Raw genomic sequence first — 230,686 nt, forward strand, 5'->3', positions numbered from 1 at the left:
CCACCAGCCGGTCGGTGAAGTCGGTGATGGTGGCCTCGTCGAACAGGTCGGTGCGGTACTCGACGCCCATCGCGAGCACGCCGTCCCGCTGCTCGAAGGCGAGCGTGAGGTCGAACTTCGACACACCGGGGTCGGGCACGACCGGGTTCACCAACAGGCCCGGCAGGTCGAGGTCCAGCGGCGGCGTGTTCTGAAGGATGAGCTGCGCCTGGAACAGCGGCGCGTGGCCCATGTCGCGGTGCGGGCGCAGGTGTTCCACCAACCGCTCGAACGGCAGGTCGGCGTGTGCCAGGCCCTGCACGGCGGTGTCGCGCGCGCGGACCAGCAGCTCGCGGAACGTCGGGTCGCCGCCGACGTGCGTGCGCAACGCCAGCGTGTTCACGAAGAAGCCGATGAGCCCTTCCAGGTCGGCGTGCGCGCGGCCCGCGACCGGCGTGCCCACGACCACGTCGTCCTGGCCCGCTAGCCGGCCGAGCCGGGCCGCGAAAGCCGCCAGCAGCACGGTGAACAGCGTCACGCCGTGCGCGCGCGCCAGCTCCTCCAGGGCGGCACGCACCGGCGCGCCGATCTCGGCGTGCCGCAACGCGCCCCGGTAGTCCGCCACGGCCGGGCGCGGCCGGTCCACGGGCAGCGTCAGCAGTTCGGGCGCGCCCGCCAGGTGCCGCGACCAGAACTCCAGGTGGGCCGCGGTGGCCTCGTCGCCCATCCGGTCCCGTTGCCACACCGCGAAATCCGGGTACTGGAGCGGCAACGCGGGCAGGTCCGGCGCGTGACCCGCCACCGCCGCCTGGTAGCCCGCGCCGATCTCGCGCAGCAGCACCGAGAGCGACCAGGCGTCGGACGTGATGTGGTGCAGGTTCAGCACCAGCACGTGGTCGTCGTCGGCGAACCGGCCGAGGTCGGCCCGGAACAGCGGCCCCCGGTGCAGGTCGAAGCCGAGCGCGCCGCGTTCGTCGGCGAACGCCTGCGCCACCGCGTCCCGGTCGCCTGCGGGCAGTTCGTGCTCGGTGAACGCGGCCGTGCCGGTCGGCGCGACGAGCTGCACCGGCTCGCCGCCCGAGTCCGGGAACGTGGTGCGCAACGCGGCGTGCCGCGCCACCACGCCGTCCAGCGCGTGACGCAGCGCGGCCCGGTCCAGCGGTCCGCGCAGGCGCAGGCCGAGCGGCACGTTGTAGACCGCGCCGCCCGGCGAGAACTTCTCCAGGAACCACAGCCGCTGCTGGCCGAACGACAGCGGGTAGGCCGCCGGTTTCGCGGCGCGTTCGCGGAGCCTGCGGGCCAGCAGCTCCCGCTTGCGGGCGGCGGACCCGGCGTCGTGGTCGGTCATGGTCAGCTCCCGGACGTGGCGAGTCGGTCGGCGGCGGCGCGCACGTCGTCGCGCAGGTGCGTGGGCACGCGGTCGCCGAAGCGGCGCAGGTACGCGGCGAGCGTCACGTCGTCGTCGCGCAGGAAGGGGAAGTCGGTGGGCACCATGTTGCGGATGCCCAGCAGCGCCACGGGGCTGCGCAGCGGCCGGAAGTCCGGGTTCCACAGGCCGCCCTTGTCCGGCGGGCCGGGGTGGAACTCGCCGACCATCAGGCCGTGGTCGGTGTACTCGCGCTTCAGCAGCTCCTGCGCGCGGTCCACCACCGCCCAGTCGCCGCTGCCGGTCAGGTCCGGCAACAGCACCAGCACGGTCTTGAACTGCGCGACCGGTCCGGTGCGCGGCTCCAGCTCCAGGAACCAGTCCCGGTAGGCGAGCAGCAGGTCCGCCAGTTCCCGCGGCCCGGACGGCACACCGGGGTGCACCGACATGAAGAACAGGCCGCGCTGCAACGAGGTCGGCGTGTACGGGCACACGTCGCCGCGCCGCCCGAGGTCGGGGTGCGGTGACGACAGGTAGTCGCCCGCCCACTCGTACACGGCCCGCAACGCGGTCTCGTGCGCGGCGACCTCGTCCGGCAGCCGCTCGGCGGCGAAGTCCGCCGGTTCGACCAGCGGGTGGGTCGGCCGGGTCGGGTGGATCAGCATCAGCTCACCTGCCTTCGGGCACGTCGGGTGCGGGACCGGCGGGCCAGTCCCGCGAGCGCCGCGCCGGCCAGCGCGGCGGTCACCCCGCCCAGCAGGCGGTCCTGGCGGCGCGCGCGGGCCAGGGCTTCGCCGTAGGGCACGGTGGTGTGCGTGATCAACGTGTAGAGCGGGACCCAGGACCGGGGGAAAGCCCGGTGCAGCACCAGGTCCGCCTTCTTGCGCGCGACGAACAGCGGTGACCGCAGCTTGTCCCGCAGCTCCACGAAGTTCTGCTTGGACAGCTCGGCGAGCACGTCGGTGTGCGGACGTCGGGCCTGCTCGAACGCGGCCAGCGCGCCCGGCAGGTCGTCGGGGTGCGCGCCCAGGCACCGGTCCAGCACCGAGCAGTCCTCGAACGCCGCGTTCATGCCCTGCCCGAAGAACGGGTAGACGGCGTGCGCGGCGTCGCCCAGCAGCACGGTGCCGCGCCCGTCGCCGGTCGGCACGTGCCACGGCGCGGTCCGGATGGTGACCAGGCTCGCCGGGCGGTGCGCGAGGAACTGCTCCACCACGTCCGGGACGAGCGCCGGCACGTCCGGGAACGCGCGGGCGAAGAAGTCGGCCACCCCGGCGTGCGTGTCCAGCCCCGCGAACCCGTCCCGGCCCTCGAACGGCAGGAACACCGTGGCGGTGAGCGAGCCGTCCACGTTGGGGTGGGCCACGATCAGGCCGCGTTCGCCCGGCCACACGTGCAGCGCGTGCAGCGGGGTGCGTGGCCGCCCGTCGTCGCCGACGGGGATCAGCAGCTCCTTGTAGCCCCACTCCAGGAACTCCTGGTGCAACGTCATCCGCGTCCCGCGCCCGAGCTGGGCGCGCACCGCGGAGAACGCGCCGTCCGCGCCGATCACCAGCCGCGCCTCGTGCTCCACCACGCCCCGCGGGCCCTCGGCGGTGACGGCCGGTCGTTCCCGGTCGACGGCGACGACCCGGTGGCCCCAGTGGAACTCGACGCCCAGCCGCTCGGCCTCGTCCACCAGGACGACGTTCAGGTCGTGCCGGAACACCGAGTGCAGGACCTGGTCCTCCTCCGTGCCGTAGGGGTGGAAGCTCAGCGACCCGTCCGGCGCGTGCACGACCCGGCCGCGCATCGGGACGGTGCCCGGCGCGATCCGGTCGAACAACCCGACCTCCCGGAGCGCCCGGACGCCGCGCTGCGACATGCCGAGGTTGATCGACCGACCCGCCTCGCGCGCGCCGGGCGTGCGCGGGTCGGCACGCCGCTCCAGCACGGTCACGCGGAACCCGCGCCGGGCCAGGTAGACCGACACCAGCGAACCGGCCAGCCCGGCGCCCACCACCACCGCGTCCGTCACGTGTTCATCCCCCATCACCGGTCGTCGTCGCTCAACGTGCCGAGCAGCCGGTCGATCTCGGCGTCGGACAGGTCGTCGAGCTGGTCCAGCAGCGGCGCCGGGCCACGCGTGCCGCCGTCCGCCGTGGCCAGCGCGGCGCACAGGCCCGCGATGGTCGGCGCGGCGAACAACGCCGCGAGCGGCAGGTCCGCGCCCAGCGCCGCGCGGACGCGGGCCAGCATCCGGGTCGCGGTCAACGAGTGGCCGCCCAGCGCGAAGAAGTTGTCGTGCACGCCGAGCGGCCCGTCCTCCGGGATGCTCAGCACGTCCCGCCAGATGTCGGCCACCCGCGCCTCGTTCTCGTCACGCGGAGCGACGCGTTCCGGCGCCTCGGTGGACCAGGCGGGCTCGGGCAGGGCGGCCCGGTCGGTCTTGCCGGTGCCGGTGCGCGGCAGCTCGTCCAGCGCGGTGAGCACGCCGGGCACCAGGTACTCCGGCAGCCGCGTGGCCAGGTGCGGGCGCAGCGCGGCCAGGTCGCCGCCGGGGCGCAGCACGACGTACCCGACCAGCCGCACGTCCTCCGCGCTCGCCGACCACGTGGTGACGGCCGCGTCCGCCACGTCCGGGTGCGCCCGCAGCACGGCCTCCACCTCGCCGGGCTCGATGCGGAACCCGCGCACCTTCACCTGCCGGTCGGCGCGGCCCAGGAACTCCAGCCGCCCGTCCGCGCGCCGCCGGACCAGGTCGCCGGACGCGTAGAGCCGCCCCGCGCCGAAGGGGTCGGGCACGAACCGGTCGGCGGTCAGCCGGGGCAGTCCCTGGTAACCACGCGCCACGCCCGCGCCGCCGATGTGCAGCTCGCCGATCACACCCGGCAGCACCGGCCGCAGCAGCGGGTCCAGCACGTGCAGCGCCGTGCCGGGCACCGGCGGGCCGAGCCGGATCGGCGCGGGACCGGGCGGCACGACACCGGCCGCCGAGTACACGGTGGTCTCGGTGGGGCCGTAGCCGTCGATCAACGTCGCCCCGCCGGACTGGAGTTCGTCGGCCAGGTCCCGGCTCAGCGCCTCGCCGCCGGTCACCCGCAACCGGACCCCGGCGGGCACCCCGCCCGCCGCCACCACCAGCCGCCACGCCGCCGGGCCGCCCTGCACGACGGTCGCGCCGGACTCCGCGATGCGCCGGCGCAGCAGCGCGCCGTCCGCCACGTCCGACGGCTCCAGGGCGACCAGCGGCACGCCGCGCAGCAGCGGCACCAGCATCTCCACCGTCGAGACGTCGAACGCCGGTGTGCTGATGGCCGCCCACCGGTCGGCGGGCGACAGGTCGAGCAGCGCGTCCATCGCCCGCAGCAGCGCCGCCAGCCCGCCCTGCGTGACCTGGACGCCCTTGGGGCGGCCGGTGGAGCCGGACGTGTAGATGACGTAGGCGAGGGATTCCGGGATCAGCGGCACCGCGTCGGGTGGTGTCGCCGGGCCCTCGGCGGTGTCGAAGTCGACCTCGGTCCACGGCCCGGCGAGCCCGCCCACCGCAGCCCGCGACGGCGCGTCGGTGACCAGCACGGGCGCGCCCGCGTCGGCGACCATGGCGGCGAGGCGTGCCGCCGGCCACGACGGGTCCAGCGGCAGGTAACCCGCGCCGGCCCGCCACGCGGCGAGGATGGCGGTGATCGTCGGCGCGCCGCGGCGCAGGCACAACGCCACCGGGCGGTCGGGACGCGCCCCGGCGGCGAGCAAGGCGTGTGCCAGCCGGTTGGCGTCGCGGTCGACCTCCCCGCACGTGACGCCCTCGGCGACGGCGTCGGGATGCGCCGCCAGCGCCGCGGACACCAGGCCATGAGCGGTGTCCGCCGGTGCTGCGGTCGCCAGGCCGTGAGCGGTGTCCGCCGGTGCGGTGGTGTCCGCGTGCACCACCGGCGTCGGGTCGACCAGCGGCAGCTCGGCCACCCGCGCGGTCGGGTCGTCGTCGGCCGCCGCGGCGGCGAACACGTCGTGCAGCGCGGAGATCGTCGCCTCGTCGAACAACGCCGAGTCGTACTGCCAGCGCCCGAACCACCGGTCGCCGTCCCGCTCCACGGTCAGGAACAGGTCGAACTTCGCGCCGCCGTTCGGCACCGGCTCCGGCCGCATGGTGACGGCGCCCGCGTGCCGCGCGGCGGGCAGCGGCTGGACCGCGAACATCACCTGCACCAGCGGCGCGTGGGCGAGCACCCGCTCCGGCGCGACCAGCTCCACCACCTGCTCGAACGGCAGGTCCTGGTGCTCCAGCGCGGCCACCGTCGCCGCCTCGGCGGCACGCACGACGTCGCCGACGGTGGTGTCCGGCGTGAACGTCGCACGCAGCGGGAGGGTGTTCGCGACGAACCCGACCAACCCCTCGGTCTCCGGTCGGGTCCGGGCGGCCACCGGCGTCGCCACCAGGAAGTCCGCCTGCCCGGTCACGCGGTGCAGCACGCACTGGAACACCGCGAGCAACCGCGCGAACGAACCGTCCGCCGCGGTCAGCTCGCGCCGCAGCTCCGCACCGCGCCCGGTGGGCGTCGCGGGCCGGGGCCGGTCGCCGGGCAGCGGCAGCACGGTCGGCACGTCCCGCAACGCCTCCCGCCAGTAGCGGGCGTCGGCGGCGAACGCGCCCGCCTCCACCTGCTCCCGTTGCCACACCGCGTAATCCGGGTACTGGACGGGCAGTTCGGGCAGCGCGTCGCCCTCACCCGCGTAGCAGCGGGCCAGCTCGTCGAACAGCACGTCGCACGACCAGCCGTCCACGACGCTGTGGTGCAGCACGAGCACCAGCACCCACCGGTCGGGCAGCCGCAGCAACGCGGACCGCAGCAGTGGACCGGCGTGCAGGTCGAACGGCTGCTCCACCAGCTCGCGCACGACCTCGTCCACCTCGTCGTCCGCCACGTCCCGCACCGGCAGGTCGACCGGCCGCGCCGTCGTCACCACCTGCACCGGAACGCCGTCCTCGGCCGCGAACGTGGTCCGCAACGCCTCGTGCCGCGCGACCACGGCGTTCAGCGCGCCGTGCAGCGACTCCGGCTCCACCGGGCCGTCCAGCGCCACCCGCCAGCCGATGTTGTAGACAGGGCCCGGCATGAGCTGGTCCAGCAGCCACAACCGCCGCTGGCCGGACGAGGCGGGGAACCGGAACACCTCCCGCCCGTCGGGGATCACCGTGCTCACCGCGCTCCTCCCTTGCGCCAACCACGCCGGTCGACCGCGACCAGCCGGAACTCCGCCGTGTGCCGGTTGCCCTTGGCGTCGGTGAGCCACAACCGGTCGGGGCCGGGCAGCATCTCGCCGACGGCCACCGGTGCACCCGGCCGTTCCCGTTCCAAAGCACGCACCGCGTGCGCGAACAGCTCCACCGACGGACCGCTCTCCAGGTCCACGTAGAACGGCTTGTGCTCGATCGGGCTCTTCACGAACACGAACCGGGGAATCCCGTGCTCGCGCCGCCACGCCCGCGCGCCGAGGAACCGGGCGGGTTCGTCGGCGGCGAACGCGAACCGCGTGCGGGCCGCGGGCAGCTGCCAGCTCTCCCGCACCACGACCAGCCGGTCCAGGCTCACCCGCGGCGTGTGCTCGCCCGCGGGCACCAGCCGGAACCGCTGCACCAGCTGACCCATCACCTGCTCGCCGAGCAGTTCGGGCAGGTCCAGGTCCACCCGGCCGTCCCGGCTGCGCACCCGCAGCCGGCCGCCCTCCTCCACCACCTCGCACTCGCCGACCGGCACCGCGCCCGCCAGGTCCGAGCCGCACGAGTCGTGGCCGTACGCGATCCGCAGGTCCTCCGGCAGCACCAGCGCGTCGGCCAGCCGCTGCGGCGTGCCGCCCTCCTCGCGGGTGGCGCCCATGACGACCCGCGGCCCGCCCATGTCGCGTGCCATCGCCGTGCGCAACTGCGCCGGGTCGGGGTGCTGCGACACGAACAACGCCGACCGCATGGTGTTCACGCCGGGGTGCACCTCGCCCAGCACCCACTGGAAATCGCCCGCCCGCACGGCATCCGCGTCACGCGCGGCGAGCAGCACGTCCGGGCTGTGCTGCACCGCGCCCCGCCACCCCGGCCGGGGCGCGGCGAACAACCCCAGCGCGGCGTCCCGCACGTCCGCGACGGACCGCCGCACGTGGCGGGCGGCCGGGTCGTGCGTGCCGATCGCCGTGGCCCACCGCTCCTGGAGCGCGGTGACCAGGCGTCCGGTCACGCGGTCGTCCAAGCGGAAGATGGTGTCGTTGGCCCACAACCAGAAGTCCGCCAACCGCACCGGACCGCGCCCGCCGCCGTGCTCCCGGAACACGTCCTTGAGCGCCCGCGCGTACAACGCGGAACCGGCGCAGGTGAACCAGCGCGCGGCTTCGAGCACCGGTTCCAGCGCGGGCCACAGGGTGTCCAGCAGGTCGGGGGAGAGGGTGACCTCCAGGTCGCGGCGGCACTCCTCGTGCACCACCGTGCGACCCGCGTAGAACAGGCCGGGTCGGCGCACCGCCTCCGTGCCGGTCAGCGCGGTGAACCTGGCGTGCAGGGCGTCGACGGCACGCACGAGGGCGTCCGGATCGCCCGCGGCGGCGGCGACTTCGTCGCGCCCGGCGACGACCTCGTCCAGCGCCGCGGTGACCCGTGCCCGCACACCGGCGTCGCCGATCGCGTCGACCTGCGCGCGCAACGCGTCCTCCGGCACCAGCGCGGACGGCGGCACCTCCAGCGTCCACGCGATGCGCTTGGCCCGGCGCAGGCGGTCCAGGACGGCGAACACCGCGTCCGGCTCCGCGCCGATCCGGCCCGCGATGGCGTGGGCCGGGGTGCTGCCGTCGCACGCGGCGAGCACGGCGGCCTCCAGCGGCGGCAGCCGGATCGGCTCGGCCAGCGGCACGTGCAGGAGATCGCCCGTCACCGCCAGGAACGGCATCCGCCGCGGCACGGCCCACGGCCGCACCTCGTCGTCGGTCAGCGCCTCGGCGAGCCGCTGCACCGCCCAGTTCTCCAGGTACGTGGTCCGCTGGTCGACCAGGCCGGGGCCGGGCCGGAACCGCAGCGGTTCGGTCGCGTCGTCCTCGATCCGAGCCCAGCCGACCGGGCCGAAGAAGCCGATGGTGTCGTTCTTGGCGCAGTACCGCTGGAGGTAGCTGACGACGGTGTGCTCCCAGCGCCGGTAGTCGACGTTGCGCTCGGCGCCGCGCCGCCCGCTCAACGCCTCGTGCAGCGCGTCCACGGCGGTCTGGAGGGCACGCGGGTTCTGCCACGCGACGGCTTCCCGGAACTTCGGGTCGCCGCTCACCTCGCGCAGCACCTCGGCGGCTGCCCGCCGCCCCGCCTCGAACCGCTCGGCGTAGTCGGCCAGCGCGGCGGCGTGCCGCTCGGCGGCGCGCGCGGCTCCGGTGAGGGCTCGCGCCACGTCGCCCAGCGACTCCGCTTCGAGCGCTGAACCAGTCGGATCGCCCGGCGCGGTGCCGGCTGCCGCGGCGTCCACTTCGGACGCTGTTCCGGCACCGGGTGTCGCGTCTCCCAGCGCGGCGAGCGCGTCCGCGAACCGGCCCTTGCGGATCAGCCGCCCGATCCGGCGCAGCGCCGAGCGCTGCTCGCCCGTCGTCCGGTCCTCCACGGCGCGCAGCACCCGGAAAGCACCCCACCGGGCCTGCCCGAGCGCGTCCTCGGCGGCCAGCACCTCCTCGGCGGCGCGTGCCGCGTCCGGACTGGCCACGGCGAGCAGCGGCTCGATCCCGAAGCCCGTGGCACGCAGCTCGACCCACCGCCACACCGCCCAGTCACCGGTGCCGCGCGGCAGCACTAGGTGGTCGGGGACGGTGGTCGCCGGCGTGCGTTGCGCGGGCACCCGGTAGGCGGTGCGGTCGCGCCGGGTGATGCCACCGGACGGCCGCACGGCCCGCGCGCGGTCCACGACTTCGGCGCACGCGGCGAGCGTCCGGGCCCGGTGCAGGTCGGCCACCGCCACGTCCACGCCGAACTCCTCGCGCACCCGGAACGCCATCCGCACGGCGAGCAGCGAGTTGCCGCCCACCGCGAAGAAGTCGTCCCCGGGCGCGACGTCCGGGTGGCCGAGCAGCGCGTGCCACAGCTTCGCCAACCGCTGCTGCGTGCCCGCGGCGGGCGCGGCCCGCCCGGCCGACCTGGTCGCGCGCAGGGCGGCCCGGTCCAGCTTGCCGGACCGGTTGAGCGGCAACGCGTCCAGCGGCACGTACCGCGCCGGGCGCAGGTACTCGGGCAGCCGGTCCGCCACCGCGCGGCGCAGGTCGTCCTCGGTCGCGCCGACCACGTACGCCACCAGGTGCCGCGCGTCGTCGTCACCGGACGGCAGCACCGCGGCCTCCACCGCGCCCGCGGCCCGCAACGCCGCCTCCACCTCGGCGGGCTCGACCAGGTAACCACGCACCTTCACCTGCCGGTCGGCGCGGCCCAGGAACTCCAGCACGCCGTCGGGTCGCCACCGGGCCAGGTCGCCGGTCCGGTACAGCCGCGCGCCGGGCGTCGTGGCGAACGGGTCGGGCACGAACTTCGCCGCCGTCAGCGCGGCGTCGCCCCAGTACCCGCGCGCCAGGCCCGCGCCACCGGTGTACAGCTCGCCGGGCACGCCGACCGGGACCGGGCGCATCCGCCGGTCCAGCACGTACACCGACGTGCCCCGGATCGGCGTGCCGATCGGCACGGTCGCCCCGACCCGCTCCGGGTCGGTGAGCACGTGGCACGCGGTGAACGTGGTGTTCTCGGTGGGGCCGTAGCCGTTGACCACCGGCTTGCCCACGCGGGCCACCAGGGCGGTGCGCACGGCGTCCGGCTGGAGCACGTCGCCGCCCGCCAGCACCTGGTCCACTTCGGCGAGCACGTCCGGCGCGTGCGCCGCGAGCTGGTGGAACAGCCCGGCGGTCAGCCACAGCACGTCGACCCGGTGCGTGCGCAGCGCTTCCGCCAGCACCGCCGGGTCCGCCGCGCCGTCCGGCGCGGGCGCCACCCGGCCGCCGGTCAGCAGCGCTCCCCACACCTCCAGCGTCGTGGCGTCGAACGCCGTCGACGACAGGTGCAGCGTCGTCCGGCCGGGGCCGAGGGTCGCGAACGAGGGCTCCCACACCAGGCGCGCCACACCCCGGTGCGGCACCGCCACGCCCTTGGGCCGGCCGGTCGAGCCGGACGTGTAGTTCAGGTACGCCAGGCCGAGCGGGTGCGCGACCGGCGGCAGGGGCGTCGCCGGACCGTCCAGTTCGGACAGCCGCAGCGCGGTCACGCCGGCCGGCAGTGCGCGTGGTTCGGCCACGACGACCAGTTCGGCACCGGACTCGGTGAGCGCCACCGCGTCCCGCGCCGCCGGGTTCCCGGGGTCCAGCGGCAGGTACGCCGCGCCGGTCTTGAGCACGGCGAGCATGGCGGTCACCAGGTCCGCGCCACGCGGCAGCGCCAGCCCGACGGGGTGGTCCGGCCGCGCGCCACGCGCGAGCAACGCGTGGGCGACGCGGTTGGACCGCGCGTCCAGTTCCGCGTAGCTCAGCCACCGGGTCGAGTCGTGCACCGCGTCGGCGTCCGGGCGCAGCCGCACCTGCTCGGCGAACAGCTCGGGCACGGTCGCGTCCACCGTCAGCGCGGCCACGCCGCTCCACCGCTCCAGCAGCCGGGTACGTTCCGCGCCACGTGGTTCGAGCAGCTCGCGCACCGGGCGGTCCGGCGCCTGCGCCAAGCCCGCCAGCAGGTCGCGGTACCGGGTGAGCAGCGCGTCGGGCGCCCAGTCGGGGAACCGGGTGGTGTCGTGGATGAGCCGCAGGCTCAGGCGTGGTTCGGCGAACGCGTAGAGCGTCAGGGCGTAACCGGGGCTGCGCAGGATGTCCACGTGCCGTCCGGGCGGCGCGGTCGGGCGTGCGGACAGCACGGTGTTGATCTCGCGGTGCTCGAACAGCACGAGGCTGCGCATCAGGTCGTCGTGGCCCGCCGCGTGCTGGATCTCCGGCAGCGGCGTGAGCTGGTGGTCGCGCGCGGCGACCGATCGCGCCCGCACGTCGCGCAGCCAGTCCGCCACCGCGCGCTCGCCCGGCACCGGCAGGCGCAGCGGGACGGTGGCGAGCAGCAGGCCGACCATGTCCTCCGCGCCCGGTGTCGAACCGTGCCGGGCGGCGCGGGTCACGCCGAACACCGCCTCGTCCGCACCGGAGTGCATGGCGAGCAGCAGGCCCCACGCGGCGAGCACGACGGTGTTCGGCGTGACGCCCGCGGACTCGGCCAGCACGCGCACCGCGGTCGTCTCCCCGGTGGACAGCTCGACCGTCGCGGTGGCCATCACCGGCGCGTCGGAACCGTTGTGCTCCAACGGGAGCGGTGCGGGCGCGGGCAGCCCGGACAGCTCGGTCGCCCAGAACCGGCGGTCCGCGACGGCCCGCGGGTCGGCGGGGTCGGTGCGCTCGGCGTACCAGCGCGCGTAGTCGGCGAAGTCCGGGCGCGGCGCGAACTCGGCCGTGCCGCCGGCCGCGTACGCGTCGTCGATCTCGGACAGCAGGATCGCGAGCGACCGCCCGTCCAGGATCGCGTGGTGGAACGTCGCCACCACCACGTTGCCGGGCAGTGCGCGCACCCGCAGCGGGGGGCCGTTCACCGGGTCCACCCCGGCCCGCCGGTCGGCGGCGAGGAACGCGGCCAGGTCGGTGACCGAGTCGTCCGCGGTGATCGGCACGTCCGACGCCGGGCCGGGCACCTGCTCGGCGTCGCCGTCGGGCCGCCAGCGGAACCGCGTGCGCAGCACCGGGTGCCGTCGCACGGCACCCCGCCACGCCGCCAGGTAGGCCGCGCGGTCGAACGGCGCGGCGAACCGCTGCACGCACTGGATGACGTCGGTGCCCGCCGCCGGGTCGCGCAGACCGGCCGCGATCATTCCGCGTTGCAGCGGCAGCGCGGGCGCGCCCCGGACCGCCGGATACGTGTCCACCAAAGCCTCCCACTAATGTGCCGGTCGCCCGCGCGCCGGAATTCGCGACTTATTCCGGGCAGCCCGGAGCCGCCCGGAAAACCGGGCCGGCTAAATGGTCGACGGGGTCAGTCGCCGTGTGCGGCGAGGTGCTCGCGGACGCTGCGCGGACGCAGGTCCGTCCAGACCCGCTCGATGTGGTCCAGGCACTCCTGCCTGGTACCCGACGTGCCTTCGGCGCGCCAGCCCGCGGGGAGGTCGCGGTCGGCGAACCAGACCGAGTGCTGCTCCTCGTCGTTCAGCACGACCAGGAATTGGGTGGATTCGGTGTTCTCGACGCCCATGTCGCTCGATCTCCTGCCCTCCGTCGGCGGGACGGGTTGCCGTCCGTAAAAGCTACGCGGCGGGCCGATCGTTGAAATCCGCCAACCGGTCGAACCGGTCATTTAGAAAACGAGTCGCGGACTATTTGCGCTGACTATGGGTCGTCACGCGGCGTGTTCACCCGGTACCGGAAATGTTCTACGTCGGTGGTCGGAATCGATCTACCCGGCCGGCCTCAGGCGGAGCGGAGGGTGAGCAGCGAGATCTCGTTGGGCGCGAACACGCGGAACGGCGGACCCCAGAACCCCGCGCCGCGGCTGGTCCACAGCAGTGTCCGCGGGCCGTGCGTGCTCAGCCCGGAGAGCACCGGTTGCTGGAGGCGGACCAGGAGGTGGAACGGCCAGATCTGGCCGCCGTGGGTGTGGCCGGACAGCTGGAGGTCCACCCCGGCCGCCACCGCCTTGCCGACCTCGCTCGGCTGGTGGGCCAGCAGCACCACCGGGTCGTCCGGGCGCACGCCCGCGAGCGCCGCCGCGAGGTCCGCGCCGTGACCGGCCTCGCCGGAGTGCGCGGCGGTGATGTCGTCGACGCCCGCGAACACCAGTCGTGCGCCGGCGCGTTCGAGGACCCGGTGCTGGTTGTGCAGGCCGGTCCAGCCGAGTTCGGCCATGTGCTCCAGCCACGCCTGCGCGTTGCTCAGGTACTCGTGGTTGCCGGAAACGTAGAACCGCCGCGCCGCTCGCACTTCCGCCAGCGGAGCCGTCTGCCCGCGCCGTTGCTCCACCGTGCCGTCGGCCAGGTCGCCGACGTGCACGACGACGTCCGCGTCCAGCTCGTTCACCGCGGCCACCAGGCCACGTGACCACCGGGTGCGGTCGATGGGGCCGTAGTGCGTGTCGGCCAGCACGGCGATGGTGAGGCCGTCGAACGCCTTGTCCAGGCGTGGCAGCACCACGTCGGCTCGGCGCACGGGTGGCACGCGCATGGCGACGCGGTGGCCGTGCAGGGCGAGGGTTGCCACGATCACCACCAGCAGAACGGCGATCACCCTGCCGCGCAACGGGTTCTCGACACCCGCCAGCGCGAGGACGAGCCGCAGCACGTGGGTGGCGATCGTCCACGCGAACGCGATCCACGCGATACCCAGCAACGGCAGGGCGATCCGCGCGGCGCGGTCGGAATGGCGGCCGAGGGCGCGGATGAGCAGGAACGGGAACGCCACGTACGCGACGGCGATCAGCGCGGTGCCGGCAACCACCACACCCCGCGGCCACTGCGCGCCCGGGGCGAGCAAACCCGTCCACGGCACCCAGAACAACAACGTGGTGATGACGAACAACACCACCCCGAACCCGATCCGCCGCCGGTTCGCGCCGGGGGAGCGGGTGGTCCGGTTGGGCGCGGTGGTGTCGGCCATGGGGATCTCCGTGGTTCGCGGCGGTCCATCCAGCGTACGCCGGTCGCTTGTGCTGGCTGTTGATCACCGTGCGAGGTCCGCCACGCCGCGAGTGACAATCCACCCCGTGCCCAGGGCGGCACGGCGAGCAGTGCCGAGACGCCGTAGGCGACGACGACGCGCAACGGCAACGGTTGGGCTCGGTGTTGGTGGCATCGGTGCCAGGTGGGCCAGCCCCTGGGCGGGCCAAGGTGCAAGCAGTCGGTCGGGGAAGCCGATCGGCGTCGGTGGGCTGGGTGTCGGCACCGAACGAATAATCGATATTCGCGGCACCACACGACGGCAGCGTCTGTCCAGATCTTCCTGACTCCGGTCCTCCCGTCGACGGCACGGTGAAGGAGGACCCATCCCCGCTGCGCGGGGAGAACTGATGCCGAGCGCGGGGGAGGCACCGAGGCTGAGCAGTACGACGGTGCAGATGCCGTACAGGGCGGTGGTTCCCGCGGTGAGCTTTGTTGACGGGGTCGCCGGCGTCGAAGTCGTGGGGGTCGTAGGACCGCGGAACGGGCCGACACGGTGTTGGCGGGGGAGGATCTGGACGGACGCGGTGGACGGCCGGGGTGTCGAGCACCGGCCGCAGCGCGGTCTCCGCCGCGGCGAGGTCGCCGAGCACCAGGTGCGCCTTGACCTGTTGCAGGCGCGTCATGCGTTCGGAGCTGCGGTGGCGGTGTTCGTCGGCGGGTGCGCGGTCTCGGTGACGTGCTGCGCCCGCAGCAGCGCCTGCCCTCGCCGGCCCGCGCGAGATCCACCGCCAGCGCGCTGGACAGGAACAGCTCCGCGGTGCCAGTGTGGCGCAGCCCCTCGGCGGCGTGTCGGGCGGCGGCGAGGTAGTCGCCCCGCCAGAACGACGCGGTGTGCCGGGTGGCGCACACCCGCGCGGCCCGTCCGTGGGCGTCGGCGGCGTCGGCGTTGTCCAGGTCCACGGAAATCCAGGACAGCAGCGTCAACGACCATCCCGCCACGGCCTACAACTCCCGGGTATGACGAGGTCGGTTTCGCAGTGCTCTGGTCCGCGCGGACAACGGCAGGGTGGGCACCTTCCGGTAAGCACGCGCGATGTGCCCGCTCTCCACCGCGTCGGACCAGACGACATGCCTTGCCGGATCTCCGCCTGTCCACTCCCGCGAGGCCGACGGAATCCGTAATCCCACGCCAACCTCCTCGACTGCGGCAGAGAAGACCGGCGCGACATCCCGCGCGTTGGTCGAGCGGACAGCCGAACGCGATGCCGCGGGTTGCGTTGTCGGCGCGCCCACCACCGCGGCGACGGGGTGCCCGTCGCTGCACCTTCGCTTGCTCGTGCTTATCCGCGCCAAGCCGAGGCTCGCGAGCCCGGTGGTTGATCGAATTGGATGGCGCCGCTCAGCAGCAGGTGTGGCATCATGGCGACATGATGTCGACCCCAAGGGGCAATGCCTCGTAGGAGGCCCGGCGCTGTGCGCGCCGATCGAGCTGAGACCCGTGATCGCGGATCGGTGATTCAGATTCCCGGTGTCAGCCGGAGAACGCAGACCGCCATTGAGATCGCGGAGTGGGCCGGAAGCGTCTTCCAAGCGCTTGACGGGTATCGACGCTTCCTGCGCCGGCCTGGCCGCTGGCTGTACGTTCCGCGGGCCGACTGCCCGTGCTGTGATCCGGTCTTCGCCCGTGACGATCTGGAAGCCGCTCTGCGAGCACTGCCACGCAGCGCCCGCGTCGAACTGCGCAGAATCGTTGCACCACTCGATGATGAGTTCAGACGAAGGACCCTGCCCGACCCGACGGCGAGTTCGATCAGCTCCTGGCATGCTGATGCGTGGTGGCGCCAACGACTGCACGAGTGGTGAGACAGTCCTCGCCGAGTGAAGGCGAACTTCGCACGGATATCTCGGGATGACCTGCTTTAGCGTCATGGAAGCACCTTCTTTGCCGTGTTGTGCTGGCAGGGCGTGTCGTAGGGGCACCCGCAGGAGCCAAGTTCGGCCATCGACCGGGCAGCCCTCCAGGTCTAGCGAATCGTCACGTCGGCCGGATCAGCCTTCGGATCGGGTGCTCCGGCACCGACTCAGCCGCACTAGACCTAAGAGCACACGCGAGCAGAAGGGGTGGCGCGTGGGGATTCGTCACAGGCTGTCCCAGAACTCCGTCAGCACGCGTGCCGCCCGCGCCGGGTCTTGCAGCATCCACCAGTGACCGATTCCGTCGAGGTCGACGGCGCGAGCGCCGGCACGTCGGGCGGCGCGGTGGCGGAGAGTGACGCTGCCGCCTGTGTGGTCCTCGGTGGCGACGGGAACCAGTCCGGGTCTGGCAGCGGCCGTGGGCAGGGCTCGGCCGCGTTCGAGCAGGACCTCCGGGGGAATGGACCGGTACAGCGCGAGGATGGCCTTGCCCATTTCCGGCCCCTGACCTGCCGCCACCTCGCCGGCCGTCGGCTCGGGAATGCCCCACTCGACCATGCGCCCCACCCGGTCCCGGTTGTCCCCGGCGAAGAGTTCCTCGACGTGGCGTTCCCCGTCGCCCGGTGTCTGCCAGAGCTTCGCGATCTCGTGCCAGACGTAGCCCGGTTCGTAACCCCCGATGGTGTCGCTGACCCAGCTGCGCAGCAGGTCGGGACGGCTCATCGCCACCTCCAGCACGTAGCCTCCGCTGAGGCTGTGGCCGACGAGATCCACAGGTGTGTCGAAGCGGGACAGCTCGTCGATCAGCCAGTCCCGGTAGTCGAAGATGGTCGCCCCGAATCCGGAGGGCAGCGGCGCCCCGAAGCCGGGAGGGGGGAGCAGGACCGTCTCCCGCTGCCGCGATTCGGGCAACTCGCTGATCAGTGGGCTCCACACCGCGGGAGTCAGGGGAACGCCGTTGACGAACACGATGGTCATAGCGACGAGGACAGCAGGGGCCGGGACAGCCGTCCAAGACCGGTTCCGCACGTCGTCATGCCGCATCCGCATGACGAGTACGCTGCGTACATGCTTCCCGACCTGGACCTGAGGCTGGTCCGTTACTTCGCGGTCGTCGCCGAGCACCTGAACTTCGCCCGCGCCGCCGAGGAGTTGCGGGTCGCTCAGCCCTCGCTGAGCCGTCAGATCCAGCGGCTGGAGAACACCCTCGGCGTGCGCCTGCTGGAGCGCACCACCCAGGGCAGCCGGCTCACCGCGGCCGGTGCGGCGTTCCTGCCCGAAGCGCAGCGGCTGCTGCACGGCGCCCGGAACGCGGTTCTCACCGCACGCGCCGCGGCACCCGCACACACCGTCACGGTCGGGTACGTCGACGACCTGGTCATCACGCCCGCCGTACGCGGCCTGCGCCGCCGCCACCCCGACGCCCACGTCCAGACCCGCCACCTCGACTCGAAGGCCGCCGGCGCCCTCCTCGACCGGCGCGTCGACGCCCTGGTCATCCGCGCACCGCTGCCGATCCCGACAGCGGAACTCGACCTGACGGTTCTCTACACCGAGCCCCGGTTCCTGCTCATGTCCGCTTCCCACCGCCTTGCCGGCAAGGAGTCGGTCGCCGCCGCCGACATCGCCGCGGAACCACTCGTCGGCTGTACGGGCATGGGCGCCGACTGGACCGGCTTCTGGCGGCTCGAACCCCGGCCGGACAACGAACCCGCCCCGCTCGGCCCGACCGTGGCCGAGACCTACGACGACAAACTCGAAGCCATCGTCGAGGGCACGGCCATCGCCGTCATCCCGGCCCACGACCGGCGTTTCACCCTGCGACCCGACCTGGTCGCCGTTCCCCTCCACGGGATCGAGCCCTGCCAAGTGGTCGTCGCCACCCGCGCCGCGGACACCAACCCCCTCGTCCCGGAGTTCGTCCATTTCGCCGAGAGCCTTCTCGCCCGCGACTCGTGAACACCGGCGTGATGCGACTCCCGCATCACGCCGGTGCGAAACAGGTCTTGGACGAGACCAACGGCAGTCCGTTTGCTGAACACATGACCGTCAACCACCGCGCACAAACCGTACTGCTCACCGGAGCGAGTTCCGGGCTCGGAGCCGCCTTCGCGCGGCGCGTCCACGTCACCAGCCTGATCAACAACGCGGGGATCGGGTCGTTCGCTCCGTTCACCGAAGCGGACAGCGAAACCCTCGCCGCCGAGATCGCCGTTGACGTGGTGGCACCGGTGTGGCTGACGGCGGCGTTCCTGCCCGGAATGATCAGCGCTGGTGTCACTGTGGACGGAGCTGCGCGGTACGGGCGTCACAGCGTTCGCCGTCGCACCCGGTGCCACCGCCACCGAGTTCACGACCGGGATGGGACCGGACGCCCGGGTGCTGACCGCCGGGAGGCTGCGTACGCCCGAGGACGTCGTCGCGACCGCACTGGACCACCTCGATCGACGGGATCCCGGCCCGACCGTCATCGACGGGCGGCTCAACCGGCTCGCGGTGCTCTCCAGCCGGCTCATGAGCCGCCGCCGCAGTGCCTTGACGATGGCACGTGTCTTCGACCCCGGCCGCCTGTCTGCCTCGCACCCTGCCCGATGAACTCATCCCACCAAAGGCGCGGGAACCGCGCCGCCCGCGGACGTCACGACGATGGCGCGCGCACTGGCGACGGCGGGCAGTACACGGAGCTGAACAACCGGATGAGTTCTTCCCCCGGCACGCCACCGGGAAGCGGGTTGTAGGACAGCACCGCGCGCTTGCCGTCGTCGTCGCGGAGCGCGTAGGTGAGGTAGCCGATCAGTTCACCGCCGTGACCCCACACCGAACGTCCACACGGCAGGTCGAAGCGCTGCAAACCCAAGCCGTACGCGAAGATCGAGCCGGTCGACTGGGTGGTGCGCATGGCCGCGAGCGACGCGGGGCTGAGCAGCCTCCCGCCGAGGAGCGCGTCGAGGAACCGGCTCAGGTCCTCGGCGGTGGAGATCATCTCGCCCGCGGCCCAGTCCAGGGACGGGTTCATCAGCGTGGCGTCGACCAGGCGGCCGTCGACCTCGGTGTAGCCCCGTGCGTGGGGGTGGGGCAGCCACGGGCGGTTGCCGGGCACGCTGGTGTGCCGCAGGCCCAGCGGTTCGATGACGCGACGGCCGACCTCCACGCCGTACGGCCGCCCGGTGACCCGCTCGATGAGCAGACCGGCCACGACGTAGTTGGTGTTGGAGTACCGCCAACTCGTGCCGGGCGGGAAGTTCGCCGGGTGGCCGAAGGCGACGTCCAGCAGCTCACGCGGCTGGTAGGAGCGGAACCGCGCGGTGCCGCGCCAGCGGTTCGTGGACCAGTCCCGCTCGTGGGCGTAGTCGTAGAGCCCGCTGGTGTGGTCGAGCACCTGGCGCACGGTGATCGCCGCGCCGTCCGGCACGCCGTCGACGTACCGGGAGATCGGGTCGTCGAGCGCCACCCGGCCCTCGTCCACCAGTTGCAGCACAACGGTGGCGACGAACGTCTTGGTCACGCTGCCGATGCGGAAGTGCCCGTCCACCCGGGCCTCGCCCGCCGCGTGCGACGACACGCCGGTGCCGTCCTCCACGCGCATCAAGGCGGCCGAAGCCCGGTGGTCGGTGATCCAGGAGTCCAGTTGCCCAGCCGGGACGACGCTGCCGGCGACCAGGGACGCGGCCACCAATGTTTTGATCATCACCGGCCCGACGCTACGGACGGCCACCGCACCGGACCATGAGGTCGACCACCCGGTCCACTGCGGATTTCCTCAAGCGATCAGTGCGGACAACCGGTCCACCGAGTCCGACCACGGCCGCGCGGTCAGCACCGGCAGGCCGTGCCGCAGCGCCTCGGCGGCCAGCCAGTCGCCGTAGTGCGCGCTGTCGCGGGCGCGCTTGCGCTGCGCACCCGACTCCGGTTCGCGCCGCGCGTAGTTGCCCTCCAGCCACGCGGCGTCCGGCTCGTGCACGAACACCGCCCGCACGTCGTCGCCGACCCACTTCGCGCAGAACTCGGGCAGCAGGTAGTCGCCCTCCAGCACCAGCGGCATGGCGGTCTCCAGGTGGTTGGTGATCACCGCCTCCAGCGCCGGGGCGAGGGCGTGGCCGATCGCGACCTGGGCGACGCGCACCTGCTCCGCCGTCAGGTCCGCGGCCGAGTGCCGCAGCCAGTGGTGCAGGGCGGGTTGCTGCTCGGCCGTCGTCATGGCCTGGACCGCCTCGACGAGGTCGTCCACCTCCACCAGCGCGGCGCCCCGCGCCCGCGCCACCGGGTAGGACAACGCGCTCTTGCCGCTGCCCGACGCGCCACCCAGCATCAGCACCTGCCACTCGCTCATGCCGGAACCTTCGCAACCGACCGCCGGTCGGCGCAAACCGGTTTGCGCCGACCGGCCCACCGGTCAGGAGTGCAACACGCCCAGGAACTCCACGAGCAACCGCTCGCGCAACGCGGGTGGCGCGGCGGCGAGCAGCGCGTTCACGGTCGCCATGCGCTCCGGCAGCACCGCGCCGCCACCCAGCCCGGCCGCCGCGAGCAGACCGGCGAACTCCCGCGGCGACAGGGTGTCCGGGTCCAGCGCGCCGATCGCCGCCACCACCTCGGGCGCGACCCGCACCGGACCGGCGGCCGTCGCCGCGCGCACCGAGTCACGCAGGTCGGCCAGCAACTCCGCCTCACCGCCCGCGTTCGCGGCGGTCACCGTCAGGTGCAGGTTGGTGGGGGAGGAGCCGTGGGCGAACTGCGGCTGCACGTACCAGTCGCGGGCACGCATCTCGTCGGCCACCGTGAACACGTCGAAGTCGTCACGCGTGGCGGTGACGGCGAGCAGCGTCGACTCGGGTTCACCCAGCACGCGCAGGCCGTCGATACCGGCGACGCCCTCCCGGACGCGGTGGGCGCTGTCCAACGCCCGCCGGGCCAAAGTGCGGTAGCCGTCGTCGCCGATGTGCCGCAGCACGGCCCACGCGGCGGCCAACGGACCTCCCGAGCGGGTGGACTGGGTGGTGGTGTTGAGCATCGTGTAGCCCGGCCAGTCGGCGGCGGCGAAGAACTGCGGGCGGCGCAGGTCGGCGTTGGCGTGCAACAGCACCGACGTGCCCTTCGGGCAGTACGCGTACTTGTGCAGGTCCACGGAGATGCTGGTGACACCCGGCACGGAGAAGTCGAACGGCGCGACGTCGGCGTGCGGCAGCACCCAACCGCCGATGCACGCGTCCACGTGGCAGCGGACGCCGCGAGCCGCTGCGGCGGCGGCGATCGGGGCGACGGGGTCGATGACGCCGTGCGCGTACGAAGGCGCGCTGACGACCACCAGCACCGTGTCGTCGGTGATGGCGGCGGCCATCGCGGTCGGGTCGGCGCGGAACGTCGCGGGGTCCACCGGCACGGTCACCAGCCGGACCCCGAAGTAGTGCGCTGCCTTGTGGAACGCCGCGTGCGCGGTCTCCGGCAGCACCACGGACGGCGTGGTGACCTCCGGCCGCGAGTCGCGTGCCGCCAGCACGGCCAGCAGGCACGACTCCGTGCCGCCGGAGGTGACCGTGCCGACGCCGCCGCCGAGCAGGCGTGCCGCGGCGGCGACCACGTCGTTCTCCAGCTCCAGCAGGCTCGGGAACGCGGTCGGGTCCAGGCCGTTCGCCGAGGACGCCAGCGCGTGCGCCCGCGCCGCGAGGTCGTCCAGGCCGGGCAGCGCGCTGTCGTAGACGTAGGCCAGCGTCCGGCCGCCGTGGGTCGGCAGGTCGCCGGCACGCAGCGCGCGCAGTTCGGCCAGCACGTCTTCGGGCGCGGTCATGCGGTCTCCTCGCGGGGCAGCAGCGGCAGTGCGACGACGGCCAGCACGGCCGGGATGGCGGTGAACCCGATGAGCGCGGCGAGCACCGCGCCGGGTGACTGGGGTGCGGCGCCGCCGGTGCTCGCGACGTACCCGCCGAGCGCGAGCACCAGGCCGTACACGCCGGGGCCGAGCGCGAGGCCGAGCGTTTCGCCCGCCGTCCACACGCCGGAGAACAGCCCGGCACGCGCGTCGCCGCCGCGTTCCTCGGCGGTGATCACGTCCGGCAGCATGGCCATCGGGAACACCTGCATCCCGGCGTAGCCGACGCCGCCGACGGCCACCAGTCCCAGCACGACCCCGACCGGCGCCGAGCGGGCCGCGATCAGCCCGGCCATGCCCGCCGCGTACAGCAGCGAGGCCGCGACCAGCCCGTACCGCTTGCCGCGCCGCCTGCCGACGCGTTGCCACAGCGGCATGACCACCAGCGCCGGTCCGACGAAGCCGACGAACAGCAGCGCCTGGAGTCCCTGGTCGCCCAGCACGAGCCGGGCGAAGTAGTCGACGCCCGCCAACATCGTGCCCAGACCGACGGCCTGCACCACGAACACGGTCAGCAGCAGGCGGAACGGCCGCGACCCGCGCACCGCCGCCACCAGTTCACGCGGGGTGGCCGCGGTGGGGGCCCGGCGCGACACCGGCACCCCGCGCGTCCCGACGACGGTCGCCAGCGTGCCCGCGAGGATCAGCACGCCGACCGCCGCGCCCACCGCCCAGTAGCCGCCCGCGAGATCACGCACGGCGGGCGCGCCCGCGCCGCTGACCAGGATGGCGAGCGCCAGGAACGCCATCCGCCACGCCATCAGCCGGGTGCGCTCGTCGTAGTCCTCGGTGATCTCGGCGGCCATCGCGACGTAGGGCACCTGGAAGAACGCGAAGGCCGTGGCGCAGGCCATGAACACCAACGCCACGTACACGGCGCCCGACGCACCCGTGAAAGGACCGGCGAACAAGGCCGCGAACAGCACCGCTACGGTGGCCCCGCCGCGCAGCAGGAACGGTCGACGGGCGCCCGCCCGGTCGCTGACCCGGCCCGCAACCGGGTTGAGCAGCACGTCCCACGCCTTCGGCGCGAGCACCAGCAGCCCCGCGACGGCGGCGGGCACGGCCAGGCCGTCGGTCAGGTACGGCAGCAGGAGCAGGCCGGGCACGGTGCCGAACGCGCCGGTGACGAAGGAGCCCATCGCGTAGCCGGCGCGGACCCGGTGGGTGAGCTGGGGCATAGGCAAAGGATCTTCGCATTCCCGGAGCGGCGATTCCAGGGGATGTGTGAAGCGCCCGGGTGGTGGGTACCAGCCGGGCGGAAGTCGAGGGGAGCACGCGAATGGGCAAGCACAGCATGGGTGCGAGCGACCGCCAGTGGGGCGGGCCGGAGCTGGTGGCCGACACCGAGGCCGCGGCCGAGGCGGCGACCGCGCCACTGCCGGCGGCGGACGAGGCGGAGGTCTCGACCGACTCCGAGTAGTTCACCCGTTCGCCCGAGCGTGTGCCCACTTCCTGGTGGGTACCCGCTACTTGTGGTGTCCACCGAACGGGGGTGGCGTCGTGGAGTGGCTGACCGTGCGCCGGGGCGTCCCCGCCGAACCGGGGCCGTTGCGCGAGATGGACGTGTGGTGGGACCGGATGGGTCGCACCCTGGGCCGTACCTGGGACGTGTCGGCCGACGAGAGCTGCCCGTCGTCCGTGGACGTCGTGGTGACCGCGCAGGCGTACCTGTTCGCGACCGAACTGCCCGGTGTCGCCTCGCACGACCTGGCGGTGGAGGTGCACGACCACGACGTGCGCCCAGATGGCCTCCCCGTGCCACGCGCCCGCATCGCCATCACCGTCCGCGGCCCCCGTGGCTGCTACTACCGCGCCACGCTGCCGGCGGAGGTCGACGTGGACCACGTCGAGGCGTGGCTGCTGGACGGCGTGCTGGTCGTCCGAGCCCCCCGCGTCACGTCGGCCGTGGGCAACTGAGCGCCGGCTCCTCCCCACGCCGGCCCGGATGCGGAATGCGCGGTCCCCGTTGCCGACAACGGGCCTTCCGCTTTCGCTGGCAGGTATTTATTCCTTACCGCAGCGAATTTTGTGAGTGCGGACTAATCGGTGGTGCACTTCGGCGTATCCGGGGATCAGCGCTGGATGATGCGTGCTGATTGGTTGCGCTGAACGGTCCGAGGCCGTTCGACGCAGCACGGCCGCCGTTTGTCGAGCGGCACTGCTCGGCATTGGCTTTCCGATCGCGCGGTCCGGCACACTTCAGGACATCCCTGTCCGGAGTTGACGCCCGGGCAGGAGTGCGGCCCCCTGCGCCAACAGGGGGCCGCGTGAGTCCCAGCCCTGTCGATCCCGGGTCTGCAACCGGAAGACCGTTGGAGGAACTGCCGTTGAGTGTAGTGCCGTCTACAGGTGTAGGCACCGCGATTGACGAATCCCGAACGGATGGTCTCGGTCGGAGAGCGTGGCGCCGCACCGGAGTGCCGCGGTCTCCCAGGTCGGAGGCGAGTTCGCGGGAGGTCCGTTGACCCCGTCCGCATGTCGGGTCCGGTGCTCATCCGACTGCCGCGCATCGGCCGCCGAGCCGTCCCGCTGACCCCGCGGCCCGGCGTCAGACGCCTGCCGCTGTCCGGAATCCGACACCAGTCGGATTCCCGTCCATCGCCGTGCGATGCCCGCGCCCCGAAAGCGGGCAGTGCGCGCACTCGACTTCCCGGACCGGCCTGTGCGCGTGTCCGGCCTCACGACAAGGACTTCGAAATAACCATGAGCCGCCAGCCGCTGCCGTGTGCCCAGGTGACACTGCACCGTTATAGGGGTGGTCGCCCCCTGCCTGAGTACGTACCTTTCATCGCTGGCCTGATCATCCAACGCGAGGGTTACGTCGCTATTGATGGTGTTCGTGCGTACACCATCGCGGGCGTCCGGCCCGCCGGCGCGCCGGCTTGGCACAAGGACTACACGCACGTCATCGACGAGAACGTGGACCTCGTGGGTACCACGCCATTTGCCGTGATCGTGCTGCCGGTGGGCCGCTGGGTGGTGGTCGCCACCTACGGAGGTGGTCACCACTTGCTGGACGACTCCGGTTTGGACGAGGGCTTCGGCCTCCTCTACGCGATCCGGAGGCTCGACCCGGCCGAGCTCCGCACGGTGACCAGCAGCAGGCTCGACTTGTCGGCGCGGGTCAGCCGGACGTCGTTCCCGTCCGGGAGTCCCGTCGCCGGGTTCGGCGTCGACCCGGTGGGTGAACTGGTCACCGGGCTGACGGGCAAGGCGAGCCTGGAGGGGATGACCTACCACGAGGCGACGGGTGGTCGGCAGTACCAGATCCGGGCGGGTGACTCGTTGGCGATCAAGGTCGGCAACGCCCCGGAGACCTTCGTGGCCGACATCAAGGCCATCTGCCGCATCGTGGACGAGAGCGACGACGGCTCGCCGCTGCGCCTGATCTCGCAGGTGAGGCCGTTGCGGACCAGCAGCCCGCTGATCGCCGGGCTGGAGGACCGCCTCGCGGTCGCGCTCGGTGGCGACGACCGGTTCGGGTCGCTCGGCCTTTGCCTGCCGACGACCGCGGTGGCCGCCGTGGACGAGGCGAACTCGTACTACTCCGACGGCGTGGGTGGTTCCGGACCGTTCGCGCTCGACGCCGACCTGGACGCGACGGTGCTCGTCGAGCGCTTCGCCGCGATCTCGGAGTCCACGCGCGTCAGCGAGCTGCGCAAGAGCCGCCTGACGCCCTGCGCGGACGAGCACGGCGAGGAGTCGCTGACCCGCCCGATCCCGATGGAGAAGTGGATCGCGTTCGAAACGGTGATCGACGGCAACACGTACTGCCTGCACCAGGGTCGGTGGTACGAGATCGGGGAGGACGCCGCCGACCGGGTGCGGGAGCAGGTCGCCGACTTGCTCGTGAACCGGAGTTCGCTCGACTTCCCGCTGTGGACGCCGACCGGGAAGAGCGACGACGAGCACCGGTACTGCGAGCGGGTGGCGCGGCAGCCGGGCTACCTGTGCCTCGACAAAAGCTTCGCGCACACACCGATGCACCCGAGGTTCGAACTGGCGGACGTGATCGGGCCGGGCAACGAGATCGTGCACGTCAAGTGGCTGGCCCGAGCGGCGGCCGCGAGCCACCTGTTCACCCAGGTCAGGGTGTCGGCTTGGGCGCAGCGGGTGGAGGCGGCCGCGATGGCGCAGTTGGACGCCAAGGTCCACCTGCTCGACGACAGCCGGCGGGTGACCGAGCGCCCGCGGGTGGTGGTCCTGGCGATCGCCGGGCGGAAGTGGGACGTGAAGACGCTTTTCACGCTCTCGATGGTGGAACTGCTGCGCCTCCGCGTCGACCTGTCGGTCGACGGGATCAGCTTGCAGTTCGCGGACATCCCGTTCGTGGCGAAGCAAGGCGGTAGCGCACGTCGCAGGGCCGCCTAGGACATGCCGGGGTGGTCGCCCCGACAACCAGCCGAGACGAGCGGACACCCGGACGGGGTGGGCATTGCTTGCTCCCGGTGAGGGCGACCACCCACACGGTTGGACCCCGGGAGTCTCAGGTGGGACGTCGTTGCGCCACGTGCCGCGGGCGGCCGATGGTAGGTGGTGCGGCGGTCGTGCCGGCTGTCGCGGGTGGAAGGGGATGGTCATGAACGCAAAGCCACGCCCGACTCGTTACGTGCCCCCGCTGGCCGCCAAGGCGGGGCGGGTCGGGGTTGACACGTCGGGCACCAGCATCCTCGGCTTCACGGACACCGCCACGTGGGGCTACAAGCGCCCGAAGGCGCGCTGACCGGTCCTACACCAGGCTGCGCAGCATCCCGGCCAGGTCGACGACGGTGTGCCGGCCGACCCGGTCGGCCAGGGCGCGCTCGTGCGCCGCGGCCAGGGACTCCAGGCGCCGCAGCTTGACGTGACCCAGGTCGGAGACGTGGACGGAGATCCGGCGGCGGTCCTCCGCGGACTGGGAGCGGTACAGGTAGGCGGAGTCCACGAGGGTGTCGACGGTCCGGGTCAGCGTGGCGTGCGGGATCTCCAGGGCGGCGGCCAGTTCGCCCATCGAGCGCTCCTCGGCGGCCAGGGCGCGGAGCACCCGCCACTGGTCCACCGTGACGCCCTCCTCCTCCAGCGCGCCGGCCAGGGCGCGGACCAGGGCGCGCTGCGCGCGGGTGAGCAGGTCGACCAAGTCCGCGCGGGCGAGGGTGTGGTGCTGATCAGGCATGACGCGCCTTTCGCCGGGTGGGACTCGCTGGCGAGCATACTGTCCGACCATGGATTCCTCGGCGGTCGTGCGCGCGGTGCTGCGCGACCGGCTGGAGGTGGCGTTGACGGGGCCCGACCCCGACGTGCTGCGGCTCGGGCTGCTGCTGCCGCTGTCCGGCGCGCTCGGGCTCACCGGTCCCTCGGGGCTGCTCGCGGCGGCGTTGGCGGCGACCGAGCTGAACGCGGCCGGCGGTGTCCGGGGCCGACCGGTGCACCTGGTCCTGGTGGACGCGGGCCGGCTGCCGCACGAGGTGGCGGCCGAGGCGTCCGCGCTGGTCGGGCTGGTGGACGGGTTCGTCGGCTTCCACACCAGCGACGTGCACCGGGCGCTGGAGGCGGCGCTCGGCGGGCGCGTGCCCTACGTGTTCACGCCACCGCACGAGGGCGGCGCGCGGCGGCCCGGCGTGGTGCTGCTCGGCGACTCGCCGGCCCGCCAGCTCGCGCCCGCCGTCCGCTGGCTGGTGGCGCGGCGCGGGTTGCGGCGGTGGGCGCTGGTGGGCAGCGACTACATCTGGCCACGCGCCGTGCACCGGGCCGCGGTGGGCATCGTGCGTGCCGTGGGCGCGGAGGTCGTGGCGGCGCGGCTCGCTCCGTTCCCGGGTCCGGAGGTCGACGCGGAGCGGATCGTCGCGGAGCTGGCGGAGGTCCGCCCGGACGCCGTGCTGCTCAGCCTGGTCGGCCGCGATCTGGCCCTCTTCAACCGGGTGTTCACGGCCTCGCCGCTCGCGGGACGCGTGGTGCGGTTGTCCGGTTCGCTGGAGGAGAACGGCCTGCTCGCGGCGGGCGGTGACGACACAGGCGGGCTGTACGCGGCGATGCGGTCGTTCGCCGGCCAGGGCGACGAGCGGCGGGTGGCGCTGGCGGAACGGCACCGGGCGTTGTTCGGCGGACGCGCCCCGGTGCTCGACGCGTACGCCGAGGGCTGTTACGACGGCGTGCACCTGGTGGCCGCCCTGGCGCGGGCGGACCGGCTGACCGCCGACCGGGCACAGGCGGGCGCGGCGGAGCTGCTGGCGACCGCGAACCGGCACGCGTGGTCGGCCGCGCCGCTCGGCCCGCCACGCGCGGGCGGCTTCCTGGCGCGGGCGGACGGGCTGGACCTCACCGTCGTCGCGCCGCTCCGCCACGGGTGGTGATCAGCCGGATCCGCTTCCGATCGGAACCTTTCCAAATGGAAGCAACGTGTCTAGGCTCGCCGCACCACCGCGCGGCAGGAGGACGGCATGGCGCAAGACCCGGGCCTGGAGCAGTACGGCTACACCCAGGAACTGCGGCGGTCCCTGGGTTTCAAGGACCTGCTGGTGTACGGGCTGATCTTCATGGTGCCGATCGCGCCGTTCGGCATCTTCGGCAGCGTGTTCCAGGGTTCCGGCGGCATGGTCGCCTTGGCCTACGCCATCGGGATGCTCGCCATGCTGTTCACGGCGGGCTCGTACGCCCAGATGTCCAAGGCGTTCCCGATCGCGGGCTCGGTCTACACCTACGCGGGACGCGGCATCGGCGCGCCGGTCGGCTTCCTGGCCGGCTGGATGATCCTGCTGGACTACGTGCTGGTGCCCGGCCTGCTCTACCTCATCGCGGGCATCGCGATGAACTCGCTGCTGCCCGCCGTCCCGGTGTGGTTGTGGCTGATCCTGTTCGTGCTGCTGAACACCGCCGTCAACTACCTCGGCATCGAGATGACCGCCAAGGTCAACCGCGTCATGCTGGTCGCGCAACTGCTGATCCTCGCGGTGTTCCTGGTGATCGGCGTCGTCGCGCTCGCCCAGGGCAAGGGCCGCGGGTTCAGCTTCGACCCCCTGTTCAACAGCGGCACGTTCTCGTGGCCGCTGGTGTTCGGCGCGGTGTCCATCGCGGTGCTCAGCTTCCTCGGCTTCGACGGCATCTCCACGCTGGCCGAGGAGAACCGCGACTCGGCACGCGCCATCGGCCGGTCCATGGTGGCCGCGCTGGTGGTCACCGGCCTGCTGTTCATCGTGCAGACGTGGGTCGCCGCGCTGCTGGTGCCCGACCCCGACAAGCTGCTGGCCGAGGGCGACGCGGGCGGCACCGCGTTCTACGACGCGGCGGGCGTCGCCGGTGGCGGCTGGCTCGCCACGCTCACCGCCGCCGCGACCGCCGTGTCCTGGGGCTTCGCGAACTCCCTGGTGGCGCAGGCCGCCACGTCGCGGCTGCTGTTCGCCATGGCGCGTGACCGGCAGCTGCCGAAGTTCCTGGCCAGGGTGCACCCGACCCGGCGCGTGCCGGTCAACGCCACGCTGCTGGTCGCGGGCGTGTCGCTGGTGCTGGGCCTGTACATGCAGTCCCGCGAGGACGGGATCACGCTGCTCAGCTCACTGGTGAACTTCGGCGCCATGACGGCGTTCCTGGTGCTGCACGTGTCCGTCGTCGCGCACTACGTGATCCGGCGGCGCAGCCGCGACTGGTGGAAGCACCTGGTCGCGCCCGCCATCGGGTTCGCGATCCTGGCGTACGTGGTGATCAACGCGAAGGTCGCCGCGCAGACGGTCGGCTTCGTGTGGCTGGCCGTCGGCGCGGCGGTCCTGATCGGCCTGCTGATCGCGGGCCGGCGGCCGGCGTTGTCCGGCATCGGTGGAAACGAGGAGGGCAAGTGAGCATCGAGGTCGTTGCGCTGCACCCGGAACGGGGCGACCTGGGGTACGCGTTCGGCGGGCGGGAGCCGCTGCTGACCGTCCGGCCCGGCACCGTGGTGGAGCTGACCACCGAGGACTGCTTCGGCGGCGCGGTGCGCGGTGTCGACGACCTGCCGAGCCGGGTGTGCGAGTTCCCCTACCTGAACCCGGTCACCGGGCCGATCGCGGTCGAGGGCGCGGAGCCCGGTGACACCGTCGCGGTGCACTTCGTGGACATCCGACCCACCCGCGACTGGGCCGTGTCCACGACGTTCCCCCACTTCGGCGCGCTGACCACGACGCACACCACGGCGATGCTGCACGACCCGTTGCCCGAGCGGGTGTGGCTGTACGACGTGGACACCGCCAAGGGCGTGTGCCGTTTCCACGCGCGGGAGAGCGACTTCTCCGTGGAACTGCCGCTGGACCCGATGCACGGCACGGTCGGCGTCGCGCCCGCCGCCAACGAGGTGATCATGAGCATCACGCCGGGCGCGCACGGCGGCAACATGGACACCCCGGAGATGCGCGCGGGCACCACGGCGTACTTCGGCGTGAACGTGCCGGGCGCGTTGATCTCCATCGGCGACGGCCACTGCCGCCAGGGCGAGGGCGAGGTGTGCGGCACGGCCGTGGAAGCCGCCATGTCCACCGTCGTCGTGGTCGACCTGATCAAGGGTGCGACGACGCCGTGGCCCCGGCTGGAGAACGACACCCACCTCATGTCGACCGGCACGGCCCGGCCGCTGGAGGACGCGTTCCGGATCAGCCAGCACGACCTGGTCGGCTGGGCGGGCGAACTGCTCGGCCTGGCGCCGCTGGACGCGTACCAACTGGTGAGCCAGGCCGGGCTCGCGCCCGCGGGCAACGTCGTGGACACGAACTACACGATGCTCGCGAAACTGCCCAAGGACATCCTGCCGGGTGCTGTGGTATTTGACGGGGTGCATTCCCGCCTGCGGGCCACCGCTGCCCGCTATCTGTCCGAACGGGGCTAACTCGTCTCGTTTCGCGATTTGGTTTGTTCGGAGCAAGAGGAGACCGGGGAAGCCCACTACGTTGAGTGCAGGCCGCCAGTTGAGCAGAAGTGGACGTGCCTGTGTTCAAACGGAAACATCGCATCCTCGCAGGGGTTGGCGTGGTCGCGCTGCTGGTCGGCGGCGCGACCTCCGCCAGCGGCAACGCGCCCGGCGGGCACCGGTCCGGTGACTGGCCGAGCTGGCAGGGCGACAAGTCCGGTTCGCGCTACAACGCGGCGGAACGCCGCATCACGCCGTGGACCGCGGGCAAGCTCAAGCTGAAGTGGGCTTTTGCCTATCCGAAGAACGGATTTCCGGCGAAGAGCCAGCCCGCCGTGGTGGACGGCGGCATCTACTTCGGCAGCCCGGACGGCAAATTCCACGCGCTGGACGCGAAGACGGGCGCGGCGCGCTGGACGTTCGACCTGTCCTCGGTGAACGCGGGCGGCGTCGTCATCGACGGGCCGGCCGTGGCCCGCGGCAAGGTGTACTTCGGCGACAACGGCGGCCACGTGTACGCGTTGGACCAGCGCACCGGCCGCCTGGTGTGGCAGAAGGACACCGAACCGCACGTGGCAGGTATGCACACCAGTTCGCCGCTCTACCACGACGGCCGGATCTACCTCGGCGCGTCCAGCGGCGAGAACATCAACCCCGACAAGAACTACCCGTGCTGCACGTTCCGGGGCCACATCGACTCCCTGGACGCCGACACCGGCGAACTCGTGTGGCGTTACTTCACCACGCCGGAGCCGAAGGCCGTCGGGACGTGGCCGAGCGGCGCGACGCGTTACGAGCCGTCCGGCGCGGGCGTGTGGAGTTCGCCGGTCGTCGACCAGCGCACCAACACCCTCTACGTCGGCACCGGTCAGCTCTACTCGGGCACCACGGGCGACTTCGACTCGTTGCTGGCGCTCGACGCGCGCACCGGCGGGGTGAAGTGGAAGCAGCAGGTGACCAAGGCCGACACCTGGCGGCTGCTGTGCGGCTTCCCCGACTCCGAGGGCTACTGCCCCGGTCAGAAGGACGGCACCGCGCTGGACTACGACATCGGCGCGACGCCCACCGTGTTCCACGTCAAGGGCCGCACGCTCGTCGGCGTCGGCCAGAAGAGCGGCGTGTTCCACGTGTTCGACGCCCGCACCGGTGAGGTGCAGTGGCGGCGCCAGCTGTCCAAGCCCATGCCCGGCGGTGGCCTGAGCGGCATCCAGTGGGGCAGCAGCTTCGACGGCAGGCGGCTGTACATGGCGACGAACTTCGGCAACCCGGGCGCGGTGTTCGCGCTCGACCCGGAGAACGGCGACGTGCTGTGGGAGACGCCCAACCCGGCCGACGGGTGCACCACGGGCGGCGCGGCGCAGTTCCCCAAGGTCTGCGTCCCTGCGCACACCCCCGCCGTCTCCAGCAGCCCGGGTCTGGTCTACGAGGGCAGCGTGGACGGCAAGATGCGGGTCTACGACTCGAACACCGGCAAGATCCGGTGGGAGTTCGACACGATCCGCGACTTCACCGGCGTCAACGGCCTGACCGGGCGCGGCAGCGCGATCTCCGGCAACGGTGGCGCGGTCGTCGCGGACGGGATGCTCTACGTCCAGTCCGGCTACTGGCCCTCCTACCCGAGCGACCACGGCAACGTGCTGCTCGCGTTCGGACTCTGACCTCGACGCCCCCGTGCCGGGACCGTCGCCCCCGGCGCGGGGACGCGACCGCGCAAGGAGATTCCGGTATGCGTACTGCGAACCACCGGCGACTCGGCGGCGCTGTCCTGGCCTGCGCCCTGCTCGTGTCGTCGGCCACCGCGGCCGAAGCCCGGCCCGACCCGACGCGGGTCACCGTCAGCGAGGGCACGAACCTCGCGGTGACCGTGTCGCCCCGCGACGGCTCTCTCGTCCTCGACCTCCAGGGCCAGCTGTTCAGGCTGCCCCGGGAAGGCGGCACGGCCGAACCCATCGGCGGCGACCTCCTCGACCCCTACTGGCCCGCGTTCTCCCCGGACGGCAGCCGGATCGCCATCCAGTCCTTCGCGGAGGGCATGTTCCACATCCGCACCGTCGCCGCGGACGGCAGCGACCCCCGCACGCTCACGCGGGGCGACTTCGACGACATGTACCCCGCCTGGTCACCGGACGGCAACCGGATCGCGTTCACCTCGGACCGCAAGGGCACCGAGGACGTGTGGACCGTCGACGTGCGGACCGGGCAGCTCACCCAGATCACCTCGGCGACGTCCGCCGAGACGCACCCGACGTGGTCGCCGGACGGCAAGTCCATCGCCTACGTGCACAACAACGCGGTGGAACGCGTCGACCTGGCGACCCGCGCGGTGACCACCCTGGTGCCCGCCGCGGCGGGCTTCATCGCCGCGCCCTCGTGGTCGCCGGACGGCAAGCGCCTCGCCTTCCTGCGCGCCGGCCAGGGCGGGCGCACGCTCCAGGTGTACGAGGGCGGCGCGGTGCGCCAAGTGGGACCGCACCGCGACGCGTTCCCGTTCCCGCCGCGCTGGACGTCGCCGAACGACGTGGTCTACGGCGCGGACGGCCACGTCGTCACGTCGCGTGTCGACACGGGCGCGTCCCGCGTGATCCCGTTCAAGGCGACTTTCACGCTGCACCGCGACAAGTACGAGCGCAAGGCGTACGACTTCGACAGCGAGCGCCCGCGACAGGTGCGGGGCATCGCCGGACCCGCCCTCGCGCCCGACGGCAAGTCGGTGGTGTTCAAGGCGCTCAACGACCTGTGGCTGACGCCGGTCGGCGGCACGCCGAAGCAGCTCACCCGCGACCGCTACGCCGAGACCGATCCCGCTTGGTCGCGTGACGGCAAGCGGATCGCTTACGCCTCCGACAAAGCGGGCACCATGGACCTGTACGCGCTCGACGTGGCCGACGGCCGGGAACAGCGGCTGACGTCGTTGCCCGGCGCGGAGGTCGCGCCGACCTGGTCGCCCGACGGCCGGGCACTCGTGTTCCAGGACCAGAACGCGCAGACGCTCAAGCTCGACCTGGCGTCCGGTGCGACGACCCGCGTGCTGGGAGCGCAGAACGCGCCGGGCAGGCCGAGCTGGTCGCCGGACGGCCGGACGCTCGCGCTGACCACGTCGGTGGCGGAGCGCAACCAGATCCTGCTGGTGAACCTGGCGTCCGGCACGACGAAGACGGTCGAGCCCGCGCCGCTCGGCTCGGTGTCCACGCGTGGTGACGACGGGCCGGTGTGGTCGCCGGACGGGCGGCTGCTCGCGTTCTCCATGGACAGCACGCTCTGGGTGCTGCCGGTGGACGCGACCGGCACGCCGACCGGCAAGGCGCGGCAGGTCACCCGCGAGGTGAGCGACGCGCCGAGCTGGGGACCCGGCAACACGCTGCTGTACCTGAGCAACGGCCGCCTCCGGCTGACCGCGGTGGACAACGGCCAGGCGCGTGACGTGCCGGTGCCGCTGACCTACCGGCGGGACAACCCGGACACCCGCCTGGTGATCCGCGCCGGCCGGTTGTGGGACGGCCGCCACGCCGAAGTGCGCACCGACGTGGACATCGTGGTGGTGGGCAACCGGATTGCGAGCATCGAGCCGCACCGCCCGGACCGGGCCCTCGCGGGCTGGAAGTACGTGGACGCGAGCGACCTGACCGTGACGCCCGGCCTGGTCGACATGCACGTCCACCAGGAGATGCGGTCGCGGTTCGTGGGCGACCGGCTGGGCAGGCTGCTGCTGTCGTTCGGCATCACGTCGACCCGCTCCACCGGCGACCCCGCGTACCGGGCGCTGGAGGACCGCGAGTCGCTGGACGCGAACGCCCGCACCGGACCCCGGTTCTTCATGACCGGCGAGATGCTGGAGGGTTCGCGGGTCGGCTGGGAGTTCGCCCGGCCGGTGCGCGGCGAGCAGCAGCTCGGCCTGGAGCTGTCCCGCGTGCAGGCGCTGGACTACGACCTGGTGAAGACCTACGAGCGGTTCCCGTTCGACTGGCAGGCGCGTGTCGCCGGGCACGCCCACGGGCTCGGCATCCCGACCACGTCGCACTACCTGTACCCGGGCATCGCGCACGGCGTCGACATGAAGGAACACCTGACCGGGCCGTCGAAGTGGGGTTTCGGGTTCGCCCGCGACTCGTCGTTCGCCGGCGTGTACGACGACGTCGTCCAGCTGGCCGCGCGGGGCAACATGCCGTTCACCACCACCCTGTTCAGCGCGGGTTCGCTGCTGGCCGACGACCCGGCGATCGAGAACGACCGGCGCGTGCGCACCCTCTACACCGGGCAGGAGCAGCAGACCCTGCACGCGAAGGTGCTCTGCGCGCAGGGCCGCGGGCCGTGCGGCTTCCTGGACGGCTCGCCGGAGCAGGCGAAGCGGGACGTCACCACGATCACCCGGCTGCTCGCCGCCGGCGGCACGGTGCTCGCCGGCACCGACGCGCCGCTGGACACCATGGCGGTCGCCCTGCACCTGAACCTGCGGGCGATGGCGAAGTACGGCGTCAACCCGTTCCAGGTGCTCCAGAGCGCGACCCTGCTGCCCGCGCGGCAGCTCGGCGTGGAGGGCGACCTGGGCAGCGTGGAGGAGGGCAAGCTCGCGGACTTCGTGGTCACCGGCGGCGACGCGTCCCGCGACGTGACCGCGCTGGCCGACGTGCGGATCGTCGTGAAGAACGGTCAAGTGTCCACTGTGGACGAACTGCTCAAGCCCTTCGGGGGCTGAGCACACCACACCGCGGCGCCCCGGTCGGGAACTCCGACCGGGGCGCCGTCGCCCGGCGGTCACGGCACGAGGCGCGTCAGCACCGTCACCTCGGACTCGTCGTGCGGCAGGTACTTCACCCGCACCACCGAGCCCGCCTGCAACTGCGGCACGGCCGTCGGCGGCACGGCCTTCTCCTGCGTCACGTCGAACCGGCTGCCGTCCGGGCGGGTCACCCGCAACGCCAGCCGCACCACCGAGCGGTCCAGCCGCACCTCGCCGGTCGGGTTCATCGCCAGCACCACGGCCTGCGCGTCGACGCCGGCCCGCGCGATGTGCAACTGCTTCTCGGTGACCAGCCCCTTCGCCAGCTGCACCCGGTCCAGCGCGTCCTGGAGCACGTGCGGCGGCGCGTCGGCGGCGATCGACGCCCGGCCGTCCGGCAGGTAGCGGACCGGGAGGGTGCTGCCGACCTGCACGGCCGCGAGGTCGGTCAGGTCGACCAGCTCCCGCGCGGTGGCGGGCAGCGTCCGGCCGTCGGTGGTGTCGACCTCCAGCCGGATCTCCAACTGCGGCCGGTCGTTCACGCTCAGCCCGGTGCGGGCGACGCCGACGACCCGCCCGATGCCGATCGGCGCGTCCCGGAACACCCGGTGCACGCGGCCGGAGGCGGACACGCCGTCCATCATCCGCGCGACGCGGAACAGCGAGGGCACGAAGAACACCAGCAGCATCGGGCCCGCCATCCACCCGTTCAGCCAGGAGAACTCGTCACCGGTCAGGCCGTGCGCGATGTAGCCGATCGTGCAGATGACGCCGACGATGAGCATCGTCCAGGCCAGTGCCTTCATGGTGCGTCCTTTCCGGAGGGAGAGCCGAAGAAGTCGGTGTCGCCGAGGCGGATCGCGGTGAGGCGGCCGTCCGGCGCGAGGGTGGCGACGACACCGCCGACGCCGATCGCCGTGGTGCCGCGCGGGCTCGCGGCGGCCTCGCCGGCGGACGCGGACTCCAGCGGCACGGCGCCGGTGACCCGCCCGTCGGCCAGGTCGACCGCGCTGAGCTGCCGACCGGTGTCGTTCACGCCCCGGTGGTGCACCACCAGCACCCGGTCACCGGTGCCGGTCGGGACGATGGCCGCGTTGTGGAACACGGCGCCGCCGACGGGCGTCCGGCCGCCGTCCGGCGCGACCTTCACCAGGACCTGGCCGGGCCCGAGGTCCGGTCGGGCGGCCAGCTCGACCTGCCCGCCCGCGTACTCGACCCGGGTCGAGGGCAGGGCGCGCCGGGGCGTCTGCGCGCCGGCGGTCAGCAGGCCCGCCCAGCGGGCGGCGGTCTCCGGTTCGACGGGCGTGGCGGTCGCCGAGTCCAGCGGGATGCCGAACACCTGGCCGGTGCCCGCCATCGCCATGACCCGGTGGTTGTCCCGGTCGAACCGGTACGCCCACCGCGCGGCGACGTACGAGTCGCGCAGGCCGTCGATGCCGTCGTGCTGGGCGATGCGGGAACCGTCGCGCACGTCCAGGATCACCAGGCCGTCCTCGGTGGCCACGTAGGCGTACCGGTCGCCGGCCGCGAGCACCGCCGCCTCCCACACCAGCTCGTCGGACAGCTGCACGTCCCAGAGCCGTGCACCGCTCGCCACGTCCAGCGCCGCCAACCGCACCTGGAACATGTCCCGGAACACCAGCTGGAACATCCCCCGCGCCCCGTCGCGCCGGTAGGGCGTCAGCACCACCTCGCGGCCGTCCACCGCCGCGAAGCCGATACCCGACTCGGCCTCCGCGGTCGGCTCCGGCATCGCGAGGTAGGAGCCGCCGAAGAACAGCAGGGCGAACAACACCACCGGGGCGAGCACCAGCAGGCCGGGCGACCGGCGGCGGGGAGTCTCGTAGGGCGCCACCGGGAAGTGCACGGACGGGGTGCCCTGGACGGGTTCTCCGTACGGGATCTTCATGGTGCCCAGCCTCCGGCGCGGCGGCCTCCTACCGATCACAGGAAGCGGTCGCGGTGCGCGTTCCGACCTGCGCGGACGGCGAACCGGCTAGGCTGCGCGGGGTGAGCACAGAGGCGCGGGCGCCGGTCGCGAAGGCGGTGCCGAGGGGACTGCTGATCGACCGGGCCTGGTCCCGGCTCGGCGACGCCGTCGCACCGCTGGGCAACGGCGCGGGCCGCCCGCTGGCGCGCACCGTGAAGCTCATCCTCGACCCGCTGGTGCTGCGGCCGGTGCTGCACCCGGAGTTCGCGGGCGGCGCGGTGCGCCCGGAGCACGCCGACGCGTTGTGCGACCGGATCACGGCGGCGGGCCCGGTGCTGGCGGCCACCGCCGCCTGGTTCCAGGTGTTGAAGAAGGCGCGGCGGCGCGCGGGCATCACCGACGGCAACCCGCAGGACCTGTACTTCCAGCGCTGCTACGAGCTGGCCACCGCGCACGGCGACCCCCGGCTGGACCCGAAGGCCGCGGACCGCGCCGCCGCCGTGCTGGCCGAGGTGCACGACCAGGGCGGGCCGACCGCGGCGGGACTGCGGGCGTTCGTCACCGACCCGGCCAACGCCGCCGAGCTGGCCGACCTGCTGGCCGCGGCGTGGTCCGCGCCCGCCGAGCCGGTCGGACCGCCCGCGACCGATCCCGCCGCGTTCCTCGACACCTGCGCGACCGCACCGGACCAGCGGCGGTTCGACGCGCTGGTGGCCGACCGGGCGGGCACGCGCGGCGCGGCCGGGCTGGCGGCACCGGGCGCGGCCCGCGCGCACGGCCTGTCCGACCGCGACGTGCCGCGTCGGCCCGAACTCGGTGACACGGCGGCGAAGCAGCACCTGCCGAAGCCGTTCGACCGGTCCGTGGTGGAACGGCTGTTCGGCCCGCTGACCAACGCGCACCGGGACGCGCTGGACGACGTGCCCGCGCTGGTGCGGCGGGAGATCACGCGGACCGGTCGGCCGTGGCAGCTCGCGGAGGAGGAGGGCCGCGTGGTGCTGGTGCTCGGCCGGGAGGCGTCGGCCGGGCTGGTCGGACCGGCGACCGGTGACGCGGCGACCCGGCTGCGGGCGCGCTGGGAGCGGGAGGCGTACGTGCGCCGGGCGGCGCGGATGCCGTCGGCGGTGCCCGCGCGGGCCCGCGCGGACGTGCTCGGCGTGCGGGAGGCGTACCTGCGGCGGCTGTGGGTGCGGGCGCACGGCCTGGAGCTGCGGCGCGAGACCGTGCCCGCCGCGGGGCTGTGGGACGTGCTGGACGGCGTGCTGCGATCGGTGATCCTCGACCAGCGGGACCGGCTGCGGTCGGCGCTGGAGCGGCGGGCCGCCGGGTGAGGGTGGTGCGCGGGAACGGCATCGAGGTCGGCGACTGGCCGCACCCGGAGCGCGCGGCGTTGCTGGAGGGCCGGGGCGCGCTGGTGGCGTGGGACGTGCTGGGCGGCGGCGCGCCGGCTGCCCGCGTGCACGACCCGGACCGGGCCGCGGACTGGCTGTGGGAGGTGTACGGGCCGGAGGCGGCGGACGCGGTCCTCGGTGACGCGGCGGTGGTGACGCCGACCGGGCCGGGCGCGGGGCGGACCCTCGCGCAGCTCGACTGGGCGCGGGCGTGGTGGCCCGCGTCCGCCGTGGCGGGCGTGCCCGCGCTGGACCCGGTGCTGCTGAGCGCCGAGCGGGCCGTGGCGACGTGCGAGGTGGAGCACCTGCTGGACGACGAGGACGCGACGGCGCGGGCGCTGGCCGAGGTGCCCGCCGACCCGGCCGTGCCCGGCCTGTCCGAGCGGCTCGCGGACCTGGCCGAGGACTTCGGCGTCGAGCTGCCGCCCGCGGTGCTCCCGGCGCGGGCGGAGTTCGCCCTCGCGGCGGGTTCCGCCACCGCCGCCACCGCCGCGACCGGCACCACCGTCCACAGCGGAGCGAGTCCGGTGGACTGGGCGCTGGTGCCCGCCGGCGCGGTGGACGCGGCGGCCGACGCGCGGTGGGCCGTGGTGCGGCAGGGCGGTGCGACGTTCGTGGACGTGGTCGTCGCCGCCGGGCCGCGTCCCGACGTGCCGCTGGTGGCGCGGTTCGCCGACGTGGACGTCGAACTGGGCGACGTGGACGACTTCGGCCGGCGCACCGGCCGCGCGCCCGTGCCGCCGACCGTGTTGTTGTTGCCGCCCGCGCGACGCGTGCTCACCGTGCACGCGCCCGACTTCGCGTCGCCGCCCGGCGAACCCGACCCGGACGCGCCCGCCCGGCGGGCCGCGCTCGTCGCCTACGCGCGGTCCCGGGTGGGCGACCCGGCGGCCACGCTCACCGAACGGCTGGCGGGTCGCCGGTGACGGGCTGGCAGGAGCTGAACGACGAGGGCGTGCGCCTGATCCAGGCCGGTGACGTCGCCGGCGCGCGCGTGCTGCTGGAGCGCGCCCGGCTGGTCGCCGAGGGCGAGCAGCGCACGCCGACCCTGGTGAACCTGGCCGCCGCCGCCGATGTCGCGGGTGACGGGGAACTCGCGCTGGGCCTGCTCACCGAGGCGTTGGCGGTCGCGTCGCCCGTGACGCGGGTGGCCGTGCTGGCGGCGCGTGCCGGGGTGCTGGCCGAGTTGGGCCGGGCCGACGAGGCGTGGCAGGACACCGAGGCGGCGCTGGGGATCGCGCGACCGCACGAGGAGGTGCTGCTGCGTGACGTCCGGGCGGGCTTGCACCTGGCGGCCGGGCGGCTCGCCGAGGCCGAAGCCGAGGCGCGTGCCGCCGCCGACCTGGCGCACGCGCCCGAGCAGGTCGCCCTGGCGCACCAGCGGCTCGCGGGTATCGCGGAGGCGGCGGGCGACCCGGTCCGCGCCGCCGAGTACCGGCAGGCGCGGCCGGTCGACCACCGGTGGCACCGCTGCGTCGAGCTGAACGGCCGGGGCGCCGAGCTGGCCGCCGCCGGTGACCTGGCGGGCGCGCGCGAGCTGTTCGAGGCCGCGCACCGGGAGGTGGCCGACGAGGACGACCTGGACGCGCTGGTGTGCCGGGCGGTGGTCGCGGGCAACCTCGCGGGTGTCGCGGACGCGGTGCGCTGGAGCACCGAGGCGATCGACGTGGGTCGGGTCGTGCTGGCGCGGGGCGGCGACCCCCACGGCACCACGCAGGTGGTGGTGAACGCGTTGCTGACGCGTGCCCAGCACCTGCGGCACGGTTCGCGCCTGGACGAGGCGTTGGCCGACCTGGACGAGGCCGCCGCGCTGGTCGGCGAGCAGCCGCCCGTGGTGGCCCTGCGCGCGGCCGTGCTGGCGGCGGCCGGGCGGTTCGCGGAGGCGTCGGTCGCGGCGGGCCGGGCGCTCGACCTGGCCTACGCGTCCGCGCCGGAACTCCTGCCGTTCGTGCACTCGACGCTCGCCGAGATCGCGGGCGGCACGGGTGACCACGACGGTGGCGTGGAGCACCACTCGCTCGCCCGTGACCTCGCGGAGGCGACCGGTGACGGCAACGCGCGGGCCGCGGCCCTGGTGAGCCTCGCGCGGCTGGCCTACCTGGCGTCCGACCACGACCGCGCCGCCGCGTTGTACGACGAGGCGGAGGCTTTGCTGCGCACGGCGGGCGACGAGCGGGCGCTCGCGCCGTGCCTGCTGGGGCGCGCGGCCGTGGAGACGGCACGCGGGCGGCCCCGTGCCGCGCTTCCCCTGGTGGAACAGGCGTTGGCGGTGTTCGGCGACCGGGTGACGCCGGTCGAGCTGATCGTCGCCTCCCAGGTGCACGGCGCGGCGCTGGAGGCGTTGGGCGAGTACGCGGCGGCGGACGAGCGGTACGCCGCCGCCGAGGAAGCGTGTGAGCGGGCGGGGTTGTGGCACGTGTCGCTCGGTGCGGCGTGGTGGCGGGCCGACGCCCTGGTGCGGCGCGCGGCGACCGTCGACGGCGTGCGTCGGCAGGAACTGGCCCGGCGTGCGTTGGACGTGGCGTTGCCCGCCGCGTTGGCGGCCGAAGCGGTGCGGCAGCGGTTCCCGCACGGCCCGTTGCGCGAGCGGTGGGTGGCGTTGGCCGCCGCGCCCGCCGTCCAGTCGGCGTTCACGGCGCTGGCCGCCGTGGGCGACGTGGACCTGGCCGCCGCGTACATCGACCACGTGGCCGGGACGGTGTCGCTCAGCCCGGCCGAGGAGGCGCCCGTGGAGCGCGGTGACCTGGTGGCGTTGCCCGCGCCGCCCGTGCCGGAGGAGGACCACCTGCCCTACGCGGCGTCGTTCCTGACCACGGCGGGGGAGGACCCGGCGTTCCCGGCGGCGGGTTTCGCGTTGCCCCCGCGCGTGCGGCTGGACCCGGCCACCCCGACCGCGCTGGACGCCTGGCTGGACACCGCCGAGCGCCGCTACGGCTTCCCGGTCCGGTCGGCGGAGGCGGTGGCGTCGTGGTAGCGGTGCAGGTGAAGCTGGTCGACGCCGGTGACCTGTACGTGTCGTGGCGGTGGGAGCACGCGCTCGACCAGCCGCGGGTGCTGGCGGTGCCGCGCGACTTGGTGCGGGGTGCGCTGGCCGAGTGGGCGCGGGCCGTGCCGACACCCCTGCCGGGCGAGACCGCCCGTGCCGCGCTGGAACGCGCGCTCACCCGGGGACCGCTGGTGGACCGCGACCGGGAGGTCGAGCTGACCACCGCGCTGGCCCGTGCCCTGTTCCCGCACCAGCTCGCGCAGGAGCTGAACGCGTTGCTGACGCAGGGGATCAGGCCGCACCTGCGGATCAGCCCGTCGCCGTCGACGGCGTTGGTGCCGTGGGAGGCGCTGCACGTGGACGAGGGGGAGCGGACCGTGCACAACGTGGACGTGTCGATCCTGCCGCCCGCCACCGTGCGCAACGCCCCGGGCCGGGTGGTGTCGCCGTTCAGCGGGCCGGTGGTCGGCGTGCTGGACCCCGTGGTGCCCGGCTTCGGCGACGCGTCCGGGTTGGGCTCGGTCCTCGGCGAACCCGGTCCGGACCTGCTGGCGCTGGCCGCCCGGATGACGCCGGGTGGCGTGCGGCGTGCCGACATCGACCGCGTTGTTCTGGAGGACGCCCTCCGCTCCGCCGGTCGCCTGTTGTACGTGGGGCACGTCACCACCGGTGGTCATGGTCTCGACGCGCGGTTGCACCTGTCGTGCGGGGCGACCACCACGGGGCGTGCGGCCCCCATCGGTCCACACCGCCCGTTGACCGCCGCGGACATCGCGCTCGGCCACCGACCCGGCGTGCCGCGCCCTTGGCGCATCCCGAACCGGGTCGCGCTGGTGGCCTGCGACAGCGGCGGGGAGACGCGTTTCGCGGAGCCGTCCGGGTTGGTCGCCGCCCTGGTGCACGGCGGGGCGGAGTACGTGGTGTCGACCCGGTGGACGTTGCCGACCGACGCCGGTTTGGCGGCGCTCGTGCCGGGCTTCCCGGGTGCGCCGGTGCTGGGCCCGGCGGTCGTCGCGATCGACGCCGCCCAGGGTGCGGCGAACCCCGTGGCGGCGTTGAACGCGTGGCAACGCGAGCGCGCGGACCTCTGGGAGAAGACCGGCGATCCCACCCACTCACCAGTCACGTGGGCCGCCTTCAGCACGGCTTGGGCAGAGGAAAGGGCTCGCCCGGCATGATCCCGGAGGAACCATGGTGAGTTCGTGAGCAACGAGGATAGACCCTTGGTCGGTATCCGGCGCACATCGGATGTGCGAGTGTACAGCGGGGCGACATGTTCCGTGCCTGCTGATGCGACGAGACGTCCGACGCTGGGTTGTGCGTCGGACATCCCTTGATTGTTGCCATTGGAAGCAGGAAGTTTACAGCTCTGCGCGGGGTGGAAAGTCATTGATGGCGTTGGCCAAATACTGGGCAATTTGATTGTGGTAAGCGGCGTTTGGTAGACCGTCGGTGAGGTACTGCGCAGCGAGCTTGCTTGGGTCGGCTGCATCGCGAACGGCGGTGTCGTAGTCGACCACGTAGTCAGCCTGCAAATCGGCGTAATTGTTCAGGAGTAGTTGATTGAGTTTGCGGCGTTCGGCCTCTCTCGGGTCGCCGACGTCGAGGCCGAGTGGTGGGATGGTGGTCACGATGATGTGGACCCAATCCCCGTCGGGACGCTTGTGCCTCTTGAGGCCTTTAGCGCTGTCCGTGCTGACGACATCGGTGAGGTTGCCGGCGATCTCTGTCGCTGTGGCACCGCTGAGAATGTCAGTTGCGCCGACGGCCACCAGGACGGTGCGCAGGTTGGGTGCGCCGAGTGCGGTGTGGTGGAGGTCCGCAGTCCGCTCCAAAAACCAAGTCCATGTGCGCGAACAGCTTCACGGGGGACACCTATGTGCTGATGGCCGATGGTAGCGCCAAGCGTATCGACGAGATCGAGGTGGGTGACAAGGTAGCCAGCAGTGAGCCGGAAAGTGCACAGAGCGAGTCGCACGAGGTGCTTGCGGTTCACATCAGTGACGCGGAAAAGGCATACGTTGATCTAGAGGTTGCTACCCCGGACGGTCTGAAGCGGATTCGGGCGACCGCGCATCACCTGTTTTACGATGCGAATAGCGGTGAGTGGGTCGACGCTGCGAACCTGAAAGCCGCCGGGCAACTGAACACGCCGGAAAACGGTCGAGCGGTCATCGAAAGCGTGCGCGAGTACCGCGCCACACTGCGGACTTTTAACTTGAGTGTGGCGGAGTTGCAAACTTTCTTCGTACTGGCTGGTGCCACTCCGGTCCTGGTTCACAATGCCCCACCTCCGTGTAGAAAGTCGGTGAACGGCTGGCCTAAGCAGGAGGGTGGGAACTGTGAGGCATGCGCAAAGCGGATCCAAAAGATGATCGGTGGCAAGATGCACCGATTCGCAGGGGGCTGCTGTCGCTGGGCCCGTCCAAGCATGACCCGGATGGGCTTTGGGATCACCACTGGGTGGTGGTGAAGGATGGTCGGGTATATGATGGCACTACTGGCCCGAAGGGGTTGGACATCGACACCTTCAAGAAGCAATGGGTTTACCATGACGGAATCGATTTCGGATTTTAGGGTATGACACCTGAAGAGTTGCTGGTGCGCCTGGAGAAGTATCCCAGGATGTACGTCCCGGATGGTCGTTACCACACTTTGGTGGCGTTCATTCTGGGTTATGACGTGGCCCTCGAAGGTCGATTCCTGGAAGGTTTCAAAGAGTGGTGTCTGGCGGCGCTCGGAGTAGGCGAATCGAGCCTGAACTGGCCGGCGCTGATCTGGGATGACGTAACAGAACGGGTTGCGGGAGGGCTGCCGGGCGACCCGGAAGAGGAAATGAAAGCAGAGGTCATCCGCCTCTTGAAAGGTTTCCTCTCGCGTTGACGCCCGGTCTCGTCGGAAGTTCGGCACCGAAGGGCTGGACCGGTTCCCGCCCGCTTCACAGCCACTCGGGGCGGTCCGTGCCCCAGGGGCCCCCGGGGTGGCTCCAGGTGCGGGGTGCGCCGTCGTAGTGGACCGGCGGCAGGGCGTGGCGCAGGGGGCCGTACGGGGACTGGACGGTGGTGAGCCAGGGTTCCGGGTCGTGCGGCTCGCCGTCCACATCGGACGGCACGAGGTCGTGCAGCAGCCAGGAAGCCGTTCCCGCCAGGGAAAGGCGCACGTGCCGACCCCCGGCCTCCCGCTCGGTGAGACCACGCAGGACGGCGGCGGCCAGGAGGTAGCCCGTGGCGTGGTCCAACGCCTGCACGGGGAGCGCACCGGGGTGGTCCCCGTCGCCTTCCACCAGGGCGATGCCGCTACCCGCCTGGACCAGGCTGTCGAACCCGCGTCGACCCGCCCACGGACCCGTCCAGCCCCACGCGCACAGCTGGGCCACCACCAGACCGGGCCGCCGGTCCAGCAACGCGTCGGGGGACAGGCCGTAGCGGTCCAGCGCACCCGGTCGGTAGCCGGTCACCACGACGTCCGCTCCCCGCAGCAAATCCTCGAACACGGCCCGGTCGGCGGACAGGTCCAGCACCGCCGAACGCTTCCCGAGCCCGGTGTCGGCCACGGTGTCGGGCAACCCCGGGGGGTCGAGGCGCAGCACGTCCGCACCCAGCAGGGCCAGCACGCGGGTGGCGACGGGGCCGGCGATCACCCGCGTCAGGTCCAGCACGCGCACGCCGGCGGCGGGCAGGTCGGCGGGACCCGGGATCGGCACGCCCTCGCCGACCACGCGGGTCTCGACCAACGGGAACCGTTGGCCCGTCACGGGTTTCACCGCCACGGCGAGCCCGCCCGCGGCGTAGACCGCTTCCTGGACCTCCTCGGCCGTGCGCTCGGCGAACGCCGCTTGGAGTTCGGCCTCGACACCCATGACCGCGAGCAGGCGTGCCCGGTGGTGCGGGTAGTTGGCGTGCGTCCGCACCCAGCCGTCGGCGGTGCGCCAGAACCGGGACAGCGGGGCGAACGACGTCATCTCCCGGCCGTCGACCCGCAGGTGCCGCTCGCCGGCGAACGCCGTCGCCACGGCGCCCTCGTGCACCCGCACGGCCGGCGGCGGCGTGTTGTTGCGGCGGCCCAGGAGTTCGGCTGCCGCGAGTGAGCACGCGCCCACCGCCGCGCGCGCCAGTTCCCGCACCGGCAGCCGGGCGGGCAGCGCGCCGCGCACCGGTCGGTAGTCCACCACCGCGGGCGCTCCACCCAACGCCGCCCACGCCTGTGCCGTGCCGAGGTCTTCGAGGGTCACGACCGCCATGGTGCCCCACCTCATATCCTGGTTCGGGTTTCCGACCGCGACAGGGGGCGGCAGTGCGATACGTGGCCATCGGCGACAGCTTCACCGAGGGAGTGGGCGACGAACTGCCCGACGGCTCGTGCCGCGGCTGGGCGGACCTGGTGGCGGCGGGACTGGCCACCGCGCTCGGCGAGACCGTCCAGTACGCGAACCTCGCCATCCGGGGCAGGCTGCTGGAGCCGATCGTCACCGACCAGCTGGAGGCGGCGCTGGCGTTGTCACCGCGACCCACGCTGATCACCCTCAACGGCGGCGGCAACGACATGATGCGGCCCGGCGTGGACGGCGCGCGGCTGGTCCGGCTCACCGAGCACGCGGTGCGGCGGTGTGCCGACGCGGGCGTGCGCCTGGTGCTGCTCAGCGGCGCGGACCCGTCCGCGCGGCTGCCGTTCGGCCGCACCGTCCACCGCCGGGGCGTGGCGCTCACCACGGCGGTCACCCTGCTCGCCCGGCGACACGGCCTGACCATGGTGGACGCGTTCAACGACGTCGAGGTGCGCAAGGCCGCGTACTGGTCGCCGGACCGCCTGCACCTCAACGCCGCCGGGCACCACCGCGTGGCGTCGCTGGTGCTCTCCGCGCTCGGGCACGGCGAAGCGGACGAACCACTCACCCACGAGCCCGTCGCGCGCCGACTCGCCACCGAGGCGAGGTACTACCGCGAGCACGTGCTGCCGTGGCTCGGCCGCCGCCTGCGCGGCCGGTCGTCGGGCGACGACCGGACCGGCAAGCACAGCGCCTGGACACCGGTCGAAGCGATGCCGCGCGTCTGAGCGGCGGCGGCGCTCCGGACGGCGGTCGCCCGGGAGTCCCGGGCGACCGCCGTCACCCCCCATGCGCCGGCCGAGGGCGAGGTGACCCCCCGTGCCGGAGTCCGATGCGGCCCGCCGGGCGTGGTTGCGCGCTCAGGCGAACGCGTTGAACACCTCCTCCGGGCGGTCGCGCTCGACGTGCAGCCGCCACGCCGCCTCGGCCAGCTCGTCCGGGTCGATCGTGGGCGGCGTGCCCCCGAACCGCTCCGGGTCGGCCAGCACTGCCCGGTGGATGTCGCTGCGCTCGATCAGACCGCCGATGGTGAGGATGCCCGCGTGGACCCCGCTGTCGAAGAGGGCGGCGTGCAGCGTGATCACGTAGTTGCGCAGGGCCGCCGCCGACAGCGTGAACGCCCCGATCGCCGGCATCGGCACGACGGCGCTCAACCCGCCCGCGAACAACAGCGTGCCCGAGCCCCGTTCGAGCATGGCGGGCAACGCGTGCCCGACCGCGTCGATCGCCGGGTAGGCCCACTCCGCGGCGGCACGCGCGGCGGTGGAGTCCAGTTCGGTGACGGGTACGAGCGGCACGCCCGAGTCGGCCGCCCCGGGACCGTAGTAGAGGACGTCGGCCGGGCCCAGCCGCTCGGTGGCGGCGTCCAGCGCCGCGTGGAGCGCGGCGCGGTCGCGCACGTCGGCGGTGAACGTCTCGGCACGCACGCCGGCGTCGGCGAGCGCGGCGACGTAGTCGGGGTGCCGGGTGTCGGTGCGGGAGATCAGGGCGACGTCGTGCCCGGCGCGGCCGAACCGGTGCGCGATGGACATGCCCAGGCCGGGACCGACCCCGATGACGACAGCGGTCTTGCTCATGGGTGCCTTTCGTCGGATTAAGTCGAGGCAGCCCTCGACTTCGTCCCCGACGTTAGCACGAACCTGAGGGTGCCCTCGATTTCGTATCATCCGGAGGTGGCCGCCGACTCGAAACCGCTGCGCGCGGACGCCGCGCGCAACCGCGCCAACCTGCTGGCCGCCGCCACCGAGGTGTTCGCCGCACGCGGGCTGGACGCACCGCTGGAGCAGATCGCCCGCCGGGCGGGGGTCAGCATCGGCACGCTCTACGCGCACTTCCCGAGCCGGGAGGCGTTCGTGGACGCGATCTTCCCGGAGCGCCTGGCCGTGCTGGACCGGATCGCGGAGCGGTCGTTGGCCGACCCGGACCCGTGGTCGGGGTTCGTCGGCTTCCTGGAGGGCCTGTTCGCGCTCCAGTCCGAGGACCACGGGCTCAACGACGCCGTCGCCCGCCGCCTGCCGAACGCGCGGGAGGTGGCCGAGGTGTGCCACCGGGGCGGTCTCCACGCGGAGCGGATCGTCGCCCGCGCCAAGGCGAGCGGCCAGTTGCGGGCCGATTTCGAGCTGGGCGACCTGGCCACGCTGACCTGGGCCATGTCCCAGGTCATCCGCGAGTCCATGGACACCGCGCCGAACGCCTGGCGGCGCTGCCTCGCGTTCCTCACCGATGGCCTGCGCGCGGAGGCGGCCCGCACGCCCGCCGGAAGTTGACAGGTACCTGTCAAAACTGGCAGCTTGTCCGCCGTGACCGCGTTGACCGATCGCGGCGAGGAGTTCTCCACGCTGCTCATCGAGGTGTTCCGGGTGAACGGGCTGCTCCTCGCGGCCGGTGACGCGTTGGCCGGGCCGTCCGGGCTGTCCAGCGCGCGCTGGCAGGTGCTGGGCGTGATCGACCACGGACCCCGCACGGTCGCCGGCGTCGCCCGCGCCATGGGCCTGACCCGGCAGGCGGTGCGGCAGACCGCGACCGGCCTGGTGCGTGACGGCATGGTCGAGTTCCGCGACAACCCGCTGGACCGCCGCGCCCGGCTGCTGGACCTCACCCCGCGCGGGCGCACGGCGCTGCGCGCGGTCGAGCGCCGGCAGGCCGAGTGGGCCAACGGCCTCGGCGCACGCCTGTCCCTACCCGAGCTGCGCGCGGCCGTCGCCACGCTGCGCGACCTCGCCGACCTGCTGGAGGACCGGTGACCGTCATCCCGTTGCTGCCGTGCGCGTCCATCGACGACATGGAGGTGTTCTACGAGGCGCTCGGCTTCACGCGCACGTACCGCCAGCTCAAGCCCAACCCGTACCTGGGGATGCGCCGCGGTGACGTCGAGATCCACTTCTTCGGCATGGAGGGCTTCAACCCCGCCGACTCGTACGGGAGCTGCGTCGTCCTCGTCCCCGACACCGCGGTGACGCACCGCGAGTTCGCGGAAGGGCTGCGCGCGGCGTTCGGCCGGGTCCCGCTGTCCGGCATCCCGCGCATGACCCGGCCCCGGTCCCGCCGCAACGTCGACCGCCAGGCCGGTTTCTCGGTGGTCGACCCCGGCGGCAACTGGATCCGCGTGTTCGCGGCGACGCCCGCGACGCCCGCGGCGGAGCCGTCCGGGAAGCTCGCGCGGGCGGTGGAGAACGCCGTCGTGCAGGCGGACGGCCGCGGCGACCCCGCGCAGGCGGCGAAGATCCTCGACGGCGCGCTGCGCCGGGCGGACGACGCGAGCGCGGTCGACCTGGTGGAGGCGCTGGCGTACCGGGCGGAGCTGGCGATCACCCTGGGCGACGCGGAACGCGCCGCCGCCGCGCTGGCCGAGCTGGACGCGGTGCCGTTGACCCCGGAGGACCGGGAGCGCCTGGCCGACACCCTGGCGCACGCCGCGGAACTGCGCTGATCACCGGCGCCAGGACGCGGCCAGCAGCCGGCGCGTCGGCACACCCGGCAGGTACGCCCGGACCAGGGCGACCCCGATGCGCGGCAGGTCCGCCTCGTCCCGGTACGCCATGTGCACCGGTTCGTAGCGCGGCGAGAACTTGGCCTTGAACGCGTGCAGCGAGCGGAACCCGTACAGCGGTTCCACCGCGCCGCCCAGCCGGTCCAGCACGCGGTCCACGCCGGCCAGTTCCGCCGCCGCGCCGCGGGCCAGCGGCGCGCCCGACAGGGACACGAAGCGGGTGCCCCGGTCACGCAGCTCCAGGCACGCCGAGGCGATCATGAACTCCACCACGGGCCGGAAGCCGTCCGCGCGGCGGCGCATCACGTCCAGCGTCCAGCCGTGCACCTCGCCGCCCGGGGCGTGCACCGGCAGCCACGACGTGACGCCGTGCACGCTGCCCGTCGCGTCGACCGCCAACCCGACCCACACCGCCGGGTCCATGGCCTCGTCCACGCCGCCGAGCGTGAAGCCCATCTCGGGCAGGCCCTTGTCGCCCACCCACTGCTCGGAGATCGCACGCACCTGGGCGAGCACCGCGAACGGCTGCTCGGCCAGCCGCACCAGCCGGAACTCCAGCCCGTCGCGCCGGGCGTGGTTCAGCGCCGTGCGCACGTCCTGCCACTTCCTGCCCTTGAACGCCAGGTCCGCCAGGTCCACCACGGTGTCCTCGGCGATCTGCGTGGTCTGCCAGCCCTGGGCCCGCGCCGCCCGCGCCACCTCGCCGGTCACCGAGAACAGGCACGGCACGAGGCCGCCCTGCTCGCTCATCGCGGTGAACTCGCGCACCGCCTCGGCGGCCGTGCCGGCGGGCACCACCGGGTCGGCCAGGGCGATCGCCACCCCCGCGTGCCGCTGGTACGCGACGTACCCGCGCCCGTCCGGGGTGAAGTAGAACCGGTTCTCCGGCCACACCGTCATCCACGACATGGTGGAACCGCCCACCGAGGTCAGCAGGTCGCGGGCCCGGCCGAGGTTGTGCTCGTCCGCCGCGACACCGCCGGGCAGGTGGCGGCGCGCCGGCACGCGGAACGCGCCCCGGTTGGAAAGCAGCAGCACCAGTTCGCCGAACCACAGCACGCCGCTGCCCAGTGCCACGGGCGCGCCGTCCGGCAGTTCGTCGGCCAGGACCAGCAGCAACGCCAGCGCGGCGATCAGCAGGTTCAGCACGCCGAGCACGACGGTGACCCACCACGCCCACCGCTTGCCGTACCGGAGCTGGTTCGCGACGAACCCGACGAGCACCAGGTCGACCAGCACGTCCACCAGCGGCGCGGCCTCACCGGAGGTCTCGCCGAACGGACCGCGGTTCGGGGCCAGCAACACCACGAACTCCGTCAGCAGCAGGACCACGAGCCCGCCGAACGCCAGCATCCGCGTTTCACGGCGCGTGCGCGGCCCGTACCCCGGTTCCACACCCCACAGCCGCTGCCCGACGACCATGCCCACGGCGATCGCGAGGCCGTGCGCCACGTCCGTCAGCGTGCCCTCGAACAGGAACGCCACGGTCGCGTAGAACGACAACGCCGCCCGCACCCGCAGCCGCCACGGGGAACGCAGTGTCGCGGACGTGACGGCCACGACCGCCAACGCGCCCGTGGTGAACCCGACGTCCCTGGTGGACGCCACGTGCTGCGCCCACGTCCACGGTGTCGTCGACAACGCCCACACGAGCAGCGACGCGCCCAACACGCCGCCCAACTGCCCGATCACCGCGACCAACGCCGTCCGCCGCGTGCCCAGCCGCAGCTCGCACGCGCCGACCAGCAACGTGAACAACAACACCCCGCCCACGAACTGGGCCGGCGTGAGGGCGAAGAACCAGCCGACCACGAACGTCCACGGCTTGCCCTCACGCAGGGCGGGCACGCCGTAGGCGACGTCGGCGAACCACGGTTCACGCCACAGCGGTCGCCACACGGTGCGGCTCACCAGCCCGACGAGCACGAGCGCCGACACCGTGCACCCGGTGACCGGGATCCTGCGGACGACCTGCGGCAACGCCCCGACCGCCCGGGACGCCCACGTCTCGAAACCGGCCACCGCCCCCGTCCTCCCGCCGCCGCGCGTTCGTTGACCCACCGGGAACACCAACCGTATGACCTCGCCACGCCCGTCGGGTGCCGGCTCGCCCGATGGGGTGGGCGTGCCACGTCCGTCCACCGTGGATCGCCGGCCGCCGCGGCGAGCCGCGTGCTCGATACTGGTCCCATGGCGGTGGAGTCGAATGTCGAGGAGGTCCGGCGTGCCGGTTGCCGTGCGGTCCGCCGCTGAGGTGTTGCGCCGGTTGCCGTTCACGGTGACCGTGCTCGTGGTGATGTTGGCGGCCGGTGTGGTGACGGGATCGCTGTGGGCGGACGCCACCGAGGCGTCGTGGTACCCGACCGTCGCGTACGGCCTGCCGTCGTTGGAGGAAGGTCGGTGGTGGACGCCGTTGACCGGTGTGTTCTTCGCCATCGTGCCCGCGACCTACGTGCCGATGGCGGGGTCGTTCGCGTTGTTCGTCGGTTTCGCGGAGTGGCTGCGGGGGACGCGGTTCGCGGTGGTCGCCGCGGTGGTGGCGCAGGTCGGCGCGGTGCTGTTGAGCGCGGCCCTGCTGCTGGTGCTGCGGGGTACCGGCTGGCCCTGGGCGGTCGAGACGGCGGGGCTGGTGGACGTCGGCTTCTCGGCGGGCGCGCTGGCCGTGGGCGCGTTGCTGTCGGGGTCCGTGCCGCCGCCGTGGCAGTGGCGCGTCCGGCTCGGGTTGAGCCTGTACGTGGTGGCGTCGTTCGTGTTCGTCGGCTCGTTCGCGGACGTGTTGCACCTGGTCGCCGGTGTCGCCGGGTTGGCGGTGGGAACACGTCCGGTGCGCGTGCCGCGTCGGGAGGCCGTGCTGCTGGCGGCGGTGTCCGTGCCGCTGGTCGTGGTGTCGGGTGTCGCGTTGAGCTTGCTCCTGCCGTCGGTGAGCCCGCTCGGTGACACGACCCGGCCCGCGACGGTCGTGCTGGGCGTCGTCGTGGTGCTGCTGGTCGCGCCGCTGCTCGCGTTCGGCGTGCCGCGGAGGGCGGCCCGATGACGAAACCCCGCTGGCCGCGTGGCGTGTACGGCACGGGGCAGGAGCCCGACTACCGGTTCAGCTTCGCCAACGAGCGGACGTTCCTGGCGTGGATCCGCACCGCGCTGGCGCTGCTGGCCGCCGGTGTCGCGGTGGACGCCGTCGACCTCGGCCTGCCCGGCGTGCTGGAGACGGGCCTGTCGCTGCTGTTGATCGGGCTGGGGCTGGTGTGCGCCCTGGTGTCGTGGGTGCGGTGGGCGCGCAGCGAGCGCGCGATGCGCAACGACCAGCCGCTGCCGTCCTTCGCGGTGGGCGCGGTGCTGGTGGTCGGCGTGGTGGTGGCCGCGGTCGTCGTGCTGCTGCTGAAGGTCTGACCGGTGGAGCGGGGCGCGCAGAACGAGCGCACGGCGCTCGCGTGGCAGCGGACCGCGCTGGCGATGATCGCGGGTTCCGCCGTCCTGGCCCGGCTCACCGCCGACCGCCTCGGCGCGTACGCGCTGGTGAGCCTCGGGGTGACCACCGCGCTGGGCCTGGTGGTGCTGGTCGCCGCCCGGTGGCGGTACCGGGCCGGGCGGCGCGGCAGGCGGGGTGGCGCGGTGCTGCCCGCGGCCGTCGCCGGCGGCACGGTGCTGATGATCCTGGTGGAGGCCGCGGCGCTGCTGCGGTGAGGCGGAGGCGACGTTGTAGCGCTTCCCACACCCCCTGGTTCCCTTCTGTGCTACCGGGCCGACGCGGATGTGCTTACGGTGATCGCGACGGCGCGACCCCTGGTCACCCCCGGTCGCGCCCGGTACCCGGCCGCCCGCGGCCAACCCCGAGAGGAACCCGATCAATGTGCGCCGCCTGCGGTGTCCCGACCCATGAGCCGCCCGTAGCCGAACCGCCCCGCCGGTTCGCGGCGCTGCGCAACCGCGACTGCCGCCCGTACCTGTTCGGCACGGGCCTGGCGATGATGGCCGACAACATCGAGCACGTCATCACCTACTGGGTGCTGTGGGAGAAGTTCCAGTCGCCCGGTCTGTCCGGGTTCGCGGTGATCAGCCACTGGGCGCCGTTCCTGCTGCTGTCCATGTGGTTCGGCTCGCTGGCCGACCGCTTCGACTGCCGCCGCGTGATCCAGGCCGCGCAGGCGTTGTTCATGCTGGTGTCGGTGGCGTGGGGCGTGTTGTTCCTCACCGACTCGCTCCAGATGTGGCAGGCGTGCGTGCTGCTGGTGCTGCACGGCATCGCGGGTGCGATGTGGGGTCCGGCCGAGCAGATGATGCTGCACGACTTCGTGGGCGAGCGGGAACTGCCCAGCGCCGTGCGGCTCAACGCCACGTTCCGCAGCCTGGGCATCCTGTTCGGGCCGGTGATCGGCTCGGCGCTGTTGCTGGGCATCGGGCCCACGGCGGGCATCTTCGTGAACGTCCTGTTCTACCTGCCGCTGACGGTTTTCCTGTTCCGGACGAAGTTCACCGGCCACACCCGTGACCGGCACGTCCGGCCGCGGGTCGGGCTGCTGGAGTCGTTGCGGGTGCTGCGCGAGGTCGGCACCAACCGGACGCTGGTCAGCATGATCGTGCTGGCGGGGCTCGGGTCGTTCTTCGTGGGCGCGTCGATCCAGACGTCCATGCCGATCTTCGCCAACGACCTCGGCGTGGCCGGTTCGGCGGGCATCGCGTACGGGGTGCTGCTGTTCGCCAACGGCGCGGGCGGCGTGATCGGCGGCGTGCTGATGGAGACCACGCGGACCATCAAGTCCAACGTGCCCACGGCGGTGGCCGCGACCGCGATCTACGGCGTCACCACGCTCGGCTTCGCGCTCACCGGCAACTACCTGCTGGCGGTGGTGCTGCTGGTGGTGGGCGGCGTGGCGAACCTCGCCTCGATGTCCATCACGCAGACCGTGGTGCAGCTCCAGAGCCCGGCCGCCGACCGGGGCCGGGTCCTCGGGCTGTACGGCGTGTCGTCGGGCGGGCTGCGCACCGGCAGCGGGTTCACGGTGGGTCTGCTCGGCGTGGCCGTCGGTGTGCACGCCTCGCTCGCCTACAGCGCGATCGCCCTGTGCGTGGGCACGGTGGCGGCGGGCGTGCACGCCCTCATGGGCCGGCGGACGTCGCCGACGGCATGATGGGTGCGTGGAGTCGACCAGGGTGGACCGCTGGCTGTGGGCGGTGCGGCTGACCAAGACCCGTCCGGACGCGGCGGCGGCCTGCCGGGGTGGGCACGTGCGCGTCAACGACCGGCCCGCGAAGGCCGCCACGACGGTGTCGCCCGGTGACGAGGTCCGGGCGCGGGTCGGTGACACCACGCGGGTCGTCGAGGTGGTGCGGGTGATCCAGAAGCGGGTGGGCGCGGCGGACGCGGCGACGTGCTTCATCGACCGCACCCCGCCGCCACCGCCGGAGGTCGCCGTGCCGGTGGCGCGGCGCGAGCGGGGCGCGGGCCGGCCGACGAAGCGTGAACGCCGCGTCCTGGACCGCTTCCGCGCGGGCGGGTTCTGAGAACCCGCAATCCGGCCCTACCGGACGTACCGGGACACCCGGAACATGGGTGCCGTCCCGCACCGGTGACCGCGACCGGTCGGGGCGCACCGCCTCTCGGCGAGGTCGGCCGACCAGCGGACCGGCTCCCAGCTCCGCCGGTCCGCCGGGTCGGGCACGGGGTTCGCGGCGGCTGCCGACGCGGTCATTCCCGCGATGCCGCCGAGCGGACGCGGCGTCCCCGTGCCCGACCACGACCCGCGGTACCCGACCGGTCCGGCGTCAGCCGGTCAGCGGGTCGGCCACCCAGGTCCGCCGGTCCGCCGGGTCGGGCACGGGGTGCACGGCGGCGGCGAGGGCGGTCAGCGCCGGGGTTCCGCCCGGTGCCGCTCCGCGCCCCGGTGCCACCCGCACCGCGTACCGGCCGCCCGGGTCGAGCACGTCGACCCCGCCGTCCGACGTGACCGCCGGCCGGTCCGCGACCCGCGCGTTCGCCGTCACGTCCCGGTCGGGCAGGCCGTCGGAGCGCAAGCTCACCACGACCGTCCCGCCGTCGCCCGCGAGTTCCACGGCGGCCAGCTCCGGACCCGGGCGAACCGGCGACCGCACCGACACCAGGCGCAGCGGCGTGGTGATCCGGAACGGCACGGCGACCGGTGTGCCGCCATCGGCGACGACGGCCTGCGCCACCCGGTGCGCGCGGTTACGCAGGTCGGCGAAACCACCGTCCAGGCGGACCTCGCCCCACGCGCCGGGCGACCACTCCCAGACCAGGGTCGTCCCCGTCCACACGGCGGTGCGGCCGGCGACGTCCGGCACCGGTTCACCCGCCGGCCGCCGCCCGCCCGCGTGCAGGACCACCACGCCGGCCGGGGCGCCGGGCGAGTCCGCGCGGGTGAGCGCGATCTCCTGCCGGTCGACGCCGGTGGTGTAGCTCAACGGCGTGAAACCACCCGCCGTGCCGACCCGGGCGACCTGCCGCAGCGGGTCCAGCACGACCGCCGCCGGCTCGGGCGCGTGCTCCGGCAGCACACCGATCGCGGTGCCCAGCGCGACGCACACCGCCAGCGCGGCGAGCACGGGCCGGGCCCGCCGCCGACGCCTGCCGTTCCGGACGGCCCGAGCGACGTCGACCCGGGACGGCCCGGGTTCGACGTCCCGCAACGGGGCCAGGAAGTCGTGGTCGCTCATGACTCGGCGCCTCCCAGCATCAGCCGCATCGCCGCCAGGCCGCGTGCGGTCAGGGTTTTGACGTTGCTCTCCGAGCAGCGCAGCGCGGACGCCACCTCGGCCACCGGCCGGTCGGCGACGAACCGCAGCACCAGCACGGCCCGCGTCCGCGGTGGCAGGCGGCGCAGCGCCGCCCACACCACCTCGCGGGTCTCCGGGTCCGGCCGGCCGCTCGGCCGGTGCGGCAGCTCCGCCGGGTAGCCCACCAGCCGCACCAGCCGCCAGCGGCGGCGGTGCTCGTTGAGGAACGCCCGCACCAGGACCGCCCGCACGTAGGCGTCGCGGTCGTCCGCCGCGTTCGCCTTGCGCCAATGCGCGTAGAGCCGGGTGATGGCCTGCTGCACGACGTCGTCGGCGCGGTGCCCGTCACCGCACAGCAGCAGCGCCAGCCGCCGCAGCCGGGGCAGGTGGGTCCCGACGTAGGCGGTGAACTCCACGTCGTCGGCCACCACGACCCCTCCCGCGGCGACACCGACCGCCGTCACCCGGTCCGCCGCGCGAAGTGGCCGCGGGCGGCCGGCGACCACAGCAGGCACAGCACCACCGCGGACAACGCCCACCCGCACACCAGGTCGGCCCGCACCTCCACCGCCGGGTACGCGGCGAACACGAACGACCGGCCGATCGCCTGGAACGCCAGCAGCACCGTGATGGCGACCCGGCTCCAGCGCCGACCCGAGTGGACTTTCGCGGCCAACCACACGTACAGCACGGCGCTGACGGGGTGGTAGAAGGTGCCGGGGTTGAGCGTGGCCGCCTCTGGTGTCGCGACCAGCCGCCACACGTCCTCCACGACCACGGTCAGGTGGTTGAAGGCGTGGGCGCCGATACCGGCGGCGGCGACCAGGACGACGGGTGTGGCGGCCTTGGCGGTGTTCGCGACGAACATGGTGACCTCCAGGTCGAGTGGGCCTCTCGTCCCGGTGACACGGCCGGCGGGGCGTCAGGTCGTATGACGTGGGTCACAGCAAAGGGTTCGCCGTCGCCGGGCGGTCGGCCCGAACCCGGACACCGGGCACGCCTGTCCGGATGACGGGCGCTCGGCCGCCCCGGTGATCAGGGCGTCGCGCGGGTTCCCGAAGCGGCGTGCCGGTGGGGACATGGGGTGTTCGGATCGCGCGCCGCCGCTTACCTCGTGCGCCGCACGTGATCACCGCGTCGTGCCGGAGTGCCGCGCGGCGCGGCGATTTTCCCGCTGCGGCAACAATTCCGCACTGGCCGACGGGTGCTGTCGGCGCGTGCCGACGGTCGGTCGCCCGATCCGCGCCCAGCGGCCGGTACACCGCTCGGCGAAGTGGCGGCAACGGGCCGCCCGGCGCGGTGGAAATGCCCGGGAGGTGGCCCCGGGGAAAACGTCGGAGTTCGACGCTAATGGCCGCCGAAGGATCGTCGGTAAACCACCGGGAATACTGTCCGATGGATTCCGGGCGACCTCGGCCCGCGTTCTTCCGGGCTGTTGGGACAATGTTCCGGACGGCCCGCCCGCGCTGGTACTGCCCGTTCGCGCACCAGGCGTCGAGGATTGCCTGCTTGCTATACTCGCCGTGATCTTCCAAAGGGGGGCCGGATGGAACGTATCAGGGAGCGGATTGACCCGATCAGGGTAGTGGTGGGCATTCGGAACGAGTTGGCCCGATACGGCATGGAACGGCTGCTCGGCTCGTTGCCGAGGGTGTGCTCGCTGGAGATCCGGAATTCGCTCGACGAAGGGTGCCGCGCGCTGGACGAAGGGCGCTTCGACGTCTTCGTGGTGGCCCTCGGTGAGCTGGGCGCGCAGCCCGGCGACCTGCGCTTGGGCGCCACCGGCCCGCGTGCGGCGAAAATCCTCGTGATCATGGATTCGCTGGGTCCCGGTGACGTCCTGCGCGCCGCGGACGCGGGCGGCCACGGCTTTCTGGGATTGGCCGACGTGGACGCCGTCACCCTGGACGAGACGCTTCGCCGGATCGCCAACGGCGAGGTGCCGATGCCGGTCGGGATGGCGCACAGCCTGCTCGCCGGAGTGCGCAGCGGGCCACGCGCGAACGCGCTGCCGCCACCCCCACCGCTGACCGCGCGGGAACAGCAGGTGATGTCGCTGCTGGTGGAGGGAATGACCAACAAGCAGATCGCCCGCAAATTGCGCATCTCCTCCCACGGTGTCAAGCGGCTGGTCGCGAGCATTTTGGCCAAGTTGAACACGCCCAACCGGACGCTGGCCGTCGCGAAGGCGTTGCAGGACGGGTGGCCGGTCGTCACCGGAATCCGCGACTGACCGGCCACCGGCGGGCCGTCACACGACGCTGCCGCCGTCCACCACGAAATCGTGGCCGACGAAGAACGACGCCTCGTCCGAGCACGCCCACAGCACGGCGCGGGCGATCTCCGGCAGTTCGCCGACCCGGCCGATGGGGATGACCGGGCCGAACCGCGCGGCCCGCTCCTCCTCCGTCTCGCCGGGCGCGAGCGTCATCGTCGTGTCGAACGGGCCGGGGCTGATGGTGTTGATCCGAATTCCCTCCCGGATGTACTCGCGGGCGGCGGTGCGGCTGAGTGCTTCCACACCGGCCTTGGTGGCGGCGTACGCGCTGCCACCGGGCATGGTCGTGTGACGGCCGATGGTGGACGCGACGTTGACGATCACGCCGCCCCGCCCGCGCATCAACTCGATCTCGGCACGCAGGCACCGCCACGTGCCGGTCAGGTTGATGTCGACGGTCCGCAGCCAGCTGTCCTCCGCGGTGTCGGCGACCGGGCTGACCTCAAGCACGCCCGCGTTGTTGACCGCGACGTCGAGCCGGCCGTGCTCCGCGCGCACGGCGTCGAACAACGCCGCCGTGGCCGCGGCCGACGCGATGTCGGTGGGCACGGCCAACGCCGAACCGCCCGCCTGGTCGACCAGCTTCGCGGTGTGCGCCAACCGGTCCGCGTCCCGGCCGGCGAGCACGACGGCCGCGCCCTCCTCCGCGAACGCCACCGCCACCGCACGCCCGATACCGCTGCCCGCGCCGGTGACGAGCACGACGGCGTCCGCGAACCGCCCGCTCACCGGTCACCACCCGCGGTGGCCGGCGCGGGCGCCGGTGCGGGCGCCCGCCGGGACAGCAGTTCCGGCACGATGCTGAGCAGGCCGAGCACGGCCAGCCCCACGCCGATCCACAGCGGCGCGCGCAACCCGTACCCGGCGCTGATCGCCAGACCGCCGGTCCACGACCCGATCACGACGCCGAACGTGATCACCGACGTGTGCACGGTGTTCACCAGCGGCCGGCCGTTGGACGTCCGGATCACCCGCGCGGCCATCGCCGGGTTCATGGTCACGCCGACCAGGCCGACCGCGACCAGCGCGACCACCGCCACCACGGGGATGTCGGCGAACAGCCCGAACACCGCCAGCGAGGCGGTCAGCGACACCAGGCCGACGGCGAGCACGGTCATGGTGTGCCGGTCGGCGAACCGGCCGACCACCACGTTGCCGAGCACCGTCGCCACGCCGTACACGGCGAGCAGCACCGGCACCGTGCTCTCGCCGAACCCGCTGACGCCGGTGAGGATCGGGGTGAAGTAGCTGAACGCCACGAACGTCGCGCCGATGATCAGCGTGCTGGTCGCGTAGGCGGCCCACAGCCGCCCGTTGCGGAAGGCCGTCAACTCCTCCTTCAACCCCACGTCGCCGACGGCCCGCGTCGCGGGCACCACCTTGAGCGTGATCAACCCGATGAGCAGGGTCAGCGCGCCGACGGCCCAGAAGCTCGCCCGCCAGCCGAACTGCTGGCCGATCCAGGTGGCCGCGGGCAGGCCGAGCACGGTGCCGATCATCAGGCCGCCGACCACGATGGAGGCCGCCCGCCCGGCCCGCTCGGGACCCACGGTGTCCACGGCGATGGCGAACGACATGCCGAACACCGACGACGCGGCGACACCGGTGATCACGCGTGCCGCGAGCATCACCTCGTAGCTCTCCGCGACCGCGCCCAGCGCCTGGCCGAGGATGAACACGCCGAACAGCAGCAGCAGGGTGTTCTTGCGGGGGAACCTGAGCAGCCCGACGGTCAGCACGGGTCCGCCGAGCGCCATGGCGGCGGCGTACACCGAGATGAGGTAGCCGATCGCGGAGATCGACACGCCGAAGTCCGCGGCGAGGGCGGGCATCAGGCCCGACACCATGAATTCGCTGGTGGTCACGGAGAAGATCCCGAGCCCCAGCACGTAGACGGCGATTGGCATGTGCCCTGTCCCTCGATCGGTTCTTTACTGGTCGTCACAAAACTGGGGCGTGGGTGGGGCGACCGGGCCGTCCGGTCGCTCAGAGCGCGGCCAGGGTGCCTTCCAGGACGTCGACCAGCGCGGCGCGGTCGTGCACGACCTTGGCGAGGACCCGCAGGCCGTAGTAGCCCGCCAGGAACGAGCGGGCGAGCTGCCGGGCGTCGCGGTCGGTCGTGATCTCACCCGCCCGCTGGCCCGCCAGGATCACGTCGTGCAGCATCCCCTCGATGCGCGTGAACTGGGTGCGCACCTCGGCGGCCACCTCGTCGGTGCGGCCCGCCGCGTCGGAGGCCGCGTTGACGGCCAGGCAGCCGCGGTGCTCGGGGTCGTTCAGGTCGTGGTCGATCACGGCGGTCAGCAGCGCCCGCAGGCGTTCCTTCGCGCTGCCCGGCCCGTGCAGGATCTCGGCCTGCGCGGCGTGGCCGAGTTCGGCGTAGCGGCGCAACGCCTGCTGGTACAGGTTGGCCTTGCTGCGGAACGTGTTGTACAGGCTGCCCCGGCCGAGACCGGTGCGCGCGCAGAGGTCCTCGGTGGAGGTCGCCTCGAAACCCTTGGCCCAGAAGACTTCCAGGGCGGCTTCGACGGCGACCTCCTCGTCGAACTTCCTCGGTCTGCCCACGGCGGTCAGGCTAGCGGTTTTTGTGTGGACCGGTCAAATACTGTCGGTAGTCGGTTCGTCGCTGTTCCCGGGTGGTGGGAACGAGCCGTACCGCGTGCCGACCTCCACCACGCGCTCGACCGCGTTCGGCGTGGTCGGCGGCGGGGGAGTGCCCGGCACCGCCTCCCGGCCCAGCTCCCGGAAGAAGCCCTCGAACCCGCCCGGCGTGAACAGCAGGAGCTGCCGTGCGACGCGCGTGGTCCGGTTGCGGAACGCGTGGAAGGTGCCGCGCGGGATGAACACCAGGTCGCCCGCCACCGCCGTGTAGGTCCGGCCGCCCGCGTGGATCTCCAGCTCGCCCGCGAGGACGTAGAACGCCTCGTCCTCGTGGACGTGGTTGTGGATCGGCGGCCCGCCGCCGGGCGGGACGTCCGCCTCCAGCACGGTCAGCGAGCCGCCGCTGGCCTCCCGGTCCAGCTTCACGGCGTACACGTCGCCGTTGAGCCACACCGCCTCCCCCTCGCCGGCCGGCACGTGCACGGGTCGGGTCGCGCTCTGGATCTCGGTCATGCGGTCCTCTCGGGTCACCGGTGCAGCGGGTGCACGATCGCGTAGTGCAACTCGTCGCCGAACGACCCGTCGCGGTTGCGCAGCCGGGCCTTCCGCCGTCCCTCGTACTTCCAGTCGGCGCCCTCGACGCCCTTCGCGGACGCGATGTTGCCGATCTTCACGCCCGCCTCCAGGCGGGTGTAGCCGCCCTCCGCGAACGCCCACTCGGACACCAGGCGCAACGCCCGCGACAGGTAGCGGCGGCCCCGGAACCGGGGCACCAGGCCCGCGCCGACGTCCGCCACGCCTGGCGGCACGACCGGCCGCAACACCACCCGGCCCGCCACGTCGCCGGTCTCGTCGTCCACGATCGCCATCAGCGCCCGCGTGCCGACCACCCACTCCAGGGCGGCGCGGGCGGCCAGCGCCGCCGTCTCCTCCTCCGGCAGCGGATCGGTCAGCGCCCAGCGCAACGCCTCGTCGTTGACGTGCTCCAGGTGCAGTGCCGCCGCGTCCGCCGCGGTGGCGACCCGCAGCGTGATCACCCCGTCGCCGACACCACCCGCGGGCAGGTCCGGCAGCGCGGGCGGGATGGGGTCGCCGGGGTCGCCGGGCAGGCGGGCGAACACCGCGCCGTCCGCGTCGCCCCACGCGGTCGCCACCACGCCGCGCTGCACGCCCTCGAACCGGAAACCCGCGCCCAGCACGGCTTTCGCCTGGTCCACGTCGTCCAGCGGGCAGCGCACCTGCACCCGCCGCGCGCCACGCGCGAACGCCCACTCGGTCAGCGCGCGCAGGGTGTCCACCGCGAGGCCGTGGTCGTGCGGGTCGCGGTGCAGGGCGTAACCCAGGTCGGCCGCGGCGGGCCTGCCGTCCGGCAGCCGCACGGCGGCCGACCCGACGTCCTCGCCGGTCGGCTGCTCGACCACGGTGAACGTGGGCGACGCGCCCATCGCCGCGCGCAGCCGCACCAGGCCCGCGCGTCCCTCGGAAACCAGGCGCAGGTTCGTTCGCTCCGTCATGTGTGCCCCCAGGAGGTGACGGTCAGATGAACGGGTTCGCGGGCGATCCGCCCAGCACCAGCTCGCCCGCCGCGGCCACGATCGAGTCCTGCGCGACGGCGTGCTGGCACATCGTGTTCGTGTCGCGCAGCCACCGGTCCAGCAGCGACGTCGGCCGGTACACCGAGGCACCGCCCACCAGGTCGTACAGCCGGTTCACGATGGAACGCGCGGTGCGGAACGCGTGGTAGCGCGCCAGCGCGGTGGAGGCGCGCTCGTCCGCGGTGAGCCGCCCGCCCGCGGCCAGCCGCTCCCACTGGCGGTCGAGGTTGGCGTAGACGTTGGCGCGGGCCGCGGCCAGGTCCAGCTCCACCGCGCCGATCACCGCGCGCACGTGGTGGCTCTGCGCCCACGGCGTGCCGGTCGCCCGGTCCACGCGGGTCTCCGCGAGCTTGCGCACGTGGTCGATCGCCGCCCGCGCCACGCCCAGCGGCACGCCCGACATCTTGCGCAGCACGGCTTCCGGCGTCGCGTGCAGCGGACCCTCGCGCCGGGGTTCGTAGAAGCTGAACGAGTGCTCCTCCGGCACGAACAGGTCGGTCACCCGGTAGTCGCGGCTGCCGCTGCCCGCGAGACCGGTGGTGAACCAGGTGTCCACGATCTCGAACTGCTCGGGCCGCGCCAGCACCACCCGCCAGTGGACCGGTGCGCCGTCCGGACCCGGCTCGGGCTCGCCGTCCCGGTACACCACGCAGCCCGCGGCGAGCCGGTCGCAGTGCGTGCAGCCGCTGCCGAACCGCCACTCGCCGCTGACCCGGTAGCCGCCGGGCACCCGCTCGGCGCGGCCCTGCGGGTGGATCCACCCGGCGGTGATCAGGTCGATGTCGTCGAAGAACGCGCGTGCCGCCGGCTCCTCCAGGAAGCCGGAGTAGATCCCGGAGTCCATGCCGATCATGACGCACCAGGCGGCGGAGGCGTCGCCGGTCGCGAGCACCTCGATCACCTCCGCCTGCTGGGCCGACGTCATGCCGGGGCCGCCCCACGAGGTGGGCACCCCCATCCGGAACACGCCCGCGCCGCGCAGCAGCTCCACGACGTCGGCGGGCAGCTTGCGGGCCTGCTCGATCTCCGCGGCGCGGTCCCGCAGCACCGGGACGAGGTCCCGCGCGCGGTCCAGGATGTCGGCCGGGCTGAGGTAGGTCGGGGCGGGCAGCGTCTCGGAACCGGTCATCGGACGGCTTCTCCTTCCACGCGCGGGCGTCACGCGTACCGGCCGGGCGCGATGGTCCCGGTCGGGTCGAGGGCGGACTTGAGGCGGCGGGCCAGGTCGCGTGCCGCGGGGTCGGGGCTGAGCCGGTCGACCAGGTCGGCGTGGTCCACGTCGAGCCGGTACGGCGGGTAGCCCGCCGCGGCGAACAGCTCGTGCACCCGGTCCAGCGCGCGGTGCGCGCGGGCGGACTCCTCGGCCGTGCGGCGGAACTTCACCGGCACCACGAAGTCCACCAGGTCCGGGCCGAGGGCGTTGAGCGTCGCGCCGCAGCGGACGCCGGTCTCCTCCAGCACGCGGTCCAGCAGGCCCAGGGCGTGCCGGATGTCCGCGCCGGTGAACGGGACCATCGGCAGGAAGAACAACCAGCCCTCGCCGTGCCGGTCCACGTCGTCGGCGTGGTGGCCGAGGGTGGCCGCGAGGACCTCGTCGTTGAGCGCCGGGTCGCCCGCGTACAGGCCCGCCACGGTGCGTGCGATCAGGTCGGTCGGCGGTCCGGGCTCCTCGGTGAACAACCCGGCGGCCTCGGCGCGGACCACGTCCGCGAGAGCCGCCGCGGAGGCGGTCGTGCCCTCGACGCACACGTGCGCGAGGAAGCCGCCCACCGCGCCGCCGTAGAACTCGGCCGCGGTGAAGTCGAACACCTTCAGCACACCGCTCACCAGGCCCTGCGCCGACCACCGGCGCAGCCGGTCGATCGCGGGCACCAGGTCCTGCTTCGCGAACGACAGCCGCAACACGTGCCGCGCCTCCGCCCGCGGCGGCAGGTGCACCGCGGCGGCCGTCACGACGCCCAGGTCCGACTGGAGGAACAACGGCGCGAGGGACGGGCCCAGGCCGTGCCGGTACACCGACGTCGGCCGTTCGGGGTCCGGCCACCAGCCGACGTGCGCGAGCGTGCCGTCCGCGAGCACGACCTCCAGGCCCAGCACGTCGTCCACCCGCTGGCGGCGCAGGCCGACACCCCTGTCCAGGGCGTTGCCGACGACGCTGGTGTGCGCGGACGACGCGGTCAGGTTCAGCAGGCGGTCGGTGCCCGTGAGCAGCCGGGCGAGCCCGCCCTGCGTGACGCCGGGCTCGACCACCGCCCAGCCGCGGGCGGTGTCCAGGTCGCGCACCCGGTCGAGGCCGTCCAGGCGCAGCACCACGGCGTCGTCCCGGGCCGGTTCGGCGGAGCCCAGGCCCCAGTTGCGGCCCGTGCTGACCGGGTGCAGCCGGCCCGCGCCCGCGAACGCGCGCACCACCTGCCGCACCTCGTCGACGGTGCGCGGCGCGATGACGCCGGGCACGTCGCGGGACCGGAACTCGCTCACGTTCGGCCGGTGCGCGGCCGGGACGGGTTCGCCCTCCGGGCCGAGCCGGATCTCGACGCGGTCCGCGCCGACGATGTCGGCGGCGGCGTCCAGCGCGGCGCGCAACGCGCGCTGTCGGGGCGACGTATCGGCGGAGATGGTCATGACTGCCTCACTTGGGGAGCCTCCTCGGCGGCCACCGCCCGTGGTGACGGGCGCGGGCGGTGGGGTCGCGTGCGGGACGTGGGACCGCCCGTCGCGGCGGAAATTCTCGTGACGGCGCGGTCGGCGCGGGAGACCCGGAGGGTGCGGCGCAGTGGCGAGAGGGGGCCGGCCACCTGGCCAGGGCCGGGTGGCGCGCACCACGCTTGACCTCGACTCCGCTGGAGGTCGGAGACTGGTCGGCGAACCAACGCGAGGGGGAGTTCTCAGGTGCGGGCGATCGGTCTTTCGTCGTTCGGCGGACCCGAGGTGCTGGTGCCGGTCGAGGTGCCGGCGCCGCACGCGGGTCCGGGCCAGGTGCGGGTGCGGGTGCGCGCGGCCGGGGTGCAGCACTTCGACACCGGCGTGCGGCGTGGTTGGGCGCCGCCCTCGGTGCGGCTGGAGTTCCCGGTGGTGCCGGGCAACGAGTTCGCGGGCGAGGTGGACGAGGTCGGCGCGGGCGTGACGGGTTTCGGGGTGGGTGCGGAGGTCTACGGGTACACCACGCTCGGCTGCTACGCCGAGCACGTGGTGGTGCCGGCGGACCAGGTGGTGCGCAAGCCCGCCGGTATGCCGTGGCCGGTGGCGGGCGGGTTCGCCGCGAACGGCCAGGGCGCGCACCTCGCGCTGGGCGCGTTGGGCATCCGGCCCGGTGACACCGTGCTGGTGCACGGCGCGGCGGGCGCGCTGGGCACGTTCTCCGTGCAGCTGGCCCGGATCTGGGGCGCGGGCCTGGTGATCGGCACGGCGAGCGAGGCCAACCACGACCACCTGCGCTCGCTCGGCGCGGTGCCGGTCACCTACGGGGAGGGGTTGGTGGAGCGGGTGCGCGCGCTCGCGCCCGGCGGCGTGGACGCGGCCCTGGACCTGGTCGGGGAGGAGGCGTTGCGGGCGTCCGCGGAGCTGGTCGCGGACCGGAACCGGGTGCGCACCATGGTGGCGGACGACGTCGCAGTCGAGTTGGGCGTGCCCGTGCTGGCGGCGGCGCGGTCGGCGACCCGGCTGCGGGAGCTGAACGAGTATTACGAGATGGGGCTGATCACCATCCACATCCGGCACGCGTACCCGCTGGAGCGGGCCGCCGACGCGCACCGGGCCGTGGAGTCCGGGCACGGGCGCGGCAAGGTGGTGCTGACCGTGCCCTGACGGTCAGGGCAACCGCCGCCGTCCCGCGAACCCGAGGTCCGCGCGGTGGTACCAGGCCAGTTCCGCGTCGCCCTCCAGCCAGCAGAGGTGCACGGGCGTCCCGTCCAGCTCGGCGGGGAAGTCGACCAGCAGCGGCGCGAACCCCTTCAGCTCCGCGCCGGTCGCCTGGACCGCGCTCATCAGCTCGTCGAGCCGCGCCTGCGCGGCCTTGAACTCGGCCATGCCGCCCAGCGGGGTGCGCTCGCCCGCGGCGACCGCGGCGGACAGCTCGGCGGCGTCGGCGCGCAGGGCGACGATCTCGTCCAGCACCGGCCGGAGCCGTGCCAGCTCGTCCCGCGCTTCGGGCAGGGTGAAGAGTGCCAAGGGAGCTACCTCGCCAAGTGGTCCAGTCCAAGCCGCAGCCAGGTTACGGTGCCGGCGGCCCGGTCGGCTCGGCGGGCACGCACCCACCACTCCTCGGGACACGAGCGGACCGCGCACCGGCGCGGTGTCGCCGCGGACCGACCGCCGGTCCGCCCGGCGGGGGGCGGGCGGGGCGCCTCGCGCCGAGCCGGGGGCGGGCTGCGGCGGGTCGCGCGCGCGTGCCGGTGCCCCGGCGGGGGACGGGCGGCGCGCGGCGCACCACGGCCGGCGGCTCGCCAACCCCGAACCGCCGCCCGGCACACCGGGCGCGCGCGGCCCGATGGGGTGGTGCGGTTTCGGTGAACCGGCGCGGGTGAGCCGCCTGCTCGGCGGCCCGACGCGGGACCGGCGCGCGTGGCCCGATCCGGCGGCCCCGCCCGGCCTGATCCGGCGGCCCCGCCCGGCCTCGGGCCGGGCCGCCGGGAGGCGTGGTCTAGCGGATCCAGCCCAGGCGCAGGAAGACCGACTCGCCGGGCGCGTCGTCGAGCCCGTCGTTGTCCACCACGCCGACCAACCGCCGCAGCGGGCCGAAGCCGACGACCGCGATGCCCTCCACCTTGTCGTGCGCGGTCGCGCCGTCGGCCTTCAGGGCGGGCAGCAGGTCGCGTGCCGGGGACTTCGCCACCACCGGCTTCGGCTGCCCGGCGGGCGTCGGCGCGAGGCGCGAGATGTCGACCCGGTACACCTTCTTCGTGACGGCGGCGTCACCGCGCTGGTTGTCGCGCTCCAGCACCAGCAGGGTGCGGTCGTCCAGCGCGGTCACCTCGGACAGGCCGACCCAGCCGCCCGCGGGCGCGGCGTCCAGCGGGTACGCCGCGAACGCCCACTCGCCGGTCGCGGGCGTGAAGCGGGCCAGGGTCGCCTGGCCGCGCATGTCCGACTTCCACTCCCGCTGCACCGCCACCCACACCTGCTCGGACGCACCGCGCCCGGTCACCGCCACGCCCTCGAAGCCGTTGCCGGTCGCGGTCGCCGCGACCGCCTCGGGCAGCGGCACCTCGCGCACCACCGCACCCGTCGGCGCGACCTCGACCAGCAGGTTCGGCTTCTTCTTGCCGTCGCCCTCGGACGCCACCCAGTATCCGCCGCCCCGGCGGGCCGCGACGCCCTCGCCGTCGTACCCGACCGGCCGACCGTCCTTGGTCAACGCCAGCTCGGCGCGGACCCGCGCGGGCGCGGCGAGCGTGTCGATGGTGAGGACGCGTGTCGGCGAGTACGCGGAATCGGTGACCGCGACGACGTGGCGGTGGTCGCCCGGGACGCCGGACAGGCCGGACAACGCGCCGAAGCCGATGCCGTCGGACACGATCGACGGCGTGCCCTGGTTGCGCTGCAAGGAAACCGCGAGCGGCGTGCGGGTCAGGCGGTACGAGGTGAGCGACGAGCGGATGCCGTCGTCGGCGGCGTCCTCCTCGGCGGACACGACCAGCGTGCCGGTGGCCGGGATCGGCAGCAGGCCCTCCGGCCCGACACCGGTCGGCAGCGCCTGGAGGAACTTCGGGCGGCGTGCGTCGTCGATGTCGTAGACGGCGACCAGGTTCGCCCGCTCCATGCCGACGAACGCGTACCGGTGCCTGCCGAACGTCGCCACGGCCAGGCCCTCGGGCTCGACGCCCTTGTTGTCCGACCGGCCGTCCGGGTACTGGCCCTGCCGGATCGCGACCTGCTCCAGCTCGTTGCCCGACGAGTGCACGACCCGGCCGCTCGCCGCGTCGAACACCGTCCACGTGCGCGAGCCGCCCCGGTAGTCGCCTTCGTCGGCGGTGCCCAGCGTGCGGTCGTCCAGCCAGGCCACGGCATCCGGCTCGCGGGCGGCGGTGATGGTCTGCGACGGGTCGATGCGGCCGTCGTCGGCGGTGTCCACGCCGCGCACGGTCGCGGTGCCCGCCGAGAAGTGGTTCACCACCTCGCCACGACGCAGGTCCACGATCGCGATGTGGTTGTTCTCCTGGAGCGTGACGGCGACCTGGTCGCGCCCGTTGATGCTCACGTACTCGGGTTCGGGGTCCTCGGGCGCGACCTCGGCGAGGCCGGTCAGCTCGACGCGGCGCTGCGTCCACCCGGTCGGCGCGCCCTTCAGGTCCACGATCGCGAGGAACCCGGCGGGCGCCTGCGGCAGCGCGCCGCCGTCGACGTCCTCGTCGCGCTCGTTCTCGATGGCGACCGCCGCGTACCGGCCGTCCCGGGAGATGTCGATGGAGTCCGGCTGCCCGCCGAGGTCGTGGGACGCGACCACCCGGCGGCCGTCCAGGTCGACCACCAGCAGCACGCCGGAAGGCGTGCGGCGGGACGGCGAGGTGTTGACCGCCACGAGGGCGAGTCGGCCCACGACGTCCACCGAGGTCGGTTCGCCGGGCACGGCGAGCGTGCCGTCCGGCGTGAACCGGCCGTCGCGGACGCGCGTGAACCCGATCCGCCTGCCGGGGGAGTCGGTGTAGACGACCGTGCGGCCGTCCGCGGTGGCGGCGGCGATCTCGGCGGCGGTGTGCTCGGCCGCGGTGCTGTTGCGGAACACGGGCATCGTGTCGACCCGCTGGAACCGCTCGGTCCCGTGCGCGCCGGCGGGCGGCGCGAGGACCGACGTGCTGATACCGCAGACCAGCAGGACCGCGAGTGCTCGTACCGGACGGGCCACCTTGCCTCCAACCTCGACGACGGGCGCGCGCTTTGTAGCGCACGGGAACGACTTGGGGATGAACTTCCCATGTCCGACCGGCGTCGGATCAGCCCGAACAGCCGCATCCGGTCCGTTCCGCCGGGACGTCGGCGGTCCACGCCCGCGGTCGGTAGGCTCGACGCGTGGTCGATCTTCCGCTGCACGAGTCGTCCGCCACCCTGCTGCCCGGTCCGCTCGCGGAACTGCCCACGCGGATCGCCGCGGCCGGCGGCCTCGCCGGTGCCCTCGCGACCCGGCTCGAACCCGACCCGGCCGGGCTGTCCCGCGCGGCGCTGGTCGAGGCGGCGAGCGCGGAGGCCGACCGGTTGGCCGACATCGTGGTGCGGCCGGAACACCTCGTGCTGGGACTGGTGCGCGCGACCGGCGGCGCGTTGGCGCGGGCACGTGAGGTGTGGCAGCTGATCGTCGCTGAGAGGGCTTACGCGGACTACCTGGAGCTGCGACCGGGTGGCGGGACGCCCGTCGTCGTGCTGGTGGCCGGTGTGCCGGGCACGGGCAAGAGCACCCTGGCCGAGGGGCTGGCACGGCGGCTGCGCGCACCCGTGTTCTCGATGGACTGGCAGATGGGCGCGTTGCGGCCGTTCGGGGTGCTGCGTGACGACAACGTCGCGCCGCTGGCCGAGACGAACCTGACCGCGTCGGTGGCCCGCCAGCTGCACCTGGGGCTGGACGCGGTGATCGACGCGACCGGGCACCGCCGGGAGGTGCGGGACCGGTGGCGCGCCTTGGTCGAACGGCTCGGCGGCGTGTTCCTGGGCGTCGAGTGCGTGTGCTCGGACGAACAGGCGCAACGCGCCCGCGTGGAGGGCCGGTCGCGCGGCATCCCCGGCTGGCACGCCACCGTCTCCTGGGAGCACGTCCAGCGGATGAAAACCCTGTGGGAGCCCTGGGAAGCACCGCACCTGGTGATCGACTCGGCGGTCGACGGCCCGGACGAAGCGCTGGCGAAGGTCCTCGCGCGTTACCGGGAGATCGCCGAGCGGTAGCGCGCGAGGACGTCCTCCCGCAGCAGCGAACCGAGCCCGGCGGACGCGATCCGCGTGCCCAGTCGGGCTTCGGTGACGCCCAACGCCGCCGCGGCGTCCGACATGCGCCACCCGTGCGCGGAGAGGTGGTTGAGCAGGTAGCCGCGGCGGATCTGGCTCTCCGACAGGCGGAACGTCTTCAGGTACGCGGTGCGGCCCCGGCTGTCGGTGATCAGCTCGCCGATGTGGTTCTCCTCCTTCACCCGGAAACCGGGCAGGAACCGGGACAGCGTGAAGCCGCCCATCCGGTGCACGCGGCGGATGTCGTAGGACGGCTCCAGCAACCCGGCGGCCATCGTCCCGTGGAACGCCGACCACTCCGCCTGCTGCCGGTTCGCGGCGGCCCGCAGGTCGGCGAGGGTGCGGATGTGCGCGTCGGGCAGGCGCACCTCGAACTGCCGCACCGGGGCGGAGTACAACGCGTACTGGTACACCAGTTCGCCGTACATGTCGTGCACGAGGGTCGCGTGCAGTTCCCGGTAGTCGTCCGGGTGCGGCACGACGAACACCGCCGCCAGCGCGTCCGCCGCGTACACCGCCACGCCGCACTGGCCGGGGTGGATCTCGAAGACCTTCACCGCGTCCGCGAGGCCGTCCACCCGCTCGCCCAGGTACGCCTGCTCGGCGCGGGGCGACAGGCCGTGCCGGATCGCGCGCTGCGACCACTCGTCCCACACCACGTCCGGACCGCCGAAGTGGAGCGCGAGGTAGCCCTCCAGCGCGAGGTGCAGCGGCAGGAACCGCAGGCGGTTCTTGTCGACGCGTCGCGCCATCCGGCGGTGGAAGCGCACCGGGACGGTCGACCGGGGCGCGTCCTCGCGGGTGAGTTCGGTGCCGTACGCGGCGGCCGGTGTGCCGTCGGTGGTCCAGGCGGCGACGAACCCGTGCGGGATGTACGAGACGTAGTGGGTCCCGTCGCCGACGTCGACCACACCGACGCCGTCGTGGAGGCGCGGGTGCAGGCGCAACTGCGTGATCGGCTCGTCGCGGACCAGCGGCACGAGGCGCACACCACCCCACACCTGGGCGGGCCGCGTGGTGAGCCCCGTCAGGTCGAGCCGGGCCATCTACGCGTCCTCCAGGTAGCGGGCGGTGCGGGTGGCGAAGTGCGCGTGCAGCTCGGGCAACCCGGTCCGGCCCTCGGTGAAGCGGGCGAACTCGACCAGGGCGGGCACGTCCTCGGCGTCCCGCACGCCGAGCGTCGGCGTCAGCGGGGAGAGGCGCTTCACGTCGAAGTCGGCCACGTCGTACACCGGGTTGAGGTGCACGACGCCCACCCGGCGGTCGGGGTCGAGCTTCGTCCGCCACACCCGCAGCACCTCGGCGGCGAGCCCGTGCGGCGCGTTGTCCCAGCCGTCGGACACGATCAGCAGCCGGTCCGGTCCGTGCTCCAGCGCGTCGAGCACGCGCTCGCCCAGGGGCGTCACGCCCAGCGGGTGCGTGAGCAACGCGTCGTCGCGCCCCGACGTCCACAACGGCACGTACCGGTCGGCCAGCGCCTCGAACAGGAAGTGGCAGGCGAGCGCGACGGCCAGCGGCCGGCGGCGCTTCACGGCCGAGCCGAACGCGGAGAAGCTGTCGTCCAGCACCGCCGCCACCCGACCCCAGCGGCCCGCGTCCCGGCCGCACACCCGCCGGGCCGCCGCGCGCAGCGCACCCGTCAGCTCGCCGCGCCGGTCCACGCGTTCCGCCACGGGCAACGACAACACGTAGGACGCGAGGCGCGTCAACGGCAGCGCGGCCAGGTCGACGGACACGGCGGTCTTCTCGCGTCGCGCGGTGTTCTGGAGCCGCAGCCGTTCCAGCCGGGTCAGGCGGGGTTCGATGCGCTCCAGGAACACCGCCCGGTCGATGCCGTGCTTGGCGGCGAAGCCTTCGGCGACCGTGTAGGGCAGTTCGTACACGGCGGTGTGCTCGTAGTGCGCGCGTCGCCACGCGTCCAGCAGTGGTGTCTCGTAACGCTTGCGGTGGTCTCGTGCGAACAGGAACCCGCCGACCTCCGGTGCGTCCGGCACGACGTGCGCGTGCCGCAACGCGTTCTTGAGGCCGGCGCGGTACTTCACGGCGTCGAGCGCCGGGTCCGGCCGTGCGGCCACCCAGTCGCGGATGATCGCGCGGGTGCGCCGGTTGTTCACCTTCGCCCGCCGCAGCGCCCGGAAAACGTCGTACACGCGCTGCGGCGGCAGGTCGCGCAGCCGTCGCGCGATCAACGCGCCCTCGGTGGCCCGCTGCTCGGGCGTCGCCTCGGAGGTGGTCTCCAGCAGGCGGCGGACGATGAGCGCCGCGTTGTGGTCGTTGATGTCCATCGCGAGGGTCGCCGCGTACAGGTCGCGGTAGTTGCCCGCCACGTACTCGTGCAGGAACTCCAGCGAGAGCCGCTGTTCGCGGGCCGTGTGGTGGAACTCGTGCTGCCCGGTGGACGTGGTGGCCGCGTTGACGAACATCAGCATGTCCTCGGCGGTGACGGCGTCCATCGGCCCCTCGGTCGGGAGTGGGTGGGCGCCGGTCGGGGAATGGGGGCGCGAACGGCGAATCTTCGCTTCAAAGGCGGTTTTCGGAAGTCGCACCGGAGTCCCGCGACCGGCGTGCCCGCACGCTATCAGCCGCCGCGGCCGGGCGAAGTGGAATTCAGCCGCGCTCACACCGCTTCGGTCCGCTACCGCTTCGGTCCCACCGCGCCCAAGCCCCGGCGGCTCAGTGGTGGCGGTGGCTCGGGGGTTTCCGGTTCGGCCAGGGCGTCGTACGCGGCCAGCCAGCCGGTCGCCCGGTAGTCGCCGCGGCGCGTGAACACGGCGACGCCCACATCCGGGTCGTCCGAGGCGGGGTAGGGCAGTTCGGTGTCGGCCCTGGTCGGCGTGGCCGGTCCGTGGTGCTTGCCGCGCCACGTCACCGCCGACGCGCCCACCGTGCCGGACACCGACGCGTGGCCCTCGCCCGCGGTGAGCACGGCGGTGGTGACGCGTTCCCGCAGCAGCGCGGTGTACCCGGCCTGGTCGAGTTCGCACCCGGCGGGCGGGCGGCCCGGTTGCCAGTCCGGCGCGCGGACACCGCGCGCGACCGCCGAGCGCCACATCTCCGGCACCAGCTCGTGCGCCCGCGCCCGGGTCGCCATCTGCTCGCACAGCCACAGCAGGCGGCCCGCGCCGCGCCGCGGCTCCAGGCGCCGCCACCGCACCCGCTGGTCCAGGTCGGCCGCCACCACCGCGATCCACGGGTGCACGGTGCCCAGCGCGCCCTGCGCCGCCAGCCACGACAGGTAGCGCGGCGCCTGCTCGAACACCGGGTGCAGCGTCGACAGGGGCACACCCGCCGCGACCCGCCGCCCCCGCCCGGTCGCGAACAGGTGCGGCGACCGGGCCGCCAGCAACAACGCCGCCCGTGCCAGGTCGCCGGGCGCGGTCGTGGTCTGGGCGCCCAGGCCCTTCACCGACGCGGTGTGCGTGATCCGCGACGACCGGCCACCCGCCTTGATCGCGGTCGCCACGGCGGGCCGCACCTGGTCGGGCACGGCGATCGCCGCCAGCTCCGGCACCGCCACCGAGAGCACCAGGGTCAACGCGTCCTCGGCGGCGTCCGCGTCCGTCGGCGGCGGCAGCAGGCCCAGCGCGTACCGCAGGCGTCGCCCGGACCTGGTCGACACCATCATCCGGGCGGTGAGCCTGCCCAGTTCGGTGATGGCCAGACCGCCGTCCGGCCCGTCCACGAGGTGTCCCTCCGCCACCAGGAACGCCACCGCGTCCTGCACGGGCTGGAGCGCGTCGTCGCCCTGGGCGTGCGCCAGCGTCTCCACCCACCACGCCTCGGCGTCGGGCACGCTGGTGATCCGGCCCTGGAGCACCTCGGCCAGCACGTGGTCCGGCAGGCTCTCGTGGATGCGCGAGTACACCGAGTACCCGGCGACCAGCCGCGCCTGCCACGCCGCCCGCTGGTGCTCGTCCACCACCAGGTACGACCAGCCCTCGTGCTCGCCCGCGCCGATCCGCCCGGCCCGGCCGAACATCTGGAGCACCATCGACGTGTCCATCGGCTCGCCGCCGACCGTGGTGTCCCGCACGATCACCGCGCGAGCGGGCAGGTTCACGCCCGCCGCCACCGTGGACGTCGCCACCAGCACATCGGCGGAGCGCTCCCGGAAGGCGCGTTCGGCCGCGTGCTTGTGCTCGTAGTCGGCGTAGTGCAGGCGCACCCCGACGTCCGCGCACACCTCGGTGAGCCCGTCCACGTCGTCCGCCGCCACGGTGTGCACGGGCGCGCCGCGCTCGGCCGCGATCGCCATCGCCGTGGAGCGCACGTTGCGCTTCGAGCCGCAGAACACCAGCACGCTGCCCTGCTCGGCGGTGTGGCGGTGGGTGAGGTCCACCACGACCTGCTCCCGCAGCCGCGCGTTCTGCGCGAACCCGGAGCCCGCGGGCACGGTCGGCAGCTGCCAGGTGACCCGCGACGGCCGCCAGGTCGTCGCGACCAGCTCGGCCTCCAGCCACTCGGCGACCTCGGCCGCGTTGGACACCGTCGCCGACAGCCCCACGATGCGGACCGGCGAGTCCGCGCCACGCACCCTGGCCAGCAACGCCTCCAGCAACGCGCCCCGGCCGGGGGTGCCCAGCAGGTGGATCTCGTCCACCACGAGGCAGCCGACCTCGCCCAGCGCGGCCTGGAGCGACGCGGCGCGGCACACCGCCTCGAACTTCTCCGTCGTGGCCACCCACAGGTCCGCCGCCCGGACCCGCGCCACGTCCACCGCGTACTCGCCGGACAGCCGCTCCACCCGCAGCCCGCGTGCCCGCCACGACTCCAGCTCGCGGTCCAGCTCGTCGGTCAGCGACCGCTGCGGCACCAGCCACGCGGCCTTGCGGCCCTCCTCCAGGATGGTCCGGAGCACCGCCAACATGCCGACCGCGGTCTTGCCCGCGCCGGTCGGCGCGGTGACCAGCAGGTGCCCGTCGTGGTCGAGCACGTGCGGCGCGGCCTGCGCCTGGGCCGGGTTGAGCACCGGGAACGGCAGGTAGGGCAGCCACTCCGGCGGCACGAAGCGGTCCACCGGCACGGGGTCCGGCGTGGTGGCGGGCGCGGGTTCGTGCAGGTCCCACAGCAGGCCGAAGGCGAGCCGCGCGGCCAGCGCCTGATCACCGGCGACGGGCTCGCACGGCTCCGGCGCGATCCCGCCGACCCCGGACAGCCAGGCGGTGGCCCGCAGCCCGTCGTCGTCGCCCGCCACGGTCTCCTGCTCCAGCCAGTGCCGGACGGACCGGTGCGCCACGCCCTCCTGGTCCAGCAGGGCGCGCAGGCCGTCGAACTCGGGCCGGTCGGGCATGATCACCCGGCCGCCCTCCACCCCGGGCGGTGGTTTCACGGTCGGGTCGACCGTCTTGCACCACCAGATCGGGCCCACCGGCTCGACCAGCGCGGCGGGCAGCTCCGGCGGCTCGTCGCCCGCCGCGGCGGGCACGGTGTCGGAACCGGCCAGCACGGACCGGATGCGTGCCGCCATGACGGCGGTGGAGACCCGTCGCGGTCGGACGACCTCCGCCGGCCGCTCGACAACGGGTTCGCTCTCGCCCTCGTCGGCCGTGCTCTGGTCGGCCGCGGTCGACGGGGGCTCGACGGTCCCGCTGGTGTCCTCGGTGCTTTCCCGCGCCAGCGCGGCGAGCTGGGCGTCCTCGGCGGCGCGGCGGGCGACGGCGTCCGGGCGCAGCTCGCCCAGCACGGTGCGTTGCGACAGGTGCAGCTCACGCAGGGTGAACGACCGTGGGCAGGCGACGCACACGACGGCGGCCTGCAACTGCTGCTTGCCGCGGTGCGGGTGGGCCCGGTAGAGGCCGTGCAGGGCGCCGGAGCACCGGGGGCACGGCTTCTCGACCGGGATCGGCGAGACCTGCCAGCCGGGCTCGGCGTACCGGGCGATCGCGGGCTCGGGGCGGACACCCCACCGCGCTTCGACCACGCCGGCGACGGACGTGTCGACCTGCGGCGACCCCCGGACCACTCATCGCCTCCACTGCACCGGTGAGCACGCGATGCTAACCCGTTCGGTCGGCGCGTCGCAGGCGGGCGGGGTGTGCGCCACGCCGCCCGGGGTACGGGAGTCGTGGGCCGCGATGCGCAGCGAAAGGGTTCCGGTGGGTTACTGCACGGTCGACGTGGGCGGTCGAGACTGGGTGGTGCGCGGGTATCGAAGGGATGTGCGATGTTGTCTTTCCGTCATGCGCTGGTCTGCGCGGCGGTGCTCGCCGTGACCGGCGGGCCCGCCGTCCAGGCGGCCGAGCCCTACCCGGCCACCATCCAGCTCCCGAACGGCTTCCGGCCCGAGGGCATCGCGATCAGCGGCGAGCGGGCCTACTTCGGGTCGATGGGCACGGGCGCGATCTACCGGGCCGACCTCGCCACCGGTCGCGGCGAGGAGTTCGTCCGCGGCACGTCCGGCGGCGCGGCGCTCGGCCTCAAGGTGGACGACCGGGGGCGGTTGTTCGTCGCGGGCGGCGGCACCGGGACCGCGCGGGTCGTCGACACCGCCAACGGCGCCGTGCTCGCCACGTACCGGCTCGCCACGCGGTCCTCGTTCGTCAACGACGTGGTGCTCACGCCGGGAGCCGCGTGGTTCACCGACTCGTCCACCCCGGTGCTGCACAAGGTGCCGTTCGGCAGCGGCGGCGCGCTGCCCGCCCGACCGGAGTCGGTGCGGTTGTCGGGCGACATCACCTACGTGTCCGGCACCAACGCCAACGGCATCGAGACCACGCCGGACGGGCGGGCGTTGATCGTCGCCCAGCACAACACCGGCAAGCTGTTCCGCGTCGACCCGGCGACCGGCGTGGCGCGGACGATCACCGTCGCGGGCGGCGCGCTGACCAACACCGACGGCCTGCTGCGTGCCGGGAACACCCTGTACGTCATGGAGAACCGGAACAACCGGGTCGCGGTGGTCGACCTGGACGCGACGGGCGCGAGCGGCGCGTTGCGCCAACGCGTCACCGACCCGCGGTTCGACGTGCCGACCACGGCGGCGGCCTTCCAGGGCAGGCTGTACCTGCCGAACGGCCGGTTCACCACGCCACCGACGGCGGGCACGACGTACACGGCGGTGGCGATCCCGAAGCCGTGACGTGGTTGCTCCGGCACGGACTGTAACGACCTCGGGTGCGTGACCGAGTTAATGGCGTGAAGGCGTTGTTGCTCCGGCTCTACCGGTACACCGGGGTGCGGGGACTGATCCTGCTCGGTGTGGCACTGCTCCTCGGCACGATCCTCGTGGCGAGCGGCGGGTTCGAGCCGTTCGGGCGGTCGAGCGGCACGCTCGGCACGTTCAGCATGGCGATCGGCGCGCTGGTGGTGATCGCGGTGGGCGCCGCGCAGTACCGGCGGTCGTCCGCCACGGTGGGCCACGAGGAGGTCGTGGTGCCGCTGCTGCGCTCGGAGGCCAAGTTCTGCCTCATCCTGCGGCCGTTCGGGCAGGACGCGCACGTGGTGCTGCCGAAGGTGGGCGCCAAGCGGCGGGTCGGCGGCGGGACCCCGTTCACGCCGAACGTGACGTTGGAGCAGGTCGTCACCACTGCCGCGCGAGCCGTGGGCGACATGAAGACCTACGGCATCGTCGACCAGCGCACCGTCTTCGCGCCGCCCGGTCCGGTGCTGATGCGCGCGGCGGACGACGAGTGGCAGTCCGTGGCCCGCAACCTGATCCGCCGCGCGGCGGTGATCGTGCTGGTGCTCCCGCCGGACCGCGAGTTCGGCGACGGCTTCCTGTGGGAGATCGAGCAGATCCGCCGCTACGACCGGACGTCGCGGGTGGTCGTCGTCGTGCCGCCCGGTTCGGGTGCCGAAGCGCACGAGGAAGCGCTGCGGCGGGCGTGCGTGCTGATGGCGATGCTCGACGGCGAACCGGACCGGTTCCGCGTGCACGAGTACGAGCTGCTGTTCCCACCGACCACGATGGTCATCCGGTGCACCGCCGACGGTGTGCGGTGGTGGGAGACGCAGGACGAGCCGGTCGAGCGCACCATGCTCGGGCGCAAGCGGAAACGGGTGTTCGCCGACGCCACGTACCGCGAGGTGCTGGAGGTGGCGATGCGGGAGATCGACCACGAGGCGAACTGAGCGCCGCCCTGCCCGCCCCGTTTGCCTCACTTGCCTCGCCGAACCTGCCTGCCCGCGCCGCGCGGCCGACGCCCGCCGGCCCCGCCTCGCGCCGCTCCAGCGCCGCCGGTCGGCCGACCCGTCGCCCCGCCTTGCCCACCGCCGACCCGCGCCGCTCCTCCGCCCTCGTCCGTCCCCGCCGCGCCCGGCTCCGCTCGTCCCCTCGCACATCGGCGGCCCGGGTGGGCGGGGATGTCTGCCAGAGCGGTTGCCCCGGGGTCAGCGGGGCTCGACTACCATCACGGCCGATGACGACCAGCACATTCACCCGCCGCCTGCCCGTCGTGGTGGCCATCGCCCTGACCGTTCTGGTCGTCGACCAGGCCACCAAGTTCTGGGCCGAGAGCACCCTCGTCGGCCGCGCGCCGATCCCCGTGCTCGGCGACTTCATCCGCTTCCGCCTGCTCTACAACCCGGGCGCCGCGTTCTCCCTGGGCAGCGGCTCGACGTGGATCTTCACCATCATCGCCGCGGTGGCGGTCGTCGTGCTGGCGCGGTTCGCCACCCGGCCGCAGACGGCCGGGCGGGCGTTCGCCCTGGCGCTGCTGCTCGGCGGCGCGTCCACCCACCTGCTGGACCGGCTGTTCCGCGCGCCGGGGTTCGCGCGCGGCCACGTGGTGGACTTCATCGACTACAACGGCTGGTTCGTGGGCAACGTCGCCGACATCGCCCTCACCGTCGGCGCGGTCCTGCTCGTCCTGTTCGGCTTCACCGAGCAGGAGGACGATCAGGCCGGGAAGCCCGACCGGGCCGAGTAGCCGTAGTCCGCCAGCAGCGCCTGCCCGTTGACGGTCGGCGACGCGGCCAGGAACAACACCTGCCGCGCCACGTCCGCCGGCGACTGCACGGGGAAGTCCGCCTGGTCCAAGGCGTCGTCGCCGAGATCGCCCCGTGCCATCGGGGTGTCCACGATGGACGGGCACACGCAGTTCACGCGCACCCGTTCCAGCTCCACAGCCAACGCGCGCGTCAACGCCACCACCGCGCCCTTCGACGCGCAGTACGGCACCATGCCCGGCGCGGACACGAAGGCCGAGTCGCTGGCCAGCAGCACGATCGCGCCACCCGTCGACAGGTGCGGGTAGGTGTGCTTGGCCAGCAACAACTGCCCGGTCACGTTGACCGCCAGCACGGCCGCGATGTCCGCCGCCAGGGTGTCCACCAGCGGCGTGCCGACGGGACCGGAGATGCCGGCGCAGCCGACCACCACGTCCAGCCCGCCGAGCCGCCCGACCGCCTCGGTGACGCCCGCGACGACGCTCGGTTCGTCCGTGACGTCCGCGCGCACGGTCGGCACGTCGGCCGGTCCGTCGGCGAGGTCCAGCGCCACCACCCGCGCGCCCTCCGCCGCGAACGCACGCGCGCACGCCAGGCCGATCCCCGACGCCCCACCAGTGACCAGCACGTTCCTGCCCGCGAAGCCCAGATCCACGGCTCCCATCCTGGCCGCGCGCCGCACGCGGCGGGTTGTCGGCCCACGCACCGTCCTTGTCCGCCGCCGCACGGCCTGCGCCCGCCCCGTTCCACCACGCACCCGTCCCCGCGAGACTGCGGCCACGTCGAGAAAGGACCGCCTGTGACCGAGACCGCAACGACCCTGTCGGACACGTCGACCTGGCTGCCGCTGGACGGCCTGGCCCCCGGCTTCGACGAGAGCAAGGCGCCCACGGTCGACGACCTCAACGGCCTCGAACTCGTGCTGGACGGCGAGGACGGCTCCGCGCGGCGGGTGGAGTTCACCGGCGCGAACCGCGTCGAGTGGGACGGCGCGGCCGACGAGTGCGAGACGTTCCTCGTGGACGACGACCTGTACTACACCCAGTTCCACCCGGCCGCCCGGCCCGACGAGGCCGTGTCGTTGTTCCTGGACCGGCGGGACGGCCGCGCGCTGATCGTCACCACGGCCATCGGTGAATCCGGCACGCCGCGCGTGACGCAGCGGTTCGTGACGGCGACCATCCGCGACGCCGCCGTGCGCGGCGCGGCGGCGGCACCGACGACGGCCCTGATCGGCCGCCGCGCCATGTGGGTCTACAGCGCCGACCACGCCTACGAGCACGTCTACCTCAGCCCGCACTGGTACTCGTGGCAGTGCCTGGCCGGTCCGGAGAAGGGCTTGGCCGACACCGACGAGAACTCGGCGTACCAGCTGCGGCCGGGTGTCTACGTGTTCACGTGGCGGGAGAAGGTGATCCCGTGCGCGGCGGTCACCGTGGCCGACCACCGCGACGTCCGCAACCTCCGCTCCCACGGCGTGCTGTTCGGGCTCGATGAAACGGGTCGCACGCCGACCCACTTCACCTTCGGCGCGAACGGCCGCCTGCTGAGCAACACGGTGCACCCGGAGCAGTACGACCCGGCCCGCGGATAATCCCGCGCGCCCGCCGCGCTCTCCCCGCTACGGTCCGGTTCCGTGGACTACTTCGGGGAGAGCGTCGCGGCCCGCTACGACGAGGTGTCGGGGGACATGTTCGACACCGGCGTCGTCGGCCGCGCGGTGGACGTGCTGGCCGACCTGGCGGGCGCGGGCCGCGCCTTGGAACTGGGCATCGGCACCGGGCGGATCGCCCTGCCGCTGGTCGACCGGGGTGTGCCGGTGCACGGCATCGACATGTCCGACGCGATGGTGGCGCGGATGCGTGCCAAACCGGGCGGCGACCGACCCGGCGTGACGATCGGCGATTTCGCCACCACCCGGGTGGACGGCGAGTTCTCGTTGGTGTACCTGGTCTACAACACCATCATGAACCTGACGTCCCAGGACGCCCAGGTGGACTGCTTCCGGACGGCCGCCGCCCACCTGGCCCCCGGCGGGACCTTCGTGGTCGAGGTCGGGGTGCCCGAGCTGCGCAGCGTGCCACCGGGTCGGAACAGCCTGCCGTTCCACGTGAGCGACACGAAGGTCGCCTTCGACGTCTACGACTTCGCCACCCAGCACATGACCTCCAACTACGTGGAGGTGGTCAACGGCGAAGGCAGCTACCGCACCATCCCGTTCCGCTACGTGTGGCCGTCCGAACTGGACCTCATGGCCCGCCTGGCGGGTCTGGACCTCAGCGACCGCTGGTCGGACTGGGACCGCTCGCCCTTCACCGCCGACAGCACCAAGCACGTGTCGGTCTGGCGGAAGCCCGCCTGAGCCCGGGAGCGTGGTAGCGCAGGCACCACCACGGGTGGTCCCGCTGCCACCCCGGCCGCCCGGCGGGTTCCCCGGATGGTTCCGTCCACGGTGGACGGCGAGTATTTGTCTCGACTGATGAACCCCTTGCGGAGGAAGAACATGTCGAGACTGAAGTCCGTGCGCCGTGGAGTTGCCCGAGTGGCCGGCGTCGTGGTGCTGGGCGCGTTCTGCGCGACCGCGATGACCGGCACGGCCGGCGCCATCGTCAACGGCGAGGACTCCACCGAGCGCTACCAGTTCATGGCCTCGATCCCGGAGACCGTGCCCGAGGCGGGCAACGCCAAGGGCGTCTGCGGTGCGTCGTTGATCCACCCGCGGTGGGTCGTGACGGCGGCCCACTGCGTCGACCCGGAGGGGACGGGCGCGGTGCCGGACGGGACCGTGCGCATCGGCAGCGACAAGCGGACCTCCGGCGGCACCGTCCGGAACATCGACCGCGTGGTGCGCCACCCGGGCTACCGCGTGGGCACCCAGCCGAACCGCAACGACATCGCGCTGGTGCGGTTGGACCGCCCGGTCGCCGAGCAGCCGATCCGGATCGCCAACCGGGCGGGCGACCCCGGCACCCCGACCCGGCTGCTGGGCTTCGGCACCACGGTCGAGGGCGGCCTGCCCGACTGGAAGTTCCCCGAGCGGCTCCAGCAGCTCGACACCCGGCGCGGCGCGGAGTCCGAGTGCGCGCCCGGCTTCGCGGACCGGACCCGGCTGTGCACGATCAGCCGGAAGCCCAACGCCATGGCGTGCTCCGGCGACTCCGGCGGTCCGCAGGTGCAGCGCGGCAAGTGGGGCCGCTGGGAGCTGATCGGCGTCACCTCCGGTCCTGGCAACACGGGCGACAAGTGCTCGGCCGGTCCGGGCCTCTACACCAACGCGACCGCGTACCACGGTTGGATCCAGAAGACCATCAACACCAACCGCTGACCCAGCCCGAAACACGCGCCATCCGGGTTGGCGGCGCGTCAAGGGGGCGGTGCGGCGGCTGCCGCTCCCGGTAGGCGTAACGAGGTTTCGTCACCCGCTCGCCTCCGCTCGCCCCGCTACCAACACCGACCCGGCGATGATCGCCGCCAACCCGACTACCGTGGACCACCGCACTTGCTCGTCACGGAGCAGCCAGCCGAGCACGGCGGTAACGCCTGGCGACAGGTAGAACGCCAAGGTCGCTTTGCCCGGTCCGGCCTGTGCGATCAGGCCGTAGAAAACGGTGAGCGTCAAAGCCGTGAACACCACACCCAGTGCTACCAAGGCAATCACGCTGCTCACCGGCGGCATAGCACAAGGCAGCCGCGGTGATCAGGGTTCCGCCAAGCAGCAGGTGCGAACTACCGCCGATGTCTACCCCGAACAGCAGCGCGATGCCGGCGAATCCCATCACGAGCCCGAGGGTTCCCCTGGCACCTGCCGGTCTCTCGTCGGGCGCGAACCCGCCCGAACACCACGACCACCGGCGGAAACCCACGCAGTGCGACCGCGATTACCAGGTAGGCCGCACCCCACAGCAAGGACAGCGCCCCGAGGAGCAGCCAGTTCCTTCGGCTCATCACCTGGCGCTTCCGGTGCGGTCTTCGCTCCCGATCGGCACCGGACGATGCTACGGGGCTACCTCGAACAACGTCCTTACCGCGCCGAGCTGCCGCTGGGGCAGCAGCTCGCGCACCCGGCGTTGGTTGCGGCCGGAACCAGTCTGGCCGACCGGTTCCCACGCTTCGAGGGCAGCGGTGGCGGCAGCCTCGGGCTCGACTGCCGAGGTCTGGCCGGAGCGCTCCCGGACGTAGTGCACCCTCGCTTGAACGCCTGGTCAGGCCCGGTCGTCGGGGCGGGCGGCGTGCCAGGCCGCCTCGAACTCGGCCTCGGTGATGCGGTGGCCCACCAGCTCCGGGTCGAACAGGTCGGCCACCGGCGGGTTGAAGAGCCAGTCGTCCGGGGTGCCCCGGTACGCGACGCCCGCCGGGGTGATCTCGACCTGGCGCAGCCGCCGCCCGTCCGGGCCCACCTCGTACAGGTGCGCCCCGTCCTCCTCCCGGTACCGCAGGTGGACGACCGGGAGGTCGGCCAGCGCCCCGAAGTCGGGGTGGTCGCGCTGGGCGGTCCGCTGGTCGCGCAGGCCGTCGAGCCCCGCCGGCAGCACCGGCGCGTCGACGTCCACCTCCGCGACGCCCGTCAGGTCCAGCGACAGCTCCTCCGGCCGGTCGATCACCTCGACCTCGGCGAACGTCTCCAGCACCTGCCGGGCGGAGTCGGCGTGGATCCACCACCACAGGCCGCCCATGCCGTAGTCGTGCAGCACCAGGTACCGGGGCATGTCAGGAGGCGATCGCGCGCCACCGCGCGTGCCGCTCGCGCTGGCGCACCGGGTCGGCCACGGGCGCGGCGGCGATCAGCCGGGCCGTGTACGGGTCGCGTGGGCTGGTCAAGACGTCCGCCGCCGGTCCCTGCTCCACCAACCGCCCCTCCCGCAACACGGCCACCCGGTCCGCCAAGCGCTCCACCACGGCCAGGTCGTGACTGATGAACAGGCACGCGAAGCCCAACTGCTCCTGCAAGGAGCCGAACAGGTCCAGGATACGGGCCTGCACCGACACGTCCAGCGCGCTGGTCGGCTCGTCCGCGATCAGCAGCGCCGGGTCGAGCGCCAGCGCACGCGCGATGCCCACCCGCTGCCGCTGCCCGCCGGACAGCTCGTGCGGGTACCGGTCCCGCAGGGCCGCGCCGAGCTGCACCAGGTCCAGCAGCTCGGCCACGCGGCGGTCGGGGTCGGTGCTGCCCGGGTGCAGCCGCATGGGCTCCGCGATGGTGCGCCCGATGGTGGCCCGGGGGTTCAACGACGACGTCGGGTCCTGGAACACGAAACCCACCCGGCCGCGGGCCGCGCGGCGCTCCGCGCGCCGCAGCCGCGTCAGGTCGCGGCCCGCGACCAGGACCCGGCCCGAGGTGGCCGGGCGCAGACCGGTGATCACCGACGCCAGGGTGCTCTTGCCGGACCCCGACTCGCCGACCAGCCCCAGGACCTCGCCGGGCTCCACGTGCAGGCTCACGCCGTCCAACGCGCGCACGCCGCGCCGCCCGCCGTACACGACGGTCAGGTCCTCCACGACCAGCGCCGCGTCCGGTGACGGCTCGACCGCCGAACCGGTCGCGACGTCGCCGGTCGGCGGCGTCAACGACACCACGGACGCCAGCAGCTCCTTGGTGTACGGGTGCGCCGGCCGCTCGAACACCTCCACCACCGGGCCCTGCTCGACCAGCTCGCCGTCCTTCATCACGGCCACCCGGTCGGCCAGGCCCGCGACCACGCCCATGTCGTGCGTGATCAGCAAAATCGCCACGTCGAGCCGGTCACGCAGGTCCAGCAGCAGGTCCACGATCTCGGCCTGCACGGTCACGTCCAGCGCGGTGGTCGGCTCGTCGGCGATGAGCAGCGCCGGCTCGCACGCCACGGCCATCGCGATCACCACCCGCTGGAGCTGCCCGCCGGACAGCTCGTGCGGGTAGGCCCGCAGCCGCCGCTCGGCGTCCGGCAGGCCGACCAGCTCCAGCAGCTCCAACGCGCGTTCCCGGGCCCGGCGGGCGCTCCACGGCCGGTGCGCCCGCACCGCCTCCACCAACTGGTGGCCGATGGTGAACACCGGGTTCAGGGCGCTCATCGGCTCCTGGAACACCACCCCGACCCGCCCGCCGCGCACGGCGCGCAGCTCGGCGGCGCTCATCGCGTACAGGTCGCGCCCGTCGAGCAGGGCACGCCCGGACGGCCGCGCGGTGGCGGGCAGCAGCCGCAGCAGCGACATGGCCGTCACCGTCTTGCCGGAACCGGACTCGCCGACGAGGGCGACGACCTCGCCGGCGGCCAGGGACAGCGTCACGCCCCGGACCGCCGGCCGGGCCGCGCCGGCGAACTCCACGGTCACGTCGTGCAGGGCCAGCAGCGGCTCGCTCACGGCGTCAGACCGACCTGGAGGTAGTTCGGGTACGCCGGGAAGTCCGCGATGAACATGTTGGCGACCTTCGACCCGCGCAGGAACGAGTTGCGGGTGTAGATCAACGGCACGATCGGCGAGTCCTTGAGGATGCGCTTGTCCAGCGCCGCCCACTTCTTACCGGCCTCCACCGGGTCGACGGTGGCCTGCGCCTCGCCGATCAGCCGGTCCACCTCGGCGTCGCGGTAGCGGGAGAGGTTGTAGCCGCCGCCACCGATCTCGGACGACGCGAACAGCGGCTGGATGTTGGCGTTGGCGCTCGGGAAGTCCGGCTGCCAGGAGGCGAGCGTCAGGTCGAACTTCGCCTCCGGCGCGCCGCTGCTCTCCTCGGTGTACGCGTCGCCGTCGAGCGTGCGGATGTTGCTCTGGATGCCCGCCCGCGCCAGCGACGCCTGGAGCGACTGCGCCTTCTCCGGCCCGTTGTTCGTCTTGGACACCAGGAAGTCCAGGCCCTGGAGGCCGTTGGGGAACCCGGCCTCGGCGAGCAGCTGCTTGGCCTTCTCCGGGTCGCCCGCGGGCGGCGCGGGGAACAGGTCGAACTTCTCGCGGCCGACGATGCCCTGGGTGATCAGCGTGGTGGCGGTCTCACCCGCGAGCGCGGCGGCGCCCGCCGACGCGATCTGGAACGACGTCTTGTCCACCGCGTACTGGAACGCCTCGCGCACCTTGGGGTTGTCCAGCGGCGCCTTCGCGGTGTTCAGCGCCAGGTAGGCCAGCGCGCCGGACTCCGACGTGACGACCCGCTGCTTGGCCGACGGGTTGTTGGCGAGCTGGGCGAGCTGCGCGGCGGACACGAACGACGCGCCGAACGCGGACTTGTCGTCGCCGGAGTCGGCGGTCAGCCGCTGGGACACCACCGAGGCGTCCTGGCCGAGCTGGAACACCACCTCGTCCGGCAGGCCGGCGCGGACCTGGTCGGTCCGCTGGTCCCAGCTGGGGTTGCGGGTCAGCCGCGCCTCCACGCCCTTCTGGTACTTGGCGAGCTGGTACGGGCCGGACGCGGCCGGGTGCTCGGCGTAGTCCGGTTCCGCGCCCTTGCCCTTGGGCACCGGGGCGAACGCGGGCGTGCTGACCACCCACGGCCAGTCGCCGTACGGGCGGACCAGGTGGAACCGGATGGTCCGGGCGTCGGGCGCCTCCACGCCCTTCAGCTCAGCGCCCTCGAACGGGCCGCGGTAGTCCGCGCCGCCCTCCAGGAGCTGCTTGTGGTAGCCGAGGCCGCCGGAGAACGCGGGCGCGAAGGAGCGCTCGACGCCCCACTTCACGTCGGCCGCCGTGATGGGCGTGCCGTCGTTGAACTTCAGGCCCTCCTGGAGGGTGAACGTCCAGGTCTTGCCGCCGTCCTCGGTCTTGCCGGTGTCGGCGAGGTCGGGCACGACGACCGCCTGCTCGCCCGGCTTGTTGTGCCACGCGGTGAGCCTGCGGTGGACCAGGCCGAGCGACGTGATGGCCAGGCTGCCGCTCTTGGCCGGGTCGAAGTTGACCGTCTGCCCCTCGGTCAGGACGCGCAGCGTGCCGCCGCGGGCCGCGGACGCGGGTGCGTCGCCCTGCGGCTGCTCGTTGGCGCCGCACGCGGACAAGGCCAGCGCACCCGCCATCGCGGTCGCCACGGCCAAGCGACGTCTGGTCATTTGTGGTGTCTCCTAGCGGTTCGATCAGGAAAGGCGGGCTCGGGGGTCGAGCGCGCCGTAGCAGAGGTCGACCACGACGTTGGCCGTGACGATGAGGAAGGCGGCGAACAACGTGCAGCCGAGCAGCAGCGGCAGGTCCCGCTGGCCGACGGCGTCGATCAGCAGGCCGCCGAGGCCGGGCAGGCCGAACACGCGCTCGGTGATCACCGCGCCGCCGAGCAGCGTGCCGAGGTCGACGCCGAACACGGTCACCACGGGCAGCAGCACGTTGCGCAGCGCGTGCTTGCCGACCACCTTGGTCTCGGTGAGGCCCTTGGCGCGCGCGGTCCGGATGTAGTCCTCGCCGAGGGTGTCCAGCATCTGCGTGCGGGTCAGCCGCGTGTAGATGGCGGCGTGGGAGAAGGCGAGCACGGCCCACGGCAGCAGCAGCCGCCACGCCCAGTCCACGGGGCTGGTGGTGAACGGCACGTAGCCGCCGACCGGCACGACGTCCAGCGTGAACCCGAACACCAGGATGCCGAGCAGGCCCACCAGGTACACCGGCGCGGACACGCCCGCCACCGAGGACGCGAGCGCCAGCCGGTCCCACGCGGTGCCCCGCCGCAGCGCCGCCACGACGCCCGCGCCGACCCCGGTGACCAGCCACAGCACGGCCGCGCCGACGGCCAGCGACGCGGTGACCGGCAGGCGTTCGCCGATCAGCGTGATCACGTCGGTGTTCTGCGCGAACGAGTACCCGAAGCACGGCGCGTCGCAGGTGATCGCGGTCGCGCCGGAGCCGAACACGCGACCGGTGAAGATGCCGCCCGCGAAGTCCAGGAACTGCTGCCACCAGGGGTCGCCGTAACCCATGAAATCGCGGGCGAGGGCGAGGTTCTGCTCGGTGCACGGCCGACCGCACGCCTGGAGCGCGGGGTCGGCGGGCACCAGGTAGAACACGGCGTACGTGCTCAACGCCACCAGGAACAGCACCAGCACCGCGCCGGCGAGCCGGAGGCCGACGAACTTCAGGGCGCCCATCAGCGCAGCACCGCCGTCCGCGGGTCGAGGGCGTCGCGCAGGCCGTCGCCGAGGACGTTGAACGCCCACGTGGCCAGGAACAGCGCCGCACCGGGGAAGACCAGGAACATCGGGTCGGTGGCGACCCAGTCGATCGCCGCGCTGATGGCGCGGCCCCAGCTCGGCGTGGGCGGCGGGATGCCGAGCCCGAGGAACGACAGGGCCGCCTCGGTGCCGATCTTGCCGGGGATGGACAGCGTGGACACCACGATGATCGGGCCCCACAGGTTGGGCAGCAGCTCGTGCCGGAACACGTGGCCCGGCCCGGCGCCGAGGGAGCGGGCGGCCGAGACGAAGCCCCGGTTGCGCAGGGTGAGCGTCTGGGCGCGCACGATGCGTGCGATCGAGGGCCAGCCGAAGAACCCGATGACCACGATCAGCAGCAGCGGGCGGGGCACCTCGCCGGGCACCACGGCCGCCAGGGCGATCATGAACACCAGGTAGGGGAACCCGAGCAGCACGTCCGCGGTCCAGGTGACCAGCTTGTCCACCGCGCCGCCGAGGTAACCCGCGATCGCGCCGAGCACCACGCCGAGCAGCACGGACACGGCCGTGGCGGCGAGGCCGATCAGGAACGACGTCCGCGCGCCGTGCACCACGATCGCGAACAGGTCGCGCCCGGTGAGCGGCTCGACGCCGAACCAGTGGTCGCCGCTCACGCCGCCCAGCGGGCCGGCGGGCGCGCCGGTGGCGGGGTCGAGCGCCTCGGTGCGGTAGGTGTACGGGTCCTGCCCCTCGATCGCGGTCAGCACGTCCGCGCCGATGGCGACCAGCGCGAGCAGCGCGATGGTGAGCGCGCCGGCCAGCGCCCACCGGTCCTGGCGCAGCATCGAGCGGACGGCGGTCCACGACGAGCGGACGCCGTTGGCGGGTGGGGATGGGGACACGGGCACCTGACCTCTGGAGCGGCTGGAACGCGGATCACCATAGGTCGCCGTGAAAATGGCATGGACCAGCTCTCACGAAGTGGGATGTGACGCGGATGGTCTTGATTTCCGCCGTTTCCCCAGGCTCATGACGTCCACTGTGGATCTTGTCGGCGGGCCGCGCGGGTCCGCTGGTATTCCGGTTGACCGGGGCAACGGCGCCGTGCCAACATCCGGCGGGGCCGAGAGGCGCTGCGACGGAACGGTTTTTCCGCCACGCTCGGCCCCGGTCACCGCACCAAGGGCGCCTCCGTCGAACGTGGGGGCGCGAGGTGTCCGAGTTGTCCACTGTGGTCGGTCACGTGGTCGGGTTGCACCGGTACCCGGTGAAGTCCATGGCGGGCGAGCCGCTGGACGAGACGGAGATCTCGTGGCACGGGCTCGCCGACGACCGCCGCTGGGGTTTCGTGCGCGAGGGCCAGGTGCGCAACGGCTTCCCGTGGCTGACCCTGCGGCAGCGACCCGACCTCGTCCGCTACCACCCGTGCCTGCGCGGTGGTTCCGCCGTGGTGCGCACACCCGGTGGCGATGAGCACGACGTCGCCGACCCGGAGCTGGCCGCGCTGCTCGGCGCGCGCCCGATGAAGCTCGACCGGGGCGCGTTCGACTCCGCGCCCGTGTCGTTGCTCACGGTCCAGAGCGCGACCGCCGTCGGCTCGCCCGACGTGCGGCGGTTCCGGCCCAACGTGGTGGTCGACGCGGCGGGCGAGTTCCCGGAGGACGCCTGGGTCGGCGCGACCGCGGCGATCGGCGGGGCGGTGCTGCGGGTCGACCGCGCGGACCGCCGGTGCGGCGTCGTCGCGGTGGACCCGGACACGGGCACGCGTGACGCGACGGTGCTGCGGGCCGTCGCCCGGCAGCACGGGCTGACGCTGGGCGTGTACGCGTCGGTCGTCACGCCCGGCCACGTGCGGGTCGGTGACGAGGTGGTGCTGCACCCCCGACCCCGGGCCGGAAACGGCTGAACCCGGCGCCTGAGCGGCCCTCGCCGCACCCCGCCGCGTGATCGCATGATCGGGCGATGAAGCTCGCCATCCTCGCCGCGGCCGTCGTGGGTGCCTCCCTGGTCACCCCGGCGGTCGCCCACGCGGCGGTCCCGCGCTGGACCGCCTGCCAACGCACCGCGGACGACACCACCGGCAAGGCGATCGACGACGCGGGCGGCCGGTGCGCGGACATCACCGTGCCGCTCGACCACAACCGCCCGCACGGCCGCGCCATCACCGTGGCCGTCTCCCGGATACCCGCCACGAAGACCAAGCTGGGCACGCTGTTCCTCAACGGCGGCGGCCCCGCGCCCGCGCTGGACACCGGACTGTTCGTCACGCCCGCGCTGCGCGACCTCGCCGCCCACTACGACCTGGTCGCCATGGACCCCCGGTTCACCGGCCGCAGCAGGCCCGCCATCGACTGCGGCTGGGACGACGTGGGGGAGTGGCGGCGCTCGGCGGGCTCCGACCGCGCCGGGTTCGACCGGTCGGTCGCCTTCAACCGCGCCCTGGCCGCCGAGTGCCACCGCGCCCACGCCGCCGAACTGCCGCACGCGTCGACCCGGAACATCGCGCGGGACATGGACGTCGTCCGCCGTGCGCTGGGGGAGCGGCGCGTGTCGTACCTGGGGTATTCGTACGGCACGGTGCTCGGTGTTGTGTACAACGAGCTGTTCCCCGGCCGCCTGGACCGCGTCGTGCTGGACAGCCCGATCGACCTGCGTGCGTGGGGACCGATGTTCAGCGCCGACCGCGCCCGTGCCAACGAGGGCGCGATGCGCGAGTGGGCCGCCTACACCGCCGCGCGTGACGCGACCTACCACCTCGGCGCGACGCCGGAGGCCGTGCTCGCCGCGGCACGCGCCGTCTTCGCCGCCGCAGAGCGGAACCCGTTGCGGCTGGGCGGGTACACCGTCGACGGCCACACCGCGCCGCTGATCCCGTTCGCGCGGTTCTGGAACGGCAGCGACGAGGGCAACGCCCTGGTGGCCGCGGAGATGCGGTTGCTGGCGGACGCGGCGTCCGGGGCGGTCGTCGAGCCGACCGCCGGGCTGGGCGCGTTGCTGGCCGGTTTCACGACCGGCGCCGACTCGGCGTCCGGCAGCGCCAACCTGGCGATCATGTGTGCCGACGGCGTCGCGCCCCGTGATCCGGAGCGGTACTGGCGCGACATCCAGCGGCACCGCGTGGACGAGCCGGTGTTCGGGCCGATCGAGCGGAACGTCCGCCCGTGCGCCTTCCTGCCGCCGGGCCGGGAACCCGCGACCCGCGTCACCCGGGACCTGCCCGCGCTGCTGGTCGGCGCGACCCGCGACAACCTGGCCCCGTACCGGCAGGCGGTGGCGCTGCGGGGTGACCTGCCCTCGTCCCGGCTGGTGACCGTGGACGTGCGCAAGCACGTCGTGTTCGGCCACCTGGGCAACACGTGCGTGGACGACACCGTGCGGGCGTACCTGGCAGGTGGTGCGCTACCACCCGACCGGACGTGCCCGTAAGCGCCTTCGGGATGCCGTAAACCCAGTATGGTGGCGTTCGTGGGCGATGAGCGGACATCGTCAGACGAATGGCCGGTCGAGTACCTACGAGCCCGGCAGGCGTTGAACGCCGCTGAACACCAGCTAACCCAGATGTTGGTGGCCGAGGGGCAAGGATGTAGATCGAAGCCATCCGATGTCGAGGAAGCCTTTCGCAGCGGTGCGACGGCATACCAGGCGTTGGCGGCTATGGCACCGTCGGAGCCGACCCCGTGGTGGCCCGGCGGCTGGGCCAACCGCACCACCGCGCCCGAGCACACCTGGAATGCCCACGAGAGGCAGCTACCAGAATTGGTGGGGCGAACCGAGCGGATGGCGCTTCGGCACCGGGAGGCCGCCGGGGCGCTGTCCGCGGCGTGGCAGTTGTACTGGACGCCGACGGAGCCGATTGCGTGGGGACGTCCGTCTTCCGCGCCGCTGCTGCTCGACGCGGTGTTCTGGCGCGAGGTGGACGCCACCGGCAGCCGGTACGGCGTCGCGGACCTCGCCCTCTTCGAGCCGCTGCCTCGCGGGACACCGCCCGGTGTCGAGATACAGCCCGTTCGCAGTGCGGACAACTACGTCAACCCGGCGTTGTGGATCGCCGCCGCCGCGGGGTCGGGCCTGGTCGGCAACGCCGCCTACGACATGGCCAAGCACCTCGTGCGCAAGTTCGTCAGCCACCGGGCGAAGCACTCCGACCCGGGTACGACCGAGGCAACCGCACCACCGCCGGTCGACGAGGGCCGCGAACCCCGCCGCGTGCTGGACATCGACCTGCCACCCGCCGCGCCACCGGTGCTGGGTGTGGACGACGACTGACCGGGTGCGGGCCGGGTGCGGGCCACCGCGGCCCGCACCCGGCGCGTCACCAGGGCGTCTCGCCGGTCTCGAACGCCAGCAGCAGCCGCTTGCGCTCGATACCGCCGCCGTAGCCGGTGAGGCTGCCGGTCGACCCGACGACCCGGTGGCACGGCACGATGATGCTGATCGGGTTCTTGCCGTTGGCCAGGCCGACCGCCCGCGACGCCGTCGGGCGGCCGATGCGGGCCGCGAGTTCCCCGTACGAAACGGTTTCCCCGAACGGGATGGCCTTCAGCTCCTCCCACACCGTCCGCTGGAACGGCGTGCCCGCCATGGTCAGCGGCAGGTCGAACTCCGTGCGCTTGCCGGCGAAGAACTCCTCCAGCTGCGCGACCACGTCGCCGAACGGACCCGGGTCGCGCTCGCCGAACGTCTCCAACGCCGGCCGGTGCCGGTGTTCGTGCATGTAGAGCCCCGCGAGCGCGCCGTCCCGCGCCACCAACGTGATGTCACCGATGGGACTGTCGACCACCGTGTGCACGACGGTTCCTGCTGTCATGGGCGTCATCCTGCACGACGGACTTCCAACCGGATCGACTCGGCCGCCCGTTCGGCGAGCTTCGCCGCCTCGCCGGGGGTGTCCGCGAGGACCGTGACCGAACCGGCCCGGTCCCACGAGCTGCGCAGCTCCCGCACGTGCTCGCCGGGCTGCGCGGCCAGCGCCACGTGCAGCACGCCCGGCAGCGCCTCCACCTCGGCCACGCCCGCGACGGAGACCACCTCGCCGGGCTCGGCCTGGAGGAAGCGCACGGCCGCCGCGCGCTCCGCCTTCGCCGGCAGGGGCGGGAGGTCGTCGCCGCGCATGAGCGCGTAGTAGTGGTCGGCCAGCGCGATCGGGTACGCCTGCTCGATCAGCCACGTGATGCCGTCACCGGGGAACCGGCCCGCGCACTCCACCAGGAACGGCACGCCGTCGCTGAGGATCCACTCGCAGTGCACCACCCCGGTGCCGAAGCCGACCGCGCGCAGCACCGCCCCGGTCTGCGCGACCAGCAGGTCGGACGTCGCCTCCGGCAGGTCGGCGGGCACCAGGTGGCCCAGCTCGATCGGTCGCGGCCCCGGGAACAGGGTCTTCTCGGTGACGTTGGTGAACAGCGGAACGCCGTCGCGGACCAGCATCTCCACGCTGAACTCCGCGCCGCGCACGAACGTCTCGACCAGCATCCGCAGCGGGATGACGCGGTCGGGCACCAGGATGCCCTCGTCCTGCCCGGCCAGGCACTCGGCCCACGCCTCGTCGACCTCGGCCGCGTCGTGCAGCACCTTCGTGCCCAGCGACGCCTGCCGGTTGGCGGGCTTGAGCACGACCGGGCCGGGGTGCTCCGCCATGAACGCCCGCACGTCGTCGGGACCGTCCACGGACCGCGACTCCGGGTTGCGGACACCCGCCGCGCGGGTCACCCGGCGCAGGAGTTCCTTGTCCCGCAACAACTGCGCCGCGCCGCTGGTCGCGCCGGGCACGCCGTACCGCTCGGCCAGGCGCGCGGCGAACGGCGTGGCGTACTCCACCAGCGGCACGACGTAGGCCGGGTCCAGGTCGGGGTGGGCGTTGAAGAACTCGTCCGCCGCGCCCGGCCGCTGGTACTCCCACGGCACGATCTCGCGCAGCGTCGGCGCGCCGGCCATCTTGGCGGCGATGTCCCGCTTGCGGATGACGTCCGGCTCGTCGACGAGGACCATGGAGCCCTCCTCGAACTCCGTGCGGGTGGGCAGTGGTGCCAGGAAGCCGACGATGATCACCGGTCGCGTCGTCATGATGTCCTCTCCGGGATGACTCGGGGGCGGCACACTACCGGGTGATGCCGAGGGCGAGGGGGAACGCGGGCGAACCGCCGAGCAGGTGGGCGCCCGCCGTCTGGAGGATGCGGTCCTGCGCCACGATGTGCTGGCACATGGTCGTGGTGTCGCGCAGCCACCGGTCCAGCGGCGACGGGCGGTAGATGGACGAGGTCTGCATCAGGTCGTACAGCCGCGTGACGATGGACCGCGCGGTGCGGAACGCGTGCAGCCGGGACAGCGGCAGCGCCGCCCGCTCGCGCGGCGTCAGGTCGTTGAGGGTCCCGCCCGCGGACAACACGTCCCACTGCCGCCGCAGCGCCTCGTAGACGCCCGCGCGGGTGGCGGCGAAATCCGCCTCGCACTCGGCGATCGTCACCTGGGTGCGGTAGTTGTCAGCCCACCCCTTGGCGGCGGCGGTCTCCCGGACGTGGTCCAGCGCCGCCCGCGCCACGCCCAGCGGCACGCCCGGCATGTTGCGCATGTGCACCTCGGCCTGCGCCAGCGGACCGGCGGGACCGTGCACCTCGCTGAACAGCAGGGTGTGCTCGGCTGGCACGAACACGTCGGAGATGGTGTAGTCGCAGCTGCCGCTGCCCGCGAGACCGGTGGTGTGCCAGGTGTCCACCACCTCGACCTGCTCGCGCGGCACCATCATCAGCATCGAGTTCTGCGGCTCGCCGTCGGGCAGGCCGTCGCGGAACAGCATCGCGCCGGACACCACCCAGTCGGCGTGCGTGATGCCGCTGCCGAACTGCCACCGGCCGGTCAGCCGGTAGCCGCCGGGCACGATCTCCGCGCGGCCGGTGGGGAACAGCAGGCCCGCGGTGGTCATGTCGATGCTGGGGAACATCTCCTTGGCGACGGCCGGTTCCAGGAACCGCGCGTACAGGCCGGTGTCCATGCCGATCATGGCGCACCAGCCCGCCGACGCGTCGCCGTACGCCACGGCCTCCACGACCTCGGTCTGCTGCGCCGAGGTCATCTCCGGGCCGCCCCAGTCGCGGCCGAATCCGGTCCGGAACACGCCCGCGTCGCGCAGCAGCGCCACGACGTCCGCCGGCAGCCGCCGAGCGGCCTCGATGTCCGCGGACCGCTCGCGCAGCAGCGGCGCGATCTCCCTGGCGCGGGCGAGGATCGCCTCACCGGTCTCCGGGACGGTCATGTGGTCACTCCTCGGTCTTGGTTCGGGTCGTCGTCCAGGCTGTGGTAGCGCCCGCGCAGGTAGACCAGCGGCGGGCGGTGGGCGCCGACACCCGCGGCCACCACCTCGCCGACCACCATGGTGTGGTCGCCCAGCCGGATGGAGTCCCACAGCACGCACTCCAGCCAGCCCGGCGCGTCCAGCACGAGCGCGCCGGTGTGCGCGCCCGGTGCGGCACGCAGCCCCGCCAGGGCGCCCGCCCGGCTCGCCCGGTCGCCCGCGCACCGCCGGGCCGCCACCGCCGCCGAGTCGTCCAAAATGGACAGCGCCCACTTCTTCGTCGCCAGCAGGTCCGCCAGGAAGGCCGAGTCCGGGCGCAGGCACACCGACACCAGCGCCGGGTCCAGCGACACGGACGTGAGCGAGTTGACGGTGACCGCGTCGTGGACGCGGACGCCCGAGCGGTCGGTGTACGTGGTGGCCACGCACACGCCGGTGGCGAAGTGGCGCATCGCGCCGCGCAGGTCGGGTGCCACCGGTGCTCCTCAGATCGCCTGCGGGAAGCGGAAGACGCGGTCCGGGTCGTAGCGGCGCTTCACCTCGGCCAGCCGGGCGTAGTTCGGCCCGTGGTAGGCCGCCCGCCAGTCCGGCAGGTCGGGGTCGGTGAAGTTCACGTACGCCGCGTCCGAGGCGAACTCGCCCATCCGCTCGTGCAGGTCGGTGAGCCACGCCAGGTTGTCCCGCGCCACGTCCGGGCCGTCCGCGGTGTGCCACGACGTGTCCATGGACAGCAGGAACAACACGTCCCGGTGCGGGAAGGCGGTTTCCGCCACCGGCACCCGGTTGATCGCGCCGCCCCAGGTGAACAACGCGAAGCCCGCGCCGTCCGGGTTGCTGCTGCCCGGCCACGCGTCCACCGCGGCCAGCGCCGTGGTCAGCCCGGCGTCGGGCAGCGCCTTGGGCGTCGACCGGGTGCGCACCGCGAACGCGCCGCCCGCCGTGTTGTGGTGCAGGTAGTCCTTGGCCTCCCAGTACGTCCGGTCCTCGATGTCGGCGCGGAACGGCTCGGCCGCGGCGAGCGCCGGCCGCAGCATCTCGCGCAGCTCCTCCGCCGGCCCGAGGTGCCAGCCGACGACCGAGACCACCGCTTCCTCGTCGGCCGCGCGGCTGACGCCGATGCGTGCCGCGAACTCGTCCGGCGCGCGCTCCATGACCTCCTGCATGACGGCCAGGACGTCCGGCGCGTCCGCCCGCCGCCACAGCAGCAGGCACGTGGAGCTGGCGATCACCGGCCGCGCCTGGAACGTGAACGACGTGTTGACGCCGAAGTTGCCGCCGCCACCACCCCGGCACGCCCAGAACAGGTCGGCGTTGTGGGTCTCGTCGCAGGTGAGCGTGGTGCCGTCGGCCAGCACCACGTCGGTCTCCACCAGCGAGTCGCAGGTCAGTCCGAACGACCGGGACACCGCCGCGACCCCGCCGCCGAGCACCAGCCCGCCGATCGCCACGTCGTCCGCGTTGCCCGCCGGGAACGCCAGGTCGTACGGCTCCAACGCGGCGTAGAGGGTGGCCATCCGCGTGCCGCCGCCCACCGTCACCAGCTCGCTCGCCGGGTCCACCCGCACCTCGTCCAGGCCGCGCAGGTCCAGCACCAGGCCGGTGTTCACCGAGTTGCCCGCGTAGCTGTGCCCACCGCCCCTGGCCACCACCGGCACGTCGTTCTCCCGCGCCCACACGATCGCCTTGCCCACGTCGGCCGCGCTCGCCACGGACAGCACGGCCGCCGGCCGCACGTCGGCGAAGCGCCGGTTGAACGGGCGGGACGCGGCGTCGAAGCCGGGATCGCCGGGCAGCCGGACGAACCCGTCCACCAGGCCGCCGAGCTTCGACCAGTCGATGACGCGCCCCACCTCAGCGCACCTCTTCCAGGTAGGACACGCCGCTGGCCGCGTGCTCGCCGTACCGCTCCCACTGCTCGCGCAGCACCAGCGAACCGTCCGCCGACCGCTCCGGCACGTTCACCGTGTGCCCGGCGATGACCTCGCCGGTGGTCAGCACCATCGTGTAGGCCAGCCGGATCGTGCCGTCCGGCCCGCACCGCCCGGTCACCGTGCCGCGGCGCACCCGGCCGCCCAGGAAGTCCGCCCACACCAGGTCGCCGTCCTGGTGGTAGACGGCCACGGTGCCGTCACCACCGCCCGCCTTGCGGAACCGCCGCCCGTCGTAGTTGATCGTCATTCGTCCACATCCAGGAGTCCGGTGGGCATTTCGAGGGTGGCGCCCGGCGGCAGCGGTTCGATGCGCTCGGCGTCCAGCGCCACCAGTGCGCCCGCGGCGTCCAAGCGGGCGTCGCAGGCGGCCGGGTCGTCGGCCTCGCACACCACGAACGAGTGGCGGGCGATGTAACCGCCGGGCGGCAGCCGCAGGCTCGTGCCGGGGTCCACCATGGGCGCGGCGGTGACCAGGCCGGGCGCTTCGGCGGGCACGGCGACCGACCGCACCACGCAGTCGTGCTCGGGGTAGCCGAACCGGATGCCCGCCACGGACCGCTTGGTCGCCACCACGTCCGGTCGGCGGCCGGTGGCCACGTCGAACAACACCTCGCCGGGGTCGATGCCGGTGGCGGTCTTGCCGAGGAACGGGATCAGGTCGCCGCCGAGCCGGCCGTTGACCTCGATCACCACCGGTCCGCGCGAGGTGAGCCGGACCTCGGCGTGCGTGATGCCGTCCTCCACGCCCAGCACGCGGTGCGCGCGGGCCAGCGTGTCCACCAGGGCCTCGTCGCGCAGCAGCGGGTCGGCCGCGTCCACGACGTGCCCGACCTCCTCGAAGTACGGCGGCTCGCCGGTCTTCTTGCGCGCAACGAACATCGGCTGGTACTCGCCCTTGTGCAGCGCGCCGTCCACGCTGATCTCCGGGCCGTCGGCGTAGCCCTCGACGATCGCGCCGCCCCGGTACGGCTCGTCGCCGATGAGGCTCGCGGCGGAGGCGACCTGGAACGCCGCGTCCAGCTCGGCCTCGTCGGCGGCCAGCACCACGCCCATGCTCGCGCCCAGCGCGCGGGGCTTGACCACCACGGGGTAGCCGATGCGGGCCGCCGCGGCGCGGGCCTCCTCGACGGTGGCGGTCATCGCGAAACCGGGCTGCGGCAGGCCGGCCTCGGTCAGCTTCGACCGCGTGTGGTACTTGTCGCGGCAGCCGTCCACGCCCGGCACGCTCAGCCCCGGCACGCCGAACTCGGCGGCGAGGTGCGCGGCGGGCATCACGAACGGCTCGTCCCAGCACATCACCCCGACGATCCGCCGCCGCGAGGCGACCTCCCGCGCGGTGCGCGCGAGCAGGTCGTGGTCGAAGAGGTTGACCACGGTGACCTCGGCGAAGTACGCGCGTTGCCACGTGGGCCGGATGTTGTTGATCAGCACCAGGTCCAGCCCGGCGGCACGTGCTCTGGCGTGGATCGAGGTGACCAGGTACTCGCGGTACAGCTTCAGACCGCTGCCGATCACCAGTACGGCGTCCGTGCCGTTCATGTCCCTACCTCCTCGACGATCCGGTCGGCCACGACGGGCGCGGTGCGGAACCCGTCGCCGCCGCTCGCGGCGCGTGCCCACGTGGCCGGTCCGATGCGGTCCAGCGCGCCGCCGCCGGTGCGGGCGTCGACCGCGTAGTGGCACGTCCGCACCGCGACGACGGTGTAGCGCTCGTGGTCGGCGAGCACCGACGACAGGTCCAGGTGGTCGGTCCACCGGGCCGCGTCGTCGCCCTCGTCGGCCGGTGCGCCGACCTCGCGGCACAGCGCCGCGGAACTGATCTTGAGCCGGGTGCCCTCGCCGGGCGGCACCAGCCACGCCCGCCCGTCGCCGAGCCGGCCCGCGCTCGGCGCGCCCGCCCACCGGTGCGCCAGGTCCGCGGGCGGGTCCAGGTGCACGGTGGTCTGCCGGTGCACCTTGGTCGGCACGTCCACCAGCTCGCCCGACCACGGCCCGGCCGCCACCAGGACGGCGTCACCGCGGGTGGTTCCGCCGCCGTCCAGCCGCACCGCGCCCGCCGCGGCGTCCACGGACCGCACCACGAGGTCCGGCCGCAGCTCGGCCAGCGGGTGCGCGCGCAGCCACCGCGTGGCCGCGTGCAGCACCCGGTCGGCGAGCAGCACACCGGCGTCGGGTTCCACCAGGACGGCGGACCCGGCCGGGAAGCGCAGGTGCGGGTACTCCTCCGGTTCGGCGACCGAGACCGGCACCCCGGCGGCGCGAGCCGTCTCCAGCGCCGCGCCCGCCGCGTCGGCGGGCCACCCGGTGACCACGCCGACGCGGCGGTAGAAGCGCGTGCCGAACAGCTCCTCCAGCGCCAGCCAGCGGCGGTGCAGCACCGCCGCCGACCGGGTGGCGGCCACGTCGCCGGGGTCGAACGCGCGCAGGACGCGCTGCTCGACGTGCGACGTGGCCGTCGGGTTGGGGATCGGACCCCGGTCCAGGACGGTGACCCGCAGCCCCGCGAGCGCGCACCGGACCGCCGTGAGCAGGCCGGTGACGCCCGCGCCCACGACGATCACGTGCTTCGCGCCCACGGCCACCTCACACCGCCCCGGCGGCGAGCCGGGGCAGCACCCGCGGCGTGACCTCGGCGGGCGGCGGTCCGGCCGGCGCCGCCGGGTCGGGCAGCACCGCCGCGGCCAGGTCCACCAGGATCGGCGCGGCGCAGCGCAGGAACACCTCGACCTCGTGCCAGAAGTCGCCCGCGTCGGCCTCGGTGACCTCCCAGCGGGCCAGCCTGCCGAGCTGCTCGGCGACCAGCTCCGCCGCGCGGTTCAGGCTGAAGTGCCGCAGCTCGTAGGTGGCGGCGAACCGCGCCACCACCCGCGCCGCGACCGCGTGGGAGCGGTCCGACACCGGGAACGGGCCGCGGTCCGCCCACCGCGACGCGGTGTCCGCCACCGCGTTCCACGGCGCGACCAGGCGGGTCTCGGTGACGGTGGCCAGCGCGTCCAGGCTGAAGTTCGTGCGCTGGTGCTCCGGGCTGGTCGCCGCCAGGTGGAAGCGCACCAGGTCCCGCGACACCTTGCCGAGCAGGTCCCGGCCGCGCACCACGTGCCCTCGGCTGGTGGAGAACTTCTGGTTGTCCAGCTCGTAGAACTCGTTGGTGACGAACCGGTGCGGCAGCGCGTACCGGTCGCCGTGCGCCATCAGCATGGCGAGACCGGCGATGGCGAACGGGAACGTGTTGTCGAACCCGAGGAAGTACACGACCTCCGAGTCCGCCTCCGGCGACCACAGCTCGTCCGGTGAACCGACGGCGGCGCCCCGGTTCTCGGCGGCCAGCGCGGCGCTGTACATGCTCCACGCCTGGGTCTCCGCGTTCGGGTTGATCACCTGGTCCGGCGTCTCGGCGAACGGGGCGGGGATGCCCCACGAGACCGGGTGGGTGACCGGGAAGTCCGGCAGCGGTCGGGACAGCAGCTCGTCCACGAGCTGCGCCATGTGCGGGCGCACCGAGTCGGCGTGCCGGGCGAAGTGCTCGCGCAGGCGTTCCCGGTAGTCCTCCAGCGGCAGCACGAGCACCTGCGCCTCGCGCAGCTCCACCGGCTCGTCGGGGTGCAGCGTCGAGCGCGGGCCGAGCAGGTCGCCCGGCGCGACCGGGTGGCCGCAGCTCTCGCACAGCCCGGCGCACCCGTCGGCCAGGCACAGCGGGCAGCCGCCGCGCACGTAGCCGTCCACCAGGAACTCGCCGGTGCGCGGCAGGTACGGGAACTTCAGCCCCCGGGTGCGCAGCGCGCCGGTGCCGTGCAGGCCCGACATGAACGCCCGCACCCAGTCGGTGAACCGGCGGTCGAACCCGGTGAACCCGTCCACGTCGACGCCCAGCGCCGCCAGCGTCGCCCGGATGTCGTCGGCCGAGCGCTCGGCGAGGTCCGCCGGCGACACGCCGAGCCGGTTCGCCGTCGTGACGACGTACGTCGGCGTGTCCTGCGCCCCCGTGCCGAACAGGACCTCGCGACCCGCCGCCCGCGCGTACCGGGCGTGCACGTCGGCGGCCAGAAACGGTCCCGCTACGTGCCCGAGGTGCAGATCGCCGTTGGCGGTCGGCGCGGGGGACACGACGACGGTGCGCGCGCTCACGGCGACGCCTGCCCGTGCCGGGCGACGAACGCGGCGGACATGTCGGTGTCCCACCAGATCGCGTAATACTCGAAGTCCGAGTCGGCCTCGTTGACCAGGTAGTGGGTCGTGCCCGGCACCAGGTGCGCGATGTCGCCCTCGACCAGCTCGGTGCTCTCGCCGTCCACGGTGAGCTTCGCGCGGCCCTTCATCGCGATGAAGATCTCGTACTCGTGGTGGGAGTGCGCGGTGGACACGTCGCCCGGCCGCATCACGCACCACGCGCCCTCGAACGGCGCGTTCAACGCGGGCCACGGCAGCAGCCGCTCGGAGTCCAGGCCGTAGGCCCGGGTCAGGTGGTCGCGGTCCAGCCTGCGGATCTCGATCACGGCCCCGCCACCTCCACGGCGCGGCGGTCCAGCAGGTCGCCGGTGATGTCCGCCGAGCGGTGCGCGAGCACGCTGATCAACGAGTCCGCGATGCCGTGCGTGTCCTCGTTGACGCCCTGGAGGTACAGCGCGCCCCACGCCGACTCGCCGAGGTCCACCCGGTACCGGCGGCTGACCGCGATGTCGTCGATGCCGGCGCGCTCCGCGAGGTCGCGCACCAGGGCGGGCATCCGCGGCTCGTAGCCGGTGCCCAGCAGCACCACGTCGCAGCGCAGCGGTTCCACCTTGCCGCTCTTGCGGTCCCGCAGGTCGAGGACGACCTCGTCGCCCTCGACGCGCGCCCGGACGACCTCGGTCATCGACCGGACCTCCGACTGCCGCGCGCCCAGCATCTTCTGCTGGTAGAGCATCGAGTACGTCTCGTCCAGGAACGGCGGCGCGAGACCCGCGTAGTTGGTCAGGTGCACCTCGTCCAGGATCTGCCTGCGCACCTCCGGCGCGGAGTCGTAGAACTCGTCCACGAAGGACGGGAAGAACAGCTCGTTGACGAACTTGCTGGTCTGGTAGTTCTGGAAGCCCACCGAGCGCAGCACGATGGTCGGCTCGCACGCGGGCAGGTCCTTGTGCAGCGCCACGAACATCTCCGCCGCGCTCTGCGCGCCGCCGATCACCACCGCACGCAGCGGCCGGTCCGTCGGGAGCTGCGCGACGCGCGTGCAGTATTGGGTGCTGTGGATGACCCGGTCGGCGGGCAGTTCGCCGAACACGTCCGGCACGCGCGGGTCGCGGCCGATGCCGACCACCAGGTCACGGGAGCGGACGGTGTCGCCGTTGGCGAGCGTCACCACCCACCCGCGGATCGACCCGTCGTCGGCACGCCACGGGTCGATCCGCTGACCGCGGGCGTCGTAGCGGACGCGCACGCTCTCCAGCGAGTGCGCGACCCACTGCATGTACTCCGACAGCTCCCAGCGGTACGGGTTGAAGGTGCTCAGGTTGACGAACTCGTCCAACCTGCCCTTCTCGTGCAGGAAGCTCAGGAAGGAGAACCGGCTGCGCGGGTTGCGCAACGTCACCAGGTCCTTGAGGAACGACACCTGGCTGCGCGCCCACGGCAGCAGCAGGTTGCGCTGCCACTTGATGTCCGGGTGCTGCTCCAGCAGCAGCGTGCCCTCGGCGAGTGCCGGCGAACCGGACTCCTCGATGGCGACGGCGAGCGCCAGGTTCGCCGGCCCGGCGCCGATCGCCAGCACCTCAACCTCTTGGTCTGTCACATCCCACCTCGATCGTCGTGTTCCCACGAACGGGCGCGCGGCTGTGCCGGCCGCACACGCGACGCGTGAGTCCTCATTCCCCGGTGCACTGCCCCCGGCCGGGCGAAGAATGTCCGCCGGGCGTCGCCCGGATGAATAGCGGTGGATTTCCGCATTCGTCCGGCGCGACTACGAGTCAAGTCGAGAGAACAGTTGATCGGTAGTGCCGTTCCGACCCGGCGATCAATTCGTGGTGCGCGGCCGGCCGCACCGGTCGGCGCGCCAGCGCGAAGGCGCGCGCGAGCGGGTCGAGCCGGTGCACGCCCGGCCGCCCGGTCCGCCGCAGCACGCCCGCCTCGGCCAGTTCGTGCAGTGGTTCGTCATCGCCGCCCGCACCGCACGCGACGGGCTCGCCCGGCGGTCGCTCGGCGAGCCGGTGCAGCACGGCGCGGGCGGGCGCGCCCAGTCCCAGGTAGGTGGACTGGTACACCTCGTGGACCGACAGGTCGCCCACGCGCAGCCACTCCAGCAACGCCACCGGGTCGGCCAGCCGCGGCAGGACCCGGTCCACCGGCACGTCCGGTCTGGCCGCGAGCTTGCGCGCCGCGATGGCCAGGGCCAGCGGCAGGTCGCCGCACAGCCGCGCCAGCCGGTCCAGGGCGTCCGGCTCGGCCGCGACCCGCTCGGGCAGCGCGCCGGCGAGCAGCGCGATGGCGTCCGCACGCGTCGGCACGTCCAGCGCCAGCCGCCGCACGTCGTGCAGACCGAGCAGCGGTGTCCGGCTGACGATCACGGTGGTGCTGCGCGGGCTCTCCACCAGCAGCGACCGCACCTGGCGCTCGTCGCGGACGTTGTCCAGCAACACCACGAGCGCGCGCTCGACCAGCAGCGACCGGTACAGCCCGGCCTGCTGGTCGGGTGCGGCGGGCAGGTGCTCGGCGGGCACGCCCAGCGCACGCAGGAACCCGTCGATCACCGCACGCGCGCCCTCCTCGCCGGGCTCGCGCGGCCCGAGGTCGGCGTAGAGCTGGCCGTCGACCGCGTCGACGGCCAAGCGGTGCGCGTGGCACCCGGCCAGCGCGCTCTTGCCGACACCGGCCGGTCCGCCGACCACCACGGGTGTGGTGGTGTCGGCGGCCAGCCAGTGCAGTTCGTCGTCCCGCCCGGCGAACCCCCGCGGTCGCATCGGCAACTGCGCCGGCCGCGGCACGCAGGAGCGCGCCTGGTCGGCACGCGCCGGCGTGGTGTCCGGGCGCAGGCCGCTGGACACCTCCAGCCACCTGCGCCGCCACTCCTCCCGGTCGCCGCCGCACGCGGCGACGAACGCCAGGGTGACCTGGAGCGTGGGCATCCGGTGGCCGCTGGCGGCGCTGGACAGCACCGACGCCGAGTACAACGCGACCTTGCCCATGTCGCGATATGTCGGGTTGCCCGCCCGTGCACGCAGTCTGCGCAACTCGCACGCGAAGGCCGCGGCTCCGGACGAGGTGTCTACAGGCTTTTCCGGTCGACCCATTCCGTGGAACCCTCTCCTGCTCGACGTGCCGACCCAGCATGGACAGACCGGTGCGGCCCCGGCACCGCCAGTTGGCAGACCATAGGATTCATGAATGTGGTGACGAAGGGCACCGGGTGTGACCCGCGGTGGTCATTCCGCGACCACCCGTCACGAATCATTGACGGCGCGTGACGCGGCTATTAACCAGGACGACCCGGAATGCGCGCGGCGGCATCCGGGTCATTCACGCGTTCGGCCCGGCAGGCGACGCCTGCCGGGCCGAACGCCGAGCGGCGCGGGTCAGGCGGAGGTGCGCTCCCGCATCCCGACCATCGCGAAGTACGCGCCGATCAGGCCCAGCACACCGCACAGGGCCCACACCCCGTTGCCGAACGCCTCCCAGGCGAACACGCCGAGGGTGGGTCCGAGCGCCGAGCCGAGGCCGAACGTGGCCTGGTGCGTGCCGACGTACCGGCCGCGCACCTCCGCCGGGTACTTCGCGGGGTGCGCGAACATCGTCGGCCCGCTGATCATCACGCCGAGCACGAACACGCCGGTGGCGATCACGATGACGACCGCGTGCGAGCCGAGCCCGTACCCGGCCACGCCGACGCCCATGACGGCTGTGCCGACCGCACCGGCGACCCACGGCACCCAGTTCTTCACGTACGAGGTGATCTTCAGCTCGGTCAGCACGAGGATCACCGACGCGGTGGCCAGCACGACGCTGTACAGCGCCGCCGGGTGGCCCTCGCTGGTGATCTTCAGCGGCAGCGCCACCACGTACTGCACGTAGATCAGCGTGCCCAGCAGCACCGAGGCGAGGAACGCCAGGTACCGGCCGTCGCGCAGCATCACCGCGTACGCCGAGCGGCGCTGCTCGCCCGACTCGGCCTCCTCCTCGTCACGCGGCGCGGAGGTGGCGGGCAGCGTGAACCTGGCCACCAGCACGTAGGCCAGCGCGGTGGTCGCGTCGAACCAGAACAGCAGGTTCCAGTCGACCAGGATCAGGCCGGCGGCGATCAGCGGCGCGAGCGCGGCGCCGCCGTTGAGGGCGATCCGCATCATGGAGAACGCCATCACCCGGTGCTCGGCCGGCATCAGCTCGCTGAGCAGCACGGCGGCGGCCGGCCGGTAGCACTGGGTGGCGAGGCCGGCCAGCGCGATCGCGACCAGCATCAGGGCGAACATCGAGGGCTCGGCCAGGAACGGCAGCACGGCCAGCACGACCGCGGACACCGACATGGCGGCGACGATCGTGCCGCGCGGCCCGAGCCGGTGCGTCAGCTCGCCGCCGAGCAGCGTGCCGAGCACCGCGCCCGCGCTGTAGCAGGTGAGCGCGATGCCCGCCTGGCCGATGGAGAACCCGTTCACCGTCAGGTACAGCACCAGGAACGTCTGGGCGAACGCCCCGAGCTGGTTGACCAGGACGCCGACCAGCAGGTAGCGGACCGGTAAGGGCGTGGCGCGGATGCTCGCGAAGACGCCACCGGACGTGCCCGCTTCCCTGGTGCTCACTGCGCTACCCCGTTCGTCTGCGTCGGATGCGGCCTGTCGTGCGCGTGGTCGGGACGCCCGTCCGGACGCCCCGACGCGGCCAGTTCACCCGAGCCGGGCGTTGTCCGACAGGGTTGATCTGACGCGGCGATCAAACTCCGTCAACGGGTGAACACGCTGTTGACGGCACCGAAGTCGAGCGCGCCGGCAAGCTCGGTGTACGAGCCTTCGGCCAGCACCTCGGCCGCCGCCCGCCGCGCCACCGAGTAGGCCGCCTGGGCGACCGCGGTGCCGAGGCTGACCCGCCGCACGCCGACGCCCGCGAACTCGGCGACGGTCGGCGCGCCCGGACCGGCCATCACGTTGACCGGCAGCGGCGAACCGGCCACGACCTCCTTCAGCACGTCCAGGTCCACCAGGCCGGGGACGAACAGCGAGTCCGCGCCCGCCTCGGCGTAGGCCACCGCCCGCGCCAGCACGTCCTGGAGACGACCCTCGGGCTCGCCCACCTGGAACAGGAAGACGTCGGTGCGCACGTTGACGAACAGCTCCGGCAGATCCGCGCGCTCGGCGGCCCTGCGCACCGCCCGCAGCCGGGCCGTCTGCTCCTCGATCGTGAACAGCGGGACGCCGAAACCCTTGGAGTCCTCCAGGTTGATGCCCACCGCGCCCGCCCCGACGACCGCCGCCACGGTCAAGGCGACGTCCTCGGGCGTGTGGCCGTAGCCGCCCTCGACGTCGGCGGTCACCGGCACGTCGACCGCCGACGCGATCAGGCGCACCTGCTCGACCATCTCGTCCCGGGACAGGCTCTGCCCGTCCGGCCTGCCCACCGCCCACGACACGCCGCCGCTGGTGGTGGCCACGGCCTTCGCCCCGGCCTGCGCGATGAGCGCGGCGCTGCCCGCGTCCCAGGCGTTCGGGAGGACCAGCACCCCGTCGGTGTGCAGTTCCCGCAGTGCGTCCGCCTTGGGCTTGTTCTTGTGCATATCTGGCGTCACCTTTCCGATGACCAGGACTGTGTGGCGGCGCATGCTAACAGCGGGGTATGACGTCGAAACCCCGTTGAATCGGCGTTTTCCGCGCGTGCGGGCGTGGCGGCGTGCGGAGCCCTTCGGCATCCCGAAGCGCGCTCACGTCCCGTCGCCGTGCCGCAGGTAGGCGAGGACGGCGGCGACGCGGCGGTGCAACGCGGTCTCCGCGCCCAGGCCCAACTTGGCGAAGGTCGCGTTCACGTGCTTCTCCACTGTGGACTCCGCCAGGCCCAGCTCGGCGGCGATCGCCCGGTTCGCGTGGCCGCGCGCCATGCGGCCGAGCACGTCCAGCTCGCGTGGCGTGAGCCGGTCCAGCGGCGAGTCGCCGCGCCGCGCGCGGAGCAGGACGTCCACGATCCGCGGGTCGACCGCGGACCGCCCGGCCGCCACCGCCCGCAGTGCCCGCAGCAGCTCGTCCAACTCGCCGACGCGTTCCTTGAGCAGGTAGGCCAACCCGTCCGTGGCGTCGCGGAACAGGCTCAACGCGTAGTGCTCGTCGGCGTGCTGGGACAACACCACCACGCCGGTGCCCGGGAACTCGGCGCGGATGGCGTGCGCGGCGGCGATGCCCTCCGCGCCGTGACCGGGCGGCATCCGGATGTCCACCAGCGCCGCGTCCGGTCGGTGCTCCCGCACGGCGGCCAGCAGCGCGGTCGCGTCACCGACCGCGGCGGGCACCTCGACCTCGCCGGTGTCCTCCAGCAGCCGGCGCACGCCCTCCCGCACAAGGAAGTGGTCCTCGGCGATGACGACCCTCAACACCCGCGCTCCCGCAACGGGAACCGCGCGGTGACCGCCGTGCCCCGACCGGGCGCGGCGGTCAGCGTGATCGCGCCGCCCACCGCCTCCACGCGGTCGCGCATCCCGGTCAGGCCGGAGCCGGTCGCCCGGTCCGGCAGGCCGCGGCCGTCGTCGGCCACGGTCACCACCAGGGTGTCCGCCTCGTGACCGATGTCGACGGTCGCGGCCGACGCGTGCGCGTGCTTGAGCACGTTCGTCAGCGCCTCGGCGACCAGGAAGTACGCCGACTCCTCCACGCCGACCTCGTACCGCGCGCCGGCGCGGGCGGTGACGGCGACCGGGATCGGCAGCCGACGTGCCCGCGACCGCACCGCCGCCACCAGGCCCTGGTCGCTCAGCAGCGGCGGCTGGATGCCGTGCGCCACCTCGCGCAGCCCGTCGATCACGCGGTAGGCGTCCTCCTGGATTTCGCCCAGCGCGGCGTCCCGGCCACCGGCACGCACCACCTCGTTGCGCGCCAACCGGATCTTGACCACCAGCGCCACCAGCTCCTGCTGCACGCCGTCGTGCAGCAGGCGTTCCAACCGCCGCCGCTCGGTGTCCTGCGCGGCCAGGATGCGGGCCCGCGATTCGGCCAGCTCGCGTGCCTGCCGGGCGTTGCGGACGGCGAGCGCGGCCTGCCGGGCGACCGTCGCGAGCAGGTCCCGGTCCGCCGCCGACAGCGGCGTGCCGTCCGTGCGCGGCCCGTGTTCCAGGACGCCCAGCACGGTGCCCGCGTGCGTCAGCGGCACCCGCTCACCGCCGGGCGCGCGTTCACCGTCGACCGCTTCCGCCGGCCCGTCCAGCGCGACCGCGACCCACCGCAGGCCCAACCCCTCACGCACGACCGCGGCCAGGTGCGGTGCGAGTTCGGCCGGGTCGTGCGCGCGTTCCAGGGTGCCGCCGAGCCTGGCCAGCAGTTCCGGGCCGCTCACCACGCGCCCGAACACCAGCCGCCGGGCCGCGCCCGCCAGCCGCGCGCGCAGCGGGGCGAACGCCGCCGCGGCCAGCACGGACACCAGCACCACCGCCTCCACCGGCGCGGCGCGTGCCGCGGTGAGGCCCGGCAGCGCGGCGGACGCCACGTAGGCGGTGCCCACCAGCAGCCACAGCACCCGGTAGACCGCCGAGCGCGGCACGGCCACGTCCACGCCGAACAGCCGGTCCCGCACCGCCGCGAGCACGATGCCGGTCAGCAGGACCAGGCCGTGCGCCACGTTGAACGCGAGGATCCACGGCTCCTGCGCGGCCCGGTCGTCCAGCCAGGTCACCGCGAGCCGCGCCGGCACGGCGACCAGGCCCACGAGCCCGGCGACCGCGACCCACCGCGTTTTCGCCCGGTCGGCCGCCGAAGACCGCGCGTACCGCGCGTAGAACAACGCCAACCCGGTGACCACCATCGCCACGCCCACCACGTCGAACCGGAACGGGTCGCGCAGGACGGCGTCGCGGTCGACCGCGAGCCACACCAGGGGCAGCAGCGGCACCGCCCACAACGCGCCCAGCAGCACCCGTTCCCACCACCACCGCGGGCGGCCGTCCGGCAGCAGCGCCACGGCACGCGCCCACAGCGCGGTGGCCAGCATCTCCAGCGGCAGCACCACGCCGACCACCGCGGGGGAGTGCGGCAGGTCCGGCCGGCCGAGTGAGTTGATCACGTACTGCGGCGCGAACACCACCGCCTGGAGGCAGCCGAAGTGGAACAACCGCCGCGCCGCGGGGTGCCCGTCCGCCCGCCGCCACAGCAGCAGGCCGACCGCGAGGTGCGGCACGGGTGAGCTGAGCAGCAGCGCGATCGCGGCGAGCGGCGCCGGCCCGAACAGGGCCGCCGCCACCGAGGTCGCCATCGCCAGGCAGCCCACCGCGGCGGTCACGTGCGGCAGGACGGCTCTCACCGCGTCAGTCTGTGGCGACCGCCCGGCACAGGCACTCACCATCGTCTCCACCGCCATCTACCGCGACTATGACAACACCAATGATCATGCCGTCATCTTCTGCACCTACGTTGGACTCCGCTTCGCGTCACGAACGGCGTCACCGGAACACCCTCAACGCAAGATCGAAAAGCCTCCTCACGGACTACCCGTTCGGGCGACAGCGGAGGGGCGTAGACCTTACCGCCCCGGCAGCGCCACCCCCTTGCGCCGACGCCAACCCCGGCGCGAACTCCGCCCGATCACGAGCTGACCACCGGGGTGGACCTCGACCGCGGCGTGGCCGCCCTGCGCTACCGCGGCCACTGAGGCACCCCTCCTACAGCCGTGGAAGCGGACTTCCAGCGCTGCCTGCGCGAGCGTGCGATCGGCGAGGCCGTGCAGCCCCTCCTACAGCCGTGGAAGCGGACTTCCAGCGCTGCCGTGCATGAGCAGGTAAGACACTCCGATCAAGCAATCGATCTCGCCCATCGTTCCAAAACCCGGGATGACACGCCGACGTCAACCTCAGAACCGCTCGGCGCGTCGTGACACGCTCGAGGTTCCGAACCACACCACCACGGTTCCGGAACAGAGGAGTTCCATCGGGTGCGTCGCGCATTCGCGGCCTCCGCGGGCCGCGTGAGGGCGTAATCGGCATCCTTCCGGAGGCGTCGGCCTCTGGCCATACCTGTTCGCCGATGCCCATGCGGAGTCGCAGGCACGAGTTGACCGATGAGCGATCGAGCCGTTGCTGCCTGCCTCGGGTGGAGAGGGTCGTCCTCGGGTGGATGACCGTCGGGTGGTCAACGGGATGCTGTTCAAGGCCAGGACGGGTGTGGCCTGGCGTTGTCGGAACGGTATGGGCGTGGAAGACGGTCTTCAACCGGTTCTGGCGCCGGGCGCGCAACGGCACCCTCACGACGCCGGTGTCGCGGGTACGGGTCATCGCCGAGGCGATCGACGAGTTGGACCGGGAAGTCTCGGTGGACTCCGGCATCGCGCGCGCCAGCACGCCGCCGGAGCCCGCCGCACGACCACGTCCCACACAGGGGCGGTCGGGTCGTGCGGCGGGCACAGCGAGCCATCGGCCGCTCCCGCGGCGGCCCACCACCAGGATCCACCTTGCCCGCGACGGCCACGGCCGACCGCTGTCGGTGGTGCTGACCGGCGGCAACGTCAACGACTGCACCCGGTTCGACACCGTCATGACCGGTGCCCGGTTCTAACGACCCGGGTCGGGCCGACCGGCGACCCGGCCCGCGCGAGTGATCGCTGGCGCGACCCGGAGGTGGTCCGGGTACGGATACTTCAGCCTCGGGTGGCCGCGCTCTCCTCGCGCACTCCGGAGGCGGTCCGGCGCACTGCGGCTCCGCACTCGACCGGCCCCGTCCACGGCTGCGGCTGTGATGGGTCGCGGACGCACGGCCACCGGCGGTGGTCGTCCACGCGTCGCTGGGCCTCGCCGGCGGGTGGTGCGGTCGCGTGTGGTGGTCAGAAGGTGCGGGTGGTGCGTTGTTCGTCCCGGCGTGTCAGACGCGTTCGAGCCGCCAGTGCTGGTTGTGGTTCTCTTGGAAGGTCGGGTAGTCGCCCCAGTAGAAGTATTGGAAGACCGGTGCGTCGCGTTCGGTGCTGCCGCCTCGGATGTCGAGGACCTTGCCGGTGTGCAGGTTCTGGATCCGGAACGCGGGCCCCCTGCCGTCGCCGGAGCCCGCGGGGATGAGCAGCCACTCCTTGTGCGGGCCATCGGGGTCCGATCGGGTCAGCACCTCGGCGCCGTCGTCGGAGGACATGCCGACCACTTCCAGGTAGCGGTCGCGGGCGGGGTCGACGTTCTTGATCCGGTAGCCGCCTCCGCTGACCGGGACCAGTTCCCAGTGCTGTGCTTCCAGGCCGGTGTAGTCGTTCTGGTCGACGTTGCCGCCGTCGCCGGTCCAGCCCGGGTCGTCGAGTTGGAGGTACAGGCCGCTGAGGGTGGACTGGATCCGGTAGTGGTGCCCGGCCAGGTCCGGCACGACGATCTTCACCCGGGTGGAACCGGTCCGCACGCCGTCCACGACCGCGGCGATCTCACCCTCGACGGAGATCTCCCGGGTCACCGGGGCGGCCGGGGTGCCGGTCGCCCCGGGGAACTCCAGTTGGAAGTCGAGGGTGCTCGGGTGGGCGCCGGTGAAGGGCCCGTAGCCACCGGCGGGTTCGACTCGCACGAACGGCGCGATCGCCGGGTCCGGCACCAGGTTGACGTTGCCGAGCGTGGTGATCCCCGCGGTGCCGAGGTCGATGATCGTCTGGACCACGGTGTCGGGGGTGATGCCGTCCCGGTAGGTGCCGCCGGTCGCGGCGGCGATCCGGGAACCCTGGCCGGCCGCGCCACCGGTGGCGCACCGGTCCTTGTACGGGCCGCCGTTGGACAGCGGCACCGGGTTGGCGTTCAGTCCCGGACCGGTCGAGCCCGTCGGGGTGCTGATCGGCAGGACGAAGATCCCCTGCCCCTGGAGTTTGAGGGTGACCGACTGCTCGGTGACGTCGTGGGCCAGCCCGGACACCGCCTGGCAGATCGGGTCGTGGCCGGGCGCGTCACCGATCCAGACGACGATCCGCTTGGCGTCGGTGCGCCACCCGATCGACCCGCCGGGTGGCTGCGCGAGCTGGTCCAGCGCGTAGAACTGCCCCTCCGCGATGGTCGCGCCCCCGGGGGTCACCGCCCAGGCGCGGATGCCGTCGGCAGCCGCGTGGGAACTCGGGCTCAGCGCGACCTGGTGCTGGAAGCGCTCGGCGGCCGGATAGTCCAGGTCCCGGTAGTTGCCGACGCCGAAGTGGACGTTCGCGCCCACCCCGTTGGCGGCGGTCACCAGCTTGTTCAGGATCTCCTCGACACGCGTGCGGACCGCGTTGATGACACCGCTCATGCTGCTCGTGGTGTCGGTCAGGAAGTAGACGTCGATCCTGGGGACGACCCCGCTGCCGGGGAGTTCCACCCGCACCGTTTCCCGGTGGCTGTCCGGTGAATCGGGGTTCGTCCCGAGATCGATGGTCGATGGCGAGAGCTGGGCCGTGATGGTCATGGTTGACGCCTCCTCGTCCCGGTCCTTCAGGCGACCGCGTAATCGAACACCTCCACCCAGGATTACGACATGGGGCACGCGAGGGAATGCCCGCCACCTCCGGTCGACCCAAAGGTGTGGATTCCGGCTGTCGATGGATCTTCGGGTCAAGAACCACCCACACCGGGGATCGCCGACCTCGCAGGCGCACCGCGAGACCATCCACGAGACACTCGGCCGCACCATTCCGGCGACCTCCAGCCACCGCGCAAGACACCGATCGTGGGCGAACCGAGACAGGCGTTATCACTGTACGCGACGCCGAAACGGCTTTCCGGCCTCACCCGTGCAGGTCATCACGGACTGCGCCGCAACAGGAACTCCTGTGGAGTGGGTTAAAACGCGAAAGGAATATACCCCTACTGGCCGGTTCCAGCATCGGAGCGGTCTTGCTGACGGTATCAACACTGCTCCGCACGGGATTTGAAGGCATCGCCGACAAATGGTGTCCACAACGCATGTGGAGCCAATTACGAGTACACTCGGCCGACGTCGCACGACAACGGCGACACAACGGCGACGGTGGCGGTGCCTCCCCGCTGGCGTGCTGAGCCGTGACGTTCAGGACGCCGTTCCCGCGATTGATCACGGTGCACATGCGGTCGAATGCGGTCTTGCCGGGCACTGCCTGGTTCGTCGGCGTCTCGGTCACCAGCCCGCTGTTGGGGTGCCGCCGAGGATCTCGACGGCGATGCCACGGCCGATCAGGTCGCTGAGCACGAGCAGTCCTCCGAGGAGATGCGGCCGAGCGCGTCGACCTCCTGGTCGGTGAGCATGTCGCCGGGGCGCAGGGAGTCGAGCGTGGCGATCAGCGCCGGACGGGCGTCAACGGCGAGCGTGCCGCCGATCTCCTGAACACCACCACGCGGATGTTGTCGCGCGTCGTGCTGTCGCGCGGTCTCCTGCCGAACCGCACCAGCCCCACCAGCGTCACGGCACCCTCGATCCGTCAAACGAACGTGTTGGCCAACCCGTTCTCCGAGCGGCCTCCGATCCGCGTTCCGACGGCTGGTGCGGGCGTCGCCTCCGAGCGGACGCCTGGCTGTCCGCACTGCGGTGTCCGCGGGGCGGCCCCGTTCCGGGGCGTGTCGCTGGGCCGTTCAGGTCTGCTACCGCTGGACCAGTTGATGGCTCGGTAGCAGCGTTTTGGCGGATTGCTGCCAGCCGTTCGGTTCTATCGTCGGGTTTGTGCGCGGCATGGCGTGGGTGGCTGGTCGGGGTCGCCGCCCCTCGTGCGTGACTTCGGCCTGAACTGAAGGCACCCTGCCGCATCCTGTCGGGGACTTGGGCAGGTGGGAACGCATGCCGGGCCGGGACGGCCGCCGGAACGACATGGCGCGGGTGGCCGGCACGACGGCGTCGTGCTCGGTCGGGTCAGCCACTGGGGCTGCCCGGGGGCACGGCCCGTGGTCAAAAGGAGAGACCATGAGATCAGCGCGATACGCAGCAGCGGGCCTGGCGGTCATCACCGCGACGCTCGGCATGAGCGTGACGACGACCGGGACGGCGATGGCGAACCCGCCGGGCTACCAGGTCGTGCCGGGGCAGTCCGTCACCGTTCCCAACCGGCAGGTGACCTCGGTGTCCTGCCCTGCCGGCGCCTACGTGGCCGGGGGCGGCGTGTACAGCGAACCAGGGGACTTCCTGCTGCGCAGCGCCCCGTCGAGGGACGCCCGAGGCTGGGAGGTGGCGTCGTTCAACCCCGACCGGACCACCGTCAGGCTCACCGCGTTCGCCATCTGCATCGCCCCCATCGCCGGTTACACCATCGTCGCCGGGCCGATCGCGCAGAACGTGGCGTCGGCCGCTCGGCAATCGGTGATCTGCCCGTCCGGGAGGGTCCCACTCGGAGTCGGCGGGATCGCCTCCGGCACGGCGGCCAAGATCGGCCTGTCGGCGCTGTACATCGACAAGGTCTCGGATGGCACCTACCGGGCCAACACCGCCCTCAACCAGACCACCACGGGCAACAACACCCTGCAACCGATCGCGATCTGCGCGGCACCGCCCGCCGGGTACCAGACCATCAACAACCCGACCATCAGCGTCCCCAACAGCAGCCAGGTCAACTACGTCAGCTGTCCAACCGGGACGGTCAGCCTGTCCGCCGGCATGTCCGTACCCGGCGTGAACTCCTACATCTACGACCTGTCACCCGCCACCACCGGCGGGTTCTGGGAGTTCCGGGGCTTCGCCCCCGCCAACCCGGGCTACTACGCCGCCGGCAGCATCGTCTGCGCCTCCTGACAGGAGCTGGCGGGTCATTCCGACCCACCTCGGCCTCGCGCCCACCCGGCGCGAGGCCACCCACTCGACCAACTCCGCGCCCCACCGCTCCCGACAGCGACAAGGGGCGTGTCGGTCGAAGACCCGCTCCTGCCGGTCGTGCTCGTCGGGATCGGCTGGTCATCCTCGTCGAGGTCGGTCAGGTCGACGGGGCTGTAGTCGAGCAGTTGGTCGGCGGTGTGGCGGTCGGTGGCCAGGAGGCGGGGCCAAGCGGGAGTGCTGGGGTAGGGCTGGTACTCGAAGGCGAAACCGCGAAACCGACCTGGTACCGCTCGATGAGGTCTCGCAGATCGTGACGCGGCGATCTCGGTCGGGTATTCGATGGGAGAACCCGAGGATGCATCCACCCTTGACGTTGGTTCGACCGAGCGGCGGACGACAACCTTGGTCATGGCGGGATCAAGACACTTGTCGATCAAGGTGAGCATGCGTTCGCTGCCGGCTGCGATGCCCGGTGCTACTTCCCGCAAGCCGTTGTGCGCCAGTGTGTCCGAGGTGCGGTCGCTTGCGTGGTGCAGGACGTTGATCCGGCCGGTGGTGCTTCGGGCCGCCTCGTCGCCGACGAACCGGAACGCCGTCACATGCGCAATCGACGGCGGCGTCAAGGTCGCGACCGGCATCCGCCTCGTGCACCACGCGGACGGCTCGACGGCACCCCGCGTCCGACGTTCGAACGTCACCACGCGTGCGACCGCAGCAGGTCCGGAGCCTGAGCGGTAGGAGGCAAGCAATCGGACAACCGGATTTGCCCCCTGCCGGAGTGAACGGTGCTGGTTGCGCTTCGGATGATGGGGCGTGTTCCGGGGCGCTTCTTGGTGATCGCGTCCAAGCCCGCGTACAGACGCACCCGCAGAGAGCCACTGGGCAGCACGTCGATACTGCCGCGCTCGCGCGGAGTTGCGCCGTTCAGCCGAGCCATGAGAGGGGCGATAAGCCGGAACTCGCCTCACGAGTGATGTCACGACTCGGACTTCACGGCTACCTGACGGGCGGATACACCCAGGTCAAGCGGCGGTCCCCCCGGCAGGACCCGAACCTGCGCACCCGCCTCCGGAGCGCAAGCGTCATCGACAACGGGAACCCGCACCTCCGCGTGGTCGGGCACGTCTCGGTGGGGTCCATTGACGGGTGGTGAGGCGTTGCCTTCGTGGAGGTGGGCGGCACCGCGGCGTAGCGGTTTTCCGCTATGCCGTGGTGGGGTTCGCCGGGTGTCGTCGGTCGGGTGCGGGGCGCGACAGTGCTCGGGTGCGTTTCGCGGCCCCGCTCACCGTTCCGGTCGTCCTCGACCGGCGGACGGGTGTGCCGCTGCCCCGGCAGGTGGCGGCCGGGTTGCGGGCCGCGATGAGCGCGGGTCGGTTGCCGCCCGGCGGGCGGCTGCCGTCGACCCGGACGCTCGCCGCCACCCTCGGCGTGTCCCGCGGCGTGGTGGAGGCGGCCTACGACCTGCTCGCCGCGCGTGGCCACGTGCGGGCCGCGGCCGGCTCCGGCACCTACGTCGCCGGGACGCCCGCGCCGCCGCCCCGGCCTGCCGCCGGAGCAGGCCCGGTCGACCTGCGACCGGGCCTGCTGTGCCTGGAGTCCTTCCCGCACGCGGCGTGGCGGGCGGCGTGGCGGCACGCCGCCGGTGCGCCACCGCCGACCACCGCGGAGCCGCACGGCGCGGCCGAGCTGCGGCACGCCCTGGCCACGCACCTGGTGGCGGTGCACGGGTGCCGGCTCGACGGGCGCACCGTGCTGGTCACCACCGGCCGGGAGGCCGGGCTGCGGCTCGCGCCCGACGTGGCGGGTGATTTCGCCGCCCTCTTCGGCCCGGCCCTGCGGGTCGGGTACGCCGTGGTCGCCCAGCCGCCCGACCACCTGCCCGAGCAGCCGCCGCACGTGGCGCAGCTCGCCGTCGCCCGGCTGCTCGACGACGGGACCGTGGCACGCACGATGCGTCGCCGCGTCCGCGTGCTCACCCGCAAGAAATCCATTGTGGACGAAGTGCTGCGCGGAGTCCCGTTGCGACACCTCGAACTCGGCACGGTCGAGGTCGCCGGTCGGGTGATCGGTTACGGCCACCTGCCGGACCCGCGGCTGCGTGCCGCCCTCGCCGCGACTACCCCACGCGGGCGGGCTCCGGGTGGCGGGTGACGCGGCGCAGCACCGCGGCCGACCCGATGCCCAGCAGCAGCACGGCGATCGGCAGCACCAGCGTGACGCGGGCGGCGTCGGTGAGGCCCGCGTTCACCACCTGCCCCACCAGCTCGGCCGCCCGCGCGGCGACCTCCGGCGGCAGCCCGGGGAGGTCGCCGCCACCGCTCGTGCCGAACTCGCCCGCACCCGCCGCCGCGTTGGACACCGCCTCCACGAACGGCACGCGGTACGGCTCCGGGAGCTGCCCGGCCGCCTCGGTCGCCTCCCGCGTCACGGAGGTGCTGATCCGCGCCTGGAGCAGCACGCCGATCGCCGCGCTGCCCAGCACGCCGCCGACCTGGCGGGACGTGTTGAAGATGCCCGACGCGGTGCCCATCAGGCGTGGCTCCACCGTGCTCATGGTCAGGTTGCTCATCGGCGAGAAGATGCAGCCGATGCCCAGCCCGCACACCAGCAACGCGGGGATGAACGTCCACGGGTCGCTGTCCGGGCGGGCTTGCAGCGCGATGATGCCGATGCCCGCCGCGAGCAGCCCCAGCCCGGCCATCACCAGGTACCGGCCGTCGACCCGGTCCGACGCGCGCCCCACGAACGGCGCGACGACGCCGGACAGCAACGACATCGGGGCGGTCAGCGCGCCCGCCATGGTCGGGCTCAGGCCCAGCACGGTCTGGATGTAGATGATCAGCGGCAGGAACATCCCGGTCATGGTGAAGCCCACGGTGGCCGCGGTGAGCGTGCCCGCCGAGAAGTTCCGGTTGGCGAACACCGCCAGCGGCACCAGGGGTTCGCGCTTGTTGCGCCGCTGCCACAGCACGAACGCGATCAGCAGCAGCACGCCCGCCCCGATGATCTCCGGGATGGTGATCGGACCGCTGACGACGCCCCAGTCGTAGTGCTGGCCGTTCTGCACGCCGAACACCACGCAGAACAGACCGGCCGCGGAGAGCACGATGCCCAGCACGTCGAACGAGTGCGAGTGCCGCGGCTGCCAGTCGGGCACCAGCACGACCGCCAGCACGATCGCCACCAGCCCGATCGGGACGTTCACGTAGAAGATCCACGACCAGCCGAAGGTGTCGACCAGGAAGCCGCCGAGCAGCGGGCCGGTGATGGTCGCCAGACCCGCGACACCGCCCCAGACGCCCATCGCGGCGCCGCGCTCGGCGGGCGGGAACAGGTGCGTGATGAACGCGAGCGTCTGCGGCGTCATCAACGCCGCGCCGAGGCCCTGGACGGCGCGGGCGGCGATCAGCATCTCCACGTCGCCGGACAGGCCGCACCACAGGGACGAGGCGGTGAACACCACCAGACCCGCGAGGAACACCCGCTTCGGGCCGAACCGGTCGCCGAGGCGGCTGGTGAACAGCATCGGCACGGCGTAGGTCAGCAGGTAGACGCTGATCACCCACACCACGGCGTTCAGGCCGGCGTGCAACTCGCGGAGCATGTCCGGGACGGCGATGGACACGATGGTCGTGTCCAGCAGGATCATGAAGAAGCCCAGGCACAGCGCGGAGAGCGCCGCCCACGGGTTAGTTGGTCGCGCGTTCATTGTCTTCCTTGGCGATGAGGCTCAGCTTCGGCTTGCAGTCCGGGAACCGGAGGCGGCCGGCGCGCAGCTCGTCGAGCAGTTGTTCGGTCCAGGTGAGTTCGAAGGCGCGCCGGGCCGCGGCGAACCGCCAGTCCAGCCAGTAGACCTCCGGGGTGCCGTCCGCGCGGAGCCCGTCCACGACGGCCTGGTCGGACGCCACGGCCGCGCGCAGTCGCATCACCCGGTGCTCCAGCTCGGAGATCGCGATGTCGGGCCCGAGTTCGTCCACGACGGCGAGGCCGCTGAGGTACGCGGGGTACTCCTGCTCCAGGTCGCCGAGCAGTTCCCGGCCGCGTTGCTCGAACGCGTCGCGCCCGGCGGCGGTCATGCCGTAGACGGTCCGCTCGGGCCGCCGCCCGTCCCGCCGGGTGTCCACGACCTCGACGTAGCCGGTTCCCTGGAGCCGTTCGACGGTGTGGTACAGCGAGCCCGCGCGCAGCTTGACCCGCGCGTCGACGTACCGCTCACGCATCAACTGCGCCATCTCGTACGGGTGCATGGGCCGCTCGTGCAGCAGCTCCAGCACCGCCATGCCCAACGGCGTCAACTTGGCCGCCGCCATCCGCCCCTCCGGAGTCCGTCCCGATTATTCCGCGTGGACTATACGGGGCGGATCAGCCGGCGGGCGAGCGTGTTCGTGACCACATCACGTGGAATAGCGCAGGTCAGTCGGGCTATCCGGATGAACCGGACTTACTGGAGGTAACCCTCCACCTCGCTGCGGGGCCGGGCGTCGGCCGCGTCGGGGTCCTGCCCGGACTCACGACGCGCCCGCCGCTGCCGCAGCAGGTCCCAGCACTGGTCCAGCGCCTGTTCCAGGTCCTTGAGGCGGCTGCCGCCGTCCCGGTCCAGCCCCTCACCGGTCACGTCGTGGCGGAGCCGGTGCTCCTCGTCCATCAGCTCCCGGATCCGCCGGAGCACGTCGTTGTCGTTCACCTGTCCTCCCGGTGGTGTCGGTGCACCCAGCTCAACAGACCGGGGCGTGCTCCGCGACCCGGCGCGGGCGACCGTCAGCGGACGACCACGACCTCCAGCGTGCGGGGACCGTGCACGCCCTCCACGCGTTCCAGCTCGATGTCGCTGGTGGCCGAGGGGCCGCTGACCCACGTCTGGGTGCGGACGCCGGCCAGCGCGGCGACGGCGTCCGGCACGCCCGCGACCACCTGCTCCCGCCGCACCACCACCAGGTGGTAGTCGGGCAGCAGGGTCAGCGCCCGCGCGCCCTGGTCCCGCGCGTCGTGGTCGAGCACGATGGTGCCGGTCTCGGCGATGGCCACGTGGCACGCGGTGACCACGCCGCCCGCGGTGTGGTGGTCGTCCGAGCGGATGTCGTCGGGCACCCACGCCGCCGGCACGCCGGGCGCGGCCACGACCTGCCGGAGACCGCGTTCCCGCAGCGCGGCCACGACCGCGGCGGTGACCTCGTCCGGCGTCGTCAGCCGGACCCGCGCCCGGTAGTCGCGCAGCCGGTCGGCGAACAGGTCCAGGTCACCGGGACCGCCCGAGCGGCGGTAGTCGCGGGGCACGTCGGGCGCGGGCGGGCGGTGCGCGAGCGCGGCGCGGACGCGGCGGAGGACTTCGGCGCGTGCCGTGCTCATCGGGTCTCCCACCAGTCGCGGAACGTCTGCCGCGGCGGGCGTGGCAGGTCGCGCGCGTCCGTCCACGCGGACAGCGGCGGTGGCAGCCTGCCGATGCGGTCGCGGCGGCGGCCGAGGGCGCGGCCGAGCCTGCCCGCGCGCAACGCACGTGCCCACCGCCGGGAGTCCGACATCGCCCAGGCGAGGGCGCGCATCGCGGCCGACTCGGCGTTCGGCGCGGTCGTCCGGGCGACCTCGCCACGCAGGTGGACCAGCATCGAGGGGATGTCGATGGCGACCGGGCACACGTCGTAGCAGACACCGCACAACGACGACGCGAACGGCAGCGTCTTGTTGTGTCGCACACCGGTGAGCTGCGGCGACAACACCGCGCCGATCGGGCCCGGGTAGACCGAGCCGTACGCGTGGCCGCCGGTCCGCTCGTACACGGGGCACGAGTTCAGGCACGCCGAGCAGCGGATGCAACGCAGCGCGGCCCGGCCACGCGGGTCGGCCAGCGTGGCGGTGCGCCCGTTGTCGACCAGCACGACGTGGCTGGTCTGCCCCTCGGTCGGCCCGGTCCACACCGACGTGTAGGGGTTCATCCGCTCGCCGGTGGAGGAGCGGGGGAGCAGCTGGAGGAAGACCTCCAGGTCCTGCCACGTGGGCACCAGCTTCTCGATGCCGACCACGCTGATCAGGGTGCGCGGCAGGGTCAGGCACATCCGGCCGTTGCCCTCGGACTCCACCACGACCAGCGCGCCCGAGTCGGCGACGGCGAAGTTGGCGCCCGAGATGGCCACGTCCACGGTGGTGAACTTGTGCCGCAGGTACCGGCGGGCGGCCTCGGCCAGCGCCGCCGGGTCGTCGGGCAGGTCCGGGTCGACGCCGGGCATCTCGCGGCGGAACAGGTCGCGGATCTCGGCGCGGCCCCGGTGGATCGCGGGCACCAGGATGTGGCTCGGCCGGTCGTCGCCGAGCTGCACGATCAGCTCGGCGAGGTCGGTCTCGACGGCACGCACCCCGGCCGCGGCGAGGGCGTCGTTGAGGCCGATCTCGGCGGTGGCCATGGACTTGACCTTGATCACCTCCGTCGTCCCGGTGGCGGTGACCAGTTCGGTGACGACGCGCGCGGCCTCCTCGGCGTCCCGCGCCCAGTGCACGGTCGTGCCGCGCGCGGTGAGCGCTTCCTCCAGGCGCAGCAGGTGGGTGTCGAGGTCCGCGAGGACGGCGTCCTTGATCGCCGCGCCCGCCGCGCGCAGCCCGGCCCAGTCCGGCACCTCGGCCACCACGGACGCCCGCTTGGCGCGGATCGTGCCGGTGGCCTTGGCCAGGTTGCGGCGGAGCTGCGCGTTGCCGAGCGCCGCGCGGGCGGCGCGGGGGAACGGTTCGCCGACCAGGTTTCGCGAGGGCATCCCGAGGAACGTCATCGCACCGCCACCGCCATCGGTGCCGCGGCGGTGCTCGCGAGGACCTGCGCCAGGTGCACCGGTCGCACCCCGGCCCGGAGCCTGCTCAACCCGCCGCCGATGTGCATCAGGCACGAGGCGTCGCCCGCCGTCACTACCCGTGCGCCGGTGCCGACGATGTTCGTCATCTTGTCGGCGAGCATCGCCGTGGACGTGTCGGCGTTCTTGAGCGCGAACGTGCCGCCGAAACCACAGCACGTGTCGGCGGACGGCAGCTCGACCAGGTCGATGCCCCGCACCTCGCGCAGCAACCGCAGCGGTCGGTCGCCGACGCGCAGGATGCGCAGGGAGTGGCACGTCGGGTGGTAGGTGACGCGGTGCGGGAAGTACGCGCCGACGTCCGTGACGCCGAGGACGTCCACCAGGAACTCGGACAGCTCGTAGGTCTTCCCGGCGACCTCCTCGGCCGCCGCGGCGAGGCGGCGGCCACCGTGCTCGGCGGCCACGTCCGCGTGCTGGTGGCGGATGGAGCCGGCGCAGGAGCCGGAGGGCGTGACGACCACGTCGGCGTCCGCGAACGCCTCCACGTGGTTGCGGATGATCGGCACCGCCTGACGCGCGTAGCCCGTGTTGACGTGCATCTGCCCGCAGCAGGTCTGACCACGCGGCACCACGACCTCGTGCCCCAGTCGCTCCAGGAGGGTGACGGTCGCCTTGCCGACGTCCGGGAAGAGGCCGTCCACGAGGCAGGTGACGAACAGCGCGACTCTCACACCGGACACCCTAGACTCTGTGGTCTGACCACACCACCAGTGTGGTCGGACCACACGCTGGAGGGTTGCGGTGAACGGTTACGCGGCGGTGCTGCGCCACGTCGAGGAGGAGCTGTCCGCCGGCCGGCTGGCGGTCGGGCGGCAGCTGCCCGCGGAACGCCGGCTGGCCGAGGACCTCGGGGTCAGCCGGGCCACCGTCCGCGAGGGCATCCGCGTGCTCCAGGCCCTGGGTGTCGTGCGCAGCGGCGTCGGCTCCGGGCCGGACGCGGGCACCACGGTCGTCGCCGACCCGGCGGGCGGTATCGGCGCGGCGCTGCGGCTGCACCTGGCGACCCGCCGGCTGTCGCCGGAGGACCTGGTGGGCACGCGGGTGATGATCGAGAGCCACTCCGCCCGCGCCGCCGCCCGCCGCCCCGACTCGCCCGAACTGGAGCGGGCCGCCCGGCTGCTGGACCGGATGGACGACCCCGCGCTCGACGCGGACGCGTTCCACCAGCTCGACGCGGACTTCCACGTGGCCCTCACGGCGGCGGCCGGCAACACCGTCAACACCGCCGTGATGGCCGCCCTGCGCGACGCCATCCACGCCACGGTCGTGAGCGCCGTCGCCGCCCTGCCCGACTGGAACCGCACGGTGACCCGCCTGCGCCGCGAGCACCGCGCCATCCTGCGTGCCGTGCGGGCGGGTGACGGTGACCTGGCGGTCGCCCGGGTGACCCGCCACGTGGAGGGCTTCTACCGCGAGTGGGCCCGGCACGCGAAGCCCTGACCCGTGATCAGGCGCCGTGCCGTGCGCCCTCGATCAGCTCGACCGCGGCGCGGGGGTCGTCGACCTGGATGATCAACCGCGCGTACCGCTCGTCGGCCAGTTCGATGACGATGGCCTTGGCGGGGTCGCGGACGTCCCAGAACACGCGTTCGCCCTCGCGGTGGAAGGTGCCCGCGACGATCACCCCCGGCAGGTGGGCGCCCGGTGCGCGGATGCCCTTGGGCTCCTTCACCGCGCCGGGGTCGATGGTGGCGCCGCGGACGTTGGTCAGGGGGATGGACAGGCGGCTCTTGAGCGCCCAGAGCTTGTCCATCCCCTCGATCGTCACGACCAGGTCGCCGCCGTCGATGTCGATCCGTGCCATGTGGTGCTCCTTCATCGGATGTCGAACCGCCGCGCCAGCGCGGCGGAACCGGGTTCGGTGGTCGAGTCGGTGGCCCGTGCGCGGATGCGCAGCCCGAGCAGCGCCGAGGTGAACGCCCCGGTCGCCGCGGCGTCCGGGGCGGGCAGCACCGCGCCGAGCGCCTGGTCCAGGACGTCCAGCGCCTCGCCGACCAGCGCGGCGACCTCGGGGTCCGCGGGCGCCCGCTCGACCGCCGCCAGCAGCAGCAGGTCCAGCCCGGCGCCCGCGACGAGGTCCGCCGCGGCAGCCGGCCCGTCCGCCGCGGCCACGGCCTCGGCGAGCGGGCGCACGTCGTCGTCCAGGTGTCGGCGCAGGGCGGCCAGGTACAGGCCCCGCTTGCTGCCGAAGGTCTTGTACAGGCTGTTGCGGTGCACGCCCAGGTGGCCGACCAGGTCGTCCACGGAGACCCCGTCGTACACCCGGTCCGCGAACAGCGCTGCCGCGGCCCGCACCACTTCGGCTTCGTCGAAACCCCTCGGTCGCCCCATGTCCTCACCGTAGACAATTCGGGAACGATCGGTCAAGAACGATCGTTCCTAAACTTGTCCGGGCTCGCCACGCGCCTCGGCCCCCTGTCGCGGCAGGGGGCCGGGGGTGTCACCGGTGGGCGGTGGAAGGCGGGGTCCGCGTGGTCCGCCTCGTCGGTGGCCGTGGGGACGGGTCCCCGCGGTCCGCGTCATCGGCGGCCTACGGCGCGTGGTTCGCGTCATCGGCGCTCACGGCGCGTGGTCCGCCTCGTAGGTGGGCCATGGCGCGTGGTCCGCATCATCGGTGGGCCATGGGCGACTCGGTTCGCGTGAGCCGTGTCGTCCGCCCGACACCGCGGGAGCACCTGTCCCGCGTGGTGGGTCAGAGCATTCCCGCCGCGCGGAACAGGCGGTCGTAGATCTCGCGGATCACGGCTTCCTTGCGGTGGTTGTAGTCCATGACGTTGCCCCCGCCGGGGATGGCCGCCCGCTTGGCCTCCTCGTAACGCGCGCGGTCCTCGGGGTGGGTGCGCAGCCAGTCCCGGAACATGCGGTGGCGGATGGCCTCGGGGGAGTCCGGGCCGAACACGTGCAGGTTGACCCTGGGCTCGTCCCTGCGGAACGCGCGGTGCTCGTGGAACGACGGCTCGCGGATCACCAGGACGTAGCCGAGGCGTTCCAGCACGGGCACGTAGGCGGACTCGTCGCGGGAGTCGGGCACGGTCAGGTCGATGTCGATGACGTCCTTGGCGGCCAGTCCCGCCACGGACGTCGAGCCGACGTGCTCGACGTCCAGGGCCACCTCGCCGAGCGCCGCGCGGATGTCCGCCGCCAGCGACCGGTACCTGGCGGGCCATTCCGGGTCATAAGGGACGATGACGACTGTTTCGGGCGCGGGAGGTCCCAGCACCCAGGGGTCCTCGGTGGGGTCGATGTCGTGGTGGCGCGTGATCTCCTCGAAAGTGGGCACGCGGCGAAAAGTATCGAGCGGCGGCCGGGCCGTCGAATCAGTTACCGCTTCCCCCGGGGGTCGGCGCGGGTGGGCGGCCGTGGTGCTTTCTGTTCCGAATGGCGCAGCGGCGGTCCCGGCGGTGCGGTTCCCGATAAGGATTTCTTATGGCGTTCGAGATTGATTCAGCAGGTGTCCCGGCACATTCGGGGCCGGGTGTCAACCCGCCGCACGTCCACCGGGTTGACGTATATTCGGCCTATTTCTCGCGGTGTTGGTCTGAATTCGTTGAGTAGGACCCGCCGGGCGTGTATACCTCAGCCCTGGCAACGTGGCCGGCAATGGTCCGGCCATCGGGGTTTCCTGAGGTCGGACCGGGTGGCGGCCCGGTCGGGGGGCGATGGCGCACGACTGGGTGAAGACGATCCGCGCATTTCCGCCGCCGGTGGACCGGCACGCGGGCTGCCGGTCAGGTCGACGGGAGATGTGGGCATGGGAACCAGAAATCCGGACCACGTGGTGGTGGTCGGCGGCGGTACCGCGGGGTGGATGACCGCGTCTTACCTGAAAGCGGCGTTCGGGGACCGGGTGGCGGTGACGCTGGTGGAATCCGGGCGCATCGGCACGATCGGTGTCGGCGAGGCGACGTTCAGTGACATCCGGCACTTCTTCCAGTTCCTCGACCTCAAGGAGGAGGACTGGATGCCGGCGTGCAACGCGACCTACAAGCTCGCCGTGCGGTTCGAGGACTGGCGGCGGCCGGGGCACCACTTCTACCACCCGTTCGAGCAGATGCGGTCGGTCGGCGGGTTCCCGCTCGCGGACTGGTGGCTCCAGAACGGCCCGACCGACCGGTTCGACAAGGACTGCTTCGTCATCGCCTCGCTGTGCGACGCCGGCCGCAGCCCGCGCTACCTGGACGGCGGGCTGTTCGAGCAGGAGTACGTGGAGGGCGCGGACGAGCCCGCCGGGCTCACCATGTCCGAGCACCAGGGCCGCACGCAGTTCCCCTACGCCTACCACTTCGAGGCCGCGCTGCTGGCCAAGTACCTCACCGCCTACTCGGTGGAACGCGGCGTGCGGCACGTCGTGGACGAGGTGCTCGACGTGCGGCTGGACGACCGGGGCTGGATCGACCACGTGGTCACCAAGGACCACGGCGAGATCACCGGCGACCTGTTCGTGGACTGCACCGGGTTCCGCGGGCTGCTGCTGAACAAGGCGTTGGAGGTCCCCTTCATCTCCTACCAGGACACCCTGCCCAACGACAGCGCCGTGGCGCTCCAGGTGCCGTTGGACATGCGGGCGCGCGGGATGCGGCCGTGCACCACGGCGACCGCGCAGGAGGCGGGCTGGATCTGGACCATCCCGCTGTTCGGCCGGATCGGCACCGGGTACGTCTACGCCAAGGACTACTGCTCGCCCGACGAGGCCGAGCGGACGCTGCGCGAGTTCGTCGGGCCGGCGGCGGCCGACGTCGAGGCCAACCACATCCGGATGCGGATCGGGCGCAGCGCCGAGTCGTGGCGGAACAACTGCGTCGCCATCGGCCTGTCCAGCGGCTTCGTGGAGCCGTTGGAGTCCACCGGCATCTTCTTCATCCACCACGCCATCGAGCAGCTGGTCAAGCACTTCCCGGCCGCCGACTGGAACCCGCGGCAGCGGGAGATGTACAACTCGGCGGTCGCCAACGTGATGGACGGCGTGCGCGAGTTCCTGGTGCTGCACTACAAGGCCGCGGCGCGCGACGACACGCGGTATTGGAAGGACACCAAGACCCGCGCGGTGCCGGACGGCTTCGCCGAGCGCGTCGAGCGCTGGCAGGCGCAACTGCCCGACACGGAGAACATCTTCCCGTACTACCACGGCCTGCCGCCGTACTCGTACATGTGCATCCTGCTCGGCGGGGGCGCGATCCCGGTGCGGCCGTCGCCCGCGCTCGCGAAGTCCGACGACACCGCCGCCCGCGAGGAGTTCGCGGCCATCCGCGACCGGGCGCGGCACCTGGTGGAGCGCCTGCCCGCGCAGTACGACTACGTCGAGCGGCTGCGCTGACCGCGCCGCCGGGCGGCCCGGACCGCGTCGCCCGGCGGGCCGGCAGCAGGCGCTAGCGCTGGGCCTCGCGCGGACAGGTGTTGAGCGAGGCCAGCTCGTCCGCCAGCTTCCGGCAGTTCGCGCACTTGCCGAGGTGGTCGTCCACCGCGGACCGGCGGCGCGGGCGCAGCGCGCGCCGGGCCCACGAACCCAGGTCGTCCACCACGTGCGCGCAACCGGACGGCACCAGCTCACGGATCACGTGCGCGTCGAGGTACGCGGCGCGCAACGCCTCGCGGGCGCGGTGGGCGCGGGACGACACGGCGTTCGGGGAGATGTCCAGCACGCGCGCGGCGTCCGCCGGCGACATGCCCATCACCTCCGTGTAGAGCAGCACCTGCCGCGCCGTCGCGGGCAGGCGGTCGAACGCCCGCACCACGAGGCTGCGCTCCAGCACGCGCTCGACCGCCGTCTCCTGCTGCGGTCTCGGGTCGAGGCGGGACGCGGCCTCGTTGGCCGTGGGGTCGTCGGTCAGCAGTTCCTGCGCCAGTCGGCGTTTCCGGGCCAGCGCGGCGTGTGTGATGGTGGTGAGCAGGTACGCGCGGAAGGAGCGGGTCGGGCCGCCGCCGTCCAGCAACGCCTCCAGCAGTCGGAGGAAACCCTCGGACACGACCTCGTCGGCCTCGGCGGGCCGGTCGGGCACGAGGCGGCGGGCACGGGCGCGGGCGACGGCGAAGTGCCGCTCGTACAGGGGGCGGTACGCGGAGACCTCACCCGTGCGCACCATCGCCATCAGGTGCTCGTCACTGCTCGCCGAGTAGTCCACAGTGGATGAAAAGGTCAACGTCACTCCAAAACGGGCACGTCCCGGGCGGCGAGGAGCGGCGACCCCGCCGCTGCGGTCGGCCACGCCGGGGCCGCACCACGTCCGGTCACGAGTCGACCTCGCACATCAGCGGTACCTGGAAGTAAGGGTTACAGCAACGTACCAGGAAAGATGCGCAGAGTGGCAATTCATCACCCGAGAGTGAGCAAGCAGCCGTGATCACCGCGGCAGCGGTGGCAGCGGGACGTCCGGGTCCAGGGCCACGCCGCCCTGCCGCAGCACGTCGTCCACCAGCGCCCACACCCACCGCGACACGTGGTCGACCAACTCGTCCAGGTCCGTGCCGCCCGGCTCCGCCGACCACCGCGCCGCCGCGGCCTCCACCATGCCCACCAACCCGAACGCCAACGGGTCGGCGATGCGGGTGTCGACGTCCAGCAGGCCCAGGTAACCGCCGAGCAGGTCACGCAGCAACCCGGCGATGGCGGCCCGGACGTCGGCCGCCGGTTGCCGCCGACCCGGGTCGTCCGCCACCGACCGGGAGACCACGTACTCGTAGAGCGAGCGGTGCTCGGTCAGCCATTCCACGAACGTGCGCACGACGCGCGCGATGACGTCCCGCGTGCTGCCACGCGGCTCGGTCAGGGGCGGCGCCATCGCCGCGACCAGCAGTTCGCCGATCCGCCTGCCGACCGCGCCGTAGAGGTCGTCGGCGTCGGTGAAGTGGCGGTACAGGCGCGGCCGGGAGATGCCGGCGACCTCGGCGATCCGCTCGGTGGACACCCACGGGCCGTGCTCGGCGACGGCGGTCAGCGCGGCGGCCACGATCTCGGCCCGCCGCTTCTCCCGCTGGCCCGCCCAACGGGCGGCCCGCCCGTCCACGGGTTTGTCCCGCTCCCCACCGCCCACCACGTGGGACAGCGTAGTGAGCACGCAAGCGGAACCACCCGCTGAACGCCCTCTTTCCCTTGCCCGCCAGTGGTTCCACCCCCGACCGGCCGAGAGCGCAGCCACCCGATGGGGCCAACCGCGTCGCCTTGACATCGCGTGACGGCGGTTGCTTGGCTCCCTCATGGGTTTCTCCGCTCCGTCCGCCCGGCAGGTCTACGAGTACGTGCTGCGGCTGGACGACAGTCCCCGCGCGCTCACCGACCGCTTCGGCTGGAGCGTCCTCCTCGTCGGCGGTTACGCCGAAGTCGCGCAGGAGTTCCTCTACAAATACGGCCTGGACCTCTGCGCCCGCACGGCCGACCGGGTCCGGTTCGTGTTCTTCGCGGACGTCGACGGCGGGGGAGCGCTCACCGCGCGGCGTGCCGCCCGGCGCCGGGGCGGTCTCCTCGGCGCGGTGCTGCGCGGGCTGCGCCTGGACTTCCGCGACCGCGGCTGGGACGTGCTGCGCCCGGACTCGCTGGACCCGGTCGTGTCCGAGGAGGATTTCGCCGCCCGCGTCGAGCGGTGGAACAGGCGCGTGCTGCCGGGTGCGCACGCCGGGCTGGAGTTCGCGCAGCGCCTGGGCATCGGGCGGCACGTGCCGTGCCTGGTGGTGTTCACGGACATCGGCGACCTCGGCGTGCACGTGCTGCCGTTCGAGGAGATCGGCGCGGACGAGGCGTACCGGCGGGTGCGTGCGTGGATCGACGAGTTCTACGAGGTCAACCACGACGTGCTCGCGCGGTGGACGCGGATCGAGCAGCAGGTGGCGCGCCTGGTGTCGGCGTTGGCGGGCTCGCTGTGGGCGGTGCGCGAGTGGCCCACCCACCAGCGGGCGGCGTGGCGGGAGCTGCGTGCCGTCGCCGCGCTGGCCGCCGCGCCGCCCGGCGACCTCGCGGCGCTGGACGAGGTCCTGGCGGGCGAGGCCCGGCTGCCCGCGTCGCTGCGTGACGAACTGGCGATGTGCCGGCGGCGGCTGTCGGCCGCGGCGGACCGGCTGGCGGCGGCGGAGCGGATGACCGCCGCGGCGGGTGAACTGGCCGCCACCGACGACAACCGGGTGCTCCGCCGCGTGCTCGGCCGCCTCACCGGCGACGCGCCGCTGCGCCTCCTGCTCGACCCGGACGCCGCGTCCGCGCTCGCCGCGGCACGCGCGGTGTTCGTCCGCGACGACGTGGCCGAGCTGCGGAACTGGCGGCAGGACAACGGGAAGCTGTTCGCCATGCCGGTGTTCACCGCCGCCCGCCAGTCGTGGCGGTGGATCGCCGAGCAGGGCAGGCTGCCCCGGGAGACCCCGGCTCGGCACCGGCAGCGCGACTTCAGCGCGTTCAACACCGCGCTGGCCGCCCAGCCGCTCGCCCGGCCGTCCGGGGAGATCGCGGACGCGGTGCTCGCGGCGCTGGCCGCGCACCACGGCGTGACCGACGAGGGTGAGTGGCGGACGGCCACCGCCGGGTTCCGCGCGCACCTGGTGGACGCCGTCGACCGGCTCAAGTCCGGCGCGCCCGCGGACTTCACGCTGGTCGGCCACTGCCTGCCGTTCGTGGCGCCGCCGCCGAGGTCCGCCGACGGCCCGCGGGCGCGGCGGCGGGACGAACTGGTGCGTGCGCTGCGCCGGTCGGCGGACCGCCAGGTCGTCGCCGCGCACGAGCGGGAAACCGTGCTCGCCGCGGTGCCCGTGCTGGCCGAGGGCCACCGGGCGGAGCTGGAGGCACGCCTGGCGACCGCCGCGCCGCCCGAGCTGACCGGTGGCGCCGCGGTCGCGGAGCTGACCGACCTGGTGGCGGTGCTGGACGAGTACGACGACGCGGTGCGCTCCGTCGTGCACCCCCACCTGAGCGATCCCGAACTCGTGCCGGTCGCGGGCCGGGTGGCCGACGCGGCGGGGTTGGCCGACCGGCCGCGGCCGGCGGACCGGCTGCGGCCCCGGGCCGCGTGGACGGTGGAGACCTACCGGCGGTTGGCGCGGGAGCGACCGACGTGGCGGACCCGGACACCGGCGGACGTGCTCGCCGACGCGTTGGTGGGCCTGCGCCGGGACGGCGGTGGTGAACCCCGGGACGCGTTGCGCGCGCTGGGCGTGGACGACCTGGCGGTGGTGGCGCAGCGGCTCGGGGTGACGGCCGGCGGGCCGCCGGAGCGGGTCCGCGCGGCCGTGCTGACGGCGGTCGGCATGGCGGTCGAGGACGACCCGCTGGGTCCGACCGACGTGGCGGCGGTGCGGCGGCTGGCGCGCAAGGTGGCGGACGCCGAGTTCGACGTGTTCATGGCGCACCACTCGGTCGACAAGCCCGCGGTGCGGGAGCTGTGCGACCTGCTGCGCCGACACGGCGTCCACCCGTGGCTGGACGTGGAGCAGGTCCGACCCGGCACGTGGTTCCAGGACGTGATCGCCGCGGCGATCCGCACCGCCCGGACCGCGGCGGTGTGCGTCGGCCCGAACGGCGTGGGCGGCTGGCAGTCGTTGGAGGTGCGGACGTTCGTGGAGCGGTGCGTGTCCGAGGGCGTGCCGGTGATACCGGTGCTGCTGCCGGGCGTGGCGGAGGTGCCCGCCGGGCTGCCGTTCCTGCGGCAGCTCGACGCGGTGCGGTTCGAGCGGTCCGTGCGCGAGGCGGAACCGCTGCGCCGGTTGCTGTGGGGCGTGACGGGCGAGCGGCCGTAGCCGGTGGTCCACAGTGGACGCGGTGGCGGGGTGGCCCGAGTGTTATGGCCGGTTGTGAGTGGGCCGGTCGGCCGTGCGGCGGTACGGTCCGGCGTGACGGCACGAACGAGCTTCCGCGCCCGGTCCCTGCCACGACCCGGGCCGGTGAAACGAGGCACCCTGTGAGTCGCACCCGTGTCCGGCGCGTGGTGATCGCGGTCCTGGCCCTGTCCCTGGGCTCGGGCACGGCGGTCGCCGAGCCCGCCACCGCCGCGAGCCCCACCGCCGCGCCCTACTGCTACGAGGAGCCGTCGAACCCGACGGCGAACATCGCCGACCTGAAGTCGGCGTTCCGGTCGGCCAACTGGATGCAGACGCTCCAGGCCATGTACAAGCGGCGCTGGCCGAGCGGCGAGGCGCTGGCCATCGCCCAGTCCCGGGACAAGTATTGGGACCAGTTCGTGCAGAAGGGCAGCTTCGAGGCGTTCGCCGAGTCGATGATGGTGGCCATCCACGAGGAAACCCACATGTGGGACCTCGACCCGGCCCGCACCAGGTGGAACACGCACACGGCGGCGTGGGTCAACGCCACCCGGCAGGACCTGGCCGTGCCGCTGCACGACGGGTTCGCCCGCAAGGAGATCCTGCCGCTGATCAAGGACCGGTACAGCGACTCCATGGACGGCATCTACCTGCGTGACCGGACGCAGGGCGAGTACCACCTCCAGGGCGTCCTGGCCGAGTTGAACGCGGGCCTGACCGGTTTGCCCGCCGCGACCGTGGTGCAGGAGTACATCAAGGGCGTGGGCGCGAGCAACGCCCGCGACATCGCGGCGACCAACCTGCGTTACCTGCTGCTGTACCTGCGGGTCGCGAAGGACCGCCACCCGGACTACTGGGCGAAGATCAAGAACGAGCCGAAGCTGCGCGACCTCGTCCTGACCCAGTTCCTGCGCACGGCGTACTGGCTGGAGAAGTCCGCGCCGTACGGCGGGAAGCTGGGCGGCCCGAACGCCGACCGCATCACCGCGACGAACTACGCGCCGGAGAACATCTCGATCCTGGAGGAGTTCACGGGCCGCCGCGTGCGCACCGACGCGCAGAAGAACTGCACCGCCTCGTAGCGAGGGGGACGCCGGGTCCCGGTGGCCGCCTGCGGCCCGTGGTCACACCTGCCGCAGGCGGTCGAGGGTTTCCGCCAGTTCGGCACGCAGCACGCGGCCCGCCTCCTCGGCGTCGCCGCGCTCGATCGCGTCCACCAGGGCCGCGTGGCCCGCGTCGCCCGTGTTCGGGTCGGCGGACCGCAGGCCGAGCAGGTCCAGCATGTCCGTCAGCCCCTCCCGCAGCACGGGTGCGAACTCGGCGAACAACGCGGTCAGCACGGGGTTGTGCGCGGCGGCGACGGCGGTGGTGTGCAGGCCGATGTCGGCGGCCACGAACTCCGCGTCCCCGCCGGACGCGGCGGCCCGGCGCGCGGCCAGCGCGGCACGCAGCGCGGTCAGGTCGTCGTCGGTGCGGCGGCGCGCGGCCAACCGCGCGGCCTCCACCTCCACCAGCACCCGCACCTCGTAGACGTCGGTGATCGCGGCCCGGCGGAGCCGGGTGGGCCAGTCCTCGTCGGGCGTCGACGCGATGACGAACACGCCCGCGCCCTGGCGCGACCGCACCAGGCCCGCGCCGGCCAGGGCGCGCAACGCCTCGCGCACCGTGGACCGGCCGACGCCGAGGTCCCGGGCGAGGGTCGTCTCGCCGGGCAGCCTCGCGCCGACCGGCCACTCGCCTCGCGCGATGAACTCGCGCAGGCGGTCGGTGGCCTGCTCGACCAGGGGAGAGGGTCGCAGCCGCACGTGTGACCTCCGTCTCGGTCAGCTCCTCAGGTTGTCTGAGGAGTTGTTAGGGTACCCGCCATGTCACTCGGCACAGCCACGCGGCTGCTCGGCTGCCGCTGCGGGACCTGACCAGACCGGCCGTCCCGCAGCGGGTGCCCGGTCGTGCCGGTCGAACGCCGACCGAGTGGGAGAAGCCCCCGCATGAGCCACACCTTCCCCGCATTGCGCACGCCGTCCGGTGACGTACCGGCGGACGCCCCGCGTTGGAACCCGCAACGCCCCAGCGCCATGCCGCACCACCGGTACCGCCCCGCGCACGCCCGCGTGCCCGTGCCGCCGCTCGACCGCACCTGGCCCGCGCGCCGCCTCGAACGCGCGCCGCTGTGGGTGCCGGTCGACCTGCGTGACGGCAACCAGGCGCTGGCCGAGCCGATGGACACCGCACGCAAGAGCAGGTTCTTCGACCTCATGGTCGCCATGGGGTTCAAGGAGATCGAGGTCGGCTACCCGTCGGCCAGCCGAACCGACTTCGACTTCGTGCGGCACCTCGCCGAGCGCGGTGTGCCCGACGACGTGACGATCAGCGTGTTCACCGCCGCGCGGGCCGACCTGATCGACCGCACCGCGGAATCGGTGGCGGGGCTGCGCAACGTCGTCGTGCACCTCTACACGGCGACCGCGCCGACCTGGCGGGACGTCGTGCTCGGCCGGACGCGTGCCGAGCTGCACGCGTTGATCCTGGACGCCGCCGGCCACCTCGCGCGGCGGGTCGGCGACCGGCCGGGCACGCGCTTCCAGTTCTCGCCCGAGGTCTTCAACCTCACCGAGCCGGACTACGTGCTGGAGGTGTGCGACAGCCTCACCGAGCTGTGGGACGCGAGCCCGGACCGCCCGGTGATCCACAACCTGCCGGTGACCGTGGAGATCGCCACCCCGAACGTCTACGCCGACCAGATCGAGCACATGGACCGCCACCTGGCGCGCCGGGACTCGGTGATCCTGTCCGTGCACCCGCACAACGACCGGGGCACCGGTGTGGCGTGCGCCGAACTGGCCCTGCTCGCGGGCGCGCAGCGGGTGGAGGGCTGCCTGTTCGGCAACGGCGAGCGCACCGGCAACGTCGACCTGGTCACGCTCGCCCTCAACCTGTACACGCAGGGCGTGAACCCGATGATCGACTTCTCCGACATCGACACCGTGCGCGAGGTCGTGGAGCACTGCAACCGCCTGCCCGTGCACGAACGGCACCCGTACGTCGGCGACCTGGTGCACACGGCGTTCTCCGGCACGCACCAGGACGCCATTGCCAAGGGCATGGCGCACCACGCGGCACGTGCCGCCGAACTCGGCGTGCCCGCCGCCGAAGCGCCGTGGGACGTGCCGTACCTGCCGATCGACCCCGGCGACATCGGTCGCACGTACGAGGAGGTCATCCGGATCAACTCGCAGTCCGGCAAGGGCGGCATCGCCCACCTCCTGCTCACCCACCACGGGTTGGACCTGCCGCGGGCGCTGCGCCCGGACTTCTCCCGCGCCGTGCAGGAGGTCACCGACACCACGGGGCGGGAACTGGGGCACAAGGAGCTGTGGGACCTGTTCCGCGCCACGTACGTCGAACCGGCCATGAGCGGCCCGGTCACGTTGGAGTCGTGGAGCACCGAGGAGACGGCTCCGGGCGAACACCGGTTCACGTGCGTGTTGCGCGTGGGCGGCCGTGAGCAGGCATGTGAGGGCAAGGGCAACGGGCCGTTGTCGGCGTTCGTCGACGCGTTGCGCTCCGCCGGCATCGAGGTCGACATCCTGTCCTACGCCGAGCACTCCACCGGGAGCGGACCGGGCAGCCACGCCGCCGCCTACGCCGAGTGCCGCGTGCGCGGGGCGGTGCGCTGGGGAGCGGGTCGGGACACGTCGATCCTGACCGCGTCCGTGCACGCCGTCCTCGCCGCCGCCAACCGCTGCCCCGCTCCGGCCACGGGGGAGGCGCGTTGACCACCGTCCTGCGCACCGAAGGCGTGGACTTCGTCCGGGACGGCAACCACATCCTGCACGACGTGACGCTGACCGTCCGCGCGGGCGAGCACTGGGCGTTGCTCGGTCCCAACGGCGCGGGCAAGAGCACGCTGCTCAAGCTGCTCGGCGCGATCGCCCACCCGACGCGCGGCGTGGTCGAGGTGCTGGGGCACCGGCTCGGCCGGGTGGACATGCGCGAGCTGCGCTCCCACGTGGGCCACGTCGACCCGCGCGGTGGTCCGCGATCACCGCTGACCGTGCGGGAGGTCGTCCTCACCGGCCTGACCAACACCGCCGAGTGGGTGCCGCGCTGGTCGCCGACCGCCGAGCAGGTCGCCGAGGCCGACCGGCTGATCGACGTGCTCGGCCTGGCGGACCGCCGCGCGGCGACGTGGCCGGTGCTGTCGCAGGGGGAGCGGGGGCGCACCCTGATCGCGCGGGCGCTGATGCCGCGACCACGCCTGGTCCTGCTCGACGAACCCGCGACCGGCCTGGACGTCGGCGGCCGGGAACGGCTGCTGGAGCGGATCGACGTGCTCCAGCGCGGTCACCCGGAGCTGGCGTCGGTCCTGGTCACCCACCACCTGGAGGAGTTGCCCACGGGCACGACGCACGCCGTGCTGCTGCGTGAGGGGCGTGTGCTCGCCGCCGGCGCGGTGGCCGACGTGCTGACCGGTGACCTGGTGGGCAAGTGCTTCGACCACCCGCTCCGGCTCGACCGCGTGGACGGGCGGTGGAGCGTGCGCGCGGGGTGAGCACCGCGGCCCGGCTCACGCACCGGTCGTGGAGCCGGGCCGCACCACCATCAGCACGGTGACGACCGCCCACAGCACGTTGAACAAGCCGGTGTACCCGGCCAGCCGGGTCAGGGCGGGTGGCGCGGGCGCGTCACCGGCGGTCAGCGCGGTGAGCAACCCGTCCTGACCGGGCAGCACGGCCAGCACCAGCACGCCGGCGGCGACGGCGGTCAGCCCCATGGAGACCACCAGCCACGCGTCGCCGAGCACGCCCATCACCGACGCGGTGGCCATGCCCAGCACCGGCACCGCGATGCCGACGCCCGCGTACACCCGGCAGATCCGGTGCAGCGTGCGCAGCGGTGACAGGTCGCGGTCGGGCGCGGTCAGGGCGCGCCGGGTGGTGGCGGGGAACATGCTCGCCGCGACCGTCACCGGTCCGACGGCGATGATCGCGGCGAGCACGTGCAGCGAGAGGAGGAGCTTGGTCACGGCACGAAGCTAGCCACCGCCACGCGTGAACGGCACCGGCTGGAATGCCACATCCCAACCGATTCCTGCCATCGCGCTGACCAGCGCCAACCAGGTGAAGCACAGGTGGGTGCCTTGGCGCGATCACCATCGAGCACTAGATTCCCGCCATGCACACCGTCGCCGTACTCGCGTTGGACGGGGTCATCCCGTTCGACCTGTCCACGCCGATCGAGGTGTTCACGCGCACCCGGCTGCCGGACGGGCGGTCCGCCTACCGGGTGATCGTCTGCGGTGCCGCGCCGACCGTCGACGCGGGCTCGTTCACCATCGCCGTCCGGCACGGCCTGGCCGATCTCGCCACGGCGGACACCGTGGTCGTGCCCGGCTGCACCGCGCCCACCGCGCCGATCCCGGCCGAGGTGCTCGACGCGTTGCGTGCCGCCGCCGCGCGCGGCACCCGGATCGCCTCCATCTGCTCCGGCGCGTTCGTGCTCGCCGCGACCGGCCTGCTGGACGGGCTCCGTGCCACGACCCACTGGCTCGCCGCGCCGCTGCTGGCCGCGCGGCACCCGGCGGTCACCGTCGACCCGGACGTGCTGTACGTGGACAACGGCGCGTTGCTCACGTCGGCGGGCGCGGCGGCCGGGCTGGACCTGTGCCTGCACCTGATCCGCCGCGACCACGGCTCCGCGGTGGCCGCCGACGCCGCGCGCCTGTCCGTGATGCCGCTGGAGCGCGAGGGCGGCCAGGCCCAGTTCATCGTGCACGACCTGCCGCCCACGCCACGCGGCTCGGCCCTGGAACCGCTGCTGCGCTGGATCGAGGACAACGCGGCACGCGACCTCAGCCTGCACGACCTCGCCGACCACGCGGGCATGAGCACCCGCACGCTGAACCGGCGGTTCCGCGAGCACACCGGCGCCACCCCGCTCCAGTGGCTGCACCGGGCACGCGTCCGCCGCGCGCAGCACCTGCTGGAGGCCACCGACCACCCCGTGGACCGGATCGCCGCCCAGGTCGGGTTCGGCTCGCCGACGGCGTTCCGCGACCGGTTCCGCCGGGTGGTCGGCACCAGTCCGCACGCCTACCGGGCCGCGTTCCGCGCGGCCGGTTGACGGCGTCGCGGCGACGGACCGCCCGGTGGTGCGGCTACGCTGACCGCGTGGTTGCCCTCCGTCGCCGCGCCGGGTCGGCCGCGGCGGTCCTCGCCCTGGTCACGACGGCGGTGCTCGGCTTACCCGGCCCGCGGGCGTGGGCGGCGTCGTGCGACAACCGGGTCGCGCCGCCGCCGGCCGTGGACACCTCCGAGCAGGTGCCGCCCGACGTGGTGCCGCCGACACCGCTGCGGGTGCCGAACCGCCCCGTCGGCGGTGACCGGCTCGGTGAGTGCGCCGTCGTCGCGCCCGTCCCGCCGCCGGCCGAGGTCGTGGCGGAGAGCTGGGTGGTCGCGGACCTCGACGCGGGCCTGGTGCTCGCGGCACGCGACCCGCACGGCAGGCAGCGCCCGGCATCGGTGATCAAGCTGCTGCTGGCCCTGGTCGTGGTGGGCGAGCAGCCGCCGGAGGCCCGGATCGCGGCCAACGCCGAGGACACCGCCCAGGAGTGCACCTGCGTGGGCCTGCGCGAGGGTGCGGAGTACACCGTCGACCAACTGCTGCACGCCATGCTCATGATGTCCGGCAACGACGTGGCCCACCTGCTGGCCCGCAAGGTGGGCGGCGTGCCGACCGCGCTGGCCAAGATGAACGCCGTCGCGACCAAGCTCGGCGCGCTGGACACGCGGGCCGCGTCGCCGTCCGGTCTGGACGCGCCCGGCATGAGCACTTCCGCCTACGACATGGCGTTGATCCTGCGAGCGGCGTTGGCGCAGCCGCGGATCGCGCGGGCCGTGGCGACGCGGGAGTTCGAGTTCCCCGCCGCCGAGGGCGACGGCACCACGCCGGTGTTCAACGACAACCGGCTGCTCGCCTCCTACGAGGGCGCGCTCGGCGGCAAGACGGGGTTCACCGACGACGCCCAGCACACCTACGTCGGCGCGGCACAGCGCGGCGGGCGCCGCATCGGCGTCGTCCTGCTGCGCGGGCAGCAGCAGCCCGTCCGGATGTCCGATCAGGCGGCGTTGCTGCTGGACTACGGCTTCGCGCTGCCCGCCACCCGCTCCGTGGGCGAACTCGTGACCGGCTCGCCGCCGGTCACCACGACCGCGCCGGCGGCCACGCGCCTGCCCGGCGGTTCGGCAGGCACCCGCGACCTGGGCAGCCCGGCGGCGGCTTCGGCGTTCGGCACGGTCGGGTGGCCGTTGACGGCCGTCGCGGTGCTCGGCGTGCTGCTCGGGCTCGGCGTGCTCTGGCGCAGGCGGTCGCGCCGCGGCTGATCACGGCCGGGGCGGCAGGTCGAACAGCCAGACGTCGTCGAACCGGCGTGCCGGCGTGCCGGTGACGGTGGAGGTCCACGCCAGCAGGTCCGCCTCCTCGATGCCCGGCCGGTCCACCACCAGCACGGTCTGCACGCCACGCGCGCGGAGCCGGTCCGCCGCCTCGTCGGCGGTGGTGGTCGGCGGCTCGTGCCGGAGCAGGTTCGTGGCGGAGAACTGGTACGGGCCGGGCAGCGTCTCGAACAACACCGGGTTGTCCGCGTCGGACCCGATGAAGTAGCCGCCCGTGGTGCGGTAGGCCATGCCGGACAACGCCTGCCACAGCAGTGGTTCCGCCCCGCCCCGCCACTGGCCGTTGACGCGGGGCACGGTTTCGACCACCCGCCCGTCCACCTGCGCCACGTTCGGCCCGGTGAAGAACGCGGGCACCACGACCGGGTGGACCACGTGGGCGTCGGCAGGCAGCCACGTCGCCGCCGCGACCAGGGCGGCGACGCCGCCGACCCGCGCCTTCCCGACCCGCCACCGCTGCCACAGCAACGCCACCATCACCGCCACGCACAACGCCACGAACACCTGGAGCCGCATGGCTTCCGCCTGCCCGACCAGCGGCACGGGTTCCAGCAGCCGCCACGGCAGCGGCACGCCCGTGTTCCGGCCGACGACGATGAGCGTGATGCCGAGCGACAACACCAGGAGCACGACCCCGATGGCGGCGGTGAGCCGCAACGCGGTGTCGCGCACCATCAGCACGCCCACGAGCAGCACGGCGATCAACGGGACACCGAGGTAACCGCCCTGCTCGCCGATGTAGCCGACGAACCGGTCCGCGATGCCCTCCTCGCCGGGGCGGAACATGGTCAGCGTCGTGGGGAAGACGATGTTGGCGGCGTCGGTGCCGGTGAGGGCGTGGTCGCGGATCTGGCCGTGCGGCCGGCCCGGACCGGCGAGCAGGAGGTACAGCGGGTACGCGCACAGCACCGCGTAGACGCCGCAGCACGTCGCCGCCGCCGTGAGCACCGGCTTCACCCGGGAAGCGATCAGGTCGGGCCGGCGGGCGGCGAGCACGACCGCCGTGACGCTGAGCGCGATGACGCCGAGGGCGACGGTCTGGGTGTACAGACCGGTCTGCACGGCCAGCGCGAGGCCCAACAACGCGCCGGTCCGCAGTGGCGCGCGTGGGCGGATGAACAGCGGGTGCACCACCCACACGAGCACGGGCGGCAACACCGACCACGCCATGTTCAGGTGGCCCACGTGTCCGTGGGCGATGATGAACGGCGAGAAGGCGTAGAGGAGTCCGGCTACAGCGCGTGGCGCCCACTCCGCGACGTACGGGCGCAGGGCCAGGAACAGGGCGGTGCCGGAGGCGACCGGGCCCAGGATCATCCCGGCGTTGTAGGCGGCGACCGGACCGGCGGTCAGCGTCACCGGTGCGATCAGCGCGGCCAGCACCGGCACGGTGGTGTTCCACATGGCGTTCACGCCCAGCGGGAAGTGCATGAACGTCGTGAACAGCGGGTTCTGGCCGGTGTGCAGCGCGTGCGGCAGCCAGGTCAGCCACCACGCGAACTGGTGCGGGTCGGACGTGATGCCGCCGGTGGTGGCGGTGGAGATCGCGGTCAGCGCCCGGTGGTGGAGCACCAGCGAGGCCAGCAGGTAACCGGCCGCGGTCGGTCCCACCACGAGCAGGTCGCGGCCGGGCCCGCGCCGCGCCGGGGCGTTCTCGTTAACGGGGAGTAGTGACATCACCGGCGAGATGTCAGCACATGATCACCATGCGGGCTGCCGAAGCGCGGTGCGCAACCGGGTGAAGAACGGCCTGGGAGCGTTTCCTACCCGTTCGAGCGACCATCAACGCCGAAGCAGTGCCGCGACCACCTTCACGGTCGCGGCCAGGCGTGCGAGCGCGTTCGGTCGCGCGACCGTGCCGAACCCGCGGGTCGGCAGCACGTCCAACCGCCGCCGCAGCCGGCGGAAGGCGTCCACCTGCCGGCACAGCAGGTCCGGGTCCACGTGGTCGCCGGGAGTCGTGGACAGCAGGTACTGCGGCGTGGTGACGAGCGCGACCGCCGGTATGCCGCGGTCCCACAGCGGTTCGCCCTCGCCGAAGTGGATCAGCGGACCGGGTCGGGACATGCGGGTCCCGCCCGGTCGCACGTCACGCCACTCCAGGCTCGCCAGGGTCTTCAGCTCGCGGGTGGTCGCGTACAGCAGCTCCGGCTCGGTGTCGCCGGTCGGCCCGTACCGGCCGGTGGCCGGGTCGTCGCGGTACTCGCGGGCGCCGAGGTGCTCGATCGCCAGGCCCGCCACGGCACGCCGCCCGCCCGCCCACAGGTCGCGGTGGTCGGCGAGCCAGCGCGTGGTGGCCTGGCCGTGGTCGGTCACGGCGGGGATGCGCAGGTGGGCGGTGGTCAGCACGAACACCGTGGTGCGCTCCGGCGGGTCGGCAACCACGTCCCGCGCGAGCGCGGTCAGCCCGATGTGGCCGTTCTCCTCCACCACGTTCACGCCGTCGCTGTGGCTCACCACGAGCACCGTCTCCTGCGGACGGCGCGTGCCCTCGACGACGGTCCACACGGTGCGGGTGGTGCTCTCCGGCGTCAACGCGGCCCGGAGCGTGAGGGCGGCCCGTGCGCCCCGTTCGGCAGCCGCGAGCACCGTTTCCGCCGCGTCACCCGCGACGAACAGCGCCGGGGTGTCCTGGTACGGCATGGTGAACGGGACGTACTGGCCGTGTGCGCAGTCCGGCGTGATGCCCCGCCACGCGAACACCACGGCCGTCACCGCCGACCTACGTGCCCCGGCCATCGTGGCGCTCGCCAACGTCGCCGGGACCAACGGGTGCCGCATGGGGTCCCATGGCGGCGATCCGTCCCACGTGCCGACCAACGCGCTCATCGGCAGCAACCAGTTGTCCACCTCGATCACCGCGATACCACCGCGTGCGGCCTTCCAGCGCGGCAGCGGTCCGCGCAACCGGCGCAGCGGTCCGGAAACCCCGTACGTCGCGCCCGAGTAGGGGAACGCCGACGACACCTCCACCGGCTCACCGGCCACCTCGAGCCGCAGCCCGCCGCCGGTCGGCGGGTCCCAGCGGGTGAACACGTGGCGGTCCTCGTGCACCGTCAGCCCGATGTCACGCCACTGGTCGGCCACGTGGTCGATCAGCTCCTCGTGCGCGGGCGTACCGGTCAGCCGCGGCCCCAGCCGCTCCAGCAGCGCGATCTCCGCGTCCACGAACTCCCTGCCCACCGGCTCCACGAGTCCTCCGACCACCGCGATACGCACACCTATTTCGATCAAACCTCACATTCGTCGCGACGCGCCAGGCGGTCCGTCCACAGGGGACCGATCGGGTGCCGTGCGCCGCGCGGTGTTATGGGCATGTGTTATCTGGTCGGCCCACCGGGACGGCGTTACGTTCGGGCCGGTCGGGGCCGGGGGACGGCGGTTTCGGCCATCCCTGCCCCCTGCGATCGAAGGAGCCGCTCCTTGTCCCGGACCAAGCTCATCGCGGCGTTGGTCGGCCTGGCCGCCATCGCCCTGGTCGGCACACCGACCGCCACCGCCGAGCCGCGGCAGGCGGTGCGCACCATCTACTACGACGCGAGCCGAGCTGCCGAACTCGCGCCGCTGGTGGACCAGGCCGCGCAGATCTGGAACACCGGCGTCACCAGCGTGCGGCTGGCGAAGGGCACCGGCGGCGTGTCGGTGTCCACCGCCCAGAACGGGCCCGCGCCCGGCATGGCGAGCTGCGTGGGCTGCACGCGTGGCACCATCACCTTCTACCGCAACCAGATCACCCAGTCCGGTGCCGGTCCGTTGCGGGTCGTGGTGCACGAATTCGGGCACATCCTCGGCTTGAACCACCCGTCGGACATCGGCAACTGCGACAAGGTGATGGCGGGCGGCCGGTGCGACAACGCCCAGCCCAACGCGCAGGAGCTGGCGGCGGTGCAGCGGTTCTGGTCACGCGGGTTCGCGGGCGTCGTGCCCGGTGGCGGCGTGGACGACAGCCGGATCTTCGACGTGCCCGCCCTCGTCGGCGCGTAACGGTCCCACGTCCGAAGCGGGTCTCCGTTGCCGGTTCCCGGGCGGGCACCCGGGAAACGCCGGCCCGGCGCGGACCGCGGCGGCCAGGCTCGGGGCATGACACCACGCCCCGAGCCTCGCCGCCCGTCCCCGTCGACCGCCCGCCTCGCCCGCCGCACCGCCACGTGGCTGGTCCTGGTCCCGGCGACCGCGATCGCCGACCGCCTGGCAGGCGCCCTGCTCGACCGCCTGCTGGGTGGCTGAGCGCACCCGGGTCCGCTCGGGCCGGCCACGGGGTCCGATCGGTGGCCGGCGCGCCGCCGCCGGGCCGCCGGAGACTAGACGACGTGGCCCGGACCGACGACGGCACGCACCCCGGCCAGACCGGACGACTGGGCGTGCCGAGGCTGCTCGGCCTGGTCATGGCCACGGTCACGCCGCTGATCGTCGCGGTGGCCGTGATACCCGCCGGCTACGCGCAGACCGGCGTCACCGGCCTGGCCCCGGCGTTCCTGGCGGTGGCGCTGGTGATGGCGGTGTTCGTGCCCGGCTACCTGGCGATGGGGCGCGACATCGGCCACCCCGGCGGTTTCTACGCGTACGCGGCACGTGGCCTGAACCCCGTGGCGGGCGCGGCGGCGGCGGCCGTGGCGCTGGTCGCGTACTGGGCGTTGCTGGTCGGGTTGTTCGGGGTCTTCGGCTCGGCGGTCGGCGCGCTCATCGGGCCGTCGGCGCCGCATTGGGCCGTTACGGCGCTCGTGGCGCTGGTGGTGGTCACCGTGCTGTCCGTGCTGTGGTTACCGGTGCCCACCGCGGTGGTGCTGGTGGCGTTGGTCGCCGACGTCGTCTGGTGCGTTGTCACCTACGCGGCGCTGCTGGTGTCCGGCGACGTGCTGGACGCGGTGTCCACGCCGGGGGACAGCCTCCACGAACTGCCCCGCGCCCTGCTCCTGGGATTCCTCGGCTGGGTCGGGGTCGAGACGGTGATGATCTACCACCGCCGGGTCCGGGGCAGTCGCACCATCGGCCGCGCGGTGCGGCTGATGGTGCCGTTGCTGGGCGCGTTGTACGTGCTGGCGGCCATCGCCCCGGTTGCCGCGACAGGCACGAACGGCATAGTGGCCGCCGCTCGCACCCATGGCGACGGTTTGGTCTTCCACCTGGCCGAACAACAGCTCGGCGCGGGTTGGGTGGACATCGGGCACGTGTTGTTCGCGGTGGGCGCGTTCGCGGCCATGGTCTCGTTCTCGATGACCGTGTCGAGCTACGTCCGCAACCTCGGCGTGGACGGCGTGCTGCCTGCTTCGTTGGGCGTGCTGAGCCGCCGCACGGCCGCGCCGGTCCGGGCCACCGCGGCGTTGTGCGCCCTCACCGCGGTCGCCGTGCTGACCGCCGCGGCGGTGGGGTGGGACCCGGTGGCGCACGTCTTCCTGGGTGGCGGCGCGTTCGGCGCGCTGGGCGTGCTGGCGTTGCTGGTGGTGGTCGCCGGCGCGGTGGTCCGGTACCGGTGGCGCACGCGCGGGGTCGTCCTGGCGGTGGTCGCGGCGGTGGCCCTGGCGGGCCTGCTGGTGATCGCGCTGGTCGAGTTCGACGCGCTGCTCTCGCCGGAGACGGTGGTGTTGCGGTGGACGGTGCCGGTGGTGTTCGCGCTGGTCGCCGTCGCGGGTGCGGTGCGCGCGTGGTGGATGCGCACGCACGACCCGGCCCGTTACCGGGCGATCGGCACCACCGGCGAGGCGAGCTGAACCTTCAGCCCCGGTAGCCCGGGTGCACGCCCGGCGTCAGCCCCTGGTTCGCCGCGACGACCCGCAGCAACTCGGTGAGCCGGACGCGTTGCTCCGCGTCGAGGCCCGCGCAGATGTCGTCCTCGTGTGCGGTCGCCGTCTCGAACAGGCGGCCCATCAACGCGCCCGCCTTGGGCGTGAGGTGCAGCTCGTAGTTGCGCCGGTCCTCGGTGCTGCGCCGGCGTTCCACCAGGCCCGACCGGTCGAGCGGGTCGATCATCGCCGTGACGCGGCTGGGCACCACCCCGAGGTCGGCCGCCAGCGAGCGCTGGCTGCGCCCCGGCTGCGCGGCGATCATCCGCAACAGCCCCACCTCGGCCGGTGACAACCCGAGGTCACCGACCCGCTCCGCGAACCGGTTCGCCGCGTGCGCCCCGATCTGGGCCAGCAGGAACGCGGCTCCGTTAAGTGGTTTGCGCGATTCGGTCACAGGCCCTACGGTACTCCACGCAGAACGATTCACTGTGCTGAATGATTCATCAAAGAGAAGCAATGCGCTCACCGTCCCCAACCACACGGAGCCCCGCCATGACCGCACCGACCACCGCCCGCCTGGTCCGCTTCCACCAGCCCGAGAAATCGGTCCCGTTCCTGACCGGCGCGGACGACACGCGGGTCGCCGCCGTCTTCGGCCTCGACGCGGCGGCGTACCGGGCCCTGCTCGCGGACTTCGAGCGCGAGGCCCGTGCGGCGGCCGAGGCGTTGCTGGACGACGCCGACGTTGCCGCGGCCGTGGCCCGGCTGCCCCTCGCTGCCGGGGCGCACGTGGTGGCGCTCGGCGAGAGCACGACCGCCGACCGGCTGTCCTGGTTCGAGATCGCGCGTCACGCCCTGGACCTGCACCGGCCCGGCCACGGGATCCGGTTCACCAACCTCGCGGTGTCCGGGTCGACCACGACCCAGGGGCTCAGCCGGGCGCCCGCACTGGGCTACCAGCGGCCCGACCTGGTGCTGTGCATGTTCGGGGCGAACGACGTCCAGCGCCTGGGTCGCGACGGACCCCGGCTGGTGAGCCAGGGCGAAACGGAGCGCAACCTGGCCGCGTTGCGCGCGTTCGCCGGGCCGGTGCCGTGGACCTGGCTCACCCCGGCCGCGGTGGACGAGGCACGCGTGGCGGCGTACCCGCACTTCCAGCGGGCGGGGCTGTGGTGGGCCAACGCGGACGTCGACGCGGTGGCCGACCACCTCCTCGACCGGCCGGAGCCGGTGGTGGACACCCGGCGGACGGGGCCGGGTGTCCACCTGGACGACGGGGTCCACCTCACCGTCGACGGCCAGCGCGACATCGCCGCGGCGGTGTTCCGGGAGTGGTCGTGACCGGGTCAGGCGAGGGCGACCAGCTCCCGGTACTCCTCGCCCCACAGGTCCTCGTCCGCGTCCGGCAGGAGCAGCACGCGGTCGGGGCGCAGGGCGTCCACCGCGCCCTCGTCGTGCGTGACCATGACGATCGCGCCGGGGTAGCCGTCGATCGCGGCCAGCACCTCGTCCCGGGAGGCGGGGTCGAGGTTGTTCGTCGGCTCGTCCAGCAGCAGCACGTTCGCACCCGAGTGCACGAGGCCCGCGAGCGCGAGCCGCGTCTTCTCGCCACCGGACAAGACCCCGGCGGGCTTGTCGACGTCGTCCCCGGTGAACAGGAACGCGCCGAGCACGCGGCGCACCTCGTCGTCGGACAGGTGCGGTGCGACGTCGGCCAGGTTCTGGCGGACCGAGCGGGCGCGGTCGAGGGTGTCGTGCTCCTGGGCGAAGTAACCCAGTCGGAGGCCGTGCCCCGGCACCACGCGCCCGGAATCCGGCTGCTCCCGCCCCGCCAGCAACCGCAGCAGCGTGGTCTTGCCCGCGCCGTTGAAGCCGAGCACGACCAGGCGGCTGCCCCGGTCCACGGCGAGGTCCACGCCACGCAGCACCTGGTGGTCGCCGTACGCCTTGGCGAGGCGGATCGCGCCGAGCGGCACCCGCCCGCACGGCGCGGGTTCCGGCAGCCGGATGCGGGCCACCTTCTCCCGGTGCCGCACCGGTTCCAGGTCGGCCAGCAGGCGGTCCGCGCGGCGGGCCATGTTGCGGGCCGCGACCGCGGTGGCGACCCGGGCACGCATCCGGTCGGCCTGCGCGTGCAGCGCCGCGGCCTTCCGCTCGGCGTTGGCGCGTTCCCGGCCGCGTCGCCGTTCGTCGGTGTCGCGTTGCGCGAGGTACGTCGTCCAACGCGTGTTGTGGATGTCGACGGTGGCGCGCTGCGGGTCGAGGTGGAACACGCGGTTCACCACGTCGGCGAGCAGCGCGGTGTCGTGGCTGACCAGCACCAGCCCGCCCGCGTGGGAGCGCAGGAAACCACGCAGCCACATGACCGAATCCGCGTCGAGGTGGTTGGTCGGCTCGTCCAGCAAGAGCACGCCGCGGTGCCCGCCGAACAGGATGCGGGCCAACTCGACCCGCCGCCGCTGCCCGCCGGACAACTCGCCCAGCGGCTGTTCCAGCACGCGCGCGGGCAACCCCAGGCCGGCCGCCACGCGTGCGGCCTCGGCCTCGGCCGCGTACCCGCCGCCGGCGAGGAACGCCGCCTCGGCGCGCGAGTAGTCGCGCAACGCGCGGTCCAGGTCGTCGGTCTCGGCCATCGCGGCAGTGGCGGCACGCAGTTCCCGCACCGCCCGGTCCAGGCCGCGCGCGGAGAGGATGCGCTCGGTGACCGGAGTGCTCGGGTCGGCGGCCCGCGAGTCCTGCGGCAGGTACCCGACCGGCGAGGTGGCGGTGACCGTCCCGGAGGCAGGCGCGACCTGCCCCGCGAGCGCGGTGAGCAACGTCGTCTTGCCCGCACCGTTGCGGCCGACAAGGCCGATGCGGTCACCGGGGGAGACGGAAAACGAGAGGTCGGACAACAACAGCCGCGCACCCGCGCGCAGCGAAAGACCACGTACGGTGATCATGTGGTGACGCTCCGAGTCTGTTCAAGGACACACTTCAGGTACGGAAGTGAGTCCCCGGCTAAGAGACGCGGATGGTCGACACCCCTCAACCCTATCCCGCCCCCCACCCCAGCCGCCCCCGATTTCCCCCACCCAGCCCGCGCTCACCTCCGTTGCCCAACGCAAGCCCCAACGCGCCAACCACCCACCCGAGCGGCCGGCACCTCGCTCTCAAGCCCCCCGCCACTCCGCCGCACAAGCACTCGGCCCACTCCTCGCGACCACCCGCCCCGCCACCTGCGAGCGCCTGCTCCGCCGTCTGTGAGTGCCCACCCCACCGCTGGGGACCACGCTCCCCGCCGGTCGCGAGCGCCCGCCCCGCCGCTTACGAGTGCCCGCTCCGCCGTCTCCGAGTGCTCCGCCCGCCGTCTGCGAGCGCTCGATCCGCCGCTGGGAGTGCCCGCTCTGTCGTCCGCGAGTGCCCACCCCACCGCTAGTGCCTGACCCGCCACCTACAGGCGTCCGCCCCGCCGCTCGTGAGCACCCGCCCCTCCACCTGCGGGCGCTCGCCCCGCCACCTGCAAGCACCCGCCCCACCTCTCGCGAGCACCCCGGACCGCCGCTTGCAAGCTCCTGTGTCGCCACCTGCAAGCGCCTGTATCGCAGCCCGCGGGTGCCGGGATCGCCGTCTCTGAGCACCGAAACCGCCCCCTGTGGGCGCCCGGCCGTGGCCCGCGGGCCGTCCGGACCGCCCGGGCCTGTCGCACCCGGCCCGGCTTCAGCGGCAGGAGATTCGCCGGGGCTGCCAAAACTCCACCCACAGGAGTGACTATTCCTTCAGTGCTGACTAAAAGATCAACCCTGTTGTACCGCCGGACGGACCACGCGGAGCAATCAACAAATGGCAATGTGTAACGAAGGTCAAGCACTGAGGGGGCGTCGATGGCACCGCAGGACATGTCACGTCGGGATCTGCTGCTGCGCACCGGCCAAGCGGCGGCGTTGGGGGCGGTGGCCGCTACCGGGACCGCGCCTGCGCTTGCCGAGCCGGGTGGCACGGAGGAGGTGGGCGGTGGTGCGCCGGACGTTGCCGGCGGCAAGCGGGCACGGCTGAGTGAAGGCACCAACATCGCCATCTCCGCGTCACCGGACGGCAAGTGGCTGGCGATGGACCTCGTCACGGCCATCTGGGTGCTGCCGGCCGGCGGTGGCACGGCTCGGCGGCTCACCGACGAATCCCAGGACGCCACCCTGCCCACGTGGTCGCCCGACGGCCGCGAAATCGTCTTCCAGTCCTACCGGGACGGCAACTTCCACCTGTACGCGGTCGACGTGGCGGGCGGCGCGCCGCGGCAGCTCACGCGTGGCCGGTTCGACCACCGCGAGCCGGTGTTCGCCCCGGACGGCAAGCGCATCGCCCTGACCAGCGACCGCGGCGGCCACTACGGGTTGTGGCTGCTCGACATCGCCTCCGGCGACCTCACCGCGCTGACCGGCCCGCCCGACGAGGTGGCCGCCCCGCGCTGGTCGGCGGACGGCACGCGGCTGGTGTTCGCGGTGGACGAGACGGCGGTGGACGTCCTCACGGTGGCGACGGGGGAGCGGCGACGGGTCGTGACCGCGCCCTCGGGCGCACGCCTGTACGGGGCGGCGTTCGGGCCGGGGGACGTCCCCAGCTACACCCTGGTCCGCGGCGGCCGGGCGGATCTCGTGCTGGGTGACCGGCCGGTGACCTCCGGCGAGGACGTGTTCGGGTTCGCCGCCACGTGGGTCGGCGGGTCGGCGTTGTACGCGGCGGACGGTCGCATCCGGTGGCGGGAGCCCGGCGGTGCGGTGCGCGACGTGCCGTTCGAGGCGGTGGTGCCGGTGTCCGCACCCATGCCGCCCCGCCGGGCGTCGGAACCGAGTGGTGGGCCGGTGCGGGGCATCGCGAGCCCGGTGGTGTCGCCGGACGGCGAGCGGATCGCGTTCCGAGCGTTGAACGCGGTGTACGTGGTGCCCATCGGCGGTGGTCGGCCGCGCCGGCTGACCGACGGCGACTGGTTCGACTCGGACCCGGACTTCGCGCCGGACGGCCGGTCGCTGGTGTACTCCAGCGACCGCACCGGGGTGCCGACGTTGCGGCTGCGGGACCTGGGCACCGGTGCGGACCGGGTGCTGGCGGCGTCGGGCGGCGCCCAGACCGCGCCGCGGTTCGCACCGGACGGCCGGCGGGTGGCGTACGTCGACCAGGACGGCGTGGTGTGGGTGTCGGACGTGGCGACCGGCGAGCGCAGGCAGGTTACGCCGCCGCTCTTCATGCCGGGCCGCCCGACGTGGTCGCCGGACGGGCGCGTGCTGGCGCTGGCGGCGGTGAAGCCGTACTCGCGGCGGTTCCGGGAGGGCACCAGCCAGGTGCTGACCGTGGACCTGGCCGGCGGTGAGCTGCGGTACGCGGAGCCGATGCCGTTCCGCTCGATCGCCACGCGTGGTGACGACGGGCCGGTGTGGTCGCCGGACGGCCGGCACCTGGCGTTCGTGGTGGAGAGCGTGGCGTGGGTGGTGCCGGTGGACGCGGCCGGGCGGTTCCTGGGCGAGCCGCGCCAGGTGACCGACGAGGTGACGGACTCGTTGGCGTGGCACGGGTCCGACGCGTTGGTCCACCTGTGCAACGGGGTGCTGCGACGGGTCGGCCTGGCGGGCGGGAAGCGGACGATCCGGCTGGACTTCCAGTGGCGGCGGCCGAAGGAGCCGGAGCGCGTCGTGGTGCGGGTGGACGCCGTGTGGGACGGCGAGTCGGACCGGTTGCGGCGTGACGTGGACATCGTGGTGGAGGGCGGTCGGGTGCGGGAGATCCGGCCGCAGCGAGGTGGTGGGCGGGTGGTGGACGCGCGTGGCCTGGTGGCGATGCCGGGGCTGGTCGACGCGCACAACCACTGGCACCTGCGGGGTCGGCAGTGGGGATCGCGGCAGGGACGGGTGTGGTTGGCGTACGGCATCACGACGACGCGTTCGCCGGGCGACCCGGTCTACCAGTTCGTGGAGACGCGGGAGGCGTTGGCGGCCGGTGCGCTGGTGGGTCCGCGGTTGTTCGGCACGGGCGAGGCGGTCGACGGTTCGCGCGTGTACTACAACTTCATGCGGCCGACGCTGTCGCGCCGCCAGTTGCGGTTGGAGTTGGAGCGCGCGGTCGAACTCGACTACGACCTGGTCAAGACGTACGTGCGGTTGCCGGTGGAGTCGCAGCGGTCGGCGGTGGCGGCGGCCCACCGGGCGGGGCTGCGGTTGACGTCGCACTACCTGTACCCGGCGGCGAACCTGGGCGTGGACGGCATGGAGCACGTCGGCGCGACCAACCGCCTGGGGTACTCGCACACGGTGAGCCGGACGGGCCGGGCCTACCAGGACGTGGTGGAGCTGTTCGGGCGGACGGGCATGTCGGTGACGCCGACGTTGTTCCAGTCGCGGGCCCTGTACGCGGATGACAAGTCCCTTGTGGACGATGAGCGGACGCGAGTCCTGTTCCCGCCGTGGGAGTACCGGCGCTACGTGGCGGAGGCGAACGACGCGGGCCGCCCGGACGCGCCGTTCTCGCGCGCGGTGCTCGCGGGTTGGGTGGACATGGTGTTGCGGGTGCACCGGGCGGGCGGGTTGGTCATCTGCGGCACGGACGCGCCGCTGGACTGGGTGGCGACGGCGACGCACCAGAACCTGCGGGCGATGGTGGAGTACGGGTTCACGCCGTTCGAGGCGTTGACGACGGCGACCCGGAACCCGGCGGCGTGGCTCGGCATGGCGGGCCGGATCGGGACGCTGCGGCCGGGTGCGCACGCGGACATCGCCTTCGTGGCGGGCGATCCGCTGTCCGACATCCGCGCGGCGGCGGCGGTGCGGCAGGTGATGGTGGGTGGTGTGCTGCACCGGGTGGAGGACCTGCTGGCACCGTTCCGGTCGCCGGCGGGAGGAGAGTCGCCGGCTGCGGCGGAATGGCGAGCGGGGTCGGCGTCGGGGGTGGCGGCGGGCGAGCACTGGTGGCATGAGCCGGAGTGGGCCGTGCACGCGTGCTGTGGCGAGTTCTGAGTGGTTACCCGGGGTAGCTGTGTGAAGGGGAGACGTCCGACGATCGGGGGTACCACCACGTTCCACCACCACTCACAATGGTCTAGACCTCTGCGGTCAACAAGCCCAGGCCGCCGCAGAAGGGAGTGTGTGATGGGACTCCGTCGCTCCGCCGCCGTCCTCGCGGCGCTCACCGGCGCCGTGCTGTCGCTCAGCGCGGTGACCGTCGCGCCCGCGTACGCGCACGGCTCGATGAGCAACCCACCCAGCCGGGTCTACCAGTGCTTCACCGAAGGCCCGGAGAGCCCGAAGTCCGCCGCCTGCAAGGCGGCCGTCGCCGTCGGCCAGAGCTGGCCGCTCTACGACTGGGACGAGGTCAACCAGCCCAACGCCAACGGCAAGAGCCGCGAGATCATCCCGGACGGCAAGCTCTGTAGCGCCGGTCGGGACAAGTACAAGGGGCTCGACCTGCCGCGTGCCGACTGGCCGGCCACCACCCTGCCCGCGAGCGGGGCGTACACGTTCAAGTACAAGGCCACCGCCCGGCACCCCGGCACGTTCGAGATGTACGTGACGAAGCCGGGTTACGACCCGACCAAGCCGCTGAAGTGGTCGGACCTGGAGGACACGCCGTTCTACAAGCAGCTGAACCCGCCGGTGGTGAGCGGCGCGTACCAGTTGCAGGCGAACCTGCCCGCCGGGCGCACCGGCCGCCACCTGGTCTACTCGATCTGGCAGCGCCACTACCCGGACAGCGGTGAGGCGTTCTACACCTGCTCGGACGTGGTGTTCGGCGGTTGACCGCACCGCGGCCCCCGGTTCGGTCGGCCGGGCCGGGGGCCGTGCGCGCCGCCGGTCTGTGGTGACGCGCTCCGGTTCGGTCAGCCGGCCCGGGGCTGTGCTCGCCGCCGGCCGATGACGCGCGCCCTGGTTCGGTCTGCCGAGCGGGGCTGTGTGCACTGCCCGCCTGTGGCGAGACGCGCCTCATGCCCGCTCTACCGAGCGGCGGCCGAGCGGCGGCCTGTGGCGACACGCGCCTCATGTGGGGGTGCTGCGCGAGCCGATCTACAACATGTAGTGTTCCTGCCGTCGATGGTTCCGCACCCCTCCCGGGGCGCGGAGGCAAGAGGGAACCCGGTGTGAATCCGGGACTGCCCCGCAGCGGTGAGTGGAAACGACCGCCGTCATCAGCACTGCGCGTCACGCGTGGGAAGCGACGGCCAGTAGGTCCGGTTCCGACCGGGTGTCCGCGAGTCCGAAGACCTGCCATCGGTGCGCGTGCCACCCGGCGCGCGCGTGTCCGGGGCCTCGTGGGCGGGCCGACGCGGATCAGCGTGCCGTCGTGCGCGCGCATCTGTGGCACCCCCGCGTGCTCCGGGCCCTTCAGGCTCGCGAGGAGAGGGCTGTGTCGACCACAACCACGGGCACGGTCGCGGCGAAGGTGATCCGCCGCGACGGCAGTGTCGCGGAGTTCGATCCCACCAAGGTCGCGGCGGCGATGACGAAGGCGTTCCTGGCCGTGGAGGGGGAGCCGCGGCGCCCCCTGGTGGCCGGGTTGGCGGAGGAGGTGGCGTCGGCGCTGCTCCGCCCGGACGCCGTGCTGCACGTCGAGCAGGTGCGGGACCAGGTGGAACGGGTGCTGGTGCGTGTCGGGCACCACCGGGTGGCGCGCGCGTACGCGTCGTACCGGGAGGAACCGGGGATCCGGGTGCGGGGCGCGGCGGGGCTGGAGCCGCTGGACTGGGCGGACGTGGCGCGGGTGGTCGGCGAGGCGTGTGCCGGCCTGCCCGACGTGACGCCGGCGCCGGTGCTGGCGGAGACCCGCCGCAACCTGTACGACGGGATCACCGCCGACGAACTGGCGGTGGCACGGGTGATGGCCGCGCGGACGCTGGTGGAGACCGAGCCGAACTACTCGTTCGTCGCCGCCCGGCTGCTGCTGGACGGGCTGCGTCGCGAGGTCGCCGACCACCTCGGCGTCCCGGCGCGGTCCTATCCGGACTACTTCCCCGCGTACGTGCGGCACGGGATCGCGGTGGAGCGGCTGGACCCGGAGCTGGCCGCGTTCGACGTCGAGCGGCTGGCGCGGGCCATCCGGCCGGAACGGGACCTGGCGTTCGACTTCCTCGGCCTGCGAACCCTGTGCGACCGGTACTTCCTGCACGACCGCGGCGTCCGGTACGAGCTGCCGCAGGCGTTCTTCATGCGGGTCGCGATGGGGTTGGCGTTGCGCGAGGACGACCGCGAGGCGCGTGCGGTCGAGTTCTACGAGCTGTTGTCCTCGTTCGACTTCATGTGCTCGACGCCGACGCTGTTCAACTCCGGCACGACCCGTCCGCAGCTCTCGTCGTGCTTCCTGACCACGGTCGACGACGACCTGGAGAGCATCTTCCAGGGATACCGGAACAACGCGTTGCTGGCGAAGTATTCGGGCGGGTTGGGCAACGACTGGACGCCGGTGCGCGGCATGGGCGCGCACATCAAGGGCACCAACGGCGAGTCGCAGGGCGTCGTGCCGTTCCTGAAGATCGCCAACGACACGGCGGTCGCGGTGAACCAGGGCGGCAAGCGCAAGGGCGCGGCGTGCGCGTACCTGGAGACGTGGCACATCGACGTCGAGGAGTTCCTGGACCTGCGCAAGAACACCGGTGACGACCGGCGGCGCACGCACGACATGAACACGGCCAACTGGGTGCCCGACGAGTTCCTGCGCCGCGTCGAGGCCGACGCCGACTGGACCCTGTTCTCGCCCGACGAGACGCCCGACCTGCACGACTCGTACGGCCGGGAGTTCGCCGCGCGGTACCGCGCCCACGAGGCCGCCGCCGACCGGGGCGAGATCCGCGTGGTCAAGAGGGTCCGGGCGGTGGACCTGTGGCGGCGGATGCTGACCGCCTTGTTCGAGACCGGGCACCCGTGGATCACGTTCAAGGACCCGTGCAACCTGCGGTCGCCGCAGCAGCACGCCGGTGTGGTGCACTCGTCCAACCTGTGCACCGAGATCACGCTGAACACCAGCGCGGACGAGGTGGCCGTGTGCAACCTCGGTTCGGTGAACCTGGCCAACCACGTGACGGCCGAGGGCCTGGACGGGGACAGGCTGCGGCGGACCGTGCACACGGCCGTGCGGATGCTCGACAACGTCGTGGACATCAACTACTACACCATCCCGGAGGCCCGCCGCTCGAACCTGCGGCACCGGCCGATCGGCCTGGGGCTGATGGGTTTCACCGACGCGTTGCACGCCCAACGCCTGCCGTACGCGTCGCCGGAGGCGGTGGAGTTCGCCGACCGGAGCACGGAGGCGATCAGCTACCACGCCATCTCCGCGTCGGTCGACCTGGCGGCGGAACGCGGCCGGTACGAGACGTTCGACGGTTCCCTGTGGAGCCGGGGCGTCCTGCCGATCGACTCGGTCGAGCTGCTGGCGCACGCGCGTGGCGCGGATCTCGACGTGGACCGCTCGACCACCCTGGACTGGGCCGCGCTGCGGGACCGGGTGCGCGTGGTCGGGATGCGCAACTCGAACGTCATGGCGATCGCGCCGACCGCGACCATCTCCAACATCTGCGGCGTGGGCCAGTCCATCGAGCCGCTGTACCGCAACCTGTACGTGAAGTCGAACATGTCCGGCGACTTCACCGTGCTCAACCGCCACCTGGTCGCGGACCTGAAGCGCCTGGGCCTCTGGGACGAGGCGATGGTGGCGGACCTGAAGTTCCACGACGGCGCGCTGGCCGCGGTCGACCGCGTGCCCGCCGACCTGAAGGCGTTGTACGCCACCGCTTTCGAGATGTCGTCGGAGTGGCTGGTGGAGGCCGCGTCGCGGCGGCAGAAGTGGCTCGACCAGGCGCAGTCGCTGAACCTGTACGTCGCCGCACCCAACGGCCGCGCGTTGGACGAGTTGTACCGGCTGGCGTGGCGCAAGGGGTTGAAGACGACGTACTACCTGCGCTCGACCAGTGCCACCCACGTGGAGAAGAGCACCCTGCGCGGCACCGACGGCAGGTTGACCGGTGTCGCACCCGTCCTGCCGCAGGCCGCCGCCTGCTCCGTGGAAGACCCCGATTGCGAGGCGTGCCAGTGACCGCGAACACCCCCGACACTTCCGGCCTGGGCGCCATCGAGCGCGGCGGGGACCGCGTGCGCGTGGACGACAAGGCGATGATCAACGCGCGTGCCGACGTCAACCAGTTGCTGCCGCTGAAGTACCACTGGGCGTGGGACAAGTACCTGGCGGGCTGCGCGAACCACTGGATGCCGACCGAGGTGTCCATGCAGGCCGACATCGCGCTGTGGCGCTCGCCGACCGGGCTCACCGACGACGAGCGGCACGCGATCAAGCGCAACCTCGGGTTCTTCGCCACGTCGGAGTCGTTGGTGGCCAACAACATCGTGCTCGCGGTGTACCGGCACCTCACCAACCCCGAGTGCCGCCAGTACCTGCTGCGGCAGGCGTTCGAGGAAGCCGTGCACACCCACACCTTCGAGTACGTCTGCGCATCGCTCGGCCTGGACGAGGGCGAGCTGTTCAACATGTACCGCGAGGTGCCGTCGATCACCGACAAGGCCGCCTGGGCGCTGGACTACACGCGACACCTGGAGGACCCGGAGTTCCGCACCGGCACGCCCGAGACCGATCAGGCGTTCCTGCGCGACCTCGTGGCGTTCTACGTCGTGTTCGAGGGCATGTGGTTCTACACCGGGTTCGCGCAGATCCTCTCCCTGGGGCGGCGCAACAAGATGGTGGGCGTCGCCGAGCAGTACCAGTACATCCTGCGGGACGAGTCCATCCACCTGAACTTCGGCATCGACGCGATCAACCAGATCAGGATCGAGAACCCGCACCTGTGGAGCGAGGCGTTCCAGGCGCAGATCCGCACCATGCTCGGCGAGGCGTGTGAGCTGGAGGTCGCCTACGGGCGGGACACCATGCCCAACGGGCTGCTCGGGCTCAACTCCGGGCTGTGCGAGCAGTACATGCGGTTCATCACCAACCGGCGGTGCGCGCAGCTCGGCCTGGCCCCGGTGTTCGGGCCGGTCGACAACCCGTTCCCGTGGATGTCCGAGGCGATGGACCTGAAGAAGGAGAAGAACTTCTTCGAGACCCGCGTGACCGAGTACGCCTCGGGGTCCTCGCTCGCCTGGGACTGACCGGCGAACCCCCTCGATTCCGAGGTGAACCACGTCACAGCGTTCAATGTGACGAGGGGTCGAGGGGGTTTCCGGGGCGTGGATGACAGTTCGGCAGAGTGGACCCGCGCGGGGGACGGCTTCGACGGGTTCGTCGCCGCTCGGCTCGACCGGCTCCTGCGTTACGCCACCGCCATGACCTGCGACAAGCACCTCGCGCAGGACATCGTGCAGGACGTGCTGCTGCGTGCGCAGAGCCGGTGGGAGCGGATCGCGGCGATGGACGCGCCCTACCTCTACCTCAAGCGGATGGTGACCAACGAGTACCTGTCGTGGCGGCGGCGCCGCGCGGCGCGGGACGTGTCCTCGTCGCACGCGGCGCTGGACGTGGTCGCGCCGGTCGTGCCCGACCACGCCGCGCGGCACGCCGAACGCGACGCGATGCGGGCGCGGATAGCGGTCCTGCCGCGCAAGCAGCGGGCGGCGATCGTGCTGCGTTACTACGAGGACAGCCCGGACGAGGAGATCGCCGCCGTCCTCGGCTGCACGGTCGGCACCGTGCGCAGTCACATCTCCCGCGCGCTGAAGACGTTGCGGGCCAACGAGAACAAGCCCGTGGAGGTGCTGCGGTGACCGATCAGGAACAGCTCATCCGCGAGGCGCTCGCGGCGGAGGCCGCCGAGGCCGCGGACACCCGCGACGTGCTGGCCGCCCTGTACCGGGGCCGGGCACGCAGGCGGCGTCCGCTCGCGTTGATCGCCGCCGCCGCGGTCACCACCGCCGCGGCCGCCGTGGCGGTCGTCGTCCCGCTCACCGCCGGTCACACCGCCGCGCCGCCGGTCGAGGCGGGCACGTCGTCCGGGCCGCGGAACGTGCTGCTGGTCGGCGTGGACGACGGTGGGCGTGCCGACACGGTGATGCTCGCCCACGTCGGCGGGCCGAACGGCATCGCCGTGGTGTCGCTGCCGAGGGACACGCGTGTCGACGTGCCCGGCCGCGGCCCGGTGAACCTGGCTTCCACCTACTCGACCGAGGACCGCGTGCAGGGGCTCAAGAACGCGGTGGAGTCGCTGACCGGCGTGCGCGTCGACCACCACGCCGCCGTGGAGACCCGGGCTTTCGGGGCGTTGGCCGACGCCGTGGGCGGTGTCGAGGTGTGCCTCAAGGCCGCCGTGGACGACCCGTTCTCCGGTGCGTCGCTGCCCGCCGGGCGGCAGGAGCTGAACGGGGAGCAGGCGTTGGCGTTCCTGCGGCAGCGTCGCGGCCTGCCGCGGGGCGACCTGGACCGCGTCGTGCGCCAGCAGGCGTTCCTGCGGGCCGCGAGCGCCAAGGTGCTCGACCGGTCGGTGCTCGGCGACCCGGCGAAGCTCGCCGCGCTGGTGGACGTCGCCCGCGCCGGTGTGCGCACCGACGAGGGCTGGGACCTGCTCGCGTTCGCCCGCGACCTCACCCCGGGCACGGCGGTGCGTGCCGCGACGATCCCGGTGGGTGATACCCCCGAGATCGAGGACGGCAAGCCGCTGCTGGCCGTCGACCCGGCCGAGGTCCGCCGGTTCTACGCCGGGTTCACCGCGGGGCAGGCCACCGGCGGCGGCACGCCGACCGGCACCCCCGCCGGTGACGACTGCGTCGACTGACCACCGTGCGGCGGCCCCGGCCGGGGCCGCCGCACGGTCAGCTCGACGGCGTCGGTGACGCAGGCGTGCTCTCGGTGGACGGCGGCGGGGTGGTGGTCGTGCTGCCCGGCGCCTCCGTCGTCGTGGGCGGGGTGGTGGTCGTCAGCGGTGGCGGCGTGACCACCGGGGGAGCCGCCGTCGACGTCGTCGCGACGACCGGCGTGGTGCTCCGCGACGGCGGAACGCCCTCCCGCCGCAGCACGTCCAGCAGTTGCGCCTTGGCGTTCTCCAACGCCTCCTGCACCTGCTGCGCCGTCATGCCGGGGATGTCCCGCGCCAACCGCGACAACCCGGCCCACACCCGCTCCAACTCGGCTTTCGCCTGCGGGCTGAGGTCTTCGGGCAGGGTGACCACCAGTTGCGCGGCCAGCGCGAAGGTCACGCACTCGACGCACGCCTGGTTGACGGCCACGGCGATGTTCTCCGGCACCACCACGTCCGCCTGACCGATCACGAACACCACCTGGAACGCGACGGCCACCGTGGTGCAGCCGCGGCACGAGGCCAGCGCCCACGCCTCGTTCCGGTTGTCCACCACGCCGTCGGTCTCCCACACCAGCGCGAAGCTCACCTGGTAGCGGACCGCGCCGTCGGTCGTGTTGACCACCAGCGCCTGGTTGTCGCCCGCCCCCGGTGGCGCGGGCAGGTCGAACGGGAACACCAGGGTCGGCGCGCCGCTCGCCTCGTCGACCGGCACGAGCACCGTGGCGAGCAGCGGCTCGTCCTTGGTGGGCAGTGGTTTCCCGGCGGGCCACGCCGTCCGCGCCGGCACGGGCGACGCCACGGGCGCGGGTGTCGGGCGTGGTTGCTCCGCCACGTCCCGCACGGCCTCGGTGACCGTGCCGCGCTCGCCGGGCTCGATCGGCCGGTAGCGGTCCGGGCGCGGCCACCACGCCCACAGCAGGCCCGCGACGACGGCCAGGCCGCACAACACCACCAGCGCGCGTCGTCCCGGCCGGCCTTCGCCGGCACGCCAGGCCCGCACGCACACCCGCCGCACGAGCCGCGCCAGCAGCAGGCCGATGCCCAGCACGGGCAGGGCGATCGCGGCGATGCCGAGCACGTGCACCAGCAGCAGCGCCACGTCGCCGCCGGCCAGGGCCGCGCTCGCGGAACCCCACCGCGCGCCGACGCCCTGCCACGCCGTCGCCACCACGCGCGGGAACGCCAGCACCATCAACGCCGTGGCGAACAACAGCAGCGGCACGACGACGAGCACCCACGTCGTGACCACGGCACGTGCCCACGGCTTGAGCACCCCCGCCGCCGCCCGGTGCCGGCGCAGCGGCAGCAGCCCCAGCAGCGTGGGCTTGATGTGCCGGAACAGGTCCGGCACGCCGGTGAGGTCCGCGAGCACGTGGTAGCCGTCGTACCGCACCACCGGCGCGAGCTGGTGCGCCATCTGCCCGATCTGCGCGGCCACGACCAGCAGCAGCGCGTCCCACCCGGACAGCCACCAGACCCCGTACCAGCCGACCGCCACCAGGGCGTTGAAGTACAGGCCGCCCAGGTCGGTGCGCAGCCGCCCGGCGCGGCCGAGCCGGTAGCTGTCGGTGACGTCGGTGTAGAAGGCGGGCCACAGCAGGTACAGGCCGAAGCCCATCGCGCCGGGTGTCGCGCCGCCGTACCGGGCCGCCGCGGCGTGCCCGAACTCGTGCCACCCGGCCGAGAGCACGGTGACCGCGAACACGAGCAGCAGCAAGCCGGGTTCGTGGAACGCCTGGCGGGTCGCGCCCGCCAGGCCGCGCTCGAACAACACCCGGTACGCCACCACCACGAAGGCCGCCAGCACCACCGCGACCACCGCGGGGTGGAACAGGCGGGCGAACGGCGCGGTGATCCGCCTGGTCACCGCGGGTTCGGTCACCACGCGGCGCAGGCGCAAGCCCAGCAGCGGCACGGCCGCGCGCCGCTCCGGCTCCGCGCCGTCGGGCAGCCTCAGCACGCCGAGCGGCATGAGCTTCGTGGTCAGCAGCACCCGCACGTCGTCCGGTGTCACCGACCTGCCCGCGGCGCGACCGACGCGGGCGGCGATCTCCGCGTGGTCGGCGTGCCCGTCGACCGCCTCCAGCACCCGGTACAGCAGCGGTGTCAGCTGGAGGACCTGCCCGTCGGCGCGGCGGACCAGGGCGGGTGGGCGGCGGTAGCCGGAGCCCCGCAACTCGCCGACCAGTTCGACGCCTCGCGCGCGGTGGGGCACCGCCGCGTCCCGCGCGGGCGCGGTCACGGGCTCGCTCACTGGTCGATGTCGGACCTCTGGTCGGCGTTCGCCTCCGCGGTCCCGTCGATGACCTGCTGGATGACGGCCTGCTGCTTGGCGACGGCGGTCGCCTCGGAGTCGACCGAGCCGATGTTCGCGGCCACCGAGGCGTCGATCGGCGCGGCCACGTTGGCGTTCGCGGCGACGGCGCCGTTGATCGGCGCGGCCAGGTCCAGGTCGGCGGCCAGGTCGACGTCCACGTTGAGCAGGCCGCCGTCGAGCGCCGTGCCCGGGTCGGTCGGCACGGCCGCGGCCGCCGGCCGGTCGGCGGGTTCGGCCGCCGCGGGCGGGTTGGTCTGGTCGATGGCGCTGTCCTGGTCGGAGTTGGCGACCGCCTCGCCGGTGATGCCCTGCTGGATGGCGACGCCCTGGTCGGACAACGCCTGCGCGGTGGACCCCTCGGACAGCACGTTCGCCCCGACCGCGGCGTCGATCGGGGCGGCGACGTTGGCGTTGGCGGCGAGCGCCAGACCGATCGGCGCGGCCAGGTCGAGGCCGAGGTCCAGGTCCACGTTCAGGTCCAGCAGCGAGTAGACCTCCTTGTCCGGCAACGCGGTGCCGCCCTCGGCGGCCAGCTCGTCGTTCGACAGCGGGGGCAGGTTCGCCGCACTCATCCGTGGCTCCTCCGTCGGGTCGCCCGGCCGGTCCGGTCCGGCCGGTGGTGGGTGACCACTACCCGGGTCGGCGGCGGTGAAACGGGGTGCGGCGGCGTGGCCCCGGAATCGGGTCGGAAAACCCTCCCGGCGGCGTGCGCGCGTTGGTCCGAACGGACGGACCGGAGGTGAAGAAAATTCGGAACCCGCTCAGCGGGCGTTGTAGTGCGCCTGGATCCGCGCACCCGTCAACGCACGCGGGTAGATGGCGACCTCGTCCAGCGCGCCGAGGTACGGCCGGCCCGCCGGCGTGCCCTCCGCCCCGGCGAAGGACACGGTCGAGGCGGGCACCGAGTGGCCGGGCGCGCGCAGCGGCACCGCCGGGCTGGACTTGCCGTTCACGTACACCTGCGCGGTGCTCGACGTCACCACGATCGCGACGTGCTGCCACGTGCTGTTGGTCAGGTAGCCCGACGCGAGGGTCATCGCGCCCGACGTGGCGGTCTCCTGCAACGCGATCTCGCCGCCGACCAGCACGACGCGGTAGCTCGCCGAGCTGCCCGCCGCCACGAACTGGGACAGCGTGCCCTCCGTCGACCGGTAGTCGGCGTTGATGAACGCCTCCCAGGTGAACACCGAGGACACCGGGCGCGCGGTCGTGGTCGTGAAGCCGATGGCGGTGTTCGACGGGAACGCCGCGGCCTTCGCGGACGGGGTGGAGGTCAGCGCGCCGGGCACGCCGTACTGCGGCGAGCCCCGGAACTGCGCGTGGTAGCCGTTGCCGGACGAGTCGTTGGCGGTGGGCCCGGCGGTCTCCTCGAGGCGGTAGTAATACTGCGGCTTGTCGGCCAGCACGGCCGACGGGTACGCGGGCAGGGCGGCGGTCTTCCAGCTCGCGGCGGTCCCGGTGGTGGCGACGAAACCGGCCCGCGCCGTCGTCACACCGACGACGACCAGCACGACCAGCGCCGTCCCGGCGGCCACGGCCTGCCGCGTGGTGCGCGGCCCCCGGCCGAACGCGCCCGCCGTGAGCAGCGACAACACGCCCGCGGTGGCGAGCAGCGGCAGCCAGCGGCCCTCGTTGACCCAGGTCACCGGCAGGCCCGCCCACGGTATGCGCAGGCGTGCCAGGCCGCGCACGTTCTCCGCCGGCACCGGGGTGGGGTCCGGCGACGCGTTCGCGTCGCCCTTCGTCACCAGGGTCCGGTCGGTGTTCACCGTGAGCACCCGGTGCAGCAGCGTCCGGTCGTTCGGTCCCGGATCGGCGAACAGGACGATCTGCCCGGCGGCGACCTCGTCGCCGGTGATCGGCGACGCCACCACGACGTCACCGCGGTCGATGCGCGGCGTCATCGAGCCGGACACGACGGCCGTGCTCTGCCAACCGATCAACAGCGGCAGCACGGACCACAGCACGAGGCCGACCACAGCGCCGAGCACCGCGCGGCAGACCGCCTGCCCGGCCACGAACGGCCAGGTCTCGGCGGGCTGCCGCGCGGTGCTCTCGCGATGTCTGATCGGTCGGCCCTCGGCTCTCCGGGTCCGGTCAGGAAGCCGCGATGGTCTCGGCGGCCCAGGTGAACGTGACGCCGGTGTGCTGGCCCATCAGGCCCGAGGTGTCGCCGGTCGGCGCGAAGTTGTACGAGATCCGGAAGGTCTTGTCGACCGAGCCGGGCGTCTGGTAGCCGAGCACGCCGTTGGCGTACGCGCCGATCGCGTCGAACTCGGCGAGGGTGCCGGTCCACCGCGCGTTCTGGTCCGCGGTGAACGACGCGCCGGTGCCGGTGCCGCGCTGGATGTTCAGCGTGATGTTGCGGGCCAGCGCGCCGGTCGGCTCGACCGGGGACGTGGCGAACATCCGGATGTCCGACGGGTAGTCACCCGTGTACTTGACGACGACTTCCTGGCTCTCACCCGTGTTCGGCGCGAGCTTGTCGACCGCGAACACCGCCTGACCCTCGTGGTCGTTGGTCAGGTTGATCGTGCCGGTGCTCCAGGTGTTCGACTGCGTCGAGGTCTGCGCGGAGAACGCGGCCTGCGATGCGAACAGCACGAGCACACCGGACAGCAGGATGCCCAGCGGTGCCGCGACGTACCGGGCGACGGCCTTGGTTCGGGTCGACTTGCTCATCACTCTCATTTCCTCCGAGGACTGGCGGATCCATCCTATGTAGAGGAACGCGCGACCCGGCCGGTTCTTATCCCGGATCACGGGTGAGCCGGCCCACCGTGAGCCGGCGCACTGATCGAATTTCCCTTTGATGATCGGGATTCCGGGTGCGGTGAAGATCCACAGTGGAGTGACCGGGCGGGCGGTCACAGCTCGCCGAGGGTGACGTCGAGGGTGGTGGTGCCCGAGTCGCGCAGCACCTCGACCCGCACGCGCTCGCCCGGCTTGCGCGCGGCCAGCGCCCGGTTGAGGTCGGCGATGGTCGGGGTGGCGGTGTCACCGAGCTTGGTGACCACGTCGCCGGGCCGGATGCCCGCCTGCCGCGCCGCGCCGCCGTCCTGCACGGAGACCACGCCGACACCGACGCCCTTGCGCCCGCGGTCGATCACGGTGCGGCCGGTGATGCCCAGCGCCGCGCGGCCGGAGTCGGTGACCTTGCCGTCGCGGACGATCTGGTCGGCGATGCGCTTGACGGTGTTGACCGAGATCGCGAAGCCGATCCCGGGCGCCGCGCCGCCGAGCTGCTGGTCGGTGGCGGCCAGCGTCGGGATGCCGATCACCGCGCCGCTCATGTCGACCAGCGCGCCACCGCTGTTGCCGGGGTTGATGGGCGCGGAGGTCTGGATCAGGTCGGTGATGGTCGTGCCCGGCACACCGCCCGCGCTCGGCTCGGAGACGGTGCGGCCCAGCGCCGAGACGATGCCGTTGGACACGCTGCTGGACAGGCCCAGCGGGTTGCCCATGGCCAGCACGAGCTGCCCCACCCGCAGCTGCCCCGAGTCGCCGAACCGCGCCGGCGAGGACGGCAGCGGGCCGTCCACCCTGATGACCGCCAGGTCCTCCGGCGGGTGGCTGGCCACCAGCGTCGCCGAGTGCGGCGTGCTGTCGTTGGCGAACGCGACCTGGAACTCGGTCGCGGTGCCGACGACGTGGGCGTTGGTGACGATGTGGCCCTTGTCGTCGTACAGCACGCCCGAGCCGAGGCCGTCCCTGGTGTTGATCTGCACCACCGACGGCAGGGTGTCGTGCACCACCTTCTCGTAGCCCTGCTCCAGCGCCGCGGTCGACGCCGCCGCCGAAGCGGACGTCGAGGGCGCGGGTGCGCCGCCGGTCGCGGTGTCGCTCGGGGTGCAGGCCCCGATCACGACCGCGCACGCGAGGCCCGCGCCGATCCGCGTCACCAGGTGTCGGTCCACAGCCGCCTCCAGCTCATTGCCCCAGCACGTAGCGGACGGTCGGCCCGGTGGTCCAGCCGCCGTCGACGGCCAGCTCCGCGCCGGTGATGTAGGACGCCGCGTCGGAGAGCAGGAAGACCATCGCGGCGGCGATCTCGGGCGCCTCGCCGACCCGCCCCATCGGGGTGTTCGGGTAGTTGCCCTCGCCGCGCCGGATGCCGACGTCGGCGGTCATCGGGGTGTAGGTCATGCCGGGGTGCACCGAGTTGACGCGGATGCGGTCGGTGCCGTGCTCGACCGCGGCGATCTTCGTCAGCCCGCGCACGCCCCACTTCGACGCGCCGTAGCTGCCGGTCAGGGCGAGCCCCATGAGGCCGGCCGCGGACGAGACGTTGACGATCGACCCGCCACCCGCGGCCCGGAGGTCGGGTATGACGGCCTTCATGCCGAGGAACACGCCGACCAGGTTGATCTCCAGCACCTTGCGGAAGTGCTCGGCGCTCTCGTCCGCCAGCGGCTGACCGGTCGACACGCCCGCGTTGTTGACCAACCCGTGCACGCCGCCGAACTGGTGCCGGGTGAAGTCCAGCACCTCGCCCCACTGCTGCTCCGACGTGACGTCGAGGGGCTGGAACGCGGCCCGTTCGCCCAGTTCCCGAGCGGTGGCCCGCCCCTCGTCGGCCAGCACGTCGGTGAGCACGACGTGCGCACCGGCCGCCACCGCCTGCCGGGCGGCCTCCGCGCCGAGCCCGCGCGCGGCGCCCGTGATGACGACGGTCTTCCCGCTCAGCTCGGTCAACGGTCCTCCCCGGCGGCGACACAACCCGTGAACGCCGCCAGTCTGGGCAACCACCGCGTGCTCCGCACCCCGGCCACCCACGATCGGGTGACCGGGGCCGGGATCGCGGACCCGTCGGAACGGTTGCGCGAGCACCCCGGGGTCGACCGGCTCTGCCGCGACCCCGGCCCTGCCGGAGCAGCGGTCCGGGGTCCCGGCGCACCGGGACCCCGGACCGGTCGGTCACAGCACGAGCATCGCCCGTGCCGGGACGCGGCTGTCGGACAGCGGGCGCACCGCCATCCTCAGCAGCACCAGCGGGTTGTCGTCACCCGCGATCCGGTTCGCGCTCAGCTCGCCGCAGACCAGGCAGTGGTGGATGAGCAGCCACTCACCGTCCGGTCGGGTCGACAGGCTCAGCGCCTCCATCCGCCCGCCGCAGCCGGCCGCGCGGTCGCCGGGTACCCGGCGGTCCACGTGGAGGCTGGTGAGGCACTGCGGGCAGTGGTTGCGGTGCGCCGTGCCGGGCGCGTGGAACGGCACGTCGGCGCGGCAGCCGGCGCAGCGGAACGCGTCCCCGCGCGGGACCCGCTCCTTGCGCCGCTGGACGCGCCGGTCGGCACTAGCCGGGTTGCGTCGTGGCACGGTTCACCTCACAACTCGCCGAACACTTCGAGCGGGAACGGCGGTTGTGCGAGCGGTCGGACGGCCAGCCGCATGAGGATCAGCTGGTTGTCGTCCACCTGCACCCGGTTCGCGGTCAGCTCGTCGCACCGCGTGCAGCGGTGGATCACCTTCCAGTCGCCGTCACGCGGGACGGCGATGGAGATCGGTGACATGCGCGACAAGCACTCCGACGGGCCGCCCTCGACGTGGTCGTGGACGTGCCGCGAGTGCAGGCAGCTCGGGCAGTGGTTGCGCCGCAGCCCGTCCGGGGTGAACGCGCCGACGGTGCGCCCGCACCGCACGCACGTGAACGTCTCCGTGCGCGAGCCGGTGCTGGGTGAAGGGGGATTGGTGTTGGACACCCGGAATACTCCTAAGCCAGTACGTCGTACAGGTTGGCCGGTCAGGAGCAGGCCGAGCGGTGGTCTCACCGCGGGAACGGGCCGCGCGGGGCGGCCGAGATCCGCACCGGTGGGTCAGCCGATGCCGGGGGCGTCGCAGCGCCGGGCGCTCGACGTCAGCAGCAGGCCGAGGTGCGGTGGTGAGGCACGCTCGGCGCGAGCCGGGGCATGAAAATCCTGCTTTCCAGGGCGTCGCCGCCCGGAGTGTTCTGGTTGGTCGCGAGGGATCGTAGCCCAGGCCGACGCGGTGTCGAAGCGAATATCGCCGCGGTCGCCGCGGGGTCGCCCGCAGCGCTCGCGGCGGCTCCGTTCGGTGCCGGCGCGCGCCCCGCCGACACCGACGCACGCGCGGCCCGGCGTGCGCCCCGTTCGCCACCGGCGTGCGCCTCGTTCGGCACCGGCGTGCGCCTCGTCCGGCCCGATGCGTCCCGCGCCCGGCCCCTACGCGCCCCGCCTGGCCGGATGCGCGCTCCGCCGGCACCGGCGTACGCCCTGTCCTGCCCGACGCGCCCCGCGTGGCCCGACGCACGCCGCGAATCCCAGCGCCCCGTCCGCGTCGGCGCGCGCCGGGAATCCCCAGGTGGTCCGCCCGACTCGGCCGCGCACCGGGAATCCCCCGCACTCCGCCCGCCCCGACGCGTGCCGGGAATCCCCGGCGACCCCCGCCCGCCCCGGCGCGTGCGGGGAATCCCCGGTGCGGTGAAAGTCGCTCGCCGGATTCTCGTGACGCGTGGCGGCACGCGTGCCGGCATCGGGGTGAAACCGCCGGCCGACCCCGCCGGGCGGCGTCCGCGGGCAAACACCGCGAGTGCGCCCGCGACCCCGGGTAATCGCCGCACCTCCGACGACCGGGTGAGCGGGTGTAACGGCGGTGAAGGGGCCGGCGGGCCTTTCGAGACGCGCCCGGTCGCCCGTCTCGAATGGCCGGCGCTGTTCCTCACTTGATGACCAGGGAATCGACAGGAAAGTGGCCTCCGCGTCACTTCGGGGTTCCCGATGAAGAAGTTGTCGACACAAACTCATGGCCTCGGACACCTTGTCCGGTATGTCCGCTGCGGGCGTTCGCGGGCCCACCTGTATGGTGATGATCATGGTTGAGGTCCGACGTGCGACCCCTGATGACGTAGAAGCAGCAGTGGAGGTGTTGACCGCCGCGTTCGTGTGGTCCCCGTTCATCCGGCACCTGGTGGCCGCGGACGACCACGAGCGCAGGGTGCGCGAAACGCAGCGGTTGTTCCTGACCCACGTCGGGTTGGCACACGGTGCGGTGTGGGTGACCGATGACCGCGACGCGGTCGCGGTGTGGACGACACCGGAGACCGACGCGGCGGCGGCCTTCGGGCCGATCGTCGAGCAGGTCGCCGACCTGGCGGGCGAGCAGGCCGCCGCGGCGGCCCGCACCGAGCAGCTGCTGGGCCCGCACCGGCCCACCGAGCCGGTGTGGTTCCTCGGTTCCGTCGCCGTGCGACCGGACCGCCAGGGTCGGGGGCTGGGCACCGCGGTGATCAGCCCCGGCCTCGCCGCCGCCGACGCGGCCGGGTCGCCCGCCTACCTGGAGACCTCGACGGACCGGAACGTGCGGCTGTACCGCCGGCTCGGTTTCGAGGTGACCACCGAGGTGCGCCTGCCCGACGGTGCACCGCCCGTGTGGTGCATGAACCGGTCGCCCCGCACCACGGGCTGACCACGCGAAGAACGCCGCCACCCGCGCGTAGCCGCCGCGAGCCGCCGCCACCACGCCGCTGCCGCCGCCGCTCGCGCCGCCGTCGACGGAAAGTCCGCTCGGCGTCGGCGCACCGCGCCACGGGTGTCCGGCGCCCGGCCGGTCGGGAGGAACCCCGACCGGCCGGGGGCGCCGCGCCGCTCGGTTCCGCGGCGCACCGATCGGGCTCGTAAGGCTTTCGGTCGGAGACCATCGGTGTCCTCCGCACCGGGTCCGCCGTCGACCGCGTTCCCGGTGCGCGGCACCGGCGAGACCGCATCGACGCGCTTGTGCCAAGCGGGCCGGCTCCGCGTATTTCGGGACCCGGCGCGTCGGGCGAAAACGTCCGCATCGTGGGCCGCCGGCAGGGTAGAGGGGTGCTCATCTACGGGCTGCGCGGGTGGTCTCAAGGGGTGCGCTTTACCGGGGGTGCCGCACTCGAATGGCACTCGGCCGGCCGGCACCGGTCGAGCCGGCGCGGGGTTGGCCGAGGACTTTATTCCGGGTCGCGCGGATAAGTGGTCCGGATGGTTATCGGGGTGGGCGGTTCGGTGTGAGCCGTTCGGCGCTCCGCCGACTGCTCCGGTGCGGAAACTGTTTCGCACGAATTGCGGTACCGGTGGTAGAAGCGGCCCGTCTACCTTGACTGTTGTATGTCCCAGGCTCCTCGGGGAGGGTATGGGGGCGGTGTCCGGGCGGTGCGGGTCCGGCGAGCCCCCACCGGGAACCGCAAAATGCGGCTACCGGGTGGATCGCAATCGGTTGTGGAAGGTGCTTCCGGTGTGGGCCTCGAAGCTGCTCGCGGGATGACTGGGAAGGCGGACGAGCAGGTGCAGGTCGCCGCTCGGTGTCCACCGCCGTGGGAGATTCCGGGACTACTTGAAAGGGTTATGCCTTGGTGTCGCATTCTGCGCGTGTGAAGCGGATCGGATCATTACTCGTGGCGGCCCTCGCCGTGGCCGGTGTGCTGCTGCCGGCGACGGCCGCCCAGGCGGACCCCCGAAGACACCACCGGCACGGTGTGGTCCGCGGTGAGGTCGCCCGCCCTGCACCCGCCCGACCACCGGCGCGCGGTGTCGCGCGCAACGGGGCGCTGCCCACCGCCGCGCCCGCCAAGCGCGCCGCCGACGAGGTCGCGCTGCGCCCGCTGGTGATCGGCCTGGACGCCGCCGACTTCGGCCTGCCCACGTGGAAGGCCGTGCTCAACCGGGTCGGCTCGCCCTACGACGTCCTGCTGGCCAAGGACGAGCGGCTGACCGCGGAGCGGCTGGTCCGCCCCGACGGCGTCGGCCGCTACAACGCCATCCTGCTGACCGACAACGCGCTGCTGCACCTCAGCGGCGGCCAGTACGTCAGCGGCTTCGACGACGTCGAGTGGCAGGTCCTCTGGAACTACGAGGCCACGCACAAGGTCCGCCAGGTGTCGTTGTTCACGTCGTGGGGCACGTTCCCCGAGGACTACTGCCTGCGGCCCGGCGCGGAGGACTCCGCCAAGAAGTACACCGCCGCGCTCACCGGCGCCGGTGGGAAGCTGTTCGACTACCTCAAGACCGACGCGAGCATCCCGATCACCGACTCGTACGTCTACCGCTCGACCCTCGCGCCGAACTGCGCGGCCGAGCCGCTGCTGACCATCGGGCAGTACGTGGTGGGCGTGACGAGCACCGCCGCCGACGGCCGTGAGCGCGCCGCGCTGACCTTCACCTCCGACCAGAACCTGGCGCAGACCGACCTGCTGGGCTACGGCCTGCTGCGCTGGGCCACCCGGGGCGTGCTGGTCGGCGAGTTCCGGCACTGGGTCAACGTCGACGTGGACGACTGGTTCAACTACACCGACCACCTCTACCCGGACGGGCACCTGGAGACCGAACCCGGCTTCCGGGCGTCCGGCACGGACGCGGCGGCGGCGGACGCGCAGCAGCGCAAGCTGCGCGCCGACTACCCGCTGGCGGCCGGCTTCACGTTGAACCTGCCCTACAACGGGGACGGCATCGACGGGGAAGCCCCGTCGCAGTGCTCGAACGAGGACACGCCCGACCCGCTCACCAGCTACTCGCGCTGCCTGTCGAAGAACTTCCGGTGGCTCAACCACACGGTGACCCACCCGGAGCTGAACTTCACCGACTACGACGAGAGCTACGAGGAGATCGCCGAGAACCTGGAGATCGGCCGCGACACCGGGCTGACCGTGCCGACCAACGTGCTCAAGACCCCGGCCTACTCGGGCCTCGGCGTGTACAACCCGGACCCGGACGCGCCGGACACCGACCCGCCGACGGACTTCGGGCTCGCCAAGTCCAACAAGGAACTGCTGGAGGCGGCCAAGGACGCGGGCGTGCGGTACCTGCACGGCAACATGTCGTTCCCCAGCCACCAGCCGAACTGCTTCAACTGCGGCATCCGGCACCCGCTGCGCCCGGAGCTGCTCGTCGTGCCGGACTGGCCGACCAACATCGGCTACCACACCACGGCCGCCGCCGAGCAGACGCTGTTCTACAACAGCTTCTACGGTCCCAAGGGCAAGTTCCCGTTCCACGACCACGACCTCAACTACACCGAGATGGTGGACTACGAGGCGGAAGTGGCGCTCCAGCACGTGATGTCCGGTTCGGCCTACGCGCACACCCTGCACCAGGGCAACCTGCGGGAGTACGCGACCGGCCGCAGCCTCACCTCGGACTGGCTCCGGGCGGTCGTCGCCAAGTACAGCGCCCGGTACCAGGTGCCGCTGCTGAACCCGGACTGGCCGACCCTCGCCAAGTACGTGGACGCGCGGACCGCGCACTTCGCCGAGCTGAACGCGAAGCGCGATCCGGTGTGGAACAAGGCGAAGAACACCGTCACCTACACACCGGGCACGACCGGGTCGTTGTTCCTGACCGGCGTGACCTCGTCGTCGGGTGAGACCCAGGGTTACGGCAGCGACCGCGTCACGCGGGTCCCGATCACCGCGGGCAAGCAGGTCGTGGCCACGGCGGTCCCGCGCCGATGAGGTTGTCCCGGTTCGGTTCCCGCGCCCGCGTACCGCTGCTGGTGGTGCTCGCGCTCGCGATCGGCGTGATCACCGCGACCAGTCCGTCCATCGAGGACGGAGCGGGCGGGGGCCGGCCGGCGGCGGTGCCGCTGGTCGTCGCCGCCAAGCGGCTGGTCCCGGTCCGCGTCGCGGACCAGGGCCCCGCTCGCCGGGGCGACCTGGTGGCGTTGCGGCAGCTCGTGATCGCCACCGGGCCGGACGACTTCGGCCTGGAGACGTGGCGCTCGGTGCTGGACCGGGCCGGGACCCCGTACGACGTGCTCTTCGCGGGCGCGGAGCAGATCACCGCCGACCGGCTCGTCCGACCGGACGGCGTCGGGCGGTACAACGCGATCCTGTTGACCAGCAACACGTTGCTGCGCGCCCGCCCGGACGGCACGTACTCCAGCGACGTCGACACCGCGCAGTGGAACGCGTTGTGGGCGTACGAGCGGGAGTACGGCGTCCGGCAGGTCGCGCTGAACGCGTCGCCGGCGACCGAACCGGAGGACTACTGCCTGCGCCCGCGCGGGGAGGTCTCCGTGGGCGACACCCCGGTGCCGCTCGCGGTGACCCCCGCCGGCCGGGCGGTCTTCGACGACCTCAAGCCGGACGCGAGCATCCCGCTCACCGGCTCGTACCTCTACCGGGCGGGCGTGGCGCCCGGCTGCGCCGCCGAGACCCTGCTGGCCGCGGGTGACGACGCGGTCGCGGTGGCCGTCCGCGACCCGGACGGCCGGGAACGGCTCGCGCTCACGTTCTCCACGGGCGTGGGCTCCATCCCGGAGCTGCTGCTCAGCCGCGGCCTGCTGCACTGGGCGACGCGCGGTGTCGTGCTCGGCGAGCAGCGGCACTGGTTCTCGGTCGACATCGACGACTGGTTCAACGTCACCATGCGGAAGTACCCGGACGGCGGCACGGGTCTGTACCGGCTCGAAGCCCGGGACGCCGTCGCCGCCGCCGAGGCGCAGGACCGGTTGGGCGAACGCCACCCGCAGGCCGCGGGGTTCAAGCTCAACCTGCCTTTCAACGGCAGCAGGCTCACGGCCGACGCGCCCGCCACGTGCGACGACACCGGCACACCCGATTCGCTCAGCGGCTGCTCCAAGTTCCTGGTCGACGAGTTCCGGTGGATCAACCACACCGCGACGCACCCGCAGATGAACAACACCCCGTACCAGGTCAACCGGGAAGAGATCCAGCGGAACCTGGAGTTCGCCGCCGACGCGGGGCTGCCGGTGCCGCCGACCGTGCTCAAGACGCCCGAATACTCCGGGCTGGGCGTCTACCACCGGGACGGCGACGGCACCGGTCCGCCGACCGATTTCGGCCTCACCGGGTCGAACCAGGCGCTGCTCGACGCCGCGCGCGACGTCGGCGTCCGCTACGTGCAGGGCAACATGTCGTTCGCCGCGCACCGGCCGCCCTGCGTCAACTGCGGTATCGACCACCCGTTGCGCCGCGAGGTGTTCGTGGTGCCGGACTGGCCGACGTCGATCGCGTTCGAGGCGACCGACCCCGAGGAGCAGGCGATCCTGTTCAACGCCGAGTACGGCCGCTCGGGCAGCGACCCCGAGCACGGCGACCGGGACCTGACCTACGACGAGATCATCGACACCGAGGCGGAGATCGCCGCGCTGCACCTGATGAGCGGGTCCGCGTACGCGCACACGCTGCACCAGGGCAACGTCCGCGAGTACGCGCCCGGCCGCAGCCTCACGTTCGACTGGATCGAGGCGACGGTGGCGAAGTACGCGGCCTACTTCGCCGTGCCGCTGAAGAACCCCGACTGGCTGACCCTCGCGGGCTACGTGGAGGCGCGCACGGCGCACTTCGCGGAACTCGCGGCCCGGCAGGACGCGGTGTGGAACCGCGCCGCGGGCACGGTCGCCTACACGCCGACCAAGAACGGCGCGTTGTTCCTGACCGGCGCGGCGACCAGGCCCGTGACCGAGGCCGACCGGAAGTCGGCGGACGAGGCGGAGACGTACGGCTCGGACGCGGTGGCCAGGATCGGGCTGACGGCCGGGCAGCGGGTCGTCGTGCAGACGGAACCCGCCCGATGACGACCTACGAGGTGCGTCCGACGGCCGGCTCCGGCCACCCGGCGGACACCAGGACCCGCATCGCGCTCATCGCGGAGGGCACCTACCCCTTCCACCCCGGCGGGGTGAGCCTGTGGTGCGACCAACTGGTCCGAGGGATGCCGGAGCACGCGTTCACCGTCGTCGCGCTCACCGTGGACGGCGCGGAGCGCCCGACGTGGGAGCTGCCGGACAACCTCGTGGAGGTGGTGAACCTGCCGCTGTGGGGAAGACGCGCGCGCCACGCGCGCCGGAAGCCGAAGAAGTTCGCCGGGCTCCACGAGGAGTTCCTGCGGTCGTTCATCCCGCACACCGCGGACAGCGCCGAGGCGTTCACCGCGGCCCTGCGTGCGTTGTTCGAAGCCGGGCGCACGACCGACGTCGGCGCGGCGCTGATGTCCAACGACGCGGTCGACCGGATCATCGCCGTGACCGCGGAGGCGGACGGCGAACCGCTGCCGCTGCACGAGGCGGTCCTGGTCGCCGACCTGCTGGAGCACATGCTGCGCCCGCTGTTCCACCCACCGATCCGGGTGGACGTGTGCCACCTCGCGATGAACGGGTTGAGCGCGCTGGTCGCCCTGGCCGCGAAGTGGGCGCACGGCACGCCGATCCTCATGTCCGAGCACGGCGTCTACCTCCGCGAGCGCTACCTGGCCGTGCTGCACGAGGACGTGCCGCGCCGGGTGAAGCGCATCCTGCTCGCGTTCCACCGAGCGCTGGCCGGCGCGGCCTACCGCACCTGCGACATGCTCGCACCGCACTCCGGCTACAACCGCCGGTGGCAGCTCCGCAACGGCGCCGAGGAGGCGCGGATGCGCACCATGTACAACGGCATCGACCCGGAGGACTTCCCGGCCGCGGTCGGCGAACCGGAGCAGCCGACGATCGTGTTCGTCGGCCGGATCGACCCGCTGAAGGACCTGCACACGCTGATCCGGGCGTTCCACCTGGTGCGTGCCGAGTTACCGGACGCGCGGTTGCGCATGTTCGGCCCGGTCACCGTCGCCAACGAGGGCTACCACGCGGGCTGCGTCCGCCTGGTCGAAGAACTGGGCCTGACCGGGGCGGCGGTGTTCGAGGGCCGCGTGCCGAGCCAGGTCGACGCCTACCACGCGGGCCACGTGGTCGCGCTCACCAGCATCTCGGAGGGTTTCCCGTTCTCCTTGGTGGAGGCCATGTCGACGGGCCGGCCGCCGGTGTGCACGAACGTCGGGGGAGTGCCCGAGGCCGTCGGCGAGGCCGGGTTCGTCGTGCCGCCGCGTGACCACGAGGCCGTCGCCCGCGCGTGCCTCCGGCTGCTCACCGACACCGAGCTGCGGCAGCGGCTCGGCGGGATGGCCCGGCAGCGCGTGCTGGAGCACTTCACCCTCCAGCGCTGGAACGACAGCTACCAGGCCAGGTACGCCGAACTGGCGCTCGTGGGGAGGCCCGGGTGACGGTGGAGGACCTGGTCGGGCACGTCCGGCCGCTGCTGCCCGACCCGGTGGACGAACTCCAGGTCGCGGCGGTCCTGGAGAGCCAGGGGGTCACCGACGACGCGGCGGTCGACGAGTACGGCATGGCCGACGTGTTCGAGTTGGCGCACGAGGTGTACGCGTCGTTGAAGGCCGAACCCGCGGCCGAACCGGAAGCCGAGGCGCCGCCGCCGTCCCGGCCGTGGTGGCAGGACGTCGTGCACGGCCTGGTGTACCTCATCCCGAGCGTCGTCTACCCGGCCGTGCTCGCCGTCCTGGGCGCGGAGGACATGTTGTACGGCCTGGTGTTCGCCACGACGACCGGCTGGATCTGGGGAGCGGGCACGAGCTGGGTGGCCCACCGGATGGTCGGCGCGGGCGCGCGCCGGGCGGCGGCGCGGACGTTGCTGCTGCTCAACTGCGCGGGTTTCGCCCCGGCGTTCGCCGGCGCGCTGCTCATCGCGCGGTGGCACGGCGGTGGGACCACGCTCGTGCTGTTCGTGCTGGCGCAGACCGGTTTCCAGGTCGCCGCGGGCATCCTGGTGTTCCACCGCCGCGAGGCGTGGCTGCTCGCCGCCATGCTGCCCGCGGCCATCGGCGGGTTGCTGCACCTGCTGACCGGTTTCGCCGACGGGCTGGTGGTCACGGTGCTGGCGCTGGGCGTGATCTCGGTGGCGGCGGCGCTGACCGCCGCGCACCGCGCGGGCGCGGCGGTCGAGGCCAGCGGGGTCTCCCGCGTCCCGCCGGTCCGGGAACTGGTGCTGGGCGCGTTGCCCGGCATGGTGTACGCGGCCCTGTGCGCGGGTTTCCTGCTGCACGCCGACATGCGGTACGTGATCGGGCCGCTGGACCTCGCGGTCGGCGTGACGCCGCTCGTGGCGGGCATGGGCGCGGTCGAGTGGCGGGTGCACCGGATGTTCGAGCAGGCGAGCCGGTTGCTGCGGCGCTGCGCCTCGCCCGCGCTGTTCCACCGCGCGATGTGGCGGTTGCTGCTGCGCGAGCTGGCGACGTGCCTGGTGGTGCTCGGCGCGCTCGCGCTGGTGTTGTTGGCCGCGCTGCGGTGGAGCGGCGAGCTGACCGTGCCCGGCGCATTGCTGATCGACGCGCACGTCGTGCTCGGCGGCGCGTTCTTCCTGGGTTTCGTCCTGATCCGCACCGGCGGTCCCGGGTGGGCGGTCGCCTGCCTGGTCGCGGTGCTCCCGGCCGACGTCTTGCTGGTGGCGCTCGCCGACGGACGGCACGGGGACGTGCCGGTGTTCCTGGGCTGCTGCGCGGCCCTGTCGATCCTCCTGCTCGCGGCGCTCCACCGGAGCGTCGGGCAGGTGCGGCACTACCGATGACAGAAGGGAAACTCGAATGCACGCGGTGATACTCGCCGGTGGACGAGGAGTCCGACTACGGCCTTACACCACCACGTTGCCCAAGCCGCTGGTGCCGATCGGCGAGGAGTACGCGATCCTCGACATCATCCTGCAACAGTTGCGTGCACACTCCTTCGACCGGGTGACCCTGGCGATCGGCCACCTCGGCTCGTTGATCCGGGCGTTCGTCAACGACGGCTCCCGGTGGGGCATCGAGGTCGACTACGCGGAGGAGGACAAGCCGCTGTCCACCATCGGGCCGCTGCTCAACTTCCTGGACCGGCTGCCCGAGCAGTTCCTGGTGATGAACGGGGACGTGCTCACCGACCTGGACTACATGGCCCTGCTCGCGCACCACGTCTCCACCGACGCGCCGCTGACCGTCGCGACCTACCGGCGCAAGGTGAAGATCGACTTCGGCACGCTGGAGACCGAGCGCGGCCGGATCGTGGAGTTCGTGGAGAAGCCCGAGTTGGCCTACGGCGTCAGCATGGGCGTCTACGCGATGTCCCGCGAGACGCTGGAGCCGTACCCGGCGAACGTCCCCTTCGGACTCGACGAGCTGGTGCTCGACCTGCTGGCGCGTGGTCGTGCGCCCGCCGCGTTCGAGTTCGACGGCTACTGGCTCGACATCGGTCGGCCCGACGACTACGACGAGGCCAACCGCTGCTTCGACCAGGTGCGGTCGGCGTTGCTGCCCAACGCGCGGGAGAAGACCCCGCTCGGGGCGGTGTCGTGACGGTGCGCCGGGCGCTGCTGTTCGGCGCGACGGGCTACCTCGGCCGGAAGGTGGCCGATGCCCTCGCCGGCCACCTCGGCGGCGTGGAGGTGGTGAAGGTCGGGCGGTCGGCCCCGGACGACGCGGGCTGGGCGCGGCACGACCTCGTGTCGGGTGGTCCGGACGAGTTGGCCGCGCTGCTCGCGGACACCGCGCCGGACGTGGTGGTCAACTGCGTCGGATTGCTCGACGGAACCCTGGCGGAACTGGTGGCGGCGAACGTGACGGGCACCGCCCGGCTGCTCGACGCCATCCCCGCGGCCGCGCCCGCCGCCCGGCTGGTCGTCCTCGGGTCCGCCGCCGAGTACGGGGTCGTGCCCGAGGGCGTGCCGGTCACCGAGGACACGCCGGAGCACCCGGTCGCGCCCTACGGCATCACCAAGCTGGCCGGCACCTCGCTGGTGCGCGCGGCCGTCGCCGCCGGTCGGCTGGACGCCGTGGTGCTGCGGGTGTTCAACCCGATCGGGGCGGGCCTGCCCGCGGGCACCGTCCTCGGCCGGGCGGCCACGGCCGTCCGGTCCGCCCTGCGGGAACCGGGCCAGGAGGTCCGGCTCGGCCCGCTGGGCGCGCGTCGCGACTTCGTCGACGTGCACGACGTGGCGGACGCGGTCGCCAGTGCCGCGCTGGCGACCGACCCGCCGGGCCCGGTGCTGAACGTGGGCAGCGGCGTCGCGGTGCCGGTCCGGACGGCGGTCGGCCTGCTCGCCGAGACGGCCGGGTTCGCCGGTCGCATCGTCGAGTCCGACGCCGCCCCCGCGCGCTCACGCGCGGTGGACTGGATCGCGGCCGACCTGACCCGCGCCCGCTCGGCGCTCGACTGGTCACCCCGCCGGGACCTCCGGGCCTCGATCCGCGACCTGTGGGCGTCGGCCGGGTGACGATGAGCGGGTGGAACGGCCGCGTGCCCCGGCTGTTCCACCCACCCACCCCGGACCGCTCCGGCCGGCACTCACCCGGCCACCGGCGACCCGGTGCCCCGCACCGCCCCCGGTGATCCCGCCCCCGGTGATCCCGCCCCCGCCACCGCGCCCCGGCCACCGCGCCCCGGCCACCGCGCCCCGGCCACCGCGCCCCGGCCACCGCGCCCCCGGTGGACCCGCCCCCAGCGACTCCGCCTGCCCCGCAGCCGCGCTCGGTCGACCCGACGCCGCCGCACCCCTCAGCGCACCCGGTACTTCCGCCGCCGTGTCCGGTCGACGCGATGGCGCGCTCGCCCCCGACCGCGGTGGGCGGTCGGGGGCGAGCGCCGTACCGTCAGCTCGCGTGCTCCCGGTACCACTCGAAGGTCCGCCGGACGCCTTCCTCCAGCGGCACCGAGGGTTCGAAACCGGTCAACTCCCGCAGCAGGCCCAGGTCCGGGCAGCGGCGGGCGACCGAGCCGGGCGGCGCGGCCACCCGCTCCAGCTCGGGCGCGTGCCCGGCCAGCTTCAGCACCAGCTCGGTCAGCTCGCCGATGTTGGTCTCGACCGAGTCGTTGCCGATGTGGACGATGCGGCCCGCGGCGTCGTCGGCGGCCATCAGGCGCACCACCGCCTCCACCGCGTCGTCCACGTGGCAGAACGCCCGGAACTGGTCGGAACCGTAGACCCGGAACGGGTCCTCGCGCCGCAGCGCCCGCAGGGACAGCTCCGGGATCACGTGGTCCGCGCCCATCCGGGAGCCGTAGACGTTGTGGAACCGGCCGACCACCGCCGGGAAGCCCTTGGCCCGCGCGGTGTGCACCACCGCCGCCTCGCCGAGCATCTTGCTGATGCCGTAGGCGAACCGCGGCGCGGTGACGTCCTCCACCAGCAGCGGCACGTCCTCCGCGGTCGGCACGGGCACCACGCCCCGCGTCACACCGCCCGCGTAGGTCTCGCTGGTGGAGGCGAAGAACAGCTTCTGGTGCGGCTTGATCCACGCCAGCGTGTTCAGCACGGCGAGCGTGTTGACCCGCACCACGCGCTCCGGGTCCCGCTCCACGTTGCGGACGCCGACGACGGCCGCCAGCAGGTACACGTGGTCGGCGTCGTCGGGCAGCGCGGCGTACGCGGCCGGGTCGGTGAGGTCGGCGGAGACCACCGGCGCCGCCAGCCGGGCCAGGTCGGGGTCGTCGCGCCCGCGCGAGAAGTCGTCCACGATGACGACCTCGTGGCCGTCGGCCAGCAGCCTGCGGGCCAGGTGCAGGCCGATGAAACCCGCACCGCCCAGGATCAACGCCTTCACGACGCCGCCCGCTCGTAGCCCAGGCCCGCGTAGCGGACGCCGTGGCCCGCGACCCGGTCACCGTCCAGCACCCGCCACGAGTCGTAGACCAGGCCGACGTTGGACCCGGGCAGCACCGCGTCCACGTCCAGCGCCCGGTAGTCGGGGTGGTCGGTGATGACCAGCACCGCGTCGGCCACCCGGAACCCCTCGTCCAGCTCCACCGGCTCACCGCCGTGCGAGCGGATCACCTCGGCGCTCACCAGCGGGTCGTGGCCGACCACCCGCAGCCCCGCGGCGGTGAACGCGGGCATCATCGACGCGATCGGCGTGCCGCGCATGTCGTCGGTGGGAGGCCAGCCCTTGTAGGCCCAGCCGAGCACCAGCAGCGTGCGGCCGGCGGTCTCGCCCATCAGGTCGACCACGCGGTCCGCGACGTGCACCGGCGTCTCCTCGTTGACCTGCCGGGCCGCGCGGATCAGCGGCGGCTCGTAACCCCGCTGCCCGGCGGCGGACAGCAGGATGTACGGGTCCTTGGACAGGCACCCGCCGCCGACGTAGCCGGGCTTGGCGATGTTCGGGCGCGGGTAGTCCAGGTTGGTCGCCCGGATCACCTCCAGCGGGTCCAGCCCGAAGCTCTCGGTCATCCGCGCCACCTCGTTGCCGAACGAGTAGATGACGTCGGTGTGGCAGTTGTTGGTGAGCTTCACCAGTTCCGCGGTCTCCAGGTTCGACACCGGCACGACCTGCGCGGCCAGCCCGCCGAACAGCTCGACGCCCAGCGCCAGGCTCTCGTCGTCGAGACCGCCGACGACCTGCGGCAGCTCCACCAGTTCACGCAGCGCCTGGCCCTGGATGGTGCGCTCGGGCGCCATCACCAGCCGGGCCGAGCCCCACGCGTCGTTGAGGCGGGGCAGCACGACCGACCGGGTCGCGCCGACCGGCACGGTGCTGCGGACCACCACGAGGGTGTTCGGCGCGCACCGCTTGGCGATGTGCTCGGCGGCGGCGGCCAGGTTGTCCAGGTAGGGCTCGTGGCCGTCCTGGTCCACCGGCGTCGAGACGCAGATGATCGCCGCGTCCACCCCGTTGTCGGGCAGTTCCGTCGACAGGAAGATCCGCTTGTTCACCCACTCGCCGAACGCCTCCTCGACGCCCGGTTCGAAGATGTGCGGACGGCCCTGCGACAGGGAGTCCAGCACCGCGGTCTGGGTGTCCACGCCGTGCACCTCGTACCCCCGCTTGGCCATCGCGGCGGTCAGCGTGAGGCCGACGTAACCCATTCCGACTATTCCGATCCGACGCAGTTCGCGCGACCCGTCCGTCACATTCCGCTCCTTGCCTGGTGTGTTCTCGCGGTCACCGGCACGGCGCGCTGACCCGGTCCAGCGCGCGCACCGTCACATATCCCTCGAATCGTTCCTCGCGGTAGCGGCGGCAGGCGGTCGCGATGTTCTCCGGGTCGGTCGCGTAGTCGACCGCGAGCACCGTCTTGCCCGCGTCCCGGAGTGCCCTGGTGGCCGCCAGGTTCGGGTCGCAGTAGTCCGCCGTGCACGGCTCGTCGGTGGCTTCGAAGAACAACTCCTCCATGCCGATGCCGTCGATGGCGGCGAGGTAACCGGGGAACTCCTGCAATTCCGGCGAGTTTTGCGGGAACACGCGGAACGCGGGGTCGGGGCGTTTGGCGTACTCGCTGATCCGGACGATCAGGTCCACCATCCGGCGGCCCAGCTCGGTCCGGTCGAGGCCGTTCACCAGGTCGAGGTCGATCTGCTCGTACGCGAGCGGCGTGTCCAGGTAGACGCCGTCGAACCCGGCGTTGCGCGCGAGGTCGAGCCGGGGCCGGACGGTCAGGTCCCACCAGCTCGGCTCCCAGTACCGGACGAAGTGCTCGCCGGGCCACTCGGGCCACTCGTTGAGCACCAGGTCGGCCGGGTCGGCGCGCACCGCCGGGTAATCCGGCCGGAACGACTCGATCGACCCGATTTCGAAGTAGGCCAGCACGGTTTTCCCGGACTGCTTGAGCCGGGCGATCTCCTCCGCCTGGAAGTACGATTTGTCGGCGTCCCGGGCCAGGTCCACGACAGCGAAACGAGACGGAGTGGCGGCCACTTCGTCCAATCGCCCGTCGGGGTAATCCTGGAGTTGGTACACGAGTCCGCCGCCCGGCCCACCGGGCGGATTCACGGCTTCCGGGGGCGCGGGGGTGCAGCCGGCAGTGCCGACCGGCAGTGCGATGAGCAGGGCAACGAGAACTGAGCGACAACGGCGGTCCGCCACTCCGACCACGATACCGGCGAGGGTTGCGCGGGCAATGCGCCGTTGAGGTTACGGTGCGGGGCTCCGCCGGAATTATTGGTCACCCGGAATATTCGGCCCGCCGAACGGGCGCGGTGGGCAGTTCGTCCGGTTTCGGCGGTGCGACCGCTCGTCCACACCGGACCCGCACCGCGCGACCGTCCACTCCGGACGCTTCAGAACCGAGCCGTGCGTCTCGACCGGGTGACCGCGCCGCCGGAGCCGTCCGCAGTCTTACGGGCGACGCGGCGTCCGCTGCGCCGGTGGGGGAGGTGCCCGGTCCCGTTCGGGTGATGTGGTGTGTCGGCGCTGACTTGGGATGGCGGCGCGGCTATGAAAGGTCGGGACGGGTGTCGCGCCCCGCGGACGCGGCGGGGCGCTCGCCCGCCGGAGTTCTCCGGATGTGCCCAGTCGAGTCCCCGGGAGGTACCGTGACAGCCTGGCTCCGGGCCGGTTTCGTGTTGTTGGTCGCGTGGCAGGCCGGAGCCGGGTTGTGGGCGGCCGTGTTCCCCGAGGGGTTCTTCGGGTCGTTCCCGGTGCCGAGCCACGCCTGGGTGTCGATGTTTCCGCCTTACAACGAGCACCTGGTGCGTGACTTCGGCCTGGCGCTGCTCCAGTGCGTGCCCGTGACGGTGGTCTGCATCCGTTACCCGGAGCGCAGGTTCGTCCGCGCGGTGCTGATCGGCCTGCTGCTGTTCTCGGTGTCGCACGCGTTGTTCCACGAAGCGCACGTCGTCCGCACCGACGACCTCCTGCTGCAACGGGTGTTCCTGCTGTTCCCGGTGGTCCTCGCCGTGGTGCTGCTGTACCTGAGCTGGAAGTCGCCCGTCGACCGTCCCGACCACGTCGAGGAGCCGACCCCGACCGCGGCCCCTTGACGTTCCACTGTGGACCCCTGTCTGCTGTAACTTTCAGGGAGCCTGCCTGAAAATCAGCGCCTCGCCCCACCGCCGGCCTCCCCGCGCCGGGGGCGATCCTGGAGGCCGCCGCCCCGCGAAACTCTCAGGGAGCCTGCCTGATAGTTGGTGCCCTGCTCGGCCGCCGTCCTCCCCGTGCCGGTGGGGAGGTCCGGTCGCGCTCCGGCTTTGAGGACAGTTCCTACGGGATCTCCACGGGCTGATCACGGATGTGGACCGCACCGGCGGTGCCCGACGCTGTCCCCATGACACTTCGCAGGAGAGCGCCGCTGGTAGCGGTCGCCGTGGTGGGTGTGCAGTTGTTAGCCGTGGGCGCGGCGGAGGCACGGGGGTTCGGCGCGTTCGAGGTCCAGAGCCTGGACGGCAGCGGCAACAACCGGGTGCACCCGGAGTGGGGCCGGGCCGGGGCCGCCTACCCCCGGGTGGCGCCCGCGCGGTACGCCGACGGCGTCGGCACGCAGGTCGACGGGCCGAACGCGCGGCGCATCAGCAACCGGGTGTTCGACGACCGCGGGCAGGACCTGTTCTCCCCGCGGGGCGTGAGCCAGTGGAGCACGGCGTGGGGGCAGTTCGTGGACCACACGTTCGGCCTGCGTGGCGCGGCTCGGGACGGCGGCCCCATCCCGTTCGACAACGACGACCCGATGGAGCGCTTCACCAACAACTTCAACATAGTGCCCTTCTCCCGCAGCCGGGTGGTCGGGGGCACCGGCGTGACGAGCCCGCGCGAGCAGGTCAACACCATCAGCGCCTACGTCGACGCGTACGCCGTGTACGGGGGCACGCCGGAACGGCTGGAGTGGATGCGGGAAGGCCCGGTCGACGGCGACCTCTCCAACAACGGCGCACGCCTGCTCATGCCCGGCGACATGCTGCCCCGGCGCGATGCGCGGGGTGATGCGGCGACCGCGCCGCCGATGGACGCGGCGGTCGGTGTGGGGCCGCGCCTCGCCGTCGCCGGCGACATCCGGGCCAACGAGAACATCGCGCTGCTCGCCGTGCAGACGTTGTTCGCCCGCGAGCACAACCGCGTGGTGTCACTCCTGCCCGCGTGGCTCGGCGAGGAGCAGCGGTTCCAACTGGCGCGGCGCGTGGTGATCGCGACGCAGCAGCACATCACGTACCAGGAGTTCCTGCCGAGCCTCGGCGTCCGGCTCGCGCCGTACCGGGGTTACCGCCCGAACGTGGACGCGGGGCTGGGCAACGAGTTCGCCACGGTCGGCTACCGGGCGCACAGCATGGTCGGCAACGAGGTGGTGGTCACCGCCGACGCCGGGCGCTACCCCGCCGAGGTGCTGGACGCGTTGCGCGCCTCGGGTGTGCGGGTGACGCCCGTCGACCGGGGGCGCGTGGAACTGGTCGTGCCGCCCGGCCTGCTGGTGTTCAACCCCGACCTGGTGGAACGCCTCCAGCTCGGCCCGCTGCTCCAGGGTCTCGCCACCCGGCCGCAGGCACGCAACGACGAGCTGGTCGGCGACGCCGTGCGCAGCATCTCCCTGCGCGCACCGGACTGCGTGCCCGCCTGCGGCACGATCGTCTTCGACGTCGCGGCCATCGACGTCGAACGGGGACGGGACCACGGGATGCCCTCCTACAACGACCTTCGCCGGGCGTACGGGCTCGCGCCGAAGCCGTCGTTCCAGGCCCTCACCGGCGAGGCGACCGAGTCCTTCCCGGTCGACCCGGAGCTGACCCCGGGCGCGGAGGTCGACGACCCGGACTCGCTGGACTTCGTGCGGCTCTACGACCGGCACGGCGCGGTGCTCGACCCGGACGGCGAGGCGGCGCGGACGTCGGCCGTGCGGGGTGAGCGCCGCACCACCACCGCGGCGCGGCTCAAGGCCCTGTACGGCGACGTGTCGGCACTGGACGCGTTCGTCGGCATGTCGGCCGAACCGCCGTCGGCCGGTTCCGAGTTCGGCGAACTGCAACTCGCGATCTGGCAGCGGCAGTTCCAGGCGCTGCGTGACGGTGACCGGTTCTTCCACCTCAACGACCCGGTGCTGCCCCTGCTGCGTCAGCGGTTCGGCGTCGACTTCCGGCACTCGCTGGGCGACCTGATCGCGTTGAACACCGACGTCCCGCGAAACCAGTTGCCGGCCAACGTGTTCTTCGCATCCTAGAACCGTGGACACGCGCGGCCGGTCGTACTGGATGGTTCTGCTGGGTTGCCTCGGTGCGGCCGGCCTGTGCTGGCTGCTGTGGCTGATGGCCACCACGCCGAGCCCGAGCCTGCCGGTGCAGGCCCTGGTGATGCTGGTGGTGGTCGGGCTGGCGGTGGGGCCGTGGGCGGTGCTGGTGTCGTTGCGGCTGCCCGAGGGCGAGGCCAGGTCGCTGCACCGGCGAGGCGTGCTGGTCGCGTCCTGGACCGCGGGTGTCGGGCTGTGGGCCGCGCTGGTCGTGTGCCGGTGGCCGACCGGGTTGTCCAGGGCGGTGGCGTCGATGTCGGTGCTGGCGGCGGGCGCGGTGGTGCTGGTGGGCGCGGTGGCGTTGCCGTGGCTGTTCCTGACCACCCGCACCCTCGCCCGCGAGCGGGCCGCGCGGGTGCGCGCGGAGCACCGCGCCGAGGTGGCCGCACACCTGCACGACTCGGTGCTCCAGGCGTTGACGTTGATCCAGAAGCGGTCCGCCCAGCCCGACGTGCGGCGGCTGGCCCGCGGCACCGAGCGCGACCTGCGTGCGTGGCTCTACGGCGCGCCGCCCGCCGACCCCGACGACTTCGCGACCGCGGTCAGCGCCGCCGCGGCCGCCGTCGAGGACCGGTTCGCCGTCACCGTCGAGGTGGTCGCGGTCGGCACGTGCCGGCTCGACGAGCGCACCGCGGCCGTGGTCGGCGCGGTGCGCGAGGCGCTGGCCAACGCCGCGCGGCACGCGGACGTGCGGAACGTGTCGGTGTTCGCCGAGGTGACCGACTCCGACGTCTTCGCCCTGGTCCGCGACCGGGGCCGGGGTTTCGACCCGGCCGCGTCGCCGGGTGCCGACCGGCGCGGCATCCGTGATTCCATCGAGCTGCGGGTGCGGCAGCACGGTGGCACGGCGGTGATCCGGTCCGCGCCGGGGGAGGGTACCGAGGTGGAGCTGCGGTTGACGGGGGTGGGCGCGTGACGGTGCGGGTCTTCGTGGTGGACGACCACGCGGTGGTGCGGTCGGGGGTGCGTGCCGAGGTGGGCGCGGGTGTGGACGTGGTCGGTGAGGCGGGTGACGTCGCGTCGGCCGTGGCGGGCATCCGCGCGTTGGAACCCGACGTGGTGTTGCTGGACGTGCACCTGCCCGGTGGCGGTGGGCTCGCCGTGCTGGAGTCGGTGCGGGTCACCCACCCCGAGGTGCGGTTCCTGGCGTTGTCGGTGTCGGACGTCGCGGCGGACGTCATCGCGGTGATCCGGGGCGGGGCGCGGGGGTACCTGACCAAGGCCGTCACGGGGCCGGAGCTGCTGGACGCGATCCTGCGCGTCGCGGCCGGGGACGCGTGCTTCTCGCCACGCCTGGCGGGTTTCGTGCTGGACGCGTTCCGCGGCGAGGCGCCACCCGGGCTGGACCCGGACCTCAACCGGCTCACCCGCCGGGAACGGGACGTGCTGCGCCTGGTGGGCGCCGGCTACACCTACAAGGAGATCGGCGCCCGCCTCTCCATCTCCGCCCGGACCGTGGAAACCCACACCGCCGCGGTGCTGCGCAAGCTCCAGCTCTCCAACCGCCGCGAACTGAGCCGCTGGGCGACCGACCGCCACCTGGTGTGAGCGATTCCGCCGCGCCCTGCGCGCGGCGCACGGGTTCCCGCGTTCCCGCCCGTGCCGCGATCAGCAGGTGCCGTGGTCGGGCTTCGGGTTGGTGAGCCCGAACGCGGGGCGCAGGCGCAACCCCAGGTACGTTCCGCCGAGCGCGCAGGCGGCCCAGAGCCAGCCGTGCAGGCTGCCGGTCGAGATGCCGCCGAGCAGCGCGCCGATGGTGCAGCCGCCGGACATCCGGGCGCCCACGCCCATCAGCAGGCCGCCCAGCAACGACGCCACCACGACCCGCCACGGCACCGCCCCGCCGAGCCGCCACCCGCCCGCCGCCGCCGACGCCACCGCCGCGCCGATCATGATGCCGAAGTTGGTCAGGCTGGTGCGGTCCCGCAGGAGGGGACCTGCCAGGGCCGCGGCGTTGGGCTGGTCCCGCCAGAACTGCCACTGCTCGGGGTGCAGGCCGACCCCCTGGAGCACCTTCGCGCCCCACAACGAGTACCCGCTCGTCACGCCCCACACCGCGCCCGACGCCAGGAACACCAGCCCGGCCAGCGCACCCACCACCAGCGCACCGGCGGGCAGGGACCAGGAACCCCGGTACAGCCGGGCGAAACCACGCGCCGTGGGCACGGGCTCCTCCGGCGGCGGCACGCGGCGGTTCTGCACCACCGCGGTGGCCACCACGACGGCGAGCAGCACCCCGACCGTCACGGCCCACGACCCGAACCACCCGACGTGGTCGGCCAGCAGCACGCCACCCACCCCGGGCAGCCGGTCCACCACCGGCTGGAAACCCGTGCCCAGCACCGAACCCGCGACGAAACCGGCGAGCGCGGGCAGGATGGACGTCTGCCCGGCGCCCACCGCGAACAGGGTCCCCGACGCGCACGAACCCGCCAACTGCATCCCCACCCCGAACAACGCCGCGCCCACCACCAGCGGCACGCCGATGTCACCCGCCCTGGCGACGGGTGTGGCACCGAACAACCCCAACCCGCCGGACGCGATCGGCGCGATCACCGTCGCGGCCGTGCCCAGCATGAGTGCCTGCGCGCGCAGGCCCGCGCCGTTGCCGACCGACACCAGCCGCAGCCACCCGGACGCGAAGCCGAACCGGGAGTGGAACAACGACACGCCCAGCAGCAGACCCAGCCCGAGGTACGTGCCGAACCGCGCGCCGTGCGACGACCACACCACCGCCGTCGCGGCCACCGCCAGGACACCGGCCACCAGCAGGGGCACGCGGTTGACGGGCGACTGGGGGTCCGGCAGGGGCGGGGCGCAGGAGGTCGACGGGACGACGAACGCACGACCGACCCGCACATCGGTGGGTATCACGGGCACGCGACGCACAGCCATGACCGCCCCTCTCAGCCGGACGCCTCGGCGACCGCCCGGCGCAGGCGCTCGACGTCGAGTTCCCGGACCTGCCGGAGCACGTCCCGCAACGCGTCCTCGGGCAGCGCGCCCTCGTGTGAGAACACCACCGCGCCACCACGCACCACGGCGACCTTCGGGATGGCCGTGACGTCGAACGCCACCGCCAGGTCCGGTTCCCGGTCCACGTCGACCAGGGCGAACACGATGTCGTCGTTCTCGCCCGCGGTGTCGGCGTACGCCACCAGGAAAGCCCGGCACGGCCCGCACCACCGCGCGACGAAGTTGAGCACCAGGAAGTCGTTCTCGGCGAGGACCCGCTCGAAGTCCTTCGTGCGGAGGTCCACGGGGCCGGTGCGGTTCGTCATGCCGGGCTGCCGATCGGCGCGGGGTCGTCCGCACCCTCCATCACGTGCTCCAGCAGGCGCAGCAGGCTCTGCTTCACCTCCGTGCGGTTGCGCGCGTCGCAACTCACCACGGGCACCGCCGGGTCGAGCACGAGCGCCCGGCGGACGCTGTCGAGCGAGTGGTGCAGGATGCCGTCGAACGTGTTCACCGCGACGACGTAGGGGATCTCGCGGTTCTCGAAGAAGTCGATCGACGTGAACGAGTCGTCCAACCGGCGGGTGTCCACCAGCACCACGGCCCCGATCGCGCCGCGCACCAGGTTGTCCCACATGAACCAGAACCGCTCCTGCCCCGGCGTGCCGAACAGGTACAGCAGCAGGTCCTCCTCCAGCTCCACCCGGCCGAAGTCCATCGCCACGGTCGTGCTGCCCTTGAGCGGGATCCGCTTGGTGTCGTCGAACCCGGTGCTCGCCGCCGTCATCACCGCCTCGGTCGTCAACGGCTTGATGTCGGAGACCGCGCCGACGAAGGTCGTCTTGCCGACGCCGAAGCTCCCGGCGACCACCATCTTCACCGATGTCACCCCCTTGCGCGGAACGCCGGGCTTCCTGTCGTCCGTCATGGCCACACCCCTCTCCACCGCGGCGGTCACGCGCCGGCGTCGTCCCGCGTCGCGGGCGTCAACGTGCGGCCGACCCGGTCCACCAGCAACGCCATCTCGTAGGCGATCTGCCCGATGTCGTGCCCCGGGTCGGCCAGCACGGCCAGCGACGAACCGTCGCTGATGGACATCAGCAGCATGGTCCCGGCGTCCATCTCCAGGATGGTCTCGTTGACGTTGCCCGCCTCGAAGCACTGCGCCGCGCCGTCGGCGAGGCTCACCAGGCCGCAGGCGACCGCGGCGAGCTGGTCGGCGCGGTCCTCGGGCAGGCTCGCCGACGCGGCGAGCAGCAGCCCGTCGGCGGACACCGCGATGCCGTGCGCCACACCGGGCACGCGGTTCGCGAAATCGTTGATCAGCCAGTCGTACTCGGTGTCCTGAGCGGTGTGTGCCACGTGTTCCTCCGCGTTCTGGGTTCCGGGCGGGCGCGGTCAGGCGCCGTCGCCCCTGTCGCGCAACGCCTGCCACCCGCCCGCCCGGGTGGTCGATCCCCGCCGGGCGCGGCGCAGTCCCTGTTGGAAGCTCGCGATGCGGCTGCGCGTGCGCAGCGGGTCGCGCTCGACCGGCCGGTCGCGGTCCCGCTCGTCGTCGCCCCGCGCGCTGCCGGGCAGCAGGTGCGCGCCCCGTTGCCGCACGGGCAGGCCGTCCTCGGTGTAGGTGTAGTCATCCCGTTCGGACACCGTTTCCACGACGCTCCACCCGTCGTCGGCGACCGACGCCCAGTTGCGGGGGCGGTCGCGGAGCCCGACGGCGACGGAGGCCGCCCTGGGCCGCGCGGCGGTGTCGCGGGCGCGGAACCACGCCGACGCGGCGCGCTCGGCGGGTGGTTTCGCGGCGGCCCGCCCGACCAGGCGGTTGGGGCGGCGCGTGGGCAGCTCACCGGGCACGTCCGCGTGCGCCGCCTCGACCACGTCCACCCGCTGCCCGGCGGGGTTCTCCACCCACTGCGCGGCCGGAACGCCTGCCCGCGGCCCGGCCGGGACCTCCGTCCGCAGCCCGACCTGGTCGCCGGCGCGGTGCTCGGCCGGGGCGACCGGCGGGCGCGTGGCCTCGTCCCGCGTCGCGCGACGGTGCTCGGCGGCCCTCAGGGCGTGCCGGCGATCGGCCCACCCCGGCCGCTCGGCCTCCACGACCAGCTCCGGCGGGACGGTGACCAGCACCGTGACACCGGGGAAGTTGTCGCCTCCCAGCAGTTCCACCGCGATGCCCCGCCTGCCCGCGAGCCTGCCGACGACCAGCAGGCCGACGCGGCGGGACGTGGCCAGTTCCAGCGAACCCAGCCGGGTCAGCTGCTCGTTGGCGGCACGCACCTGCGCGTCGGACATGCCGATCCCGTTGTCCACCACGGCGATCGACAGGCTGCCGTCCCGCAGCACCTGCGCCTGGGTGGTCACGGTGGTCTCCGGGGCGGAGAACGACGTGGCGTTGTCCAGAAGCTCGGCGAGCATCCGGATCAGATCGCCCGCGGCCGTGTCGACGACCTTCGCCCGGGGCGCGTCGACGACCTCAACGCGTTGGTACTGCTCGACTTCGGACATCGCGGCACGCACCAGGTGCGCCACCGGCACGGGCGCGCCGGACTTGCGGACCAGCTCGGTGCCGGACAGCACCAGGACGTTCTCGTTGTTGCGCCGCATCCGCGTCACCAGGTGGTCGAGCTGGAAGAGCTGCGCCAACCGGTCGGGCGAGTCCTCCTCCTGCTCCAACCGCTGCACCAGGTGCAGTTGCCGCTGCACCAGCGACTGGCTGCGGCGGAACACGGTGACGAAGACCTCGGCGTACCCGGAGCGCAGCTTCGCCTGCTCGGCGGCGGCGGACAGCGCCTCGTCCACCACCGCGTCGAACGCGGCCCCGACGCCGCGGAAGTCCGGGCCCAGGTCGGGCATCGCGGGCCGTGCACCGGTCACCCTCCCGTCCCGCGCGCCGAGCAACGCCGCCGGCAGCTCGCGCTCGGCGATGTCGACCGCCGCCGAGCGCAACGACCGGATCGACGCACGCAGGCGGCGCAACGCCACCGCGGCGGCCACGGCCGCCAGGACGAGTGCGATACCCGGCACGACGACGAGGTTCCGCGCCGTCGTGGCGGAGTCCGCCGCCCGCGCCTCGGCCGCCGCGACGACACCGCCTGTCATGCGTGTCAACGCGGCACGCAGGCCGTCCGCGACGGGCTGCGACACCTCGACCCACTGCTGCGCGGCGACACCCGGGTGGAACCGCCCGTCCCGGCCGATCACCGCGTCCGCGATGCGGTCCACGGCCGCGATGGCGTCGTCGTGCACCGCGGCGGCGTAGGTCTCGCGCGCGTCCCGCGGCGCGGTGGCGGTGAACTCGCGCCGTCGTTCGGCCGCGAGCGCCGCCGCGTCGCGGGCACGCGCCAGCTCCGGGTCGGGCAGGTCGCGTGCGGCGAGCCCGATCCCGATCAACGCCTGGCGACGGCCCAGGTGCTCGCGCAGCCCGGCCAGCCGGTGGACCCACGTCGCATCGGCGATGCGGTCCAGGAGCGCCCCGGTGATCGCGGAGTAACCCTCGACCGCACGTGCCGGTACGACGACCCCGCGCACGTCGTCGAGCCGGGCGAGCAGGTCACGCGCGATGGCGGGGTCGTCCGACCCGCCACGCGACCGGGCGACCGCCGCGTCGGTCTCGGCACGGGCGGCGGCCAACCGCGTCGGCCCGTCCGGTCGCACGTCCGCCGCCGCGTTCAGCTCGCGCTCGTCCTGCACGGCGACCAGCACCGCGGTGACCGCGTGCGCGTCGCGGGCGGCTCGCGCTGCGGTCCGGTCGGCGTCACGGGTGGCCAGGCCGCCGAGGGCGAGGGCGGTGGTGGTCGCGATCGCGACCACCAGTGCCGCCGCGAGCGCGGCGGAGATCCGGGCGGGTGCGCTCCACCTGTGCTTCACGCCAACCTCGCCAAGCTCTCGTGGACGCGCTTGAGCAACGCCAGGGTGGGCCGTCCACCGTGGGACGGCGGGTCTTCGTGCAGTTCCAGCAGACCGCGGTCGAGCGCGTCCCCGATGAGCACCTTCGCCACGCCGATCGGCGCGTCGATCGCCACCGCCACCTCGGCCACGGACTGCGGCGACGCGCAGTGCGCGCAGATGCGGAGCTGGTCCTCGTCCAGTTCCCGGTCACCCGACCAGTCCTCGTGCCGCCCGGTGGCGGTGATGACCGTTTCGAACCGCAGCTCGTGCGCCGGCTCGGCCCGGCCACCGGCACGCACGTACGGCCGGACGGGCGCGGCTTCCACCTCGCACTCCGGTGTGCACGCGGAACCGCCGTGGTCGTGCGACGGCGACCACCGGCACGTTTCGGGCGCCTGCGCGGCAACGCGTTCGACGTACCAGTCGGGCAACGTCACGGGGGAGAGCTGCGTCAGCACCTCCACGACCACCGTGTCCACGGCACCGGTCCCGGTCTCCTCGGCGGGCTCGCGCGGCCGGAAGTCGCGGCCGGCCCACTCCTGGTAGGCGGACCAGCCGCCGTGCTGGACGACCCGGCGTCGGTGCGGCGTGGTGGCCGGGTCCACCGGCTCGTCCCGGCTAGGCACCGGTCACCGCGCAGGCGAGTCGTTCGCCACCGGCCGGCGCGGTCAGCAGCCGGCCGTCCTCGGCCAGCGGCGGCAGCCCGCCCCGGCCACGCAGCTCCCAGGCGGTGAACGGTGCGGGCGTGGTGCCGGCAGCACACCGCAGGGCCGGCGGCGCGCCCTTCGCGGCGGCGGCGGTGTACGTGGCGACCGCACCCGGGTCGCCGGCCGTCACCAGGTACAGCTTGCCGCCGAGCACCGTGAAGCCGACCGCCGTGCCGGAGGTGCCCGGCAGCGTGCCGCCACCGCGATCACCGCCGTCGTGGTCACCGCCGGTGGGTGCGGGCGCCCGCACCACCCGGGTGTCCGCCTCCACCACGCCCTCGAAGACCGGTTGGACCGCGAACAACGCCGCGACACCCAGCCCGCCGAGCGCGAGCAGCACCAGTGGCCTCGTTCTCATGGCGACCCTCCTCCCTGGTCAGCGTCCGGCCGCGCGCACGGCCCGCAGAAACGACACCCGCCGAGGGGCCTGGACCCGGACGGGCTCCCGCGCGAGCAGGTCGGCGTGGGCGAGCACCGCGGCGGAGCTGTCGAAGCCGACCACGCCCACGAGGCGGCCGTCCCGGACGTACCCGGTGACGCCCCGACCGCCGGACCGCAGCGCGACCGTGGCGGTGCCCAGCGCCGGTACGCCCGCGGCCTGGATGCGCGTACCGTGCTGCTCCGACCAGAACCGAGGCACCGGCGTGAACGGCACGGCCGACGCGCGGCCGGCGAGCAGGGATTCGGCGGCGGCCCGGCCCATCTCGATGGCGTTGGTCCAGTGCTCCACGCGTCGCGGTCGCGGGTCGAAGCGCGTGTTGGGCCACTGCGCCACATCACCCGCCGCCACCACGTCTTCGAGCCCGACGACGTGGCACGTCTCGTCGCACACCACGCCGTCGTCGATCGTCACGCCCGCGTCGCGCAGCCACGACACGGCCGGCACCGACCCCACGGCCACGACGACGCACGCCGCCTCGATCACGCGCTCGTCGGACAGGCGGACCACCACGCTGCGCGGGCCGGGCGACCACTGCTCGACGGTGGTCCCGAGCGCCAGCCCGACGCCGTTGCGGCGGTGCAGGTCGGTCAGCCGCCCGCCCAGTTCCGGGCCCAGCAGGTTGGCCATCAGGGCGGAGGAGCGGCCGACGAGGACCACGTCCCGTGCCATGGACCGCAGGCTGGACGCGATCTCGCAGCCGGTGAACCCGGTGCCCAGCACCACGACCGGGAGCCGGTTGCCCGCGAGCGCGCGGTGCAGCCGCTTGGCGTCGGCGATCGTGCGCAGCGCGACGACCCGCTGGTGGCCGTGCTGCCCGCCGTTGAGCCGCCGCGCCTCCACCCCGGTGGCGATGACCAGCCCGTCGTAACGCAACTCCTCGCCGCCGGGCAGGTGCAGCACCCGCCGCCGGTGGTCCAGCGCGGACACCGGTGTCGCCGCCCGCCACAAGGCGTCCAGGTCGTCCAGCGGGGTGATCTCCAGCTCGGCCGCGCTCAGCGACCCGGTGAGGAACTGCTTGGACAGCGCCGGACGGTGGTAGGGCAGCCCGCCCTCCGCGCCGATGACGACGATCTCGCCGGCGTGGCCCAGTTCGCGCAGGCGCTCGGCCGCGCGCATCCCGGCCAGGCCACCGCCGACGATCGCCACCCGGTTCACCGCCGCACCCCCGTCAGCTGGATGGCCCGCATCGGGCACGCCCTGGCGGCCGACCGGACGTCCTGGTTGCGTGCCGTGCCGGGGTGCTGCCGGTACTGCAACCGGCCGTCCTCGCGGAGGTGGAACACGTCCGGCGCCTCGGTCTGGCAGAACCCGTAGCGGTGGCAGCGCTGGTTGTCCACGCTCACCACCAGCGGAGCGGACTTGTCCAGCCGTTCGGGCGGCGCGGTCTCGCCGTCGACCAGGCCGAGCCGGATCAGCAGCACGGGCGGTGCGGCCCGCATGGCGGCCAGCACCAGGGCGGGCGCGGCGGCGGTGAGGCCGGCGATCCACCAGCGGTCGACGTCGCTGTTGGCCCACGCGCCGAGCCACGAGTGCGCCACGCCCAGCGCGATCGCCGCGTAGGCGAGCTGGTGGAACCGCAACCAGTTGCGGTAGCGGAAGAAGCGGTGCAGACCGGCGGTGATCGCGATGGCGACCATGAGGTCGAACGCGATGATGCCGAGGGCGTGCCGGAACTCCCCGTTCATGAACGGCACGACGACCTGGAAGCCGGTGACCACCCGCTCGTCCAGGAACAGCAGTGCCGACGCGTGCATACCCGCCGCGCCGAGCGTGAACGCGGCCAAGACCATGTGGCCGCCGCGCAACGCCTGGTGCCCGGTGACGCGGCGGACCCACCCGGTCGCGGTCAGGACGCCCCAGCACAGGGTCAGGCACATCAGCAGGTACGCCAGGCGCGCGGACAGCGCGGCGATCTCACGCACCCCGTTGTCGTGGGCGTTGATCCCGGCCGCCAGCACCACGTCGACGCTCATCCCGCGGCCCTCGGCTCGTAGCGGGCGAACAGCCGCACGACGAAGAACGTCCCGACGATCGCCAGCAACGCCAAGGCGATCCCTAGGAACACCTCGCCGCGACCCGGCAGCGGCTGGTGCGGTGCGCCGTCGGTCGACCCCACGTACAGCGATGACGCCCGGACCAGTCCCGTGCTCTCCAGCAACGTCATGTGCCGCATCACGTATTCGTTCGCCGTCTGCGCGAACGAGCGCATCACGTCGTTGCGGGTGGCGGAGCGGACCTGGGCGATCAGCAGGAAGATCGTGCCGTGCGCCTCCCTGGTGAGGTTGGCCCACGCGTCGTCCGCGTCGTGGCCGTCCTTGCCCAGGATCTCCTCCTGCCACGCCTGTTGCAGAGGGGTCGGCGAGTCCGGCAGCGGCATGCCCAACTGGGCAACGGTCCGGCCCACCATCTCGTCGAGCACGTGGTGCTCCTCCGAGAGCTGCCGGGCGACCGCGCGAACCCGTGAGTTCGTGGAGCGCTCGGCCACCTGCCGACTCGTGGGACCCTCCCAGAGGTTGGCCCAGCGGACGTTGATGAGCAGGTTCCGGTCGTACTGGGACAGCGGCCCCCACGGGGTGTCCCGGTCGGCGCGGTCCTCGTCGCCCCGCACCGGGTCGACGTCCACAGTGGACACCTGGTCGTGCGCGAGTGCGGCCGTCGGGAACACGACGCCCATGGCCACGACCGCGAGCAGTGCGAGCACCCGCCGCGTGGCACGACGGATCACCGCTGATCGGGTTGGCATGGAACGCTTCCCCCTCTCCGGGCACCGACCGGGGCACGCACGGCGGTGCGCTGTCGAGGCTTCCCCGGTCGGTGGTGCGGGTAGTCAAACCAATTCGCGGTCGCAGCGGAAGCGCTCGGGGCGGACCTGGAACTTTCGGGCAGGCTGTTCGGGTCGGCGGGCGATCGGGGGCACAGCGGTTACGATGGTGTGGGCACCCGGTGTCCACAGTGGAAGACCCGCCCACGGCAGTGGACGGGTCTCCGCCTCACCAGGTGACGGGTAGCTCACGCACCGTGTAGAAGACCGCGTTCTCGTCGAACACCAGCTCCTCCAGCGGTACGGCCGACGCCAGGGCGGGCAGGCGCCGGTAGAGGGTGCTGTAGACGACCTCCAGCTCCACCCGGGCCAGGGGAGCGCCGAGGCAGAGGTGCCTGCCGTGACCGAAGGCGACGTGGTGGCGCGCCTTGCGGCGGACGTCGAGCACGTCGGGGTCCGGGAAGGCGGACGGGTCCCGGTTCGCGGTGCTCTTCACCGCGATGACGCCCTCGCCCGCGCGGATGAGCCGGCCGCCGATCTCCACGTCCTCCCGCGCGACCCGGCGGGCCTCGGTGTGGGTGATCGACAGGTAGCGCAGCAGTTCCTCCACCGCGCTCGCCACCAGCGCGGGGTCGTCGCTGTCGCGAACCAGGCGGAGCTGGTCCGGGTGCGCCAGGAGCGCGACCGTGCCCAGGGCGATCATGCTCGCGGTGGTGTCGTGCCCGGCCACCAGCAGGAGCTGGCCCAGCACGGCGATCTCGTGCGCAGTCATCGCGCCGGTGCCGAACTGCTCCACGGCCAGGGTGCTGAGCAGGTCGTCACCGGGGTCGGCGTGCTTCCTGACGACCAGTTCCCCCAGGTACGCGTTCAGTTCCCCACTGGCGGCCATGGCATCTTCGGGGTCGGGTCGGTCCATGACGAGCGTGCGGGCCACCCCCTGGAAGAAGTCGCGGTCGGCGTAGGGCACGCCGAGCAGTTCGCAGATCACCCGCGACGGGACCGGTAACGCGAACGCCTCCACCAGGTCCACCGGCTTCGGGCCGGCGATCATGTCGTCGACGAGGTCGTCGACGACCCGTTGGACCCGGGGCCGCAGGGCCGCCATCCTCCGGACCGTGAACCAGGCGGTCAGCAACCGCCGCTGGGCGGTGTGCTCCGGCGGGTCCATCTGCATCAACGTCTTCATCGTCGTGTCCCGAGCCCTGCTCACCGCGTTGGTGTGCGGGAAACCGGGCCGGGTGGCGTCGACGCTGATCCGCGGATCGGCCAACAGCGCGCGGACGTCGTCGTAGCCGGTGACGAGCCACGGGGCGCTGCCGTCCCACAACCTCGCCCGGGAAACCGGTGCCCGTTCGGCTTGCCGGGTCAGCTCCGGCGCCGGGTCGAACGGGCAGCCCGCGGCGCGGGCCATCGGGAACGGCGGCATCTCTGCCCTGTCTTCGGTCATGGAGACTCCCACGTCGTCTTGTCCGGAGTGGTCGCGAACCCGGCCGCTCCGGTGAATCGCGTTCGCATCATGGCGGGGCGACGCGGCGTGGTAATCGGACAAAACGGACGTGAGTTGCCTCACATTTCTGGGCCGGCTTCTTGGCGAAGGCGGGAACGGTACTCGCCCGGGGGTAGGCCGCGAGCACGTCGAAAGGCCCGGCTGAAGGCGTGCGGAGAGGCGTAGCCGACCGCGCCGGAGATCGACTCGACCGGCTCGTCGGTGTCGCGGAGCCGGACGGACGCCAGGTCCATGCGCCACCGCGTCACGTACGCGCCCGGCGTCTGCCCGAGGGCGGACCGGAAGTGCCGGTGCAGGGTGGTCCGGGAGACCGCCGCCGCAGCCGCCAGGGACTCGGTGGTCCAGGGGTGTTCCGGTCGGGTGTGGACGTGCGCCAGGGCGGCGCGCACGACCGGATCACGCGGCGCGCCCGGCCAGGAGCCGGACCGCTGCCCCGGGTGGCGGGCCAGCCAGGCGCGGGTCAATTGGATGAGCAGGAGGTCGATGATGCTGTTGACGGCGGCGGTGGTGCCGATCTGCGGCTGCGCGAGTTCCGCCGCGAGGAGTTCGACGGTCTTCCGGAGATGTGCGTTCTCCCGGCTCGTGACGTGCATGGGCCGGACGAGGGAGGCGAGCACCGGCGTGCCCGCCTCCTGCTCGTGGCGCAGGACGAGCACTTCGGTGCGCGCCGGGGCCGAGCCCAGGTGCAGGGCGCCGCCGTCGGTGAGGGCCTGGCCCTTCCGGTCGCAGGGACCCAGCCTCGTACCGGACCCGCCGGCTATCCCGAGGGCGGTGCCCGGCGACAGCAGGACGGCGTCCCCGGCCCGCACCTCCAGGGGTTTCCCGCTCGGGACGTGGAGCCACATCGTGCCGCGGGACACCACGTGCAGTGCCGCGGCCGGATGGGGGTCGAGCCGCACACCCCACGTTCCTCCGGCCCGCAGCACGACCTTGGGCGCCCACCGCGCGCCCGCCACGCGGAACTCCTCCGCGAGTACGTCCATCGTTCGTCCCGTTCTCGGCTTCAGACCACGTCAAGGACGATCTTCCCGTGCACCTTCCGCGCGAACAGCGCCCGGACGGCGTCGCCCACGTCCCGCCAGTCACCGCGCAGCCCGATCGCCGCCGAGAGCCTCCCGGCGGCCATGAGGCCCAGCAGGTCCGTCATGTCCCGGCCGGTCGGCGTCAGGTCGCCGAAGGTGGTGATGCCGCGGGGTTCACCGATGCCGAACAAGGCTTCGGGCGGGAACGTGGTCTCCTGCCCCGACGCGTGACCGACCAGGTGGATGGTGCCGCCCTCGGCGAGCGCGCTCCACGCCTGAGCCACCAGTGGCCCGCCGACCGCGTCCAGGACGAGGTCGAACCGGTGCTCGGTACCGGCCAGGTCGGTCAGCACCTCGTCGGCCCCGAGTTCGCGGAGCCCGGCGGCCCGTTCCGGGGAACCCACGAGTGCCGTCACCCGCGCGCCCGCCAGCGCCGCCAACTGGACGGCGAAGTGCCCCACGCCCCCGCCGGCGCCGGTGACCAGGACGTCGCGCGCCAGCAGGGAACGCTTGCGCAGCACCCGAAGCGCGGTGACCCCGGCGATTCCCAACGCGGCCCCGTCGGCGAGGTCCACGCCGTCGGGGACGGCGCTGAGCGAGGCGGGGTTGACCGCCGCCCGTTCCGCCCACGCGTGGGCGGACATCCCCAGCGCGACACGCGTGCCTTCGGGTGGCCCCGAGCCGTCGGCCGCGGCACGCACCACGACACCGGCCGCGTCGTGGCCGTGCACCGCGCCGGCCGGCCACAGGTGCGGGTACTTCAGCTCTCCGAGGTTGAGGCCGATGTGCCGGATCTCGACCAACGCCTCGTCGTTGGACGGCACGGGCTCATCGACATCGGCGAACCGGACGGGGCCGGCCTCGCCGTGATCGACCACAAGGGCGCGCATGGGTGTGGTTCCTTCGCATTGGTGATGCGCCTGGACGCTCGGCGGCAGCGGGCGGAGTGCGTGAATGTCGCCTCCTCGGAACCCTACGCAGCGCCAGGACGGCGACCAGCCCCGTGAGAGTCGATCAGTTGCCCATCTGTGCCAGTGCGCGTCGTCGAACCCAGTTACGCGGCCGGATGCGACGAACCCGGTCACCCGACCACTCAGGTGGCCACGGTGCCGCTCCGCGGTCGGGAACTCCGCGGACACCGCACCGACGGACAGGTACGCGGGAGATTCTTCGTCACCGGTTCATCCCTCCCCTTCACGTGCCGTTGCGGCCAGGTTGGCAGTCGGTCGGGCGACTTGTCGTTGGCCGGCAGCGCACGGGTGTTGGCTTTCCGCGCGGTCGAGTGCGGAGAGCACGCGGTAGTCGCGGGGTGGAATCCCGTAGGCCGCGCGGAAAGCGCGGCTGAAGTGCGCCTTGTCGGTGAAACCCCAGCGGCGGGCGATTGTGCCGACCGGCCGGGCGACCAGGGCGGGATCGGCGAGGTCGCGTCGGCAGCGCTCCAGCCGGTCGCGCCGGATCGACGCCGCTACGCCCACACCCAGGTCGCTGTGCAGGCGGTGCAACTGGCGCACCGAGATGTGGTGGGCCGCCGCGATCATGCCGGGGGTCAGGTCGGGATCACCGAGGCGCTGCTGGATGAACGCGTCGATGCGGGCCAGCAGCGCCTGCCGGCGGCTCTCGACGGGCACCCGCCCCGTCACGTCGAGCAGCTGCGCCCACCACATGGTCAGCAGGTCCAAAGCAATGCCCGCGAGCCGATCGGCCTCGGCCGGGTGGTGGAGGAAATCCACCTCGGCGAGGTTGCGGGCGTAACGCGTGGTGAGCTTGCCGAGCCCGTCGACCGCCGGCAGGCGGACGCCGGTGAGGGTGGCCAGCCGGTCCGCGGGCAGGGGCAGCGCGCGTCTCGGCACGACGAGGGCCACATCCGAAATGAGGTCGGGATCGCCGTGCGCGTACCCCTGAAAAGGAATCGACGAGCTGAGCGCGATGATTTCGGCGTCGGTCGCCCCGGCCCTCCGGTCCGCGGTTTCGAGAATGCACTTCCCGCGCCGCACCAACGAGAGCTGGAACACCTCGGGGTCGGCCTGTCGGATCATCCTCGCCGTGCGGCGCGACCGCAGCGGGGAGAAGACCATGTCGGCCACGGTCAGGTCGCTGAACCCGCGGACCCGTGCCGTCGCCTGGAAATCGGCGGCGTCGGAGTAGATGTCGGTGGCCAGCAGGGAGTTCTTGGTCATCTCGTGCCAGACCTCGAACCGTTCGCCCCGCGGCAGCTCTTCGGTGCGCACGACGGTCTCGTCCACGGAATGCCTCCCCGCATTCGATGTCCTCGTGCGGAACCGTAGTCGGACCGCCGGGTTCGACCGCACCGCCGAACGCGCGAGACCGCATTCCACTCCGGCGGGGCGGGTCGGTGACGTGGTGCACGGCTGACGCGGCCCCGGAAGACAAGACTGTTTCTCCCGCTTTCCGCGCCCTAGGTTCCCCACCACCGAAGCGAACCAGGGAGAAGACACGTGACTCGACTATGGGCGATGAGCGCCCGCGAACTGGCACGGCTCGTCCAGGACCGGGAGGTGTCGGCGCGCACCTCGACCGGATCGACCAGGTCAACCCGGCGCTCAACGCGGTGACCGCCGTGCCGGCCGACCAGGCGTCACGGGCCGCGGACGCGGCCGATGCCGCGGTGCGGCGTGGTGAGCCGGCCGCGCCGTTGCGGGGTGTCCCGATGACGGTCAAGGAGAACATCGACGTGGCCGGTTCCGCGACCACCCTCGGCATCGCCGGCCTGCGGGACGCGGTGGCCGGCGGGGACGCGCCGCACATCGCGGAACTCCGCGCGGCGGGTGCGATATCGCTCGGTCGGACGAACATGCCCGAGTTCGGGATGCGTTGGCACACCGCCAACACGCTCCGGGGCGCGACCCGCAACCCGTGGTCGGCACGCCACACCCCCGGCGGTTCGAGCGGCGGTGACGCCGCGGCGGTCGATCTTACGGCGACCCGTGGCACGTGCCGGCACCCCTGGCAGGCCCTCCGGTCCCGGCGCCGCCGCGGGTCCGGGTCGTCACCGATCCCGGCGGCCCGGTCGACCCGGCGGTGGCCGCCGCGCTGCGCCGGGCGGCGGGCCTGCTCGCCGAGGCCGGCTACCCGGTCGAGGAAGGCAGGCCCCCGGCGCTGGAGCGGGCGGGCGAGATCCACCACCGCATCATGGCCACCTGGGCCGCGGCCGCGGGCGGCCCGGCGTTCGACCCCATGATGGAACGTGCTGCCATCGCGCGGAAATGGCACACCTGGATGAGCGAGGCACCGCTGGTCCTCGCGCCCGTCGCCACCCGGCCGGCCTTCGGGACCGGGGCCGACCTCGACCCGGCGTGGCAGGCGGGCCGGCCGGGCGCCATCCGCACCAGCCTGGCCGCCAACCTGCTCGGCCTGCCCGCGGTCACCGTCCCCGTCGGCGTCCGGGACGGGTTGCCGCAGGCGGTCCAGGTCATCGGTCCGCGGTTCCGGGAAGACCGCTGCCTCGATGCCGCGGCGGCGATCGAGGCGGGCACCGAACCGCTCACACCCGTCGACCCGCGAACCTGAACCACGGGGTGGGGCCCACCCCACCGGCGATCGGGCTGCCTACAGGATCGCGGTCGCCACGCATCGTCCCTACGTTGGCTGTCACGGGCGGCTGCCCGGTCGGCCCGAACGGCGAAGGGATCAACACGATGCGATTCAAGGTTCTCGGCGGGTGCGTCGCGGTGCTCATCGGTGCGCTCCTGGCCGGAGCGGTGCGGCGTCGGCGGGCGGCTGAGCCCCAGCCGTTGCGCCTTGTGTCCTGACACCGTCACCCGCGGGGGTCGGTGACCGTGCCGCTCACGGTGATCCGCTGACCTCCCGTCGGCCAGGCCGCGAAGTCGAACCGCACGTGCTCGGCCGGCTCCACCTCGGCGTCGGCGACGGTGGGCACCCGGATCGGCGCGCTCACCCCGCCCGCCGGCAGGAACACCAACGGCTGCAACGCGGTCGTGGACAGCGGCCGGGAGGGTTGCGGGTCCTGGCCGCTCAACGCCTGGAACCAGTCGGCGTTGACATCCGTGCTGGACAGCTCCGGGCCACCGGGCGCGACCGGCACGCCGAGCCAGAGCAGGTCGCCCTCGACCGGTTCGGACAACGTCACCTGCCAGCTCAGCGGGTTGCCCTCGGTGACGTGGTCGGCGACCGGGGTCACGGTGATGGTGGGCTCCGGGTCGTCGTCGAGGATGTCGAGCCCGCCCAGGTAGCGACCGGCGACGGCACCCCGGACGCCCTTGGCCAGCAGCACCCGCTGCGAACCCGGGCTCCAGCGGGTGTTCCCCGTGACGTCCATGGGGATCTCGACGGTGTGCTGCCCCGACGGGAGGGTGACGAGTCGCTGAGTGAACGTGCGGCCCGCGTCGTCGTGGACGAACAACCGCACCGAGGCCGGTCCGGCGGAGACCGTGACCGGCACCCGCGCGGTCCGCGTGCCGGAATCGCCTTCCGGCACGGTGAGCAGGCCGACGTCGACCCGTGCGGGCGGTGTGGTCGGCCGGGCGTTCGGCAGTCCGGGTGCGCGGCCGTGTGCGTCGATGAGCCAGGCTTGTCCGGTGCCGCCGCTGGTGTTGATCTCCAGTGCGGTGACGTGGCGCAGGTCGATGCCGTGCTTGGGCAGGGGTACGCGGACTTCCTGCGCCCAGCGGGCCGACATCTGTTCTGTGGCGGGCAGTCCGTCGAGCGTGGCGGTGCCGAGCGGTGCGCGTCGTCCGGCGGCGTCGGTGATGGCGATCTCGAACCGGTTCCCGGTGGAGTTCGGGGGAACGATCAAACGCAGGGCGAGGTCCTTCGCCTTGGTGAGGGACACCGTCCCGCCGGGCCGCACCACCGCCGTCCCGCCGGCGGACCAGTCCAGCGCGACGGCCTTCCGGCCCGCTTCCTCCGCGGTCCCGGAGAACCGGACGAAGTGCGGCGACCCCCACCACTCCGCCGGATCGGTGCACGAGGTGGCGGCGTCGGGTGTGACCTGGTCGCACATCCGTGCGGTGCCGGTGGCTTCGGTGTTGTCGTCGGGGGTGACGAGGGGTGTGCGTGCGCCGCCGAGGGCGTGGCTGAGCACGCGGGCGGGGTCGGCGGAGGGTGCGCGGACGCCGGTGCCGTCGAGCAGTGGCAGGACCTTCTGGTCGCCGGTGACGAAAAGCCTTGCCGCGGCGGCGATGTAGGTGGCGGCGGCGGTCTGCTGCTGTGCGGGGGTGAGCCGGTGCGGTGTGCCGGGTGAGCAGACGGCGTCGGCGAAGGCGAAGTCGTCGAACGCCGGGGCCTCCGCCTGACCCGGTGTCCACTCGGTGTTGAAGTAGTTGTGGTTCGCGCCGACGAAGTAGAGCGCGCTGTGCAGTGCCGTGCCCTGGCTGACACCGCGGGTCCCGTCCAGGTACACCTGGCCCTGGAGGTCGCTCACATCGCCGTCGCAGCCGGGGAGGATGGTTGCCGACGGCACGTCCGGAGCGGGGTTCTGCCCGAGCGCCGTGGGACCGATCAGGAGGTCGCCCTTGATCTGCCAACGCACCGGTCCGTCGTAACCGCTGCCCGGCGGTGGGGGAGTGGTGCTGTCGATGGCGGCCCGGTTGACGCCCTCGCCGCCACGCGAGTGCCCGACCAGGAACACCTTCGACAGGTCCGCGACCGGTGACGCGCGCACGACCTCCGGCGCGGACGCACGGCCCGAGCCCGCCCAACCGGCCCACTTCGCCAGGTGCGAGCGCACCAGCGCCGACCGCGCACCCGCACCCGAATCACGGTCCAACGCGTCCTGCGCGTTGACGCCGTTGGCGGAGATGGACACCGTCACGTAACCCTGGGACGCCAACAGCTCCTGCGCCTGGAGGTACCCCCGGTAGCTGGGTACCGCCTCCGCCCCGGCGGAGCACGGCCACTCCAACAGGATCCGCCCCGGTTGGGCGGGGTCGTAGCACGTGAAGTGCCTGCCGTGCAGGAACAACGCCAACGGCCGCCGACCGGGGGCGTCCTTCGGCGCGACGACCACGGCCCGCATCTCGATCGGCGTCGCGTAACCCGGAACCTCGACGGGGTCCAACGCGTACTCGCCACCGCGGGTCCGGAACGGACCGGGCCGACCGGGGTCCACCGCGCCGACCGGCAGCGGCGCGGCCACCGGCGGAGGCGCGACGAGCGGGCGCGCGGGCGGTTCCACGACGTCCAACCGCCTGCCCGAACTGCGCACCTGGAGCCCGTCGACGCCGCGGATCCCGACGCGGTCCAGGGTGTACGTGCGCAGGTCGGGTGAGGGGCGGGGCACGCCGAGCCGCCGGTCCCCGTCCCAGAACTCGACCGCCGCGCCACCCGGTGGGACCGGCTCGGCGGCCGTCCACGTCAACCGGGTGCCGGTGACGGTCCAACCGGGCGGCGGAGCCGTCACGGGCTCCGCCGCCGCGGGTGTGACCGATGTGGCCAGCAGCAGCGCGGGCAGCAGCAGGACCGGGCGCATGAGCATTCCCCCTGGTGATCGCCGGTGTCCGGGGTAGTCCTAACCCGCCGGACACCGGCGGCACAAGAGATCAGGGGCAATTGCCGCCCGCCGCCGCGCGATCCACGTGGACCGCCGGCCACCTGCCGGGTGGTGTCGGCGGCCACGGGCGGCCCACCGCTCGCGTGACCACGGGTGACCTCACCCGGCGGGTTTGGGTTTCATGCGGGACACGGCGACGCCCACCAGGCACAGCGCGCCACCGGCCAGGGTCAGGGCGCTCGGCACCTCGTCGAGCAGCGCCCAGGACAGCAGCACGACGATCGCGGGCACGGCGTACGTGGTCGCGCCCAGCTTCCCGGTCGTCGTGTGGGACAGGGCGTACGCCCACGTGTAGAACGCCAGCGCCGTCGGCAGCAAACCGAGGTACACCACGGAAAGCGTGGCGCTCAGCGGCGCGGTGGCCAGGTCGGACACCAGCTGGCCGGAGAACGGCAGGCACGCCACCGCGCCGATCGCGCAGCCGAACGTGGTCGCCTGCAACGCCGACGCGTGCCCGAGCGCCGGCTTCTGGAGCACGACGCCCACGGCGTACCCGGCGGCGGCGAGCAGGCACAGCAGCACGCCCTGCGTCGTGGTGGTGCCGCCGTCGCCGGACAACCCCACCACCGCCGCGCCGGCGAACGCGACCGCCAGACCGATCACCAGCCGCGCGGGCAGGCCCTCCTTGAGGACCCGCCCGGCCAGCAGCGCCGCCAGGATCGGCCCGATGCCGACCACCAGCGCGGCGGTGCCCGCGTCGGCGTGCCGCTCGCCCCAGTTCAACGCCACCATGTAGAGGGCGAACCAGAACACGCCGGAGCCGACGATCCCCGGCCACGCCGCGCGTGGCGGCAGGCCGACGCGCCGCACCGCCACCACCGCGCCCAGCGCCGCCGCACCCACGAGCAGCCGACCCAGGGCCAGCGCACCCGGCTCGAAGTGGGCCCCGGCGTACCGGATGCCGACGAACGCCGACGCCCACAGCACCACCGTCACGGTGGCCGCGGCGGCGGCTTTGACCCTCACCCCGCTGTTGTCCACGTCGGCGCGCGCCACGATCACGCCCCCGCCATCGCGCGGACTTCACGACGGCGCAGCTTGCCGGTCGGTGTGCGGGGTAGTCGTTCGACGAACACGATGTCCTCCGGGACCTTGTACCAGGTGAGTGTTTCGCGGGCGGTGGCGAGCAGCTCCGCGCGCACCCGCTCCGCCGACGCATGTCCGTTCTTCAGCGCTACGAATGCCCGCAACGTGGTGACGCCCGTCGACCTCCTGGCCGAGCACACGCCCGCCTCCTGCACGTCCGGGTGCCGCATCAGCAGGTCCTCGATCTCCGTCGGGTGGACGTTCTGCCCGCCGACGATCTCGATGTCGTCCAGCCTGCCGTGCAGGCGCACGTAACCGTCACCGTCGACGGTCGCGGCGTCCCCGGTGGCGTACCAGGACCCGGCGGCCCGTGCCGGTGGATCGCCGCCACGCCGCACGCCGGGGCTGATCGTCGGACCGGCGACCTCCAGCGCACCCTCCACACCGGACGGGACCTCGTGCCCCCGCTCGTCCACGACGCGCATCCGGTACGGCGGCAGGATCCGACCGATGGTGCCCGCGCGGTTGTGCCCGGTGGTGTTGGCGATCAACGCGTGGCCGATCTCGGTGGTGCCGAAGATGTTGAGCAGCCGATCGCCCAGCACGGCCCGGATGCGCGTCGCCAGGACGTCCGGCAGCACCTCGCCCGCGACCAGCGCCAGCCGCAGCCCGGCCAGCACGCCGTGGTCGGGGTGGCCGAGCAGGCGGGCGTAGAAGCTGGGCTGCCCGTAGAACACCGTCACGCCGTGGCGCGCGATGAGTCGCAGCACGTCGTCCTCGGTCGCACGCGCCCGGGACAGCACCGTAGCGCCGCCGCGGTGCAGTGGGAACAGCAGCGAGTTCCCCAGCCCGTAAGAGAAGTACATCCGGGACACAGACAGGGTGACGTCGTCCGGCGTGATGCCGACGACCGAGCCGATCGCCTGCTCGTACACACCCGGGTCGCCATGGGTGTGGAAGCACAGCTTCGGGTCTCCCGTGGTGCCGGAGGTGAACACGGCGTACGCCGGGGTTTCGGTGTCGACCTCGGCGTACGGCGGCGGGACGGCGTCGACCCGCAACTCCCCGGGCGTGATGACGCCGTCCGGGAACACATCGGCCAGGTCCGGTTCGGCGACCACCGCACGGGGTTCGGCGATCCCGGCGGCACGCGCGACCTCGTCGCGGTGCATGGTCGAGTTCACCGGGGTCGCCACCGCCCCGATCCGGGCCGCGCCCAGGAACGCCCACACGGCGTCGATCCCGTCGGGCAGCGGCAGCAGCACGCGGTCACCCGCGACCACGCCACGCGCGGCGAACGCGGCGGCGGCCCGCCCGGCGCCCGCGTAGACGTCGGCGAACGTGTACGCCTCGTCGCCGTCGAAGTACGCGGGCCGGTCCAGCCAACCGTTCCGCCCGGCCAGGTGCTCCAGGTGCGCGACGAGGTTGAACCGCGGTGTCACCGGCAGATCCCCTCGATCTCCACCAGCAGGTCCCGGCGGCACACGTCGACGTTGAGGTACACCACGCGGGCGTGCTCGCCGAACGCCTGCTCGCACCGGGCACGCACCAGTGGCAGGTCCTCGGCGTCGCGGACGTAGACCTTCACCAGGTCCAGGTCGGTGAGCCGGTAACCCGCGTCGATGCCGTGGCGGCGCAGGTTCTCCGCGCTCACCAGGGACTCGATGTTGGCCAGCGTCACGTCGCACTGGCCCGAGATGTCGTCGTGCCGCACGGTTTCGTCGCCGATGATGCTGGCCGTGCCGGACACGTACAGGACGTGGTCGCGGCGCAGGTAGGTGCCGCGCGCGAAGCTGGGCGACTTGGGCCCGTACTGGTCGGGGTACTCGTAGGCCGGGGTCTGGTTGGGGTTCTCCAGGTGCACCGGGTCGGCGTCGGCGCGGCCCGCGAGGAAGTACAGGTTCACGCCGGGCGCGCGGGTGCCGATGCCGGTGGCGGCCGGGATTCGCCCGATGCGCGCCGACCACGCGTCGAACGCCTCGGCCCGGCCCACGCAGAAGTCCCGGTAGACCTCCATGCCCTCGGCGTTGTCGTCGACGATCCCGCCGACGAGGTTCCACATCCGCAGGAGTTCCGGGTAGCCCAGCCCGGTGATCAGCTCGAAGGCGGCGTCGTAGGTCTCGCGGATCACGTCCCGGTACACGCCCCGCCGGTCGACGCGCACCGCGCAGAACAGGTGCTCGCCGTCCTCGGCGTAGACCAGGGGACCCGCGGCGCCCGACCGCACGTCCCGGTCCGTGGACCACACCTCGGTGAACGGCTCGTCCCCCGGCGCGACCATCGGCACGCCGAAGGTCGGCACGCCGTCGTGCAGCCGAGGGTGCTCGGCGACGTGCTGGTAGTGCACCCGACCGAGCACCCGGCGGTCGCCGGAATGCCCGCCGAGTGGTTCGAGCGATGATTCGACGCCCCGCCGCGCCTGGTCCGGGGCGAAACTGCTGACCGTCACTGTCGCTCCGTTTCCGCCCGCGTCGGAACGGGTGCGCGGATTGCGCGGACCCGCCTGCGCGGGAATGCCTGCCGGTGTGCAGAGGAGGTGAAAGGGAGGGGGTCGACCAGCTTCACCGCCGGTCGGCACGTGCTCAGGGCGCGGCGGACAGCTCGAACGACATTCGATCCCCCAAGCAATCGGTCATCGGTCGACCCGCTCTCGTGCCGAACGGGTCGGGTCGACCCTGGCGATTCCCGAGGTTCTTTGTCAAGGCCGGACCCCGGTGTTCCGACGGGTAAGCGGAGTTGCGCCCGCACCTGGTCCGAACGGCGGCTCAAGGCGGAATGTCCGTCCGCGACGGAATGAATTGCCGGTGGTCAGCCGCCCCGGGCGATGCGGATCAATTGGGAACGGCGGCGCGCGCGCAGCTTGTCCCGGATGTTCTCCAGGTGCCGGTTCACGGTGCGCACGGCGATGCCGAGTTCGTCGGCGATCTCGCGGTTGCCGTAACCCTTCGCCACGCAGTGCAGGACTTCCCGCTCACGCCCGGTCAGCGGCCGGGCCTCGTGCCGCAGTTCGCCGATCAGGTGGGCGGCCAGCTCGGCGGGCAGCACCGGTCCGGTGCGCACGGTCCGCACCGCCCGCGCCAGCTCGTCCGACGTCGCCGCCTTGCTGACGTACCCGTGCGCACCGGCGCGGATCGCGGCCACCACGTCCTCCGGGTCCGCCTGGGACAGCACGAGGACGCGCACCGCGGGCAGGTGCCGCCGCAGGTGCCGGATCACGTCCTCGCCGCACTCCCGGCCGCCGAGGCGCAGGTCCACCACGGCCACCTCGGGCCGTGCCCGGTCGGCCGCCGAGCACGCCGAGCGCACGTCCACCGCCTCGGCCACGACGACCGCCCGGCCGTCGCGCTCCAGCGCCGCCCGGACACCGTCCCTGGTCACCGGGTGGTCCTCCACCACCAGCACCCGCACCGGATCCACCGCGCCCCCCTCACCTCACCGGCACCCGGAGTTCCACCTCCGTGCCGTGCCCGGGGCGGCTGCGCACGCGCGTCCGCCCGCCCAAGCGGTCCACCCTCGCGTGGACCGACAACCGCAGACCCAACCCGGCCGTGCCCCGGTCGGGCGCGAACCCGACGCCGTCGTCCCGGACGCTGACGACGACCTCCGCGCCGTCGTGCACGACGGTGAGCCAGGTGTGCCGCGCGCGGGCGTGCTTGACGACGTTGGTCAGCAACTCCTGCACGGCGGCGCACAACTCGTCCACCACGTCCCCCGGCAACCGCACCGGACCGCCGGCGACCAGCCGGACGGGCAGCTCGGTGCGCTGCTCGACCTGCGCCGCCAACCGGTCGCGCAAGGAGGCGCTGCCGCGTGGCGCGGGCGCGGGGTCGGCACGCGCCAACTCCCGCAGTGCCACCTCCTGCCGCGCGATGCCCTCCGCGACGGCGTCCAGCGCGGGCGAGTCGGACAGCTCGCCGATCCGCGCCCGCAGCCGTCCCAGGTGCTGGAGCACGTCGTCGTGGATGCGCGCGGCGAGCCGCTGCCGCTCGGCCATCCGCGCGGCGTCCTCGCCGCTGCGGGCGGCCCGCGCCCGCAGCACCTCGACCTGGCCGGCGGCGGCGCCCACCGCGCTGCCCAGCAGGACGTAGGACAGACCCCACCCGACCATGGTCAGCACCTGGAGGAAGGACACCTCCGCCAACGGGATCTCGTTGCTCGCGTAGGCGAGCGGCAGCACGCCGCCGAGCAGCGCGCCGGCACCCGCGCCGCCGGGCAGCCGGTAGGCGACGCCCCACGCGGCGACCGCCGCCGCCGGGTACGCGCCCATGAACGACGGGTGGTTGGCCAGCAACGCGTTCGGCGGGTGGACGTAACCGTTGACCAGCAACAGCGCCACCGCCACCGCGAGGTCGACGGCCAGCACCAGGCCCGTCCGGCGCACGGCCGCGAGCGTCAGCCAGGCCGTCCAGCACCCGGTGGCGAGCAGTGCCGCGCCGGCCTCGACCGGCCGCTGGATCTGCCCGCTCAGCAACGCCACCGACAACATCCAGCCGAACGCGAGCCAGCGCAGGGCGAGCACCAGCAGCATCGGCGCCGGGTGTCTCGGCCGCACCGCCGACGCCTACCCGACCCGGACCGCTACCCGGGCCGACGGCCAGGTGCACGCGGACCGCCGCAGGAACCGCTTGTGGCAGGCCGAGACCTCCACGAGGTAGGTGGTCGCGGGCCGCAGGCCGGCCAGGGTCAGGCCGTACCCGGCCGCTTCGCGACCGGTGATGAGCCACGGCTCGTCCTGCGGCCACCACGCGACGTTGAACGCGTCCGCCGACCCGTACCGCCAGCCCACCCGCACCCGGCCGCCCTCGGCGCGCGCCGAGGTGACGCACGGCCGGTCCAGCGGCGCGCACGGGGTGTCCAGGTCACGCGTGCCGGCGAACTTCTGTCCGATGTGGACCTCCGCGGCACCGCCCGTGGGCAGCACGACGGAACCGCCGCGGAAGTTCGCGTAGTGGAGCAGCCCGGTGTCCCCGCTGTCGGTCGGCTCGCCGAGCGGCCCACCCGGACCACCGCCGTCCACCCACGCCTGGAAGATCGGCGAGGGGAGCAGCAGGACACCCGCACCCGGTGCCACGTAGGCGATGTCGCCCAGCGGCCGGGTGGTGGGCTGCTCCGGCAACGCCCACGGCGTGTGGCGCACACCGGTCGGCCCGGTCCGGGAATCACCGGCCGGGCAGCCGGACCGGCCGCGGGCCCACCACTCGCGGACCGGCGCGTCGAGCGCGTACGAGGGGCAGTCGGGTCGCACCGCGCGGTCGTCGGCGTCCGCGACGACCAGCGCCACCGCCGCCGCGCCCGCCGCGACGAGGGCCGCGGTCGCGCGCACCGCCGACCCCGGCGTGCGCGGCCGGTGGCCGTCCCGGTCGCGGCACAGCCGCAGCACCGCCGCGGCGCCCCCCGACTGCCGGGTGGACCACCAGGCGGCGAGCGGCGAGCACGCGAGCGCCGTGCCGCCCGCCGCGACCGGCCCGTCGACGTCGGCCAGCACCACCGCCAGCGCCGCGAGGCACACGACGACCAGCGCCGCCGCGCCGACGTCCCGCACCACCCGCCACCACCGCGGCGCCCCGAGCTGCCGCCGCGCCCAGTCGACGGCGACCTCCCACACGTCCGGGTCGGGGAAGCGGACACCGCGGCGGGCCGTCCGCAGCACCACCCGCCGGGTCGAGAAACCGAGCTGCCACCACGCGATCCGGGCACCCAGCGCCTCCGCGAGCACCCGATTGCCGACTCCGCCACCAGAGGTCACCATCGACCGCACAGCGCCAAGTCTGAGCGTTCGCCGGGCGGACCGCACTCGCCCGGACGGACGCACGCCGCGCCCGGCCCGGGTGGGCCGGACGCGAGCGGCCGTCGGTTACGGCGCGACCCCGGTGAGGGCGACCATCCCGACGTTGATGCGGTCACTGGTGCTGCCGATGACCACCTTGAGCGCCAACGTCAACGTGCCGGTGGGGGTGAACGACGTCGACACCGTGTAGCAGACGGGGGAGGTGGAGTTGCGGTCCGCGGGGTCGTCGAGCCGGACCAGCGCCGAGTTGGGGAGGGTCATGTCGGTGATGCGGGTCTGGCTGATGTACGTCCGGCCGGGCACCGTACTGGTGACGGTGTAGCAGACCTCGATCAGGGTGATCGTCGTGTTGTCCGACGGGAGACCCAGGTTCAGCCACTGGAAGTCGCCCTCGGTGGACACGGTCGTCGGGGTCAGGGTGATCGCCGTGCTCGGGCAGCAGTACGGGGCCACGGTGAACTTGGCGGTCGCCGGTCCGGACGGGCCGTTCGCGGTCGCGCCGAGCGGTGAGTACCGCGTCTTCACCACGGCCGCCGGCGCCGGCCCCGCCGACTGGGCGACGGGTCCGGCCACGATCATGCTCGCGGCCACCAGCAGTACCGCCAGCACGCCGACACCGGCGAACAGCGGCGTGCGTCTCGAATTCGCCACGGGACACTCCTGTTCTGCGGGGTTATCCGATGTTCTGCGGGTCCTTCCGATCTCCTCCCCGGCTCCCGGCGAGCCGGCCGCCATCGTCAAACCCGGCGCGGCACCCGGCAAGAGCACCGGAACCCGTTGCACCCCAACGGATCAGCTTTCCGGGCGCGATTGCGCCGACCGTTCCGGAGGACTGCGCCGCCCACCGCAACACCACGTGGGTGCGCCTACCCACGCCGCGGCTCGGCGAACGGCGGTGTCGCACATGCGTGAAACCGCATGACGCGTGGTCGATGGCAAGGTCGATTGCGCCCGCAGGCAAGGAAGGTGTTAGCCGGCGCGCAATTCAGGCCGGTCGGAAGTCTTGCGCGGCTATACAGGGGGCGCTCGCCAAAAGTGGCGCACGCAATCGATCAGATATGTGAGAGGTTTCAGATGGGCAGGTTGCCACGCAGTAAATCCATCGTCCGCCACGGGGCCGCGCCTTTGGGACTCGTGTTGTCCGGGGCACTCGTGCTCGGCGCGTCGCACGCCGCCTTCACGGCCCAGACCTCCACCGGTGAGAACTCGTGGAGCACCGGCACCATCACCCTGACCAACGACCAGGACGGCGCGGCGGCCTTCCAGGTGCGGAACATGAAGCCCGGCGAGACCGGGACGAAGGACATCAAGGTCACCTACAGCGGTGAGGGCTACACCCCCGCGATCCGCTTGTTCGCCAAGGGCGGCTCCGGGGTGGGCGACAGCGCGCTGGCGAAGCAGATCCAGTTGACCATCAAACGCGGCAAGCCCGGATCGGGTGACAGCTTCGTCCAGGACGCGGATTCCTCCGCGACGTGGACCGGCTCGCTCGACACCTTCGGCGGGATCACTTCGCACGACGGAGGTGTTCTCGGCTACGACGGGGCGAACGGAGCGTCGACGATCTTCCGGATCGAATACGGCTTCAGCCCGACCGGCGATGCGAACGGGCTGATGGGCAAGTCCGCGCAGACGACGTTCACCTGGCAGGCCAAGGTCGGCTGACCGGCGTGGTCCGGTCGGACTCACGAGGAATCGAGGGCAGATCCATTCCCAAGTCGGACATCGTGGAGGAGTCGCACGGCGCGTGCGGCGCGATTGCCGGCGAACGACCGGACACCGACTCCTGGCCCGCCGTCCTGCGGCGGGCCGGGTGCCGCGCGGTGCTCGGTGTCGTGGCCGGCCTGGTGTTGTGGTCCGCGGCACCACTGGTGATCGGCTGGCACAGCCATGCGATCGTGTCCGGCTCCATGTCGCCGCACGTCGAACCGGGCGATGTGGTGGCCTCCTCGCCCTTGCGCGGCGAGGAGGCCACCGGCGGCCAGATCATCCTGTTCGACGAACCCGGGTCGGCGGACCGCGTGGTGTTGCACCGGGTGTGGTCGGTCAATCCGGACCGCACGCTGGTGACCAAGGGCGATGCCAACGCCGACCCGGACCCGGAGCCCGTTCCGGTCGATCGCGTGCGAGGTCTCGGGCGGCTGTTGGTCCCGTGGGCCGGCTACCCGTTGTTGTGGCTCAGGGAAGGGCGATGGGTTCCGGTTGTCGCCACGGCCGGCGCGTTGTCGCTCCTGACCGTCGGCGCGTTCGGCGCCGGACCGCGCACGACCCGCCGGGCGGTGGCCGCCGGCGTGGCCCTGGTGGTCGTGGTCGTGACAGCCGTTTCGACGGCCCGGTCCGGTTTCACCGCCACCACCGCGGCATCGGTGTCCTGGAACGTCACGATCTCCGGAATCGTGCGGAACGTTTTTTCGTACCGCTGCCTCATGGTGGTGCCCGATAGCCGCTACGGCACGTGGGTCTTCCAACACCACTGCGATCGCGCCTTGCCGGACCGGAACTGGGACTTCACGACGACCGAGCACGGGTACGTCCACCTGGTGAACCGGGCGACTGGAACCTGCCTCGCGTTCGACAGCGCCCGGAGCGCCGATGGCCAGCAGGTGAGCCAGTTCGCGTGCACGTCGGGATATGCGGACCAGGAGTGGCGTCCGGTACCGCACCCGTCCGGCCGCGGCCACTTCCTGGAGAACCGGCTGACCGGGCGCTGCTTGGCGACCGGCGAGACCGAGCACTGGGTCGGCACGAAGGTGTTCCAGCAGGATTGCGACCACCGGCACCCGTACCACCAGTTGTGGCGGGTCGAGCTGGCCTGATCGCCGAATGGGCGGGGGCGGTCGCGGCGCGCCGCGACCGCCCCCGCCACGTCACCGGGTGATGGACCAGGACTCCAGGACGCCCTCGCCTCCTCGGCTGCGGTCGAAGACCCGCAGCCTCCACGTTCCGCCCGGCTCGCGGACGTCGTCCGCGGTGAACGTCCGGGTGCCCGACCACCCGGTGCACTCGGCGTACCCGTCGTGCTCGTGCAGCGCATAGGTGTCGCCGCTGGGGCCGATCAACGTGATGTCGAGGTCCTCGACGCAGGGGTGGTGACCGGAGAGCGTCACGTCCGTCCTCCTCGCCGCCTCACGTCCTGCCGGGACCGGCAGGCTGCTCTCGAACGGCCGCCCGTCACGGATGTCCTTTTGGGTGTTGTCGAAGAACGTTCGAGCTTCGGGTCCGTTGGTGCGGACCTGAACGGCTGCGCCGGAGGTGGCGTTGCCGACGCCGTCTCGCGCGCGGACCGTGAAGCTGTACTCCGTGTCGGGGTTCAAGGCGGGTGCCGTCGTTGCCGTGCTCGACACGGTGCTGACGAGGGCGTCGCCGACGTAGACGTCGTAACCGGCGATCTCGTAGTCATCAGTGGACGCGTCCCAGGTCAGCGACACGCTGTCCTCAGTGGTGTTGGTGACACGCAGGTTCGCGGGTGCGCTGGGCGGTGTCGTGTCGTTGTCCGGTCCGGTGACCGGTGTGAGGTCCCATCGCGACAACCCCGCCTTGAGCGGGTGGAAGTTCGTCTGGTTCCACCTGCCAGAGCACTTGCCGAGCCCTCCGGAGAGGATGCCGAGCGCCTGGTCACCGGCGAGCACCGGCCCACCCGAGTCACCGGGTCCCGCGCACGCCGTCATGAAGACCTTGCCGTCGACCCGCCGTCCCCCTGGCAGGACGGAAGCGGTGTTCGTCCGCGTGACCTCACCGCACCGCCACTTGGACCGGTGACCGGCGAAGCAGACCGCCTGACCCACGAGCGGCTCGGTCACGCCGGCGACGGCGACGCGCGGGCCACCCCGCGTGTCCACCGACGAGGAGAGGTTCCAACCGGGTTCGGTGATGGAGACGACCCCGATGTCGCTGTGACCCGAGTGGTCCTGGAGCGGTCCGGTGTTCGTGGTGCCGGCGGGCTGCCACTTGCCACCGCTGTGGACGGTCGCCGGGAACTTCCTGTTCTCGTCCATGCAGTGCCCGGCGGTGATGAAGTGCTGCCCGCCCAAGGAGTCCTTGGCCGGGAAGCCGACCGTGCACCCCCCACGTCCCCACCACAGGCTGCCGGGCCGCACGACCTCGTTGAGCTGTGCGGACACGGCGCCGCTCGGTTCGGGAGCGGCGGCGAAGGTCGTGGGGGAGGAGTCGGTCTCGGTCACGGTGACACCGTCGACCTCGGGGAACGGTCGGTCGGTGCGCGAGCGGTCGATCGCGACCACCACGGTGTTCGACTTCGGGTCGACACTCCAATCGGTCACCCCGTCGAAGGCCAGGTCGCCGACCAGACGCATGAGCCGCTCCAGTTCCGCCTGATCCCGCCGCACGAGGACCGGCTCCGCTCCCAGCGCGCGCACCTGTTCCGCTGTACCCGGGTTCGTCACGGCCACCCGCAGCCCGTCCTCGAACCACGTCCCGGCCACGCCCTCCGACGGCAACGCCGCGGCGATCCGCTGGGCGTCGGATTGCCTGGTCAGCCGTTCACCGGCTCGGGCCCGGTCCACGCCGAGGCTTTCCCCCAGCGTGTCGAGCATCGAGGAGTCCGGTGCGTTGAACTCGACCGGTGGGTTATCCGTCGATTCGGCGAACAATGGCCGGGTGCGCATGAATTCAGTGTCGATGACCGATGGTTGGACGTGCATGAATGCAGCGCTCAAGCCGAGTGCGAGCACAGGTGCCGACAAGAGTGTTCTCGTAAATCGCATGGCACAGATGAAACCCTTTCCGGGGTGCCCGGAATAGTCGCGGAGGCCGGGTGCGGTGTGGTTCGGAGGGTGCGCCGACCCCGAGCCCTGGGCAGCCGCTACGCCCGGGAACCGCCTGTCCGGCGTCCGGTGCGTGGTCGCCGCGCGCGGCATCGGTTCGGGGGTCGATGCGCAGGTCGGAGGCCGTTCGGCGAGTCCTCGACCGGTCAACCGCCGCGTGGGGTCCGGCCGCTGAAGCCTGCCTGGCGGTGCCCGCTGCCCACGTCACTTGCGGCCGGGCTTTCGCCGGTGCAACGGTGCCCGCGAAGTCATCGTGGCCGCACGTCGAGGCAATACCGGACTCCGCGTGGCCGCGGTGAAGTTCCGCGCACGCCAACGACGCCCATCAGAACGATGGGCGTCGATCAGCGTGCTTTCCGGTGGGGCGGTCAGCCGGTGATCGGCTTGGCCAGCGCCCGCTCGCGGAACTGTCTGGGCGATTCACCGAACTGGCCGCGGAAGCTCCGGCTGAAGTGAGCCGAACTCCGGAAGCCGACCTGCCGGGCGATGTCCTGGATGCGCACCTTCGCGGATCGCGGGTCGGCGAGCTTCGCCGCGGCCCTGCGCAGGCGCGCCGTCTGGATGTGGAACCGGACCCCGCTCCGCTCCCGGAACAGGTTCTGGAGGCTGCGGCGGGAGATGAAGTGGGCGTTCGCGATCCGGTTGAGGTCGAGGTCCGGGTCGGCGAGGTTCCGTTCGATGTACCAGGCGATCCGCTCGAAGCTGGAGAGCCCGTGGACGTGCCGGGGGTGCTGTCCGAACGTCGCGTCGAGGAGGACGTTGAAGATCGGCGTGATCACGCGGTCCAGCGCTTCGACGTCGGTGCCGGAAGGCGTGTCGAGGTGCATGGACCGCACGGTCTCCACGACCCCGGCGAGCAGCCACCGCAGTGTCGACGGAACTTTGGCGGTGATGCGGCCACTTCGCACCGCCAAAGCGGGCACGCAGGGCAGTTCGCTGAACGTGGTGGTGATCAGGACCAGGTAATCGCCCTCCGTCACCGGGGCCAAGCCGAGCACGGCGTCCGAACGGGTCGGCGTCCCGTCGGCGCGGTGCCCGGTGAGGATCGACACCCGGTCGTCCGCCGTTGACGCGACGATGGTCAAGAAGTCGTCCTCACCGCTCGCCCGGAGCAGGGCCGGGGTGTCGAACTCCAGTGCGGACAAGCGGAACCGCGTTGAGATCAGCGCGGACATGCGCCCGTACACGCGCTGGGAGGCGTGCGCGTGGACGCACACCCGCGCGGGGAACACGGCGGGTTCGAGGATGCGGTCCCACTCCCGCTTCAACCGAGGTCGGCTCGGGGCGGAAACCGCCTTGTGGATTTCGCATCCTCCGGGGAGGTGAGTGATCATCTTTGTCCTGGGTCGTAGATGTCGGGCTGGTGGTCGTGCCGATACCGCGGCGTCCTGGGCCGACCGCGAGGGGTGGACGATCACGTCGCTTCTTGCTCATCGGCAACGCGCATGAGCGTAGGAAGACGCGGAAATATCCGGCAATACCGCCGTGGTGGTAGCCGGGCGTCCGTTGTGACAGGTCGGGTCAGTCTGCTGCGGTATTGCGCAGACGGGCCGTCGCCGGGCTATCGTACAGATGGCTCGCGAGAATCCGTGTCGTCATCGCGAGTCGTTCGCGACGGTGTGTTCCGACAGCCGGTAGTGCCCTCGTGCCGGTTCGAAGAATATTGTGGCCCGCCGTCGACGGTCATTGCCCTCGGGGTCTGCGCGTCCCCCGAGGGCAATGACGTGTGCTCCGGGGTCACCGGGTGTTCCCGGGGTCGGGAAGTCCGCGCTCATGCCTGTGGTGGTGGCGGTTTTGCCGGCAGGTGCACCTTTCGTTCGCGTCATCGCCCGGTGATCGGCGGAAAAACCCAGCGTGGCGGTGGTGCGCCCTATTCGGCGGTCCACTCGGGCGACGGCGGATCGGTGTCGGCGGGCGGAACGACCGCGTAGGTTCTGACCCATGAAAATTAGAACGGCGCTATGTGTGACATGTGCGTTGATAGTGGGCGGCAACCAGGTGGCCGCGAATGCGCAGCCGACACGTCCGGCGGGTCCGATGGCAGAGGCCGTGCGGACCGGTCTCGGGCTGACCGGAGGCGAAGCAGCCGAGTTGTTCGAGCGGCAGTCGCGGGCGGGCGGCATCGCGGCGCGGCTGCCGAGGGGTGGTGTGGCCGGCCACTGGCTGGACGACGGGCGGCTCAAGGTGGCGGTGACCGATCAGGGAACCGCCGAGGTCGTGCGATCACTGGGCGCGGAGCCGGAACGGGTGCGGCGCGGTCGGGAGGAACTGGAGGCGTTGCTGCGCTGGGTCGAGGAGAACGCCACCGAGGCCGTCGTCTCCTGGGGGATCGACCCGACCAAGAATGCCGTGGTGGCGGTGGTCGACCCGGCGGCCGGACCGGGGTTGCCCGCGCGGGACGGCGTCGAGGTGGTGGAGGGAGAGCCCGGTGAGTTCGCCCAGGGCGACGGCGGGGAGTCGTGGGACTGGGACGACGACGGTGTGGTGGAGGTGGGCTTGAAGGACGAGCAGAAGGTCCGTCCCGGTGGTGGTTGGCGGGAGCGGCCCTTCGCCGATTGCACCATCGGGTTCCCCGTGCGGGACGGCACGGGTTCCGGTCACTTCCTGACCGCCGCGCACTGCATGTCGGAGGAGGAGCAGCGGGCGTCGGTCCACACGAAGAACATGGGCTGGCAGGTCGTCGGGAAATCCAATCCCGGCGGGCACCGGCGCGTCTTCGGCGAAGAAGGTGATTTCGGGCTCGTCTCGGTCGCCGACGAATCCGAGTGGGACCTGTCGCTACGGGTCGAGACCGGCCGCGGTGGACCCGAGGTCGAGGTGGACGGCCACCTTTCACCGATCCAGGGACAAGCGATCTGCTTCGCCGGCCGGGTTTCGGGGTGGAACTGCGGGAAGGTGACCGGCACCGACCGGTCTGGCCGGTTCGGCAAGGAGAAGACGTTGTTGGCAGGGTTGTTCGGCACCGACATGTGCGTGCGCAAGGGCGACTCCGGCGGTCCTGGGATCAGCGGTCGCAAGGGTGTCGGCACGGTCGTCGGCGGGAACAGCAGGTGCGACTCCGGAAAACCGGACCGGTCGTACTTCACGCCGCTCGACCGGTCGTTGGAGAAGTGGGGCCTCAAGCTCGTCGGCGCGCGCTGAGCACGTGTGCCAGGACCCTCGGGGCGCAGATTCGCCCCGAGGGTCCCGGTGATTTCCGCGTCAGTGGCGACGAGTGGGTGATTACCACGACCGCGGTATTGAGTTCGCGTTCGGTCGGCAATAACTTCCGATGGGTGCGGACAATGGGATTCAGACCGAACCAGATGTCGACCTCGGAGCACGACCGGGCGCAGCTGTTGCTGCGCGTGGCGCCCAAGGTATTGCTTGTCGGCAGGTCACTGCTCATCTGCGCCGGCCTCGAACGCATCCTCATCCGGCGAGGGCGCGGCGTGGTGCGGGTGGTTGGTCGGGCGTTGAACCTGGACCACGCCCGCCAGGTCTTCGCGGTGTGCCCACCGGAGGTGGTCCTCATCGGCGCCGGCAACATCAACGATGATCAGGTGCACCTCGTCCAGGCGCTTCGGTCGCTGGGGCCGCGGGTCGGGGTCGTCGTGGTGACCGTCGACGACGACGAGGAACGCTGTGCGGCGTTGCGGCGGTCGGGGGCGACCAGTGTCCTGCGGGACGACGCGAGCCCGCTGACGCTGATCCGGTCCCTGATGACCGCGGTGCGGGGACCGGCCGGCTGTCCCGACCAGAACGGGAGCACGGCAGCGGAAGCGGCCGTCGAGTCCTTCCTGGCGGGAGCCAGGCAACGGCTCGAACTGCTCTCGCCCCGGGAGATGGAGGTGGTGTCCGCGCTCGCCCTCGGGCTGTCCAACGACCACGTGTCCCGTCGACTCGGCGTGACCGTCAGCACGGTGAAGGCCCACTTGCGGCAGATCTTCCGGAAGCTCGACGTGTCCAACCGGACCGGTGCGGCTCGGGTCTACCTCGAAGCGCACGCTGACAGGACCGATTAGCCGATCGCCGTGGTGGATCCGGTCACCAGGCGTGCCGACCACCGAGCACCCAGAACGACTGGATCGTGACGATGCTGTCAGAACCGGCTCACCCGCGTCCCGCTGTTCAGCACCTGCTGGTAGTCGGCCTCACCCACGCGGAAGACCCCGTCGTCCTGTTGGAGTGGCAGGCCGTGGTGCTCCGCGGGATGCGGCGGTGCTTCCCCGGGCAGGCGGTCGCCTTGGCCAGCCCGCGACATGTGATCTCTGTGCGCCGCTCAACGGGCGATACGGGCGAGCTGATCGCCGCCTACGTCGGTCTGCTGGAGGTGGTCCTGGCGTTCGACCGGGCGAACGAGGTCAGGACCTGCTGCCGGGCGGTCCCGCTACCGGACCACGAGGGCGGCCTGGAGGAGGTCCTCCGGTTGTTCACCTGAAGCTCGCGGCAGGGACCGCTACTCGTGTTCCGTGCCGTTCCGGGCACCTGGCAAGATCATGCCGATCTCATAGGCCGCCGCCACCACCTGCGCACGCGATGACAAGCGCAACTTCGCCATGCTCCGGTTGAGATGAGTCTTGGCGGTCGCCTCGGTCATGGACAGCCGCTTCCCGATCTCGCGGTTGGACAGGCCCTGCGCGACCATCCTGATCACCTCGTTCTCCCGCCGGGTGAGGGAGTCGAACGTCGCCGGCTCGGCGTCGACCGGGCCGAGCCGTTCGGTGAACCGCCTGACCAGGCGCATCGTCACGCCCGGATCCAACAGCGCGTGGCCCGCAGCCACCACCCGCACCGCCTTGAGCAGTTCCTCGGGTGGGGCGCTCTTGAGCACGAAACCGGATGCCCCGGCTCTCAGCACACCGTAGACGTGCTCGTCGGTGTCGAAGGTCGTCAGCGCGATCACCGCCACCGGCGGGTTCTCCCGGACCACCCGTCGCGTCGCTTCGACACCACCCATGCCGGGCATGCTCAGGTCCATCAGGACGATGTCCGGGTTCACCTGCTCCGCCTCGCGCACCGCCTGCTCGCCGTCCGCCGCTTCCCCGACGACCTCCAGGTCGGGTTGTGCGTCGAGCAGCGCGATGAGCCCGGCGCGCGTGAGGGTGATGTCGTCCACGACGAGGACGCGTGTCGGTGGGCCTGTGGGTGCCGTGACCGGGGAATGGCCGTTCGGGGGGCGCGTCCCGCAGTCCGCCCATTTCGGTTCGTCGAGTATGTGCAGGTATTCCGTCAGTCTCATGGGTGATCCTCGTCCTGATCGGTGGAACAAAGCGGTGTCCTCCATTGTGGGAGCGGACGCGCACCCGGGAAGTCAGCCGGAGTAGGTTCCGGAGGTACCGCGTCCGCGGTATGAATCACGTGCTCAGCGTGGCCGCGTGCTACTCACGACTGTTCGCGGGGAGCGATGCATGGACCACGAAGCCTTCGTCGAGTGTGTGTTCAGCGTGGAACGACCCGCCGAGAGCCATCACGCGCTCGCGCATCCCGGCGAGTCCGTACCCGCAGGAGCGATGTGGTGTCGTTGCCTCACCAACAGCGTTGTGGATGGTGATGTGCAACCCGTAGGTGTCGTGCTGCAAGCTCACCGTCGTCGGCACCGTGCCCGCATGCTTGAAGACGTTGGTCAGAGCTTCTTGTGCGATGCGGTAGGCGGCGAGTCCCACGGCTTCGGCTACCGGCCGCCGCTCACCGGTCTCGTGCAGCCGGACCGGCAGACCGGACCGCCGCGCTCCGGTGACCAGGTCCGGCAGGTCGTCCAGGCCCGGTTGCCGGGATGTGGCGGCGGGGCCGCCGGTCCGCAGCGCTCCGAGCAGGTGACGCATCTCGTCCACCGCGTTCCTCGACACCGTTTCTATGACGTGCAGCGCCTCCTTCGCGTGGCGGTCGGACTTCGGGCACATCAAGCGCGCCACACCGGACCGCGTGTTGATCACACCCAGGCTGCCGGCGATGACGTCGTGGAGTTCGCGGGCGATCCGCAGGCGCTCCCGGGACACGGCCTCGTCCGCCAGGCGGCGCTGCAAGTCGGAGAGGCGGTCAAGCGCCTCCGCCAACCGCGTCGCCTGGTGGCGACTTCGGCGCACCGTGCGACCGAGCGCGACCGTGGCGATCGACATGGGCACCACGCTTGCCAACGCCTCCGGCCAGAACTCATCCCCTCCGGTTCGTTCGGCGAAGAGCATCACCACGACCAGTGCCGCCGGCGGCAAGGCGGCCACCATGCACGCCCAGGGTGACTTAGCTCGAACCGCCACCGTGTACAGGGAGATGACCAGTGCTGTCGTCGCGCCGACGTGCAACCCGTGGGCGTAGGTGATCACGGTGCTGTTGACGGTGAGCAGGAGGAACACCGACCACGGTGCCTGACGCCGGAAGGTGAGGCAGGACACCGAGGTCGCCGAGACGAGGTCGAGTTCGTCGGGTGTTCCGTTGACGTGCGGTCGGACGTCGGTGGTGAACCCGAGGACGAGGTCGATCAGGGCCAGGGCGATCGCGATCGACGCGTCGACCGCGATCGGGTGCCGCTCGACCCAGGTGGTGATCTCGGTGAATCTCTTCTCGAAGGAGACGCGCACGGTTAGTCGTCCGTAGGTGCGGGCCGGGTTCCGGCCTTCGGGTGGAGTTGGAGTCGGCTGCGGAGTCAGTCGCGCGACGTGTGCAGGACGTCCTCGACGGCCGACGGTCGGTACACGGCGTTCACGGGCGCGGGTGCTCCATCCCAACTCATGCGCGACCACGGCAGGGCGAGTTGTGACTGGTGGTCGATCAGGTGGGGCTCCAACTGCTCGACCGGTGTCGTCGTCCGGTGGCGGGCGTACACCGCGTTGACGTAGCGATGCCCCGTATCGGGAGCCAGGAAGGCGAACTCCCGATCCGGGTGGAGGCCGCGCTCCCAGCGGGCGGCGAGGTACGCCGCACCGGTGGAGAGCCCGGCGAAGATCGCGCTGCGGCGCAGGAGTTCCACGCTGCCCGAGCGCGCCGCGTCGAAACCGACCCAGTGGACGGTGTCGTAGGCGGCGTGCACCACGTTGGCGAACGGGATGGAGCTGCCGATACCGGCGATGATGACATCCGGGTCGTCGACGTGCTCGCCGCCGAACGTCACGCTGCCGAAGGGCTGGATCCCGACCAGCGCCACGTCCCGGACGACCTGGCGCAGGTGGTGTCCCAGGGCGCCGGTGGAGGCACCGGTGCCGACACCCCCGAGGATCGTCAGGCGGTCGCTCGCCATCCTCTTGCGCAGGGCTTCGGCGACCGCACGGTAACCCTCGTAGTGGATGTCGTCGTGGTACTGGCGCATCCAGTGGTGCCGGTGGTTGTCCCGGAGGATCCGGTGCACCCGGGAGATACGGCGATCCTGGTCCAGGCGCAAGCTCGTGGTGCTCGGCATTCTGTCCACCTCGACGCCGAGGATCTCCAACTGCGTGAGGAGCGTCCGGTCCACCGCGGTCGACGCCACGATGCGGCACTTCAGGCCGTACCGGTGGCAGGCCAGCGCGAGCGCGTACGCGTAGATCCCGCTCGAACTGTCGACCAGGGTGTCCCCAACCTCCACCGTGCCGCTGGCCAGCAGGCGGCGCACCGCGGCCAGCGCGGACACCACCTTCATCGATTCGAAGCGCACGCACAGCAGGCCGTCCTCCAAGCGGATCAGCGCCGGCCGGCTGAGCGCGTCGGTGATGTGAGAGTCCACGTAGTGCCTCCGAGTGGTCACGAACGGGCGCGGTACAGGTAGAGGGAGGTTTCCGCCGAGCTGAATTGCGAGAACGGGAACGGCTCCGCGGACAGCGCCGTCACTCCCCGCCCCAGGAAGTGCCGCACCACGGCGCTGCCGGACTGGGCGTAGACCACCAGGGGCGCGTCCTTCTCCAGACACGTGCGCAGGATGTCGTCGAACGTCCCGTTGCCGAGAGTCATGCCCGTGGCGACCACGGCGTCCGCCTGTTCGAGCACCTCTCGCATGTCAGCGGTGATCGGGTCGCCCCATTGCGTGCTCCGCCGGTCGAGGTCGCACGGAAGGCATCGGCCACCGCGGTCGCGAATCGCCGCGACCAAGGGGTCGACCACCCCGATCAGCGCGACGTTCCGGCCGTGGAGAGGGCCGAGCAGCGCGGCCACGGCGTTGTCCCGGGCACGGGCGCGGACCTCGGGGGTGCCGGCCGGCAGGACGAACTCCGCTCCGGCCAGTCGGTGGGGGTGCTGGTTGGCGAGGTAGGCGTCCAGGACGGCGACGCGAAGCGCGGTGGGACCGTCCGCCAGCAGGTTCGCCACGGTGTCACCGGAGGAGGCCGCGCAGCTCTCCGGCCGGACCTCGCCGTCGGCGAAGGCGCACCCACCGATCGCCGTGCCGACGCGAGCCAGGACGTAGTTGTTGCGGTAACAGACCGTGCTCCCGGCGAGCCTTGTCCCGTGGTGCACCCAGAAGACGCTTGTGGCTCGGACGGTGTCGGGAGCGGGTCCTTGGTTCCCCGCCAGCACATCGGCGATGAGGACGTCGAGAGACGTGGTCATGAGCGAACCTTTCGGTAGTGGGCCGCCACGCGACCGGCGGAGTCGCGGTCCAACTCGACCTCGACGCCGAACACCTCGCGCAGGCGGTCGTCGGAGAGGACGTGCTCGGCCGCACCGTCGACCACGACCCGACCGTTGTGCACGAGCACCAGGCGGTCGCAGTAGGTCCCGGCCAGAGCCAGGTCGTGCATGGAGACGACGACGGTCTGCGAGGTGGCCGCCAGGTGGTCCAGCAGGTCCAGGCAGTGGCGGATGTCCAGGTGGTTGGTCGGTTCGTCGAGCAACAGGCATGGAGTTCGTTGTGCCAGTGCACGAGCCAGCTGAGTCCGCTGCCGTTCACCCCCGGACAAGGACTTCCACCTCTTGTCCGCCATGCCGGTGAGACCGAGGTGGTCGATGGCGACGCGGACGACGGCTTCATCGGCCGCATCGCCCTGGCTCCAGCGCATCCGGTGTGCCGTCCGGCCGAGCGAGACCACTTCGGCGACGGTCAGCTCGCACTCGGTCTCGAAGGTCTGCTCGACGAACGCGAGGTGGCGAGCCCTGGTCCGCGCGGAGCACCTGCTGATGTCCACGCCGTCGTACCGGACCTCACCAGACGTCGGTGCCCGCAAGCCCGCCACACACCTCAGCAGGGACGACTTGCCCGAGCCGTTCGGGCCGATCAGCCCGACCTTCTCGCCGTCCGCGATGGTCAAGTCGACGTCCCGCAGGATTGTCCTGCCGGGAACGCCCCACGACAGCCCTCGTGCTTCGACCTTCACCTCTCACCCCTCGAACGCAGGATCAACAGGAACTGCGGGACGCCCAGCAAGGCGGTCACCACGCCGACGGGCACCTCCAGCGGTGCGAACACCACCCGCGCCAGCGCGTCGGACCACAGCATGAACACCGCGCCCACCACCGCGGCCATCGGCAGCAGGACCTGGTGCAGGGAGCCGAGCAGCAGGCGGACGGTGTGGGGAACGATGAGACCGACGAAGCCGATCACCCCCACCTGCGCCACCGACACGGCGGTCAACAACGACGTCGAGATCAGCAGCACGGCTCGTGTGGCGGCCACGTTGATCCCCATCGAGGACGCCGTGTCCGTTCCGAAGGCGAAGCAGTCCAGTGCGGGTACGCACGACCACAGCACGGCGAACACCACGCCGAAGGCGATCAGGCAGATCACGACCGAGTGCCACCTGGCGGATGCCATGGAGCCCAGCAGCCAGTGGGTCAGGGCGCGGGTGCTGTCCGCGTCACCGGACGCCATGAGGATGAGTGACGTCAGGGCGCTGAAGAGCTGGCCGACGACCACTCCGGTCAGGATGATCCGCATCGCTTTGTGCGTGCTGCGGCGCAACAGCAGCATCGACAGCACGACGGACATCAAGGCCCCGACGAACGCACCACCGGTCGTGCCGAGTTGCGAGCCGGCGAAGCCCAGGACGACAACCGCCACCGCACCGGTCGAAGCACCGGCCGAGACGCCCATGATGTAGGGATCCGCGAGCGAGTTCCGGGTGATCGCTTGCAGCGCCGCCCCCGAGACCGCGAGCGCCGCGCCGACCAGCGCGGCGGTCAGCACCCGGGGAATGCGCACGTCCCAGATGAGCGCGTCGACCAGCGGCGGCAGCGGCTCGACCGCCAAGCCGACGTGGAAGCCGACCACGCGGCCGACCTCCGGCCAGCCCAGTCCGGCGTGCGCGCCCAGGCACGTGGTGACCACCAGCGAGATCGCGAGGACGCAGATACCGCTCGTCAGCGCGGTGAACTCCAGCAACCGACCGCGTCGACCGGCGGGCGGCCGGTCGACGTCGGCCAGCCGGGCGTTCGGGTCGAGCAACGACTTCGGGTCATCCACGAGGCGCGAACCTCTCAAGCTCCTCGCTGAAGGTGCGCAGCGCGTTGACGGAACGCACGGACGGGTCCATCTCGATACCGGGCACCCGGATGATGCGATCGGAGCGGATCGCGTCCAGAGTGGACAGAGCCGGGTGCTCACGCATCATCGTCAGCTTCTCGTCGGCACTGTCGCCGGGATTGCCGCGCTCGGAGAGGTCGCCGACGACGATCACGTCCGGCGCTCGCTCGGCGAACGTCTCCCAGGACACCTCCGGCCACTGCTTGTCGATGTCGTCGAAGACGTTGACCACGCCCGCGAGGCGGCTCATGTCGCTCGGCAGTCCGTTCCTGCCCGCCACGAACGGCACGCCCTTGAACACCGAGTAGACCCAGGCGACTCGCAAGCCGCCTCGCCGCCCGAGAGCCGCGGCCTGGACCTGCTCCACGACGGCGCGCTGGTCGGACACCAGTTCCCTCGTGCGGTCCGGCTCCCGCAACACGGCGCCGAGAGTCTCGAAGTCGCGGAAGAGTCGCTCGAACGGGCTGCCGCCGTGGCCCTCGCAACCCACCTCGCTGACGAAGGTGCGGACGCCCAACGCCTCCAGCTCTTCGCGGGTACCCGCCCGGTCCGGGGTGTACAGCTCGCTGAAAGCGGAGACCACGAAGTCCGGGTTGGCCGCGCGTAGCTGCTCGGACGTCAGGATCTTGGGGGAGAGCACCGGGATCCTCCCGTACTCCTCGGTGAACCGCGGATCGACCTTTGTCTTCATGTTCGCCGTGCCGGCCATCCGGCTGCCCGCGCGCAACGAGAGCAGTGTCTCCGTGGAGGACTGGTCCAGTGAGACCACCCGCTCCGGAGTGCTGTCGAAGGCCAAGTTCCGCCCGCAACTGGTGATCTCGATGCGATTTCCCGTGGGAGCGGGCTCGGTCGCTCGTCGCGTCCCCGAACACGCCGAGATGAGTAGTGCGATCACCAAGGTCGTTGCTGTGCAGGAGGTCTTGAGGTGAGAAGGGCTTGGCATGGATCCTCTTCCGTCGTTGACGGCTCCACCCTGAATGAAAATCATTATCATTTCAAGTGGGCGGTCACCCGTGGCGCTGTGATGGCGACTACAGGTAAGTCGTTCACGGGGCGGTGCTGTTGTCGGGAAGCCGCACCAGTGCGTGCTCGGGGTGGCTTCCGCGCGGCCTTTCGAGTGGCACTCAACCGCGACTCGACCGACCATAGTAGAGGCTCGTTGTGGCGTCGATGTGCAATTGCCTTGTAGGACCGCGGAAGTGACGTTTCACGCAAGCGGTTCGTCGTTCTCCCGGACGTTCGGTGCGCCGATGGGGTGACGACGACCCTTGGTGTCCACAATGGACTACCTCGGAGCCCGATCCGTGCCGGTCGACCTGCGGTCAACTCGCACGGTAACAACGGTCGGCCGAATGCGACCTCTGCGGCATTGTCCCGGGTGGACACATTTCCGGACACTGCTCGCACCGCACTGCGCGGAACCGCGGGTGACCAGAGGGCATGATCGAGGGGACGGGGCGGCTGAGTCCGGTGATACGCACATCGACTTCGTTCGACTGCTTTTCCGCGTGGTCGGCACGACCACGTCACACTGGCGCCGAGAGGCCCTTCGTCCGGTGTGGCGAGGTCGCCTTCCCGTGATCGCCTCAGTGGCCGATCTGCGGCGATCCGTGGACGGAAGTGGTTGTCGGGCGGCCTGCGACCTGGAGATCGTGGTGCCGGCGTACAACGAAGCGTCGCGGCTGCCCGGCACGTTGCGGGAGGCCGTGGCCTATCTCGAAAGCTGCGCGTGGAGGACGCGCATCGTCGTGGTCGACAACGGCAGCGTCGACGAGACCGTGGCCGCGGCGAGGAGAGTGGTCTCGACCGAGGTGGGTATCTCGGTCATCGGCTGCTCGCAAGCCGGGAAGGGCGCCGCGGTGCGCCGTGGCGTGCTCGCGGGCACGGCCGCCTTCGTGGGGTTCGTCGACGCCGACCTGTCGACCCCGATCGACACCCTGTCGGAGGTGATGTCCGAGCTGCGGCGGGGAGCGGCGGCCGTGGTCGCGTCGCGGCACGCGCCGGGTGCTCGATTCGCCCATCCGAGACCACTGACCCGACGTGTCGGGGGCGCGGCGTTCCGCGTGCTCTCCCGCCCGTTGGTGGCGGGCGTCCACGACACCCAGTGCGGGTTCAAGTTCTTCCGAAGAGAGGTGGCGCAGGAAGTGTTGCGACGGAGTCGGATGAACGGCTTCGCCTTCGACGTGGAACTGCTCCGCCTGCTCCAGAACACCGGGCGGCGGATCGTGGAGATCCCGGTGACGTGGACCGACGACGCCCGTTCGACCTTCCGCCCTGTCCGGGACGGGGCGGAAGCATTCGCCTCGCTGCTGCGTCTGTATGGAGTTCGTGCTGGATGAGCACCAATGTGGAAATGCTGAGGGATAAGCGGATCGCGGTCCTGAACTGGCGGGACGTGCACCATCCCCAAGCCGGGGGCGCGGAGCAGTACATGCACCGCATCGCGCGGCTGTGGGTCGCGGCCGGAGCGCACGTGACGTGGTTGACGGCTCGCCCGGACGGTCACCCGGCGCACTGCGCCATCGATGGCGTCGACGTGGTGCGCACCGGCGGCCAGTTCACCGTCTACCCGAGGGTGGCGACGATCCTGCTGTCCGAGCGGGACCGGTTCGACGCCGTGGTGGACTGCCAGAACGGGATACCGTTCTTCGCCCCGTTCTTCGTGAGGAGCCGGACGCCGGTGGTCCAGGTCGTCCACCACGTGCACCAGGACCAGTTCTCTGACCGGTTTCCCCCACCGGTGGCGATGTTTGGCCGGTTCCTGGAGGGCACGGTCGCGCGCCGCGCTTACGGGCGGCGAACGGTCGTCGCGGTGTCCCCGTCCACACGGGCGGAACTCCGGCAACGCCTGCGGATGCGAGGTCCGATCGCCGTGGTTCCCAACGGCGTGGAGCCGCCGGTCGGCACTGCCGCACCGCGCGCGGAGAACCCCACGATCGTCGTGGTCAGCCGGCTCGTGCCGCACAAGCGACTGGACCGCCTGGTGGACGCGCTCCCGGAGGTGGTCTCCCGGGTTCCGGACCTGCACGTCGACATCGTGGGAGACGGCGTGGAATCCGCCCGCCTGCGCCGGCTCGTCCACCGCCGCGATCTGGAGCGGGTGGTGACCCTGCACGGGCACCAGCCCGACCGAATCCGTGACGAGATCCTCGACCGGGCGTGGTTGACGGTGTCGGCGTCGGCCGGTGAGGGCTGGGGCTGTTCGGTGGTGGAGGCGGCGAGCAGGGGAGTGCCGTGCCTCGCGGTGGAGAGTCCGGGTGTGCGTGACTCGGTCGTGGAGGGGCGTACTGGATGGCTCGTCGGGAGCGTGGACGCCTTGGCGGGTGCTCTCGTGTTCGCGCTGGAGGCGCTGTCGGACGCGGACGTCGCCGCGGCGTTCGCCGACCGCTGCCGGGCGTGGGCGGCCTGCTTCACGTGGGAGCGCGGCGCCGAGCTGCTGGCCGGCGTCGTCATCCAGGAGCTGGCCGGGCGGCAGAGCCGCCAACGCAGGGTCGCCCGGCCCGACATCGCGGCGGTGGTGCGCTGCCGACCGGCGGTCGCACCGCTCACGGGCCGGCTGCGCTGCACCGACGAAGTGGTCACGGACCAGCAGGGCGTGACCACCATGTTGCTGGGCGGGTGCGACGACCGCGATGCGGTGGCGGTCGCCGAGCGCGTGGGCAGGGAAGTCGAGAGCGTCCGCCTGGCGGACCGGTACGACCTGTTGCTGGGGCCGAACGGTCGACCCGCCGAGTTCGGCCCTTCGCCCGCGGCC

At 72.8% G+C, this 230,686-nt stretch carries 197 protein-coding genes, 2 pseudogenes and 1 riboswitch (2 of these 200 running past the window's edge); of the genes and pseudogenes, 80 read left to right on the forward strand and 119 right to left on the reverse strand.

The window, feature by feature from the left end; all coding sequences use genetic code 11:
• The 8 genes from KZQ38_RS12225 to KZQ38_RS12260 all read right to left on the reverse strand — a co-directional run.
• Positions 1-1,327, reverse strand: partial view of a non-ribosomal peptide synthetase gene (locus KZQ38_RS12225; RefSeq protein ID WP_219441275.1) — the start only. It extends 1,907 nt beyond the left edge of the window; the window shows 1,327 of its 3,234 coding nt (coding positions 1-1,327); the start codon lies at positions 1,325-1,327; the stop codon falls past the left edge of the window.
• Between the two features lie 2 nt (positions 1,328-1,329).
• Positions 1,330-2,010: a DUF6875 domain-containing protein gene (locus tag KZQ38_RS12230; RefSeq protein ID WP_219441277.1), complete on the reverse strand. Its 681-nt coding sequence runs from the start codon at positions 2,008-2,010 to the stop codon at positions 1,330-1,332.
• On the reverse strand, positions 2,010-3,362 hold the full coding sequence (locus KZQ38_RS12235; protein ID WP_219441279.1) for an FAD-dependent oxidoreductase: 1,353 nt from the start codon (positions 3,360-3,362) through the stop codon (positions 2,010-2,012). Before KZQ38_RS12235 ends, KZQ38_RS12230 begins: the two co-directional genes overlap by 1 nt.
• Positions 3,363-3,376: 14 nt before the next feature.
• The gene (locus KZQ38_RS12240) at positions 3,377-6,526 is read right to left on the reverse strand and encodes a non-ribosomal peptide synthetase (protein WP_219441281.1); all 3,150 of its coding nucleotides are present in this window, start codon (positions 6,524-6,526) and stop codon (positions 3,377-3,379) included.
• Positions 6,523-12,264: a non-ribosomal peptide synthetase gene (locus KZQ38_RS12245; protein ID WP_219441284.1), complete on the reverse strand. Its 5,742-nt coding sequence runs from the start codon at positions 12,262-12,264 to the stop codon at positions 6,523-6,525. Before KZQ38_RS12245 ends, KZQ38_RS12240 begins: the two co-directional genes overlap by 4 nt.
• A 107-nt stretch (positions 12,265-12,371) precedes the next feature.
• Positions 12,372-12,587 (reverse strand): MbtH family protein, encoded by a 216-nt coding sequence (locus tag KZQ38_RS12250; RefSeq protein WP_219441292.1) that lies wholly within the window; start codon positions 12,585-12,587, stop codon positions 12,372-12,374.
• A gap of 215 nt (positions 12,588-12,802) precedes the next feature.
• Entirely contained in the window at positions 12,803-13,984 is a 1,182-nt protein-coding gene (locus tag KZQ38_RS12255; RefSeq protein WP_219441294.1) for a metallophosphoesterase, read from the reverse strand.
• Between the two features lie 2,141 nt (positions 13,985-16,125).
• Positions 16,126-16,878, reverse strand: coding sequence for an alpha/beta fold hydrolase (locus tag KZQ38_RS12260; RefSeq protein ID WP_219441296.1), 753 nt, complete (start codon positions 16,876-16,878; stop codon positions 16,126-16,128).
• 90 nt (positions 16,879-16,968) lie between these two features.
• Here KZQ38_RS12260 and KZQ38_RS12265 point away from each other — a divergent pair, with 90 nt between their 5' ends.
• The 3 genes and pseudogenes from KZQ38_RS12265 (at position 16,969) to KZQ38_RS36075 (ending at position 18,495) form a co-directional block, all read left to right on the forward strand.
• Positions 16,969-17,859: a LysR family transcriptional regulator gene (locus KZQ38_RS12265; protein WP_219441298.1), complete on the forward strand. Its 891-nt coding sequence runs from the start codon at positions 16,969-16,971 to the stop codon at positions 17,857-17,859.
• Between the two features lie 83 nt (positions 17,860-17,942).
• Positions 17,943-18,161 (forward strand): annotated as a pseudogene (locus KZQ38_RS37495) (SDR family NAD(P)-dependent oxidoreductase); the annotation flags it as partial.
• A 13-nt stretch (positions 18,162-18,174) separates the two neighbouring features.
• The gene (locus KZQ38_RS36075; protein WP_257901208.1) at positions 18,175-18,495 is read left to right on the forward strand and encodes an SDR family oxidoreductase; all 321 of its coding nucleotides are present in this window, start codon (positions 18,175-18,177) and stop codon (positions 18,493-18,495) included.
• Positions 18,496-18,538: 43 nt separating this feature from the next.
• Here the strand turns inward: KZQ38_RS36075 and KZQ38_RS12275 are convergent, their stop codons facing one another.
• From KZQ38_RS12275 to KZQ38_RS12290, 4 genes are all read right to left on the reverse strand, one after another.
• Positions 18,539-19,588 (reverse strand): serine hydrolase domain-containing protein, encoded by a 1,050-nt coding sequence (locus tag KZQ38_RS12275; protein WP_219441832.1) that lies wholly within the window; start codon positions 19,586-19,588, stop codon positions 18,539-18,541.
• Between the two features lie 72 nt (positions 19,589-19,660).
• On the reverse strand, positions 19,661-20,230 hold the full coding sequence (locus KZQ38_RS12280; RefSeq protein ID WP_257901209.1) for a hypothetical protein: 570 nt from the start codon (positions 20,228-20,230) through the stop codon (positions 19,661-19,663).
• Between the two features lie 63 nt (positions 20,231-20,293).
• Positions 20,294-21,685, reverse strand: coding sequence for a pyridoxal phosphate-dependent decarboxylase family protein (locus tag KZQ38_RS12285; protein WP_219441302.1), 1,392 nt, complete (start codon positions 21,683-21,685; stop codon positions 20,294-20,296).
• The gene (locus KZQ38_RS12290; RefSeq protein WP_219441304.1) at positions 21,682-22,947 is read right to left on the reverse strand and encodes an MFS transporter; all 1,266 of its coding nucleotides are present in this window, start codon (positions 22,945-22,947) and stop codon (positions 21,682-21,684) included. Before KZQ38_RS12290 ends, KZQ38_RS12285 begins: the two co-directional genes overlap by 4 nt.
• A gap of 101 nt (positions 22,948-23,048) precedes the next feature.
• On the opposite strand from KZQ38_RS12290, the gene KZQ38_RS12295 reads away from it, so the two are divergent.
• The 4 genes from KZQ38_RS12295 (at position 23,049) to KZQ38_RS12310 (ending at position 26,492) form a co-directional block, all read left to right on the forward strand.
• Positions 23,049-23,189 (forward strand): hypothetical protein, encoded by a 141-nt coding sequence (locus tag KZQ38_RS12295; RefSeq protein ID WP_219441306.1) that lies wholly within the window; start codon positions 23,049-23,051, stop codon positions 23,187-23,189.
• Between the two features lie 80 nt (positions 23,190-23,269).
• Entirely contained in the window at positions 23,270-23,686 is a 417-nt protein-coding gene (locus KZQ38_RS12300) for an Hsp20/alpha crystallin family protein (RefSeq protein WP_219441307.1), read from the forward strand.
• Positions 23,687-24,502: 816 nt separating this feature from the next.
• Positions 24,503-26,140, forward strand: a complete 1,638-nt coding sequence (locus tag KZQ38_RS12305) for a TIGR04141 family sporadically distributed protein (RefSeq protein ID WP_219441308.1) — start codon at positions 24,503-24,505, stop codon at positions 26,138-26,140.
• Between the two features lie 208 nt (positions 26,141-26,348).
• Positions 26,349-26,492, forward strand: a complete 144-nt coding sequence (locus KZQ38_RS12310; protein ID WP_219441309.1) for a hypothetical protein — start codon at positions 26,349-26,351, stop codon at positions 26,490-26,492.
• Between the two features lie 6 nt (positions 26,493-26,498).
• Here the strand turns inward: KZQ38_RS12310 and KZQ38_RS12315 are convergent, their stop codons facing one another.
• Entirely contained in the window at positions 26,499-26,921 is a 423-nt protein-coding gene (locus KZQ38_RS12315) for a MarR family winged helix-turn-helix transcriptional regulator (RefSeq protein WP_257901210.1), read from the reverse strand.
• Positions 26,922-26,970: 49 nt separating this feature from the next.
• Here KZQ38_RS12315 and KZQ38_RS12320 point away from each other — a divergent pair, with 49 nt between their 5' ends.
• The 5 genes from KZQ38_RS12320 to KZQ38_RS12340 all read left to right on the forward strand — a co-directional run bounded on the left by KZQ38_RS12320 (position 26,971) and on the right by KZQ38_RS12340 (position 35,307).
• On the forward strand, positions 26,971-28,098 hold the full coding sequence (locus KZQ38_RS12320; protein ID WP_257901211.1) for an ABC transporter substrate-binding protein: 1,128 nt from the start codon (positions 26,971-26,973) through the stop codon (positions 28,096-28,098).
• A gap of 87 nt (positions 28,099-28,185) precedes the next feature.
• Complete coding sequence (locus KZQ38_RS12325) at positions 28,186-29,577, forward strand: APC family permease (protein WP_219441316.1); 1,392 nt, start codon at positions 28,186-28,188, stop codon at positions 29,575-29,577.
• Positions 29,574-30,593, forward strand: coding sequence for an acetamidase/formamidase family protein (locus tag KZQ38_RS12330; protein WP_219441318.1), 1,020 nt, complete (start codon positions 29,574-29,576; stop codon positions 30,591-30,593). The genes KZQ38_RS12325 and KZQ38_RS12330 overlap by 4 nt, the downstream gene beginning before the upstream one ends.
• A 140-nt stretch (positions 30,594-30,733) precedes the next feature.
• The gene (locus KZQ38_RS12335; protein WP_308258357.1) at positions 30,734-32,272 is read left to right on the forward strand and encodes an outer membrane protein assembly factor BamB family protein; all 1,539 of its coding nucleotides are present in this window, start codon (positions 30,734-30,736) and stop codon (positions 32,270-32,272) included.
• Positions 32,273-32,340: 68 nt separating this feature from the next.
• Positions 32,341-35,307, forward strand: coding sequence for an amidohydrolase family protein (locus KZQ38_RS12340; RefSeq protein WP_219441320.1), 2,967 nt, complete (start codon positions 32,341-32,343; stop codon positions 35,305-35,307).
• Positions 35,308-35,366: 59 nt separating this feature from the next.
• On the opposite strand, the gene KZQ38_RS12345 is transcribed toward KZQ38_RS12340, so the two are convergent.
• Entirely contained in the window at positions 35,367-36,137 is a 771-nt protein-coding gene (locus KZQ38_RS12345; RefSeq protein WP_219441322.1) for a hypothetical protein, read from the reverse strand.
• A complete protein-coding gene (locus KZQ38_RS12350) occupies positions 36,134-37,240 on the reverse strand; it encodes a PA2928 family protein (protein WP_219441324.1) in 1,107 nt (368 codons plus the stop codon). Before KZQ38_RS12350 ends, KZQ38_RS12345 begins: the two co-directional genes overlap by 4 nt.
• Before the next feature lie 101 nt (positions 37,241-37,341).
• Here KZQ38_RS12350 and KZQ38_RS12355 point away from each other — a divergent pair, with 101 nt between their 5' ends.
• From KZQ38_RS12355 to KZQ38_RS12370, 4 genes are read left to right on the forward strand one after another with little or no spacing between them, the layout of a single operon-like run.
• The gene (locus tag KZQ38_RS12355; protein ID WP_219441326.1) at positions 37,342-38,592 is read left to right on the forward strand and encodes a hypothetical protein; all 1,251 of its coding nucleotides are present in this window, start codon (positions 37,342-37,344) and stop codon (positions 38,590-38,592) included.
• 5 nt (positions 38,593-38,597) lie between these two features.
• Complete coding sequence (locus tag KZQ38_RS12360) at positions 38,598-39,578, forward strand: hypothetical protein (RefSeq protein WP_219441328.1); 981 nt, start codon at positions 38,598-38,600, stop codon at positions 39,576-39,578.
• Complete coding sequence (locus KZQ38_RS12365) at positions 39,575-41,626, forward strand: tetratricopeptide repeat protein (protein ID WP_219441330.1); 2,052 nt, start codon at positions 39,575-39,577, stop codon at positions 41,624-41,626. The genes KZQ38_RS12360 and KZQ38_RS12365 overlap by 4 nt, the downstream gene beginning before the upstream one ends.
• A complete protein-coding gene (locus tag KZQ38_RS12370; RefSeq protein WP_219441331.1) occupies positions 41,620-42,816 on the forward strand; it encodes a CHAT domain-containing protein in 1,197 nt (398 codons plus the stop codon). The genes KZQ38_RS12365 and KZQ38_RS12370 overlap by 7 nt, the downstream gene beginning before the upstream one ends.
• A 183-nt stretch (positions 42,817-42,999) precedes the next feature.
• On the opposite strand, the gene KZQ38_RS12375 is transcribed toward KZQ38_RS12370, so the two are convergent.
• On the reverse strand, positions 43,000-43,473 hold the full coding sequence (locus tag KZQ38_RS12375) for an SGNH/GDSL hydrolase family protein (RefSeq protein ID WP_219441333.1): 474 nt from the start codon (positions 43,471-43,473) through the stop codon (positions 43,000-43,002).
• Between the two features lie 11 nt (positions 43,474-43,484).
• On the opposite strand from KZQ38_RS12375, the gene KZQ38_RS12380 reads away from it, so the two are divergent.
• Both KZQ38_RS12380 and KZQ38_RS12385 read left to right on the forward strand, forming a co-directional pair.
• Complete coding sequence (locus tag KZQ38_RS12380) at positions 43,485-44,111, forward strand: Hint domain-containing protein (RefSeq protein ID WP_219441335.1); 627 nt, start codon at positions 43,485-43,487, stop codon at positions 44,109-44,111.
• A gap of 107 nt (positions 44,112-44,218) precedes the next feature.
• On the forward strand, positions 44,219-44,521 hold the full coding sequence (locus KZQ38_RS12385; RefSeq protein ID WP_219441337.1) for a hypothetical protein: 303 nt from the start codon (positions 44,219-44,221) through the stop codon (positions 44,519-44,521).
• A 55-nt stretch (positions 44,522-44,576) separates the two neighbouring features.
• Here the strand turns inward: KZQ38_RS12385 and KZQ38_RS12390 are convergent, their stop codons facing one another.
• Complete coding sequence (locus tag KZQ38_RS12390) at positions 44,577-45,878, reverse strand: CoA transferase (protein WP_219441339.1); 1,302 nt, start codon at positions 45,876-45,878, stop codon at positions 44,577-44,579.
• Between the two features lie 53 nt (positions 45,879-45,931).
• Here KZQ38_RS12390 and KZQ38_RS12395 point away from each other — a divergent pair, with 53 nt between their 5' ends.
• Positions 45,932-46,690, forward strand: coding sequence for an SGNH/GDSL hydrolase family protein (locus KZQ38_RS12395; protein WP_219441341.1), 759 nt, complete (start codon positions 45,932-45,934; stop codon positions 46,688-46,690).
• 132 nt (positions 46,691-46,822) lie between these two features.
• Here KZQ38_RS12395 and KZQ38_RS12400 read toward each other — a convergent pair whose 3' ends face one another.
• Positions 46,823-47,539 (reverse strand): SDR family NAD(P)-dependent oxidoreductase, encoded by a 717-nt coding sequence (locus KZQ38_RS12400; RefSeq protein WP_219441343.1) that lies wholly within the window; start codon positions 47,537-47,539, stop codon positions 46,823-46,825.
• 96 nt (positions 47,540-47,635) lie between these two features.
• Between KZQ38_RS12400 and KZQ38_RS12405 the strand changes: the two genes are divergently transcribed.
• The 3 genes from KZQ38_RS12405 to KZQ38_RS12415 are packed head-to-tail and all read left to right on the forward strand — an operon-like array spanning position 47,636 to position 49,392.
• On the forward strand, positions 47,636-48,229 hold the full coding sequence (locus tag KZQ38_RS12405) for a TetR/AcrR family transcriptional regulator (RefSeq protein WP_219441345.1): 594 nt from the start codon (positions 47,636-47,638) through the stop codon (positions 48,227-48,229).
• Between the two features lie 33 nt (positions 48,230-48,262).
• Positions 48,263-48,706, forward strand: coding sequence for a MarR family winged helix-turn-helix transcriptional regulator (locus KZQ38_RS12410; protein ID WP_308258382.1), 444 nt, complete (start codon positions 48,263-48,265; stop codon positions 48,704-48,706).
• The gene (locus KZQ38_RS12415; RefSeq protein ID WP_219441349.1) at positions 48,703-49,392 is read left to right on the forward strand and encodes a DUF8817 family protein; all 690 of its coding nucleotides are present in this window, start codon (positions 48,703-48,705) and stop codon (positions 49,390-49,392) included. The genes KZQ38_RS12410 and KZQ38_RS12415 overlap by 4 nt, the downstream gene beginning before the upstream one ends.
• On the opposite strand, the gene KZQ38_RS12420 is transcribed toward KZQ38_RS12415, so the two are convergent.
• Positions 49,393-51,474 carry a bifunctional lysylphosphatidylglycerol flippase/synthetase MprF gene (locus KZQ38_RS12420; RefSeq protein WP_308258358.1) on the reverse strand — a complete coding sequence of 694 codons (2,082 nt, stop codon included), beginning with the start codon at positions 51,472-51,474 and terminating at the stop codon, positions 49,393-49,395.
• 202 nt (positions 51,475-51,676) lie between these two features.
• On the opposite strand from KZQ38_RS12420, the gene KZQ38_RS12425 reads away from it, so the two are divergent.
• The 5 genes from KZQ38_RS12425 (at position 51,677) to KZQ38_RS12445 (ending at position 54,951) form a co-directional block, all read left to right on the forward strand.
• The gene (locus tag KZQ38_RS12425) at positions 51,677-52,486 is read left to right on the forward strand and encodes a hypothetical protein (RefSeq protein ID WP_219441351.1); all 810 of its coding nucleotides are present in this window, start codon (positions 51,677-51,679) and stop codon (positions 52,484-52,486) included.
• On the forward strand, positions 52,483-52,839 hold the full coding sequence (locus KZQ38_RS12430) for a YidH family protein (RefSeq protein ID WP_219441353.1): 357 nt from the start codon (positions 52,483-52,485) through the stop codon (positions 52,837-52,839). The genes KZQ38_RS12425 and KZQ38_RS12430 overlap by 4 nt, the downstream gene beginning before the upstream one ends.
• A 3-nt stretch (positions 52,840-52,842) precedes the next feature.
• Positions 52,843-53,133 (forward strand): DUF202 domain-containing protein, encoded by a 291-nt coding sequence (locus KZQ38_RS12435; RefSeq protein WP_219441355.1) that lies wholly within the window; start codon positions 52,843-52,845, stop codon positions 53,131-53,133.
• Positions 53,134-53,297: 164 nt separating this feature from the next.
• Positions 53,298-54,578 (forward strand): MFS transporter, encoded by a 1,281-nt coding sequence (locus tag KZQ38_RS12440; RefSeq protein WP_219441357.1) that lies wholly within the window; start codon positions 53,298-53,300, stop codon positions 54,576-54,578.
• A 7-nt stretch (positions 54,579-54,585) separates the two neighbouring features.
• The gene (locus KZQ38_RS12445; RefSeq protein WP_219441359.1) at positions 54,586-54,951 is read left to right on the forward strand and encodes an RNA-binding S4 domain-containing protein; all 366 of its coding nucleotides are present in this window, start codon (positions 54,586-54,588) and stop codon (positions 54,949-54,951) included.
• Between the two features lie 261 nt (positions 54,952-55,212).
• Here KZQ38_RS12445 and KZQ38_RS12450 read toward each other — a convergent pair whose 3' ends face one another.
• From KZQ38_RS12450 to KZQ38_RS12460, 3 genes are read right to left on the reverse strand one after another with little or no spacing between them, the layout of a single operon-like run.
• Positions 55,213-56,121 carry a hypothetical protein gene (locus tag KZQ38_RS12450; RefSeq protein ID WP_219441361.1) on the reverse strand — a complete coding sequence of 303 codons (909 nt, stop codon included), beginning with the start codon at positions 56,119-56,121 and terminating at the stop codon, positions 55,213-55,215.
• On the reverse strand, positions 56,118-56,645 hold the full coding sequence (locus KZQ38_RS12455; RefSeq protein ID WP_308258359.1) for a sigma-70 family RNA polymerase sigma factor: 528 nt from the start codon (positions 56,643-56,645) through the stop codon (positions 56,118-56,120). The genes KZQ38_RS12450 and KZQ38_RS12455 overlap by 4 nt, the downstream gene beginning before the upstream one ends.
• Positions 56,642-57,049 carry a hypothetical protein gene (locus KZQ38_RS12460; RefSeq protein ID WP_219441363.1) on the reverse strand — a complete coding sequence of 136 codons (408 nt, stop codon included), beginning with the start codon at positions 57,047-57,049 and terminating at the stop codon, positions 56,642-56,644. Before KZQ38_RS12460 ends, KZQ38_RS12455 begins: the two co-directional genes overlap by 4 nt.
• Before the next feature lie 678 nt (positions 57,050-57,727).
• Here KZQ38_RS12460 and KZQ38_RS12465 point away from each other — a divergent pair.
• A complete protein-coding gene (locus tag KZQ38_RS12465) occupies positions 57,728-58,414 on the forward strand; it encodes a helix-turn-helix transcriptional regulator (protein WP_219441365.1) in 687 nt (228 codons plus the stop codon).
• A gap of 18 nt (positions 58,415-58,432) precedes the next feature.
• On the opposite strand, the gene KZQ38_RS12470 is transcribed toward KZQ38_RS12465, so the two are convergent.
• The 7 genes from KZQ38_RS12470 to KZQ38_RS12500 all read right to left on the reverse strand — a co-directional run bounded on the left by KZQ38_RS12470 (position 58,433) and on the right by KZQ38_RS12500 (position 65,277).
• Complete coding sequence (locus tag KZQ38_RS12470; RefSeq protein ID WP_219441367.1) at positions 58,433-59,188, reverse strand: SDR family NAD(P)-dependent oxidoreductase; 756 nt, start codon at positions 59,186-59,188, stop codon at positions 58,433-58,435.
• On the reverse strand, positions 59,185-60,366 hold the full coding sequence (locus KZQ38_RS12475) for an MFS transporter (protein ID WP_219441369.1): 1,182 nt from the start codon (positions 60,364-60,366) through the stop codon (positions 59,185-59,187). The genes KZQ38_RS12470 and KZQ38_RS12475 overlap by 4 nt, the downstream gene beginning before the upstream one ends.
• Before the next feature lie 79 nt (positions 60,367-60,445).
• Complete coding sequence (locus KZQ38_RS12480; RefSeq protein ID WP_219441371.1) at positions 60,446-61,024, reverse strand: TetR/AcrR family transcriptional regulator; 579 nt, start codon at positions 61,022-61,024, stop codon at positions 60,446-60,448.
• Between the two features lie 33 nt (positions 61,025-61,057).
• Positions 61,058-61,573, reverse strand: coding sequence for a quercetin 2,3-dioxygenase (locus KZQ38_RS12485; protein ID WP_219441373.1), 516 nt, complete (start codon positions 61,571-61,573; stop codon positions 61,058-61,060).
• A gap of 14 nt (positions 61,574-61,587) precedes the next feature.
• A complete protein-coding gene (locus KZQ38_RS12490) occupies positions 61,588-62,574 on the reverse strand; it encodes a GNAT family N-acetyltransferase (RefSeq protein WP_219441375.1) in 987 nt (328 codons plus the stop codon).
• Between the two features lie 22 nt (positions 62,575-62,596).
• Entirely contained in the window at positions 62,597-63,784 is a 1,188-nt protein-coding gene (locus KZQ38_RS12495; protein WP_219441377.1) for an acyl-CoA dehydrogenase family protein, read from the reverse strand.
• A gap of 29 nt (positions 63,785-63,813) precedes the next feature.
• Positions 63,814-65,277 (reverse strand): FAD-binding oxidoreductase, encoded by a 1,464-nt coding sequence (locus KZQ38_RS12500; RefSeq protein ID WP_219441379.1) that lies wholly within the window; start codon positions 65,275-65,277, stop codon positions 63,814-63,816.
• 267 nt (positions 65,278-65,544) lie between these two features.
• Between KZQ38_RS12500 and KZQ38_RS12505 the strand changes: the two genes are divergently transcribed.
• A complete protein-coding gene (locus KZQ38_RS12505; protein WP_219441381.1) occupies positions 65,545-66,459 on the forward strand; it encodes an NADP-dependent oxidoreductase in 915 nt (304 codons plus the stop codon).
• A gap of 3 nt (positions 66,460-66,462) precedes the next feature.
• Here KZQ38_RS12505 and KZQ38_RS12510 read toward each other — a convergent pair whose 3' ends face one another.
• Both KZQ38_RS12510 and KZQ38_RS37030 read right to left on the reverse strand, forming a co-directional pair.
• Entirely contained in the window at positions 66,463-66,822 is a 360-nt protein-coding gene (locus KZQ38_RS12510; protein ID WP_219441383.1) for a DUF2203 domain-containing protein, read from the reverse strand.
• 472 nt (positions 66,823-67,294) lie between these two features.
• Entirely contained in the window at positions 67,295-69,496 is a 2,202-nt protein-coding gene (locus KZQ38_RS37030; protein WP_219441385.1) for an esterase-like activity of phytase family protein, read from the reverse strand.
• Between the two features lie 164 nt (positions 69,497-69,660).
• Here KZQ38_RS37030 and KZQ38_RS12520 point away from each other — a divergent pair, with 164 nt between their 5' ends.
• Positions 69,661-70,524 (forward strand): AAA family ATPase, encoded by an 864-nt coding sequence (locus tag KZQ38_RS12520; RefSeq protein ID WP_219441387.1) that lies wholly within the window; start codon positions 69,661-69,663, stop codon positions 70,522-70,524.
• Here the strand turns inward: KZQ38_RS12520 and KZQ38_RS12525 are convergent.
• From KZQ38_RS12525 to KZQ38_RS12535, 3 genes are all read right to left on the reverse strand, one after another.
• Entirely contained in the window at positions 70,500-71,630 is a 1,131-nt protein-coding gene (locus KZQ38_RS12525; RefSeq protein WP_219441389.1) for an ARPP-2 domain-containing protein, read from the reverse strand. The two genes, KZQ38_RS12520 and KZQ38_RS12525, sit on opposite strands and share 25 nt — an antisense overlap.
• A complete protein-coding gene (locus KZQ38_RS12530; protein ID WP_219441391.1) occupies positions 71,631-73,037 on the reverse strand; it encodes a hypothetical protein in 1,407 nt (468 codons plus the stop codon).
• 182 nt (positions 73,038-73,219) lie between these two features.
• Complete coding sequence (locus KZQ38_RS12535) at positions 73,220-76,546, reverse strand: DEAD/DEAH box helicase (protein WP_219441393.1); 3,327 nt, start codon at positions 76,544-76,546, stop codon at positions 73,220-73,222.
• 201 nt (positions 76,547-76,747) lie between these two features.
• On the opposite strand from KZQ38_RS12535, the gene KZQ38_RS12540 reads away from it, so the two are divergent.
• The 3 genes from KZQ38_RS12540 (at position 76,748) to lspA (ending at position 79,451) form a co-directional block, all read left to right on the forward strand.
• A complete protein-coding gene (locus KZQ38_RS12540) occupies positions 76,748-77,662 on the forward strand; it encodes an SMP-30/gluconolactonase/LRE family protein (RefSeq protein WP_219441395.1) in 915 nt (304 codons plus the stop codon).
• 35 nt (positions 77,663-77,697) lie between these two features.
• On the forward strand, positions 77,698-78,654 hold the full coding sequence (locus KZQ38_RS12545; RefSeq protein ID WP_219441397.1) for a hypothetical protein: 957 nt from the start codon (positions 77,698-77,700) through the stop codon (positions 78,652-78,654).
• A gap of 287 nt (positions 78,655-78,941) precedes the next feature.
• Positions 78,942-79,451 (forward strand): signal peptidase II, encoded by a 510-nt coding sequence (gene lspA / locus KZQ38_RS12550; protein WP_219441399.1) that lies wholly within the window; start codon positions 78,942-78,944, stop codon positions 79,449-79,451.
• Here lspA and KZQ38_RS12555 read toward each other — a convergent pair.
• Positions 79,421-80,125 carry an SDR family NAD(P)-dependent oxidoreductase gene (locus KZQ38_RS12555; protein WP_219441401.1) on the reverse strand — a complete coding sequence of 235 codons (705 nt, stop codon included), beginning with the start codon at positions 80,123-80,125 and terminating at the stop codon, positions 79,421-79,423. The genes lspA and KZQ38_RS12555 overlap by 31 nt on opposite strands.
• A gap of 144 nt (positions 80,126-80,269) precedes the next feature.
• Between KZQ38_RS12555 and KZQ38_RS12560 the strand changes: the two genes are divergently transcribed.
• From KZQ38_RS12560 to KZQ38_RS12570, 3 genes are all read left to right on the forward strand, one after another.
• On the forward strand, positions 80,270-81,064 hold the full coding sequence (locus KZQ38_RS12560; protein ID WP_219441403.1) for a molybdenum cofactor biosynthesis F family protein: 795 nt from the start codon (positions 80,270-80,272) through the stop codon (positions 81,062-81,064).
• Between the two features lie 96 nt (positions 81,065-81,160).
• Positions 81,161-81,832 carry a class I SAM-dependent DNA methyltransferase gene (locus KZQ38_RS12565; RefSeq protein WP_219441848.1) on the forward strand — a complete coding sequence of 224 codons (672 nt, stop codon included), beginning with the start codon at positions 81,161-81,163 and terminating at the stop codon, positions 81,830-81,832.
• Positions 81,833-81,973: 141 nt separating this feature from the next.
• Positions 81,974-82,795 carry a S1 family peptidase gene (locus KZQ38_RS12570; protein WP_219441405.1) on the forward strand — a complete coding sequence of 274 codons (822 nt, stop codon included), beginning with the start codon at positions 81,974-81,976 and terminating at the stop codon, positions 82,793-82,795.
• Between the two features lie 90 nt (positions 82,796-82,885).
• Here KZQ38_RS12570 and KZQ38_RS12575 read toward each other — a convergent pair whose 3' ends face one another.
• The 6 genes from KZQ38_RS12575 to KZQ38_RS12600 form a co-directional block, all read right to left on the reverse strand.
• The gene (locus KZQ38_RS12575) at positions 82,886-83,137 is read right to left on the reverse strand and encodes an EamA family transporter (protein ID WP_219441407.1); all 252 of its coding nucleotides are present in this window, start codon (positions 83,135-83,137) and stop codon (positions 82,886-82,888) included.
• A gap of 535 nt (positions 83,138-83,672) precedes the next feature.
• Positions 83,673-84,176, reverse strand: coding sequence for a hypothetical protein (locus tag KZQ38_RS12580; RefSeq protein ID WP_219441408.1), 504 nt, complete (start codon positions 84,174-84,176; stop codon positions 83,673-83,675).
• A gap of 1 nt (position 84,177) precedes the next feature.
• The gene (locus KZQ38_RS12585; RefSeq protein WP_219441410.1) at positions 84,178-85,809 is read right to left on the reverse strand and encodes a dipeptide ABC transporter ATP-binding protein; all 1,632 of its coding nucleotides are present in this window, start codon (positions 85,807-85,809) and stop codon (positions 84,178-84,180) included.
• Positions 85,806-87,479 carry an ABC transporter substrate-binding protein gene (locus KZQ38_RS12590; protein WP_219441413.1) on the reverse strand — a complete coding sequence of 558 codons (1,674 nt, stop codon included), beginning with the start codon at positions 87,477-87,479 and terminating at the stop codon, positions 85,806-85,808. The genes KZQ38_RS12585 and KZQ38_RS12590 overlap by 4 nt, the downstream gene beginning before the upstream one ends.
• Before the next feature lie 24 nt (positions 87,480-87,503).
• Positions 87,504-88,499 (reverse strand): ABC transporter permease, encoded by a 996-nt coding sequence (locus KZQ38_RS12595; RefSeq protein WP_219441415.1) that lies wholly within the window; start codon positions 88,497-88,499, stop codon positions 87,504-87,506.
• Complete coding sequence (locus KZQ38_RS12600; RefSeq protein WP_219441850.1) at positions 88,499-89,368, reverse strand: ABC transporter permease; 870 nt, start codon at positions 89,366-89,368, stop codon at positions 88,499-88,501. Before KZQ38_RS12600 ends, KZQ38_RS12595 begins: the two co-directional genes overlap by 1 nt.
• A gap of 386 nt (positions 89,369-89,754) precedes the next feature.
• Here KZQ38_RS12600 and KZQ38_RS12605 point away from each other — a divergent pair, with 386 nt between their 5' ends.
• From KZQ38_RS12605 to KZQ38_RS12615, 3 genes are all read left to right on the forward strand, one after another.
• A complete protein-coding gene (locus tag KZQ38_RS12605) occupies positions 89,755-90,429 on the forward strand; it encodes an MOSC domain-containing protein (protein WP_308258383.1) in 675 nt (224 codons plus the stop codon).
• Positions 90,430-90,485: 56 nt separating this feature from the next.
• Positions 90,486-91,949: an alpha/beta fold hydrolase gene (locus KZQ38_RS12610; protein ID WP_219441419.1), complete on the forward strand. Its 1,464-nt coding sequence runs from the start codon at positions 90,486-90,488 to the stop codon at positions 91,947-91,949.
• Between the two features lie 351 nt (positions 91,950-92,300).
• Entirely contained in the window at positions 92,301-92,789 is a 489-nt protein-coding gene (locus KZQ38_RS12615; protein WP_219441420.1) for a hypothetical protein, read from the forward strand.
• A 46-nt stretch (positions 92,790-92,835) separates the two neighbouring features.
• Here the strand turns inward: KZQ38_RS12615 and KZQ38_RS12620 are convergent, their stop codons facing one another.
• The 18 genes from KZQ38_RS12620 to KZQ38_RS12710 all read right to left on the reverse strand — a co-directional run bounded on the left by KZQ38_RS12620 (position 92,836) and on the right by KZQ38_RS12710 (position 114,267).
• The gene (locus tag KZQ38_RS12620) at positions 92,836-93,330 is read right to left on the reverse strand and encodes a methylated-DNA--[protein]-cysteine S-methyltransferase (protein WP_257901216.1); all 495 of its coding nucleotides are present in this window, start codon (positions 93,328-93,330) and stop codon (positions 92,836-92,838) included.
• Between the two features lie 5 nt (positions 93,331-93,335).
• Complete coding sequence (locus tag KZQ38_RS12625) at positions 93,336-94,586, reverse strand: ATP-grasp domain-containing protein (protein WP_219441422.1); 1,251 nt, start codon at positions 94,584-94,586, stop codon at positions 93,336-93,338.
• A gap of 34 nt (positions 94,587-94,620) precedes the next feature.
• Entirely contained in the window at positions 94,621-95,772 is a 1,152-nt protein-coding gene (locus tag KZQ38_RS12630) for an acyl-CoA dehydrogenase family protein (RefSeq protein WP_219441424.1), read from the reverse strand.
• Positions 95,769-96,287, reverse strand: coding sequence for a flavin reductase family protein (locus KZQ38_RS12635; protein WP_219441426.1), 519 nt, complete (start codon positions 96,285-96,287; stop codon positions 95,769-95,771). The genes KZQ38_RS12630 and KZQ38_RS12635 overlap by 4 nt, the downstream gene beginning before the upstream one ends.
• 9 nt (positions 96,288-96,296) lie before the next feature.
• On the reverse strand, positions 96,297-97,661 hold the full coding sequence (locus KZQ38_RS12640; RefSeq protein WP_308258360.1) for an FAD-binding oxidoreductase: 1,365 nt from the start codon (positions 97,659-97,661) through the stop codon (positions 96,297-96,299).
• A gap of 1 nt (position 97,662) precedes the next feature.
• Positions 97,663-97,989, reverse strand: coding sequence for an avidin-fold protein (locus KZQ38_RS12645; RefSeq protein WP_219441428.1), 327 nt, complete (start codon positions 97,987-97,989; stop codon positions 97,663-97,665).
• Positions 97,986-99,281 carry an ATP-grasp domain-containing protein gene (locus KZQ38_RS12650; protein WP_219441430.1) on the reverse strand — a complete coding sequence of 432 codons (1,296 nt, stop codon included), beginning with the start codon at positions 99,279-99,281 and terminating at the stop codon, positions 97,986-97,988. The genes KZQ38_RS12645 and KZQ38_RS12650 overlap by 4 nt, the downstream gene beginning before the upstream one ends.
• Positions 99,278-100,318: an NAD(P)/FAD-dependent oxidoreductase gene (locus tag KZQ38_RS12655; RefSeq protein ID WP_308258361.1), complete on the reverse strand. Its 1,041-nt coding sequence runs from the start codon at positions 100,316-100,318 to the stop codon at positions 99,278-99,280. Before KZQ38_RS12655 ends, KZQ38_RS12650 begins: the two co-directional genes overlap by 4 nt.
• A gap of 7 nt (positions 100,319-100,325) precedes the next feature.
• Entirely contained in the window at positions 100,326-101,867 is a 1,542-nt protein-coding gene (locus KZQ38_RS12660; protein ID WP_219441434.1) for a class I tRNA ligase family protein, read from the reverse strand.
• Positions 101,864-102,235 carry a cupin domain-containing protein gene (locus KZQ38_RS12665; protein WP_308258362.1) on the reverse strand — a complete coding sequence of 124 codons (372 nt, stop codon included), beginning with the start codon at positions 102,233-102,235 and terminating at the stop codon, positions 101,864-101,866. Before KZQ38_RS12665 ends, KZQ38_RS12660 begins: the two co-directional genes overlap by 4 nt.
• Positions 102,232-103,509 carry a lysine N(6)-hydroxylase/L-ornithine N(5)-oxygenase family protein gene (locus tag KZQ38_RS12670; RefSeq protein ID WP_219441435.1) on the reverse strand — a complete coding sequence of 426 codons (1,278 nt, stop codon included), beginning with the start codon at positions 103,507-103,509 and terminating at the stop codon, positions 102,232-102,234. The genes KZQ38_RS12665 and KZQ38_RS12670 overlap by 4 nt, the downstream gene beginning before the upstream one ends.
• A gap of 175 nt (positions 103,510-103,684) precedes the next feature.
• Positions 103,685-105,004 carry a helix-turn-helix domain-containing protein gene (locus tag KZQ38_RS12675; protein ID WP_219441437.1) on the reverse strand — a complete coding sequence of 440 codons (1,320 nt, stop codon included), beginning with the start codon at positions 105,002-105,004 and terminating at the stop codon, positions 103,685-103,687.
• Between the two features lie 282 nt (positions 105,005-105,286).
• Positions 105,287-106,504, reverse strand: coding sequence for an MFS transporter (locus tag KZQ38_RS12680; protein WP_219441439.1), 1,218 nt, complete (start codon positions 106,502-106,504; stop codon positions 105,287-105,289).
• 140 nt (positions 106,505-106,644) lie between these two features.
• Positions 106,645-107,472: an isocitrate lyase/PEP mutase family protein gene (locus tag KZQ38_RS12685; protein WP_219441441.1), complete on the reverse strand. Its 828-nt coding sequence runs from the start codon at positions 107,470-107,472 to the stop codon at positions 106,645-106,647.
• A 144-nt stretch (positions 107,473-107,616) separates the two neighbouring features.
• The gene (locus tag KZQ38_RS12690; protein ID WP_372452230.1) at positions 107,617-108,279 is read right to left on the reverse strand and encodes a response regulator; all 663 of its coding nucleotides are present in this window, start codon (positions 108,277-108,279) and stop codon (positions 107,617-107,619) included.
• Positions 108,273-110,192 (reverse strand): sensor histidine kinase, encoded by a 1,920-nt coding sequence (locus KZQ38_RS12695; RefSeq protein WP_219441442.1) that lies wholly within the window; start codon positions 110,190-110,192, stop codon positions 108,273-108,275. The genes KZQ38_RS12690 and KZQ38_RS12695 overlap by 7 nt, the downstream gene beginning before the upstream one ends.
• A 1,550-nt stretch (positions 110,193-111,742) precedes the next feature.
• On the reverse strand, positions 111,743-113,275 hold the full coding sequence (locus KZQ38_RS12705; RefSeq protein ID WP_219441447.1) for an RICIN domain-containing protein: 1,533 nt from the start codon (positions 113,273-113,275) through the stop codon (positions 111,743-111,745).
• 743 nt (positions 113,276-114,018) lie between these two features.
• Positions 114,019-114,267: a hypothetical protein gene (locus KZQ38_RS12710; protein WP_219441449.1), complete on the reverse strand. Its 249-nt coding sequence runs from the start codon at positions 114,265-114,267 to the stop codon at positions 114,019-114,021.
• 472 nt (positions 114,268-114,739) lie between these two features.
• Here KZQ38_RS12710 and KZQ38_RS12715 point away from each other — a divergent pair, with 472 nt between their 5' ends.
• Positions 114,740-115,561, forward strand: a complete 822-nt coding sequence (locus KZQ38_RS12715; protein WP_219441451.1) for a hypothetical protein — start codon at positions 114,740-114,742, stop codon at positions 115,559-115,561.
• Between the two features lie 14 nt (positions 115,562-115,575).
• Here KZQ38_RS12715 and KZQ38_RS12720 read toward each other — a convergent pair whose 3' ends face one another.
• Positions 115,576-116,220, reverse strand: a complete 645-nt coding sequence (locus KZQ38_RS12720) for a hypothetical protein (RefSeq protein WP_219441453.1) — start codon at positions 116,218-116,220, stop codon at positions 115,576-115,578.
• A 625-nt stretch (positions 116,221-116,845) separates the two neighbouring features.
• Here KZQ38_RS12720 and KZQ38_RS12725 point away from each other — a divergent pair.
• Positions 116,846-117,733, forward strand: a complete 888-nt coding sequence (locus KZQ38_RS12725; protein ID WP_219441463.1) for a GntR family transcriptional regulator — start codon at positions 116,846-116,848, stop codon at positions 117,731-117,733.
• Here KZQ38_RS12725 and KZQ38_RS12730 read toward each other — a convergent pair.
• The 6 genes from KZQ38_RS12730 to KZQ38_RS12755 form a co-directional block, all read right to left on the reverse strand.
• Positions 117,699-119,291, reverse strand: a complete 1,593-nt coding sequence (locus KZQ38_RS12730) for a DHA2 family efflux MFS transporter permease subunit (RefSeq protein ID WP_219441465.1) — start codon at positions 119,289-119,291, stop codon at positions 117,699-117,701. The two genes, KZQ38_RS12725 and KZQ38_RS12730, sit on opposite strands and share 35 nt — an antisense overlap.
• Complete coding sequence (locus KZQ38_RS12735; RefSeq protein WP_219441467.1) at positions 119,272-119,892, reverse strand: PadR family transcriptional regulator; 621 nt, start codon at positions 119,890-119,892, stop codon at positions 119,272-119,274. Before KZQ38_RS12735 ends, KZQ38_RS12730 begins: the two co-directional genes overlap by 20 nt.
• Positions 119,893-120,023: 131 nt before the next feature.
• Entirely contained in the window at positions 120,024-120,266 is a 243-nt protein-coding gene (locus KZQ38_RS12740) for a DUF2630 family protein (RefSeq protein WP_219441469.1), read from the reverse strand.
• A 74-nt stretch (positions 120,267-120,340) separates the two neighbouring features.
• Positions 120,341-120,928, reverse strand: coding sequence for a LutC/YkgG family protein (locus KZQ38_RS12745; protein WP_219441472.1), 588 nt, complete (start codon positions 120,926-120,928; stop codon positions 120,341-120,343).
• On the reverse strand, positions 120,925-122,337 hold the full coding sequence (locus KZQ38_RS12750) for a lactate utilization protein B (RefSeq protein ID WP_219441474.1): 1,413 nt from the start codon (positions 122,335-122,337) through the stop codon (positions 120,925-120,927). Before KZQ38_RS12750 ends, KZQ38_RS12745 begins: the two co-directional genes overlap by 4 nt.
• The gene (locus KZQ38_RS12755) at positions 122,334-123,089 is read right to left on the reverse strand and encodes a (Fe-S)-binding protein (protein WP_219441476.1); all 756 of its coding nucleotides are present in this window, start codon (positions 123,087-123,089) and stop codon (positions 122,334-122,336) included. Before KZQ38_RS12755 ends, KZQ38_RS12750 begins: the two co-directional genes overlap by 4 nt.
• Before the next feature lie 70 nt (positions 123,090-123,159).
• On the opposite strand from KZQ38_RS12755, the gene KZQ38_RS12760 reads away from it, so the two are divergent.
• Positions 123,160-123,858, forward strand: a complete 699-nt coding sequence (locus KZQ38_RS12760; RefSeq protein WP_219441478.1) for a FadR/GntR family transcriptional regulator — start codon at positions 123,160-123,162, stop codon at positions 123,856-123,858.
• 7 nt (positions 123,859-123,865) lie between these two features.
• Here KZQ38_RS12760 and KZQ38_RS12765 read toward each other — a convergent pair whose 3' ends face one another.
• From KZQ38_RS12765 to KZQ38_RS12775, 3 genes are all read right to left on the reverse strand, one after another.
• The gene (locus KZQ38_RS12765) at positions 123,866-124,222 is read right to left on the reverse strand and encodes a hypothetical protein (protein ID WP_219441480.1); all 357 of its coding nucleotides are present in this window, start codon (positions 124,220-124,222) and stop codon (positions 123,866-123,868) included.
• Between the two features lie 11 nt (positions 124,223-124,233).
• Complete coding sequence (locus tag KZQ38_RS12770; RefSeq protein WP_219441482.1) at positions 124,234-124,749, reverse strand: TetR/AcrR family transcriptional regulator; 516 nt, start codon at positions 124,747-124,749, stop codon at positions 124,234-124,236.
• Positions 124,750-125,110: 361 nt separating this feature from the next.
• Positions 125,111-125,698: a GrpB family protein gene (locus KZQ38_RS12775; protein WP_219441484.1), complete on the reverse strand. Its 588-nt coding sequence runs from the start codon at positions 125,696-125,698 to the stop codon at positions 125,111-125,113.
• Between the two features lie 471 nt (positions 125,699-126,169).
• Here KZQ38_RS12775 and KZQ38_RS12780 point away from each other — a divergent pair, with 471 nt between their 5' ends.
• Positions 126,170-127,732 carry a tryptophan halogenase family protein gene (locus KZQ38_RS12780; RefSeq protein WP_219441486.1) on the forward strand — a complete coding sequence of 521 codons (1,563 nt, stop codon included), beginning with the start codon at positions 126,170-126,172 and terminating at the stop codon, positions 127,730-127,732.
• Between the two features lie 52 nt (positions 127,733-127,784).
• Here KZQ38_RS12780 and KZQ38_RS12785 read toward each other — a convergent pair whose 3' ends face one another.
• Both KZQ38_RS12785 and KZQ38_RS12790 read right to left on the reverse strand, forming a co-directional pair.
• On the reverse strand, positions 127,785-128,555 hold the full coding sequence (locus tag KZQ38_RS12785; protein WP_219441488.1) for an RNA polymerase sigma factor: 771 nt from the start codon (positions 128,553-128,555) through the stop codon (positions 127,785-127,787).
• Between the two features lie 201 nt (positions 128,556-128,756).
• Positions 128,757-129,470 carry a TetR/AcrR family transcriptional regulator gene (locus KZQ38_RS12790; RefSeq protein WP_308258363.1) on the reverse strand — a complete coding sequence of 238 codons (714 nt, stop codon included), beginning with the start codon at positions 129,468-129,470 and terminating at the stop codon, positions 128,757-128,759.
• A gap of 139 nt (positions 129,471-129,609) precedes the next feature.
• Between KZQ38_RS12790 and KZQ38_RS12795 the strand changes: the two genes are divergently transcribed.
• Positions 129,610-132,129 carry a toll/interleukin-1 receptor domain-containing protein gene (locus KZQ38_RS12795; protein ID WP_219441491.1) on the forward strand — a complete coding sequence of 840 codons (2,520 nt, stop codon included), beginning with the start codon at positions 129,610-129,612 and terminating at the stop codon, positions 132,127-132,129.
• A 161-nt stretch (positions 132,130-132,290) separates the two neighbouring features.
• A complete protein-coding gene (locus KZQ38_RS12800; RefSeq protein WP_308258364.1) occupies positions 132,291-133,232 on the forward strand; it encodes a hypothetical protein in 942 nt (313 codons plus the stop codon).
• A gap of 42 nt (positions 133,233-133,274) precedes the next feature.
• Here the strand turns inward: KZQ38_RS12800 and KZQ38_RS12805 are convergent, their stop codons facing one another.
• Entirely contained in the window at positions 133,275-133,955 is a 681-nt protein-coding gene (locus KZQ38_RS12805) for a FadR/GntR family transcriptional regulator (protein ID WP_219441493.1), read from the reverse strand.
• A 183-nt stretch (positions 133,956-134,138) separates the two neighbouring features.
• Here KZQ38_RS12805 and leuA point away from each other — a divergent pair, with 183 nt between their 5' ends.
• Positions 134,139-135,926: a 2-isopropylmalate synthase gene (leuA, locus tag KZQ38_RS12810; RefSeq protein ID WP_219441495.1), complete on the forward strand. Its 1,788-nt coding sequence runs from the start codon at positions 134,139-134,141 to the stop codon at positions 135,924-135,926.
• Positions 135,923-136,702 (forward strand): ABC transporter ATP-binding protein, encoded by a 780-nt coding sequence (locus tag KZQ38_RS12815; RefSeq protein ID WP_219441497.1) that lies wholly within the window; start codon positions 135,923-135,925, stop codon positions 136,700-136,702. The genes leuA and KZQ38_RS12815 overlap by 4 nt, the downstream gene beginning before the upstream one ends.
• Before the next feature lie 15 nt (positions 136,703-136,717).
• On the opposite strand, the gene KZQ38_RS12820 is transcribed toward KZQ38_RS12815, so the two are convergent.
• The gene (locus KZQ38_RS12820; RefSeq protein ID WP_219441499.1) at positions 136,718-137,176 is read right to left on the reverse strand and encodes a DUF2269 family protein; all 459 of its coding nucleotides are present in this window, start codon (positions 137,174-137,176) and stop codon (positions 136,718-136,720) included.
• Between the two features lie 149 nt (positions 137,177-137,325).
• On the opposite strand from KZQ38_RS12820, the gene KZQ38_RS12825 reads away from it, so the two are divergent.
• Complete coding sequence (locus KZQ38_RS12825; RefSeq protein WP_219441501.1) at positions 137,326-138,273, forward strand: GlxA family transcriptional regulator; 948 nt, start codon at positions 137,326-137,328, stop codon at positions 138,271-138,273.
• A 47-nt stretch (positions 138,274-138,320) separates the two neighbouring features.
• The gene (locus tag KZQ38_RS12830; RefSeq protein ID WP_219441503.1) at positions 138,321-139,532 is read left to right on the forward strand and encodes a D-alanyl-D-alanine carboxypeptidase family protein; all 1,212 of its coding nucleotides are present in this window, start codon (positions 138,321-138,323) and stop codon (positions 139,530-139,532) included.
• Here KZQ38_RS12830 and KZQ38_RS12835 read toward each other — a convergent pair whose 3' ends face one another.
• Positions 139,533-141,284, reverse strand: a complete 1,752-nt coding sequence (locus KZQ38_RS12835) for a hypothetical protein (protein WP_219441505.1) — start codon at positions 141,282-141,284, stop codon at positions 139,533-139,535.
• A gap of 102 nt (positions 141,285-141,386) precedes the next feature.
• Positions 141,387-142,787: a hypothetical protein gene (locus tag KZQ38_RS12840; RefSeq protein WP_219441507.1), complete on the reverse strand. Its 1,401-nt coding sequence runs from the start codon at positions 142,785-142,787 to the stop codon at positions 141,387-141,389.
• Between the two features lie 240 nt (positions 142,788-143,027).
• Here KZQ38_RS12840 and KZQ38_RS12845 point away from each other — a divergent pair, with 240 nt between their 5' ends.
• The 3 genes from KZQ38_RS12845 to KZQ38_RS12855 all read left to right on the forward strand — a co-directional run bounded on the left by KZQ38_RS12845 (position 143,028) and on the right by KZQ38_RS12855 (position 145,312).
• A complete protein-coding gene (locus KZQ38_RS12845) occupies positions 143,028-143,588 on the forward strand; it encodes a snapalysin family zinc-dependent metalloprotease (protein ID WP_219441509.1) in 561 nt (186 codons plus the stop codon).
• Between the two features lie 96 nt (positions 143,589-143,684).
• Positions 143,685-143,831 (forward strand): hypothetical protein, encoded by a 147-nt coding sequence (locus tag KZQ38_RS12850; protein WP_219441511.1) that lies wholly within the window; start codon positions 143,685-143,687, stop codon positions 143,829-143,831.
• An 83-nt stretch (positions 143,832-143,914) separates the two neighbouring features.
• Complete coding sequence (locus KZQ38_RS12855; RefSeq protein ID WP_219441513.1) at positions 143,915-145,312, forward strand: amino acid permease; 1,398 nt, start codon at positions 143,915-143,917, stop codon at positions 145,310-145,312.
• 4 nt (positions 145,313-145,316) lie between these two features.
• Here KZQ38_RS12855 and KZQ38_RS12860 read toward each other — a convergent pair whose 3' ends face one another.
• Positions 145,317-145,781, reverse strand: coding sequence for a MarR family winged helix-turn-helix transcriptional regulator (locus KZQ38_RS12860; RefSeq protein ID WP_219441515.1), 465 nt, complete (start codon positions 145,779-145,781; stop codon positions 145,317-145,319).
• 98 nt (positions 145,782-145,879) lie between these two features.
• On the opposite strand from KZQ38_RS12860, the gene KZQ38_RS12865 reads away from it, so the two are divergent.
• A complete protein-coding gene (locus KZQ38_RS12865) occupies positions 145,880-146,668 on the forward strand; it encodes an SGNH/GDSL hydrolase family protein (protein WP_219441516.1) in 789 nt (262 codons plus the stop codon).
• Between the two features lie 5 nt (positions 146,669-146,673).
• Here the strand turns inward: KZQ38_RS12865 and KZQ38_RS12870 are convergent, their stop codons facing one another.
• A complete protein-coding gene (locus tag KZQ38_RS12870; protein WP_219441518.1) occupies positions 146,674-148,269 on the reverse strand; it encodes an ABC-F family ATP-binding cassette domain-containing protein in 1,596 nt (531 codons plus the stop codon).
• A 921-nt stretch (positions 148,270-149,190) separates the two neighbouring features.
• On the opposite strand from KZQ38_RS12870, the gene KZQ38_RS12875 reads away from it, so the two are divergent.
• The 6 genes from KZQ38_RS12875 (at position 149,191) to KZQ38_RS12900 (ending at position 159,056) form a co-directional block, all read left to right on the forward strand.
• Complete coding sequence (locus KZQ38_RS12875) at positions 149,191-152,307, forward strand: amidohydrolase family protein (protein WP_219441519.1); 3,117 nt, start codon at positions 149,191-149,193, stop codon at positions 152,305-152,307.
• Positions 152,308-152,439: 132 nt separating this feature from the next.
• The gene (locus tag KZQ38_RS12880) at positions 152,440-153,087 is read left to right on the forward strand and encodes a lytic polysaccharide monooxygenase auxiliary activity family 9 protein (RefSeq protein ID WP_219441521.1); all 648 of its coding nucleotides are present in this window, start codon (positions 152,440-152,442) and stop codon (positions 153,085-153,087) included.
• Between the two features lie 275 nt (positions 153,088-153,362).
• A riboswitch (cobalamin riboswitch) is annotated at positions 153,363-153,571 on the forward strand.
• A gap of 120 nt (positions 153,572-153,691) precedes the next feature.
• The gene (locus tag KZQ38_RS12885; RefSeq protein WP_308258365.1) at positions 153,692-156,373 is read left to right on the forward strand and encodes a ribonucleoside-diphosphate reductase subunit alpha; all 2,682 of its coding nucleotides are present in this window, start codon (positions 153,692-153,694) and stop codon (positions 156,371-156,373) included.
• Positions 156,370-157,440, forward strand: a complete 1,071-nt coding sequence (locus KZQ38_RS12890) for a ribonucleotide-diphosphate reductase subunit beta (RefSeq protein ID WP_219441523.1) — start codon at positions 156,370-156,372, stop codon at positions 157,438-157,440. Before KZQ38_RS12885 ends, KZQ38_RS12890 begins: the two co-directional genes overlap by 4 nt.
• A 78-nt stretch (positions 157,441-157,518) precedes the next feature.
• Positions 157,519-158,052, forward strand: a complete 534-nt coding sequence (locus KZQ38_RS12895) for a SigE family RNA polymerase sigma factor (RefSeq protein ID WP_219441525.1) — start codon at positions 157,519-157,521, stop codon at positions 158,050-158,052.
• Positions 158,049-159,056 (forward strand): LCP family protein, encoded by a 1,008-nt coding sequence (locus KZQ38_RS12900; RefSeq protein ID WP_219441527.1) that lies wholly within the window; start codon positions 158,049-158,051, stop codon positions 159,054-159,056. Before KZQ38_RS12895 ends, KZQ38_RS12900 begins: the two co-directional genes overlap by 4 nt.
• Positions 159,057-159,093: 37 nt before the next feature.
• On the opposite strand, the gene KZQ38_RS37035 is transcribed toward KZQ38_RS12900, so the two are convergent.
• The 8 genes from KZQ38_RS37035 to KZQ38_RS12940 all read right to left on the reverse strand — a co-directional run bounded on the left by KZQ38_RS37035 (position 159,094) and on the right by KZQ38_RS12940 (position 167,099).
• Positions 159,094-161,334: a zinc metalloprotease gene (locus KZQ38_RS37035; RefSeq protein WP_219441529.1), complete on the reverse strand. Its 2,241-nt coding sequence runs from the start codon at positions 161,332-161,334 to the stop codon at positions 159,094-159,096.
• Positions 161,331-161,969, reverse strand: a complete 639-nt coding sequence (locus tag KZQ38_RS12910; protein ID WP_219441531.1) for a peptidoglycan-binding protein — start codon at positions 161,967-161,969, stop codon at positions 161,331-161,333. Before KZQ38_RS12910 ends, KZQ38_RS37035 begins: the two co-directional genes overlap by 4 nt.
• Positions 161,970-162,158: 189 nt before the next feature.
• Positions 162,159-163,415 carry a signal peptidase I gene (locus KZQ38_RS12915; RefSeq protein WP_219441533.1) on the reverse strand — a complete coding sequence of 419 codons (1,257 nt, stop codon included), beginning with the start codon at positions 163,413-163,415 and terminating at the stop codon, positions 162,159-162,161.
• A gap of 79 nt (positions 163,416-163,494) precedes the next feature.
• Entirely contained in the window at positions 163,495-164,079 is a 585-nt protein-coding gene (locus KZQ38_RS12920; RefSeq protein ID WP_219441535.1) for a hypothetical protein, read from the reverse strand.
• Positions 164,080-164,264: 185 nt separating this feature from the next.
• The gene (locus KZQ38_RS12925) at positions 164,265-165,314 is read right to left on the reverse strand and encodes a S1C family serine protease (RefSeq protein ID WP_308258366.1); all 1,050 of its coding nucleotides are present in this window, start codon (positions 165,312-165,314) and stop codon (positions 164,265-164,267) included.
• A gap of 13 nt (positions 165,315-165,327) precedes the next feature.
• Complete coding sequence (locus KZQ38_RS12930; protein ID WP_219441537.1) at positions 165,328-166,092, reverse strand: glucose 1-dehydrogenase; 765 nt, start codon at positions 166,090-166,092, stop codon at positions 165,328-165,330.
• A 222-nt stretch (positions 166,093-166,314) separates the two neighbouring features.
• On the reverse strand, positions 166,315-166,716 hold the full coding sequence (locus KZQ38_RS12935) for an RNHCP domain-containing protein (protein WP_219441539.1): 402 nt from the start codon (positions 166,714-166,716) through the stop codon (positions 166,315-166,317).
• A gap of 8 nt (positions 166,717-166,724) precedes the next feature.
• On the reverse strand, positions 166,725-167,099 hold the full coding sequence (locus KZQ38_RS12940; protein ID WP_219441541.1) for an RNHCP domain-containing protein: 375 nt from the start codon (positions 167,097-167,099) through the stop codon (positions 166,725-166,727).
• A 1,129-nt stretch (positions 167,100-168,228) separates the two neighbouring features.
• On the opposite strand from KZQ38_RS12940, the gene KZQ38_RS12945 reads away from it, so the two are divergent.
• From KZQ38_RS12945 to KZQ38_RS12975, 7 genes are all read left to right on the forward strand, one after another.
• Positions 168,229-168,822, forward strand: a complete 594-nt coding sequence (locus KZQ38_RS12945) for a GNAT family N-acetyltransferase (protein ID WP_257901219.1) — start codon at positions 168,229-168,231, stop codon at positions 168,820-168,822.
• 934 nt (positions 168,823-169,756) lie between these two features.
• Positions 169,757-171,832 carry an Agd3-related carbohydrate-binding protein gene (locus tag KZQ38_RS12950; protein ID WP_308258367.1) on the forward strand — a complete coding sequence of 692 codons (2,076 nt, stop codon included), beginning with the start codon at positions 169,757-169,759 and terminating at the stop codon, positions 171,830-171,832.
• On the forward strand, positions 171,829-173,919 hold the full coding sequence (locus KZQ38_RS12955; protein WP_219441547.1) for an Agd3-related carbohydrate-binding protein: 2,091 nt from the start codon (positions 171,829-171,831) through the stop codon (positions 173,917-173,919). The genes KZQ38_RS12950 and KZQ38_RS12955 overlap by 4 nt, the downstream gene beginning before the upstream one ends.
• Positions 173,916-175,376, forward strand: a complete 1,461-nt coding sequence (gene pelF, locus KZQ38_RS12960; protein ID WP_219441549.1) for a GT4 family glycosyltransferase PelF — start codon at positions 173,916-173,918, stop codon at positions 175,374-175,376. The genes KZQ38_RS12955 and pelF overlap by 4 nt, the downstream gene beginning before the upstream one ends.
• Entirely contained in the window at positions 175,373-176,734 is a 1,362-nt protein-coding gene (locus tag KZQ38_RS12965; protein WP_219441551.1) for a hypothetical protein, read from the forward strand. The genes pelF and KZQ38_RS12965 overlap by 4 nt, the downstream gene beginning before the upstream one ends.
• A 16-nt stretch (positions 176,735-176,750) precedes the next feature.
• Positions 176,751-177,494, forward strand: a complete 744-nt coding sequence (locus KZQ38_RS12970) for a nucleotidyltransferase family protein (protein ID WP_219441552.1) — start codon at positions 176,751-176,753, stop codon at positions 177,492-177,494.
• The gene (locus KZQ38_RS12975) at positions 177,491-178,411 is read left to right on the forward strand and encodes an NAD-dependent epimerase/dehydratase family protein (protein WP_219441554.1); all 921 of its coding nucleotides are present in this window, start codon (positions 177,491-177,493) and stop codon (positions 178,409-178,411) included. Before KZQ38_RS12970 ends, KZQ38_RS12975 begins: the two co-directional genes overlap by 4 nt.
• A gap of 376 nt (positions 178,412-178,787) precedes the next feature.
• Here KZQ38_RS12975 and KZQ38_RS12980 read toward each other — a convergent pair whose 3' ends face one another.
• The 3 genes from KZQ38_RS12980 to KZQ38_RS12990 are packed head-to-tail and all read right to left on the reverse strand — an operon-like array spanning position 178,788 to position 181,904.
• Entirely contained in the window at positions 178,788-179,738 is a 951-nt protein-coding gene (locus KZQ38_RS12980) for an NAD-dependent epimerase/dehydratase family protein (RefSeq protein WP_219441556.1), read from the reverse strand.
• On the reverse strand, positions 179,735-181,045 hold the full coding sequence (locus KZQ38_RS12985; RefSeq protein ID WP_219441558.1) for a nucleotide sugar dehydrogenase: 1,311 nt from the start codon (positions 181,043-181,045) through the stop codon (positions 179,735-179,737). Before KZQ38_RS12985 ends, KZQ38_RS12980 begins: the two co-directional genes overlap by 4 nt.
• Before the next feature lie 31 nt (positions 181,046-181,076).
• Positions 181,077-181,904 carry a glycoside hydrolase family 191 protein gene (locus tag KZQ38_RS12990; protein WP_308258368.1) on the reverse strand — a complete coding sequence of 276 codons (828 nt, stop codon included), beginning with the start codon at positions 181,902-181,904 and terminating at the stop codon, positions 181,077-181,079.
• 542 nt (positions 181,905-182,446) lie between these two features.
• Here KZQ38_RS12990 and KZQ38_RS12995 point away from each other — a divergent pair.
• The 4 genes from KZQ38_RS12995 to KZQ38_RS13010 all read left to right on the forward strand — a co-directional run bounded on the left by KZQ38_RS12995 (position 182,447) and on the right by KZQ38_RS13010 (position 186,669).
• A complete protein-coding gene (locus KZQ38_RS12995; RefSeq protein ID WP_219441560.1) occupies positions 182,447-182,893 on the forward strand; it encodes a hypothetical protein in 447 nt (148 codons plus the stop codon).
• A 284-nt stretch (positions 182,894-183,177) separates the two neighbouring features.
• Positions 183,178-185,055 carry a peroxidase family protein gene (locus tag KZQ38_RS13000; RefSeq protein WP_219441562.1) on the forward strand — a complete coding sequence of 626 codons (1,878 nt, stop codon included), beginning with the start codon at positions 183,178-183,180 and terminating at the stop codon, positions 185,053-185,055.
• Positions 185,056-185,059: 4 nt separating this feature from the next.
• On the forward strand, positions 185,060-186,037 hold the full coding sequence (locus KZQ38_RS13005) for a sensor histidine kinase (RefSeq protein ID WP_219441564.1): 978 nt from the start codon (positions 185,060-185,062) through the stop codon (positions 186,035-186,037).
• The gene (locus tag KZQ38_RS13010) at positions 186,034-186,669 is read left to right on the forward strand and encodes a response regulator (RefSeq protein ID WP_219441566.1); all 636 of its coding nucleotides are present in this window, start codon (positions 186,034-186,036) and stop codon (positions 186,667-186,669) included. Before KZQ38_RS13005 ends, KZQ38_RS13010 begins: the two co-directional genes overlap by 4 nt.
• A 60-nt stretch (positions 186,670-186,729) precedes the next feature.
• Here KZQ38_RS13010 and KZQ38_RS13015 read toward each other — a convergent pair whose 3' ends face one another.
• The 14 genes from KZQ38_RS13015 to KZQ38_RS37040 form a co-directional block, all read right to left on the reverse strand.
• Positions 186,730-188,016, reverse strand: a complete 1,287-nt coding sequence (locus tag KZQ38_RS13015) for a YeeE/YedE family protein (protein ID WP_219441568.1) — start codon at positions 188,014-188,016, stop codon at positions 186,730-186,732.
• A gap of 11 nt (positions 188,017-188,027) precedes the next feature.
• On the reverse strand, positions 188,028-188,402 hold the full coding sequence (locus tag KZQ38_RS13020) for a thioredoxin family protein (RefSeq protein WP_219441570.1): 375 nt from the start codon (positions 188,400-188,402) through the stop codon (positions 188,028-188,030).
• Complete coding sequence (locus KZQ38_RS13025; RefSeq protein ID WP_219441572.1) at positions 188,399-189,004, reverse strand: GTP-binding protein; 606 nt, start codon at positions 189,002-189,004, stop codon at positions 188,399-188,401. The genes KZQ38_RS13020 and KZQ38_RS13025 overlap by 4 nt, the downstream gene beginning before the upstream one ends.
• 26 nt (positions 189,005-189,030) lie before the next feature.
• Positions 189,031-189,438, reverse strand: coding sequence for a roadblock/LC7 domain-containing protein (locus tag KZQ38_RS13030; RefSeq protein ID WP_219441574.1), 408 nt, complete (start codon positions 189,436-189,438; stop codon positions 189,031-189,033).
• A 36-nt stretch (positions 189,439-189,474) separates the two neighbouring features.
• Positions 189,475-191,943 (reverse strand): sensor histidine kinase, encoded by a 2,469-nt coding sequence (locus KZQ38_RS13035; protein WP_219441576.1) that lies wholly within the window; start codon positions 191,941-191,943, stop codon positions 189,475-189,477.
• Positions 191,940-192,590: a DUF742 domain-containing protein gene (locus KZQ38_RS13040; protein WP_219441578.1), complete on the reverse strand. Its 651-nt coding sequence runs from the start codon at positions 192,588-192,590 to the stop codon at positions 191,940-191,942. The genes KZQ38_RS13035 and KZQ38_RS13040 overlap by 4 nt, the downstream gene beginning before the upstream one ends.
• A complete protein-coding gene (locus tag KZQ38_RS13045) occupies positions 192,583-193,029 on the reverse strand; it encodes a hypothetical protein (RefSeq protein WP_219441580.1) in 447 nt (148 codons plus the stop codon). The genes KZQ38_RS13040 and KZQ38_RS13045 overlap by 8 nt, the downstream gene beginning before the upstream one ends.
• A gap of 18 nt (positions 193,030-193,047) precedes the next feature.
• Positions 193,048-194,268 carry an NAD(P)/FAD-dependent oxidoreductase gene (locus KZQ38_RS13050; RefSeq protein WP_308258369.1) on the reverse strand — a complete coding sequence of 407 codons (1,221 nt, stop codon included), beginning with the start codon at positions 194,266-194,268 and terminating at the stop codon, positions 193,048-193,050.
• Positions 194,265-195,086 carry a 4Fe-4S domain-containing protein gene (locus tag KZQ38_RS13055; RefSeq protein ID WP_219441581.1) on the reverse strand — a complete coding sequence of 274 codons (822 nt, stop codon included), beginning with the start codon at positions 195,084-195,086 and terminating at the stop codon, positions 194,265-194,267. The genes KZQ38_RS13050 and KZQ38_RS13055 overlap by 4 nt, the downstream gene beginning before the upstream one ends.
• On the reverse strand, positions 195,083-195,856 hold the full coding sequence (locus KZQ38_RS13060) for a DUF4142 domain-containing protein (protein WP_219441583.1): 774 nt from the start codon (positions 195,854-195,856) through the stop codon (positions 195,083-195,085). Before KZQ38_RS13060 ends, KZQ38_RS13055 begins: the two co-directional genes overlap by 4 nt.
• 247 nt (positions 195,857-196,103) lie before the next feature.
• Complete coding sequence (locus KZQ38_RS13065) at positions 196,104-197,321, reverse strand: cytochrome P450 (RefSeq protein WP_219441585.1); 1,218 nt, start codon at positions 197,319-197,321, stop codon at positions 196,104-196,106.
• Positions 197,322-197,440: 119 nt separating this feature from the next.
• Entirely contained in the window at positions 197,441-198,364 is a 924-nt protein-coding gene (locus KZQ38_RS13070) for an AraC family transcriptional regulator (protein ID WP_219441587.1), read from the reverse strand.
• Between the two features lie 20 nt (positions 198,365-198,384).
• Positions 198,385-199,293, reverse strand: a complete 909-nt coding sequence (locus KZQ38_RS13075) for a zinc-binding dehydrogenase (RefSeq protein WP_219441589.1) — start codon at positions 199,291-199,293, stop codon at positions 198,385-198,387.
• Positions 199,294-199,584: 291 nt separating this feature from the next.
• Positions 199,585-200,859 carry a helix-turn-helix domain-containing protein gene (locus KZQ38_RS37040; protein ID WP_219441591.1) on the reverse strand — a complete coding sequence of 425 codons (1,275 nt, stop codon included), beginning with the start codon at positions 200,857-200,859 and terminating at the stop codon, positions 199,585-199,587.
• Positions 200,860-200,870: 11 nt separating this feature from the next.
• Between KZQ38_RS37040 and KZQ38_RS37045 the strand changes: the two are divergent.
• Positions 200,871-201,272: pseudogene (locus KZQ38_RS37045) on the forward strand (amidase family protein); the annotation flags it as partial.
• A gap of 83 nt (positions 201,273-201,355) precedes the next feature.
• A complete protein-coding gene (locus KZQ38_RS37050) occupies positions 201,356-201,931 on the forward strand; it encodes an amidase family protein (RefSeq protein ID WP_308258370.1) in 576 nt (191 codons plus the stop codon).
• A 247-nt stretch (positions 201,932-202,178) separates the two neighbouring features.
• Here the strand turns inward: KZQ38_RS37050 and KZQ38_RS13095 are convergent, their stop codons facing one another.
• From KZQ38_RS13095 to KZQ38_RS13130, 8 genes are all read right to left on the reverse strand, one after another.
• Positions 202,179-204,851 carry an alpha/beta hydrolase family protein gene (locus tag KZQ38_RS13095; RefSeq protein WP_219441595.1) on the reverse strand — a complete coding sequence of 891 codons (2,673 nt, stop codon included), beginning with the start codon at positions 204,849-204,851 and terminating at the stop codon, positions 202,179-202,181.
• Between the two features lie 180 nt (positions 204,852-205,031).
• A complete protein-coding gene (locus tag KZQ38_RS13100; protein ID WP_308258371.1) occupies positions 205,032-205,934 on the reverse strand; it encodes a DMT family transporter in 903 nt (300 codons plus the stop codon).
• Positions 205,931-207,400: an AMP-binding protein gene (locus KZQ38_RS13105; RefSeq protein ID WP_219441597.1), complete on the reverse strand. Its 1,470-nt coding sequence runs from the start codon at positions 207,398-207,400 to the stop codon at positions 205,931-205,933. Before KZQ38_RS13105 ends, KZQ38_RS13100 begins: the two co-directional genes overlap by 4 nt.
• Complete coding sequence (locus KZQ38_RS13110; RefSeq protein ID WP_219441599.1) at positions 207,397-208,407, reverse strand: FkbO/Hyg5 family chorismatase; 1,011 nt, start codon at positions 208,405-208,407, stop codon at positions 207,397-207,399. Before KZQ38_RS13110 ends, KZQ38_RS13105 begins: the two co-directional genes overlap by 4 nt.
• 359 nt (positions 208,408-208,766) lie before the next feature.
• Positions 208,767-209,375, reverse strand: coding sequence for a response regulator (locus tag KZQ38_RS13115; protein ID WP_219441601.1), 609 nt, complete (start codon positions 209,373-209,375; stop codon positions 208,767-208,769).
• 10 nt (positions 209,376-209,385) lie between these two features.
• The gene (locus tag KZQ38_RS13120; protein ID WP_219441603.1) at positions 209,386-210,486 is read right to left on the reverse strand and encodes a sensor histidine kinase; all 1,101 of its coding nucleotides are present in this window, start codon (positions 210,484-210,486) and stop codon (positions 209,386-209,388) included.
• Between the two features lie 33 nt (positions 210,487-210,519).
• The gene (locus KZQ38_RS13125) at positions 210,520-211,716 is read right to left on the reverse strand and encodes a hypothetical protein (protein ID WP_219441605.1); all 1,197 of its coding nucleotides are present in this window, start codon (positions 211,714-211,716) and stop codon (positions 210,520-210,522) included.
• 96 nt (positions 211,717-211,812) lie between these two features.
• Positions 211,813-212,397, reverse strand: coding sequence for a hypothetical protein (locus tag KZQ38_RS13130; protein ID WP_219441607.1), 585 nt, complete (start codon positions 212,395-212,397; stop codon positions 211,813-211,815).
• A 423-nt stretch (positions 212,398-212,820) separates the two neighbouring features.
• Here KZQ38_RS13130 and KZQ38_RS13135 point away from each other — a divergent pair, with 423 nt between their 5' ends.
• The gene (locus KZQ38_RS13135) at positions 212,821-213,411 is read left to right on the forward strand and encodes a TasA family protein (RefSeq protein WP_219441609.1); all 591 of its coding nucleotides are present in this window, start codon (positions 212,821-212,823) and stop codon (positions 213,409-213,411) included.
• A gap of 62 nt (positions 213,412-213,473) precedes the next feature.
• Positions 213,474-214,562 carry a signal peptidase I gene (locus tag KZQ38_RS13140; protein ID WP_219441612.1) on the forward strand — a complete coding sequence of 363 codons (1,089 nt, stop codon included), beginning with the start codon at positions 213,474-213,476 and terminating at the stop codon, positions 214,560-214,562.
• A 51-nt stretch (positions 214,563-214,613) separates the two neighbouring features.
• On the opposite strand, the gene KZQ38_RS13145 is transcribed toward KZQ38_RS13140, so the two are convergent.
• The gene (locus KZQ38_RS13145) at positions 214,614-216,371 is read right to left on the reverse strand and encodes a fibronectin type III domain-containing protein (protein ID WP_219441614.1); all 1,758 of its coding nucleotides are present in this window, start codon (positions 216,369-216,371) and stop codon (positions 214,614-214,616) included.
• Between the two features lie 527 nt (positions 216,372-216,898).
• A complete protein-coding gene (locus KZQ38_RS13150; RefSeq protein ID WP_219441616.1) occupies positions 216,899-217,798 on the reverse strand; it encodes an AraC family transcriptional regulator in 900 nt (299 codons plus the stop codon).
• Positions 217,799-218,567: 769 nt separating this feature from the next.
• On the opposite strand from KZQ38_RS13150, the gene KZQ38_RS13155 reads away from it, so the two are divergent.
• From KZQ38_RS13155 to KZQ38_RS13165, 3 genes are all read left to right on the forward strand, one after another.
• Positions 218,568-219,671 (forward strand): S1 family peptidase, encoded by a 1,104-nt coding sequence (locus KZQ38_RS13155; protein WP_219441618.1) that lies wholly within the window; start codon positions 218,568-218,570, stop codon positions 219,669-219,671.
• A gap of 77 nt (positions 219,672-219,748) precedes the next feature.
• The gene (locus KZQ38_RS37055) at positions 219,749-220,534 is read left to right on the forward strand and encodes a helix-turn-helix transcriptional regulator (protein WP_219441619.1); all 786 of its coding nucleotides are present in this window, start codon (positions 219,749-219,751) and stop codon (positions 220,532-220,534) included.
• Positions 220,535-220,599: 65 nt separating this feature from the next.
• Positions 220,600-220,950: a hypothetical protein gene (locus tag KZQ38_RS13165; protein ID WP_219441621.1), complete on the forward strand. Its 351-nt coding sequence runs from the start codon at positions 220,600-220,602 to the stop codon at positions 220,948-220,950.
• Positions 220,951-220,968: 18 nt separating this feature from the next.
• Here KZQ38_RS13165 and KZQ38_RS13170 read toward each other — a convergent pair whose 3' ends face one another.
• From KZQ38_RS13170 to KZQ38_RS13200, 7 genes are all read right to left on the reverse strand, one after another.
• On the reverse strand, positions 220,969-221,628 hold the full coding sequence (locus KZQ38_RS13170; RefSeq protein WP_308258372.1) for a response regulator: 660 nt from the start codon (positions 221,626-221,628) through the stop codon (positions 220,969-220,971).
• A 262-nt stretch (positions 221,629-221,890) separates the two neighbouring features.
• The gene (locus KZQ38_RS37060) at positions 221,891-223,249 is read right to left on the reverse strand and encodes a sensor histidine kinase (protein WP_219441623.1); all 1,359 of its coding nucleotides are present in this window, start codon (positions 223,247-223,249) and stop codon (positions 221,891-221,893) included.
• Complete coding sequence (locus KZQ38_RS13180) at positions 223,153-224,226, reverse strand: pyridoxal-phosphate dependent enzyme (RefSeq protein ID WP_308258373.1); 1,074 nt, start codon at positions 224,224-224,226, stop codon at positions 223,153-223,155. The genes KZQ38_RS37060 and KZQ38_RS13180 overlap by 97 nt, the downstream gene beginning before the upstream one ends.
• A complete protein-coding gene (locus KZQ38_RS13185; RefSeq protein WP_219441625.1) occupies positions 224,223-225,023 on the reverse strand; it encodes a Rossmann-like domain-containing protein in 801 nt (266 codons plus the stop codon). Before KZQ38_RS13185 ends, KZQ38_RS13180 begins: the two co-directional genes overlap by 4 nt.
• Positions 225,020-225,787 (reverse strand): ABC transporter ATP-binding protein, encoded by a 768-nt coding sequence (locus KZQ38_RS13190; RefSeq protein WP_219441627.1) that lies wholly within the window; start codon positions 225,785-225,787, stop codon positions 225,020-225,022. Before KZQ38_RS13190 ends, KZQ38_RS13185 begins: the two co-directional genes overlap by 4 nt.
• Complete coding sequence (locus KZQ38_RS13195; protein WP_219441629.1) at positions 225,784-226,872, reverse strand: FecCD family ABC transporter permease; 1,089 nt, start codon at positions 226,870-226,872, stop codon at positions 225,784-225,786. The genes KZQ38_RS13190 and KZQ38_RS13195 overlap by 4 nt, the downstream gene beginning before the upstream one ends.
• Positions 226,865-227,641, reverse strand: coding sequence for an ABC transporter substrate-binding protein (locus KZQ38_RS13200; protein ID WP_257901396.1), 777 nt, complete (start codon positions 227,639-227,641; stop codon positions 226,865-226,867). The genes KZQ38_RS13195 and KZQ38_RS13200 overlap by 8 nt, the downstream gene beginning before the upstream one ends.
• Here KZQ38_RS13200 and KZQ38_RS13205 point away from each other — a divergent pair.
• The 3 genes from KZQ38_RS13205 to KZQ38_RS13215 all read left to right on the forward strand — a co-directional run.
• A complete protein-coding gene (locus KZQ38_RS13205; protein WP_219441890.1) occupies positions 227,622-227,861 on the forward strand; it encodes a hypothetical protein in 240 nt (79 codons plus the stop codon). The genes KZQ38_RS13200 and KZQ38_RS13205 overlap by 20 nt on opposite strands.
• 648 nt (positions 227,862-228,509) lie before the next feature.
• Positions 228,510-229,271, forward strand: a complete 762-nt coding sequence (locus KZQ38_RS13210) for a glycosyltransferase (protein WP_308258374.1) — start codon at positions 228,510-228,512, stop codon at positions 229,269-229,271.
• Positions 229,268-230,686 carry the 5' portion of a glycosyltransferase family 4 protein gene (locus KZQ38_RS13215; protein ID WP_219441633.1) on the forward strand. Its footprint extends 15 nt past the window's final position, so only the first 1,419 of its 1,434 coding nucleotides appear in the window; the start codon lies at positions 229,268-229,270; its stop codon lies beyond the right edge, outside the window. Before KZQ38_RS13210 ends, KZQ38_RS13215 begins: the two co-directional genes overlap by 4 nt.

Origin of the sequence: Saccharothrix obliqua (assembly GCF_019375475.1) — a bacterium.
In the GTDB taxonomy this organism is placed as follows: Bacteria; Actinomycetota; Actinomycetes; order Mycobacteriales; family Pseudonocardiaceae; genus Actinosynnema; species Actinosynnema obliqua.

Bases quoted from the DNA above. Each gene is read 5' to 3' on its own strand.
- KZQ38_RS12230 (WP_219441277.1), bottom strand. From the start codon at position 2,010: ATGCTGATCCACCCGACCCGGCCGACCCACCCGCTGGTCGAACCGGCG.
- KZQ38_RS12250 (WP_219441292.1), bottom strand. From the start codon at position 12,587: ATGGGCGTCGAGAACACCGAATCCACCCAATTCCTGGTCGTGCTGAAC.
- KZQ38_RS12255 (WP_219441294.1), bottom strand. From the start codon at position 13,984: ATGGCCGACACCACCGCGCCCAACCGGACCACCCGCTCCCCCGGCGCG.
- KZQ38_RS12260 (WP_219441296.1), bottom strand. From the start codon at position 16,878: ATGACCATCGTGTTCGTCAACGGCGTTCCCCTGACTCCCGCGGTGTGG.
- KZQ38_RS12265 (WP_219441298.1), top strand. From the start codon at position 16,969: ATGCTTCCCGACCTGGACCTGAGGCTGGTCCGTTACTTCGCGGTCGTC.
- KZQ38_RS12275 (WP_219441832.1), bottom strand. From the start codon at position 19,588: ATGATCAAAACATTGGTGGCCGCGTCCCTGGTCGCCGGCAGCGTCGTC.
- KZQ38_RS12280 (WP_257901209.1), bottom strand. From the start codon at position 20,230: ATGAGCGAGTGGCAGGTGCTGATGCTGGGTGGCGCGTCGGGCAGCGGC.
- KZQ38_RS12285 (WP_219441302.1), bottom strand. From the start codon at position 21,685: ATGACCGCGCCCGAAGACGTGCTGGCCGAACTGCGCGCGCTGCGTGCC.
- KZQ38_RS12290 (WP_219441304.1), bottom strand. From the start codon at position 22,947: ATGCCCCAGCTCACCCACCGGGTCCGCGCCGGCTACGCGATGGGCTCC.
- KZQ38_RS12295 (WP_219441306.1), top strand. From the start codon at position 23,049: ATGGGCAAGCACAGCATGGGTGCGAGCGACCGCCAGTGGGGCGGGCCG.
- KZQ38_RS12310 (WP_219441309.1), top strand. From the start codon at position 26,349: ATGAACGCAAAGCCACGCCCGACTCGTTACGTGCCCCCGCTGGCCGCC.
- KZQ38_RS12315 (WP_257901210.1), bottom strand. From the start codon at position 26,921: ATGCCTGATCAGCACCACACCCTCGCCCGCGCGGACTTGGTCGACCTG.
- KZQ38_RS12320 (WP_257901211.1), top strand. From the start codon at position 26,971: ATGGATTCCTCGGCGGTCGTGCGCGCGGTGCTGCGCGACCGGCTGGAG.
- KZQ38_RS12325 (WP_219441316.1), top strand. From the start codon at position 28,186: ATGGCGCAAGACCCGGGCCTGGAGCAGTACGGCTACACCCAGGAACTG.
- KZQ38_RS12340 (WP_219441320.1), top strand. From the start codon at position 32,341: ATGCGTACTGCGAACCACCGGCGACTCGGCGGCGCTGTCCTGGCCTGC.
- KZQ38_RS12345 (WP_219441322.1), bottom strand. From the start codon at position 36,137: ATGAAGGCACTGGCCTGGACGATGCTCATCGTCGGCGTCATCTGCACG.
- KZQ38_RS12350 (WP_219441324.1), bottom strand. From the start codon at position 37,240: ATGAAGATCCCGTACGGAGAACCCGTCCAGGGCACCCCGTCCGTGCAC.
- KZQ38_RS12380 (WP_219441335.1), top strand. From the start codon at position 43,485: ATGTGCGCGAACAGCTTCACGGGGGACACCTATGTGCTGATGGCCGAT.
- KZQ38_RS12385 (WP_219441337.1), top strand. From the start codon at position 44,219: ATGACACCTGAAGAGTTGCTGGTGCGCCTGGAGAAGTATCCCAGGATG.
- KZQ38_RS12390 (WP_219441339.1), bottom strand. From the start codon at position 45,878: ATGGCGGTCGTGACCCTCGAAGACCTCGGCACGGCACAGGCGTGGGCG.
- KZQ38_RS12400 (WP_219441343.1), bottom strand. From the start codon at position 47,539: ATGAGCAAGACCGCTGTCGTCATCGGGGTCGGTCCCGGCCTGGGCATG.
- KZQ38_RS12430 (WP_219441353.1), top strand. From the start codon at position 52,483: ATGACGAAACCCCGCTGGCCGCGTGGCGTGTACGGCACGGGGCAGGAG.
- KZQ38_RS12440 (WP_219441357.1), top strand. From the start codon at position 53,298: ATGTGCGCCGCCTGCGGTGTCCCGACCCATGAGCCGCCCGTAGCCGAA.
- KZQ38_RS12450 (WP_219441361.1), bottom strand. From the start codon at position 56,121: ATGAGCGACCACGACTTCCTGGCCCCGTTGCGGGACGTCGAACCCGGG.
- KZQ38_RS12460 (WP_219441363.1), bottom strand. From the start codon at position 57,049: ATGTTCGTCGCGAACACCGCCAAGGCCGCCACACCCGTCGTCCTGGTC.
- KZQ38_RS12465 (WP_219441365.1), top strand. From the start codon at position 57,728: ATGGAACGTATCAGGGAGCGGATTGACCCGATCAGGGTAGTGGTGGGC.
- KZQ38_RS12475 (WP_219441369.1), bottom strand. From the start codon at position 60,366: ATGCCAATCGCCGTCTACGTGCTGGGGCTCGGGATCTTCTCCGTGACC.
- KZQ38_RS12485 (WP_219441373.1), bottom strand. From the start codon at position 61,573: ATGACCGAGATCCAGAGCGCGACCCGACCCGTGCACGTGCCGGCCGGC.
- KZQ38_RS12490 (WP_219441375.1), bottom strand. From the start codon at position 62,574: ATGACGGAGCGAACGAACCTGCGCCTGGTTTCCGAGGGACGCGCGGGC.
- KZQ38_RS12495 (WP_219441377.1), bottom strand. From the start codon at position 63,784: ATGACCGGTTCCGAGACGCTGCCCGCCCCGACCTACCTCAGCCCGGCC.
- KZQ38_RS12500 (WP_219441379.1), bottom strand. From the start codon at position 65,277: ATGACCATCTCCGCCGATACGTCGCCCCGACAGCGCGCGTTGCGCGCC.
- KZQ38_RS12525 (WP_219441389.1), bottom strand. From the start codon at position 71,630: ATGGCCCGGCTCGACCTGACGGGGCTCACCACGCGGCCCGCCCAGGTG.
- KZQ38_RS12530 (WP_219441391.1), bottom strand. From the start codon at position 73,037: ATGGACGCCGTCACCGCCGAGGACATGCTGATGTTCGTCAACGCGGCC.
- KZQ38_RS12540 (WP_219441395.1), top strand. From the start codon at position 76,748: ATGTTGTCTTTCCGTCATGCGCTGGTCTGCGCGGCGGTGCTCGCCGTG.
- lspA (WP_219441399.1), top strand. From the start codon at position 78,942: ATGACGACCAGCACATTCACCCGCCGCCTGCCCGTCGTGGTGGCCATC.
- KZQ38_RS12565 (WP_219441848.1), top strand. From the start codon at position 81,161: ATGTTCGACACCGGCGTCGTCGGCCGCGCGGTGGACGTGCTGGCCGAC.
- KZQ38_RS12570 (WP_219441405.1), top strand. From the start codon at position 81,974: ATGTCGAGACTGAAGTCCGTGCGCCGTGGAGTTGCCCGAGTGGCCGGC.
- KZQ38_RS12580 (WP_219441408.1), bottom strand. From the start codon at position 84,176: ATGCCCCGGTACCTGGTGCTGCACGACTACGGCATGGGCGGCCTGTGG.
- KZQ38_RS12590 (WP_219441413.1), bottom strand. From the start codon at position 87,479: ATGACCAGACGTCGCTTGGCCGTGGCGACCGCGATGGCGGGTGCGCTG.
- KZQ38_RS12595 (WP_219441415.1), bottom strand. From the start codon at position 88,499: ATGGGCGCCCTGAAGTTCGTCGGCCTCCGGCTCGCCGGCGCGGTGCTG.
- KZQ38_RS12600 (WP_219441850.1), bottom strand. From the start codon at position 89,368: ATGCTGCGCCAGGACCGGTGGGCGCTGGCCGGCGCGCTCACCATCGCG.
- KZQ38_RS12610 (WP_219441419.1), top strand. From the start codon at position 90,486: ATGAAGCTCGCCATCCTCGCCGCGGCCGTCGTGGGTGCCTCCCTGGTC.
- KZQ38_RS12615 (WP_219441420.1), top strand. From the start codon at position 92,301: ATGGCGCTTCGGCACCGGGAGGCCGCCGGGGCGCTGTCCGCGGCGTGG.
- KZQ38_RS12620 (WP_257901216.1), bottom strand. From the start codon at position 93,330: ATGACAGCAGGAACCGTCGTGCACACGGTGGTCGACAGTCCCATCGGT.
- KZQ38_RS12625 (WP_219441422.1), bottom strand. From the start codon at position 94,586: ATGACGACGCGACCGGTGATCATCGTCGGCTTCCTGGCACCACTGCCC.
- KZQ38_RS12630 (WP_219441424.1), bottom strand. From the start codon at position 95,772: ATGACCGTCCCGGAGACCGGTGAGGCGATCCTCGCCCGCGCCAGGGAG.
- KZQ38_RS12645 (WP_219441428.1), bottom strand. From the start codon at position 97,989: ATGACGATCAACTACGACGGGCGGCGGTTCCGCAAGGCGGGCGGTGGT.
- KZQ38_RS12650 (WP_219441430.1), bottom strand. From the start codon at position 99,281: ATGAACGGCACGGACGCCGTACTGGTGATCGGCAGCGGTCTGAAGCTG.
- KZQ38_RS12675 (WP_219441437.1), bottom strand. From the start codon at position 105,004: ATGGGTCGACCGGAAAAGCCTGTAGACACCTCGTCCGGAGCCGCGGCC.
- KZQ38_RS12685 (WP_219441441.1), bottom strand. From the start codon at position 107,472: ATGCACAAGAACAAGCCCAAGGCGGACGCACTGCGGGAACTGCACACC.
- KZQ38_RS12705 (WP_219441447.1), bottom strand. From the start codon at position 113,275: ATGACCATCACGGCCCAGCTCTCGCCATCGACCATCGATCTCGGGACG.
- KZQ38_RS12715 (WP_219441451.1), top strand. From the start codon at position 114,740: ATGAGATCAGCGCGATACGCAGCAGCGGGCCTGGCGGTCATCACCGCG.
- KZQ38_RS12720 (WP_219441453.1), bottom strand. From the start codon at position 116,220: ATGCCGGTCGCGACCTTGACGCCGCCGTCGATTGCGCATGTGACGGCG.
- KZQ38_RS12730 (WP_219441465.1), bottom strand. From the start codon at position 119,291: ATGAACGCGCGACCAACTAACCCGTGGGCGGCGCTCTCCGCGCTGTGC.
- KZQ38_RS12735 (WP_219441467.1), bottom strand. From the start codon at position 119,892: ATGGCGGCGGCCAAGTTGACGCCGTTGGGCATGGCGGTGCTGGAGCTG.
- KZQ38_RS12745 (WP_219441472.1), bottom strand. From the start codon at position 120,928: ATGAGCACGGCACGCGCCGAAGTCCTCCGCCGCGTCCGCGCCGCGCTC.
- KZQ38_RS12750 (WP_219441474.1), bottom strand. From the start codon at position 122,337: ATGACGTTCCTCGGGATGCCCTCGCGAAACCTGGTCGGCGAACCGTTC.
- KZQ38_RS12765 (WP_219441480.1), bottom strand. From the start codon at position 124,222: ATGGCACGGATCGACATCGACGGCGGCGACCTGGTCGTGACGATCGAG.
- KZQ38_RS12770 (WP_219441482.1), bottom strand. From the start codon at position 124,749: ATGGGGCGACCGAGGGGTTTCGACGAAGCCGAAGTGGTGCGGGCCGCG.
- KZQ38_RS12780 (WP_219441486.1), top strand. From the start codon at position 126,170: ATGGGAACCAGAAATCCGGACCACGTGGTGGTGGTCGGCGGCGGTACC.
- KZQ38_RS12795 (WP_219441491.1), top strand. From the start codon at position 129,610: ATGGGTTTCTCCGCTCCGTCCGCCCGGCAGGTCTACGAGTACGTGCTG.
- leuA (WP_219441495.1), top strand. From the start codon at position 134,139: ATGAGCCACACCTTCCCCGCATTGCGCACGCCGTCCGGTGACGTACCG.
- KZQ38_RS12825 (WP_219441501.1), top strand. From the start codon at position 137,326: ATGCACACCGTCGCCGTACTCGCGTTGGACGGGGTCATCCCGTTCGAC.
- KZQ38_RS12850 (WP_219441511.1), top strand. From the start codon at position 143,685: ATGACACCACGCCCCGAGCCTCGCCGCCCGTCCCCGTCGACCGCCCGC.
- KZQ38_RS12865 (WP_219441516.1), top strand. From the start codon at position 145,880: ATGACCGCACCGACCACCGCCCGCCTGGTCCGCTTCCACCAGCCCGAG.
- KZQ38_RS12870 (WP_219441518.1), bottom strand. From the start codon at position 148,269: ATGATCACCGTACGTGGTCTTTCGCTGCGCGCGGGTGCGCGGCTGTTG.
- KZQ38_RS12875 (WP_219441519.1), top strand. From the start codon at position 149,191: ATGGCACCGCAGGACATGTCACGTCGGGATCTGCTGCTGCGCACCGGC.
- KZQ38_RS12880 (WP_219441521.1), top strand. From the start codon at position 152,440: ATGGGACTCCGTCGCTCCGCCGCCGTCCTCGCGGCGCTCACCGGCGCC.
- KZQ38_RS12910 (WP_219441531.1), bottom strand. From the start codon at position 161,969: ATGAGTGCGGCGAACCTGCCCCCGCTGTCGAACGACGAGCTGGCCGCC.
- KZQ38_RS12920 (WP_219441535.1), bottom strand. From the start codon at position 164,079: ATGAGCAAGTCGACCCGAACCAAGGCCGTCGCCCGGTACGTCGCGGCA.
- KZQ38_RS12945 (WP_257901219.1), top strand. From the start codon at position 168,229: ATGGTTGAGGTCCGACGTGCGACCCCTGATGACGTAGAAGCAGCAGTG.
- KZQ38_RS12955 (WP_219441547.1), top strand. From the start codon at position 171,829: ATGAGGTTGTCCCGGTTCGGTTCCCGCGCCCGCGTACCGCTGCTGGTG.
- pelF (WP_219441549.1), top strand. From the start codon at position 173,916: ATGACGACCTACGAGGTGCGTCCGACGGCCGGCTCCGGCCACCCGGCG.
- KZQ38_RS12970 (WP_219441552.1), top strand. From the start codon at position 176,751: ATGCACGCGGTGATACTCGCCGGTGGACGAGGAGTCCGACTACGGCCT.
- KZQ38_RS13000 (WP_219441562.1), top strand. From the start codon at position 183,178: ATGACACTTCGCAGGAGAGCGCCGCTGGTAGCGGTCGCCGTGGTGGGT.
- KZQ38_RS13015 (WP_219441568.1), bottom strand. From the start codon at position 188,016: ATGGCTGTGCGTCGCGTGCCCGTGATACCCACCGATGTGCGGGTCGGT.
- KZQ38_RS13020 (WP_219441570.1), bottom strand. From the start codon at position 188,402: ATGACGAACCGCACCGGCCCCGTGGACCTCCGCACGAAGGACTTCGAG.
- KZQ38_RS13025 (WP_219441572.1), bottom strand. From the start codon at position 189,004: ATGACGGACGACAGGAAGCCCGGCGTTCCGCGCAAGGGGGTGACATCG.
- KZQ38_RS13045 (WP_219441580.1), bottom strand. From the start codon at position 193,029: ATGAGAACGAGGCCACTGGTGCTGCTCGCGCTCGGCGGGCTGGGTGTC.
- KZQ38_RS13055 (WP_219441581.1), bottom strand. From the start codon at position 195,086: ATGAGCGTCGACGTGGTGCTGGCGGCCGGGATCAACGCCCACGACAAC.
- KZQ38_RS13060 (WP_219441583.1), bottom strand. From the start codon at position 195,856: ATGCCAACCCGATCAGCGGTGATCCGTCGTGCCACGCGGCGGGTGCTC.
- KZQ38_RS13065 (WP_219441585.1), bottom strand. From the start codon at position 197,321: ATGACCGAAGACAGGGCAGAGATGCCGCCGTTCCCGATGGCCCGCGCC.
- KZQ38_RS13070 (WP_219441587.1), bottom strand. From the start codon at position 198,364: ATGGACGTACTCGCGGAGGAGTTCCGCGTGGCGGGCGCGCGGTGGGCG.
- KZQ38_RS13075 (WP_219441589.1), bottom strand. From the start codon at position 199,293: ATGCGCGCCCTTGTGGTCGATCACGGCGAGGCCGGCCCCGTCCGGTTC.
- KZQ38_RS13095 (WP_219441595.1), bottom strand. From the start codon at position 204,851: ATGCGCCCGGTCCTGCTGCTGCCCGCGCTGCTGCTGGCCACATCGGTC.
- KZQ38_RS13120 (WP_219441603.1), bottom strand. From the start codon at position 210,486: ATGCTGCTGGTGCTCGCCCTGCGCTGGCTCGCGTTCGGCTGGATGTTG.
- KZQ38_RS13135 (WP_219441609.1), top strand. From the start codon at position 212,821: ATGGGCAGGTTGCCACGCAGTAAATCCATCGTCCGCCACGGGGCCGCG.
- KZQ38_RS13145 (WP_219441614.1), bottom strand. From the start codon at position 216,371: ATGCGCACCCGGCCATTGTTCGCCGAATCGACGGATAACCCACCGGTC.
- KZQ38_RS13155 (WP_219441618.1), top strand. From the start codon at position 218,568: ATGGCAGAGGCCGTGCGGACCGGTCTCGGGCTGACCGGAGGCGAAGCA.
- KZQ38_RS13185 (WP_219441625.1), bottom strand. From the start codon at position 225,023: ATGACCACGTCTCTCGACGTCCTCATCGCCGATGTGCTGGCGGGGAAC.
- KZQ38_RS13205 (WP_219441890.1), top strand. From the start codon at position 227,622: ATGTTCGCCGTGCCGGCCATCCGGCTGCCCGCGCGCAACGAGAGCAGT.
- KZQ38_RS13200 (WP_257901396.1), bottom strand. From the start codon at position 227,641: ATGGCCGGCACGGCGAACATGAAGACAAAGGTCGATCCGCGGTTCACC.